This is a genomic window from Pseudoalteromonas sp. Angola-7 (genome assembly GCF_028599255.1).
Taxonomy (GTDB): domain Bacteria; phylum Pseudomonadota; class Gammaproteobacteria; order Enterobacterales; family Alteromonadaceae; genus Pseudoalteromonas; species Pseudoalteromonas atlantica.
This window is the reverse complement of sequence record NZ_JAQREL010000001.1, coordinates 230,686-461,371: the sequence shown is the minus strand read 5'-3', so window position 1 is coordinate 461,371 and position 230,686 is coordinate 230,686. Positions and strand designations below refer to the sequence as shown.

Below are 230,686 nucleotides of genomic sequence, written 5' to 3'. Positions count from 1 at the left end.
ACGTTGGCCCAGTTGATGCTGTAGGTGATGAAGCCGTAGGCCCTGCAGGCCCTACTACCGCAACACGTATGGATAAATTTACCGATATGATGCTAGAAAAAACCGGCATTGTAGGCATGATAGGTAAAGCTGAGCGTGGTCCTGCTACAGTTGAGTCGATTAAAGAGCATAAATCGGTTTATTTAATGGCGGTAGGTGGTGCGGCATACTTAGTATCTAAAGCAATTAAAAAAGCACGCGTGGTTGCCTTTGAAGATTTAGGTATGGAAGCAATCTACGAATTTGAAGTAGAAGATATGCCAGTTACGGTTGCTGTAGACAGCGAAGGTGCTAACGCACACACGCAAGGCCCTGCAATTTGGAAAGCTAAAATTGAAGAGCTAGACGGCAAGCTTAAATAAAGGTTTACGTAATCTAATTACAAAGCGAGCTTAGGCTCGCTTTTTTTGTATTTGTTTTATGAAATATTAAAAAAGCGCAAATTGCCCCTTCAAATAAACACCTCAGACCAGTTACAGTAAATCTGCTTTTTTCTTCATAAACCTATACACTGTGCGACTTTGCTGGGAGGGGAGCTGTGTAATACAAGGTTTACACTTGGCATTACCTTTACGTTCACGTAAATGTGAAAGCGCTTTTTAACGGTGTTGTTAGCTTTAAATTTAATTTATGTGCCTTTTGTTGAATTTTATATCCATATTTTATTGCTATTTAGATTTATTAATTCACAAGGCTCGCTTTTTACGGGTTTAACTTCTCATTATGTGGCACCCTTAAAAATGAAGTGGTAAAGTTTCGTCAATTTCCAGCGCTCATCCCTCTCACGGGTAAACTATTTTGGAGTAATTACAGTGGCTGTGTTTAATCAAGCTGAATTTGATAACCACGAACAAGTGGTTTTTTGTTCTGACGAAGCGTCAGGTTTAAAAGCAATTATTGCCGTACATAATACTAACCTTGGCCCTGCTGTTGGTGGTTGTAGAATGTGGGACTATGCCAACGATGAAGATGCCGTTTACGATGTTTTACGTCTCTCTAAAGGGATGACCTATAAAAATGCGGTTGCTCGCCTACCGTTTGGTGGTGGTAAATCGGTTATTATTGGCAATGCAAAAGAGATTAAATCAGAGCAGTTATTTCGAGCTTTTGGTCGTCAATTAGAGCGATTAAATGGCCGTTACTATTCTGCCGAAGATGTAAACATTACATGTGATGACGTTGCATTAATGAATAAAGAAACAAATTATGTGCTGGGCTTGGAAGGAAAAAGCGGTAATCCGTCACCTTTTACAGCTTACGGTACGTTTTTAGGAATTAAAGCGGCATTACAGCACCAACGCGGACATCAAGATTTTGCGGGCATTAAAGTGGCTGTACAAGGTTTAGGTGCAGTCGCCTATGGTTTATGTAAGCATTTAGCGCAAGCTGGTGCAAAATTATTTGTAACAGATATCAATCAAGATGCTGTAAAGCGGGTAGTAAATGACTTTGGTGCTACGGCGGTGGGTATTGATGAAATTTACGACCTTGATGTTGATGTATACGCACCTTGTGCATTAGGTGCCACCATTAATGATGAAACCATTGCACGTATTAAGGCAACCATTATTGCTGGGTGTGCTAATAATCAGCTAGCGCAGTCTCGTCACGGTGAAGTACTTCGTGCAAAAGGTATTTTGTATGCACCCGATTACGTTATTAACGCTGGTGGCATTATTAATGTGTATTACGAAACTGCGCCACAAGGCTACAGTGAGGCGGCGTCTAATAAACATGTTGAAGGTATTTTTGATACCTTAACCGAAATATTCACCCGTAGTGAAAAAGAGCAAAAATCAACGCACTTGATTGCCGATGAGTTAGCGCAAGAGATAATTCAAAACGGCCTGTAAATTTACCCGTTTATTTAAACTAAGGCGTACAGTGGTACGCCTTTTTTGTTTATACTCTGTGGCGTGGTAATTTTTGTGGCCAAGACCCTTATGGCAATCCGGCCTAATCGTTAACGACAAGCTTATGGATATTATGACTGATATAAATGCCTTAATGGAGCCCATCGACCTTGATACATGGCCTCGCCAACAACACTTCGAATTATTTAAAAACTTTACCCAGCCATATTTTAATGTGTGCGTAACACTTAACGCCAAGCCTTTATTTGAATATTGTAAACAAAATAAACTGTCTTTTTTTCAAGCATATGTGCATGCCACATTAAAAGCTTGCCACGCTTATAACCCGATTATGCTAAGAATTATTAATGACCGTCCATGGCGATTAAAGCAAGTAAGAGCCAGTGTGGTAGAGCTTGCTAGTGATGATTCGTTTATATTTAGTTACTTTAATTATTCGCCTTGCCTTGAAGAATTTGCTCAGCACGCCACAGCGATAAGTGCCAATGCTAAATCTCAACCTTTATTTTCTCAGGCGTTTAATCAAACCGAAGGGCAGGCCGATTTGATACATATATCGGTTTTACCTTGGCTGAACTTTAGTAGTTTTTCGCATGCCTTTAGTGAAGGGAAAAGCTTAGGTATTCCTAAATTTGTGTTTGGTCAATACGATAAAAGCACGGGCCTAATGCCGTTTTCGATTGATGTGCATCATTCGCTAATGGACGGTTTACACGTCGCAGCGTTTATAAACGTATTACAAAACAATATTGACGACTTTTGTAAAGATTAATTGAATTTAGTTAATGCAATGTATTTATTTGCTATGGTAGTATTTTTAGTTAGATAGGCGATATAAGTTAATTTGTAACGATTAGCTGATACGTTTACGACATTAAGTTTTAGCGACTTATTTAAGGTGCTTTTTAGCACGTATTATTAGTTGTTTACGCTATTGTTTAGTTTTAAATAATGCGCTTTTAGCGCTTAAACAAACCCTAGTGTATTCACCCAATGCGTATAGGGATTTTAACGCTTTGTTGGAGCGCACAATTTTGGTGTGCTCAGTGCCAAGTAAATTCTTTCCTACTCCTTTTAAATAACGATAAAACGCTTACACACAAGTAAAAGAATAACTAAGGCAGTTGATGATGAGACAATTAAGCATTATATGTTCTTTTTTCGTCATGTTTTTATGTGAAGCCCAAGAGCAAACCCGTTTACCGTTAAGTGATTATTTTTCTGAAACATGGAATACCCGCTCTGGATTGCCCCACAACAGTATTAATAGCGTTACGCAAACCCAAGATGGCTACTTATGGGTTGCTACATGGGAAGGTTTGGCACGTTTTAATGGCCAAGAGTTTACAATATTAACCCGAGCTCATATTAATAACTTACCCGACTCGGGTTTAAGAGCACTCACTCCCACAAATAGTGGTGGGTTATACATAGCGGGGTCGCGCGGAGGAATTAGCTTATATCAACATAGGCAGTGGGATACCAAGCGCTCAGCATCAACCATGGTTAATCATTTAATTGAAAGTGCTGATCAAAGCTTATGGTTAGCCCTTGAAAACGACGGCGTGTTTTATCGTGAACATAACAGCGATACCGACCTTGCAATTATTAAAAATGTAAGTGCTTATCGGGTTATAGAAGATCACGATGGGGTTATTTGGGCAGCAACTAGTGCAGGCCTTTATAAAATACACAACAAAATACCGACCTTAATGACGCCACACTTTGGTTTACCAAATGCACCTGTATATAACTTATTAATTACCCGTGGTGGCTCGCTTATTGTGGGAAGCGAAAAAGGCGCGTGGATCAAAACCAAGGCGCAGTTTCAGCCAATACATGAAAAGCTTATCAATGAATCTATTTCTAGCTTATTAGAGGATAACCATGGAGACTTATGGTTTGGCACAATTAATAAAGGGGTGTTTAGGTTATCGCCCGATGGCGTAGAGCAGTTAGATGCCAATAACGGATTACCCGCCAACCGTATTTTATCTTTGTTACAAGATAGAGAAAACAGTATTTGGATTGGCACAAACGCCGGATTGTTTCGCCTGCGTGAGTCGCCGTTTTCATCGTGGACCCAAAAAAGAGGTTTAGCGGGGGATTATACCCGCACAGTGCTTTCTCACTCCGATGGCAGTTTATGGGTGGGGGGAAGCTCTGGCTTAAATATAATAAAAAATAATCGCGCTACCTTGGTTTCAGGCTCTAAACAAAGCAGCCCTTATTCTGTGCTCAGTTTACACGAAGCACCCGATGGTAGTGTGTGGGCAGGTACGTATACCTCAGGTGTTTTAAAAATAGTTAATAATACCTTTACGCCGTTTATTAATCGTAGCACTGGCCTTGGAAGTAACGAAGTAAGGGCTTTATTATTTGATTCTAAAAACCGTTTGTGGATAGGCTCTGCTATGGGGCTTACGCGTATCAATGAAGATGGCAGCTTAAATCAATTTACAAATAAAAAAGACTTACCAAGTGGGTTTGTACTTGCACTTAGTGAAGATAACGCAGGCAATATTTGGGTAGGCACCGGCAATGGGGTAGTGGTATTTGATATTGTTAGAGAGCAATTTACAACGGTTGAATTCCCTCGTGAGTTTTCTGCGCAATATGCGTTTGGGTTTTATATTGATGAGACCTATACATGGATGGCCACAGATAGAGGCTTAGTACGCTATGAGCTAACAAGCGGAAAAATGGCCATGCTTGGCTTAGAGCAAGGTTTACCTATCGATAAACTATTTCAAGTGGTGCCGCACAATGGCTCATTTTGGCTCTCGAGCAATCGCGGAATTATTCAAATCGATAAAAATCATATACAACAAATCCTCGACGCTCCCGCGAGCGCTAAAGCACCCGTGCTTAACTATCAACTGTATGATGAAGGCGATGGGATGTTAAGTGCGCAGGCCAACGGAGGTTCAACCCCTTCGGCTGTAACGCATAACGATGGGAGTATTTGGTTTGCAACCGCAAAGGGGGTGAGTACCGTAAAACCAGCGCGCTTACAAGCATCAACGCAAATTGCGCTGCCGACCATTATTGAAAATATTTTTGTAGATGGTAAGCCTATTGCGCTTCCGCTTGAAGGGGAGTCGGTATTTTTGCCTCCGGGGGTTTCTCGTTTATCGTTTCATTATGCAGGGCTGAGCTTTATTATGCCGCAGCGATTAAATTTTCAAACCCAATTAAAGGGCTTTAACGATAAATGGGTTAATCGCCAACATATGACCGGTGCTGAGTACACTAACTTACCGCCTGGGGAATATACCTTTATGGTACGAGCAAGTTACCCTAACGCACAGTGGCAAGATAATCAGCAAGCTGTAAATATTGTAATTCAGTCATTTTTTTGGCAAAAACCGCAATTTAAGTTTGCAGTATTTGTATTATTTTTAATGGTTATTTTTGCTATATACAAATACCGTTTATATCACTACAAAAAAATAGAAATAGAGTTGACTAATCGCGTAGAAAAACAAACCCAAGACCTACAAACGCAAGCCAATGCGTTTGCGTACCAAGCAACGCACGACCAACTTACTGACATGCCTAACAGGCGTGCTTTTGATAGCTGGCTTGCCCATAACTTTGCCACTTACAAACAGCAAAACCGGCCGTTAGCCATAGCTATACTGGATATTGATCACTTTAAGCGGATTAACGATAACTGGTCGCATATTATTGGCGACAAAGTGATTTGTACTATTGCAGAGCTGCTTAAAAATGGCTGCCAAGAAAACCAGCATATAGCACGCTGGGGCGGTGAAGAGTTTACAATTGTTTTTGCAGATAAAACCGCCGGCGAAGCAAAAATCATATGCGAAGCACTGCGCGAGAGCATTGCACAGCATGACTTTTCGGCCATGGGTGAGGGGTTAAGTGTAACAGCCAGTTTTGGCTTGTCTGACTCAACCAACGTCGGTGATTACGATCGCCTTTTATCGCGGGCAGATCAAGCATTGTACAAAGCTAAAAATAGCGGACGAAATTGCACAGAAATTATCTGATTGAAAATGAGTGCATGTGCACATATTAATAAGAGACTAACTTATTTTGGATGTCCCCATGATAAACGGGCTACTCATTTTTGCTTTGGCTATTTTTGTTGTAATTTATTGGCGCTGGCAGGCACTACAAAACTGGCTTTGGAATAAAAAATATAAAAACGCGGTTTTAAACTCTCAACAAAAAGAAATACTCCTTCGTTGCATGCCTATCTATAAAAAGATGACGGATATCGACAGAGTCAAGCTTGAGCGCCACATAATATGGTTTTTAAATGAAAAGCGCTTTTTAGGCCGAGACGGACTAAAGCTAACTCCCGCCATGAAGCTGATAGTTGCTGCCGATGCCTGTGTGTTAGTGCTTAATAAACCTTGGCCACTTTATAAAAACGTAAAAGAAATTTTACTCTATCCCAGTGCGTATTATGCGCCGCAATCTACACGAGATAGTGCTGGGCTGGTTAGTTACCACAACGCGGTACGCTTAGGTGAGTCATGGCCTGGTGGCACGTTAGTGCTAAGTTGGCACGATGTACTTGAAGGCAACCGTTTACCAAGTGATGGCCATAATTTAGTGTTTCATGAATTTGCCCACCAGTTAGACCAAGAAACCGGAAAAACCACTGGCACTCCATTATTAAAAACCCCTAATGCTTATAAAGAGTGGGCCCGAGTGTTTAGCCGTGCCTTTGTGCAGTTAAAAAGTCATGTTGCTTATAACATGCCTCACGTTATTCATAGTTATGGGGCCACCAATGAGGCTGAGTTTTTTGCAGTACTCACAGAGACCTTTTTAGAAAAGCCAGCGCAGCTTAGGCAACACGACCCTGAAATTTATAGAATGCTGGTGGATTACTACCAATTTGACCCCATAGTTTGGCATTAATTTTTGGTACTTGGTCTGATAACGCTGGCAAGTTAGCGCTGTTTTTGTTGCAATCGTGTTAGAGAGCTTAACTGCAATAATAACAAGCGAGAAATGCATGAAAAAAATGCTTCACACTGCACTGGCTTTATCAGTCGCCCTTGCAATAGGTCAGCCGCACGCAAACGAAGAGCAAGAAAAGTGGCAGGTAGACTCACCAAAAGGCGAGTTTGTAGATGCCACCATTAGCACAGAGCAAGGCACATGGATGAACATTGATGTTAGTCCTGATGGCAACACGCTGGTGTTTGATTTACTTGGCGACATTTACACTATGCCTATAAGCGGAGGTGAAGCAACTAAACTCACCTCAGATATTGCTTGGCAAATGCAGCCTCGCTTTAGCCCTGATGGTAAACACATTGCGTTTACCTCAGATCAAGGCGGTGGTGATAATATTTGGGTTATGGATGTTGATGGTAGCAATCAACACGCTGTGACTAACGAAACCTTTAGACTTTTAAACAGCCCCGCATGGAGCCCTGATGGCGATTACCTTGTCGCACGCAAACACTTTACCGCTAGTCGCTCACTAGGGGCTGGAGAAGTGTGGCTCTATCACAAAGCGGGTGGTAAAGGTGTTCAGCTTACTAAACGTGAGAACGACCAAAAAGACTTAGGTGAGCCAATGTTCTCACCAGATGGGCGCTATGTTTATTTTTCTCATGACGCGACGCCAGGTAAAACTTTTCACTACTCTAAAGATTCTGTTGCCGGTATTTATAAAATTAAGCGCTACGATAGAGAAACAGGCGAAATAGAAACCATAATACAAGGCATGGGCGGTGCGATAAGACCCACACCTTCACCTGATGGTAAAAAGCTTGCCTATATAAGACGTGATGACTTTCAAACAAGCTTGTACTTATACGACCTAACCAGTGGTGAGCACACCAAGCTTTATGACAAGCTTGAACGCGATATGCAAGAAACCTGGGCTATTCATGGTGTGTATCCGACAATTGCGTGGACCCCAGATAACGAAGAACTGGTGTTTTGGGCTTCAGGTTCAATACATAAAATTGCTGTTGATGATAAAGCTGTTGCGCGTGTTCCCTTTAAAGTAAACACCAGTAAAAAAATACAAACCGCGGTACGCTTTACTCAAAATTTAGATACCGATGAGTTTGATGTAAAAATGTTGCGCAACGTGCAGGTTAGCCCCGATGGTGAAACTGCGATTTTTGAAGCATTAGGTTATATTTATAAACGCGATTTAGACTCTGGTAAAATTAAGCGCTTAACCAAACAAACTGATCATTATGAGCTGTTCCCGCAGTACTCCCGCGATGGTAAAAAGATTGTTTACACCACCTGGAGTGATACTAAGCAAGGCACTGTACGTGTTGTCTCTGCTCGTAGCGGGCGCGGCGAGGCGATAACCCGCGAGCCGGGTAAATACGTTGAGCCTACTTTTAGTCCTGACGGCAAAACAATCGTTTATCGTAAAGCCACCGGCGGAAGTATTTTAAATCCTAAGTGGTCACTCAACCCAGGTATTTATAAAGTAAGCGCAAAAGGGGGAGAGAGCGAGCTTATTTCTAAAAGTGGTTATCAACCTCAGTTTGGTAGCGCCAATGACCGTGTATTTATCATGAGCCCTTGGCCTAAGCCTACCTTAAGTGTTGTGGAGCTTGAAACTAAAAACGTTCGTAAACTTTACGAATCAGAGCATGCGACTGAATTTCGAGTCTCACCAGATGGTAAATACTTAGCGTTTGCTGAGCGTTTTAAAGTATTTGTTACCCCGCTGGTAGAAAGCGGCTCACCTATCACAATAAGCCCTAAAGATAACCAGTTTCCTATTGAGCAGTTATCTGTGCGTGCGGGTGAAAATATAAGTTGGAGTGCTCAAAGTAACACTCTCTACTGGAGCTTAGGGCCCGAGCTATACCATGCAAGCCTTGATGGTATGTTTGCTATTGATAAAGCCGATGATGCCGACTTTAAAGTAAAAAGCGGTGAGAATATTAGCTTTAGTAAAAAAATGGCTGCACCAAAGGGCATGATTGCGCTAAAGGGCGCCAACATTATTACCATGAAGGGTGAGCAAGTCATTGAAAATGGTGTCATTATCACAGACGGTAAACGCATAAAAGCAATAGGTACTGCTGATGAGGTAACGATCCCCAAAGGGGCTGAAATTATCGATGTAGCAGGTAAAACAATTATGCCAGGGATTGTTGATGCGCATGCCCATGGCTCACAAGCCAGCGATGAAATTATTCCTCAGCAAAACTGGAAAAACTATGCCGGTTTAGCGTTAGGTGTCACAACAATTCATGATCCATCAAACGATACCTCTGAAATATTTACCGCCAGTGAAATGCAAAAAGCCGGCATGATTGTCGGGCCACGTATTTTTTCTACCGGCACCATTTTATATGGAGCAAATATGCCTGGTTACACCTCGCATATTGATTCGCTAGATGATGCTAAATTTCATTTAGAGCGTCTTAAAAAGGTTGGGGCGTTTAGTGTTAAATCGTATAACCAGCCACGCCGTGAGCAGCGCCAACAAGTTATTGAAGCAGGGCGAGAGCTTGAGATGATGGTTGTGCCAGAGGGCGGCTCACTGCTACAACATAACTTAAGTATGGTTGTTGATGGGCATACGGGCATTGAACACTCGATTCCGGTTGAGCATATTTACGATGATATAAAACAATTATGGTCGCAAAGTGATGTTGGTTATACCCCAACGCTTGTTGTCGCCTATGGCGGAATTTGGGGAGAAAACTACTGGTACGATAAAACAGATGTGTGGAATCACCCGCGTTTAAGTAAGTTTGTGCCTAAAAATCAGCTATTGCCACGTGCTATGCGCCGAGTAAAAGCGCCCGATCATCACTATAACCACTTTAATAACGCCCGCGTTGCTAAAGAGCTGCAAGATTTAGGTGTACTGGTAAATTTAGGTGCTCACGGACAACGCGAGGGCTTAGGTGCACATTGGGAAATGTGGATGTTTGCTCAAGGCGGTATGAGTTCACTTGAAGCAATTAGAGCCTCTACGCTTGACCCTGCTAAATACTTGGGGCTTGATAAAAATATAGGCTCGCTAGAAGTAGGTAAGCTTGCCGATTTAATTGTTATTGATGGCGATCCGCTGAAAAATATTCGCGATTCAGATAAGGTCGATTACACCATGATCAATGGGCGTTTATTTGATGCAAGCACAATGAACGAAGTGGGTAAAAAGCAGCGAAAACCACTTTATTTTGAAAAGCTATAATTGTAATACACGTTTAAAAAGCGGCTATTAGCCGCTTTTTTTTAGCTAAAAATAAATTATTTAATAAAGCGAACTGATAGAAGGTGATAAACAGGCACAAAAAAACCGCTTAACGCGGCTTTTTTATTAATCACATGTTGTTTAAACAACACCGCGCGGTAAGCGACAGTCGTGATCTTTACTTGCAAGCTCAACAATCCAAAGCTCTTCAGCTGTGTAGCCGTCTTCGCTTTGTGTTACAACAGTAAACGGCGCTGTTTTTTGTGCTTTAACAGGCGCAGCAGCTTTAGTTTTAGTTTTTTTCGCAGGCGCTTTTTGCTCAGCTTGTGCAGGCGATTTTCCAGAGCTTAATTCTTTCGTTAGCTCTGCTACATCAGCTAGGCGTAAGTTTTTGCCACCATCGATGCTGTACCAGCCAGGTTTTGTAGTAATTTCAGGTTTTTTACCATTGGCAGCTTCATATGCAGCTTCAAAGGCAGATAAAACTTCTGTTTTGTCTAGTTTGCTCATCAGAGACCCTATACGTTGTGAACACAGATAAAGAAGCCGTATTTATACCTATTTTCCAACTGTTTTTCAATTTTTTGCGATTTTCCTTCCATTTTAGCCCCATAAACGCCAAAATTTGCACAAAATTCAGTGCTGAGTAAGGTAATAAGTATGCAACGTAGAGAATTTAACCAACTGTTAAACGACATTTTAAAGCCTCACACAATTAAAGATTTTTGTCCTAACGGGCTGCAAGTCGAAGGTAAAAATGAAATCAGAACGATTGTTACGGGGGTGACTGCAAGCCAAGCACTCATTGATGCAGCGATAGAAAAAAAAGCCGATGCTGTTTTGGTTCACCATGGTTATTTTTGGAAAGGTGAATCGCAACCTATTACGGGCATGAAAAAACGCCGTATTGGGGCTTTGTTAGCGCACGATATTAATTTATTTGCCTATCATTTACCGCTTGATATTCACCCTGTTATAGGTAACAACGCCCAGCTTGCTAATTTGCTTGATATTGAATTAGAAACAGGGCTTGAACCCGTTACTAATAGCGTTGCTATGAAAGGACGGTTAAAAACTCCGCTTACAGGTAGCGAGTTTGCAAATAAAATAGCCAAAGTTTTAAACCGCGAACCTTTAAGTAGTGTTGTACGCGATGAAAAAATTAACACCATTGCCCTGTGTACAGGAGGCGGGCAAGGTTATATCGATTTAGCTGCAGAGCAGGGGATTGATGCATACCTAACGGGTGAAGCCTCAGAGCAAACTATTCACAGCTCGCGAGAGCAAAATATAGACTTTTTTGCAGCAGGGCATCATGCAACCGAGCGTTACGGAATTAAAGCCCTTGGTGAATTACTCGCTAAAGAACATGGTTTTGATGTGAGCTTTATAGATATAGATAACCCAGTATAAATTTATATACTCTACAGCGCCTCTGGGTTTATCCAGCGGCGCATACTTATCCAAGCATTCCCAATCACTTCATGGGCATATTGCGTTACTACACGTAATGCCTCAGCATTTGGTATAAATTGTTTATACAAAGGTAAAGCCGAAAAATTGTGATAATCCGTAGCGGCAGGAATTACCTCAATGCCTTGGGCATTAAACAGGTTTATTGAGCGCGGCATATGTAGCACAGACGTAACCAGTGCAACCTTAAAATCAACGAGCTTAGGCGCGAGTAGTTTGGCTTCTGCGGCTGTATCCATCGCCTGTGGGTTTTGTTTTATGCGGTTTTTACTCACCCCTAAATTTATTGCTGTTTGGCTCATTAACGCGCTATTGGTTACTTTGCCATAGCCACCGCCAGATACGATAAGCGTTGCATTAGGGTATTTTTTTGCAAGCTTAACCCCTTCTACCAAGCGAGTAAGCGCACAATTTCCTAGCTGGTTATTAGCGCTTAAAGCGGGGTTAGGGTTTATGTCGCAACCCAGCACAACAATTTTATCAAGGGTTGGGTGTTTTAGTGCATTAAATGCCAATGATGCGGGCTCATTGTTTTTAATCAGTTGATGCACAGCAAATGGCGTACTTAACACTAAAAGCGCCAATAGACTCAAGCTTGCGATCACTAAAGCAGACTTACGTGCACGAAATGCCAAAACTAGCATTACAAACGCAAGTAAACCAAATAGCGGTAGCGGCATAATTAAGCCACCTAATAATTTTTTTAATTCAAACATAACAAGCAACATAAAACACAATAGGCCTTATGTTACTTATTCGTTTGTGATTTATCGACCGTTATTTTGCTTACAGGTATTTAAAAAATGGCGATAAACGGGGTTGTCTTTCATGTCTTTTTTCATTGCTAGGTACATAGGGCGGGTTAGCCCTAGTGCACCAAGCGGGATTGATTTTATTAAACCTTGGCTTTCGTAAGGTGTTACCAACCAATCAGGCAGCGCTGCTACACCCATTCCTGCACTCACTAGCTGAAAAATTAATAAGCCTTGATCTACATTTTTTAAGGTGCCGTCAAAGCGGGCATTTTGAATAAAGTGTTTAAATATATCTTGTCGCTCGCGCGGAATAGGATACGAAATAATGGTTTCGTTTTTTAAATCAAGCGCCGTTACATATGCCTTTTTAGCTAGGTCGTGATCAGGGGCGACGATAAGCTTTAATTTAAAATCAAATAAATGAGCGTATTCTAGCTTGTCAGGATCGCGTATATCTGAGGTTAATACTAAGTCGAGCTCATCATTGAGTAAATCTGGTATAGCGTCGTAGCTAAAGCCGCGCTCGTAGTCAATTTTAATGTCTGGCCAAAAATTATTAAATTCTTTAATAGTCGGCAGCAGCCAATGAAAACATGCATGGCATTCAACACTTAAGCGCAGTTGGGAAATAGGTTGATTAAGGCTTTCTTTTAAACGGCACTTAGTGGCTTCTACTTTAGGTAAAACTTCGTTGGCAAGTTCGAGTAATAGCATTCCTTGTGGCGTAAAGCGCACAGGTTGCGTTTTTCTTTCAAATAATTGGCAGTCTAATTTGTTTTCTAAGTCTTTAATTTGATGAGATAAAGCTGATTGCGTTAAAAATAATTCCCGGGCTGTATTAACTAACGATCCGGTGTCTTTTAATGTCGCAATAGTTTTCAGGTGTTTTATATCAATCATCTTTAATAATTCTCAAGGGAAAAGTGAGTTTGGCTCAGATTGACTACATACTACGCCTTTACAAAAAACGTTTCAACGTCTAGATGGCTAAAATAATCTATTATTTACTAAAATATGCCCTTAAAGTTAAATTAACTAATGTGGGTACTTTGGTTGCTACTGGTTTGATGAGTTTGGCATGAGTTTAGCTCAAGTTGTTTTGTTGGGTTATACAGCGGCTGTTTAAAGCAGCGTTATGGGCAGGGCAGCTTAATAAATGGCACTGGTTTTTAAGAGGGATAAGGAATTATCACAACGCGTAATAACAGGTCTGTTTTTAATGGGCTAAAGCTTAAACAGTAATAATATGTTTTTATTACTTCAAAACTGAGCGCTTAAATAAACGAATGGGTATTACGGGGCTTACTTTTTACACCTTTTTGGTTGTGAAAAAGTAAGCCTTTGGATAACAGCTACTACAGGGGTTTGTGGATAAGCTTAATGGCGTGTTGTGCTGTAACTGGTTTTGACTTTAAAAAGCCTTGCCCGTAATTACATTGAGTGGCTTGTAAAATATTTAGTTGCTCTTGCGTTTCGATTCCCTCCGCCACAACTTCAAAGTTTAGTGATTGCGCTAATGAGAGAATGGCCTCTACTAACGGGTTATTGGTTTTGTTGAGGTGATCGATAAAGCTTTTATCTATTTTTAAAATATGAATAGGTAATTGGTGTAAGTAACCAAGTGCTGAGTATCCAGTACCAAAGTCATCCAAGCATAACTTCACTTTAAGTGGGGCAAGCCCTTCTATTATTTGAGTTGCTAAATCAAGGTTAGCGATAAGCCCTGATTCAGTGATTTCTAAACACAACGACCCTAAAGGCAGTTGGTATTTATTATATAATGCGTGAACTTGGGCAACAAAGTCGAGACTGGCAAAATGACGCGATGACACATTGACCGTTACTTTTAAAAAGCGATGCCCTAATGTGTGCCAGTGCGCAATATGTTGTGCAGCGAGGTCAAGCAAGTGCAAATCAAGGTTAATAATTTGCCCGGTGGTTTCGGCTATCGGAATAAACTCATTTGGTGGCACAAACCCTTTTTTTGGATGGTGCCATCTCACTAATGCCTCAAAGCCGACAACTTCGCTTGTCGCTATAGTAAAAATAGGCTGAAAATAAAGCTCAAATTCGTTGTGTTCAATGCCGTGTTGTAAGTCGTTTTCTATATCGGCATGTGTTTTGAGCTTTTTACGCATGGTGTTATTAAAAAACTTAACTTGGCCACGCCCGCTTGATTTAGCTTCGTACATAGCTGCATCGGCTTGCTGTAATAGCAAATAGGCTTTATCGTCGCTGCTTTCACTAAAGGCGATGCCAATGCTGGTTGATGCTTGCAATAAATGACTATCCACATTAAGTGGCTTAGCAAGGGCTGTGTTTATTCGTTTTAGCGCTTCGCTAACCTGGTTTCGGTGTGTGATGTTTTCCATAAAAATAGCAAATTCGTCGCCACCAAGGCGTGCAAACGTGTCGGTGTTTCTGACGGTGCCTTTTATGAGCTCACAAATTTTAATTAAAAAGTGATCGCCAACCTCATGGCCAAGCGAATCATTGATACTTTTAAATCGATCAAAATCTAAATAAAGCAAGGCATGGCTCGTGCCTTTTTTAACACGCGATAAACGCAAAATTGCATGTTTAATACGCTCAATAAGTAACGAGCGATTAGCGAGGCCTGTTAGCTCATCATGCAATGCTTTGTGTTCAAGCTCTTGCCTTGCAAGCTGCCTATCTATGGCCATACTAATTTGCCTACTTACGTAGGTTAAAAGGGCGCTGTCGTGTTCGTTGTAATGCAGCTTTTTATCGTAACTTTGAACAACAATTACACCGCTTATTCTATCATTTGCTTTAAAAGGCACACCTAGCCAGGATTCAGAAAGACGGCCAACAAGTTTAAAGTCGCCGTTATTTATATGTTGCTGATAATCGTTTTGATTTAATAGCAGTACACGGTCTGATTTTAGTAGGTAATACGAAGCTGTGTCTTTTAATTGCTCTTTTGATATTTTTTTGTGTGCGTGCGTTTGAATGCCTTCTTCAACGATGTAAACCAAATCGAGTATGTCTACTTGCTTATCGTAAAGGGCAATAAAAAAGTTATCTGCAGGAAGTAAGCTATTTATTATGCTGTGAAGAGCTTCAAAAAAGGTATCTAGGTTACTGGCTTTATAGGTTAAATTAGCGATTTGCAGTAAGCTGTTTTCAAGCTTTTGCGCATCATTTAACTGTGTTACTGTGTGCGTTAAGCTATTGACCGTGTTTACTTGGTTTAGCTTAGCACTTAATAAATGCGCAACCGTGGTTAATATTTCTAGGTGGGCGTTTGTGAAGTAATTTTTTATTGGATGTTCACAATCAATAACCCCTAAAACATGATCCTTGTATATAAGTGGCACGCACAACTCTGATTGAGCAGGGCGTTCATCAGCAATGTAGCGAGGGTCTTGCGTTACATCGCCAATAATAATAGCTGTGCCTGTACGGGCAACATAACCGGTTATACCTTCGTTAAAGCTAATAACTTTGCGCTCTGCTTGGTATTCGTCTCTGGCGTGGGTTATGCCCATAGAAGCGACTTGATTTAGCTGTAAACGTGTTTCATCAGCCAGGTAAATAACACAATCAACAAACCCAAGGCGGTTTACTACTTGAGTGGTTACATACTCAAATAACTCTTCTAGGGTATCGAGTTGTAATAAGCTTGAGGAAAACTGATTTATTATGCTCAGCTGTTCAGTTTTAACTTCGAGCGCTTTATAGGTATCGATATGATTCGACATAGGGTAATTTTATTCTTTTTATTTGTATTAGCACCGATAAGTTAACCCAAATTTAAAGCATGTTCAAAATAAAACGCTTAAACGGGTGTAATCGTCGTTAAACTTAAACTCAATAGTATTTTGCAGCACTCATAGAGGGCAATAGTTTAGATAACACTTTACTAGGTCTTTCCATATGCCTATGATCGGATAAATTCAGCCGTGGAAAAAAGTAATGAGCATTAATACCGATTCAAAAAACACATTAACCATAATTCGTCCTGATGATTGGCATGTCCATTTACGTGATGGTGAGCAACTTAAAGATACAGTACGCGATATTAGCCGCTACATGGGCCGCGCCATCATAATGCCAAACCTTGTACCGCCAGCAACGAGCACTGATTTAGCGCTAGCTTATCGAGAGCGAATTATGGCAGTGGGGCCGCAGGGCAACTTTGAACCCTTAATGGTGCTTTACTTAACCGATAAAACCACTCCTGAAGAAATTAAAAAAGCCAAAGCAACGGGTAAAATTGTTGCTGCCAAGTTGTACCCAGCAGGGGCAACCACTAACTCAGACTCTGGGGTTACATCTGTAAAGAATATTTACCCTGTATTAGAAGCGATGCAAGACGTGGGCATGCTGTTATTAGTGCATGGTGAAGTGACTGATTCATCAATAGATATTTTTGACCGTGAAAAAGTATTTTTAGAGACGATTTTAGGCGATGTTGTCGCTGATTTTCCAAATCTGAAAATAGTGCTAGAACACATTACGACAAAAGACGCCGTTGATTTTGTAACAGCCGCGCCGCAAAATGTGGCGGCAACTATTACCGCGCATCACTTATTGTACAACCGTAATCACATGTTAGCTGGTGGCATACGTCCGCATTATTACTGTTTACCTATTTTAAAGCGCAATATTCACCAACAAGCGTTAATGGCGGCAGCTATAAGTGGAAATAAAAAGTTCTTTTTAGGGACTGACTCAGCACCACATTATAAAGATAAAAAGGAAGCGGCATGCGGTTGTGCTGGCGCCTATACAGCACATGCTGCGATTGAACTTTACGCCGAAGCCTTTGAAGGGGCGGGCGCACTGGATAAATTAGAGGGCTTTGCAAGCCATTTTGGGCCTGACTTTTACGGACTTGCCCGTAACACCGATACAATCACCCTAGAGAAAAGGCCTTGGCAAGTTCCCGCAAGTTACACACTTGGTGACTCACAAGTCGTGCCTATTAAAGCAGAAGCTACTATTGACTGGCAGGTTAAGTAAAGTGCATTAAATTAGCATTGTATTAAAGCCGTATAGCTTGCTGTACGGCTTTTTATTTGCTTGAAATTCAATCTTTACCTGAGATTTAACGCTCTTTACGAAGGGCTTTATTTGTAAAGCTAAGCTGTTATACATAATTTGTTACAATTAGGAGCAACAAAGCTGCCGTTTTTTGTTCAATTTTAGCTTTAAAAATAACCACTTACACATAATGCTTTATTTATTTTTGTTCTGAGTAAATAAATCTTAATTAATAGAGCCAAAAAAAAATTAATGTGTTAACCTTAACTTGCTTTGAGTTTTTGCGTATTGAATTTACGGATATTGTGCTGCGTTTAAGGTTACCGGTTAGGTTAAAACTTGTTCCTGTACTATACCTCCAGAATTTTGGGCACTGACTCAGGGAGGATATAGCCATAATAATATGGCTGAATTTTAATTATTGACTTACAGGAAAATTTAGTATGTCGGTTACTGGTAAAGTAAAATTTTTCAACGAAGCTAAAGGCTTTGGTTTCATTGAACAAGAAAATGGTCCTGACGTGTTTGTACATTTCAGCGCAATCACTGGTTCTGGTTTTCGCACTCTTAGCGAAGGTCAAGCAGTGACTTTCAGCATCAAACAAGGTCAAAAAGGCCCTGAAGCTGAGAACGTAGAAGTAGCATAATTTTAATTATGTGAACCTTAGTTCATCTTGGTGAAGCAGTTTTCTGTTTCACCATAATTCCTCAAAATCTTCCTCATTGTTTTTATACTCTCTAATATTGTTTGTTCACTCCCTAATACAGTCAAACGTTAAAATTTACTTCTCGCTATAGCTTCAAACACGTTTAACATATTTGCCATTTAAATAGTTAAAAACCCTATTTAATAGCAACGCCGCTTTAATACACTAACAGCTCATAATCTGTATACTTTCACTAAGCTTAAGCAATATATTTACCACATGCATGGTGTGTATTAAAAAACCGTGTAATTAACTGAGTGTTTTACTGGCTTTAATAGGGCTTAACTTGGGCTTAGCAAAGTTAAAGCCATTAACTTAAATGCAGTAATATTTATACATCATCTCAAAACAACTTTCGAATTGTTGTATTTTTATACGATGAAGCGCGGGATTTGCAAGTTAAGATGTGCTTTTAGCCTAATTTAACCAAATCTAGTTCATCAATTTGTCACATTTTTATTATTTTTGTTTTTTTTTAAGGTGCAATTCAGTTTTGTTTAGATGTTGCATTTTTGTTTCATGTAAGTGTCTAATTTTTAACTAGTGTTTAATTTTAAAGGGGCTATATAATGCTAAAACGGCTTAATGCTGGTTGCATTTATGTTAACAGTATTTTTTATAATACTTTAGTTTTAGCTTTTTCAAGGTATTTATTTACTTAGAATAGCTAACATCAAGTTGACAGGGCGTATTGCATTTAGCATTATTGGAGGGTTGATATCTATTAAAAGATATCAGGGTTGTCATCCTTAATAAGGTTGATAATTAAATTATAAAAGTAACATTACTTAATTGGTTGGGAACTATGTCTGTTAAAATCAGAAAGAGTCTTGTAGCATCTGCGTTGGTTGGCGCTTTTGCATTTGCAAGCAGCAATGTGATTGCAGATCCTTTGAATGACGTGCAAAAAGCAGGTCAGCAAATTCAAAAGGCTGCTGTTAAGTCTCAAACTAAAATTGACAACGTATACGGTCAAACTCAAGAGCTAATCGCTGAGTACCGTAGTATTGTTGATGAGACTGAACTTATGAAAGTGTACAACGATCACGTAGCACGTTTGGTCGCTGACCAAAATGCGTCAATCGAATCGTTTGACCGTCAAATCGCTACTATCGACAACACTAAACAAAACGTTGTGCCTTTGATGTATCGCATGATCGATACGCTTGAGCAATTCATCAAAGCGGACGTTCCGTTCAATCTTGATTCTCGTCTAGCTCGTGTAGAAAGACTTCGTGAAATCATGGCTTCTGCGTCTGTAACGACGTCTGAGAAATTCCGCCAAGTTCTTGAAGCATACACAGTTGAAACTGCTTACAGCTCGGCTGTAACTGCTTCTCAAGGTACTTTAGAAGTTGATGGTAAAAACATTAACGTTGATATCGGTCGTTTAGGTCGTATCACTTACGTAGCACAATCTTTTGACTTAAAACACGCTTGGGTGTGGGACAACAACACTAAAGAGTGGAAAGAATTAGGTGAAGAATACCTAAAACCAGTTAAAGAAGTGATTCGTATGGCGCGTAAGCAAGCGACACTCGAACTTGTTAAACTACCAATCTTTGGCGCGGAGTAATCGAATAATGAAGAAACTATTTAAAGGTTTTGCTGTTGCAGCAGTACTATCTGTTTCTGCAGGTACCGCGCTTAATGCACATGCAAATACTGATGCTTTAGATAAAATTCTTGAGCAAGTAAAGCAAGAACGTATCTCTGAAGGTAAAATCAATAAGCAACGTGAGCAAGAGTTCTTATCAGAACGTGCTGACAAGCAAGCATTACTTAACAAAGCAAAAAGCCAATTAGCGTCTGAAAAAGCACGCGGTGACAGCTTAGCTAAGCAATATGCACAAAACGAAAATACATTAGCTGAAAAAGAGCAAGCGCTTCAAAACGCACAAGGTACTCTTGGTGAAATGTTTGGTGTTGTACGTCGTGCAGCGCAAGACGCTATCGGTTCTATCGAAGCTTCACTAGTAAGTGCTGAAAAGCCAGGCCGTGCAGAAGTACTTCGTTCATTAGCAGCTGCTAAAGAGCTTCCAACAGTTCGTGAACTTGAAGAACTTTGGATTGCACTTCAAACAGAAATGACTGAGTCAGCAAAAGTTTCTACTTTTGAAACTGAAGTGTCAGGTCTTGACGGCAACTCTACAGTTAAGCAAGTAACACGTATTGGTAACTTTAACTTAGTTACTGACGAAGGTTACTTAATCTACTCGCCAGAGACAAAATCTATTCAGCCTTTAGGTAAACAACCTGATAGCTACATTTTAGATGGTATCTCTGCTCTTGAAGGTACTTCTTCTGACAATTATGCTGGCGTATACATTGACCCGACTCGTGGTGCAATCTTACGTATCAACACGCAGAAGAAAACGCTTATGGAATACTACGAGCAAGGTGCTGAAGTTGGTTACATCATCACAGTTTTATTAGCTGTTGGTCTACTAATCTTCTTAGTACGTTTCGTTGACTTAGCGCTTACTACTTCTAAGATCAAGTCTCAGCTTAAAAACTTGTCTACACCGAATACAAACAACCCACTGGGTCGTATTCTTAAAGTGTACCATGACAACAAGAGCCAAGACGTTGAAAACCTTGAGCTTAAACTTGATGAAGCTATCTTACGTGAAACGCCACGTGTTGAAGCTGGCATCAACATCATCAAGATTCTTGCTGCAATCGCACCGTTACTTGGTCTACTAGGTACAGTAATCGGTATGATCTTAACGTTCCAAACAATCACATTGTTCGGTACGGGCGATCCGAAGATCATGGCTGGTAACATCTCTCTAGCTCTTGTAACTACAGCGCTAGGTCTAATTGCTGCACTACCACTTATCCTACTTCATTCAATTGTTGCAGGTCGTAGTAAGTCAGTATTACATATCCTTGATGAGCAAAGCGCAGGTATCGTTGCTACTCACGCGGAGAAGGAGAAAGCCTAATGCTAGTCCTGATGGAGATATGGGAATCTATCAGGGATTTTGTTGGCACAGGCGGCCAGGTATTATACGTGGTCGCGATAGCACTCTTTCTTATGTGGGTTTTAATGATTGAGCGCTATTGGTTCCTACTTGCTGAATTTCCTCGTTTAACGAAGGATATTGTAGCGAAGTGGGATGCCCGCCAAGACACTACGTCTTGGTACGCACACAGAATCCGTGAAGCATGGATTTCTGAAGCGTCTGAAAAATTAGATCAGCGTATGTTGTTGATTAAAACATTAGTAGCTGTTTGTCCTTTAATAGGCTTACTTGGAACTGTAACGGGTATGATCGCGGTTTTCGAAACCATGGCAACCCAAGGTACTGGTAATGCACGTTTAATGGCATCAGGTATTTCAATGGCAACAATCCCAACAATGGCTGGAATGGTTGCGGCACTATCTGGAGTTTTCTTTAGCTCACGCCTTGAGGCAAGAGCGAGAATGGTGAAAGCCAAACTTGTAGATAGCATGCCTCATCACTAGAGAGAGAATTAAATATGGCACGTAAACAACGTTTTCGTGAAGAAGAAGAAGCAGCGGTAGATATGACGCCAATGCTTGACATCGTATTTATCATGCTTATTTTCTTTATCGTAACTACATCGTTCGTTAAAGAGGCTGGTATCGAGGTCAATAAACCTAAAGCGGCCCAAGCTACGAAGCAAAAAAATGCTAACATTTTTGTTGCTATTCGCAGTGATGGTGCTATCTGGATTGATAAACAGCAAGTTGATGTTGAACGTGTTTCAGCAAAAATCGAAAGTTTATTAGCAGAACAACCTACTGATGTTGTGATTTTGCAAGCTGATAAAGAAGCAAAGCACGGCGTAGTGGTTAAAGTTATGGACCAGATCAAAGCGACAGGTGACAACCTGAGAATTTCAATAGCTGGAGATCAGTAATGATTCGTTTTCTGTTTTCACTGATTGCAGGTGGGGCAGTTACTTTCGGCTTGTTCTACTTCATGGCTTACCTCATCTCTGGTGGGGCTGACCGTAATACTGAACAAAAAGAGCAGATCATAGTCGAAATAATGACGAATCCGCCTGAATCTAAGGTGCAGGAGAGGAAGCGTGTTCCGCCTCCGCCTCCGCCACCGCCAAAGCAGCCGCCTAAACCGCAGCCGCCACAGCCGGAGAATAACAATCCTAACCCTGGTGCTATGTCATTTAACATGGGTAGCATTGATGTAGGAAGTTCGGCTGGTGGACTAAGTGGTCCAGGTGCATTTGGACGAGATGGTGATGCGACACCTATCGTTCGTATTGAACCAAAATATCCAACGCAAGCAGCGCGTGATGGTAAAGAAGGTTGGGTACAACTTTCGTTCACAATTGATGAGTTAGGTGGCGTGACTGACGTTCAAGTTATTGACGCAGAACCAAAACGTATCTTTGACCGTGAAGCTAAACGTGCATTACGCAAGTGGAAATACCGTCCTAAAATTATTGACGGTAAACCACAGAAACAAGTTGGTTTACAAGTTCAACTAGACTTTAAACTTAACCAAGGCTAAGGAGGCGAGTAATGAGAAATTTATCTAAAGTAACTGCTCTTGCAATTCTTATGTCTGTGTCAGGTGCAGCTATAACTGCACCTGTATTAGCAGCGCCGGATTACGCTAAAATTGAAGAGCGTAAAAAAGCCAAGACTAAAATCATGGGCGAGCGTACTGGTAAAAAGGTAATTAAAGCGTTTGACTTGTACAATGAAGACAAAATTGATGAAGCAATTGCCTTATTAAAAGAGATTGACGCATCTAACGACTTCGATAAAGCGACTGTAAATCGTTACTTAGGTAGCATGTACGCGCAAAAAGAGAAGTACGATGAAGCGATTAAATACTCTAGACAAGCTGTTGCCCCTGATATTTTAAACTTCGCAGATCACGAGCAAACTTTAAAGCTATTAGGTGATTTATACGCAGGTACTGAAAAGTTCCAAGAAGCCAAAAAAGCTTATACAGCTTGGATGGACTTCACCGGCGAAGAAGACCCTAAAGTGTATACTCGTATCGCGCAAGCTAACTATCAGTTAGGTCAGTTTCGTGATGTTTTTAAACCTGCCGACAAGGCAATCTCTTTACAAAAGGAGCCTAACAAGGCCCCTTACCAATTAAAATTAGGTTCTTACTTTGAACTTAAAGACTACGCCAACATGGTGAAAATTGGTGAAGAGATTGTACGAGTTTGGCCAGATGACAAAAAAGCCTGGGTTAGTTTAGGTAAATACTACCTACAAACCGAAGACTACTCTAAAGGTCTAGCGACCATGGAAGTAGCATTCAAAAATGGCTATTTTGAAGCGGAAGTCGATTACAAAGTACTTTCTAACTTTTACTCTTTAAACGAAATTCCATTTAAAGCGGCTAAAACCCTTGAAAATGCGATTAAAGAAGACAAAGTTAAGCGTACTAAGCAAAATGTTAACGCAATTGCTAGTAACTACCACCGTTCTAAAGACATCGAAAAAGCTGCTAAGTACTACGAAGAAGCTGCTAAATTTGACGACGATGCAGAGCTTTACCGCAAAGCAGGATCGTTACTTTTACAATCTGAGAACTTTAGTGCTGCTGTTGTTCGTTTGAACAAAGCGTTAGAGCTTGGCTCTGACAAAAAAGGCACCATTTATTCAGACTTAGCTGAAGCGTACTACTACCAAGCTAAATACAAGCAAGCTTATGCTGCTATTACTAAAGCAATGGACGACCCACGCACACGTAAGTTTGCTAAAGGTTGGTCTACATTTATTAAAGATAAAGCCGCTCGCAACGGTGTTAAAATTTAACTTTAATTTGTTTTAGCAATTATATAAAAAGCCCCTTTGGGGCTTTTTTTATTGGAATTTATAATGAATAAAACGCATCTTTTGTCTGTCCTATTTAGTCTGTTTTTGGTTGCTTGTTCAAAACAACCACCGCCTTTTGAATCTTATGATGCTGCGCAGCAGAGTATTAAAAGTTTAAATACGGCACTAAAGCCTGTGGGCACTGAAAGTGTATCCACTGAACAAGTACTGCCTTTTTCCTCAGCGTATTTATCGCTTCGTCATCAGATGTATCAGCGCCTACAAACAATGACTCTTTCAAACGCGCAAACACAGCAGCTAAATTACTTAATTATTGCTGAGCGTTTTCCTGAGCGCTTTTTCAGCTGGCCTGCACAGGTCAATGTGTTAGAGAACTTATTATCAGCGCAAATTCAAAGTACTAAGGCTAACGAGGTAATTGAGTGGCTTAAGTTCACTCAAGATCAATTAGACAGTGCGCTGCAAAGCAATTTGAGATTAAACAAGGTTGAATTAAACCTCCTGCAGGGTTACTTACAAACGTCACAATTAAAACAATCTAGCGTAAGCGATTTAAAAGCCCAGATTGCAGAGTTTAATGATTACTTGGCCCATTACAAACCAAGGGGGAGCATTGGCTTACGTGGACTTGCTAATGGCAGTGAATGGTATCAAAGTAAACTAAATTACTTCAGTGGGGCAGTTAAGTCGCCTTTGCAATGGGTTGATACTATTAATCAGCATCTTCAAATTGACTCGCATACTGCGCCTAATTTGAGCTATAACGAGCATCATAGTACTTCGTTTATTAGCCAATATTTAAGCAAGGCGCCAAAAGTAAAAGGGATTGATTGGCAAACTGATTACATGCTATTGCCAGCTATGGCTAAAAACAGCCAGCTGAGCCCAGAAGATAAAAGGCTAATGCTTGCGCTAATGGAAACCGATGTGGGCATACACTACCATGCATGGACTTTATCTCAGGCAAAAGTGAACTTAGTAAAACGATTAGCTATTTCACAGCGCGATGCGCAGTATTTAGTTGAAGATAGTGTGCTTTACCCAGGCCACGCTTTTAGTTTTGCCGAGCAACTATTAACACTTTAAACGCTTATGTGCGCTTAGCGCACATTTCACAACGCTGTGTTGCAGGGTCTTTTTTAAGTAACCGCTCAGAAATTGCTTCTTCACAATCGCAGCAATAGCCGTATTGACCAATATCAATTTGGCTTATTGCCGCTTCTAATTCTGTCAGCCTATTAACTAAAGTTTGATATTCAGGACCTAAGTGGTAGGTGGCCGTGTCAAGCCATTCGTTATGCTGGCTAGTTAATATAACGTCACGTAGCTTAAGATGGGCAGGGTGTGCAGATTGGCTCAGCATCGCTAATATTACTGATTTAACGTGTGCTATTTCACTGTGCAGTTGTTGCTGATAAAGCATATTGGTATAACCTTCATTTAGCGTTTCGTTATACCGGTATTATCTGAGCTGCGCTGCTTATACGCTATGATTTGAATCAAGTTGCGGAGACTTAGCGTATTTTTTTAAAACCTGTGCTACATCACCTTTTACTTTAAGACGTCTTATTTCATCAAATAGTGCATTGGCTTGTGGGTATTGGCGTTTTAGATAACCCAGCCATTGCTTAGTACGAGAGGCAAAATATTTTTCATCTTGTGTGGGGTCTTGATGAATAGCGGAGTGAATCAAATGATAAATTATATGTTCCCACTCTAGGCCTGTATATTGTTCATTATTAACATGAGCTTTAATTTTTTTCGCTAAATCAGGGTGAGAAAGCGCACCGCGCCCTAGCATTAAATCGCTACACTGGCTTCGGGTCTGGCAAAGTAGGGCATCTTCCACTTGCCAAATTTCACCATTGGCAACCACGGCTATGTTTTTACCTTTTATTAGCGGGGGGATTTTTTCCCAGTATGCAGGTGGGTTATAACCATCACGCTTAGTACGGGCGTGTATTGCAATACTATCTGCACCGGCGCTGACAACGGCATCTACAATTTCTTGGCTATTGCTATCATCATCAAAGCCCAAGCGTATTTTAGCGCTTACTTGATGTTTACTATCTACCGCATCCCTTACCGCTTTGATTATGTTATACATATGATCAGGGTCTTTTAGCAGTACAGCGCCCCCGCGGCTTTTATTTACCGTTTTTGCAGGGCAGCCAAAATTAAGATCTATACCGTGGGAGCCTAATTCGATAGCTCTAACCGCATTTTCTGCTAATACGTCGGCCACTTGCCCTAATAACTGTACGCGCACAGGAGTACCGGCTTTGGTTAAACCGTTATTATTGAGCTCAGGGCAATAGCGATGAAACACTTTAGCTGGTAAACATTTATCAATTACTCTAACAAATTCTGTTACGCATAGGTCAAAGCCACCAATATTGGTAAGAAGTTGGCGCATTTTAAAATCAACAACACCTTCCATAGGCGCTAAAACAAGTTTCATAGAGTATTTTTATTGAAAAAACGGGTGCGTAGTGTACCTGCAAAGTATGGTTTGATAAAAGTTAAATTACTGCCCATATTTGTATGTATAAATTTAAAAGTAAAAAAAATGAAAATAAATGAAAGTTTTTATTTGATAGCGGGTCTATTTAATTATACAAGCAACGCATAATTGACAATAATTAGTTTGCGTTATCTTAATACACACTTATATAAGAGAGTCATACAATGAATACAGTAAAGAAAAACTCAATCGCGTTAACCTTAGGTGCAGTAGTTGTTGGCTCTGCAAGTTTTGCCTCTGCAGATGCACAAGCAAACCCATTTGAATTTCAACAGTTAGTAACCGGATACCAGCTTGATGCGGCAGAAGGTAAGTGCGGTGAAGGCAAATGTGGCGGCGACGCAAAAGGTAAAAAAGAAGGTAAGTGCGGCGAAGGCAAATGTGGTGGCGACGCAAAAGGTAAAAAAGAAGGTAAGTGCGGCGAAGGCAAATGTGGCGGCGACGCAAAAGGTAAAAAAGAAGGCAAGTGCGGCGAAGGCAAATGTGGCGGCGACGCAAAAGGAAAAAAAGAAGGTAAGTGCGGCGAAGGCAAATGTGGCGGCGACGCAAAAGGTAAAAAAGAAGGTAAGTGCGGTGAAGGCAAATGTGGCGGCGACGCAAAAGGTAAAAAAGAAGGTAAGTGCGGCGAAGGCAAATGTGGCGGCCAATAACAGGCTGATTTAAGTACCTGATTTACTCAGATATACGTTATGCTAAAAGGGCCAAAAGGCCCTTTTTGTTTTAGGAGATAATGATGAGAGCAACACAAAACTCAGCATTTGGGATGGTGGGCTTAGGTCTTCGTCGAGAGATGCTTGATGAATTACTAGCGCATACACCAAAGCAAATTGATTTTATGGAAGTAGCGCCTGAAAACTGGCTTAAGCTGGGAGGGCGCTTTAAAAAACAATTTAAAACCTTAACTGACGCCAATAATTTTGTTTGCCATGGTTTATCGCTTTCTATCGGCTCGCCTGAACCTCTTGATATTGAATTTGTTAAATCGCTAAAAACGTTTTTTGATCAGCACAACATTAAACTATTCAGTGAGCACCTAAGTTACTGCTCTGGAAAAGGGCATATGTACGATTTAATGCCAATCCCTTTTACTGAAGATGCCATTGCACACGTTGTACCTCGCATCAAACAAGTGCAAGATATTTTAGAGCGCCAAATAGCCATCGAAAATGTCTCCTATTATGCGGCGCCTGGTCAGCAGTTATCTGAGCTTGAATTTACAAACACGATTTTAGAGCAAGCCGATTGTAAGCTACTGCTTGATGTAAATAATATTTATGTTAATTCAATTAACCATGGTTACAACGCCGAAGCGTTTTTATTAGGGCTACCTTCAAAACGCATTGCATATGGACATGTAGCTGGGCACTTCAATGAAGCCGATGATTTAATTGTTGATACCCACGGCGCTGATGTTATTGACCCCGTATGGGATTTGCTTGATAAAGCGTACCAAGCGCATGGGGTGTTTCCTACCTTATTGGAGCGTGATTTTAATATTCCAAGTATAAATACACTTACAAAAGAGCTTGATATTATTCACGATTTACAAAATAAGCAGTTATGCGCATCGCCTACTCAGCAATTAGCATAAAGGAAGAAATATGAGCTTTATTGACAGCCAAAATGAGTTTATGGCGCACATACGTGAGCCTGAACATAACCCAAAGCCTAACGATATTGAAGATAGACGCATGGCGATTTACCGTGACTTATTTTTTAATAATATTGCAGGGTTCATCTCATCTGGTTTTCCGGTGCTTAAAACTTTATATACACAGCAGCAATGGCAAAAATTAATAAGGGCTTTTTTTAGTGAGCATGACTGTAAGTCGCCTTACTTTTTAGACATAGCGGGGGAATTTATTAATTACTTATCGAGCAGCTATACCCTGCAAGAGTACGATTATGCATTTATGCTGGAGCTGGCACATTATGAGTGGATAGAGCTTGATGTTTCCGTGGCTAATGAAGATACCAACGAGCAACGCTTAAAAAGCACTGAACTAACCAGTTCTGCACTTTACTTATCGAGTGTAGCGCGTAATTTAAGCTACCAATATGCGGTGCAAAATATCAGCACCGAATATAAACCCAGCACGCCATCTGAGCAGCCTAATTACTTTGTTGTATACAGAGATGATAGCGACGACGTACAGTTTTTAGCCACAAATGCAATGACCGCCTTGCTACTTTCAATAATAGAATCCAATGCGGGCATTGACTTTGAGAGTGTATGCCAGCAGGTTTTAGTCCACGCGCCCAATTTTAGTGAACAACAAATTGCACATGGTGCGTTAAGTACGCTTAATGCAATGTGCGAGCGCGGTATTATCGTGACAAAAAATCAACATTAAGGTCTTTATAGATGTTTTTACTTCGTCTATCATGGCAGCCTTATTTGTCGTGCTTAAAAAAAGGTTATACCAATGTCAGATGATAAAGACTTTAAAGATCCGTTTAACGCTACTTACTTTATTGCTTTTTTAGCAGTTTTTGTAGGTATTGGCTGTTTAAATGCGATTTTAGGCTGGATCACAAGCCTAACTTAAAGCTCCTTGCTCTATTAAGGCTGTTGTTTATATCAGCCTTAAGCTTCTTTTCTTCCTCCACCCTTATAATTTTCTAACCACCTTGGTATTAATAACAGCAAACTCGCATTTTAACGTCAGTTAAGGTTATAATCAGCTGCTTTGAAATATAAACTATTGAGCAATTAAACTTATGACTCAAGTAACACCCGCTATTATTAAAAACAGTATCGCAACCATTGCCGACTATCCAAAACCAGGCATTATGTTTCGTGATGTAACAACACTAATGGCAAATCCAGAAGCCTTTAAAGCAACAATCGATGCTTTTATAAACGAATATAAAAACCAAGGCTTTACAAAAATTATTGGTACAGAATCTCGCGGCTTTATTTTTGGTGCACCGCTATCTTACGCGTTAGGGATCCCTTTTATTCCTGTTCGTAAGCCAGGCAAGCTACCACGCGAAGTGATTCGCCAAGATTACCTACTTGAATACGGTGAAGACACATTAGAGCTTCATGTTGATGCTATTGTCCCAGGCGACAAAGTATTATTAGTTGACGATTTATTAGCTACCGGTGGCACAATTGAAGCCACAGCAAAGCTAGTTGCAAAATTAGGCGGCACAGCCACTGATGCAGCGTTTGTTGTTTCATTACCAGAGCTTGGTGGTGAGCAGCGTATAGAAAAAATGGGTATTAAAATCTTAAAACTGGTTGAGTTTGAAGGCGAGTAATTGATGAGTTATCAGGTTCTAGCGAGAAAATGGCGTCCGCAAACCTTTCATGAATTGGTTGGCCAGTCTCATGTAAAGCAAGCGCTTGTTAATGCGCTAACGCAAAATAGACTGCATCACGCTTATTTATTCACTGGAACCCGTGGTGTCGGTAAAACGACCATTGCGCGTATTTTTGCTAAAAGCTTAAATTGTGATGAGGGTATATCGGCATCTCCTTGTGGGCAATGTAGCAGTTGTACTGACATAGAAGCAGGGCGATACATTGACTTACTTGAAATCGATGCCGCTTCTCGTACCAAAGTAGAAGATACTCGTGAAATTCTTGATAACGTTCAATATGCACCCACGCGTGGACGTTACAAAGTATACCTAATAGATGAAGTACACATGCTCTCTAAGCATAGCTTTAACGCGTTATTAAAAACGTTAGAAGAGCCGCCAGAGCATGTGAAATTTTTACTAGCAACCACTGATCCGCAAAAGTTACCTGTTACCATTTTATCGCGCTGTTTACAGTTTAACTTAAATGCACTTTCGCAAAGCGAAATTAAAACTCAGCTTGAGCATGTCCTTACTCAAGAGGAGTTAAAATTTGATAAAGATGCGCTAAGTATTATTGCAAAAGCCGCCGATGGCAGTATGCGTGACGCGTTGAGCTTAACAGATCAAGCTATTGCGCAAACCAACGGCGACATAAACAATCAAGCCGTACAAGCTATGCTTGGTTTAATGGACACACATTACAGCCAAAGTTTGCTTGCTGCTTTGTTAGCACAAGATGGTGGCGCACTGATGGACGAAATAGCCCAAGTAGCGAGCCGTAATCCTAACTATATTGCGCTACTTGATGATTTAATTGCATTAACTCATCTTATTCAATTAACTCAGCTTGTCCCGCAAGCAGCGCAACTTGATGATAAAAACGCCGATTATGTTAGTCATGTTGCACAGCACACCCAGGCTCAACAAATACAGGTTTATTACCAGTTACTATTAAACGGTAAAAAAGACTTACAATGGGCGCCAGAGCCTCGTTTAGGCTTTGAAATGATAATGCTGCGTTTATTAGCATTTGAGTCTGCAGGTACAACGCCTGCTCAATCGCTTCCTGAGCCTAGTGACACACCAAGTGCAGCAACACCTGCGCCTACCGGTAGTAAAGGCCGTGCCGATGCGCTGCGTGATATATTAAATAAAAATAAAACACCATCGCAAGACGAAACTCCTGCTCCGCAAGCAATGGTTGAGAAAAGCCAAAACCAAAGCACAGCGCAAAGCCAAATAATTGATGAACCAGTAGAGCAACCGCCCACAGAGCAGCTAACACGCTCGCCAAGTGAGCAAAACAGCAAAAGCGCATCAGCTGCGGCTCAAAGCCCGCAAAACGATATACCGAGCCCTGTGCAACAAAGTGCGCACATTGCTAAGAGTGACGATGCTGCTGAGCGCCAAAGTGAAGACGATGCTTATCTGCAACACAGTAATATGGAGCAAACCTTAGCAGCACAATTTGATGATGTTATGAGCAGTGCGGTAGATCAAGGTTATAACCCTGAACCTGTAGCGCAACACACACAACCCGTGCCTGAAAACGCCGATGCTAAAGATAGCAGTGTGCGTGAACAAGAAGCTCAAGCACAATCAGCAATTGCGCGAATTTTACGGGATAGAAATATATCGGGGGCAGGCAGACTTTCTGGGGGGAGTATAAATACCCCTGAGCAAGCGCAAACACCAAAAATGCCTGTTCTAGCTACGCCTAACAGCGAAGCAAAGCCACATAATACAAGCCCGCAAGCGAGTGAGTCACAAAACGATTCACCGCCATGGCATGACCATGTGCAAGGCGATAGCGAAAAAAAGCCAACGCTCCCAGTAACAGGGAGCCAAACGCCAGCTGAGCCAGTAACGCAAAGCCAGCCAGTGCGTAAGGTTGATTTTAAAGAAAAGCATCAAACAATTACTGAAAACTTAGCGCCTGAGCTGCTTGAGCAAATTAACCCGCAAAAAAAGCCTGAGGTAATAGAGCAAGAGCCCGCTATACCGGTCCCAGATGATTTTCAAAGCCCAATTAGCGAGATTAAATTTGCGCATCAGCAAGATGAGTGGGCTTATTTAATTAAGCGTATGGGGCTTGGTGGGCGAATGCGTCAATTTGCATTACACTCGATTTTTACCAAGCAAGGCGACAGTTTACATATTGACGTGGATGAATCGCAAAAACACTTAGATACGCCCATGCTTAGGCAAAAGCTCGATGCGGCGTTATCAAGCATTTACGGGCATAACGTATCGCTGAGTATTAACTTTGCAAAAGGGGTGATTGACTCGCCTTATTTAATTCAGCAAAAAATAGATGCAGGGCGACACCAGCAAGCAATTGATGTGATCACATCTGATGAAAACATAGTACAATTTCAGCAGCTATTTAGCGCCGAAATTGACGAAAACAGTATTCAGGCATTGTAATTAAATACAATCGCCCTTATCTTCATGACAACTAGAGTTTAAAAGAAAGAGAGAAAATTATGTTTAAAGGTGGAATGGGTAACATGATGAAGCAAGCGCAGCAAATGCAAGAGCGCATGCAAAAAGCCCAAGACGAAATCGCGACAATGGAAGTTGTTGGCGAAGCCGGCGCAGGCCTTGTAAAAGTAACCATGCTTGGTAATCATAATGTGCGTCGTGTTGAGCTTGATGAAAGCCTTATGGAAGACGACAAAGACATGATTGAAGATTTACTTGCTGCAGCATGTAACGATGCTGTTCGCCGCGTTGCTGACGAAACGCAAGAGCGTATGGGCAAAGTAACTGGCGGTATGCAATTACCACCAGGTATGAAAATGCCGTTTTAAGCAAATATGCAACTTTCAGATAGTTTAACGCAGCTTATAGAAGCGCTACGTTGCCAACCGGGTATTGGTCCTAAGTCGGCTCAGCGCATTGCGTTTCATTTATTAGAGCGCGATCGTAAAGGCGGTACTCAACTTGGTAACGCATTGACCAAAGCCATGGGCGCGGTTGGGCATTGTCAGTCGTGCCGCACTTTTACTGAGCAAGCGCAGTGTGATATTTGCTTAAGTACAAAACGCCAAGACAGCGGTGTGCTGTGTGTTGTTGAATCGCCTACCGATGTGTTGGCAATAGAGCAAACAGGCCAATACCTTGGTTTATATTTTGTACTTATGGGGCATTTATCGCCAATTGACGGTATCGGGCCTAAAGAAATAGGCCTTGATATACTTGAACAAAAGCTCTCGCACGGCGGTATTAACGAAGTGATTTTAGCTACCAACCCTACGGTTGAGGGCGAAACCACTGCACATTATATTGCCCAGCTTTGCCATAAATATAAAGTAGGGGCCTCGCGTATAGCGCATGGTATACCTGTTGGTGGCGAGCTTGATTTAGTAGATGGCACCACGTTAATACATGCATTTAGTGGCCGCCGAGCGGTTATGCAGGACTAACACAACTATCTGAAATCGTTTTAAAAGCCTACATAGTAAAATATGTGGGCTTTTTTGTGTTTGCTATTTAATTACCGTATAACGTGTGTGAGTTTGCCGGTAATCATATTAAATTAATAAATGAGTTAAACTTGGCGACGTTGTGTTATAAATTATTGACTAACAACAACTAGATAACGTGATAGTTGCACGGCTCACGCGCCTTAAAAATATCGCTCAAGTTGGTATAAAAACATCAGGAATTTATCTGATTAGTAAGGAGTACTATGCAAAATAATAAACACGACAATAAAGGCGGTTTACTCAGCAGTAAGCGCTTTTTACCGCTATTTGTAACGCAGTTTTTGTCGGCTATGAATGATAATGTGTATAAGCAATCCGTGCTTATATTGTTAGTGTTTCAAGCTGCAACCCTTGGCGATGGTGCGCTGTATTCAAACCTTGCAGCGGGCTTATTTATATTACCGTTTTTTTTATTTTCAGGAATGGCGGGGCAACTAGCCGAAAAAACAGAAAAATCAAAGCTGATCCGGCTTGTTAAATTTTGCGAAATACCGATTATGGTTATTGGCGCAGCCTCTATTTTTACGCAATATGTGTGGTTAATGCTGACCACCGTGTTTTTTATGGGCTTACAAAGTACTTTTTTTGGCCCGCTTAAGTATTCAATATTACCGCAACATGTGGCGCCTAACGAATTAACAAAAGCCAATGGCTTGGTTGAGTCTGCCACTTTTGTAGCTATTTTAATTGGTACTATTTTTGGCACCTATTACATTACCCAAACAACAGGTCCAACAATTATTAGTATTGCCGTGTTGATACTTGCGGTACTTGGCTTTTTCAGCAGCCGCTTTATTCCTATAAGCCAAGCCAATAATCCTAATTTGCACTTTACCTATAATATTTTTTCATCCACTAAAAATGTATTTAAAGCGCTTAATGCTCAAACAGAATCGGTTGGTAAATCGGTGTTGGGTATAAGCTGGTTTTGGCTAATAGGCGCGGTTATTTTAACGGCATTACCTAATTATGTTAAGCATGTAATGGGTGGCGATGAACTTGTGGTAACCAGTGCGCTGGTGGTGTTTTCGCTAAGCATTGCCGTGGGGTCTTTGTTGTGCGAAAAGCTTTCGCGCTCACGTATTGAGCTGGGCATTGTACCTTTTGGCGCTATTTTAATTACGCTATTTTTGTATTTACTAAGCCAAGAGCCGGCTATTAGTGAATATATCGCGCCCTCTGAAAACTTATTAACGCTAAAACAAGTGCTCAATACAGGCGACATGGTATGGCATTTTGTTTGGATGGCAGGTATTGGTATTGCATCCGGTTTTTATACTGTGCCGCTGTATGCGCTTATTCAACAGCGTACCGAGGAGGCAAGTCGTTCACGGGTGATTGCTGCTAATAATGTGCTTAATGCGCTCTTTATGGTCGGCAGTGCCATATTAAGTATTGTAACGCTCTCTGTTTTAGAGTGGCATATTTCGTCGTTACTATTGCTTTTGGCGGGGCTTAATTTGCTTATCTCTATTTATATTTACACTAAGGTACCGGAATTTTTCTTGCGCTTTGTTATCTATATTTTAGCCATATGCATGTATCGCGTGCGCACAAAAGGGCATGAAAATATTCCAAGTGAAGGCGCAGCCGTTATTGTGGCTAACCATGTTAGCTTTGTAGATTGGATGTTTATTTTAGCCACTTCGCCTAGGCCTATACGCTTTATGGTGTTTGCCCCCATTTATTATTCAAAAGCGCTGCATTGGCTATTTAAAATGGCAAAAGCTATTCCAATTGATAGCGAAAAAGCCAACCCAAAGGCGTTTGCAAAAGCATTTGATGAGGTAGCCGCAGAGCTTGAACGCGGTGAGTTAGTTGGTATTTTTCCTGAAGGAAAACTAACAAGTAATGGTGAAATGGACATGTTTAGGCGGGGCATTGAGCGCATTATAGCGCGCACACCTGTGCCTGTTGTGCCCGTTCACTTAGGTGGCTTGTGGGGCAGTATGTTTAGCCGTAAAGCCAAGTGGCAACTACCACGCCTTAAATGGTCGTTAGTATCGGTGAGTGTGGGAGAGCCGATTGGCGCTGAGCAGGTAAGTGCTAATTATTTACACGAACAAGTCAGTGCTTTAAAAGCCCAGCACGCTAAAAATACACCGTAATTTAACTCTAAAAGCCACATTTTTATGTGGCTTTTTATTTATGTCAGCGCAAAAGCTGCTTTTTTAAATTTTTCCCTTGAAGTTACTCCACCTCACCCCATATTAAGTGCATAACGCAGACACTTTGCTAATTGGAGATACATAAATGACTGCAGCACAAAAAGAAACATTAGGCTTTCAAACAGAAGTAAAACAACTATTAAACTTAATGATTCATTCGTTATATTCGAATAAAGAAATATTTTTACGTGAGCTTGTATCAAATGCATCAGATGCCGCCGATAAGCTACGCTTTTTAGCGCTTTCAAATGGCGACCTTTACCAAGGTGATGCCGATTTACGTGTACGTATTAGCGCAGATAAAGAAGCGAACACAATTACCATTTCTGACAATGGTATTGGTATGACGCGTGAAGAAGTGATTAGCTCTTTAGGAACTATTGCTAAGTCGGGTACTGCTGAGTTTTTCAAAAACTTAACCGGTGACCAAAGTAAAGACTCGCAATTAATTGGTCAATTTGGTGTTGGTTTTTACTCGGCATTTATTGTGGCTGATGAAGTGACAGTGCGCACGCGTAAAGCGGGTGAAACACAAGCGTACGAGTGGCAATCACAAGGTGAAGGTGAGTACACGTTACAAGAAATTGAAAAAGAAGGCCGTGGTACGGATATCATCTTACACCTGCGTGAAGAAGAAAAAGAATACGCGGATGAATACCGTTTACGTAGCATCGTTACTAAATACTCAGATCATATTTCTACGCCTGTACAAATGTATAAAGCAGAAGTGCCTGAGTCTGAAGGCGAAGACGGCGAAAAAATCCCAGCAGTTCCAGGTGAATGGGAAAGCATTAACCGTGCAACCGCTTTATGGACACGTGATAAGTCAGAGGTTTCTGATGAAGAATACAAAGAGTTTTACAAGCATGTAAGCCATGATTGGGAAGAGCCGCTAAACTGGGCGCACAATAAAGTAGAAGGTAAAACTGAGTACACAAGCTTATTGTATATCCCTAAAAAAGCGCCGTTCGATTTATGGAACCGTGAGCGCCAAAGTGGCTTAAAACTGTATGTTCAACGTGTCTTTATTATGGATGACGCTGAGCAGTTTATGCCAAGTTACTTGCGCTTTGTAAAAGGGTTACTTGATTCAAACGATTTACCGCTAAATGTATCGCGCGAAATTTTACAAGATAACAAAGTAACACAAGCGATTCGTAAAGGATGTACATCTCGTATCTTAAAAATGCTAGAGCGTATGGCTAAAAACAAAGCCGAAGACTACCAAACATTTTGGAACGAGTTTGGCCAAGTAATCAAAGAAGGCCCAGCAGAAGATACAGCGAATAAAGAAGCCATTGCTAAATTGTTACGCTTCTCATCTACGCATACCGACTCAGAAACACAAGATGTATCGCTTGAGCAATACATTGAGCGTATGAACGATGAGCAAGATAAAATTTACTACGTAGTTGCTGATTCGTTTACAGCGGCTAAAAACTCGCCGCACTTAGAAATCTTCCGCAAAAAAGGCATCGAAGTATTATTACTAAGTGACCGTGTTGATGAGTGGATGATGAGCCACTTAACTGAGTTTAACGAAAAATCATTCCAGTCAATTACCCGTGGCGACCTTGATTTAGGTAAGCTTGACGACGAAGAAACGAAAAAAGCGCAAGAAGAGTCTGAAAAAGAAGTAGAAGGCTTAATTGAGCGCATTAAAACAGCGCTAGGCGAAGAAGTTAAAGAAGTACGCTTTACGCATCGCTTAACAGACTCTCCTGCCTGTGTTGTGAGCGATGAGAACGACATGAGCTCGCAAATGCAAAAGCTTATGGAGTCAGTAGGGCAACCTGTACCAGAGGCTAAGCCAGTGTTTGAGCTTAACCCTGAGCATCAGTTAGTTAAGCACTTAAACGATGAGCAAGACGAAGATAAGTTTGCACAGTGGTCTCATGTATTACTAGACCAAGCTTTACTTGCTGAACGCGGTACATTAAAAGATCCTACCGGGTTCGTAACACGTTTAAACAAGTTAATGCTTGATTTAAATAAGTAAGGCTAACAGGCTCTTTTAATTGCTAAAAGAGCCTAAAATATAACCATAATTATAAAGGAAGTGTATGCTTCCTTTTTTTATGTGCTCTAAAGTAGGCAATTAGTATAAGTTGCTTGAGTATCTGCAGCGCTTGTGGAAGAATTCAGGCTTTAAAATAAATATCCATACTAGGGGACAATGATATGCGCATTATTCTTTTGGGCGCGCCAGGTGCTGGTAAAGGTACTCAAGCTCAGTTTTTAATGGACAAATACGGTATTCCACAAATTTCTACCGGTGATATGCTTCGTGCAGCCATTAAAGAAGGTACACCACTTGGCTTAGAAGCGAAAAAAGTAATGGATGCAGGTCAGTTAATTTCTGACGATATCATCATTGGTTTAGTGAAAGAGCGTATTGCTAAACCAGACTGCGAACAAGGCTTTTTACTTGATGGCTTCCCACGTACTATTCCACAAGCAGATGCTATGAAAGAAAATGGCGTTGTGGTTGATCACGTTATTGAGTTTGACGTTGCTGATGAAGTAATTGTTGAGCGTATGGGTGGACGTCGCGTACATCCTGGCTCTGGCCGTGTTTATCACGTTGTTTACAACCCACCAAAAGTGGAAGGTAAAGACGATGAAACAGGCGAAGAGCTTATTATTCGTGCAGATGACACGGAAGAAACAGTTCGTAAACGTTTAGCTATTTACCATGAGCAAACTATGCCATTGGTTGATTACTACCAAGCTGAAGCGCAAGCAGGTAACACGCAGTACCATAAAATTGATGGTACGCAAGCTGTTGAAACAGTAAGCCAGCAACTAGCAGAGCTTTTAGGTTAATATAATCTAAACACAGCTTAGGTATTAAAAAACCGCCCTTGGGCGGTTTTTTTGTATTTAGTAGCTTTTAACAATTTAAAATTAAACCACCAAAGGTCAACACGCCCTGTTACCTATAACGTTTTTAGCTTTTCTATTACTGGGTCGTAGTTTGGCTCGGTAGATAAATTAGACACGAGCTGTTTGTATATCACTGTATGGCTTTTATCTAAAATAAGCACAGCGCGAGTTAGTAGCCCCATATCTTTTATAATTAAGCCATATTTTTGGCCAAAGTCTCGCCATACAGAGTCAGAAAGGGCTGTTACTTTGTCGATGTTTTCAGCATTACAAAAGCGTTTTTGAGCAAAAGGTAAATCGGCACTGATGGTCAGTATTGCGATAGCAGGAAATTGCGTCGCTACTTTTTCATTAAAATGTTTAGTTTGTAAGCTACAAATGCCAGTATCTAAACTTGGCACTACGCTGATTAATACAGCTTGCCCTTTATAATCATTAAGATTTACAGGGGCAAAACCACCATCAACCACTTTAAAATTTGGCGCATTATCACCTACACTTACACCTTTACCTAACAAAGTGACAGGCTTACCTTGAGCAGAGACCTTACCTGCATCAAGCGTGTTTTCTGGGTACTGTGATGCGTGCCCAACTGAGCTTAAAGCCAGTGTGCTTAGTGCAAAAATAAGAGAGCGTACCATAGGTTATTTCCTTTTAAATTAACGCAATAGGTTTGAGTGTATTATACTCAATATCACTGACCAAGCGATTAAATATCACTGTAAAAGTAATAATAAGTTCTGTGATATATAAATTGTAAACTGCAAGAACTTTTATTAACATGTAGTTACAAAATGTATCTTTAATAAAGTCATAAGGCCTATTGACAACATTGGGTTAAATAATAGAGAGATAGTATGTCAACATCCGTATTAATATGTGACGACTCAAAATTAGCGAGGCGCCAGCTAGCTCGCTCTTTACCAGATGACTGGGATATTAAAGTAGAGTTTGCTCAAGATGGTGTTGATTGCATCAAAAAACTAAAAATAATCGAGCCTGAAATTCTTTTTCTTGATTTAAACATGCCTGAAATGGACGGTTACGAAGTCCTTATGGCCATGAAAGAGCAAGGCCTTAATATTCTAACCGTGGTTGTATCGGGCGATATTCAGCCAAATGCGCACCAACGCGTACTTGAATTAGGCGCCATTGATTTTATCCAAAAACCTTGCTCACCTGAAAAACTTGCCGATATTATCGAGCATCATGGCATTAAAGATAAAGCCATGCGCGAGCGTCTTGCTCATTCTTTAGGTGAACAAGTAGACCCAGATGTGCGCGATATATACCAAGAGCTTACAAATGTCGCTATGGGCCAAGCAGGCGATTTGCTTGCACGGCTTTTGAATGTGTTTGTAGAGCTGCCAATTCCGAATGTGAATGTGCTTGAAGTTAATGAACTGGATATGGCGCTGCAGTCAATTGACAATAATGCTGCCACATCAGGGGTGTGCCAAGGCTTTATTGGTGGTGGCGTATCGGGCGAGGCATTACTTTTATTAAACGACTCAAGCTTTAAAGAAATTGCGTCACTGATGAATTACGACGGTGAGCTTAACGACAAAGTTGAGCTTGAGCTACTTATGGATATTAGTAATATTTTAATAGGCTCAATTTTAACGGGGCTTTCTAAACAGCTAGATATGTCTTTTAGCCAAGGTCATCCCATTGTACTTGGCCAACATCGCGACGTATCTGAATTGGTTAAATCAAATAAATCTCGTTGGCAAAGAACCTTAGCGATAGAAATAAGCTACGGCATCGAAAACCACGATATTAACTGCGATCTTATGCTGTTATTTACCGAAGATTCACTTAAAACTTTGAAATACAAAGTTGCTTACCTATTAGAAGACTAATTTATGGCCGCTGATTTAGAAATGAATGAGATCCATTGGTTAATGGATATGTTTAACACGGTTGATGTGGGCCTGGTTGTACTGGATAGAAATTATAAAGTGTGTGTGTGGAATGGCTTTATGGAAAACCATTCTGGGCTATTACCAAGTGCTGTAAAAGACAAAGACCTATTTGATTTATTTCCTTCGATTGATGAGAAATGGTTTAGAAGCAAGTCAGAGTCTGTATTTGTACTTAAAAACCGCTCTTTTACTATCTGGGAGCAGCAACCTTACATCTTTCGTTTTAAAAACTACCGCCCTATTACCGGTAAAGCGGATTACATGTACCAAAATGCGACCTTTATTCCACTTACCAACACTCTGGGTGAGGTCAGTCATATTTGTATCATTATTTATGATGTTACCGATGTGGCAGTCAATAAAAAAGAATTAGAAGATTTAAATAAGCGTTTAGAGCAAGTAAGCCAAACCGACAGCTTAACGCAATTGTTTAACCGTGGGCATTGGGAAAGCACACTGCACCAAGAGTTTTTGCGTGTTAAGCGCAGCGGTGGCAGCAGCACATTATTGATGTTTGATATCGATCATTTTAAAAAAATTAATGATGAGCATGGCCATAGTTGTGGCGATGAAGCGCTACGCCACCTTTCAGAACTGCTACGAACGACGCTTCGCGAAACCGATATAGCAGGGCGTTATGGTGGGGAGGAGTTTGTTGTTACTTTACTCGATACCGACAAGCAAGGCGCAGCAACATTTGCCGAGCGCATAAGAGCGTTAATAGAAGCCAACCCTTTTGTTTATAAAAACACAAAAATAGAGATGACTGTGAGTGTTGGTTTTGCAGGAAATAGCCCTGACTTTGCAAAACATGAGCGGTGGATTGAAGCCGCTGACAAAGCCCTGTATCACTCAAAAGAGCATGGCCGTAACAGAGTAACCGATTTTGAGGATATAAAAAATGACGCATAAGCGTCTTTTTTATGCGCTGCTAAAATTAAGGCAGCGGTAATATTACTGCTAAATTAAAGTAACCAAGGATGCATCTAATTGCGCCGCAAGTCTTGGCAGTAAATCCTTAACAAGGGCTTGATTAAAATGCCATTTTTTATCAGGCATTTTATTTACTCTGTAGTATGGCGAGTATCATCTGCTGGGCATTGGCCAAGAGTAGACACATCGCCTGTACTGGTCTCTTGCTCTAATTGAACCTTGAATCCCCATAACCTGTACAGGTGTTTTAGCACTTCTTTATGCGAGTCAGCAAGGGGGATGTTATTGTGAGGAACATAACGCAACGTTAAAGAACGATCGCCTCTAACATCAACATTATATACTTGAATGTTAGGTTCGTGATTACTCAAGTTATATTGTGCTGAAAGCGCTTCGCGTACAGCCTGATAACCGCTATCATCATGTATTGCGCCTACCTCTAGATGTGGATTACGGCTGTGATCGACAATAGTAAATAGCTTAAAATCACGAATTAACTTAGGTGATAAAAATTGGCTTATGAAGCTTTCATCTTTAAAGTTTTCCATCGCAAAATGCAGTGTGTCTAGCCAATTAGTGCCTGCATATTCAGGAAACCAGCGTCTATCTTCATCTGTTGGGTTTTCGCAAATACGGCGAATATCCACCATCATATTAAAACCCAATGCATACGGGTTTATACCTGAATAGTAATTGCTGTTATAAGGTGGCTGATAAACCACGTTGGTATGGCTTTGCAAAAACTCCATCATAAAGGAGTCGGTTAATTTACCTTCATCATATAAGTGGTTCAAAATGGTGTAGTGCCAAAAGGTGGCCCAGCCTTCGTTCATCACTTGGGTTTGTTTTTGCGGATAAAAATATTGCGATATCTTTCGCACAATACGTATTATTTCTCGCTGCCAAGACTCTAATAAAGGCGCGTTTTTCTCAATAAAGTATAAAATGTTTTCTTGCGGCTCTTGCGGAAAATGCCTCTCTTGCTTTTTAGCTTCCTGCTGTTGAGCGGGGATAGTGCGCCATAGCTCGTTTACTTGAGATTGCATGTAGTCTTCACGCTCTTTTTGGCGTTTTTGCTCTTCAAAAAGGGAAATTTGCTGCGGGCGTTTATATCTATCTACGCCGTAATTCATCAATGCGTGACACGAATCAATTAAGCTTTCTACTTGTGTAATACCGTATTTTTCTTCGCAGCGGCTAATGTAATTTTTAGCAAACACTAAGTAATCTATGATGGAGTCTGCGTCAGTCCATGTTTTAAATAAGTAGTTTCCTTTAAAAAATGAGTTATGGCCATAACAGGCATGCGCCATAACCAGTGCCTGCATAGGGAGTGTGTTTTCTTCCATTAAATAAGCAATACAGGGGTTTGAATTAATCACAATTTCGTAAGCTAGCCCCATTTGCCCACGCTTATAATTTTGTTCGGTTTGTATAAATTTTTTACCATATGACCAATGGCTGTAGCCTATAGGCATGCCAACGCTTGAATAAGCATCCATCATTTGCTCAGCTGTTATTACCTCAATTTGGTTAGGGTAAGTGTCTAAGCGATAATGCGCTGCAACACGGGCTATTTCAGTTTGGTATTGCTCAAGCAGCTCAAAGGTCCAATCTGGGCCATCGCTAATTCGTTCAGTGCTCATAGTAAACCTCGCTTAGGCTAAGCAGCCCCTTGTTGTTGACGATTTTTTTTAAATAGCTCCCTAAACATAGGGTAAATGTCTTCAACACTTTGAATATGTTGTATTGCAAAGTTGCTATGGGTTTGGGTGATGTTTTGGTATTCGCGCCACAAGCTTTGGTGCGCACGCGTGGTAATTTCTATATAGGCAAAGTAGCGTACCGCATTAAGTAACTTATTGCGTAATATTTCACCGCAGTGTGGGGTATCGTCTGCCCAGTTATCGCCATCAGATGCTTGCGCTGCGTATATATTCCATTGCTCTGAATCATAGCGCTCTTTTATTATTTCGTTCATTAATTTAAGGGCACTGGAGACAATAGTGCCGCCAGTTTCTTGAGAATAAAAAAACTCTTGTTCGTCGACCTCTTTAGCTTGTGTGTGGTGGCGTATATACACCACCTCAATGTCTTTATAACTTCGGGTCAAAAATTGATACAGCAAAATATAAAAACGCTTTGCCATGTCTTTTGTGGCCTGATCCATCGAGCCCGATACATCCATAATACAAAACATAACGGCTTTGCTGGTGGGGTGGGGGCGTTTTTCATAATTACGAAAACGTAAGTCGTAATTATCAATAAATGGTACGGCTTTTATTTGCTGTTTAAGTTGCTCAATTTCCTCTTGTAATAACGCAATGATGGCTTGGTCGCTGTCGGCTTGCTCACGCTCCATCGCAAGTTGGCCTTCAAGCTCTGCTAGGCGCCTTTTTTTTCCCGCACTCATGGCGACTCTTCTGGCGAGTGAGCCCTGTAATGAGCGTACTATATCAATATTACTGGGCATACCATCGCTACAAAAACCAGCCCGATGAGTTTTCATTTGTACAAGCTTATCTAGCTGGTTTTCTTGTAAGTTGGGCAGCTCTAGGTCTTCAAAGAGTAAATCAAGGTATTCATCTTTAGAAATAGAAAACACAAAGTCATCTTGGCCTTCGCCTGAATCACTTGCATCGCCATCGCCTGCGCCACCACCTTGGCCGCCTTTAGGGCGCTCAATTTTGTCACCTGTTGAAAATTGATCGTTGCCAGGGTGAATTTGTTCTCTGTCGCCCCCTTTGCCTTGGTGAAAAATGGGCTCGCTAATATCTCGTTGCGGGATAGATATACTCTCCCCTGAACTTGAGTCGGTAACGCTGCGTTTATTAACCGCATCAGACACTGCTTCTTTTATTTGCTTTTTATAGCGCCTAATAAAGCGCTGACGATTAAGCGTGCTTTTGTTTTTACCATTTAAGCGTCTATCTATAAAATGCGCCATACTGTTCCCCCTAAACTACATGAAGGTTACTGCGATTTTCTAACCCGTAAATACCACTCAGAAAGTAAACGCACTTGTTTTTGCGTGTAGCCTTTTTCAACCATGCGGTTAACAAAGTCCTCGTGTTTTTGTTGATCCTCAGCGGAGGTTTTTGTATTAAAGGAAATAACAGGCAGTAGATCTTCGGTATTTGAGAACATTTTTTTCTCAATCACAGTGCGTAGTTTTTCGTAGCTTGTCCATAACGGGTTTTTACCATTATTGTGAGCGCGTGCACGTAATACAAAGTTAACTATTTCGTTCCTAAAATCTTTGGGATTAGAAATGCCGGCGGGTTTTTCTATTTTTTCAAGTTCTGCATTTAACGAGGCGCGGTCAAATAACTGTCCTGTATCTGGGTCTCTGTATTCTTGATCTTGTATCCAAAAATCAGCATAAATCACATAGCGGTCAAAAATATTTTGGCCATATTCAGAGTATGACTCTAAATATGCGGTTTGTAGTTCTTTACCAATAAACTCAACATATTGCGGAATTAAATAGCCTTTTAAGAAACTTAAATATCGCTCTTCCACTTCGGCGCTAAATTGTTCACGCTCTATTTGTTGCTCCAAAACATAAAATAAATGCACCGGATTAGCTGCAACCTCGGTGGTATCAAAATTAAATACGCGCGACAAAATCTTAAAAGCAAAACGAGTGGAAAGGCCGGTCATGCCTTCATCTACCCCTGCGTAATCACGATACTCCTGATAAGATTTTGCTTTAGGGTCGGTATCTTTTAGGGTTTCACCATCATAGACCCGCATTTTTGAGTAAATACTAGAGTTTTCAGGCTCTTTTAATCGAGATAGGGTAGTAAATTGCGCTAACGCTTTAAGCGTACCTGGTGCACACGGTGCACTGGCAAGTTCACTATGTTGAATAAGTTTGTCGTAGATTTTTATTTCTTCGGTCACGCGCAGGCAATAAGGGACCTTTACAATATAAACACGATCTAAAAACGCTTCATTGTTTTTATTATTTTTGAATGTTTGCCATTCTGACTCATTTGAGTGGGCTAAAATCATGCCGTTAAAGGGCAAAGCGCTAATACCTTCAGTACCGTTGTAGTTACCCTCTTGCGTTGCGGTAAGGAGTGGATGCAGCACCTTGATAGGGGCTTTAAACATTTCTACAAACTCCATTAAACCTTGGTTTGCTAAACATAAAGAGCCTGAGTAGGCGTAGGCATCGGGGTCGTTTTGAGCAAAGTGCTCAAGCTGGCGAATATCTACTTTGCCTACCAATGCAGAAATATCTTGATTATTTTCATCACCGGGTTCGGTTTTGGCTATACCTATTTGATTTAAAATAGAGGGGTAGCGTTTGACGACTCTAAATTGGCTAATATCGCCGTTAAATTCTTTTAATCGTTTACCAGCCCATGGCGACATAATCGTTTTTAAATAACGTGGTTTAATACCGTATTCTTTTTCGAGAACGCTGGCATCTTCTACTGGGTCAAACAAACTGAGCGGGTGATCGTTTACCGGAGAGCCTTTAATTGAATAGATAGGCACTTGTTGCATTAAATATTTTAGTTTTTCTGCAATTGAAGATTTACCTCCCCCAACAGGGCCGAGTAAATAAAGGACTTGTTTGCATTCTTCTAGGCCTTGAGCCGCATGCTTTAGATAGGAGACAATTTGTTCTATGGCATCTTCCATGCCGTAAAAGTCTGCAAAGGCAGGGTAGCGTGCAACCACTCTATTAGAAAATAACCGGCTTAAACGTGCATCGGTTGCAGTATCAACCATTTGCGGCTCGCCTATTGCCATAAGTAAACGCTCAGGGGCGCTGGCATAAGCTGATTTGTCACTTTTACAAATTTCTAGAAATTCGCTAATGCTGTATTCTTCTTCTTGTGCTGCTTCGTATCGTGCTTGGTAGTGCTCAAAAATAGTCATAATAACCTCCGAAACCCGCTTTAAAAAGGTGCTTACTTTTTAAAGTTTAGTCAGAGATTGATATTTTTGTGCAATAAAATTAAAAATTTAAGTGAAAAAAGATCATGTGGCTAAATTAGCAATTTAGCGCGTATAAAGGCGATTTTAATTTTATAAAGGCATAAAAAAAGACGCCGAGGCGTCTTTTAAAATCAGCGTATAATAGCTAATTAAGCGAAGTTAGCGTTCGCGAATTCCCAGTTAACAAGCGCCCAAAAACCTTTAAGGTAATCAGGACGAACGTTACGGTAATCAATGTAGTAAGCGTGTTCCCATAAATCCACAGTTAGGATTGGTGTAACACCTTCGTCTGTAAGCGGCGTTGCTGCGTTAGACGTGTTTACGATATCTAATGAACCGTCAGCTAGTTTAACTAACCATGTCCAGCTAGAACCAAAGTTATTAACCGCTTTGTCGTTTAATGCATCTTTAAACGCGTCAAAAGAGCCCCATTTAGCGTTAATAGCGTCAGCGATAGCACCTGTTGGCTCGCCGCCGCCATTTGGAGATAGACAGTTCCAGTAGAAAGTGTGGTTCCAAATTTGTGCAGCGTTGTTAAATACGCCACCTTCAGATGAACAAACAATCTCTTCTAAAGATTTGTTTTCAAATTCAGTACCTGGAATTAAACCGTTTAATTTAACAACGTAAGTGTTGTGGTGCTTCCCGTGGTGATACTCAAGAGTTTCTTGTGAAATATGAGGCTCAAGTGCATCAATTGCATATGGTAGTGACGGTAGTTCAAATGCCATTTTTTTATCTCCATCTTCTTTTGGTTGATAACTCGCTTGATAGTACGTAATGCCTGATAGAACAGAGCACTTACCTATACCAAACGAAAATATAGTGTTACTATAATTGTTGAGTATTTTACTCAAGTTTAAGCAAACAGCAATGCTATTGCTAAAGACTATTTCAATTGCGGCTTTATTTGCCCATTTTAAGTTATATATCTGTGGCCACAATGATTTATTTTCAAGCCCTAGGTATATCAAGCTATCGTCATTTTGAGGTTGTAGATGGAAACCATTGATAAAATTAAACAGCAGATTTCAGAAAACCCAATTATCCTTTACATGAAAGGGTCGCCTAAATTACCAAATTGTGGTTTTTCTTCACAAGCGTCACAAGCTCTAATGTCATGTGGCGAACCATTTGCCTATGTTGATATTTTACTTAATCCAGATATTCGCGCTGAGTTACCAGCATACGCAAATTGGCCTACTTTCCCACAGCTTTGGGTTGAGGGCGAATTAGTAGGTGGTTGTGACATTATCATTGAAATGTTTCAACGTGGTGAATTACAGCCACTGATCACTGAAACTGCAGCTAAGTATAAAGAAGCTGACGCAGAGTAATTGCTACTTTGCTAGATTATTAAAGCCACGTTTTACGTGGCTTTTTTGTGCCTATATATAACTTTCTTACGTCTTAATATCTTGGTCAGCCCATCAGTGGGTGATTATAACCATTAATTTGTGCTCAATAGTTAGCAAACTCAGCCCTTGCTCCTTGTTTAGGTGCACCTAGTCAGGATAAGTAAGCAACAAAGCTACTTATATAAGCGCGAATTTTAATTAAAATATGAGTTTTATATCAATGCGTAATAAGACGTAATCATTTTGCGGGGCTAAACGTGTAGCTATTTTCGCTAAAAAATTTTCTTTAGAACAACTAAATAGCGAGTTTTTTGCCCAGCTATCAACACGTTTTTCCAGCCTTACAATAGTTCGCTCAATCAAGCGAATTGGTAATAAATAAAAATTCACTACATCTGCACTAAAAACGACACAACAATTAATAACTATACTAATGAACGCTAGAAAAGCGTGATCCTAAACCTCTAATTTATTTAAAACGCATTAAACTATCTAAATGTTAACTGAACCTGTGGGAAATTAGTGAATATTTATTCATTGGTTTGGTTCTTTACGTTTACGTAAAGGGTATTGCTTTAACGCCTTTGTTTTTACAAAATGTTAAAATTGACACCAGTGTCATGAAAAAATAACGCGCAAATAAGCGCTAAATGTTAAAACTTATGGGTGAAAAAGAAATCTTGCCTTGAAGTGAGAAATATTCAAGAATGTGAATATGTATTCAAAATAATATTGACTCTATTTACTATAGAGGCTAGTTTTGTGCGTCTGTTAGCAAATCGTCGAGCAGTTCATTCACGTTAACAGTGCAGCAAGGGAGGGGTCTATGTTATACGACTCAACATTAGAAAAAGATAATTGTGGCTTTGGCTTAATAGCCCAAGTAAATGGTCAAGCTAGTCATCGGCTTATTCGTACAGCTATTACTGGACTTGATCGCATGCAGCACCGCGGTGGTATTTCTGCCGATGGTAAAACAGGTGACGGCTGTGGTTTATTACTACAAAAACCTGACAGTTTTTTCCGTGCTATTGCGAGTGAGCATAATTGGCACTTAGGTAAAAATTACGCCGTAGGCATGGTTTTCTTAAATTCAGATCCCGTTTTAGCACAAGCTGCAAAACAGGTTTTATGTGAAGAATTAGAACAAGAAACACTTAAAATACTCGGTTGGCGTGAAGTGCCTACTGACCCTTCAATGCTAGGGCCAATTGCTACACAGCAATTACCTGGTTTTGAGCAAATTTTTGTTAGTGCGCCTGAAGGTTGGCGCTCTAAAGATTTAGAGCGACGTTTATATGTAGCACGTCGCCGTGCAGAAAAGCGTTTAGCAGAGGATGAGTCGTTTTATATTGCGAGTTTATCGGGGTTAGTGACTATCTATAAAGGCCTTATGATGCCTGCAGATTTGCCTAACTTTTATTTAGACTTAGCTGATATTCGTATGACCAGCGCTATTTGTGTATTCCATCAGCGTTTTTCTACTAATACTCAGCCGCGTTGGCCTTTAGCACAACCATTTAGGTATTTAGCGCATAATGGTGAAATTAATACCATTGAAGGTAACCGCCAATGGGCTCGTGCACGTTCGTATAAGTTTTCATCGCCACTTATTCCTGATTTACAAAGTGCAGCGCCATTTGTAAACGAAACCGGCTCTGACTCTTCAAGCTTAGATAACATGCTGGAGCTGTTTTTAGCGGGTGGCATGGATTTATTCCGTGCTATGCGTATGCTTGTGCCACCTGCATGGCAGAAAAACCGTGCTATGGATGATGACTTACGCGCATTTTACGACTTTAACTCTATGCACATGGAGCCGTGGGATGGCCCTGCGGGCATTGTTATGTCTGATGGGCGTTTTGCAGCCTGTAACCTTGACAGAAATGGCCTGCGTCCAGCGCGCTATGTTATTACCCAAGATGGCTTTATTACACTTGCCTCTGAGGTAGGGATTTGGGATTACACTGCAGATGAAGTGGTTGAAAAAGGCCGTGTAGGACCAGGTGAGCTGTTAGTAATTGATACTAAATTAGGCAAAATTTGGCACTCAGACGAAATCGACCAAGATTTAAAATCGCGTCATCCTTATAAGTCATGGCTTGAAGAAAACGTTAAACGTTTAACCCCGTTTGAAGAGCTTACCGAGCAAGATGCGGGTAATCGCTCATTTGATGACGAAACACTTGTTAAATACCAAAAAATGTTTGGTTACACTAACGAAGAGCTCGATAGTGTTATTCGCGTAATGGGTGAAAACGGCCAAGAAGCAACAGGCTCTATGGGTGATGACACGCCATTTGCAGTACTTAGCGAAGGGCATCGTTCATTGTACGATTACTTCCGCCAAAAGTTTGCACAAGTGACTAACCCGCCAATCGACCCGCTGCGTGAAAACCACGTAATGTCACTGGCAACGTGTATTGGTAGTGAGCAAAACGTATTTAATGAAACCACAGGCCACGCTAAGCGCCTACAGTTTGATACGCCAATTTTAATGTATGCAGACATGCAGCAGCTACTAAATGCCGATGACGAGCATTACAGCTACTGTAAAATTGATATTACATACACAGCAGAGGAAGGTTTAGAAAAAGCGGTTGCACGTATTTGCGACGCTGCACAAGAAAAAGCAGCAGCCGGCTGTGTAATGCTTATTTTATCTGACCGTAACTTTAGCGAAACCCAATTACCAATTCCTGCTGCTATGGCGGTAGGTGCTGTACAAAAACGTTTAGTAGATAATAACTTACGTTGTGAATCTAATATTATTATTGAAACGGGTAGCGTACGCGATGCACACCAATTTGCCGTATTACTTGGTTTTGGTGCAACCGCAATTTACCCATACCTTGCATACGAGTCACTGGTTGCGATGAGCGACAGTAAAGTGATTGATAAATCGTACTGCGAAGTGACGCTTTCGTACCGAAAAGCCATTAATAAAGGCTTGTACAAAATTATGTCTAAGATGGGTATAAGCACAATTGCATCGTACCGTTGTTCAATGCTTTTTGAAGCGGTTGGTCTATCTGATGCTATGGTAGACATGTGCTTTAAAGGTGTGGCAAGTCGTATTAAAGGCGCCTGTTTTAGCGATTTTGATATTGATCAGCAAAAGCTACATAAACTTGCTTTTAGTAAACGTAAATTATTGAGCCATGGTGGTTTATTAAAATACGTTCACGGTGGTGAATACCACGCTTACAACCCAGATGTTATTCAAACGCTACAAAAGGCCGTACGTTCAGGCGATTATAAAGACTACGCAGCCTATGCTGATTTAGTTAATAACCGTCCTATTGCAACGCTGCGCGATATGTTAGCGCTTAAATTACCGGAAAAAGGCATTAGCATTGATGATGTTGAGCCGGCTGAATTTTTATACCAGCGCTTTGACTCTGCAGCTATGAGTATTGGTGCACTTTCGCCAGAGGCGCATGAAGCGCTTGCCATTGCAATGAACCGCTTAGGCGGGTGTTCAAATTCAGGTGAAGGTGGCGAAGATAAGCTGCGCTACAACACCGAGAAAAACTCACGTATTAAACAAGTTGCCTCGGGTCGTTTTGGTGTAACGCCGCACTACCTTCGTAATGCGGATGTAATTCAAATTAAAGTGGCGCAGGGTGCTAAACCAGGCGAAGGCGGACAACTACCAGGCGAAAAAGTAACGCCGTATATTGCAAAACTTCGTTATTCGGTACCCGGTGTAACATTAATTTCACCACCACCGCATCACGATATTTACTCAATTGAAGATTTAGCCCAGCTAATATTTGATTTAAAACAAGTAAACCCAGAAGCGATGATATCGGTGAAGTTAGTATCTGAGCCGGGTGTAGGCACAATTGCCACAGGTGTAGCTAAAGCGTACGCCGACTTAATTACTATCTCAGGTTACGATGGTGGTACTGGGGCAAGCCCATTAACGTCAGTTAAATACGCGGGTAGCCCGTGGGAGCTTGGCCTTGCAGAAACCCAGCAAGCGCTTGTTGAAAATGGTCTTCGTCACCGTATTCGCCTGCAAACAGATGGTGGTTTAAAAACAGGTTTAGATATCATTAAAGCCGCTATTTTAGGTGCAGAGAGCTTTGGCTTTGGTACGGGCCCAATGGTGGCGCTAGGTTGTAAATACTTACGTATTTGTCATTTAAATAACTGTGCGACCGGTGTTGCAACGCAAGATGAAACACTTCGTCAAAAGCATTACCACGGCTTACCAGAAATGGCGATGAACTACTTTAAGTTTATAGCCCAAGAAGCACGTGAAATTATGGCAAGCTTAGGTATTGCTAATCTAACTGACTTAATTGGCCGTTTAGACTTATTAGAAGCGATTGAAGGTAAAACAGCGAAGCAAAAGAAAATAGATTTATCGTCTGTAATTGCTCAGCCAAATAACCCAACGGGCGAAACCTTATTTTGTAGCGCACCAAATAGCTCGCACTATTTAGGTGAACTTAACGAAACGTTACTAGGTAAAGCACAACAAGCGATTGATACCTCATCGGGTATTTCGCTCGTGAGTCGCATATGCAATACAGACCGTTCAGTGGGCGCAATGCTGTCGGGTTACATAGCCTCTAAGCACGGCAATCAAGGTATGGCTGCAGATCCAGTATCTATTGAGCTACATGGTACAGCAGGGCAATCATTTGGTGTTTGGAATGCCGGTGGCCTTGAAATGACCCTTATTGGCGATGCAAACGACTACGTGGGTAAAGGCATGGCAGGCGGTAAGCTTGTTATACGTCCACCACTGGGATCATCGTTTGAAAGTCATAAAGCGACCATTGCAGGTAACACATGTTTGTACGGTGCTACGGGTGGTAAGTTATTTGCCGCAGGCTGTGCTGGTGAGCGTTTTGCAGTGCGTAACTCTGGCGTGCAAGCCGTTGTTGAAGGCGTAGGTGATAACGGCTGTGAATACATGACTGGCGGCGTTGTATGTGTGCTAGGTAATGTAGGCGTTAACTTTGGTGCGGGTATGACAGGTGGTTTTGCTTATATTTTAGATGAGCGAAGTGACTTTGAAAAACGCATTAATCCAGAGCTTGTAGAAGTAGTAACACTTGATGATTTAAGTTCGCACCAAGAGCATTTGCGTGGCCTAATTGCCGAGCATTTAGAACTTACGGGTTCGTGTCGAGCAGAAACCATTTTAGCTAATTTTGAACTGTACTTACCTATGTTCAAACTAGTTAAACCAAAATCAAGTGATGTAAAAAGTTTACTCGGGCACCGTGCTCGCAGTAGCGCAGAACTTCGTGTTCAAGCGCAATAAGGGGGCAGTATGAGCGAAAATGTATATCAATTTATAGACGTGCAGCGTGTTGATCCGCGCAAAAAACCAATCTCGTCGCGTAAAAAATCTTTCGTGGAAATTTACGAACCCTTTTCTGAGAATCAGGTAAATTCACAAGCTGACCGTTGTTTAGACTGTGGTAACCCTTACTGTGAATGGAAATGCCCAGTGCATAACTACATTCCACAATGGTTAAAACTAATTAGAACTGGCCGTATTTTAGAAGCGGCTGAGCTTTCTCATCGTACAAACAGTTTACCTGAAGTGTGTGGACGCGTTTGTCCACAAGACAGACTGTGTGAAGGTTCATGTACGCTTGATGAAGAGTTTGGCGCAGTAACGATAGGTAATATTGAAAAATACATTACCGATACCGCATTTAAAATGGGCTGGAAACCAGACATGTCATACGTGACATGGACGGATAAAAAAGTGGCTATTATTGGTGCGGGTCCGGCTGGTTTAGGGTGTGCAGATATTTTAGTACGTAATGGTGTAAAGCCAGTGGTTTTTGACCGTCACCCAGAAATTGGCGGATTACTTACTTTTGGTATCCCTTCTTTTAAACTTGAAAAAGAAGTAATGCAAAAGCGCCGTGAAATTTTCACCGAAATGGGTGTGGAATTTAAGCTAAACGTTGAAGTGGGTGTAGATATCACTATGGACGAAATTTTAGCTGACTACGACGCGGTATTTTTAGGTGTAGGTACGTATCAGAGTATGCGTGCTGGTCTTGAAAACGAAGACGCGCCAGGCGTACACGACGCACTGCCATTTTTAATTGGTAACACAAATCGCGTTATGGGTTACGATGAAAAAAACCAAGCGTGCATTGATATGGCCAATCAAAAGGTTGTGGTACTTGGCGGTGGTGATACCGCGATGGACTGTGTGCGAACGTCTATTCGCCAAAATGCAGCTAAAGTAACTTGTGCTTATCGTCGTGATGAAGAAAATATGCCTGGCTCTAAGCGTGAAGTTAAAAACGCTAAAGAAGAAGGTGTAAACTTTACCTTTAATGTACAGCCAACGGGTATTGTACTTGATGATAATGGTCATGTTGCAGGCGTTAAAATGGTTAAAACACAACTGGGTGAGCCTGATGAAAACGGCCGTAGCCGAGCAGAAGTTGTACCAGGCTCTGAGCACGTACTTGAGGCAGACCAGGTTATTATGGCGTTTGGCTTTAAACCACACAAAATGGACTGGTTAGAAAAGTATGATGTAGAAATTAACCACTGGGGCGGCATTAACGCACCAGAGCAAGGTGAATTTACTCATCAAACAACTAATCCGAAAATATTTGCAGGTGGCGATATAGTGCGAGGCTCTGATTTAGTGGTAACGGCTATTTTTGAAGGGCGTAACGCTGCTGAAGGTATTATGGATTATTTAGAGGTTTAATTATCTCGTTAAGTTTTAAATATAATAAAGGCAAGCCAACTGGCTTGCTTTTTTTTGCTTTTTTTCAAATGAAAAAGTATTAAAAAATTGTCATTAACCAATAATTAACGTGTAAATCTTGCTTAAAGTACTATTTCAGTACAAACTTGCTGCTAACTTCTTTTTTAAATCCTCGGAAAATGAGCTTTTAAAGCTCGCTTGCAAATAAAAATAATAATATGAATGCATACTCAGACAACAGAGAAAGAAAGCTAATTGTTCGCTTTTTTTCGACCATCGGATTTATAGCTACCTTCGCTATGGCGTGTAATGCATTGTCTAGTGCTGATGTAGTGCTTGGTATTATGCTGCTAGTTTCAGCTGGTTTTTATGCGTGGGCTTTTAGCCTTTACCGCGCAGTCGAAAAATCAGCGACCACCATTTTATATAACCTTTATTGTTTAATGCTGTATTTAGTGATCTCGGGCGGAGCTGAAGGTACTGGGCCAATTTGGATATTTATTGTATCACCGGTGACTTACTCTATCAGAGGCCTTAAAAAAGGAACATTTGATATAGTTGCTTTTTTATTTGCCGTGATCGCCGGCTTTATTATTACAGATAACTTTAATATTTATGATTATCAGCCTGAAGCACTTCCACTAAGGGTGGTCATTTCTTTTATTATTGTTGCTTTATTAAGTGGTTTTTATGAACGCTCACGCGAAAAATACAATGAAAAAATAGTCGCGCTGAGTCAAAAAAATGAGCGCCTTGCCACAATAGATCACTTAACTGATTTACCTAACAGACGTTTTATGATGAAAGAACTTGCTGAGCTTAAACATCTTCATAAAAAAAATAAGCAGCCGTATGTAATTTTGCTAGCTGATGTTGATAATTTCAAAAACATTAATGATAACTACGGCCACGACTTTGGTGATGAAGCGTTAACCCAACTTGCCAATATTTTAAAAAAGAGCATGCCAAAGCAAGGTATTGCTTCTCGGTGGGGCGGTGAAGAGTTTTTAATTGCACTACCAAACAGCGACAAAGATCAGGGGCAAAGTATTGCAGAAAAAATTCATGCAGAATTACAAAAAAATCCAGTGCGCATGAGTGGGAAATCGGTGGTATTAACTATAAGTATGGGGCTTGTGCAAAGCCAGCTAGATACAACCATAGCCCAAGACATAAAGCTTGCCGACGAGCGATTATACAAAGCAAAAGAGCAAGGTAAAAATAGAACTTGCTCTTAACGCTTGTGTTAGTTAATCCATAGAAAAACTATCAAGGTTGGGGCGGCTTTTACTTTTTCGCCGCTGTAAACTTAAATAGCACATTGCACAGCACAGTATCTGTGCTAATAAAAGTAACCATTGATTATTAGCCACTATGTTGCCAATAATAAACCACTGCCAAACACTCACCGTTACTTGATAAACCAATATAAGTTTTAAAAAGCTAAAGAGTTTTAGCTTAAATTCTGCGTGCTTAAACTTACTAAACCCGATAAGTAAAAAGCTTAAAACGACAAGTAGCCACCCAGTAACATGGCAAAAATTTATCAGCATGCTTTGCATTTAAAACGTCTCTCCACTGTTGTAGCAAAAGTATAACTTAGGCGTGCGCCATAATAAGCTCTTTAGCATTTGCTTTAGCGGTTTTACTTATATTATCGCCGCCAAGTAAGCGTGCAATTTCATTAATACGGCCGTCTTTATTTAGGCTGAGCATTTGAGTAAAGGTCTCGCCTTGTGCTATTTCTTTTGCTACAAAAAACTGCTGATGCGCACTACTTGCAACTTGGGGTAAATGGGTTACACAAATAACCTGTGTTGATTTTCCTAGTTGGCGTAGTAACTTCCCTACAGAGGAGGCGGTAGGACCTGATATACCTACATCCACTTCGTCAAAAATAAGCGTTGGCGTTGTCACTTTTTGGGCAATGATCACCTGTATGGCAAGGCTAATACGCGACAGCTCACCACCCGAGGCAACTTTAGCTAAAGGTTGTAATGGCTGCCCAGGATTAGTAGAGACCAAAAACGAGACGCTATCAAAACCTAATGCATTGGGTTGGCGCTCAGCTTCTTGGGTAAGCTGAATTTCAAAGACCCCATTTTCCATTGATAAATTAGCCATGCTTTCACTAATTAATTGATTTAATGTATTAGCATATTTATGGCGACTTTCGCTTAGCTGATCACTGGCGTGCTGGTATGCACTTAGCGCATTAGTTATTTCATCGTCTAATTGCGCCAAACGTGAGCTATTGTTACTAATTGATTCTAGCTCTTGTGTTAAACCTTGATGAAACTCAACCAGCTCTTGAGGCTTTATATGATGCTTACGGGCTAAGTCCATTGCGCCACTTAAGCGCGCTTCTACTTCTGTTAATCGAGCAGGGTCTAAGTCGGCTTGCTCTGCGTAGTTTCTTACTTCTCTGCTTGCTTCTTCAACTTGCACTGCGGCTTCATCTAATAATGCAGCTACACTTGCTAAGCTTTCGTCATAATTTGCAAGCTCGGCAAATTGCTGAGCGCTGTGTTGCAGCATTGAACAGGCATTTTGCTCATCACTTTCGTATAAATGTTGAAGTTCGCGCTGGCAGGCTTCTAAAATGGTTTGGCTATTACTTAGCTTGTAATGTTCGGCTTCTATTTGTTCAAACTCGCCGTCTTGTAAGGCAAACTCATCTAATTCGGCAACTTGGTATTCGAGTAATTGTTTTTGAGCGGCTTGTTGTAATTGCTGTTGCTCAAGCTGTTTAAATTCTTTTTGCAGGTTTGCATATAATTTAAAGCTTTGGCTAACCGCTTTTACAAGCTGGTTGTGGCCTGCGTAGGCGTCAAGCAGTTGCAGCTGGTGTTCAGCTTTTAAAAGGTGTTGATGAGCGTGCTGTCCGTGTATAGAAATTAAATACTGTCCCAGCTCTTTAAGTTGAGCTGCTGTAACAGCGCTGCCATTTATATAGCTTTTGCTGCGGCCATTTTTACAAACAACGCGTCTAAGTAGGCATTCGTTGTCGTTACTCGTTAGCATGTGTTGTTCTAAAAATGCTTTAGCAAGAGGAAGGGCAGTTAAATCAAATTGTGCGCACACTTCTGCTTTATCTGTGCCAGGGCGAACCGCCGACGCTTCAGCGCGCTCGCCTAAACACAGTGAAAGTGCATCAATGGCAATCGATTTACCCGCGCCGGTTTCACCCGTGATCGCCGTCATGCCGTTATGCCACTCAGTGCTTAAGTTACTTACAATTGCAAAATTTTTAATTTCTAAACCAATTAACATACTGTTCATCCATCCAGTGAATTAACTGTTAATTTATACAGTGTTTAGGTTTTTTGCAAATTAATTTTTTACTTTTTAAGCAACGCTCGCATTTTGAGAAAACTGACTATCAGAGTCAGTACTTGCATCAGAAGGGGTTTCGTCAGTATTTTCAAGGCTTTCGCTTGGGTTTACAGGTGTGTCAGTTTTAATTTGTACAATCAATGAGGGTAAAATTTCGTGATAAAACGCTTTATTATATAGTATGCCTTGTTGGGGTAACTCACTCACAAAGTACTGTATATTATCTTGTAGCGCTTGGGCGTTTTCATTTTGCAGTGCTTTTTGAAACTCTATCGAAAGCGTGCTCACTAAGCTGTCGCTAATATCTTCTAAATGTTGCAGGTTTTCATCAGTATGGGGCTGAACCACAAAAAAATTGGTCACAATTGCCTGTATTTGCGCTACATACTTAGGTCTTATTATTTTAGCTTCTAATAAGCTATTAAGCTTGGCTTTTAGGCGAGTGCTTACTTGGGCAACACGTTCGTTAAATTGTTTTTTCTTGATTTCTAATGCTTTTTTTCTATTGTTTTCAATTCTAATATAAACGCCAAGCAATGTGATAAGTAGTAACAAAGCAAAGATAACAACGTAAGTCATTGCTAGATATTCCTAGTTTGATTAATTTTTATTTGTCTTGTATTTTGCGCTAAAGCACTACGCTTGGCAATAAAATTAGTATAAACGGCTGCCCCAATTAAGTTTAGTACGTAAAACGTTGTAGTAAGAGTAGTTTTTTGGGTGAATTAAGCGCAGTTTTCTGTCGGCTTTTTTAATAACCACTTCATCGCCGGGTAAAACGGCAAGCACTACATGGCTGTCGCAACTGACTTGTAAGCTGTCGGTGTTCTCAAGGCTTAACTTTAAGCGTACTTCGTTATCGGCATCAACCACTAAGGGTCTACTTGATAATGTATGCGGAAACATAGGCACTAACGAAATTGCATTAAGCTCAGGTGTTAAAATGGGCCCGCCACCCGATAAAGAATAAGCTGTAGAGCCGGTAGGGGTTGATACAATTAAGCCATCAGAGCGCTGAGAAAACACAAAGTCATTATTAATAAAAGCTTCAAACTCAATCATGTGGGCAACTTTGTCGGCATGTAGCACCGCTTCGTTAACGGCTGAATTCGCACTTTTAAGTTCGTTATGGCGGTATACTTCTACCTCGAGCAAAAAGCGTTTTTCTTCTAAATATTCGCCGCTTAACACTTGCTCTAGGCTTCCTTCAAAGCCCTCTGGGTTTAAGTCGGTTAAAAACCCTAAATTACCTCTGTTTACGCCTATTACAGCTACGTCAAAGCGTGCCAGTACGCGAGCAGCACCAAGCATATTGCCATCACCCCCTACAACAATAGCAAGGTCGGCTTGCTCGCCTAAGCTAACAAGGTCAACTTGATGAGTATCAGGGACATCCGATAACTGCCCACCGGTGCGCTTTTCTACAATCACGGTAAAGCCAAGAGCCGATAAAAAAGTATGTAAACGCTGTAACGTAGCCGCAGCTTTAGGGTGGTTTGGTTTACCTATAAGGCCAATAGTTTTAAACGGTGAGTGCATAACGGCTGCAATAAAAAGTAATAATATTTTTGTAGGGTAACTCAAAACAGAAGTGTTTGAAAACACAGATTTACCAATATGATAATGATTCAATTACGCCTGTATATTGCCAAGCTCACCTAAGAGCTGATTATTGGCTCAACAGATTAAATTACCCCTTTAATTTTTGTATTTAATGCTTAAAAATAGTTGCAGCAGTGTTTTATTGTAATGCATGCAACAACATATTCACTTAAAGCGTGCTTTAGGCTTGAATTTGTTTTAACTGCCCCGATATCTCTTTCATGCAACAAGATGTAGATAACATGAATATAAACCCGCGAGATCAACAAATTTTTTCAGCAGTGATGAGCCTTTATTGTAATGGTGAAGGGTTACCCGTTCCATCAACAAAAATAGCGAAGCAAAAAGGCATGGCGGTTTGTTCTGCCACGGTACGAAATGCTATGGCGCGACTTGAAAAAGTAGGCTTGTTATATTCCCCTCATACATCGGCAGGGCGTGTGCCTACAAACCAAGGATTTGATTATTGGTTTGATGAGTTTTTTCCGTTAGCTGAAATAGCTAATTACTGGCAGCCAAAACAAGCACAACTTGTGGAGCTGGCCCATGGATTAAGTAAAAAGTATCAAGTATGTTGTTGTGTAGGCTTACCCCAAGCAAGCTCACAACAAGTGTTTAGAGTAGAAGTGCTTGAGTTTGATTCTAACGATTGGCTTGTACTGCTAATAGATAGAGCAGGGCAAAGCCACAATATTTGTATCAACAAACCTGATGATTCCTCAGATGCCGTGCGTTATCAATTTGCAACTTGGTTAAACACAGTATTTAGCCAACAAACCTTAATGGAAGGTTTGTACAGAATGCAAGCAATGGCAAACACCGCACCGCGTAATTGCCATGACTCACTGACACAGTGGACGCGCCAGCTTAGTCATAAGCTTGGATCAGATAACAGTATTGTAGTAGGCGAAAACTATTTATATAAAAAGGTCGATTGCGAGCAAAGCTTAAATATTGGCGTTTCATTTTTAAATTTTGTCGAAGATAAACTCGCATTTAAAAACGGGGTATCAGTTTTAAACACTGAAAACTTACCGTTTACAGAGTGTAATGAGCTGATAGTAATTAGTGTGCCGTACTTTCAAAATCAAGAGTATCAAAGCCGCTTTTGCGTAATTTGCCCTAAATCGGCGCAAATTGAACAATTAATCCAAGAATTTAAATTATTAGAGCCATCTAACTCTTGAATCTTTTTATTCAATCCCCATAATTACCGCAGTTGTAAAGAATTGGAGCACGTATTTTATGTCTGAGCAGACACAAAACCCAGAGCAAGAAGTAGAACTAAACGAAGAAGTAGCTCAAATGGAAGCTGATGTTGAAGCAGCAGTAGAAGCCGCAGAGCAACACGAAGCAGACCAAGAGCAAAGCCCTGAAGCTGAAATTGCAATGCTATACGCAGAGCTTGAAACCGCAAAGCAAACCATTGCGGATCAAAAAGACAGCGTTGTACGCGCCGCCGCAGATGTAGATAACATTCGTCGTCGTGCTGCACAAGATGTAGAAAAAGCACATAAATTTGCACTGGAAAAGTTTGCTAACGAATTACTTCCAGTAATCGATAACCTAGAGCGCGCTATTGAGTTTTCTGATAAAGAAAACGAAACCTTAAAGCCATTGCTAGAAGGTATTGATATGACAGTTAAAAGCTTTAACGATGCGGTTGCAAAGTTTGGCGTTGAAATTGTTAACCCACAAGGTGAGCAATTCAATCCAGAATTCCACCAAGCAATGTCTATCCAACCAAGTAACGATGTTTCACCAAACACGGTACTTGCAGTAATGCAAAAAGGATACACATTAAATGGTCGTTTATTACGCCCTGCAATGGTTATGGTATCTAAAGCAGCAGACGCTTAATTAGTCACTGTTTATAAAAAATGCCTCATTATGAGGCATTTTTTTTGTCTATTTTATAGTGGATTAACTGCACCAGCATAGTTAATAGCACGGCGCTAAACATTAAGCTTGAAAACGGTACAGCACTTTTTGCATGCACCACAGCAAGCAATGGGCCAACGAGCGCGCCACTGCCAAAGCGCAGCGTTCCAATAACAGCGGTGGCGGTACCGGTGTTTTTTTCAAACTTCATTAATATTAATGAATCAGCATTGCTTGCTGTTACCCCTAGGCTCATCATTAAAGGCGCAATGGCCGCTACAATGTAATATAAAGAAAGCTGCAACAAGCTAAACGTAAGCAGTGCCAGCCCAGAGGCAAAGCCACATACAAGCCCTATGTACAGCATTTTTCGAGAGCCAATTCTTGGTACAATTCGGGTATTTAAAAAGTTACCACACATAAGTGCCATGACATTAAATGCGAATAAAATACCAAATAATTGCTCAGACACATTATATAAATCTAGGTATACAAAAGGCACTGAGGTTAAAAAGCAAAAAAAGCCAAACGAGACAAACATAGAGCTTAATATGTCTGCACGTGCATCTTTATTACTAAGTACCGTTTTATAGCTGTCGAAAAACAAGGCTAGGCCTTTTTTCTCATTTTTATGAATGGGGATATCAATTAAATACACTTGTACAAACGCTAAAATTAAAAAGCTATAGGCAGCAAGAACCAAAAATATGGTTGACCATACCGAGAACCCTAAAATAAACGAGCCCACAGAGGGGGCAACTAAAGGCGCTACCATCATAATCATAGATACATACGACATGCCTTTAGCGGTGTTTTTTTGATAAATATGCCTAATTACGCCAGGCACAACCACCGTAGCTGCCGCGCCGGTGAATGCTTGCACGGCTCTAAGTACCCAAAAGGTGTGTATTTCGGTGGTAAAAGCCAGCGCAAATGAGCTTGCACCAAATAAGGTTAAGCCAATCCGGGCTAGTTTTCGTCGACCGAGTTGATCGGCAATAGGGCCAAAAAATAACATGCCTAGCGAGTAGCCAGCCAAATAAATACTTAGCGAAATTTGTACATTTGGCATAGTGGTTTGTAAATCGTTCGCAATAACCAACATGGCCGGTAAGTACATGTCTATAGCCAGCGGCGTAATAGCAACAATACTGGCTAACAAGGGTAACAAAATTCGGGTATTAAAAGACGAGGCCGAGGCGTCCATGTAGTCACTCAACATTCACTAAAAACAAGGCTTATAGTGTAACAGGGCTATGCAAGGGTATAAACTTAGTTTGTCTGGCAAGGTCATTTATTTATTAAAAATAAAAAGCGACGTAATAAGGAGCAAAGATTCTAAACTGGCACTGTGTTTGCTATTCTACAACTAATAAAAATTAAAGACTTGAAGGAAACACCATGAAAAAGCTAGCCCTTGCCTTACTCGCAACCGCAGTTTTAGCCGGCTGTAAAACATCGCCTACGGGGCGTACTCAAATTGCGCTGTATTCAGAGCAACAAATGAGTGAAATGGGCACCGCAAGTTTTGCTCAAATGAAGGAGTCACAGCCAATCAATAAAGATGCAAAAACCAATGCGTATGTAAATTGTATTGCTGAAAAGGTCGTGGCTGTTTTACCAAAAGAATACGCCTCACAAAATTGGGAAGTCGTGGTATTTGAAGATGAGTCGGCAAATGCTTTTGCATTACCTGGTGGCTACATAGGTGTTCATACGGGGTTATTAAAAATAGCCACCAATCAAGATCAGCTTGCAACCGTACTAGGGCACGAAGTGGGCCACGTCATAGCAGAGCATTCAAATGAGCGTGTATCACAAAGCTCAATTTTAGATACTGGTATGCAATTAGGCAGCGCAGCGCTTGAAATGGGCAACGTACAATACCGCAACGAAATTATGCAAGGTTTAGGTTTAGGGGCGCAGTACGGCGTAGTTTTACCGTTTAGCCGTTCACACGAATCAGAGGCCGATACCATTGGCTTAGATTTAATGGCGCAGGCTGGCTTTAACCCACAAGAGTCGGTAACGCTTTGGCAAAATATGAGCGCAGCAGGCAGTGGTAGCACACCTGAGTTTTTATCTACTCACCCTGCACCGAGCAATCGAATTAATAATTTACAAGCACAAATGAGCGAAGCACTTAGCGAGCAAAGTACGGCTAAATCGCAGGGTAAAAACCCGCAATGTACGCTGTAAATTAGTTTTATATAAAAAGCCCCTGTAAGCAGTTTACTTACAGGGGCTTTATTTTATTAAGTATCAAGCTATTAATCACTTAGTGCTTGTTTAAAAACTGCCTTAAATCGCTCAAAATCTTCTACTTGCGGTAAATGACCTAAATTATCAAGTTCAAACAGTTGCGCATCAGGAATGAGCGCAGCAGCGTGTTTTCCTAATTTGTCGTAACGCCCCAGCTGATAATCTATCCCGTCTTTTTTCCAGTTTCGGCCAGGGCCTGTTCTGTCACGCGTACCAATAATTAATTTAACGGGCACGGTTAAGTCTTTAAATTCAGTGATCACCGGTTGGGTAAAAATCATATCGTAGGTTTTAGCGTTAACCCAAGCAATTTGCTCTTTATCTGGGCCTTGTATTTGCCCTGTAATAAAGTCGGTTAATGCTGAATACTGAGCATTCCATTGGCCATCGTAATAGTTTTTTTGCTGGTATTTTTTAACACCTTCGGGCGTTTTGTTAAGCTCATTTTTATAAAAAAAGTTGGTGTCTTTGTATTTTACATAGTGTAAGTAGTTTTCAAGCCCTATTGGATTAAGCAAAATCAGTTTAGTGGTTGTATCTGGGTACATTAATGCAAAACGGCTCGCTAGCATTCCCCCCATAGAGTGGCCAACAACAATCGACTTTTCAAGATTTAGCGAGTCCATTAATGCATGTGTATGATGCGCAAGCGCCGCAAATGAATATTGATAGTTAGTGGGCTTTGAAGACTTACCAAAACCAATTTGATCGGGGATCAGCACCCCAAATCCAAGCGACTGTAAGTAACGGGCTGTGGGGCTCCAGTAGTCGGCATTAAAGTTTTTACCGTGCATTAGCGTCACTGTTGGCATATTTTTTTGCGTGGGTTTTAAATAAATATACGCCATTTTTAGCGATTGCTTTTGTGATGCAATATCAAAATAATTTACTTTAAAATCATACTGGTAATTTGTTAAAAGTGCATCGTAAGAGAGGGTTTTAGAGGGTTCTGTACTACTGGAAAATGCATTATTAGTAAAGGCTAATAATGCAGACAAACAAATAACTTTAATCGCTGGCATTTCCTTACTCCTATTAAAGGCAAGCACACGGCTTTAATTAAAGTAAGACAATAACTAAGTATTAAAGGCTGTTCAATTAAATAGTTTTCATGGCAAAAAAAAGAGCACTGTTTAAGTGCTCCGTTTAAAAGTAATGTTGACTCTATTTTACACTGTCTGGGCTTAAAAAGTCCACTCAACATGTATTTGTGGAACCGATTCAGTGACCTCAGTGCCTAGCTTGTTATGCCAGTATTGCAGTTCCATACCCAGTAATAGGGTGTTTTCTTTCATTTCTAACGCGTGGCCCATATCCCATACTAAAATAGGCTGTGCAAGTATCCACGCTTCTACGTCGTTACCAAATTCATCTTCGCGCTCTGCAATGTACTCAGCGTGTCCTTTAAAGCTAAATTTTTGCGAGCCTACGGTAAACGGGTATTCAAAGGCTACATCAAACATCCAGCTATTAGTTTCAATAGGGGCACCGCCTTTTGCTACGCCTTCACTGTCATCAATATAGGCAGTGACAAGTGTTTGAAAAAAGTTGAACCCAGGTACATCCCAGCTTAATTTAACACCCGGTAGGTATTTCATCATTTTGGCATCGCCGGCAACGTTAATTCCGCCAGTAAGGCCTACATCTAATAATGCACCAGCGCCAATTTTCTCACCGCTAATAGCCGATAAGCTTAGCGTTGAATACCATTCGCCGTAAAAGTCGCTATCTTGGTAGCCGTCGGTTGTATCGTCTTTGCTGTAATCAATAAAGAAAAAGTTATCACCGTAATCATAGCCCGACGCATGTTGCAGCGAGTAAACAGTAGTGTCTGATTCTTGCTTGGTAAATGGGTTTTTTTGGTCGCCATTATTAACATGTAATGCGGTACTGCTCCAATTAGCAGCAAGGGCAGAAGATGATAAAGCGATTGACGTAAGGGTAACGAGGGGAAGTATTTTTTTAAATTTCATAATCTGTATTTAACTATAATTTTAGTGACACGCGAAAGCGCGCATTATAGCACAAGGTATTGATTTGTAGATTATTATTTTAACATATGTTGCAGCTTATTTATTAAGCTGCAACATAAGGTTTTGCACAAAATTTAGGCTTTATTGCGGCGCAAACAAATAACGGCAATGGCAGTAAAGGCTAAGATAAAGCAGTAGTAAGATGACGTTGACACTTCCCACGGGCTAATTTTAAACGTAGCACCTAACAGTAATGCTTGAGCACCATAGGGCAGTGAGCCTTGCGTAACACAAGCAAAAATATCGAGTAAACTTGCAGAGCGTTTACCACTTATTTCGCCATCATCAGCAAGTTTTTTAGCAATAGGGCCTGCAACAATAATTGATACCGTGTTATTGGCTATACACACGTTGCTGGTTAATACCAATGCAGCTATACCAAGCTGATCAGCTACTTTGCGGTGCCACTTGGCAATCACTTTTGTAATGGCTTGAATTTTTTGTGCCAGAAAATCAAGGCCGCCGTTAATACGAATGAATTCAGATAAGCCACCAATAAACATAGAAAGTAAAAATATTTCCTGCATATCGGTAAAGCCTTTGTAAATATCTTTTACAAAGCTTGCGCCTTCGTAGCTGCCGGTAAAGCCCATTAGCGCAGCAAATACAATACCGCTAAATAGCACCACAAACACGTTCATACCGGCAACAGCCAATACTAAAATAAAGGCATAAGGCAGCACTAATAATAAATCAAAATCTTTAGTTTCTACTGCTTGTGGAGCAGGTGTTAAATAAAGCAGCAAAGCAATGGTTAATACGGCAGCAGGAACCGCTATTTTTAAGTTTTCTTTAAACTTGTCTTTCATTTCACAGCCTTGCGTACGCGTTGCCGCAATGGTTGTGTCTGAAATAATAGAAAGGTTATCACCAAACATTGCGCCCGATACTATAGTACCGGCCATTAGCGCAGGGTCGATGCCTGTTTTAACGGATACCGCATAAGCAATTGGCCCTATAGCACCAATGGTACCCATTGATGTACCCATTGCAGTAGAGACAACCGCAGCAATTAAAAATAGCCCAGGTAATAACAGCGACGGGGGAATAAGTGACAAGCCAGCGTTTACAACCGCATCCACACCACCGGTGGCACTTGCTACTGCCGAAAATGCACCAGCAAGTAAATAAATTAAACACATGGTAATAATGTTGTTGTGTCCTGCGCCTTTAATAAAGGTTTCAACACATTGGTTTACAGTGCCTTTGTTTAAAATAAAGGCAAGCATAATAGCGGGTAGTATAGCAACCGGCGCTGGGAGCTGGTAAAAAGCGTAATCAACCCCTTGCGATTGTAAATATAAACCTGAGCCTAAAAAAAGGGCTACAAAGGTAAGAAGGGGAAGCAAAGATAGAATTGCTTTGTTTTTATTAAATGTTGGCTGCATTGTATTCCTCATAACCAGTTAATATAACCACAGCCAAAACTCCTCTTTTAGCTGAATTTAGTAGATCACTCTTTAATTGAAAAGTAAATGACCACAGCGCCCGCAAGCCAAAGACCAAATCGACGCGAAAGAGAAGTTTAAATGTATAGATGGCTAAAGTAAACTGGTATTGTTATTATTATTTAATTAAGGGCTTACCTGACTATTGCACGACTTTTAGATAATATCTACCGGTGTGCGATTATATGCGGCTAATAATTGCTCAAAGCAAGTTTAGGGCGGCAAATTAGTCAGGGTACGCAACAACAGATCCAACTAAATCAGATTAAGGCAATAACAATGAATCGAATAGGTGTTTTTGGTGCTAACGGCAGAATGGGCTTAGCCCTATTAGAAGCCGCGACAATTAAAGAGCAAACACAACTTGGTGGTGCGTATGTTCGCAGCAGCTCATCGTTATTGGGTATTAATGTAAATCAAGTAAACAGTTCAGCCGACAAATCCATTAGCTTTAGCGACGAGAGCAAGGTTGCTGATGTTGATGTACTTATCGATTTCACGTTACCAGCAGGTATGCGCAATCACTTAAAAACAGCGATGGATAAAAAACTGCCTATGGTTATAGGCACCACAGGTTTAACTAGCGAAGACATGGCATTATTAGAAAATGCTGCTAAACATATTCCTATTGTGTTTGCGCGTAATTACAGCGTTGGCGTTAATGTGCTACTTAACCTAGTGCAAACAGCGGCCACTAAATTTGGTGACGACCTAGATATAGAAGTTTTTGAAGCGCATCATCGTCATAAAATAGATGCGCCCTCGGGCACAGCATTAGCCATTGGTGAATCTATTGCACAGGCTAAAGGGTGGGATCACGATGAAGTAGCGGTATACGACCGCAGCCAAGTAGAAACCGCAAAATCGCAAAATGAAATTGGCTATTCAGTGCTAAGAGGCGGGGACATAGTAGGTGAACACACCGCCTATTTCGCAACTATGGGCGAAAGGCTTGAATTAACCCACAAAGCAAGTTCGCGAATGACCTTTGCATTAGGAGCTATAAGGGCTGCGCAGTGGTTACAAAATAAACCAGCAGGACTTTATGATATGCAAGATGTGCTAGATCTGAAGTAGTTTAGTTGCATTTTTAGCTGTTTGGGTCTATTTTTGCCTAAAGCGACTTATTTGTAGTATTTATCTAAATAACGTTAGACCTAAATAGCATCTTCATGTAGAATGCAGCCAATTTGCCAAAAATTACTAAATGCGTGTTTCCAATTATACCCAAGTGGCTAGTAAAACCAGGGGTTTCAGTGGGAATGAAAAGAGTTTTAGGCAAGAAAAATGATTGAAGGTTTAGCGTTTTATATCGGCATCATTTAAGACTGCGTAAAACAATTTAAGCTCACAAAAAAATCTGGTTTTGACGATCCCTCTGGGTATTGGCGGGGTGTTAAGCATTTGCTTACTCCCGTTTTTTACTGTTAGGAGGTTTAACTTGACTAAATCCGCTCTGTTAGTCCTAGAAGACGGCACAGTGTTTCGCGGTACTGCAATCGGCGCTGACGGCATGTCAGTCGGTGAAGTAGTATTCAATACGTCTATGACTGGTTATCAAGAAATTTTGACTGATCCATCATACGCGGAACAAATCGTAACTTTGACGTACCCACATATCGGCAATACGGGTACCAACAGCGAAGACGAAGAAGCGAATCAAATTTGGGCTAAAGGCCTAGTGATCCGTGATTTGCCACTGCTAGCAAGTAACTTTCGTAACGAGCAATCGTTAGATGATTACTTAAAACAACGTAATATTTTAGGTATTGCGGACATCGACACCAGAAAGCTTACCCGTATTTTGCGCGACAAAGGCGCACAAAACGGCTGTATTATTGCCGGTGACGAGTTAGACGAAAACAAAGCGTTACAAGCCGCGCAAACCTTCCCAGGTTTAAAAGGTATGGATTTAGCAAAAGTTGTCTCAACCAAGGAAAATTTTGAGTGGCGCGAATCAAGCTGGACATTAGGCCAAGGATTTAAAACCCTTAGCAGCGATGATGAAAAGTTTCATGTAGTAGCCTACGACTTCGGTGTTAAACGTAACATTTTACGTATGCTAGTTGATCGCGGTTGTAAATTAACCGTTGTACCAGCGCAAACCTCAGCCGCCGATGTACTTGCTTTAAACCCAGATGGTATCTTCTTATCTAATGGTCCTGGCGATCCAGAGCCATGTACTTACGCTATTGATGCAATTAAAACCTTTTTAGAAACCGACACACCAATTTTTGGTATTTGTTTAGGGCATCAATTATTAGCACTGGCCTCAGGTGCTAAAACAGTAAAAATGAAATTTGGCCACCACGGTGGTAACCACCCAGTAAAAGACTTAGACCGCGATGTAGTAATGATCACCGCACAAAACCACGGTTTTGCTGCCGATAAAGACACACTACCAAGTAACTTACGTGCCACGCACAAATCGTTATTTGATGGAACACTACAAGGTATTCATCGTACTGATAAGCCAGCGTTTAGCTTCCAAGGTCACCCAGAAGCAAGCCCAGGCCCGCACGATGCAGCCCCATTATTTGACCACTTCATCGACCTGATGCAAGCGCGTAATAACTAATTTAACTGGAGTAATAATGCCAAAACGTACCGATTTAAAAAGCATTCTTATCTTAGGCGCAGGCCCAATTGTAATTGGTCAAGCTTGTGAATTTGATTACTCTGGTGCTCAAGCGTGTAAAGCACTTAGAGAAGAAGGCTTTAGAGTTATATTAGTTAACTCAAACCCAGCGACTATCATGACCGACCCAGAAATGGCCGATGCAACGTACATCGAACCTATTCATTGGGAAGTGGTAGAAAAAATTATTGAAAAAGAAAAGCCAGATGCAGTACTACCTACAATGGGTGGTCAAACGGCATTAAACTGTGCACTTGATTTAGATAAGCACGGCGTACTGGCTAAACACGGCGTTGAGCTAATTGGCGCAACCGCCGATGCAATCGACAAAGCAGAGAACCGTGAACGTTTTGACGTAGCCATGAAAAACATTGGCCTTGAATGTCCACGTGCTGAAATTGCTCACTCTATGGATGAAGCACACGATACGCTAACACGTATTGGTTTTCCGTGTATTATTCGTCCTTCTTTCACTATGGGTGGCACCGGTGGCGGTGTGGCTTACAACATGGAAGAATTTAACGAAATCTGTGAGCGCGGCCTAGATTTATCACCAACAAGTGAGTTGTTGATTGATGAATCACTGATTGGCTGGAAAGAATATGAAATGGAAGTTGTTCGCGACAAAAAAGACAACTGTATCATTGTATGTTCTATCGAAAACTTTGACCCAATGGGTGTACACACTGGTGATTCAATCACCGTTGCACCAGCACAAACCCTAACCGACAAAGAATACCAATTAATGCGTAATGCCTCTATGGCGGTACTGCGTGAAATTGGTGTTGAAACCGGTGGTTCAAACGTACAGTTTGGTGTAAACCCTGATGATGGCCGTATGGTTATCATTGAGATGAACCCTCGTGTATCTCGCTCATCAGCATTGGCATCTAAAGCAACGGGTTTCCCTATTGCTAAAATTGCCGCTAAGTTAGCAATTGGTTACACGTTAGATGAACTTCAAAACGACATTACAGGTGGCAAAACACCGGCGTCATTTGAGCCATCAATCGACTACGTAGTAACAAAAATCCCTCGCTTTAACTTTGAAAAATTTGCCGGCGCGAACGACCGCTTAACAACGCAAATGAAATCAGTGGGCGAAGTAATGGCGATTGGTCGTAACCAGCAAGAATCGTTACACAAAGCATTACGCGGTCTTGAAGTTGGCGCAACGGGCTTTAACCCAATTGTGGCACTTGATGACCCGAAAGCGCGCGAAAAAATCATCCGTGAACTACGCGAGCCAGGCGCTGAGCGTATTTGGTACATTGCCGATGCAATGCGCCACGGTATGAGCGTAGAAGAAGTATTTGAACTTACCAAAGTTGACCCTTGGTACTTAGTACAAATAGAAGACATTTTAAAAGACGAAGCTAAAATTGCTGAAGGTGGCATGGCCGGCTTAAATGCCGAGTTTTTACGTAAACTTAAGCGTAAAGGCTTCGCCGACCCACGTATTGCTGAAATTGCTGGTGTATCTGAAGCCGAAATTCGCAAAAAGCGTCATCAGTTAAACATTGTACCTGTGTACAAGCGTGTTGATACCTGTGCTGCTGAATTTAGCTCAGACACAGCTTACATGTACTCAACGTACGATGAAGAGTGTGAAGCGAACCCGTCAGACAAAGACAAAATCATGGTTATTGGCGGCGGTCCTAACCGTATCGGCCAAGGCATTGAGTTTGACTACTGTTGTGTGCACGCAGCCCTTGCGCTACGCGAAGACGGCTATGAGACCATCATGGTTAACTGTAACCCTGAAACGGTTTCTACCGATTACGATACCTCTGACCGTCTATTCTTTGAACCAATTACACTTGAAGACGTATTAGAAATTGTACGTGTTGAAAAACCAAAAGGTGTGATTGTACAGTACGGTGGCCAAACACCACTTAAACTAGCACGTGAACTTGAAGCGAATGGTGTGCCAGTAATTGGTACTTCACCAGATGCGATTGACCGCGCAGAAGACCGTGAGCGTTTCCAACAGTTAGTAGAGCGTCTTGATTTACTACAACCAGAAAACGCAACAGTTACATCAACTGAAGAAGCATTACTTAAATCAGGTGAAATTGGCTTCCCACTGGTTGTGCGTCCATCGTACGTACTGGGTGGCCGTGCAATGGAAATTGTTTACGATGAGCAAGACTTACGTCGTTACATGACCGAAGCGGTACAAGCTTCAAATGAAGCGCCAGTACTACTTGATCACTTCTTAGATAATGCAATCGAAGTGGACGTTGATGCAATTTGTGACGGCGAGCAAGTAATTATTGGCGGTATAATGGAGCACATTGAGCAAGCGGGTGTTCACTCGGGTGACTCAGCATGTTCATTACCTGCACACTCTTTATCACAAGAAGTGCAAGATGTTATGCGCAAACAAGTAACCGATATGGCACTTGAGCTTGGCGTAGTGGGCTTAATGAATACACAATTTGCTGTAAAAGATGGCAAAGTGTACTTAATTGAAGTGAATCCACGTGCGGCGCGTACTGTACCGTTTGTATCTAAAGCGACCGGTATTGCACTTGCAAAAGTAGCCGCGCGTTGTATGGCGGGTCAGTCTTTAGCAAGCCAAGGCATTACTAAAGAAGTAATTCCACCGTATTACAGCGTTAAAGAAGTTGTTTTACCGTTTGCTAAGTTCCAAGGTGTGGATCCTATCCGTGGCCCAGAGATGCGTTCTACAGGTGAAGTGATGGGTGTTGGCGATACTTTCGCCGAAGCGTTCGCAAAAGCACAATTAGGTGCAAGCAACACTTTACCACGCGGTGGTCGCGCGTTACTATCTGTACGTAACAGCGATAAGTCTCGTGTTGTAGAACTTGCTAAAACCATGAGAGATCTTGGTTTTGAAATTGATGCAACAGGTGGCACAGCAGAGGCTTTAAAAGAGGCCGGTATTGAAGTACGCCGTGTAAACAAAGTATATGAAGGCCGCCCGCATATTCTTGATAACATCAAGAATAAAGAGTACAGCTATATCGTAAATACCACCGAAGGTCGCCAAGCGATCGAAGATTCGAAGGTGTTGCGTCGTGGTGCATTGCAAAACAAAACCAACTACACGACAACCTTGAACGCGGCATTTGCTAACTGTACTGCTAACCAAGCGGACGACCGTAGTAAAGTGACGTCAGTTCAAGAGCTACACCAGCGATTGAACTAAGGAAATGTACCAAGGCCACTAGGCTTTGGTGTTAAGTGAGAAAAGTATGCAATCAATTCCGATGACAGTTCGTGGCGCAGAGTTACTGCGCGAAGAGCTTAACGAATTAAAAACAGTTACCCGTCCTAAAATCGTAAATGATATTGCGATTGCACGTGAACATGGTGACTTAAAAGAAAACGCTGAATACCACGCTGCGCGTGAGCAACAGGGTTTTTGTGAAGGCCGTATTCAAGAAATTGAAGCTAAGCTTTCAAATGTGCAAATTATTGACGTAACTAAAATGCCTAATACAGGTAAAGTTATTTTTGGTACTACTGTCACTATTGTAAATGTAGAAACAGATGCCGAAGTAACCTACCGTATTGTGGGTGATGACGAAGCAGATATTAAAAATAACTTAATTTCTGTTAACTCACCGATTGCGCGCGGTTTAATTGGTAAACAAACAGATGATGCTGTGACCATTAAAACGCCTAAAGGCGACGTTGAGTATGAAATCATTGACGTTGAGTATCTTTAATATTTAGCTCACAGTAATGTACAAGCAAAAACCGATGCAATTGCATCGGTTTTTTTATACCTAAAAACTAGCTAATAGCAACTTACCCCCATAAACCCCATATATAACACCACCCCTCAAAATAAAGAGTTGAGTTAAACGGATTGGCATAATTGGATTGCTAAAAAAGCGCGTGCCATTACCCGTTAAAAAATTTATAAATAAAATGGTGACTGCATAAGTGCTAAACACACTCTACGCTTATTCATATTGCATAAAGAGTGTGCGTGTTGATATAGGTACATTCATATAGGTAATGTGTAAATGCATAACGGCTTTTACACAGTGGAATCACTTTATTAAAAGGAACATTCATGGCTAATATACTTTATCCAGCGCCTTTAAAAGTAGGCTCTAAAATTGCTATTTGCTCGCTTTCGTCGGGCTTAAAAGAAAAATACCATGCACGATTAGATAGAGTGATAGACGGTTTAAAACACCGTGGTTACGAGGTAGTAGAAGGGGAGTTTTTACGCCAAAATAAACCCCGCGATGAATTAGATGCAAAAGCGCATGCCAAGCAATTAATGGGCTTTTTGCTAGACGATGAGGTTGCCGCCATTATGCCGCCAATGGGCGGAGAGCTGGCAATGGAAATTTTGCCACTACTGGATTTTAACGCCATAAAAGAGGCCAAACCTAAATGGCTGGTGGGTTTTTCTGATGTGAGCACAATTGCTTGTGCACTTACGGCTAAGTGCCAATGGGCAACACTTCATAGTGCCAACCTAATGCAGCTTCACCCAGATGAAACAAACCCCTACAGCTTACAAATTTTTGAAACCATTACCTACGAGTCGGGAAGTAAATTTGAGCAAGGACCTTCTGCTTATTATCAAAAAAATAAACCCAATTACGCACAAAACCCCGATGAGCTGCTAGCGCCAAGCGAGCCTACCCAGTGGCAGTGCCTAAATTACACTGATGAGCGCACAATAGAGATGTCTGGGCGCTTATTTGGCGGCTGCCTTGATACCGTAGGGTTATTGCTGGATTCGCCATTTTTAGCATTGCATGACTTTAAAAAACACAGTGCGAACGAAGGGCTAATTTTATACCTAGAAAATTCAGAGCTTACCCCTACCACCGTGGCGCGATTTTTACTGTCGCTCAAACTTGCCGGTGTATTTGATGATATTAACGGCCTTATTTTAGGGCGCAGTGAAATAACACAAAGTCATCACGATGCATTTGATTACCGCCATGCGCTAGAGGTGGCATTGGGTGGGTGCTTATTCCCGGTAATAATAGACGCTGATATTGGCCATGTGCAGCCAAATTTAAACTTAGTTAATGGCGCAAAATGCTCACTCACGGCCGATATTAACCAAGGTAAAGTACTCAATGCCTCACTAAATACTGAGCTTATTTAACGTTTATTTTTGAATAACGTATAAATACACGCGTATAATGCGCAGGCCGTGAACAGATAAGTTCACGGTACATTCTCAGGGCGGGGTGAAATTCCCCACCGGCGGTATGTTTTACTCATTAGCTTTTGAATAAAACGAGCCCGCGAGCGCTTTATTTAATAATCGTTTTTTTAATGTATTAAATAAAGGTCAAGCAGATCTGGTGAGATGCCAGAGCCGACGGTTATAGTCCGGATGAAAGAGAATATAGCTTGTAGCGTATGCAAACACGTGGCCTGTGGCTGCGTGTTTAATACCAATTCGCAATAATACTTAATTATTTTGAGCGACACGTTTTTCTAACCTCAAAATAAATCACTTAATTAAGCGGATTGGTATAAGCTGTTTAGTGGCAAAAAGTGCGCAATTTAGTTTGTGTGTTTTGCCATGCCTTTCAGTGTCCTGAATCTATTTATTTTTATGTGGAATATAATAATGATTCAGTCTTTACTTAGCCAATTTGGCGAAAGCCACACCCGCGTAGAAAACGCCATTGCTGCTTTGCAGCAAGGCCAAGGCGTACTTGTTGTTGATGACGAGAACCGCGAAAACGAAGGTGATTTTGTTTTTTCTGCCGAGCATTTAACCACCCAACAAATGGCGGAAATGATCCGCGAAGGCAGCGGTATTGTGTGCCTGTGTATGGGCGATGAGCGTATTAAGCAGCTCGAGCTACCGCAAATGGTAACTCACAACACCAGCCAAAATAATACAGCCTACACAGTCACAATAGAGGCTAAACACGGTGTTACAACCGGCGTATCGGCCGCCGATCGAGTAACAACGATTAAAGCCGCCACAGCCGATAACGCTAAACCGAGTGATTTATCGCGCCCAGGCCATGTATTTGGCTTAAAAGCACAAACAGGTGGGGTTTTAGTTCGCCGCGGCCACACCGAGGCATCTGTTGATTTAATGCAGCTGGCTGGTTTAAAACCGTTTGGGGTTATTTGTGAACTCACTAATCCTGATGGCACCATGGCGCGTTTACCACAGGTAAGTGATTATGCTAATAAACACAGCATGACAGTGGTAACGATTGAAGACTTAGTACAGTACATGCGAATGCAAGAATTAAAGGTCAGTTAAGTATTTTAAGCATTACCTAAGTAAAACCCAGCTTTATTGCTGGGTTTTTATTTTGTAATAAGTAATTAATTACTCGTTTTTATTTGAAAATGTTTCTTGCCTAGGCGGCTTTTTCAAAAATCCTCAGGCTGTAAACTTTGCCTAAATAGTCAGTGCAGCCGCACACAGTTCATTATTTAGGTGAAACTATGAAAATTAACACGCTTTTATTAGCAACTGCTTTAACAAGCAGTGGCGTATGGGCAGCGCAAAGTAAACTTGAACAGCAAATAACGCCTGCACCCCAAATGGGCATAATGGATAGTTATAATCAGCACATTACCAACGCCCCTTTTTTACTTAATCTCGACAGCCAACCCAAAGAGCAAATGGGCCCATATTTAACACGCCAATATTTTCATGGTACGCAATCAACGTTTGTAAAATGGGTGGCTAAAAAAGGCGGAAAAGTACCGCTTCATAAACACCCTAATGAACAAGTAACGTGGATCATGTCAGGCGAAGCTAAAGTGTTTTCTGGCGGTAAACAATACCTTATGAAAGCGGGTGACATGATGGTGATACCGGCCAATGTACCGCACGAATTTCACTTTACCCAAGATACGGTAGATATTGATTTTTTTGCCCCAGCTCGACAAGACTGGATAGACGGCACAGCTAATTACATTAAGCAAAAGTAGGGCAAATTATGTTTTTAAATAAATCTAAATTAGGGCTAAGCGCTATAGCCTTGCTAATAAGTGCCTCGGCTTTTGCAAATGACACGGTACCCGCTGAGGTTTACGCACAAACCGACGGTGCTGTGGGCGGTATTACGTATACACAAAACAAGCGCTTTATTTTTAGTTATCACCCTTTTTATAACCCAAAAGTAAAAGTGGGGGAGCTTTTAAAAAGTGGTGATGTGGTGCCATTTCCAAATGCGCAAATGCAAACCCCTTATAAAAGTGATGGCAGCTTAAAAAATCCCGCTAACTATTTAAATTGGGTATTAGGGGTAAGGGCTGATGACAGAGGTAATGTATGGATACTCGACTCAGGCCAGGCGCAGCCGCGTATTACGCCAAAGCTGATAGCATGGGATGCGCTAAACAATAAGCTTAATAAAATTATTTATTTACCTAGTCCTATATCGGTTGCTCAATCTCAACTTAATGATTTAGCTATATCGAGCAAATACAATACATTGGTGATTGCTGATGAAGGTATTGCAGATGGCGGAAATGGCAAGCAAGCCGCCCTTATTATCGTTAATACTAAAACAGGTAAGAGCCGGCGAGTACTGCAAGGCCATGAAAGTGCATTACCCGATTACACAATGCCAATAATGATTGATGAAGGGACTGATAACCAAAAGCAACTTAATGCCTTTATTGGTGCTGATGGCATTGTGCTTGATAACGCGCAGCAATGGCTTTACTTTGCTCCGCTTAATAAAAAGTATGTTTACCGTATTAAAATGGCCGACATTGCTAACGAGCAATTAACCGATAAACAACTAGGCGAACGAGTAGAGCAATACGCACAAAAACCAGTAAACGGTGGTTTAAGTATAGATGCTGATGATAATTTATATTTAACCATAGTGGGTGAGCGTACTGTGGGCGTTATTGACGCCAAAACACGTACTTACCGTGATTACACGTACGATAAAAACATGATTTGGCCAGATGGTGTAAGCATTGGACCAGAGGGTTACATGTACACCGGCGCTGCGCAATTGCCGCTTTCGGCACAACTTAATAACGGCAATGCTCAAAATAAAGCACCTTATTATATATTTAGATTTAAACCTTTAGCTGAGGGCGTAATAGGGCGCTAACTATAATGTGTAAATTAAGCACGCCTTTATGGCGTGTTTTTTTATGTTATTTACTACTTATACCAATCCGCATTAATGCTTAATCATTTTCAGGGGCTAAACGTGTCGCTATCTGCGTTAAAAAACTCTCATTTAGAACGACTAAATAGCGAATTTTTTGCCTTGCTATCAACACGTTTATCCATCCTCAAAATAGATCACTTAATTATGCGGACTGGTATTAAAGCGTGATTATCAATTTTTACAAGATAAAGTTTCAACCTAAATGCGGTTTTTCTGCGCTGACTATTTGGGTATCTTACGGGCATAGGTACTTAACCCGCTTTAGGCTTTAATTAATTATGAAACTATACAGTTACTCTCATTGTCCTTTTTGTGCGCGTGTTAAGTATGTAGCAGGCAAATTAGGCATTAAGCTTGATGACGTTGTACTTGATTACGACGACACTGAAACACCAACAAAACTAATTGGTAAAAAAATGGTACCTATTCTTGAAATGGATGACGGCACTGTTATGGGTGAAAGTAACGAAATTATTAGCCTGTTTATTGAACTTGCTGGCTCTAGCGAATCAAACAAGCCAACGCAAGGGGCTATTGAGTGGCAAGGTGGCTCGTTTGCGCCTTTATTGCAAATTGGTTTGCCGCGCTGGCCATTACTGGATTTAAAAGAGTTTAAAACAGAATCTAGCCGTATAGCGTGGGAAGATAACAAGCAATCGACAGAGCTTAACTTTGTAAACCTAATAGCATCAACCTCCGAGATAGTTTTACAAGTAAATGAATTTTTAATTGGCACCGAAAAGCAGCTCAATATTAATAATGGTAAAACGTCATTAAGCTTGCTTGATAGCGCTATTTATTTTTCTATATTACGCGGTTTATATTGCGAGCCAACCATTACCTGGCCAGAGCAATTAAACCAATGGATGAACTATCAGGCATTAGAATCTCATGTGCCGTTATTAAGATAGCGAATACTGAAAAAGTTTTAACAGCCAGTACGACTCCCTTCGTATTGCCTTCTTTTGGCCGGTGACCTCGTCACTGGTTTTTTTATTTAGCTCTGAAAATCACCCCTTTTAATCTTGTACTTAGCAGTGTGCGTGAGTATGGCTGAGTAGTATATTAATAACATTAAAAAATTAGTTACCTATTTACACTACATATTATTAGTGGAATTATTAAACAGCCGTATTCAATGCTATGAATACGCAAAATAATACCAGGAGCTACTATGTGGGATGAAAGGTATAACACTCAGCAATACGCTTATGGCAAACAGCCAAACGATTTTTTAGCCGAGCACTATAAACAATTACCTAAAGGCAATGTTATTAGCTTAGCCGAAGGTGAGGGACGAAATGCGGTATTTTTAGCAAAAATGGGTTACAGCGTTACCGCGGTTGATGGCTCAAAAGTAGGGCTTGAAAAAGCGGCAAAGCTTGCCAAAGAGCACAACGTAAACATTGAGCTTGTACACGCCGATTTAGCGAAGTTTGATTTTGGAAAAGAAAAATGGGATGCAGTAGTGTCTATTTATTGCCCTTTACCAAGTGCCGTGCGTTCAGCGGTATATAAGCGCGCTGTTAAAGGTTTAAAGCCAGGTGGGGTGTTTTTACTTGAGGCCTATACGCCTGAGCAAGTAAATTATAATACCGGAGGCGGCCCAAGTGTCGATACTAAAACCTCAAAAAGCGATTTACAAGATGACTTAACCGAGCTTAGCTTTATACATTTAGAAGAGCTAAAGCGAGAAGTGTTTGAAGGCACATACCACACGGGTTTAGCGTCGGTCCTGCAAGCTATTGCTAAAAAATAAAATGAATATAAAAGCTTAGCACTCATTAGCGCTAAGCTTTTTTAATAGGTTTTTATAAAACCTGTATAACTTGCTCTTTTGCTAAGCGAGATTTAGGTAACTTAGCGTTATAATCTTCAGTGTCATCGTGGTAGCCAAGTACTAACGCTACATCACAAATATAGCCATCGAGCTCTTGTTCAAACACTTCACCAATAAGCTGTGCATCTACACCTTCCATAGGTGTTGAATCAACGCCTAAGCGTGCTGCGGCGTGCATTGTGTTGCCCAGGGCAATGTAAGTTTGCGCTTTGGTCCACATTGCATTGTTGCCTTGCTCATCGGTATTCATATCAACAAAAGCAAATGCGCCAAACGCTTGTTCGCGGTTTTCACTTTGAGTACGGCCATTTTTAATATCTGCATCAATGACTTGTGCGTAGTCATCACGTTTATATTTAGGGTTGTAAGCAAATAAAATAACGTGCGATGCAGTTTTAATATGCGGCTGATTAAATTGAAATTTATTAGCAAACGTAGAGTGCATACGCTCTTTAGCTTCGTCTGACTCAATAACAATAAATTTCCACGGCTGCGAGTTAATAGATGAAGGAGAAAGACGCATAGCTTCGTAAATTACATCTAGATCATCTTGAGGAATACGCTTGGTTGTGTAGCGTTTAGTTGTATAACGTTTTTCTAAATCATTAATAATTGGATGGGTCATGGTTATCTCCGTTAAGTGGCTATTTTAGCCAAGTAGTGTCTATATTGAGCCTTTTTTAAAAAAACAAAGCACAAATTACTTTTTAATTGGATTGTTATTAAGCCAATTACGCGTTACGTCATCGAGTGGTTGTAAGTTTTTGCATACTTTATAGTCAAGCTCGGCAATGATCTCATTTGAAAAGCGTAATTTATCAAGGGTGTTTAACTGTGCTTGGTTAAACAGCGCTTGTTTATCTTCTCGTAGGAGTAAAACAGCTCTATCAACAACGCCAAGTAACCCTTGTGGTTCTTTAAGCTCACGTATTGTGTGCTTGTAATGCAAAAATTGTGGCTTCCATAACGGCACTACGCACCAGGTTTGGGTGGCGACGGCGTTTTCAAACGCGCTAAAACAGTCATGCTCTGTGCCGGTTAAAAACTCATATCCTGCGCTCGTCAGCCCATATTCTTTCATCATATTAATAGAAAAACGGGTAATACCAGCACCGGCATTAATGCCCTGAATTGTTTTTTGCATTTTTGAAAGCACATCTGGCTTTAGCAAATCACTAATTTCGTTTACTGCACTTTGCGGTACGTAATCTGGTACGCCCCAGTGTGCATAAGGCTCATAATGTAAGCCAAGCTCAACGAGTGGCATAACTTGTTCAACATCGGCTTTATAAACACCGTGGCTTGAAGGCAGCCATGCTGAGGCGAGTAAATCTACTTCACCAGATTTAAGGTTTTTAAAGTTATCTTGATGCGGTGCATAAATACGCTCAACGTTAAAGCCCATATCAGTTAAAACATGGCTCACTAAAGAGGCCGTAACATGGTGAAACGATAAATCGGTTACGCCCAATTTTAAATGTACTGTACTCATAATGAATTACTCCATTTTATAGAGCAGCCCATGCTGGGTGTTTGCTGCGCAGGACCTTTGCCTGTGGCCGCAATTTGGCGCATGGCATTAACTAACTCAGGAGTGCGATGTGCGTCGTTGCTCATTTTTGCATCGTCTAAGCGGCCACGGTATTGCAGTGCCCCGTGTTTATTGAAACCAAAAAAATCAGGCGTGCAAACCGCGCCATACTGTTTGCCTACGCGTTGGTTTTCATCAACAAGGTAGGGAAACAAAAAGCCGTGCTGCTTAGCAAATTTTTCCATATTAGCTGGGGAGTCAGCAGGGACGCTTTTATAGTCGTTCGACATAATAGCTAACACATTTATACCTTCGTTTATTAATAACGCGGTATCTTCGCTTAAGCGCCTTGCAATACGTTGCACATAAGGGCAATGGTTACAAATAAACATGATTAACAAGGCGTTTTCGCCTAGGTTGTCGGCTAAGGTAAAAGGCTCGCCTTGCGGGGTTTTTAACGTAAAGTTGGGCGCTTGCCAGCCAAAGTCGCAAATAGGGGTGTCGAGTAGCATAACTTAACTCCTAAAAAGCCAGCGGGGATGGCTGGCTTATAAAAATATTTAATTATTTTTGATTAAAGCGAAAACGCGTTAATACGTAAGGTGGTTTTGCATTACCAAAGCCTTGGCTAAATGCAGGGTGCTGGTGGAGCTGATCTTGTGTTACATAAATCCAACCATTGCTCACTGCTAGGCTATCAGGCCATGATAATCGTTTGTCTTGAACAATTATTTCGTAGTGGCCTTTAGTCGTTAAGCCAATGGCATTGTTTTCAAGGTCGGTTACTAAAATACCGCCACCTGGCGCGTAGGTCATGCCATCGCTTGGGTTTTTAGGGCCAAACACTTCAATGTTTTTTGCTTTTTTAGCATCTGAATACGTGCTATCAGCGAGCGTTTTTGCCGGAATACGGTAAACACTTGTGCCTGTAAATGCGCCAAAGTATACCCATTCATTTTTATCATCAATGGTAATTGGGTTTAAACCAAAACGTAGGTTTGTTGTTTCACCTTTTGCTGATTTAGATGCAATAGGAGAGGCTTCGATGACAATATCGCGTTCCTCTGGCATTAGCTTAGCATTGCCCTCAAGTACACGCGTTGATTCGCCGGTTTTTAAATCAACAACAATAAACGCAGGTTTAGTGGCGCCCATAAAGTTACCAAAAGACATATCGGCAATGTAAATTTTGTCGTTACGTTCATCAATAACAAAGTCTTGTAAAAACGAGTTATCAAGTACAGCGTCTTTATTTAATTCAATGGTATTAACTAAGGTATTGGCAACGCTGTCCCAGGCTATAAGTTTTGGGGCTACTTGCTCGCTGCCCATGTCTAAAATCCACACCACACCTTTGCTGTCGCTATGCACGCCAATTACGGCTGCAAGGCCAACTTTGCCAAGCTCGGGGCCGTCAGCCCAATCTTCGCTAGGAAAAGGTTGTTGAGCACCGTTTGCCATAATTTCAACTACTCGCGTTTTTGGTGCATCAAGCGGGTGCATGCTTACAATCATTCGCCCTGCAGGTGTTATAGTTATACCTGCGCCGCGATATTTATTAAAAGTATTCACCGTTTCAAGGGGGCCAACGTCTGCTGCATAGGCGCTTGAAAAAGCACTTGCGGCTAATGACAGGGTTGCTATTGCTAAGGTGGTTTTTAATCGTTTCATACTGTGATACCCGTTATGCTAAAAAATAGAGTAAAGCGACTTAAATAGCCTAAATGACTTCGCTTGCGTTGAGGTGAATAATAGGTGAGAGTTTGCATGTGATAAACAGGGTAATAATTGAATCTTTATCAAATAATATTGGTTAATTAAAAGGGCGAGCGCTTGCTTTAAACAAATTTGCTTTTTAAACATACTATTAATGCCCAAAAGCTGGGTTTACTAATACACGCCTAAAGATTGTCCTAATTTAATAAATAGTGGTTAGTGACTAGCTGATGGGTACAGTGTAATATTTGCCTTTATATTGATAAACCGCGCAATAGATAAGCATTGTCAAATATAAATAGACAATAAATCACTTTTTGATTGCTCAATACACTGTAAGCAAACCTAAAGCGCTTAATTTTGCCAAAAATAATAATTAAATTATTAAGTTGATAATGGATTAATACACAATGCTTTTAGAAGACTTACAGGTAATTTTAAAAGTGGCAGAGTTTAAAAGTATTACTGCTGCAGCATCAAATTTAGATATGCGCACCGCCACAGCAAGTGCTGCTGTTAAAAGGGTAGAGCAGGCTTTAGGTTTTGAACTATTTATACGCACCACTCGCCATTTAAGGCTTTCTGCAGCCGGCGAGCGTTACATTCCGCAATGCCAGCAAGCATTGGCAATGCTTGAACAAGCCAAAAATACACTTAAAAGCGATGACGATATAATTGATGGTGAGCTGCGTATTGCGCTTTCTTCTGATTTAGGGCGCAACATTGTGATCCCCTGGCTTGACGAGTTCATGCAAACCCACACTCAGCTCAGCTTGCGCGCCAATATAAGCGACAGTAATATCGACTTTTATCGTGACTCGGTCGACATTGCACTGCGTTATGGTAAACCTAACGATGCCAGCATGTACGGTTTTAAAATTTGCGATGTACCGCGTATTTTATGCGCAGCACAAAGCTACCTTGATACACATGGCACGCCAGCTCATCCACATGATTTAACAGAACATAAAGGGCTGTTTTATCAACTGCAAGATATAATTAAAGATGTATGGGTATTTAGCGATGCCAGCGAAGAGTTTAAAGTAAAATTGCACGGTGGCCATGCGGCTAACGATGGCGATTTAGTAAGGCGCTGGTGTGTGTCGGGCAAGGGGCTGGCGGTTAAATCGTGCTTAGATATGTCTAATGAATTACTTGCCGGTAATGTCATAAGTGTTATGCCAAACTTTAAACCCACGCCTACAGAGCTTTGGCTGGTGTGCCCAAGTAGGCAGTCAATCACTCCGGCAGTGCGCTTACTTCGCGATGCCTTTAGAGAAAAAAGCGCCGGTATTTTAAAAGCCCTTATTGCAAAAGGGATTATTGATAAAAGCGTGCTTGGCTAATGAAAGACTGATAATGCAAGTTGATGATATTAGAGTGTTTGTGCCGTGTAAAAATTATCAGCAATCGTGCGACTTTTATTAGGCGCTTGGCTTTACTATTGAGCCTGCATCAGCTGATTTAAGTATTGCAACATCAGGTGAATGTAGTTTGTTTTTATACCAATCGTGTTAAGTTATTAGGCATTTATAGCGACAGTTAAATAGCGTGATAACAAGGCATAAATATCGTCATGTAGTTGTTCTACATAAGAAATTTATAACGCTGTTAGCGCTCTATTTAGCACGTTAGAATGATTAAATATTTAAGTCGATTGGTATTAAGCGTTACTACAACCAAGAATTTGCTGAAAATTTAATGCTGCAAGTGTGTGTATTAACTATACACGAAGCCTTTAACACCATTAGCAAATTAACTCACTTTGATATTCGCTATGAAGGGATAAAACAAGAACCGTGGGGTAAAGTGATTTATTTATGGGGACCATCTGATGAGCTTTTACACATTACAGAGCTCAATTAACTTAAAAAATGCCACCCATTTTAAGCTGGTGGCATTACCTTATTAACTTAGTTTTTCATTAAAAAACGCTAAGGTACGCTGCCAAGCAAGTTCTGCTTTTTGCTCATCATAACGCCCAGTAGAGTCGTTATGAAAACCATGATTAGCGCCTTCGTACATGTGCATAGTGTACTCAACATTGTTAGCTTTTAAGCTTTCTTCATAATCAGGCCATGTAGCGTTAACGCGTTTATCAAGCTCACCTAATTGAATCATTAAAGGCGCTTTAATATTTTTGTGCAGTGACTCACTGGCAGGTGTGCCATAAAAGGGCACGCCCGCGCTCAGTAAGCCACTCTCAACCGCCGCTAAGTAATTAACAATATAACCACCAAAACAAAAGCCTACAGCTCCCAGTTTGCCGTTACTATTAGAATGATTTTTTAAAAAGTGAGCTCCAGCTACAAAATCGTTTTGAATTTTAGCTCTGTCCATGGTTTTTTGCATGGCGCGGCCTTCATCGTCATTGCCCGGGTAGCCACCAAGCGCAAAGAGTGCGTCGGGTGCAAAGGCAATAAAGCCTTTTTTGGCTAAGCGTCTTGCTACATCTTTAATATATGGGTTTAAACCACGGTTTTCGTGAATAACTAATACAACCGGCAGTTTACCTTCAATTTTGCGAGGTACAGCTAAGTAGCCTTTGCCTTTACCATGCCCGTTTGGCGAATCAAATTCTTCGTAGGTGGCTTTAATATCATCATCGTTAAATGATACTTGCTCTGCAAACGCATAATTAGGTAACAAGGCACTGGTTAGTACGCTCATTGAAAAACCAAGTGCAGCTAATCCACCTAGTTTTTTCATAAATGTACGTCGGTCCATTAAACCGTGGGCGTATTCGTCGTACCAATCAAAGGCTTCTTGCGGGATATGATCTGATTGCGAGGTATTCATGGCTGCTCCTTCCATTATTATTAGTTATGTATTGTTATTTATTACCATAACGTATTAGGAGTAAAAAACGAGCAGTTTATCTCTTTATTTATCTCTTTATTTATCGAACCTTTTTAATGTATAAAATTAGTTATTGAGTTTTAGCTTACCTGCCTGATAACCCTTCATCAATATTTATAAAAAACTCGGAAAACTCCGAGCTTTTTAAGTAAGTTACCTAATTGGCTTATTACGCCATAGCGTCGTTGGCTACAGGGTATTTAGGATCTTCGACAATGTTAACCTCAACCAAATCACCGGCTTTTTGTAATAACTTGGCAGACTCTGGGCTCAAATGGCGCAAATACAACGTTTTACCTAATGCTTTATAACGCTCACTTAAACCATGTATGGCTTCAATACCTGACTGGTCACACACTCTGGCATTGGCAAAATCTATACACACTTTTTGTGGGTCGTTATGTGGGTTAAACCCTTCTTTAAACGAGGTTATTGAGCCAAAAAATAGATTACCCGTTACTTGGTAGGTTTTTTCGCTTTGCGATTCATCGCTGCATTTAATACGGATTTCTTTTGCAGAGTTCCATGCATAAACCAAGGCAGAAATAACAATACCTATGCCTACGGCTACGGCTACGGCTAAATCGAGCAATACGGTAACGGTAGATACCACAATAATGATAAATATTTCAGACTTTGGAACACGACCAAATAAGCGCAAAGATGACCACTCAAACGTAGCAATAACCACCATAAACATAACGCCAATTAAAGATGCCACCGGTATCATTTCAATTAAGCTGGGAAAAAACAAAATAAATACCAGCATAAATAAAGCGGTAGCAATACCTGCTGCACGCCCTCGGCCGCCTGAATTTATACACACCATGCTTTGGCCAATCATGGCGCAGCCACACATGCCACCAAATAAACCGCTTAAAATATTGCCCGAGCCTTGCGCTACCGACTCACGATTACCTTGGCCGCGGGTTTGTGTTATTTCATCAATAAGCGAAAGCGTCATAAGGGTTTCTATTAGCCCTACAGATGACAAAATAAGCGCAAGCATGAGCACGGTAATAAGTGCATCGAGCGAGTCGCTATTGGTTAAATCCCAACTAATTTGCGGAAAGTGAAAATTCGGTAATGCACCTTTTAAACTGCCATCAAGTGGGTCGATGGTGTCTTTTAAGCCCTCAGCTACTTTTTGCGCTTCGTTTTCTTGCCATTTAGCCGTAATTTGCGCATCGGTTGGGCGCTCAAGCGCAATATTTTGCGCCACTTCGCTGTATTGCCCATGAGGTACTTGATTTTTTATAGCTGCAAAGTTTTCAGTAATGATCTCTTTTTCAATCATTGAAGTACGCTGCGTGTGCACAACATCGCTAACAAGTTTTGACTCAAGTGGAGTAAAGGTGACCAGCGCTGTACACACTGCTATTGCAGCAAGAGGGGCAGGAATTGCTTTAGTATAGCGCGGTAAAAAATACACAATTGCCATGGTTAACGCAATTAGTCCCATCATGGTAAGCATAGCTGGGCTGGTTAGTTGCATCCAATCGCCTGCGTAGGTAAACATATCGTGTTGCTTATCGTAAACTACGCGAACGTTTTCTTTAAATTGGCCAAATTGCGCCATACCAATCACAATAGCTAAGCCATTTACAAAGCCAAGCATTACAGGGTGAGGTAACAGCCTAATAAATTTGCCCATTTTAAAAGCGCCAAACACTACTTGTAGCACACCGGTTAATACTACGGCGGCCAACAAGTACTCTAGCCCAAACATAATAATAAAGGCGGTGGTGACTACAGCCATAGAGCCAGCAGCACCCGAAATCATACCAGGGCGGCCGCCAAACACGGCGGTAATAAAGCCAACAAAAAACGAGCCATAAAGCCCCATCATTGGGTCAATTCCCGCTACAAAGGTAAACGCAACGGCTTCGGGAATGAGCGTAAGCACAGCGGTTAAGCCGGCTAATACATCATTTTTTAAATTAGCGCTGCGTTTGCTTATTAAATCAAACATAGGGTTCCTTAGGGTGCATAAATAAACTAGATGCCATAGCGCTTTAAGCGGATAGCAATATGTTTAGGTGTTTTAAATTTACGTGTATAGGGCGTGTTGATCTTTGCGGATTGAGATTTGTTCAATCTAGGGGCGATCAAATCGCGGCGCGAGGTTTGTAACCTAGTGGGCTCGATAACTGCTCCTGCGTTATTCTAATGACTTACATCCCTGTAAGAATAAGTAAAAACCGAGCAAAGCTTCCGCGTCCTGCTCACGCCCCTTACCTACATCCATGTAGGCAACAAAGAATTTATCGCCCCTAGGCAGAACCCAAAGGGCAGCGTATGTTTGGCATTTATGCTACGTTATCGCCTATTTATGGGGAGTAACCACACTTCATAGGCTCTGCCTTGCCTAAAAACCAAACATACTGCTGCAAATTCAAACGCCAAAGGTCAACACGCCCACGTTATTAGAACTAAGTGGAGGGCACTTAACTGACAAGCGGCTCAAAACCATTGCGGTGTGAGCTTAATGCTAAGCAATAAAATTATAATGCGTTAGCGGTGCTTTAAATTGAGGGCGCATAATACGCTGATATAATTAAAATAATTACCCATAATTTATTTGAAACACTTTATAAAAAGTATTAAAAATGCAGCGCAATATTTAGGCAATAAAAAGCTCGGCGTATTAGGCCGAGCTTTAATGGTTGGGAGAGAAACTTTAATTATTTGGCAGTGGGTGTCGGTTGAATACTTATAGGTTGCGATTTACCAAGTAGCTTACGGGTAAGGCGCTTAGCGTCTTCTAATGCTACGTATTGGCAAGGTATAAGTATTAAAGTAATTACCGTAGCAAATAGCACACCAAAGGCCAGCGATACCGCCATAGGAATAACTATTTTAGCCTGTAAGCTGGTTTCCATAATAATTGGCATTACACCAATAAATGTAGTGATTGAGGTAAGCAATATAGCTCTAAAACGCTTTGCACCGGCTTGCATAACGGCTTGTTTTACGGCCATGCCTTCTGCGCGTGCTTTATTTACAAAATCAACCATTACGAGTGAGTCGTTTACGACTATGCCCGCTACGGCAATAATGCCAAACATAGACAGCCCGCTCATGGTCATACCTAATATTACGTGACCAAACATTGCACCTACTACACCAAATGGAATAACCGACATGATAATAAGCGGCTGCGAGTAAGAGCGAAGCGGAATGGCCAATAAGGCAAATATAATCATCAGCGATATAGCAAAGTCGCGTAACTGCTCATCGGCGCTGTCCATTTCTTCTTGTACGCGCCCAGCCACATTACTTTTAACGCCTGGGTAGCTTTTAAGCAGTGAAGGTAAATAGGTATCACGAATTTCTTGTGCAATAGCAAACGGCTCAACTTGGTCAGTATTTACCGCTGCCCACACATTAACAGTACGGTTTGAGTTTTCACGGCGAATACGGTTTACACCATCTACTAGCCTAACTTCGGCTACTTCGCTTAACGGTACTTCTGCGCCGGTTGGGGTAATAATACGCGCATTTTGAATGTTGCTAATTGAGTTACGCTCACTTTCTGGGTAGCGTATCATTACTTTAATTTCTTCGCCTTCGCGTAAAATACGCTGTGCTTCTAATCCGTAGTAACTAAAGCTTACTTGCGATGCAACGTCAGCAAGAGTAAGTCCCATGCTGTAGGCCAGTGGTTTTAAATCTAGCTGTACTTCGTCGGTGGCACTTTGCAGTGAGTCGTTTACATCGCCTACACCTTCCATGCTTTGTAGTTTAGCTTTTAATTTACCGGCTACTTCTTTTAGCTCATCGGCATCTTTGCCTTGTAGCCTAAAGCTTACGTCGCCGTCATCACGTCCGCCGCTAAAAATATTATCTTGAATATTAAGCGTTTTAACACCTGGAAGCGGGGGCATTTGTTCGCGCCACAAAGTGCTTAATGCAAAGGTGTCGATAGGGCGCAAGTGTGGCTCTACTAAAATAGCCATAATGTTTGCTTGAGTACGCCCACGTAGGCTTACCGATAAATCGCGGATCATGCTTTGGCCGTATTGCTCTTCAAGCTCTTTATCTACTTTGAGTAATACATCTTCTATTTTACGGGCAGTTTCAAGGGTGGCTTGCTCCGAAGAGGCCAGGTTCATTTCAAGCGTAATACGCGGAAAATCATGCGGTATTTTAGGGTTAGGCACGAACTTAACTAAGCCGCCTGCAAACATACCTGCACTGACTATTAATATACATAAAAAGCCAATAATTACGGTATAACGATAATGTATACAATGGCCTATAAAAGGCGTGTAATAGTTTTGTACAAAGTGTTTTAAGCCACTATCAACCACATTACGCAGTTTATGTAATGGGTTTTTAGGGTTAGGTTTACGTGGGTTCATGGCTGCAATATGCGCAGGTAATATTAGCTTTGATTCAATCAGCGAGAAAATCAAACACAATATAATAACCACACCAATGGCTTTAGAAAACGCAGCGCCTGGGCCCGATGCCATAGCTTGCGGTAAAAACGCCGCGATAGTGGTTAAAACCCCAAAAGTGGCAGGCATTGCAACGCGCTTAACTCCGCGAATAACATTATCAAGGCTATGGCCGTGTTTTTCTATTTCGGCACTGGCAGACTCACCCACGACGATGGCATCGTCGACCACAATGCCGAGAACAATAATAAAGGCAAATAACGACACCATGTTTATGGTGATGTCTAAAAAGCCAAGTGGCATAAACAAAAAGGCACCTAAAAAAGACACCGGTAAGCCCATCATTACCCAAAAAGCTAAACGCAGCGGTAAAAACAGTGCCAGCACTATCATTACTAAAATACCGCCCCATACCATGTTGTCGATCATCATATCGAGTCGACCTTCAAGGTAGTAAGTTAAATCAACAATAGGGGAGAGCTTTACGCCTTGTGGAAGTTTCGATTGTTTTTCTGCCATGTAGCCTTTAAGAATTTTAGCTACATCGGTAATGTCTTGATCTTTTGAGGCATCTACTTCAAACGTGAGTGAGTTTTTACCGTTATATTTAGAGTAAAGTAAGCCTTCTTCAAAGCCATCATTAATTGTTGCTACATCGCCTAAGTTAATCTGTGCGCCATCGGCAAGCGTTATAAGCGGAAGCTTTGCAAATTCACCACCGCGGTAGGCTTGTTTTTCAACACGCATTGAAATATAGCCAGTGTCAGAGCGAATTTGCCCTGCCGACATATTGGTAGAAAAATTTTGCACCGCACTTGATACATCTCTAAAAGTTAGGCCATATTCACGTAGTTTATCAGGGCTTATCTCTATGCCTATTTCGTAATCTAGGCCACTGTAAAAGTCGACTAAATTAACGCCAGGTAAGGCGAGTAGTTCATCTTTTATGTCGTTACCTAGCTCTTTAAGCTGGTAGTAACTCATGTCGCCATAAAGCGCGAGGATCATCACCTCTTGCTGAAATTTTTCACGCTGAATAACAGGGCGCTCCATTCCTGCCGGAAAGGTATTGATAGAATCAACTTGCGCTTTTATTTCGTCTAGGGCTTCTTGTAGGTCGTATTTTTCTTCTATTTCTACCCACGCTTGCGCATAACCTCGGTTAGAGTAAGTGATTAAACGTTTTATACCCTCGGTACCCTCAAGGTTTTCTTCAATTTTTATCGTTATACCTTCTTCAACCTCTTGCGGGGCTGCGCCTGGGTATACCGCTTGAATACTCACCCAGTTACTTTCAAACTGCGGGAATGCCTGTTTACGAATTGTCAGTGCTGTTAAAAGCCCGCCAATAAGTATAAAAATCATGATGAGGTTTGCCGCCACTGGATTACGTGCAAACCAAGCGATTAAGCCTTTTTCTGAGGTACTCATGGTGTATCCTCTTTAAGTGCTAATTGAGTCACATCGCTTTTAGGCTCAGTGCCTTCCAGCTTAACCGCCATGCCTTCTGTTGGGTATTCAAGGGCAGAGGTAATAAGTTGCTCGCCACTGTTTAGGCCTTGGTTTGCAATCACCATACCGTTTTGTTCACGTACAATATTAAGCGTTTTAAAACTCAGGGTGTGATCGTCGTTTAAAATAGCAATTTTGTTATTTTTAACTAAATGGTGCGGCACTATAATCGCGTTATCAAGCGCGCGGCCTTTTATGGTGGCATTTATATAAGAGCCAAAACGCAGTGGTTTGGTGTTATCAGCGTACGGAGTCGGTAACTGAGCAACTAAATAGCTCATACGGCTGGTTTGATCTACCACACCTTCACTTCGTACAACCTTGGCTTGCCAGGTTGTTTGCTTGCCGGCAAATTCAGCGTTAAGCGTAACCAATGCGCCAATACCGCCGTTATCTAGGTATTGCAGCTCTTTATCTGCAACCGGTAAACGCACCTCTGCAACAGAGGTAGCGCTTAGCTCGCCAAACTTGCTACCCGCACTAACCACTGAGCCTAAGCTAATGGTGCGTTGGTTTATTATAGCGTCGTAAGGAGCTTTAATGTACGTGCGTTCTAAATTACGTTTAGTGCGTTTTACACGGGCTTGGGCAGAGCGAAAGTTTGCCATTTTTTCTGCAAGTTGTGGTTTACGTAAATAAAGCTCCGATGCAATTGCATCGCTTGAGTCTGATTTAATACGCTCCCATTCGGCTTTAGCTACGTGAGCTTGCGCGCGTTCTATTTCAAGCGCTGAACTTGCTTGGGCAAGGCCTGCTTCGGCCTCAATTAAATCAGCCTCGTAATCATTTGGATCAATTCGTGCTAAAATATCGCCTTGCTTAACAAACGCGCCTTCAACAAATTGTTCGGCTACTGAAATAACTTGCCCGCTTACTTGTGCAACCAGTTCTGTACGGTCTTTAGGTTTTACTACGCCGTACGATTTAACATCGAGCGTTATTGCATCAATGTTCACGTTTTGCGCAGCAACAAGTGGGCGAGTGTCTTGCTCTGGTTTTTCTTCTGGTGGCGTTTTCATGGCTGAAAGGCCAAAAGCGAGTGCAATCCCGGCTGCTAAAACCGCGACTGGTAATAAAATTTGTTTTTTAGTAGCCACAAGGCATTCCTTCATATATTTGGTGACAAGGCAATAATACGCAATAAAGTGTTTACAAGGCGTTTTAAGATGTAACAAAGCATTACATATGTGTATTACAGATAAATAATGGGCTAGGCAGGGTATTAATTTAAATACAAAGGCCTGGCTTTAACTAACAGAGGTATTTATGAAAACAGAGCCTATGGCATGTCGCTTAGGCTGCGGCGCATGTTGCATTGCCCCAAGTATTAGCTCCCCAATACCCGGTATGCCAAACGGTAAAAAAGCCGGAGAGCGTTGTATTCAGCTTGATGAGAACAATTTATGTAAACTATTTGGCGATGAAAGCCGCCCTAAAGTATGTAGCGATTTTAGCGCCACGCGCGATGTATGTGGGTCAACTAATGCAGAGGCTCTAGCGCTTATTACTGAACTTGAGCAGTTAACCTAGTTTACGAAGTTAATACACATATATTTACATTTATCTATTACCGAGTGATTTTTTAAGTAATTAAAAGCTGCGCTTTTCACGCGAGCAAGCTCTGCGTCTACCGCAAATGTGTAGATATATGGTTGTTTTGTAGACGTAAAGCTTGCTTACGTGACAGGCAAAGCCTGTAAAAGTGGTTTATTTACAAAGAGGGCAAGAGGCGCTGCGCTTTTAGAGGGAGAGATTAACTTTAAGCAGTAGTTGGTTTGTGTTTTCTCATTTACTCCTCATTCGCTTCTCTTTGTGCAATATTTTTGCCTAATATAGAGCTTTTATAAAAAACACAGCGTTTACAAATCAAAGTATAAATTGAGTTTGTAAACGCCGGCTTTATTTTCTACCAACTATACGTTGCGCTTAGCGTATATTGCTCACCGCGCCCTGGTGTACCAGGTATTTCTTCAAACGACTCATCCCATACGTTATCTGCCGCTAAAGTAATAAATAAATTGCTTATCTGAGGCGGGGTTATTTTAAGCGTGAGTTGGGTAAAAAGCGCGTTGTCGTCGCCGTTTCTAAGCGCGTTTTTGTGTTGTGTACGCCATTCGTTATCTATTCTAAATTCTAATATATCAGTTGGGTTATACACAGCGCCGAGTGTTAAACGGTGATCGGGAAAGTTTAACGCGTAAAAACTGGCATCAATATCGGCTGCGCCGTAGTTTTCTGATTTATGTAAATAGGTGTAGCTAGCAATAAGTTTTGCTGTATCAAAGTGCTTAGTCGCTAAAAATTCAACCCCTGCAGTATCAATACCAACCGGGTTTGCAAAGCGCGCCGAGGTAGAGTCAAAATTAAAGGTCCAATCGGTTAAGTTATTATCTTTTCGATAAAAAATAGCCGAGTTTAACTGCCAGCTTTGCTCTTCAAGTAATAAGCCTAGCTCTAAGTTTGAAGTAGTTTCGCGTTCAAGGTTGTAGTTACTTCTAAATAATCCGCCAGAATCGCTGCCGCCAATAGCTGTATAGCCTGCAACTTGACTCGCCTGCGCGTACGATAAATAAAGGCTTTGCGCTGTGCCGTCATTATTTTGGGTATTTAAGGTTATATCACCAATGGCTGATACTTCAGCATCATCACGGTTTGTATCGTCATACGCAGCCCCTAAACGAAAAATAAGCTGTTGGTTAGCCTTTAGCGCCATTGTGTATTGGGGCAATACGCTCAGCTTATAATATTTTCGTGAGGTAAAGTTGTTTTCAAGTGTGGTTGATTCAATCGAGTCATCAATAAATTGTGCTGAGTAATTGATTGCAAACGCATTGCTTTGTGCATGGCGACCCGAAAGAGCAAGCGACTTAACCTCGCTTTTATGAAACGCTTCGAATGCACTTGGGTTTTCGCGCGAGTAAATATAGTGATCGTCATGGGTGCGGTAATACGCCGATACTTCAAAATTACTGTTCTCAGAGTAGGTTTGCTTGTGATTAAGCATCCAAAGGCGGGTTTCTAAATCTTCAGTTTCGTTAACGCCAAAGGGAGTGTATAAATTAGGCCAGCCAAAAAACTTATCCTGCGAGCCATAAAATAAATCGGTTTGGCTATTCTTTCTTGCCAATTGCACGCGAGCTGAGGCGCGCGAAAAGTCATGGTCACCATTATCAATAGTGCCATCACTTTGCGAGTGAGAATATTCACCTTCAAAACCTAAGGTATAGCCAGCTAAGCTATCAAGTTGTGTATTTTTAGCAGCGTGAATACTTTGAAGATTAAAGTCGTTCGTACCAGTACCAAGCGATACACTACCGCCAGTAATAATCGGTTTCCAACCAAACGAAACCGTACCTACAGAGCTGTTCATACCGTACAGTGCGTTATCGGCACCGGTTAAAACTGCTGGGCCGCTTAGCATTTGCGGTGCTATGGGTATTTCAGCAAAATAATGACCAGATTGCGGGTCAAGCAGGGTAGCACTGCCTACTCTAAAGCCGGTGTTTTCAAAAATACCGCCACGAATAGTTACATCAGCTTGTGCCTCAGCCATATTTCGTGATTGAAGATCTACACGCGGATCGTATTCTAAATTAGAAATAGGCGAGTCAAATGTACCTACAGGCAGTTTATTCGCAGTAGGCGAAGCCTCCACTGTTATTTGCTCGATTGAAGACTCATCAGATAACGTATTAGCATAAACGAATGGGGTAACACTGCATAAAAGGGCAGGCAATATAATGTGTGGTGTGCGGTTCATGTGTTTCTCGTCGTTTTTTATTTGTAGCTGCGGTTACAATTAATTTCAAAGCTCATATTTGAGCATGATAAAATAGCCAAATGTAACAGCAGTCATTTTGTGCGCGATTGTACATTAATTTGTTAATATCTGCATTTGATAACCATTCACACTTTTCTCATTAGGTAACATTTATAATGGATATTAAAGAACACAATACTATTTACTTTGCTGGTGGGTGCCTATGGGGCGTACAAGAGTTTATGAAACACTTACCAGGTGTTGTTAGCACACAGGCAGGGCGCGCTAATAGTACAACTAAAACCACTGCTGGCGACTACGATGGTTATGCTGAATGCGTAAAGGTAATTTTTGACCTAAACGCCGTTAGCTTAAATAAGCTGTTTGACTACTTTTTTGAAATTATTGACCCACACAGTATTAACAAACAAGGGGATGACGAAGGCCCTAAATACCGCACTGCTATTTACAGTAAACACCAAACCCATTTAGACGCAGCAAACAGCTATATCAAAAAGCGCAGCGATGCCGATAAAATTGCTGTACAGGTAGAGCCGCTAACTAATTACGTGCCAAGCGATCCTGAGCATCAAGACCGTTTAACCAACCACCCAGATGACTATTGCCATATACCTTTTGATTTATTGTATAAATACAAAACGACTTAATAAAAACTATTGTTTATTTTTTCTTTGAGCTTTTTTGCTTAGCTTTTTCTCTTTTTTACGCGGAAACATTTCTCTGCTTAGGTACGGTACTGCTAAAAAAAAGATCCCACATCCTAAGTAAAAAAGAAGGTTAAAAAGATAAGCAAATGGAGAGGTAGAGAAAAAATAAACCTCAGATTCAACTCGATAATCTGTTGGTGTAAGCACATAACCGTCGTATATAGATTTTACTGCGATTATTATAAGTAAAAACCCTAAAGCAAAAGAAAACAAAGAGAATGCTACTTGGTTCAACAGCATTCTAGTATTACTAATGTTAGCGTGTTTTATTTTTGGCTTCTTTTTTGTTTTTTTATTATTTGATTGCTTCATACTTACCAAAAAAAGTAATAAGCATAGCTATAAATATTCCAACAAAGCCAACGGTTGAGAAAACCAAGCTATATTCACTTTTAATGCTGAAAATATTTAGAAGACTAGTTATTAATAAAAGTGATATTCCAGCAGCTTTTATAATTTCTTGTGTTTTATTCAAACGTATCCATGTTTGACAATATGGGCACTCGACTTCAAAAAATATCCCTTTTTTATTGGTATTCTTATTTCCGTACTTTTGATCTTATGATGGCAACAAGGGCATGTAGGTTTCATTTTAATCCTTTATTTAACCTTTTTAATTTCTCTTAAGACCCTAAAACCAATAGAATTAGCTCTCGAATTTATAGTAAAACCCATTCTAAGTGAGTGATGCACATGAGGCTGTGGCATGGTCCAACTAGCCCCTTTAACCGTTTTATTCTTACAGTTAATTATTTTAATAGGAGCAATAGTCTTTGTTGCATTGTTATGATTATCTACATAACAGTCCTCTACCCACTCATAGACATTAGAAGTGACATCGTATAAGCCAAAAGGGTTTGGCTTTAAAATACCTACATGCCAAGGGTGTCCTAAATCAGCCCCCTTTGGACAATCCCCTAAATCTCTATCGCAGTGATCAATGCCTTGTTCATAATCATTACCCCACCAAAACTTACTCGTTGATCCAGCGCGAGCTGCGTATTCCCACTCAACTTCGCTAGGCAGGCGATAAATATTGCCAGTTTCTTTGCTCAACCACTTTGTGTAAGCAACAGCATCAAACCAAGATATATTTACAACAGGTTGCTTACCACGCCCCCAGCCTTCATCGTTAGGACACGACCTAATTCCGGTTTTACAAAACTGATCATATTGTGCAAAAGTAATCTCGGTTTCACTTAGTGCATAGCTTTCTTTTATTATTGCTTTAAAAATAGGGGCTTCATCTTGAAAAGAGCGAAAATTTTCACCGCCTATGGTGCCTGTACCTGGCGGTATTATTACCATTTTAGGTGATAATTCACCGCTTTTAAGTTTATCTTGTATATAAGTGATTTTATGGTTAGAGATTTTAAAACTAGGCCACCTAATATTAAAAAAGCCAATACATAACCCAATAAAAACGACAATAACAATGAAATATTTAATTTTTAATCTAGAAAACATGTATCACTCTTAAGTTACGCTAAATGACCAAAATGGTTGATATGAACATTAGATAATTTAGCTATTCGTTTACGATTTAGCATTTGAATAACCCTGTATTAATTTGATGCAATCATTAATTACTATAGCGCTCTCAGCTTTACCTTGAATATTATGGACTGACATATTCATTGAGCTAGAGCCTTGGGCTGCAAAAAACTCTTTATCTAATACGGTCAATATATATTTGAGTGTAGAGAGGTTGAGGGCGCCATATTTAGCTAAATATTTGGTTGTATAAGGATAGTAGCAGTAGTCATATGTAGACGAGGTACTCTCTGATGGTTGAGCAATAATGTTTTCGAACATACTCTTATTATTTAAACATTGCTCAATTAGGTCTAAGGACAAAATTCTTCGTTGTTTTTTGATGAAGACTTTTCTTTCCATTAAAATGAAAACCATGGCTAAAGCTGCATCCTTATCGTAAGGAGAGTTTTTACCTATTATGTCTAAAAATTGAGTAAAAGAATCTGTTAAATACGCTTTTATGTCACTCATTATTTTGATTTCCGTATTCTGATTTTAAAGTGATTTGTGTTAAAACTCTTTGGCTTTATGATAAATAACATTACAGCGTTACAAATATTTTCGAGCTAAGTTCACGGATAAAATGCGGTTAAGAAATTGCTCAATTTAGGTTTAGCAAGCACTCTAATTGTGCATGGTACGCGGAATCAATTTTCTTAAACAGATTATTAAATTGTAACAAGCCAGACTATAAAATTACCTTTCAAAACTAATGTAATATTTTACAACATGTGCCACCTTAAGCCGCCTCAGGTTGTTGTATATTAAATTTTTGATCGCGCTCTTAGTTTCGCTGAAATGTACTATTACTACGTTTTTTAAATGAAAACTAGGCAGAATTCGTTACGTACGTCAGTGTAATAGCTGAAAGTTAGATTCTCCCTCCAGCTATCTAGTGGCTAATTTTATTCATCTATAGAGTTTGCTATTCGCTCAACGGTGACTTTTTCTAACCTGTTCGCGCGGCCTTTCCAGTACTGCATAATCTCTGCTTCTGTAAGGTTGTTTTCAACAGCAAGCTCTAGGCGTAAGGCCCAGGCAATCAGGTGGTTTGGGTTTAGCCAGTGATCATAAAGCCCGTAAGTATGATGGTCGGATAAGGAAATCTTACCTCCTTCATCTTTTGTCATAACAAACCAGTCTCCTATGGGATCTGTTCCCAGGGAGAAGTATTCGGTGTTTGCGTCGAAGTCATCGAGATTTTCCTTAAACTCAAACCCCATACCGTATTGACGCATTGGCCATAAGGATGGTAGCTTGCCTTCGGTGTACATTTTTATATAGCACTTTACCCAATCGTGCCATTCACTAACCACACTTTTATCTAATTGCTCGAAAATACTGTTAGGAACACTTTCTTTGTCATTGAGTTCTGGATTTTTCAATTTTTCCCACTCTTTCAAGAAGGTTTTTGTTAAATAATCTTTATCCACTGGATTTGTTATGATTTCGAGTAATTCAGATTTGTTCATATACGATTTTCCATTCCCGTTGCCTGTGTATACTAAAATAGTATGGTAAAATGTTAGCAAAACCAAGCTTTTAATTAATAAGGTTGCAAACATTATCGAGTCAATTTGAAGCTATTTCCTTATTGATTATTTGTAATATGACCAAAGCTGGCTTTATACAGGTACACCATAAATAGGATGTAGAGTGGTGATAGAAATTGAATACCCAAACTTACCGCTATATGAGAGGATATTTATAACCATCCTGGTCAATCTGCAACTTATATTTATAAAACGAATGAGTAAGGATTTTCAATCAAAGTAGAGCAGCTATGTTGTTGTGCCCTTACTCTAATATCGACCATTTAGTTGATACCTTATTCCAATGTACAGCAGAAAATAAACTAGGTACCCCAACTAAAAAGCCAAAGTTGCTACAGAGTATGGCGATAAATTGAAAGGAATGAACCAAAGGGCTAGTTAGAGATCATGAAGTAGAGATTTTGATAAAATATTCAGATGATAGGGCAGCTTTAGAATCGTTACTTGGTGGCTATAAGTAGGTAATGGAACCCAATTAAGCTTGAGTTTGATAATTAAGGAATAATAAAGTGTTTGAAACAATTGATGATATATACAACCATTTAGGGCTAAGTATGTTTGAACATCTCCCAGAAAAATGGGAAAAAGCATACTTAGAGGTGAATCTACATCAAGTAAACGTGTCAGTCTCAATCGATTCAAAATATATATATAATGGAAAGATATTTGATTTTGATCTTGACGTCATTGATGGCATTTATAAAAACTCAATGTGTAATAAAGCTTTTTATGCTCTTTATACGATTATGCAAAAAGATAAAAATGATGTCCCTTGGAATAAAGCACGTTTCGAAATGACATCAGAAGGCGACTTCTCAATTGACTTTAAATATGATGAAGATTTTGCGTGGTATAAGTCACTCGACATTGATAGTCAAAAATATGATGAACTTGATATAAACGTTATAAATAAAATAAAGTCATGGGATGGTTTGCCAAAGGGTTATCCGAGATATTGGACAAAACGCTGAGAACGATGATTTAGGATTTTATAAATGGATATTTATAGAAACTTTTAACCTAAGTTAAAAATAAATTTTAGCTCTTTTCAATAAGCCCTTTCCTATAGGTACTTTGGTAAAAGATTAAAACAAATTCCACGCTTACCTTAATTTTTGTATCGTTAACGAACGAAGTATTTGGCTTTTGTAATTATAAAATCAAGCAGGGCATTGTATAGCCACTGTAAAAAAGCATTTCTAACTGTATGTGTAGTATATTTTATGTGGACATGACGTTTTAAGGGTAAGTCTTATTAGTGTAGTGGTCAACTAATTTTGGCCACAGTTTTAGAATCTTGATATCTAACCTCAGATTCATTTGGCGCTAAACCGGCATTATAATGATGCGGCCTAACGTTGTTGTAATATCCGTTGATATAATCACTCACGCTATATTTAGCATCTATAAAATTTCCATATCCAACCTTTGGCATCCATTCCGTTTTAAAGCTTCTAAAAAATCGCTCCATTGGTGCATTATCCCAACAGTTTCCACGCCTACTCATACTTTGTTTGATTTTATAGCGCCATAAACGTTGACGATATTTTAAACTTGTATAATGACTACCTTGGTCTGAATGAAACATCAGTCCTGTCGGTTTTCCTCTGCTTTCATACGCGAGTTCAAGTGCTTTTAGCGTTAAATTAGTATCTGGCGACAACGACATGGCCCAGCCAACTACTTTACGTGCAAATAAATCAATAACAACGGCTAAATAAGCCCAGCGATTACCTACCCAAATATACGTCACATCACCGCACCACACTGTATCTGGCTCAACAACATCAAATTGTCTATCAAGCAGGTTTGGAATTTCAAGGTGTTCATTACCGCCGCGTTTATATGAATGTTGAGGTACTTGGCAGCTTTCAAGCTTTAATTTAACCATTAGCTTAGCAGCACGATAACGACTCAATTCAAAATCATTGTTCGTTGCTATTGCCGCGATTGCCCGCGCCCCAGCTGAGCCGCCGCTCATTGCATGTATTGCTCTAACTTCAGCTTCTAGCCTTATTTGCTCTGGTGTAGGCGTTGTATCCCGTATAGCCCAATATTTATAGCTGCTACGATGCACATTGAATACGTTACACAGCACACTAATTGGGTAACGTTCTCGTTGGTTTAGTTTCTCAATTAACGAGAATTGTTCAGGGAGTCGGACATCAAGAGAGCGGTAGCCTTTTTTAATATATCCTTTTCTAATTCGATGCGTTGAATTTGCTTTTTAAGTTCGCGGATTTCAATTTGTTCGGGCGTCATTGGCGAAGCAGATGGTGTCTGGCCACTCCGCTCTTGCTTTAATTGAGTAACCCACTTACTGACGGTTGATTTACCCACCCCCATCGCTTTGGCTATAACTTTGGTCAACTACAAGCTGAGCTGTTTCTAATTTTATTGCTGCAGAATACGTTGCGCGTTTTAATTTCGTCATTTTTTCACCCAAATTTGTATGCTTATCAGCATAACATTTCTTTCTTAATGGGTGGCCAAATTAACTATGCCACTACAAGGGACATGGGGTTCAATAATGGCGAACCTGATGAAGACGGCATAAATATTAATGAACTTAACTCAGGTATTGTTTATGAGCGCCGATACGGCATGAGTTGGGTTTTAGGTTATGGTGAGTCGTGGGACGATGTGCCAACAGATACATAATAATTTACGCATGTACGCTTTAGATTTGACGTGGCTTGCTTCGTTGAGATTTAGCTGGTTGTTAGTAGTTTCGCTCTATTATCCATTTGTATAAAGCTATGACTGGTCTCAATATAAAGGCTCTTAAGTTTAGTGTTATATTGGGGCATATGAACATCAAAAATAAGGCTATTGTTTAGTTTGCTATGATTAGAGTTGGCTTGGATTTAAGAGTTTATTTAAATGTAGGAAGTCCACATATCATTTGGGCTAGGGTATAAATCTGAAATTTAAAATAGCCTTAGGTAATTAGAAGCTTCGCTTCTCGCGTAAGCAAGCTTAGTGCTTACAGATAAAATAAAGCCTAGCGTTTACAGGTAAAGCTTAACCGATGTTTTGTAGACGTGCAGCTTGCTGACGTGACGAGCGTAGCTCATAATTATTTAAATCTGAAGTCCCAAAAATAAACACCTACAAAAAAAGCTCACATACTGTGAGCTTCTTAAAACTTACTCAACGCTAATTTTAACTTACTGCTGCTTTTGCGGCGGGAAGTTGCTTAAAATATTAGCGACTGTTTCTTTAATTGATGCTTCGCGTTGCTCAGGCGATTGTTTTTTCTTTAAACGGCCTTCTTTTGCGCCGCGCCATACAAGCTGGTTTGATTCGCGGTCAATAATATCAATCACCAAAGTACCCACTTCGTATTCACGGGCGCTAATATCGCGTTGAAAGCCCGTACCCCAGTATCCCCAACGTGCGCCGTAGCCTACGTTAAAGCTGTCTACTTCTAGCTCTTTATCTACCGATGCATGGTAGTTAACTAGTACGTCAGCTTGGGCTGGGTCTATTAAGCTCATACCTAATGTTTGGCTAAGCTCTTTATTAACGGCAGTACGTACACGTTTTTCCATTAAGCCGTTAATTTGGTAGTTTGTGGTGTCTTTGGTTAAGCTCGCGTTTTCTACCCAAGCAAATGTTTTAAAATTACTAAAGTTGGCTGATTTGTCGTAATCCCAGTCTGGGGTTTGCGTACAGGCTGTAAGTAATGTCAGCGCTGCAACAATAAGTATATTTTTCATTACCTTTGCTCCAATGAAATGCGTTAATTTAAAATAACACACATCGTTTAAATGTGTATTAGTTTAACGTCCTATATTTTAGTTTAGTTAGTTTGCCTTAACGGCCAATTAATTGTGTTCAACTTCAATCCAGTCTTTTTCGTCTACCCAGTTTTGGGCGCCATCTTTTACTGAACGAATAGGTACAATGTAATCACAGCTTACCTGCGGCTTAACCGAGGCAAAAATTGGCACAAAGCCAAAGCTCAGTGCCGTTTCTATGATTGCTTTTTGGTTTTGGGGGTCAATGTCGGCCGCTTCATCAATATAAATAGGTATACGGTAAAGGTTTTGTTCCTGATCGCTTAATAAGTAACGAATAAACAACATGCCACATAATAACTTAATAGTAATACGAGTGCCGTTTGAGCCAGCTGAATCGATTTTTTCAAAGTGTTCGGTTTCGCCAGCGCGGTTAACCACTTCAAAACGAATATCAAATAAATCAGTTAATGTAAGGCCTGCTTTGTCGGAGGCAAGTTTTATTAGGTGATCTTTTGCTTCGTTTACCGCGCTTTCGCTGTAAGGTTCTTGGCTTAATAAATCAAGGGTGTCGCCTTGTTCAAACTGATGCGACGTGCTGATAATGGTATCAATACTATCAACCAGCATTTTGCGCGGTATTACGTTAATTTTAAACGCTTGAAGGTTAGAAATACGGTGCTGGCTTATCCCTTTATTAAAGCTGTTCATTTCGCGGCGAAGTCGGTCTAAGTCTTCACGCAAGCCTTTAATTGTGGCGGCTACTTCGGTCAGGGCTACGCGGCCTTGGCGCTCAACGGCATCGCGTTCGTTATCAAGGTTATGAAACGCGCTAATCAACTTTTGGTATTTAGTAAATTCGTCGTTTTCGTTATCGAACTTAGTAATACCCGCGTTATATACATGCAAATAGGTATTACGCACGTTTATGTCAAAGTTGCGCAGCTCTTGGCAGTCTTTATTAAAGTGATGTACTAGGTCACTTAAGTTATCAAAGTCGACTGTTATATCAATCATATACGGGGTTACTTTACCGCTGTATAAATCAAGCGTGTGGTCAATTCGCTCGCTTTTAACTTGGCGTAGGCGCTCGGTTTGGCGATTAATTTGCTCTTGCTTAGATTTAATTAACGAGCGCCTGTCTGCAATTGAGCCACTATTTTTTTGAATGTCATGTAGGTAGTCGTCAACTTGTTCGCGCTCTGCTAATAACTGCTCTTTTAGCATAGATTGCGCTTCTACCGACTGTTGCATTACCTCAAATTGCTCTAAGCGTTTTAGGGCGCTCTCTGCGCTCATTAACTCATCGTAAAGTGCATCTTTTTCTTTTTGTTTATCGGCCACGTTAGCGGCTACTTCGCGCTGTTGTTTAAACTCTTTTAACGAGCGTTCCAGCGCGTCTAGCTGAGCGCTAAGCTGGGCTTTGTTTTCGCCGCTTTGCATTTGCACTGGCGAGAGTTTTTTAAGCTTAATGCTTGCCCCTGGCAGGGTTAGTACACCGCCTTTAACGCTTTCGCTTAATAACGATAAAAATTCCCCAAAGGCGTCTTCATCGTCAATGGTTATATCGCCATTGCTGGTGGTGGCAAACGAGAGTATATCGGGGTTTAAAATGCGCGATATTTCTTCTACTTCTTTAAGCGATAGGTCTTCGCGCATTCGGGTAAACAAATTAAACTCAAGGTTTTTAAGCTGCAGTTTTAAGCTTTTAATTTGTTTTTGCGTTTCGCTAATGCGGTAATGAAGCGTGTGTAGGCTTTGCCCTTGTGCGCTGGTAATAGAGTGCGAAAGCGACTCGTAGTCTTGCTTAAGTTGGCCAAGGTTGGTTTTAAGGGTGGCTTTATTTACCAGTTCAAATTCGCTTTTAAGAGCGCTGTAATCTAAAAACCATTGCTCAATTTGGGTTTGCCTGCGTTCTATATCGCGCGATTGCTGTACGTATAAGCTTTGCTTTTGCTCAAACTCGTGTTTTTCGTGCTCTATGTCTTCAAGGGCAATGGCTAGTTCGCTTAGTTGCTCTTCTTGGTAGGTATCAAAGTCTATTAATGCTTGATCAATTTTAGGCGCGTAGGCTGCTAACTTACCTTTAAGCACAGTTTGGTTTTCAAGCATTGATTCAAGCGCTGTTATTGGCTCTTGCATTGATTCAAGCGCTTTTAATTCGCGTTTAGCACGATTTACTTTATCAAACGAGCGACGCCATACTTCGTAAAAGTCCACTTTAGAGTTAGACATATGGCGTTCAAACACACGCAGCATAAAGCGTTTAACATCGCTTGCGCCTAATTTGTGTAAGTTAAGAATACGCCTAAAAATTTCTTTATAAATGGCGGAGTCTTGCACGTTATTAAGCGGGATCATTTTTAAATTAATGTCGCCGTCAAAAGGGGTTGCGCCGCCGGTAAGCAGGGCGTTTAGCTCTTGTGCTTTAAGCTCTATAGGGTTGTAACCTTGCGTTTTTAAATGATTAAACAGCTTGGTAAACTTAATAATGGTATTACCTTGCGTGTACTGCGCTAAATCAAGTTTGCCCTGATAACAAAAGTACTGGTGCGCGTAACCGGCTATTTTACCAAGGCCTGCTACACCAATAACCACCGAGCCATGGGGGAGGTTGGCTTCGAGCAAAATGTACGACTGATCCGATGAAAAATAAAATTTACGGGTTTCATCTAAATCGTGCCCGTCCCATTCGGTTAGGCGCAAATCATTTATTAGCGGAAATTGCAGGGCGTTAATAACCGAGCTTTTACCGGTATTGTTAGGTGCACAAATAGAGCTGCTTTTATCAAGCGGAATAACACATTTTGCATAGCCTGCGGTATTAAGTAGGGCGAGTTTACTTAGTCCGTATAAGTTTTTCATTGCTCGTCCTCTGTAATGTAGGTTTCTTCGTTTACTTCCATAAGTGCATCAATATAGCGGTGAATAGGCGCTTGTAGCATAAAGCCGCCTTCGACTTCGCGGGCAAGGCCTAAACGTACCATGCGCAGGTATACGTCTTTTCGTAAATCTGAGCCCGAAAATATCTCAAGTTGATCAAACAAGTGTTTATTAATTTGCACTAAGGTTTGCATCAGTTCTAAGTCGTTTACTTCATCAAATAGGGCACGCATTGGGTCTTTACCCGTATTGGCAAAGTGCTCAATTAAAATGTAAATAGTCAGTGCAATAGCACGGGATATTTTACCCATGTTTGGCGTGCTTTCGTCGCTGGCAAAGTAGTAAAAGCCGCGGCTGTCGTGTTTTAAATCGTGGCCAAGGGCGTTAAATAAGGCGCTGTAAGATTCTATGTGCTGGTCAAGCTCTTGCCACATTACGTTGTCTTGTTCGCAAATATGGTAACCCGCACCTAATTTTTTATTAATGGCTTGTAGGTGCGTAAGCTCGTCTAAGTTTATATGTGTCATGTGTTACTCGTCTGCCTGTGTATCTGGCTGAGGCGCAGAATTAAATGGGTATAACGAAAAATGTTGGCCGGCAATTTTTACGCGTGTTTTTTCATCGCTTTGGCTAATGTGAATTTCACTGTCGCTGACTAGTTTTTGATATAAAAATAGCATTTCGTCGGCGTCTAATTCTGGGTAGCTTTCATCTAAAAATTGCAGTAATGGCTGGGGCTTTTTACGTTTTTTATTAAAGCGTTTTGCAAAGCTTGTTTTAACATCGTGGTAATCAGGAATGTTTGGCGTAACAAATGCCGGCACGTCTTGTTGCTCTGGGAGCTGGTATTCTTCGTGTTCAAATTCTACCAAGCTTGCCATATAGGCAACTATATGACGCTGCTGGCCAAGCGAATAACGCTGCGCATCGCTTACAAAGTTTGGTTGTACCGCGCTTAGCATGTTGTCTACGCCATTTTTACGCACAAGGCCCAGCACTTTTGCTGCCTGGCGGGTAATTAGGTTATTACGGCGTAGCTCTTCGCGCAGTGGCATAAGCATATCGGCACTTTTGCGTAAGCTTTCTCGGCCAACTAAATGCATTTCGAGTATCCGAGTACGCAATTGCTCAAGCATACGTTTGTCGTTGTAGGCTTTACCTGAGCGTTCAATGTGCTCTATTTGCTTACTTATTTGTTGCTCAATAAGTGTAAAACAGGCATGAAAGTCACCGCGAATATCGACCATTTCAAGCATCGGCTCTATGTATTCGTCAAAGGCTTCTATTACCGCTTTGTAGCGCTTTTGCAAAGATTGCACCGCGTGATCAGATTTAGCTTGCTCAACAATGTTTAAAATAGCGTTTTCGTTGTGCGCGTAAAGCTTCATTATTTTACGCACCCGATCATCCATAATGCGGCTATAGCGGCGTAAATCGTCAAAGTCTTCTATTTCGCCGGCATTATCTAAACGGTTTCCTAGGCGTGCTAAATCATCAACCAAAACGCTAATTTCTTGTGCTAAACCTAGGTGTTCTTCTTGTAATAAAAAGGTCGCAAAATCGGCAATGGCGCGGTTTATTTCAAGCTGGGATGATTTAGCCAATGGAATAAGTATATCTTGATTGAGCAAACGATTTGTTTCTTTGTAAATGCGCTCGTTTGTCCATGTGGGCTGTTTTTGCTTAATAGCGTTTTGCACGTCTTTGAGGCTAAAGTCGGCCATTTTAAAACGTTTAAATAATAGCTCTAAAACACCCCAATGTTCGCTAAGGGTGTTAAGCAGCTTTTTAGCTGGGATCATAATGCGGTGATACATCCTAGTAATGAGTTAACTACACTTAAAGCAGAGCGTAGTTTTTATATTTTTATAATAAAAAGTACTCGTTATTAACTGGCTTAATTTACACATTTTTTTAGCTGGCGTACAGGCGAGTTACATTAAGCGCTGTAAAAGTAGCCAGCAATGTAAACCTTGGCTAAATTATTCGCGTTATATTAACTAAAACACCTTGACAGCTAGACGTCTAAACGATAACTTTCAAAGCCCCGCTACACAGTGGGGTTTTGTTTTATTAGCCACAGGTTAATACAACATTCAGAAGAGGTGCGATACTTAGGTATTTAATGGTAGGTGACGAACGCCCATAACCATTAAAGAGGGAAGTACTCGCCGAGGAAAACAAGGTTACGTCAACCGTGTTTTTCGGTTTATGGGGCTGAATCCCCAAAACTGTCACCAACTTAGGTGGAGAGCTTCTGGCAGTGGACACATCTTATTTGCATTCCTTTGCCAAGTTCTTCTTGTTTTTTAGCGGTTTGGATACCGCGAAAGGAGACGAAATGACTACCCAATCAGTGCCACAAACAGTATCAGGCGCAAAATCAGATTACATCGTTGCCAAATTTGGCGGAACCAGTGTTGCAAACTTTGAAGCGATGAGTCGCTGCAGCGAAATTATTGTTGCAGATAAAAGCGTACGTATTGTAGCTGTGAGCGCCAGTGCCGGCGTAACTAACCACTTAGTTGCACTGTGCAAATCCGACCTTAGTAAAGAGCAGCGCCAAGCACACATAGATGGCGTATTGGCTATTCAACAGGCTATTTTAGATGAGCTGTCGCTTGATGCCGATTTAGCGGTGGGTTTTAACGAGACGTTAAAAGCGTTTCAAACGTTAGCCCTTGAAATACTCACTACTGATCAACAACACGATGAGCTGCTTAGCTTTGGCGAACGTTTATCGTCTTATTTATTTGCTCAAGTGTTGCGCTTAAAAGGCTTAAATGCAGATAGGTTTGATGTACGCAAAGTGCTTAAAACAGACAGCCAATTTGGTAAAGCAACGCCCGATGTTGCGGCCACTGCACAAGCGGCTAAAGACCTGTTAATTCCGTTATTAGATGAGCAAGTAATAGTTACACAAGGGTTTATTGGTAGTGATGAATTTGGCCAAACCACAACGCTTGGTCGTGGTGGCTCTGACTACAGTGCGGCGTTATTAGCAGAGGCTATTAACGCTAAAAGTGTACACATTTGGACCGATGTAGTGGGTATTTTTAGCACCGACCCGCGTTTATGCGCTAAGGCAACGCCAATTGCCCGTTTAAGCTTTGATGAAGCCGCAGAAATGGCGACATTTGGCGCAAAAGTATTGCACCCTGCAACTATTTTACCAGCAAGCCGTAGCCATATTAATGTATTTGTAGGCTCTAGCCGCGAGCCAGAGCGCGGAGGAACGTGGATTGAGCGTGAAAAATCGCAGCAGCCAGGTATTCGTGCCGTTACGCAGCGTAAAAACCAAATATTGCTAACGCTTAAAAGCCCAGAAATGTTATTAGCAAGTGGCTTTTTGGCCCGTGTATTTACTATTTTAAGTGAATTTAATATATCGGTAGATTTAGTTACTACCTCAGAAATAAGTGTTGCCATTACGCTCGATAACGCGCCTAATGCCTCGCGACCTGAGCTTGAGCAAGCGTGTTTAGATAAATTGGCCGAATTTTGTCATGTATCGGTTGAAAACAACTTAACCTTAGTGGCGCTTATAGGCTCTGAAATACAGCTACGCCAGCACGAAATGAACCTAATGAACGTATTAAAAGAGTTTAATATTCGATTAATTTGTCATGGTGCAAGCAAGCACAACTTATGCTTTTTAGTAGAGCAAAGCGAGTCAGATACAGTGGTACAAGCAATACACAGCCGCTTATTAGAAAGCGCTGCTTAAGCTTTTAAAGCCAAGTTATTAAGTATCCAAGTTATTAAGTATAAAGCACCGCCAGTCGGTGCTTTTTTTATGCGCCACGCTTATATCAAACTCCTCATTGGCAACCGTTATGCTGTTACTCGATGCTGTAAGGTTTAACAAAGAAAATTCATCAAATACATTTGGGCTAAGCAATTGCGCTATTGGGCGGCTAGTTGCTTTAGCGAGTGACTCTTTTAAGGTCCAAATTCTAAAAAAGCGGTGGGCTTGCTCTTTTATAGCCAAAGGGGCGGTAATTAAGGCAATTTCAGCCTTATGATAAAAATGCTTAGCGAGCTTTTCGAATGGGCGTTTTAAGTTTATTTTTTCAATATCAAAGCCAAACTCCGCCTTAGTAACATTAAGTGCAACGCCAACTAAGCCATGTGAGTGCGAAATACAGGTATTAATAACGGTGTTGTTTATATGGAGCTGTAGTTTTGAGCATTCTTCATTAAAGTGGGTGCTCATTTTATTAAGCGGTATGTGTGCGTATTGGGGCTGAGTATGCTTTGCAAGTTGCTTTAGTAATATACGCGATGCTACATATTCTTGCTTTGCTTGCATGCGTTTACGGCGATTTATAACGCTTAGCTCAAATGGGCTTAGGTACTGGGTTAAATCAAGGTGTTCTACATTAAGTGTGTTGGCATTAAACACTAAAATAGTATTGTTGCTAGGGGGTAAATCGCTATAAAAAGAGGGAGCAATACTTAGGGTGTTTTTAAAAAAGAGGTTAGTCATACGCGCTTAAAATAAGTGAGTGCTGTAATTATGAGCGGTTAACAGCGCTTATTTATGCCAAAAGCAATTTTATTACTCAGTTGGCATTAAATATGGTTTAATTCACAATAATCAAAGAATAACAGAATTTGTAGATGTATGGCACAAGTGCGTGATGGATTTCAAAGCCGTTTTGGTTTTGTTTTAGCCGCTGCAGGCGCAGCAGTGGGTTTAGGTAATATTTGGGGTTTTCCTACGCAGGCGGCCAACCATGGTGGCGGTGCATTTTTATTGGTTTACTTTGTAGTTATATTTTTACTTGCGCTACCTGCGCTTTATACCGAACTTTATTTAGGCCACCAAGCGCAAGCAAACCCAGTAAAAGCATTGGGTAATGCGTGGCAAAATACCAACAAAAAAGTAGGGGCTGCCGCAGGATATATTGGCCTTGCGGGCGCTGTGGTTATGCTTAGCTTTTATTCTATTGTAGCTGGGTGGATGCTCTCTTACGCGATAGAGCCTATTACTACATTTTTTGGTTTTACCGCCGCAAGCGAATTTTTACACAGCGACTCTATGGTGCGTAATTTTATATTTACGCCGCTTATGCTTATTTTAACCGCCAGTATTATTTTAAAAGGGGTTAAGTCGGGTATTGAAACTTGGTCACGTCGTTTAATGCCATTGTTATTGGTGCTACTAATAGGCTTAATTTTTTATATAGCTAGTTTAGAAGGCGCCAGCGAAGGGTTTGCTGCTTATTTAATTCCTAATTTTAGCCAAGTGCTTGACCCAAATTTAATTATTGCTGCAATGGGGCAGGCGTTTTTCTCGCTCTCATTAGGGGTTGGCTGCATGATGATTTATGGCTCGTACCTGCAGCCAGATGCAAACCTGCCAAAACTAACTGCAAGCGTTGCACTACTTGATACCAGTGTGGCATTTTTAGCAGGTTTACTGATAGTGCCTGCAATTTATGTAGCGCAGCATAACGGGGTAGAGGTGTTTAGCGGCGGAAAACTTATAGGTGAAGGGCAGCTTATATTTGCTATTTTGCCTGAGCTTTTTAGTACCATGGGCGAAATTGGCTTACTAATTGGGTTACTGTTTTTTGTACTTATGTCGATTGCATCGGTTACATCGACTATTTCTACCACAGAAATACCGGTAGCGTTTTTAGTAGAAAACCACCGCGTAGATCGTACTAAAGCAACGTGGGCCGTTAGCCTAGTGGTGTTAATATGCGCTAGTGCAATAATATTAAACTTTGAGTGGTTATTTGGTTTAGTGATCATGCTATTTACTCAGTACCAACTTCCACTTATGGGGCTGTTTTATTTTATAACCGCAGGTTGGATGTGGAAACGCGGTAATAAGCTTCATAAAGCCAGCACCGGCACGCATTACTGGTTTGCTCAATACATTCGTTTTGTGTGCCCAGTATTAATGACTCTTGTTTTTGCAAACGTTGCGTTTGGCTAAAGTATTTTAAGCTTTACCCGTTATGTAAATAGCAAAACGGGTAAAGCTAAATTAATGGGCCGCAGCTTTATAAAACCTCATTAGTTAAAGGTCTCTGTTCATTAATTTCTATTGCGTTTTGTATGGTGGTATTGGCAATTTCGCTAAGGGCTTCTTGAGTAAAAAAGCCTTGGTGGCCAGTTATTAATACGTTTTTAAAACTAACTAAGCGCGAGAATATATCGTCTTGGTTTATCTCGTCGCTATGGTTTTTAAAAAATAGCTCCGACTCCTGCTCGTACACATCAAGCCCTAAATACCCTAGCTTTTTAGTTTTAAGCGCATTTATACACGCTTTGCTATTAAGTAGCGCACCGCGCGAAGTGTTAATTAGCATTACCCCAGGTTTCATTTTATTAAATGCATCGTCATTTATTAAATGGTGTGTTTGCTCATTCAGTGGGCAGTGCAGTGAAATTATATCGCTTTGAGTAAGCAGCGAATCTAAATCGGTAATGGTGTAATTGCCAGGTGTTGCATAAGGGTCGCACACTAAAACATCCGCGCCAAAGCCATTTAAAATATTACAAAGGGCAAGGCCAATTTTACCACAACCTATAATGCCAACTGTTTTGCCGTGTAAGTTAAAGCCTAATAAACCGTTTAAATCAAAGTTGTCTTCGCGTACGCGGTTATAGGCTTTATGTGTTTTACGGCTAAGGGTAAGCATAAGTGCAACACAGTGCTCAGCTACGGCTTCTGGGCTGTATGCGGGTACTCGTAATACCTTAATGTTGTGTGCTTTGGCAGCCACTAAATCAACATTATTAAACCCTGCGCAGCGAAGTAAAATAGTATTAATTCCATGCTCAGCAAGGTGCTCAATAACGAAGGCGTTAACCGTGTCGTTTACAAATACACACACAGCATCAAACCCTTTAGCAAGCAGGGCTGTTTGCTCGTTCAGTGCTTGCTCAAAGTAACAAATCTCTATTTGCGGGTGTTTGTTAATACTGCGCTCAAAAAAAGGCTGCTCGTATTTTTGCGTACTAAAAAAAGCAATGTTCATGTTATTTACTCCAAAGCCTAGCTGTTATACCAATGCGCATAATCAAGTGATCTATTTTGAGGATGTAAAAACGCGTTGATAGTAAGGCAAAAAATTCGCTATTTAGTTGTTCTCGGCAATTGCTCCTGCATTGCTCTACCTTCTGCATCCATGCAGTCGTAAATGAGAGTTTTTTAACGCAGATAGCGACACGTTTAGCCTCTAAAATAATTAAGTATTATTGCCGATTGGTGTTATACATAACCTTAAACTAGTTTAATAAAGCATGCTTGAGTAACCACCCATTTATTGATTTAGAATAATTAAGCGCCTTTTAATGCATTAAAGTTGGGTATTATTTTTGCGTTATTTAAGTTATTAGCGTTTAGTGCGCTAGGTAAGTTTGCCTCAATGACCTGTTTAAGCGTTTCGGGCTTGGTGCGCGGCGCATAACGTGCAACGAGCTGACCTTGTGGGTTAATTAAAAACTTGGTGAAGTTCCACTTTACTGCGCGGTTTTGCGAAATACCACGGGTATGCGACTTTAAATAATTAAACAGCGGATGCGCCTCGGGCCCATTTACCATTACCTTACCAAACACTTTGAACGACACGTCAAATTGCCCTTGATAAAAGTCTTTAATCGCGAGGTTATCAAGCGGCTCGTTTTGGCCAAATTGATGACACGGAAACGCTAAAATAGTGAAACCGCTATTTTTATATTCCTGATAGAGCTTTTCTAGCGAACTTAATTGCACCGAAAAATTACATTTACTTGCTGTATTAACAATAAGTACTGTTTTGCCTTTTAGCTGGCTAAGCGCAAAGCTTTCGCTGTTGTACAAAGGGGCACTAAATTGATAAATACTATCCATGGTTACCTACTTATTTCCTTACGTTGGAAATTTATAAAGACTTAATTCGCTTTTTAAGCAGCCGATTGACATAATCGGGCATAGTTTCTAAGTTAGCAGGAAAATAAGGCACTTTTATGTCAATCAATGTTGCATTTATAGGTTTAGGGGTAATGGGTTACCCAATGGCAGGGCATTTAGCAAAAGCGGGCTTTAATGTGTGTGTATATAACCGCACTCAAGCAAAGGCGCAAAGCTGGGTAGATGAGTATGCAGGAAGCTTTGCTACCACGCCGCGAGAAGCTGCTAATAATGCTGATATTGTATTTATGTGTGTAGGTAATGATGATGACTTACGTGCGGTTGTTTATGGTGAAAATGGTGTTTTAGCGGGGATGGCCGTTAATAGCATTTTGGTTGACCATACTACTACATCGGCTGAAGTAGCCCGTGAAGTAGCAGAAAAAGCAGCCCTGCAAAATATAGATTTTATAGACGCGCCTGTATCAGGCGGACAAGCAGGTGCTGAAAACGGCGTGCTTACAGTCATGGCTGGCGGTAACGAAGCTGTTTTCACTAAAGTGCAACCCGTAATGGCAGCATATAGCCGTTTTAGCCAGTTATTAGGCGATGTGGGCGCAGGACAGTTATGTAAAATGGTTAATCAAATTTGTATTGCCGGCGTAGTGCAAGGCTTAGCCGAGGGCTTACATTTTGCCAAACAAGCAGGGCTTGATGGTGAAAAAGTAATTGAAACCATTTCAAAAGGGGCTGCGGGTTCGTGGCAAATGGAAAACCGCTACAAAACAATGTGGGCAGGTGAGTACGAGTTTGGTTTTGCCGTAGATTGGATGCGCAAAGATTTAGGCATCGCGCTTGATGAAGCTAAAAACAACGGCGCTACGTTACCGATGACTGCAACGGTTGATCAATATTACGCCGACGTACAAGCGCTAGGTGGCGGCCGATACGATACATCAAGCTTACTAGCACGCATTGAAGCACTACATAAAAAATAACGTTTGTATGCCTAGTTAAATGCGAAGCTTGCTGGCGTGATGGGCAAAGCCCATAATAATTTAAACAAAAACGCGACGCTTTAGTAATTAAAGCGTCGCGTTTTTATATGCGCTATACAAATAAACTAAAAGAAAATTACATGCTTTGCGCGTAGTTATACAAAGCCTTTAAAATGGTTAGGTTTTTTTCGCTGTCGTCGTGCTCATGGGCCAAGTTTTCAAGGGTGATCATAAAATCTTGTGCGCTAATTGAGGGTTGATCTTCTCCGTGCATTAACTTGTTTTGGCAATACTGACGCCATTGGTCAAGCTCTTGCTGGTTTAGCGTTTCTGGCCAGTTTCGTGCGCGGTATCTAAACAGTAATGTATTGAACTTTTTATCTTCAAAATCTAAATTTAAGCCCGCTAGCTCATCTGGTTTAGCATCGCGAATAATCGCAAATTTAGCTTTGTCGGCGTGGCTTGTAAAGCCATCGTAAAGTAAGTAATCAACGTTAGTGGTCGCGCTGTAATCGCCTTTTTCGTTAAACACCTCAGTTACTTTATCGCGAAGCTCGGTATTGGTTTTTAAAATAGCTAAATTAGCGAGGCATTGCTCGCGGTCAATGCCTAAACGGGCTGCGTTTTCAGGCAATAACGTTTTAGCAGGCGCTAAAATAGGGCACTTGTTTAAATGCACCAATTTTAAACCAACAGGTAAATCACCCTCGGCTAAATCAACGCGTTTGGTGTATAAGCGTTTACGTAACTCTTCTACGTTTAAATCAATGAGTACTTGCGGGTTTTGGGTTAAATCAAAACAAATAACCGCGTTTTTATTTACCGGATGAAAGCTCATAGGCGCTACCCACGTAGTACAGCCCTGCGTTGCAGGAATGCGTGACGAGGTATGTACCAGCGGCGTCATGTTAAATACATCAACTAACTCACCAAGCGCTTTTTTATTACGCAGCCCAAAAAAGAAGTTATAAAGCTTTGGTTGTTTTTCTTTTATAAGTTTAGCCAGTGCAATAGTGGCAGTTACATCGCTTAGCGCATCGTGCGCAGCGGCGTGTTCAATGCCATTAGCTACCGTTAAATGTTCAAGCTTAAAGCTCGGGCTGCCGTCTTCTTTTAACGGCCATTCAATGCCCTCAGGGCGCAGCGCATAACACGCACGTACTAAATCAATAATATCCCAGCGGCTGTTATTGTTTTTATATTCGCGCTCGTACGGGTCGTAAAAGTTACGATAAAAGCTATAACGGCTTACTTCGTCATCAAAGCGAATACTGTTATAACCAGCCACACAGGTGTTTGGCGCACTAAATTCAGCATTAATTTTGGCTATAAACTCAGCCTCAACCAAACCTTTTTGCATCGCCACTTGTGGCGTAATACCGGTAATTAAACATGCCTCAGGGTGAGGCAAGTAATCCGCTTGCGGCTTACAATATTCAATAAGCGGCTCGCCAATTATATTTAAATCAAGATCGGTACGAATTCCCGCAAACTGGCTCGGCTTATCTTTTTGAGGGCTCGCCCCCCAGGTCTCATAATCGTGCCAATAGATTGTTGCTTGATTTTGCTCTTGATATGCCATGCTGAAAACCCTGAGTAGTTAACTTAAAAACGCCTAAATATGCGCCAAGTTACTAAAATAATGAATTATTTAGATTATGGCATATGGGCGAGGGAGTTTATAGGTTTGGGTGATAAATGATGTTATGGAACTTTGTAGTAATACGTCAAGTTTGAGTTTTGTTCCAATCCACAATCACGAATTAAAAGTAAGGGGGCGCGCCGTTATAGCCCATGGCTTGCTAACCTTTTTGCAAATAGTTATTACCGGTCCAAAGTAAACCAAACGCAAATTTGCTAAGCACTTGGTGCTTTAACAGCTGGTTTGGTGGATAAATGATGCTGCAGACATAGGCTTTAAGTTTGAAGCTGTTATGGAAAAGTTAAGCCACTTGAACGGACTAAGTAAAGAGCGGGTTCGGTTACTGATTGTATAAATACCAATTGCCGTAAATTAGTAATTCTCCATTAGACTAAAGTCTATAAGTTAATTTTCTTCACTTATTGGTTTTGTTTTAATCGTTTGTCGGTTTTGTGTTAATTCTCTAAAGTTGAATTGTCGGCAATAAGCACGACTAACTCAACAGGAATATAATCATGAAAAGCTCACTTATCAAAACCATCGCTCTTGGCTCTTTATTAACTTGCTCAGCTGCTGTAATGGCTGATACAAGTGACTACAAATTAATGGTTATCGAACAAGCGACTGCACCGCAGCCAATTGAGCAGTCATTTAATAGTTGCGCACTGAATGTTAAGTCAAAAAACTATGCAGAGGCTGAGGCAATTTGTACAAAAGCAATTGCACTTTTAAAAGATGCAGACGGCCCTAAATTTAAAGTACGCCAACTTACGTCATTCGCGTTAAGTAACCGAGGTGTTGCGCGCTTAAAATCAAATAAAGACACCGCAGCCATTGCTGATTTGTACGAGGCTAACCAAATGTCTAACAGTACAATGGTATCGCATAATTTAACACTTGCTAAAGAAGAGCTTGCGCTATAAAAAAGCACTAAACATGCTTTAATTAAGCCAGTGTATAAAAAGCCCATGTTAGGTTTATTCTTAACATGGGCTTTTTGCGTTGCACGGTTAAAAAGTGCAAATCATAAAAGTGGAAACTACCTATTAGGCTTTAAATTTAAGAGAGCTAGATTATGGATGTCACCAGTACGTTGAGTATATTTGAAATTAGCGCGATTTTTTTATCTATAACCGCATTACTTGCTTATATAAATCATCGGTTTATAGGCCTGCCAACCACCATTGGGGTGATGGTTATTTCGCTTTTAGTGTCTATTGCGGCCATATTTTTGGGCTTTTTAGGGTTTGATGAACTTATTGATTACGAAGTAAGCCTACTTGATCAACTCAATTTTACTCATGTATTGCTCGACGGCATGCTCTCAATGCTGCTTTTTGCTGGGGCGCTGCACGTTAATGTAAGTGACTTAAGACGTTATAAATTACCCATAGGTATTTTAGCGTGTGTGGGTACGTTAATTTCAACAGTGATTATTGCTACAGCGTTATATGTAGTAGTGCCTTTATTGGGATTTAATTTATCGTTTATATGGTGTTTATTATTTGGTGCGTTGATTTCGCCAACCGATCCGATAGCGGTGATGGGTATTTTACGCTCTGCTGGTGCGCCTAAAAGTATTGAAACCGTAATAGCGGGGGAGTCGCTATTTAATGATGGTATAGGCGTGGTGGTATTTGCGCTTTTATTAGGAATTTTAACCAGTGGTGATATGCCAACTACATACTCAGTGGCTCATACACTCGCTGTTGAAGCGGGGGGCGGTATAATATTTGGTTTAATATTAGGCGCTGCTTTAAATTATTTATTAAAAGCAATAGATAGCTACCAAGAAGAAGTATTACTTACGCTAGCGGGTGTTATAGGCGGTTATGCATTGGCGAGTCACTGGCACTTATCGGGGCCACTTGCGATGGTTATGGTGGGATTAATGGTGGGTAATCATGGCCGTAATTTAGCCATGAGTGATAAAACACGCCACTATGTTGATTTGTTTTGGGAGCTAATTGATGAAATTTTAAATGCCATTTTATTTGTGCTAATTGGCCTTGAAGTGGTAATGATTGTGTACTCAGCTAATTTGCTGGTGGCGGGCGTTTTAACCATTTTAATTGCGCTATGCGCACGTCTTATTGTGGTTGGCCTAACAACAACTATTTTTAATAAACAGCTCGAGCTGCCCAGCGGTGCATGGAAAGTGTTAACCTGGGGAGGACTACGTGGCGGTATTTCGGTGGCACTGGTGTTGCAGCTACCTGATGGATCGCAGCGTAATATATTATTGGCTTTAACTTATGCAGTGGTGGTTTTTTCAATTTTAGTGCAAGGCTTGAGCGTAGGAAAAGTCGCCAAAAGCATAAAAACAAAATAAATTTTAAAGACTGATTTTTGTACAGTTTGCTGGCTTGTATGCGTAACTACTGCATAACACTCGTTTTAAAACCTTTTTCAAAACAAGCAGTAATTACGCTGGTTTACACGCTGTTAAACATTTAAATTTGTACGTATATTAGACTAAAGTCTATAGGTTAATTTTCTTCACTTATTGAGTTTGTTTTTCTCGTTTGTCGGCGCTGAGCTATTACTCTAAAGTTCAGTTGTCGGCAACAAGCGCGACTAACTTAATTAGGAAAGACAAACCATGAAACGTACACTTTTAAAAACCATCGCTCTTGGCTCATTACTAACTTGCTCAGCAGCTGTAATGGCTGATTCAAGTGACTACAAACTAATGGTTATCAAAACCGCTACTGCTCCATTGCCACTTGAAGAGTCATTCAATAGCTGTGCACTTAACGTTAAATCTAAAAATTACGCTCAAGCTGAAGAAATTTGTACTAAAGCCATTGCACTATTAAAAGATGCACAAGGCCCTAAATTTAAAGTACGCCAGCTTACATCGTACGCTTTAAGCAACCGTGGCGTTGCACGTTTAAAAGCGCATAACGATACAGCAGCATTAGCTGATTTATACGAAGCAGTACAAATCTCTGAAAACACATTAGTGTCTCATAACTTAACTCGCGCTAAAGAAGAGCTTGCCTTATAAAGCAATTTAATTAGCGAGAGTCACAAAAAAGTCCCTACCGAATTATATTTGGTAGGGGCTTTTTTGTGCGTGTAATAAAATTTTTTTATAAAACTCACATGTAAATTTAAGAGCGAGAAAGCCCGTTTTAGAGAGCTTTATTTTTGGAATTATTACTTTTACCTGTTTTTTATACGAGGTTTCTGTAAAATTAATGAGTTAACATTTGTTATTGATTTATAACACCTGTTATTGACGTAATCATTCAACTAAATATAAGCAGGTTATATGATTTTCTATATTGTTGGGTTGAGTACATTGGTTATTATTTTGTGTTTAGCTATTTATGTTATTTATAGCAATATACGCAAAAACCGAGTAAGAAAAACTTAGGAATACAATGTGCTGTTTGATAAAGACACCATTGTAGATGAGCTTATTACTCAACTTACGGATAAAAACCAAGCCCAAGCAGATAAACATAAAAAAATAAAAGGCAAAGAAGAGATCCTTGCAACATTTATAGAATTGCATCGCTCAGGTAGTTTTTGTGCGCATTTAAGCGAGCAAGAAATTATTTACTTTGTTAAGAAAAAACTAAACATGGAGAGTAATGAAAATGGATAGCGATAAAAAAGCGGTTCCAGAAGAAAAGTCACAATCATTTATAGGTCGTTTTGGCCGCCGAAATGTCATTTTAGTAACATCAATAGTGGTTGTGTTGGCTGTTATAGCAACGCTTACTTCACAAGTTATTTCTTGGAACGAAGCTGACGAGCGTTTAGTTCATCAATCGGCGTTTACCGGAAAGTTAACGGTTATTAACCAAGCTGGCCCATACTTAAAAGCATTTGGCACTACATCTGCTTATAAAAAGGTTATATCGATTAACTTTACGGGTGACGAAAACGCGACTGCGAGTGCAATTGTACCTCTTATTCCAATACGCTTTTTGGATACAACAACCGGTGGTGCACGTGGTGTATCGCGCTTTAGGTTGCCAGGCAATGTACCAGCCACTGAAAAAGGTGAATTACGTGGATTACTAAAAATACACGAAGAGTTTGGTTCGCAAGATACGCTTATATCTAATTTACTTATGCGTGCTACTACAGAAAACGTTAAAGCGTCGGCGCGTATGATGTCGGTTGAGCAGCATTATTCTGGTGGAAACGGGCAACTTAGCCAAGACTTCTCTGATCAACTTACTAATGGTATTTTTGTTACTGAGCAAATAATCAGCAGCGGTGAGCGGGATAAAAGCGATGAACTAGGTAGCTTAAGTAAACAGCAGCGTGTAACGGTAAATATTAAATCTGATAAAGAGGGTAAACCGCTGCGTAATGCGCCGATTTTAGGTGCGTATGGTATTACTGTTGTAGATGCAAGTATTATTGATATTGACTACGAAAGTAAAGTAAACGCGCGCTTAGAAGCGCAAAAGCAAGCGGCTGCAGATGAAGCCTTGGCACGTCAAAATCTTAAAAAAGCAGAGCAACAAGCGCGTACAGAAGTTGCCTTAGGCGAACAAGCAATAGCAAAGCAACGGGCAGAGTCTGAAAAGCTTAAAATTAAAGAGCAAATCGATGCCGAGCGTATTAAAGCGAATGCTATTATTTCTGCTCAGCAACGTGTAGCTGTAAAAGCTGAGTTGGCTAAAGAGCAAGAAGAGATATTAAAGCAACAGCGTTTAGAAGCACTAGGTATGGATGTGTTAGCTGAGGCACGCTTACGTGCTAAATCAGCAGCGCTTGATCCTAAATATGTGTTTGATGAAACATTAAAAGCTGAGGTGAAAATTCAAACTGCTTTATTCAATAGTTTAGGAAAAAGTCGCTTAGTGCCTGAAATTGTAATAGGTGCAGGGCAGGGCGAGCAAAGCAATGGTTCTGAATTTATGCGATTATTAGCGGCAGATGCGGCTTTAAGTCTTAAAAAACGTTTAGAAAAAGACCAAAAATAAACAATTAAATATACAAGTAATAGTGAGTTTTAGCTATAAAGACTCTACACCAATAAAAACGCTGGCTGATATATCAGGCAGCGTTTTTTATTGTGTGTTTTTTGCTATTGTATTATGCAAATAAGCCTATACCAATGCGTAATAATACTTAATTAAGCGAATTGGTATTAGATGCTAGTGAAAACAGTTTTTTTAATTACACAGTAAAAAGAGTGAGTAGTATTGATGGGCTCCAGCAAAAATCAGCTTAATTTAGACTTAGGACAAGAGCATATTACTATCCAACGCCGTTATGAAGCATTAGGCGCAGTTAACGATTTTTTAATTGCGGTGTGGTTTTTAATTGGTAGCTTTTTCTTTTTAAATGAGTCATTAGTTGAAAGCGGTACCTGGCTTTTTATAGCTGGCAGTGCGCAATTAATAATAAAACCTGTATTAAAATTAATGAGTTTAGTTCACGTTAAAAAAGTGTTTCGTTCTAACAATACTCACTAGGCGTTCAGGTATTGTAATTAATAATTTAATGACTATTCACAGCAAAGGTAATGCATTGAAACTACTAAAGTGGACTTTGGGCGCAGTTATAATTTTATTAATAGTGGGTTTACTCATTCCTGAGAAGCTAGTAATTCCTGTGCAAGGCGCTACAAGTAAAGATTGGAACCACAATACGTTTTGGTATGAGCCGTGGGGGCGCTCGGGTGTGCATAAAGGAATTGATATTTTTGGCGCTAAAAACACGCCTGTGGTTGCAGCAACAAGCGGTATTGTTATTTTTTCAGGTGAACTAAACCGAGGTGGCAAAGTGGTTGCGGTATTAGGTGCAAAATGGCGAGTGCATTATTTTGCACATTTAAATGACTACCATGTAAGTGCAGGGGATGTAGTTAGCATAAACAGTCAAATTGGTTTGCTGGGTGATACCGGTAATGCTGCAGGAAAGCAACCCCATGTGCATTATTCTATATTATCGCTTATGCCTATGCCGTGGCTTTTTACAACACAAAGCCAAGGGTGGAAAAAAATGTTTTTTTTAAACCCACATAAAAAGTTGACTGCTAACTAACTCAGTTTTACTTATAAGTGGGCCGTTACAAATTAACTGCCAACGTAGTTAACTCGCCTGTTTTTGCTGTATTTTTTGAGAGTGAAAGAAACGCTATTTAAAGCAGGTATTAGACTAAAGTCTATAAGTTAGATTTTCTCACTTATTAGGTTTGTTTTTATCGTTTGTCGCTGCGCTCAGAATTATCTAAAGTTAAGTTGTCACCAACAAGCACGACTAACCAAACAGGAAGATAATCATGAAACGTACACTTTTAAAAACCATCGCTCTTGGCTCATTATTAACTTGCTCAGCTGCTGCAATGGCTGATCAAAGTGACTACAAATTAATGGTTATTGAAGATTCTGTAACAGCCGCACCAGAGTTTGAACAGCCATTTAATAGCTGTGCACTTAATGTAGAATCTAAAAACTACACAGAAGCTGAAGCCATTTGTACACAAGCAATTGCCTTATTAAAAGAAAGCAGTGGCCCACGTTTAAAAGTACGCGAACTTACATCGTTTGCATTAAGTAACCGTGGTGTAGCCCGCATGATGGCCAAAAAAGACACCGCAGGCCTTTCAGATTTATACGAAGCGTATCAAATCTCTAAAAACTCACTGGTATCTCATAATTTAACGCGTGCTAAAGAAGATTTATCGTTATAAATTTATTACTTAACACTTAAAAAGCCCCTGCGAGTTTATAACTCGCGGGGGCTTTTTAGTTTTTATTTTTGAAATTAACCAATGCGAGTTGTTAATTTTTAAGCGGGTTTAACGTGTATCCTCACTTAAATACCTATTTTACTAGGGGGTTTTAAACTTAAAATATGGTAATAACACCATTGCAAGTAAGGTTAACCGAGAATTACAGGGTTAATTGTTTTTAAAAGCGGGATATTTTACTAATGACGATGCGTATATAAAATGCTCTAAGGGTATTAAATTTCTTTATATTTGCGCCTATTTTCATTAAAGTACTTAAAATATAGCAAATTCAGTTAATATTAATCTTTGTAAATAAGTTGATGTTTAATGGCATTTAGCTGTTTTGTGCATTTTTCTAATTAAAACTAAAAATAAATAAGTAACTGCACTTTTAATGGAACTGCGTGATTTTAGCGCAGATAAAAGGATTTAAAATGAAACTTACCTTCAATCGCATTGTTGCATCTTTTTTTGCAGCAACTGTTAGCCTCTCTGTAACCGCCGAAGATATAGAACTATACGTAAACCATAACGTAGAAACCGATGAAAACCCCCGTGTTGTGATTATTTTTGATACCTCCGGAAGTATGGGAAGTAAGCTTCCTTACAATGGACCTAAAAAAATAGATGCAGCTAAAGATGCCATGACCCAACTGGTTAATGATAATAGCGCCATTGACTTTGGTTTAATGCGTTTTAATGGTAACAACGGTGGTTATATTATGGCTGGTTTAGGCTCATCACATGACACTATTTTAGGCCAAATTGAAAAGCTACCTGCTAGCGGAAACACCCCCGTTACAGAAACCTTATGGGAAGCCTACCTTTATATGACAGGCCAAACTGTTTGGTATGGACAAAATACCAATCAACGTGACTTTAGTGTAGAGACCAACGACAACCCTTTAACGCCCCCTGATTATATATCGCCGTTTAGACAGGCATATGGTTCGCAAGAGCGCTGTGATAATTCTATAAATTTAATATTAATGACCGACGGCGACCCTACTCAGGATAATAACCGTAATGACGATATTAAAGATTTATACAAGCAAAAATTTGGTTATAACCCAAGTAAAACAAGTAACAGTTATTTAGCGGTATTAGCGCAAATAATTCATGGTACACAAGACGTTGAAATAGATCTTTACGAAGACACACCGGAAGTAGCAGACACAGGCCGCGTATTTACTATTGGTTTTGGTAGTGGCATGAGTAGCAAAGGTAAAACGCTTCTTGAAAAAACCGCTGAACTAGGTGGTGGCGAGTACCTTCACGCAGATACCTCAGCAGAGCTCTCTGAAGCATTAAATAATACTATTTCTAGAATACGCGAAGTAAACGATAGCTTTTCATCGCCTACGGTTGCCAGTAATAACGTTGACCAAACCCGCAGCCGAGAAGCAATTTATTTTGCTATGTTCTACCCTGAGACCGGGGCTCGTTGGGGCGGAAATTTAAAAAAATTAGTTATGTCGGGCTCTAACATAGTTGACTCCACAGGCCGTGAGGCAATAGGTGACGACGGCTTAATTAAAGAAGACGCTCGCACGTTTTGGTTACCTTCAAATAAACCGGCCGATGGTAATTTAGTCGCACAAGGCGGCGTAAACTACTTACTTTCAAGCTTAGATTCACAAAGCCGCAAACTGTATATAGATTCGCACGGTAGTATTGTTGATTTTACCTTTGATAGAGTTAAAGAAATTTTAAATATAGTGTCAGACGCCATAGGTGGCATCATACCGGGTACTGATATTGCTATCTCGCGCAATGATATTAATTGGGCAAGAGGCATGGATGTAGATAACGAAGATAGCGATAGCTCATCAGTAGATCAGCGTGCCAATATTTTTGGTGATCCTTTGCATTCTAAGCCGGTATCTATTGATTATGGTGATGGCAACATACGTATTTTAGTGGGCACTAATGCTGGCTTTTTACACATGTTTAACGATAAAGGTAACAGCATTGAAGAGGAGTGGGCGTTTATGCCTGCTGAGCTGTTAAAAAACATACCTGCGCTTCGTACAAATCAAGCCAATACTAAAGTGTATGGTATGGATGGGCCTATTAGTGTGTTTTTTAACAATAAAAGTTTAAACAGTGACGGCTTAAATGACGGAGTAATAGATGCCACTAAAGGTGATGAAGTATGGGCATTTGCTGGTATGCGCCGTGGGGGTAAAAACTATTATGCACTTGATATTAGCTCACCAGATAAGCCAAAACAGCTTTGGAGTAAGCCTATTGTAGGCGGCTCAGATGGGTTTGAATACCTAGCTCAAACCTGGTCAAAACCACAAATAGCCTATATTAAAGCGTTTGGAGATGAGCCTTTACTGGTATTTGGTGGCGGATACGATACAAACAAAGACAACGCGATTCGTAGCGAGGATAAATCAGGCACGGGAATTTACATTGTTAAGGCTAAAACTGGCGAAAGAGTATGGGCGTTAACGCCCGAGGATAATAATTTCCAAGGTAAGCACAGTATAGCTGCTGATATAGCAACGCTTGACTCAGATTATGATGGTTACATTGACCGTTTATATGCCACCGATACGGGGGGTAATATTTGGCGTGTGGATATGCCTGGCTCTGACAAAAATAGTTTTTCTCATTACAAATTAGCAGAGCTTGGCAGTTCATTAGCAACGCAAGACCGACGCTTTTTTTACAAGCCACTAGTGGCGCGTACTATGTTTAGTAAAGTGAGCAAAACGAGCTATGGCGGTGAAGAAATAACCACACGATTAGATACGCCTTACGATGCAATCGTTATAGGAAGTGGTAATCGCTCAAATCCGCTTGCAACCAATGAGCAAGATCACCTTTACATGATTCGCGATGAACAAACCGTAACTAAAACCTTCGATTCACAAAATGCGCCAGAGCCCATAGTGCCAAGTGAATTAATGCTTATGAATGACGACCCATTTGGCAATGCACTAGATAATGTAGATGAGTTTGTAGAACTTGAAGCTGATTTAGCAGGCTTTAAAGGGTGGCGATATGAGCTAAGTAATGGTGAAAAATCATTGGCTGCAGCCACCGTGGTAGGAGGCGTAGCTTATTATACATCGTTTACACCTGCACTAGAGTCTGATAAAAATCAGTGCTCTTTAACAGGGGGCGGTGGTGCAATGTACGCTTTTCATTTGCACTATGGCACAAAAGTGTACGACCAACTTAAATTTACTACCAGCTACGATGTACCCGACACCGCTCAGTTGTATTTTGGTGAAGGCGACTCATGTATAGATGCTAATAATAATGGATTATGTGATGTGCCAACACCTGATGATGGTGACCCAGATGACGGTACCCCAGGTGGTGGCTACGAGTACGAAGAAACAATACCTGTGAGCCAAGTAAGCCAATTTTATTTAATCGGCCCGAGCCTTACTGGTGAAGGCGCAGTAAACCCAATCAAACCGCCTGAAATTAACGGACCAGGGCTAACTGTTGTTGATGGTAAAGTTAAACTTGTAAATGACAGTGATACATTAGGCTTTGGCTTTAAAACGCAGCAAACCTACATATATAAACGTGAAGAAAACGATTCTTCATCTGATTAGGTTATCCTTAGCTCAGGAGTCGCAGCGCTTTAATATTTACCGCGCATGCCTTTAAAAGGCATGCGCTAACTTTTCTAGCTAATACTAAAGAGCCCAAAGCAAACCTTGCTACGTTAAAGTGTTCTGCTGAAGAAAGCTCAACAATGTAATTTTTGCCAAAAATTCAACATGCCTCCTATCTAAAATAGATTACCTAACCAAGCGAATTTGTATTAATAAAAGCCAACATTGTTTTACGCTAAGCCAACATTTATTCGCAATTATTGTGTTTAAGTATTATAAAAAGAGGGCTTATTGTCCCTATATTGAAAATAGACATACGGGTATTAATTGGTTTATGAATTGTTCGTAAATAAACCAATTAATGTGTAAATAAATATTAAATAAGTCACTAAATAGTAAAGCAATATTTGCATAACATGGTTTAAAAAAAGATTTATAAAACTTACCATTTTTAATGGTTGCTAGTGCTTAATTTTGCCGCTATTTTAAGGTTAAGTTGTATTAGATGGAATTAGTATGAGTTTCAAATTGATCTCTTTTTGCTATTGTATTCCCGTACTCTTTTTAAATGGTTGCGATGAGGAAGTGAGTTTATTTAGTAGCAGTAAAACGCCGTCAGTGGCTAAAAACGAAAACGCTAATTTACCGGCTACTGCTATTAAGCAAAAGCACCTTGTTGTAGAAGGCCTAATAGAGGGAATTGTACCAAGTCACTGTAAACGTGGTGAAACAGCATATATAAATGCAAAAATGCAAAAGGTTATACGCAACCCAACCGCAAAAGTGACTTATACACTAAAGCCCACTGATAATATTTTGTCTGTGTGTGTGGCCAATAATAACTCAGCTATTACTTATCGTTATGGCACTGAGCAAAAAATTGGCCTAGAGTATACGGCCACTGCGGCGCAGCCATTTGGTAGCTACTATCGTCAAATAGGGAAAGTAGGCGAAAGTATTTTGTTTTTTAACAAAGGCAATTACTATTACTACATTATTAATACTGGTGGTATGGGCAGTGGTGTTTCAGTGAACGTATATAAAAATAAAACGCTTATTGCGGAGTTTTTCTCTGGTAATGAGGCGTATAACGACTTTGTTATTGCCAGTAATTTAGACTTGCCTAAGTCGTTGGCGATAGAGCTTCAACCACATATAAACACAATGCAATGAATGGATTAAGTAAAGCACATTGTAACATTATTGAACAAGGGCAGTGGTTTTCTAAGCGTGATGCACACTTAAAACAGTTTCTACTAAGCCACGCAAAAACTTTAAGCCTTAGCGCGCACCAATCTCTTTTTTTACGAGGTGATAAACACGACGGTATTTATGCTGTATTAAGTGGTGTGGTGCGTATTAGTGGGGTAAGTAATAATGGTAAAGAAGCTGTTTTAAGCTTTGTTGACGCCTCGCTGTGGTTTGGCGAAGTCACTTTATTTGACCGCGGAATGCGCACGCACGATGTTTATGCGCAAACCGATGTAACACTGTGTTTTATTGGGCAACGCGCACTTGAGCAACTGTTAAAACAATACCCGCATTATTGGCAAGACTTTGGGTTACTTCTTGCCCAAAAATTGCGAGTTATGTTTACTAGCATGGAAGATCATGCACTATTAAGTGCCGAGCAGCGCGTTGCAAAACGCTTGCTTATATTGTGTGCGCATTTAGCGCATAGTAATGGCCATACGTTTACTTTGTCTCAGCAACAATTGGCTGATATGACTTACCTTACACGGCAAACCGCCAATCAAATTCTAAAAAAATTAGCAAAGCAGCAACTCATTGAGGTCGGCTATAACAAAGTGACCATTTTAAACCAATCTGCTTTAGAGCTACTTTGTAATCAGTAAATGTCGGCTCCCCGACAGAGTGATATTTTAAAAGCCTGATATAGTGTAAAAAAACACAATAAAAGGCACACACATGAAAACTCTACAACAACAGCTTGGTACATACGGTTTGTACCATCGCTCTAAACGCAATGTTTTAACTCATTTTTTTGGTATTCCGCTTATTGTATTTGCGGTACTGTGCTTGTTAGCGCGTATTCAAATACCCATTGGCAGCCTGCTTATTGATGGCGCGCAGCTTTTTGTTTTTGCAAGCGTGGTGTATTACTTAATGCTGAGCGTATCGCTTGGCTTAATAATGGGTGTACTGTTTACCTTATTGCTTATAGCAGCACAGCCAATCGCTGCTATGGCTTTTTGGCCTTGGTTAAGTATTGGTGTGAGTGTATTTGTATTTGGCTGGGTGCTGCAGTTTATTGGCCATTATTACGAGGGTAAAAAGCCTGCGTTTGTAGATGATTTAATTGGCCTAATTATTGGCCCGTTGTATGTAACCGTTGAGCTTTTATTTTTAATGGGGCTTTATAAATCGCTAGAGCATGAAGTTAACGCCATAGCAGGCCCCACCAAGGCATAATGCTAAGCGGCTTAAATATTTAGTTATTCTAGCGTGCTAAATAAAGCATTAACCGCGTTATAAATCATATATCTGTCGCTATAAACGTTTAATACTTAACACGATTGCTATTAGCAGCGGATAAAATAATAAAGGCAAATAACCCATGCAAAATAAAAATAAAACCGTATGGATCACCGGCGCATCATCAGGTATTGGCAAAGAGCTCGCAATACAGTTTGCAGCACTGGGTGCCAAGGTTATTTTATCAGCCAGAAGCGTTGATAAACTTAACGAACTAAAACAAAGCTTACATGGCGATGGCCACATTATTGTGCCTCTTGATTTGTCATCACCTGAAGCTGTTTTAGCTCAAGTTACTGATTTAATCAGTACATTACCTGCTATCGATATTTTAATTAATAACGGTGGGGTATCGCAGCGCAGCTTATTTTTAGAAAACGAATTTAAAGTTTACCGCCAGTTGATGGAAGTTAACTATTTTGGCCTCATTGCACTTACCAAAGCGGTAGCGCCTACTATGGTTGCTAGGCGCAGAGGCTCAATCGTCTCAATTAGTAGCGTTGCGGGTAAAGTAGGCTCTAAATTTAGAACGGGCTATTCAGGCTCTAAATATGCAGTAGTGGGTTTTATGGATTGCCTGCGTGCAGAGCTTGCAGAGCATAACATTCATTGCTTAACTATTTGCCCCGGCTCTATTAAAACCGCCATTGCACATAATTCGTTAAACGAGCAAGGCATAGCGCAAAACAAGCCAGAGCACTCAATAGAAAATGGCATGGATGTAAGCCTAGCTGCTAAAAAAATGATCCTCGCAATTTATAATAAAAAAGACGAAGTGATTGTTGGCAAAGGCTTAAGCGGCTGGGCACCGACCATTAAACGGTTTTTTCCTCGCTTATTTAATCGATTAACCGCTAAAACAAACTATCGGTAGCATCGGGCGATTTAGAGATATAAAATGCTGTAAATTCAATCAATTTAGACAAGGATTCTAAATGAAGTATTTATGGCTTGGCCTGTTTTTTATTGTATTAATTTGGTCCGGAATTAACCCAAAAGATCAGTTTACTTGGCTGCTTGAAGTTATCCCCGCAATCATTGGTTTAGTGCTTCTGGCAAGCAGCTATAAGCATTTTAAACTCACCCCCATTTTATATGGCTTTATATTAGCGCATTGTATTGTGCTAATGGTTGGCGGGCATTACACCTACGCCGAAGTCCCTTGGTTTGATAATTTATTTGGCAGTGAGCGTAACAACTACGATAAAGTAGGGCACTTTTTTCAAGGGTTCGTGCCTGCATTATTAGCGCGTGAAATATTACTACGTAAAAACGTAGTAAATGGTAAAGGCTGGCTAAATGTGCTTGTTGTATCGATATGTTTAGCGTTTAGTGCTTTTTACGAACTAATAGAGTGGTGGGTTGCAGTGTTAAGCGGTGAAAACGCAGAAGCATTTTTAGGTACGCAAGGGTACGTATGGGATACTCAATCTGATATGGGAATTGCCTTACTTGGGGCTATTTGCTCGATATTGCTGCTTTCAAAAGTACACGATAAACAGTTAAAAAATGTTAAAGATTATTGATTCAAATTTTATGATTAAAAGACAATAAATTATGACTGTAAATACCCACAATTTCACGATAAGCACAGATAAAAGCAAGCTTAACTTTAACGTTATTTATAACTTTATTGCTAATAGTTATTGGGCTAAAGGAATACCTAAAAGCATTATGCAAAAAGCGATTGATAACTCAATGTGTTTTGGTGTTTACAGCGCTGATAACGAGCAAGTTGGTTTTGCCCGCGTAGTAACCGACAACGCCACTTTTGCCTATTTGGCTGATGTATTTGTTACCCCAGATTTGCGAGGTAATGGTCTGAGCAAGTTACTTATTAAAACGATAGTAGAGCACCCTGAGCTGCAAGGGCTCAGGCGCTTTTTATTAGCCACTTCTGATGCGCATGGCCTGTATGCGCAATACGGGTTTAAACCGATAGATAACCCAGCATTGCTAATGCAAATAAATCCTGCAAATGTGTATGAGGGAAATACTAAAGAGGTATAGTAAATTGGGGAAGGGCAATGTCTATGTAAGCAACTTGTATGAATAATACAAAAAACTAATAAGCCATTGACATTAAAACTGATTTTAATTTATTAGGTTGAGATGTGATGCTTTTTAAAGGTGTATGATTTCCTAGTGCAGACATATTTGTATTCATCCATTTAAGAGCGTTGGATTTTGATTGATAATAAATAACAACTGCTAATTTCTGATTTGCACAGCACTGACTTAATAATTTATTCTCAAATTCACACTCATTAAATTTCGGCTCGCATAACCTCATTCATACACATAATGCCTCATTCAGAGGCAAATAATTGTTGGCTAAAATAGCGACGCAGAAGCAAAAGCCAACTGTAATTTGACCTGCTGAAATGACTTGTTATAAGCCATTTACACCGATGTACAAATCTGTTTTTTAATATCATTGATACCGCTACTTAATAATTTATTTAAAAACTCTTGATCAGGGTAAGTTACAGGGAAAGTTGAATATTTACCCTTAGTAGAGGATTGATAGTTCTTGGTTGAGCCAGCAAAGTCGAAAGAGGCGTTAATTACTAGAACAACTTCATTTTCCATTGTAGATGAGCTAGTTAAATAGTAATTAAACTTTATATCTGATTGTGCTTTTTCTTTACCTGTTTCAGGGTAAATATCAATCAATTGGTTCTTTAGGTCTGGAGCAGAGTCCTGCGTTAGAATGTAATTGAAATCTGCACGCTTAACATTACTCATTGAAATGAACGAGCCTCCAGAAGCTACATTAGCATTAACAATATCTTCAAATTTAAATACATTCTCACCTTTTTTAGGAGAGTTTATTTCAAGGCTTGATACTGGGATTTGGCATGATGCGCTATTGGTTTGAAGTGAACTGTATTCAATATCTTTAGTTATTTGGCAACCTGCCAATAATACAGAAAAGGGTAATATAAACTTAAAATTCAAAACCGAACTCCTTTTTGGGTTATAACGCCCTAATAATGGGCAAAAATTGTAGGCTAAAATGTTGAGGAACGAAAACAGTCAACTGCTTTTTGTCCTTATTAATTAGCTTGTTAAGTTGCATTTACACACCGTAAGCTAACATAGTAGCCATTACCAGAGGCATTAAAAGTAAAACAACAAATATTACAACCTCGAGCCACTCTTTAGCCAAAGTTATAAAATACCAAAACGGATTTAGTGAGGTACTTGAGTCGAGCTTTCCGAAGTATTGTAGAAAGCCAGCGATAAAGAATGTCTCTGCACCCAATATTGCAGTGCACATAGCTACAAAAGATAGATATGGATTTTGGCGACTCATATTACTAAATATAAAGAAGAGAACGATAAATAAAACAGTTGAGATAATAAATGATTTTTTCAGGTGAGCATATTTCACTGCGACCTTATTAAATCCTTTTGGGGAAAATATCACCCGAACTCCTTTTGCAATTTAATGCCGTTTTAAGAGGCTAAAAAATAGTTGGCTAAAATTTGTGAGACACGAACAAAGCCAACTGTTTTTTGTTCCGTTTAAAGCTCTTGTATGTGTGCATAAGGCTTAGCATAGATCTCTAGAGCTTCTTTAGAGTGACCAACTACACGTTCCACTGCAGTTTCAGCAATCATTTTATTAAATTGATTGAGCATTATTTTTTCAAATTTTGAAGCTATTATTATGTCTTTTGTTAGTGGAAACGCAAACATTTCAAAGGAGAATAATTTATCTAGATCATTATATAGAACGGGATTATCAGAAGTTAAAACTAATCCCGTTGCTTCATCTGCAACATAAAAATTAAAATCTATTAAATGCTCATCTAGCATTTTGAAAGTTAGCATTGGTAATAATGAATTCTGGATTAATTTTAAAGCAGATTCTTTATGCCTTCTTTTATAAAGGTACTTAATATAACCTCTTTCATAACCCAATACAGATTTCGTAGAATCACTTGAGGCATCGTATAATTTTATCAAGTCTTCAGATATTTCCCTTGCAAGATCTCCTCTATGGGGAACTCTCCAAAATTGCAGAGCAATAATAGTTTTTATGAGTTGGTTAAACTCAACATTCTCTTTGATTTTCACATATAAACTTGGATCATTTCTTAAATCATCCATTAGCTGAAGCGCATCCGATAACTCACTCTCTATTTCACCATAGAAATCTTCAATCATCTGAGAGCGTTCATTTTTCAATTTTATAGTGTAAAGGTGATGATTATACATAATTTGTGCGGGGTGTTTTTCAGAGATGCTTCCCCATGGTTTTCTCAAAACATGTACTTGCTCATTACTTTCTTGGGAAAAACCTTTTAGATAAAACTGTGGAACAAAATGATGATCTTTCTTCATTTGAATAGACAATTGAATACTCCATTGACACATAACAGCTTTATCAGAGGACACTTTCCTCTTTTTATGAGCAATGTACGTCCTCTTAATTATTTTTAATATTAATAACAAATCCTGTAACACATTGCGAGTATTAAACTTTAAGTTAGGCTGTTCTTTTAATAATATGCAGAAAAGAAGAAAGCATCCTCATTTGCTGACTTAGGAGGAAAAACGCCTGCGCAGTAAGCAAATACAGCGCTAAAGATTTAAAATGAAAACCAAACCCCTTTTTTAAATCATTTAACCGCCACTAAAAACTGCATCGAAAATATAAGTAACCGCTTTAAGTACATTTGTTTATGCAAGCCTATTATAAAAGGTGGTTTTTGGCTGGTGGAGGCTATAAAACGAGGTGATGAATTATTTACTAAACGCGTCTTTCTACTTTTAAAACAGTACAGACACGATATTTATACCAATCGACTTAAATATTTAGCCTTTCTCGCGTGCTAAATAAAGCGTTAACTGCGTTATAAATTTCTCATGTAGAAAAACTACATGTCGAAATTTATGCCTTGTTATCACTCTATTTATCCGTCGCTATAAATGTCTAATTACTTAACACGATTGGTATTATCTGGCTTTTTTAGCTTCAAGCGCTTCTATTTCACTCCAGATTTTTTCGGCTTCTGCGCTTAACATGGCGTAGCTTTTAATGTCGCCTTTACGCTGTGCTTGCATGCCTTGCTCAAGCTTTGCATCGTACTCTTTGCGTAGTTTTTTTGTCGGGTCTGATTTAAATAGTGAAAACATGGGGCTCCTTAGTTTTATAAAAGTATTAGGGCGTGTTGATCTTTGCGGATTGAAATTTGTTCAATCTAGGGGCGATTAAATCGCGGCGCGAGGTTTGTAACCTAGTGGGCTAAGTAAAAACCGAGCAAAGCTTCCGCGTCCTGCTCACGCCCCTTACCTACATCCATGTAGGCAACAAAGAGTTTATCGCCCCTAGGCAGAACCCGAAGGGCAGCGCATGTTTGGCATTTATGCTGCGTTATCGCCTATTTATGGGGAGTAACCACACTTCATAGGCTCTGCCTTGCCTAAAAACCAAACATACTGCTGCAAATTCAACCATCAAAGATCAACGCGCCCTAGCATTACCATACGCTACAAAGAGCTAAATAGTTCTTTTAGCCGTAGGGCGTTTACCTTGTTATATAAAAACAAGGTAAACGCATTATCTGCTATGCTGCGGTTACTAACGGTTTTATTGTTCAGGCTCAAGGCGTTTAATTCCTTGTCCGTCAATGCCTAAGTAAATATAGCCATCACTGCCTTGTGCTAAGCTGCGGACGCGGCCTATCCCTTCTAAAATTTTATATTGCTTTGAAACACCTTTGTTGGATATTTCCAGTGCACTTAAAAACGAAAACTTCATAGACGATAGCAAAAGCTTGCCTTTTAATTGCGGGTACTTATCGCTGCTAACCAATAACATGTCAGAAGGGGCAATGGAGGGGGTCCAGTGCAGTACGGGCGATTGCATGCCGTCTTTTTCTTGTATGTCGGTAAACGACGTACCGCTGTAATTAACACCATAACTAACCACCGGCCAGCCATAATTAGCGCCCGCTTTAATTATGTTTAGCTCATCGCCGCCGCGTGGGCCGTGCTCATGAGACCATAAAATATTATTTTGGTTATCAAACCACATGCCTTGCGGGTTACGATGTCCGTATGACCAAATAGCGTGTTTAGCGCTTTTTTGATTTACAAACGGGTTATCTTTAGGAATACGGCCATCAGCGTGTAAGCGATAAATTTTACCGCCATCACGGGTTAAGTCTTGCGGGTTTTTATCGCGCGAGCCGCGATCGCCAATCGAAAAGTAAACATACCCTTGGTTATCAAACACAATACGGCTTCCGTAGTGCTGGCCTTTTGTGCTGTTATGCTCACCTTTATATAGTAATTGTGTGCTTAAAAGCTCAGTGCGATCGTCACTAAGCTTGGCGCGCATTAGGGCTGTATTACTGCCACTTTTAGCGCCTTGGGTACTTGAGTAAGTTATGTAAAGCCATTGGTTATTGTCTTGTCTGCTATGTAGGGCTAAATCTAGTAAACCGCCTTGCCCGTTGGCATCAATTTGTGGCAAACCCGAGAGCTTAGTTAAGTTAGATGAGTTTTTAGGCAGTAAATAAAGTGTGCCGCTTCGCTCGGTTATAAGTAAATCACCATTACTTAATGGCTCAATAGCCCAGGGGATAGTTACCCCTTTAGCTACACTGACGGCCTTTACATTGAGCGGTAACACATCAAGGTTTTTGTAATCAACAGCCGCCACCGGCGTTGAAACGAGTACAGCTATAAACGCCGTTGATAATGTTTTAGCAATCGTTTTTGTTGGTAAAAACACAGTTGTCGTCCTGTCCAATAAATAAGCAAGTAACACCTACATTAGCATGCTGCTGCAGATTTTGCTAAATGTAGCGCTTAAATAAAAACTATATATATTTCAATCATAAAGAGTTTGCCCGCAGTGCTGTATGGCTGGTTTTAATATTTTAAACAGCTATTTATTACACCTTAATTGAGGCTTTAGTACAGCACTTTAAATTAGAGGGTTGCGTAAAAATTGCGCTAAAAAACTGAATATTTACTCTAATACTATTGAAATTAATTTTTTTGGGCGTACACTTGTGCGCTGAAGTTTGAGCGTACACATGTAAGTTCAAATTCAATATTTAATATCCAAGAGATTAATAGTGATGATTACTAAAGTATTAGACCAATTTTCGAAGTGGTTTTTACACCATCAAAGCTTTGCAGGCTACATTGAGCCCATTATGCAAATGGTTAAGCCTGCGTGGCGTGCTGGTCTTTATAGAGCAAAAATAGAAGAGCTGACGCAGCACAATGGTGATTTTTTAAGTATTACCTTAAAGCCTACTCAGCACTGGCAAGCACACATTGCTGGCCAACATATTAGTTTAACTGTAGAAATAAACGGGCGTTTATTAACTCGTGTGTTTACGGTTGCCTCAAGCCCTGAGCAATTTAAAAAAACGGGGTTGGTGCGTTTATTAATTAAAACTAATGAGCAAGGGCGTTTTACAAGCCTTTTAAGCAGTGCTTTACGAGTCGGTGAGTGGTGCAATATTTCAGCACCTAGTGGCGACTTTGTTTATAAAAACACCCAAAACAATGCAACGTTTATAGCGGGCGGCTCGGGTATTACACCTATGCTTGCCATGATTAGTGAGCATTTAAAACATACCACACAAAAAGTATCGCTGATTTATTATGCCAAAGCTGCTGCACACCAATGTGTAGACGAGCTAAGCGCATTAGCAAACCAGTTTTCGCATTTTTCGTTTTTACTGCTCACACGCGAGCAATCAGATGATATTACTCGCCATGTAAATGTATGGGAAAACCCAGACATATACTGCTGTGGGCCTGCAAACTTCATGAAAACGGTGTGTGACTTTGCTAAAAAACACCATTTAAATTACTACCAAGAGGCATTTGGTTTAACGCTGCCAAGCCAAAATGACGACAGCCTGTTTAACGTACAGATTAATAGCAGCGCTCATATCGTAAATGCTAACAACGCATTGTTAGCACAGTTTGAGGAAAAACAATTACCGGTTAAACGCGGGTGTGGCATTGGTATTTGCCACCAGTGCCAGTGCATTAAAAAGTCAGGCGTGGTGCGTAATTTAAAAACTGGTGAGTTGAGTGATAACGGCGAGCAGTTAATTCAACTGTGTGTAAGTCAACCTGTTAGCGACTTGGAGTTACAGCTATGAAAAACATAAACTTTGATCAGTTAGCCCACGATTTAGATAGCATAAAAATGGATACGCTAGGCAAAGTAGGGCAACAAGATGCAAACTACATTCGCTCGGTCGTTAAAAAGCAGCGGCTATGTGAGTGGAGTGGCCGTATTTTACTTATGCTGGGCTTTATTCAGCCATTACTTTGGGTTGCGGGTGTACTGTTATTAGCGCTGGCAAAAATTTTAGACAACATGGAAATTGGCCACAATGTTATGCACGGCCAATACGATTGGATGAACGATAAGCAGCTTAACTCGCAGCATTATGAATGGGATATTGCTTGCGATGGGCAAAGTTGGCATCGCGTACATAACTTTGAGCACCACACCTATACTAATATTATTGGTAAAGACAGAGACTTTGGTTATGGTTTATTGCGTTTAAGCAATGATTTTAAATGGCGTTTAAAAAATGTATGGCAGTTTATTACGTATATTAATTTAAGTGTGCTGTTTCAGTGGGGGGTGTCTTATCACGAGCTGGCAGCGGAACGCGTGTTTATTGGTAAAAAGAAAGAAAACCGCGAAGGGGGTGTATCGCATTCTACCCTAAAACAGCGCTTTTTTAGTAAAGGTGCGCGCCAATTAATAAAAGATTATGTGATATTTCCTTTACTGGCAGGCCCTTTGTTTTTATGGGTATTAGCAGGCAACTTACTGGCAAATTTAATCCGTAATTTATGGACCTCAACCATTATTTTTTGTGGCCACTTTACCGAGGACACCGAAACCTTTAAACAAGAAGACTGCGTAAACGAAACGCAAGGGCAGTGGTATTACCGCCAAGTTTTAGGCTCATCTAATATTACAGGCCCGCATTGGTTTCATGTTTTAACTGGGCATTTAAGTTGCCAAATTGAGCATCACTTATTTCCAGATATGCCGTCCTCTCGCTATCAAGAAGTGGCACCGCAAGTGCAAGCCGTTATGCAAAAACACGGTATTGATTATCATACAGGTGGTTTTTTTAAACAGTATAGCTCGGTATTAAAACGTATTATTAGGTACTCGTTTAAATAAATAATGTGCCTTTAAAAAGCCGATTAATGAAGGTGCATTAATCGGCTTTTTTGTATGTGCTTAGCAATATGGACAATTTATAAACAGCAGTTGCAAAAAATTCTTTTTGATAATTAAAAAAGCCTCAGTTTTGCTATGGTTAAATGATGCATGAATGTCATACAATGGAGAAAAATAGACCACACAAGAGAGATTAAAATGGCCGCATTCGGTACCGTGTTTATGCCGCAGATGATTCAAGCTCGTTTTTCTGATAACCAATGGAGCGAAAGCTCAATCGTCCCTTCCGATAAACTTGAACTTCATGCGGGCGCGCACGTCCTTCATTATTCAAGCACGTGTTTTGAAGGCTTAAAAGCTTTTCGCCACGAAGATGGCTCTATTTATATTTTTAGAATAGATGCAAACATTGCGCGTATGCAGCAAAGCTCTGCGTTATTAAGCTTACCAAGCTTTGACGGTCAAATGCTAAAAGACATGATTATCGAGATTGTTAAAGAGTATGCTGATGAAACGCCATTACCACCAGGCTCTATGTACATTCGCCCAACTCATATAGGGACAGAGGCTGCCATTGGTAAAGCGGCTGCACCTTCAATGAGCTCGTTGTTATATACGCTTTTATCGCCAGTTGGCGATTACTTTACCGGCGGTGCTACTGCGCTGCGGGTATTACTTGAAGAAGATGGCATGCGCTGTGCCCCGCACATGGGCATGGTAAAAAGCGGTGGTAACTACGCCAGTGCACTTGCACCAATTAGCGCAGCGCGCGAGAAATACCAAGCCGATCAAATCTTGTTTTGCCCTGGCGGCGACGTACAAGAAACAGGTGCAGCTAACTTTATTCTTATTGATGGTAACGAAATTATTACCAAAGCGCTTGATAGCACGTTTTTACATGGCGTAACGCGCAATAGCATTTTAACCATTGCAAAAGACTTAGGCATGACAGTAAGCGAGCGTAACTTTAGCGTTACCGAGCTTTTAGAGCGTGCTGCAAAGCCAGGCACAGAAGCTGCACTTTCAGGCACTGCTGCGGTGTTAACGCCGGTAGGCACGTTTATTCATAACGATAAAGAATACAAAGTAGGCAGTGGCGAGCCAGGCCCTACAACAGCGCGATTACGCCAAGCATTGAACGATATTCAATGGGGTAAAAGTGAAGACAAACACGGCTGGTTAACTAAAATCTAATTGATTTGAGCAGTTCGCACTAAAAAGCCACCGACTAGGTGGCTTTTGTGTTTTTGAGTACTTTTTGAAATGTTTAGCGCTTAAAACTTCATTTCTATTTTGCCGTACACGTAACGGCCATTAAATCCGTAGGGCGAAAAGCTCGAATAAGCAAACAAGCGAGAAAAAGTAGAGACTTCTTCTACATTTTCGCGGGTAGGATCTGGGTATACATCAAAAATGTTATTGGCACCTAAACTAAGCGTTAGGTTATCGGTAGCGGCATAGGCTACATCTAAATCAGTGATCCACTTAGGCTTTAATACCTCGTTTAGTTCAGGCGTTGATGAAGGGTCTTGGGTTTCACCATATCGCGTAGTTCTTAGTGTGGTACGCAGCGCATCATGGGTCCATGTAGCACTTAAATTATATTTATTGCGCGGGGTGCTTACTTCAAAGCGGCGCAGCTCTGTACCTGAGAACAAGTTGTCTTGATCAAACCCAGCACCTTGCAGTTCAGCGGGCGGGTCAATAATATCAGTGACTTCATTTTTGCCGTAGTTATACCCTAAGTTAAAGGCAATATCACCATAGCCATCGGTGATTAAGTTGTACGAGGCAACCACATCAACACCACGCGTTTTACTATCTATAGCGTTTAAGAAAAAGCGGCCTTGGTTAGCGCCCGTGCCAGCTAGCAACTCTTCTATTGCTGCGCCCGATAAATTGTTAGATAAAACAATACGGTCATCAATTAGTATTTGATAGTAATCAACCGATAAGCTGAAATTAAAGTCGGTAGACCAAGTAAAGCCAACCCCGTAGTTAGTGGCTTCTTCGGCATCAAGGCCCGGTGAGCCAAGCGCTTTGGCTACATCGCTGCTTGGTGCAAAGGTGCCGGTTTCGGTCGGAACGCTATCAACAAATACGGTAGCAACCGAGGTAAAATATTGCTGTTGTAATGAAGGCGCTCTAAACCCTGTTGAGGCTGAAGCGCGTATGGCTAAATCTTCGGTTAACGAATAGCGCGTTGCAATTTTGCCGTTAAGTGTATCGCCAAAATCTGAGTAATCCTCATAACGGGCTGCCACAGCTATGTTCCAATCATCTGTCAGGTAGGTTTCTAAGTCTATGTAAAAGCTTACATTATGGCGGCTGTTGTCACCTTCTGATTCAGGTGTAAAGCCTGGAAATACCTGCGCACCTGCTGCACCAAATGGGCCATCTTCGCCTGTGACTACGCCACCTGGGCCAAATGAGCCTTGTGCGTATGAGGCTTCTTCGCCAGCTTCTATTTGATAGCCTTCTGTGCGGTACTCAGCCCCAATGGCAACACTTACCGCGCTTTCTAAAAAGCTGACATCCACTTCGCGGCTTAAATCAACATTTAAAGTAAGTTGATCGTATGTAAGCGTACCGGCATCAAAGCGTGTTTGGCTAGTGGGGCCGTATGAGGTATTTAAACTATTGGTTACACCAAATTCGAACGCATCTTCACCATACACAGCCGATACATCGTAGTTCCAATCACTTATAAAGCCTTTAACACCTAACGCGAGTGAGTAGTCGTTTATATCTGAGGTGATCACAGGTAAAAAACCGTCGGGGTATATTTCTTCTATATTACGGCTATCGCTTGCGCGTCTATAAAAACCAGCGCCTTCACCTTCACGTTTAGAGTAAGAGCCTAATGAATACAAATCTGCATCGTTAGCTAGTTGATACCCTGCATTATAAAAAACCGATAGGTCTTCTACATCCCCATTACCAAAGTTATGGTTATAGCGGTTAACTGTAAACTCGCGAGGGTCGAGTGAGCCATCTTCTAATCGGTTGTAGTTTTCGCGTTGATCGTAATCGGCACGGTTAGTTGAGTGGCGGTCGCGGTATTCAGTCGAAATGTTTAAAAAGCCATTATCACCAAGCTCTAAACCAATATTACCTTGCAAAGTAAGCGTTTGCCCATCGGTTAAAGAGCGATCGCCGCCTTCGGTAAATGCTAGGTTGCCATCGCTACCCTCAGATACCGATTCAAGCTGAGGTACACCATCCATCTCGGTGACATTTGCCCCATAAATAGCAGCAAGGGAGCCGCCGCTGCTTGCGCTTTTAAGTACAATATTAATCACACCCGCTATAGCATCAGAGCCGTATTGCGCCGCAGCGCCATCGCGTAAAACTTCAATGCGTTCAATAGCATTAGCTGGTATTGCATTTAAATCTACAGAAGATGAGCCACGCCCCGTTGAACCATTTAAATTAAGCAGTGCGCTACTATGACGACGCTTCCCATTAACCAGCACTAAGGTATGATCGGGTGCTAAACCACGAAGTTGTGCAGGGCGTACATGATCACTGCCATCGGTAAGCGATGCCTGTGGAAAGTTAAAACTAGGTAACAAATTGCTCAGTAGCGCGTTTGTTTCCGTAAGGCCTGAACTGGTAAGCGCCTCAGCGCCAATAATATCAATAGGTACGGCGCTGTCTTCAACTGTGCGCCCTAAACGGCGTGAGCCAATAACGCTTATTTGCTCTATATCTTCTTGTGCTTGAGGTGTTTGCTGTGCCGCGTGGGCAGTAAACGCACCAAATAGCGAAAGCGATGCGCCCACAGCCACTGCTGTACTCACTTTTAAGTTATTTAACCTAAACGGTAGGCTTTGATTCATGTTGTTAATCCTCATCTGATCACCCATTGATTTAAAATTTTTGTTTTTATAGCCGCTACTTTTTAATGAAGCTGCTTTGAGAACATAAACCGCATTAACAAAATGAGTCAATTGAATAACATTCAATTAAAATTAAAGGGTATATAGTTACAAGGTTTAATTAATAAAACTAAATGAGGTAAAAGCTATAAATAGGCTAGAGTTTGTAAGTAACTGATGAAGCTTAAAATAATTGGCAACCATGAAGTTTACTTTTAATTAACAGGTAAGAGCAGTGTGTACACCTTTAATAATGGCTGTTACTCAGTGTTTTTTAAATTAAGTGTATAACCCACCTTTTATATGTTAAATAAATTAACATATAAAGAGCAGATTATTTAAGCTGAAATTTGTATAGCGTTTAAAAAGGTTGCGAGTGATTTTTATAATAAAATAATATAAAAATTAAAATTTTATTTTACCGATAAGTATATCTTTAAACATGACCCAATCTCCCCATAAGCTATAAAGGGGGTGCTTAAAAGTGGCGGGGCGGTTTTTTTCAAAAAAGAAATGCCCAATCCAAGAAAATCCGTAGCCAATAACCGGTAATAACCACAGCAAGCTATATTGCTGCTTGATTAATGCAATAAAAATGACAACAAGTACTAGCGTGCTGCCAATAAAGTGAAGCCTTCTGCAGGTTACATTGCGGTGCTCTTTTAAGTAATACGGGTAAAACGCTTTAAAGGAGTTAAAAGTGTGTGGTGTGTTCATAGTCAATGCTCTTATTTTTATAGTTTATTAAATATACAAGGGCTTGCTAAATTTTGCAGGAAAAATTTTTGCAAACAAGAGGTTATTTAACCGCGCCGCAAGGTTTGTAACCGAGTGGGCTCAATAACGCCTCCTGCGCACGCCTATTTATTTGCTATAACCCCTTACACAGGCTCTTCCTTTAACCAAACGCTTAGCAGGATGTGCTCGTGGCTTTTTATTGTACTGGTGAGAATAAACGCTGATAGGTTTTATAGGCGTACTCATCGCTCATGCCGCTTAGGTAGTCGCATATTATGCGCATCCCTTGGTTTTGTTTTTCAGCGTCTAGATAAAGCGCTTGCGTTGTTTCGGGTAATAAACGCAGAGGGTCACTGGCAAAAGCGGTAAATAATTCAATCAGTAAGTTTTGACCTTTAAACTCTATTTGCTGCATTTCTGGGTCGCGTATTAAGCGATTAAATACAAAATGCTTAAGTATTTGTAAAACGCGCTCGTACTGTGGGTCTAGCTTTGCAGTGTACTTTAAAATAGGGCACTCAAAATCACCATGCTGAACATCTAAATGAATATGAATAATAAACATATTTACCAGCTCGCCTATGGCGTCTTTACGCTCAAAATCGTTTTTTGAAAACAAGCGTTGGGTAAGCGAGTCTAATTTAGTGTTTAACCAATCGTAATTAAGCGCGTTTAAGTGGGGTAATGCGTGTGTTTGCCAATCATCTAGTGTGAGCACTTTAGTGGCTATGGCATCTTCTAGGTCGTGCACTGCATATGCTATGTCATCGGCGTGTTCCATTATAGCGCTATCTAACGATTTATAACGGGTTTTTGCACGGTACTGATCTACTGGCGTATGGCTTGTTAATAGCGCTTTGTCGTTGTCGCTTAAAGGGGCAATGATCCATTCAAATATTTGTGCATCGTCTTTGTATAAGCCTTTAGCGGGACGCCAATCATCTGCTTTTATAAATGAGCGTGTGTTATTTACCTTCGGGATGGTGTGCCATAAATCGTCTATAAATGCGGGATATTTAATAAAGCCAAGCAACGTGCGGCGCGTTAGGTTCATGCCGTGGCCGTTAGAGTAAGGCTCAAGTTTAGCGACTATACGCAATGTTTGTGCGTTGCCTTCAAATCCACCGTGCTCACGCATCATATAATTTAAGGCAATTTCGCCGCCATGGCCAAACGGGGGATGGCCTATATCGTGGGCTAAACATAAGGTTTCTAATAAACCGGTAGAGGGGAAGTGTTCAAAATCGCTGTGCTGTGCTTTTAAATGCCGCAATATGCCGGTACCAATTTGCGATACCTCCAAAGAATGCGTTAAGCGAGTGCGATAAAAGTCGTTTAAGCCTATCCCCATAATTTGGGTTTTTGCTTGTAAGCGCCTAAAAGCTGCGGCATGAATTATACGAGAGCGGTCTACCTGCCAGGGGGAGCGATTATCATTAGGGCGATTTTTATACTGTTCTATTATTCGGCTTTGCCATTGCTTATCCATACTGCTTACTCACAAAACGTTGTTATACACGGTATAAGCTCAGTATACCCATGCCCTAATAAATTGCGAATGAACAAGTACATAACCTGAGCTGGTGGATAATATATTTATCGCAAGCAGCCACTTTAGCATTTTTTAGCAAAGCGCGGCCCTTAAAGGGTTACACAGGGTGTTATTCGCGTTTATATAGTGGCTTAGGTATAATGGGGTTTCGTATGTGTGTGTATTACCCATGCATAATTGTTGTTTGAAAGAGAGACTACATGCTAAAAACCATTTTAAAGCTGTTACTAAGCGTATTTTTTTTATGGGCGCTTGCATATCCGTTTATGCAAAGTAATGAGCAAGAGGTTGAAGAACAAACCACAGGTGAACAACCTAAAAAAGTAAAGAAAAAAGAAAAACCTCTGCACAATGTTACCTTACCTAAATTTTCTGAATTTGCGGATGTAAAAGAGAAAAAACAGGCATTTTTTGATTTTATTCGCCCACATGTTGAGGCTGAAAATAAAAAAATATTACAGCAACGCGCTAAGTTAGAAATTGCGCGTATGATGCTTGAATACAACGAACCGCTCGAGAAAAAACAACAGCGCGACATCGTTAATATTTTAAAAGCCTATGGCTTACCTGAAACAGTAAACACCCTAATTTTAAGCCAAGCGCTGCGCCGTGTTGATATTATTCCTAAAGAGCTTGCGCTAATGCAAGCGGCGAATGAGTCGGCGTGGGGCACATCGCGCTTTGCACGCATAGGGCTCAACTTTTTTGGCCAATGGTGTTATTCAAAAGGGTGCGGTATGGTGCCAAGACGCCGCAATAGCGGAGCGGCGCACGAAGTTGCTGCATTTAAGTCGGTACGCGCAGCAGTAAGCTCGTATTTTAGAAATATAAACACGCATAATGCCTACAAAGATTTACGCCTGATACGCGAAGATTTACGACAACAGCAAAAGCCCATTGCGGCAACGGCACTAACCCATGGTTTAATGTCGTACTCAGAGCGCGGCGAGGCCTACATAGAAGAGCTAAACACCATGATTAACCAAAACAGAGCTTATTTTGATGAATAAAAAACGACTCATAAATATTAACGCCATACTCATTTTATTAAGTTTGGCGGCAAGTACCGTCAATGCCAAAGAGTTTGTTATGTCGTACGATGGCTTTTACGATAGATTAAAAGTGGTTAACAAGGGCGACTTTCAGTATGCACGAGTTAACTTTTACATTAGCGATATTGCCACAAACGAGGCATGCGCTATTAAAAGCGGCACAATTTTAACTGAAAATAACGAATACCCGCTCAACTTTACCGATAAGGCACAGTTACTTTTACCGTTTGATAAGCAGCTCGATACGGATAAAGCCGTTATTGTTGTAGAGCCACAAAATCCTGATCACGATTGTCAGTTAAAATTGCAAATTGAGGCCAGCGAGTTTGAAGGGCTTAGCTTAACTAAAGATTCGTTGTACACAATTAATAACGAGTTAGATGAACTTTTAACAGATTTATCAGGCTTTTTTGTTAGTAAGCTCATGTGGTTTTTATTGCCTGAGCAAAAAGGCGTTGCTGTAACGTTTAAAGAGCCTGTGACCTTTAATAACCCACATATACAGTGCGAAAAATCAATCTGCTACTTTGCAGTACAGGATAACTGGGAAGATGACGTAAATCTGCTTGGTGATATAGAAAACGTAGTTAAAGTAACCCCCTGGATAGCAAAATAAGTTGCAGGGTTTAATAAAAACGGCGCTTAATATAGCGCCGTTTTTTTATGCGTTATTTTGGCAGTGTTTGGGTTGAATCACGTTTTATAAGGGTGGGTTCAAACACGCGGTTTATGTGTAAGTTTTTATACTGATATACATCTTGTAGCACCATTTTTGCAGCCATTTCACCCATTTCTTCTACTGGGTTATCTATGGTGGTAAGTGTAGGGTAAAGATAATTGGCAAATATAACGTTATCAAAGCCAATCACCGACAAATCGTTTGGTAAATTAAAGCCATGCTCACGGGCGTATTTCATAGCACCTGATGCCATTTCATCGTTGGCACACACTAAAGCACTAAACGGAATACGCGTGTTGAGTAGTTTTTCAAGGCCTTTGCTGCCGCCAATTTCGTTAAAATCACCTTCGTAAAACAGCGCCTCATTAAAGGGAATGTTTTTTTCGTGCAGCGCTTTTTTATGGCCTTTTAAACGGTTTCTGGCATCGGCTTTAACTTGCGGCCCCGCGATATAAGCTATATTTGTGTGGCCTTGTTCAACAATAGATTTACTGGCTAAGTAGCCGCCGAGTTCGTTATCTAGGCTAATGCAGTTACTTTCAAGTGAATGTACGTATCGGTTAATAAGGTAAATAGGGGTTTTACCTTTACTTAGCTCAATTAGGTAGTCATCACTGACTGACTCTACATGTAAAATTAGCGCATCGCATTTGCGGCTAATTAAAAATTCAATGCCGTCTTTTTCTTTATCGTCTTCACTGTGACCGGTGGTAATAATAACGTGCTTACCCGCAGCGCGCAGGGCTGACTCGATGCCTGCCATCATTTGAGCAAAGAAAGGACCATGAAGCTCTGAGACCAAAATACCCACGCTGTTGGTTCTGTTTGAGGCAAGCGATTGCGCAATAGAATTGGGCTTATAGCCCAGCTGCTGCATTGCATCGAGTACTTTTTTAGTGGTTTTTTCACTTACGCGGGTGTTTTTATTCATTACCCGTGACACTGTAGCTAACGATACGCCAGCAAGCTCCGACACTTCATAAATTGTGGCCATGTTATTGTTAACTCACTTATATCCTTTATTTTGGCGGGCAAATAATACCGTACCCACCAAATGTTAACTAGCACTAGTTTTTAGCGATGCCTGTATAGAGGCTAACTGTGCGTTGTTGAGCGTGTATTTACGCATAATAAATGCAACAAACAAAGAACCAAACGCCGGTATAATAGTAAACGATAATAAAATACCCTGCTGCGTATCAAGGCTCTGCATTGTTTGCGCCTGATAATTATAAAAAGACAGCAGCCAGCCTGCAATTGCACCGCCTAACGCCACACCCATTTTTATAAAAAATATAACGCCCGAATATACAAGGCCAGTAATTCTTACCCCAGTTTTGTGGTGCCCGTAGTCTATGGTGTCGGCCATTTTTGCCCATAGTAGCGGGGTGGCCATATCTAAAAAAAACTTCCACAGAATAAAGGCGGCAAATGCCAAGGTAATGTTATCAGGGGAGATAAAATAGCTCGCAATACATATGCCCGCAGCGATTAACTGCAAACTAATATAGGCTTTTATTTTACAAAATCGCTTAGCCAACGGCTGAGCACACGCACACCCAACCATACTGGCAACCACTCCTAGGGTCATGAAGGAGGTAATTAAATCTTCTTGCCCTAAATAGTATTTAACGTAATAAACACCTAAGGTTAAACGTAATACTTGTCCAGTGAGTAAAAATAGCGCAGCAGCGCACAGGACTCGCCATTGATCGTTTTTAATCAAGGTTTTTAAACTTTTAAACAACGACAGGTTTTGCTCAGGCGGTTGCTCTACGCGCTCTTTGGTGCCCAAAAAACACAGTAAAAATAACACTAAGCCAAGCAAACTCATTGCCGTCATTGTGTATTGGTAGCCTTTGGCATTATCGCCTTGGCCAAAGTATTCAACCATTGGCATTGTACAGCCCGCAACAATAACGCCGCCTAACATACCAAACACAAAACGATACGATTGCACGCTAACACGCTCTTTTACATCGTTAGTGAGCACGCCACCTAATGCGCAGTAAGGAATATTTATGGCGGTATACGCCACCATAAGCAAGGTGTATGTAGTAAAGGCGTAAATAATTTTATCAGTGCCTTCAAGCTCTGGCGTGGTAAAAGCTAAAATACTAATAAGCGCAAAGGGCAGGGCAAGCCACAATAAATAGGGCCTAAAATGGCCAAAGCGCGACTGGGTTTTATCGGCTAAGTTGCCCATAACTGGGTCGGTGATGGCATCAAACAATCTAACCACTAAAAACATGGTGCCTACCACCGCTGGAGAAAGCCCTACTACATCTGTGTAGTAAAGCATTAAAAACATCATAACTGTTTGAAAAATAATATTACTTGCCGTATCGCCAAGGCCATAGGCTATTTTTTCTTTTACACTTATCATGATGTTAGGTTCTCGCTTTTTGATTTTTATTTATGCGATTAATCGAATAGCTTTTATTGGCTATTTACGGCTTTGTATCAAGCTTTTATAAGCTTGGCCACTGGCTTTTATAGTACGTTGCTGAGTTTTATAATCAACGTAAACAATACCAAAGCGTTTTAAGTAGCCCTCAGCCCATTCAAAATTATCCATTAAGCTCCACGCAAAGTAACCAATAATATTAACCCCTTGGGCTGTGGCATCGTGCACGGCATTTAAGTGGCTATGATAATAGTTTACGCGATCTACATCGTTTACCTCGCCATTTTTTATGGTGTCGGGCATAGCCGCGCCGTTCTCGGTAATATAGATAGGCGGTAAGGTGTAGGTGTTATTAAGCGTTACAAGTAAATCGGTAAACGACTGCGGGTAAATTTCCCAGCCCATGTCGGTTAAAGGCCCTTGTGGTGCAAGTGGCTCGTATATATCGCTAGGATGCGCTTTGTATACTTGGCGCGTATAAAAATTAATGCCTAAGTAATCAATAGATTGTGAAATTATGTCCATATCGCCAGTGTGGATTTCAGGCTGCTGATTGCTAGGAAGCTGTTTTATAATTTCTGGGTATTGGCCGTCCATTATTGGTTTCATATACCATTGATTTAAATAATCATCGGCGTAACGAGCTGCGTGTATATCCTCGGCTGACTGCGTTAATGGGTAGCAAGGTGTAAAATTAAGCACAATACCATTTTGAGTATTAGGCGAGGTTTGCTTTAACACATCCATTGCCAAACCATGGGCAAGCAATAAATGGTGCGCTGCTTTTTTACCGTACTCTTTGCCCACTAAACCTGGGGCATGTATGCCTACTTCGTAGCCTAAAAAGGCACTGCAAAATGGCTCATTTAGGGTCGCGTACGAAAATACCCGCTCGCCAAATGCTTGGCTAATAAGCTTTACATACCGAGCAAATTCATAAGCTGTATCGCGATTTAACCAGCCGCCTTTATCTTCTAAATGTTGAGGTAAATCCCAGTGATATAGCGTTACAAACGCTTTAATGTTGCGCTTATTAAGCTCATCAAGAATATTAGTATAAAACTTTACGCCCTCAGGGTTTAGTTCACCCGATAAGGTGATTACTCGCGGCCAAGAGATAGAAAGTCTATATGCATCTACGCCAAGCGAGTCTATTAATTCAATATCGTTTTGCCACTGATTGTAATGATCGCAGGCAACATGCCCATTTGAGCTGTCGGCTATTTTGTTGGGTGTATCGCAAAAGGTATCCCATATACAGGGTAGGCGATGCTCATACCCGCCTTCAATTTGAAATGATGCCGTAGCCACACCATAAACAAAGTTTTTTGTTAATAGAGGTGAATGAGATGGTAACGATAATTTTGTCATTAGTAACAAACCTTTTTAAACCTTAAATGCATAAATAGCCACTGTATTTACTGCGATGAAGCGTAAGGGCGCGTTTATAAAAAATAAAACTTGTTGAAATATGTTACATGTTCGTATTTAATTACACGTGAAAGCGCTTACATTTTTAGATTAGTGTTAATTGATTCCAAGGTCAACTCTTTAATGTTGCTGGGTTACACGGCAATTTTTAATAACGACTTTTGAATTAATTTATAATAATAAATTGCGGAGAGCCCATGGCCAGTTCAGCACCACTGACGACACACACACAGACGCAAAACTACCAAGATAAAAACTATGGTTTTGCATTAACATCTTTAACTACTTTATTTTTTATGTGGGGATTTATTACCTGCTTAAACGATATTTTAATCCCGCATTTAAAAGCGGTATTTAACTTAACTTATGTTCAGGCAATGCTGGTTCAGTTTTGTTTTTTTGGGGCTTATTTTTTAATGTCACTGCCAAGTGGCTACATAGTTAAAAAATTAGGGTATAAAAAAGGCATTGTAGTGGGGTTACTTATAGCGGCATGTGGTTGTGTGCTTTTTTACCCAGCCGCGGCACTACATAATTACCCGGTATTTTTGTTTGCTTTATTTGTTCTGGCAAGCGGTATTACCTTGTTGCAGGTTTCTGCAAACCCTTATGTAAGTTTATTGGGCGCCCCTAAAACAGCGTCTTCTCGCCTTACCTTAACGCAAGCATTTAATGCGCTAGGCACTACGGTTGCCCCTACATTTGGTGCATTTTTGATTCTTGATTCTGCTTCTGAAGCGTTTTTAACACCGGCACAAAATGCAGAGTCGGTACAACTTCCTTATTTACTATTAGCAGGCATGCTTATTTTATTAGCCGGTATTTTTGCGTGGCTTAAATTGCCAGACATAATGAATGAGCAAAAAGAAGCCGCTGAAAAGTCAGAGACAATTGAAGGTAGTGCATGGCAATACCGCCACCTAACACTCGGTGCTGTGGGTATATTTATGTATGTAGGTGCAGAGGTTGCGATTGGCAGTTTTTTAGTTAGCTTTTTAGCCCAAGAAAATATTGCTGGGTTAAAAGAGCATGTTGCCGCTCACTACATCACATATTATTTTGGTGGAGCTATGGTGGGGCGTTTTATTGGTGCAGCGGTAATGCAAAAATTACCCGCGGGTAAAGTACTTGGCTTTAACGCAAGTATGGCTATTATTTTGGTGGTTATTGCCATGAGCACGTCGGGTCAATTAGCAATGTGGTCAATACTACTGGTTGGTTTATTCAATTCGATTATGTTCCCAACTATTTTTAGTTTAGCGTTAAATGGCCTGGGTAAGCATACCGCGCAGGGCTCTGGTATTTTGTGCTTGGCGATTGTAGGGGGTGCAATAGTGCCACTTTTACAAGGTGCACTTGCTGATAGTGTGGGTGTTCAACTTTCGTATGTTTTACCAATTTTTTGTTACTTATTTATCGCGTTTTATGGTTTAAGCGGAAGCAAACCAGTTCAAGCTCAGGAGACTCTATAATGAAAACCCCTTTTTCACTTAATAAAATAGCACGTGCCTCATTAATTGCATCAGTAGGCATTTTAGCGGCTTGTTCAAATGACGCGACAACCACTCCTGAAGCTAATAATGCGTTGTCTAAAACAGAGAAAATTTGGCCAAAACTTAATATTGCCGTAAAACAAGACCCAGAAATTGAAACTAAAATAGCCGATTATTTAAAAACGATGACACTTGAGCAAAAAGTAGCTCAAATGATTCAACCAGAAATTCGTGATATTACCGTTGAAGATATGCGCAAATATGGCTTTGGCTCATACCTAAATGGAGGCGGTGCGTTTCCTAATGGTGATAAACACGCAACACCAATGGACTGGGTAAAATTGGCTGAAGATTTTTATCAGGCGTCGGTAGATGATTCTATCGATGGCAGTAAAATACCCACAATGTGGGGCACCGATGCGGTGCATGGTCACAATAATGTAATTGGCGCGACCTTATTTCCGCATAATATTGGTTTAGGTGCGGCAAACAACCCTGCATTGATTGAGCAAATAGCAGCTATCACTGCGGTTGAAGTAATGGCAACGGGTATTGATTGGGTATTTGCACCTACAGTGGCTGTTGTGCGCGATGATCGCTGGGGCAGAACCTATGAAGGTTATTCAGAAGATCCTCAAATAGTACGTGATTATTCAGCCGCAATTGTAAATGGTTTACAGGGCAAGGCCGATGGCGACTTTTTAAGTGATAAACGTGTTATTAGTACCGTTAAGCACTTTTTAGGTGATGGCGGCACAGTCGATGGCGATGACCAAGGTAATAATATCGACAGTGAGCAAGATTTGTTTGATATACATGCCCAAGGTTATGTCGGCGGCTTATCGGCGGGAAGTCAGTCGGTTATGGCATCGTTTAATAGCTGGCATGGGGTTAAAAACCACGGCAATAAATACCTGTTAACCGATGTGCTTAAAACCCGCATGGGCTTTGATGGTTTTGTTGTAGGTGATTGGAACGGCCACGGTCAAATTGAAGGCTGTACAAACGAAAGCTGTGCACAGGCTGTTAACGCGGGACTTGATATTTTTATGGTGCCAACGGGCGCTTGGAAGCCGCTGTACGAAAACACCATAGCGCAAGTCAAAGCTGGCGAAATCAGCATGTCGCGCATTGATGATGCAGTAAGTAGAATTTTACGCGTTAAATTGCGTGCCGGTTTATTTGATAAACCAAGCCCAGCTAAGCGTCAGTTTTCGGGTAAAACTGAGCTAATTGGTGCGCAGCAGCACCGCGAAGTTGCGCGTCAAGCAGTACGCGAATCACTTGTTTTACTTAAAAACAAAAACAATATTTTGCCTCTTGATGCAAACCAAACTGTACTTATTGCCGGCGATGGAGCCGATAACATAGGTAAGCAGTCGGGTGGTTGGAGTATTACATGGCAAGGGACTAATAACAAAAATGCTGATTTTCCTGGTGCCACGTCTATTTACGCGGGTCTTGAAAAGCAAATTACTGAGGCGGGTGGTCGTGCCATTTTAAGTGTGGATGGCTCATATGATGAGCGCCCAGATGTAGCTGTTGTGGTATTTGGTGAAGAGCCTTATGCAGAAGGCCATGGCGATAGAGATAACCTTGAATTTGAGCGTGGTAATAAAAAATCGCTCGCGTTATTAAAGTCGTTAAAAGAGCAGGGTATTACGGTTGTATCGGTATTTATTTCGGGTCGCCCTATGTGGGTTAACAGTGAATTAAATGTCTCAGATGCATTTGTTGCAGCATGGCTGCCAGGTACAGAAGGCGGCGGTATTGCCGATGTTATTTTAAAAGCTAAAGATGGCAGCATTCAACATGACTTTAGCGGCAAGCTTTCGTTTTCCTGGCCTAAAACAGCAGTACAAGCAACGGTTAATAAAGGCGATGACGATTACAGCCCATTATTACCGTACGGCTTTGGTTTAACTTATGGCGATAAAAATGTATTGGCTGATAATTTAAACGAAGACTCTAAATTAGATAACTCAGCACTCACTAGTATGGATATTTTAGTTGGCGCACCGGTTGCTCCGTGGCGTTTATTACTTAAATCTGGCGATGAGCTATTAGATGTATCAAGCAGTACTCATCAACTGGGTGCACTTAAATACCGTACTGAGGATAAAACAGTTCAAGAAGACGCGCGCCAATTTAATTTTAGTGGCGAGCAAAAGGCAAGTGCTGAAATAGTCACAAGCTTTGCAGAAGATACCATTACGTATTTAGAGGCTAATGGCGTTATTAGTTTTGATATTAAACTCAATGAGCCACTAACCGATGACGTAAACCTTGCTATGACTTGTTCAGGTGAGTGTGGTGGTGCGATTGCCTTGAGTAAAATGGTTGATCAATCAATCAAAAATAAATGGCAGTCGGTGTCGGTAGACTTACGTTGTTTTGCTAACCAAGGCGTAGACTTTGCAAGCCTTACAAGCCCGTTTAGTTTACGTGCAAGCAGTAAAACCTCAGTGTCGGTAGCAAACATTCAGTTTGTGCCTAATAAGGCAGACTCTGCTGGGCTTAAATGTCAGTAATCATTTTGTTTTAGTGTGTATGTCAAAGCCCTTCAATTGAAGGGCTTTTTTTATGTGCAAACCGGTTTGTTATTTATAAAAGGGTTTTGTGCAGATTCATATATAACTTTGTCGCGTCCTGTGGTTTTAGCAATATACAAGCGCTTATCTGCCGCACTAAGTAGCGATTTGAAAGAGCTTGTTTGAGTATCGCTGCATGCCACTCCTGCGCTTATTCTTAAATAAATGGTGTTGCCGTAATAGCTAAAAGGCTTGTTTTTAATGTTTTTTCTGAGGGTGTTTGCCGCGCACTGTGCCTCATTTAAAGTGCAGTGGTTAAGTAAAATTGCAAACTCTTCGCCGCCAACACGCGCGGTAACCGCGCTGTTAGAAAAAAGCGCGGCAATATGCTGCGAAACCCATTTAATTGCCTCATCACCTGCATCGTGTCCATATTCATCGTTAACGCGCTTAAAAAAGTCTATATCGACCATAATAATGCTAAGGGGATGCTCGGCATTATTTTTATTAAATAACGTATTGGCCACTGCATTTAAACCGCGTTTATTTAATAGCTGGGTTAATGGGTCGCGATTAGCAAGGGAGTTGAGCGTATGCTCTGTATTGGCAAACACTAAAAAAGGCAGCAATAGGGCGGCGCTAGTGGCAAGTATTAAGTGTACAGCCAAAGTAAATTGCAAAACAGGGGCAAAATTAAAGTTGAGCGCAGTAAAAAATGGCAACAGTAATAAAACTCCCTGTATTAGCATAACGAGTGCATGCAGTAATAGGCAAAGCAATAGCATACGTTGCTGTAATTTTGCTATAAAGCGGGTGCTTAAAACAATATACGAGGCATACAAAAATAACCCTGCCACAGTTAAACTAACCAATACTTGCTCTGCTGCGGTGTTGTAAACTACGAGTAAAAAAACCGCAGCCATGATGAGTAAATAGCTAACTTGCCTGCATATGCTTTTATTTAAAGGGCTGAGTGCTTTTAATCCCATAATTAAAAAAAGTGGGCAAGCAATAATAAATAAACTGGCAAAGTAATGGGTAATAAACGGCCATGCAATGATCACGCGTAAGCTTGCGCATAGTATGGCGAATGTAAAGGTGGTACAAGCTAGGCCAAAATATAAAAAACTAGTTTGTTTTTTATATTGATAAATAGAGATAAAATACAGCCCAATTATAAGGTTTAAAATAAAAGAAAGGCTTATAACGGTTGGTAAGTGCAGCATAGAAAGGTTCTTTTATTATAAAACGACTATTTTAATGGAGACTAGATACTAAAGCTTACATTAATTACAGTAACCTAGCTTAAAGTAGTATTTTTATAACCTTTAGTAGGTGTATCTATGCTGAATACACCTACTTTATTAAACTTCTCAAAGCCGAATCTATATCCGTAAAATGAAAACGGTAATTATTCGCTAACGCTTTTTTGGGTATTACATATTGCCCAGTAGTGAGCAAATCAGACATTTCACCCATTAACACTTTTAACACAGGGCTTGGCATGGTTAGGGCCGCAGGGCGAGACAATGCTTTACCTAAACTTTTGCTAAACGCTTTATTGCTAACCGGGGCGGGTGCAGTGGCATTAATTGGCCCGCAAAGCGATGTGTGTTTTATAATAAATAAAATCAGTTGGATCATGTCATCAATATGAATCCACGACATACCTTGCTCCCCATCACCAATGGGGCCACCTGCAAAAAATTTAAACGCAGGAAGCATTTTACTTAAAGCGCCGCCGTTTTTGCTAAGTACAATTCCCGTGCGTAATAAGCACACCCGTGTTTTATCACTTTGCGCTTTTAGTGCCGCATGCTCCCACTCTTTACATAGCTGATGGCTAAATTCATCATTTACATCGTCGGTGTCTTCATCTACAGGAGTATCGCCTTGGCGGCCATAATAGCCAATGGCACTGCCAGATATAAATGTAGCAGGGGGCGTGCTGCAATTTAAAATAGCATCGCTGATTTGCGTGGTAAGGTTTATTCTGCTGTTTTTAATTGTTTGTTTTTGTGCCTGCGTCCAGCGTTTGTTGACGATAGGTTCGCCGGCTAAATTAATCACAGTATCAACATGGTTAAAATTAACCTCATCAACGCTGCTTACTACATCAATATTATGACCAAGCAATACATGGGCTTTGGTTTTATTTCGGCTCAGTACGGTTACTTTATGATGATGTAGCAAAAAAGGCGTTAAGTGTTTACCTATTAGGCCTGTAGCGCCTGTAAAAAAAATATGCATAAAAATCTTACCAATTTGAAGTGTACGATTTGTTTAAAATGTATACTATTTAAACTATCTTAATGCAAATTATTACGTTAACTAAAAAACAACGATCACTTTGTAAATATTTCATTTAATTAGTTTTTGCCTTACACTAAAGCGAATTTCATAAGAAAAGGATTGGCGCGTTGGCAAGTTTAACTGGCGTAAATAAAAGCTTAATAATATTTGCAGCCCTAGTGGTTGTATTAGCCGGTATTAAGGCCGCAAGTGTTATTATTATTCCCTTTATTTTGGCGGCGTTTATTGCCATTGTATGCAACCCGCTGATCACATTTTTTGGTCGCTATCGGATCCCTAAAGGGGTTTCTGTTGTTATTGTGGTGCTTATCATTGTGGGCTTAGGTGTAAGCTTAGGCGGCCTTGTAGGACAATCAGTTAACGACTTTTCTCAGCAACTTCCTGAATATAAAGCCCAGTTACAAGAAGAGTTTGTTTGGCTGGTCGATCTTGCATCGCAATACAATATCTTAATCGATAGAGATCAAATTCTCTCTATGTTTGACCCAGGTAAAATGGTTGATGTAGCCACGAATATGCTTACCGGCTTAGGTGGCGTAATGGCAAACATGTTTTTAATAATTTTAACTGTGGTGTTTATGCTTTTTGAAGGGCCTGCATTAAGCAAAAAAATTCATATGGCACTTGCCGACCCAGACAGAAAAATGGAGCAAATTGACCGTTTTTTGGTTTCTATTAATTCGTATTTAGCAATTAAAACATTGGTGAGTTTAGCCACCGGTATTATTGCAGCATTTTACTTATGGATTTTAGATGTTGACTACTTTGTGCTGTGGGGCGTGTTGGCCTTTATGTTTAATTATATTCCTAATATAGGTTCTATTATTGCCGCAGTACCAGCTGTATTGTTAGCACTGATCACACAAGGACCATTAACAGCCGGGCTTGTAGGTGCAGGGTATTTAATTATTAATACGGTAATGGGTAACATTGTAGAGCCTAAATTTATGGGTAAAGGGCTTGGGCTTTCTACCTTGGTGGTGTTTTTGTCGTTAATATTTTGGGGTTGGTTATTAGGCACTGTAGGCATGTTGCTATCGGTACCTCTTACCATGATTGTTAAAATAGCCCTAGAGGCAAGTGATGAAGGGCGCTGGGTTGCCACGCTACTTGGTACTGGAGAGTCGATAGACGATAAATAATATCAATTGGTTTTCATAGCTTAAAATTGAGTATTTGATACAAAAAAAGCGATTAATACACAGTATTAATCGCTTTTTTTGTAGGGGTTAATCCCCGTTTAAAGTGGCTTTTTAAGCACTTGAGTAAACTGTTCAATAAGTGCAAGTTCACATAATTTGTAATCAATAGCGGCTTGGCTGGCATTTGGCAGTTTTAATATGTAGCGCCATTGGCAGCTTGCTTCAATATACTTTTGGTGGTTGTCGACGCTGCGCTTAAACAACATCAGTATTTGCGTATTTCCGCTTTGCTCTTCTAATTTAGTGAGTTCATATTTACGTTTTTGAACCCAAGTACCCTGATTGTATTTAGCCTGATTTATTTGGGTGTCTAAACACTGCGTATAGCGTTTAGTTTGGCTTGGCGTTGCGTTTTGCTCAAGCGTACACTGTGCTTGCGCACTGACATTAGCACTTAGTGCTAATAGGCTCGCAAGTGTAATTAAAAGGCTATTTTTTATCATTGTAATTAAACTCTAAAATAAATTGTGCGCCGCCCAAGGTGTCCGACTTATTAATCGTTAAGTGTCCGTTATAAGATTTAACCAAGTCCGAGACTATCGCCATACCAACACCGTGGCCGCTTTCGTAAGTATCAAGGCGGGTACCACGGGTTAATAAAGACTCGCGTTTATCCTCGGGTACACCGGGTCCATCGTCACTAATGCCTATGCACAGTGTTTTACTTTGAATGACTTGTATTTCTACTTGCGAGCGACACGCTTTACAGGCGTTATCAATTAAATTACCCAGTAATTCCATTAAATCTGTTTGGTCACCTAAAAAGTAATCTTTATCGGTCACGGTACAATTAAATATAATGTCTTTATCGCGGTATACCTTGGCCATTGCACTTAAAATAGAATCAACCACAGGTTTAACTGGAGTTTGTTTTTTCCATGTATCTGAGGCGCCAGTAGCTGCACGCTTTAACTGATGCTCGATCATCACATTTATTCTATCAAGTTGCTCTTGGGCATCGGCATCATTAGCAAGCGGGCTTGATTTTAATACCGCAAGGGGCGTTTTTAATGCATGTGCTAGGTCACTTAAAGAGGCTCTGTAGCGCTCTTTTTGACGTTGCTGCGACTCTAGTAATAAGTTGAGGTCTGATTTAATTGTTTGCAGCTCTACAGGGTATAAGCCTTTAATTTCTTGAATATCACCCGACTCAATGGCTTTTATTTCTTTATCAAGACGTTGTAACGGGCGGCCGCTCCAAATAAATCCAATTGCCATTAAACCGGCAATCGCAATACCCATTATAAACATCCAATCGACTAAGGTTTGCTTAAAGCCATCCATTAACCTTAGCAATGCATCGTTTCGTTTGAGTAATATAAAACGTGCCTGCTCAGATTGGTCAATATTATTTAAAATGACCGTTAGGCTTAATTGCCAGTAAACTGCATTGTTGTAAACCACACGTCTAAAGTCGGCTGCACCTGCTTTAGGCTCTATGTACTCGGGTTTAAAGTTTACGTTTACTGCCGACTCTGAGTGCCACACAGGTACATCATCGCGGTAAATCATGGCGTAGGTATCTGAATTTAAGTTATTTAGCTCAGGCGTTAAAATTGTGCTGGGCATAATAATGCCGCGCTCAGTAAAGTCGACTTCAGAAATAAGGGAGTATAAGTGGGCTTCTAGATTTTTTTCGGTGGTTTCGACTAATGAGGCGTAATACGCTTTACCAATCGAGTAAAACAAAATGGGCAGTGCCACCAATAAAACAAAGACAAGGATAAATCCTTGCCTTATTTTAAGCGATATTTGCGATGCTACCACTGACTTTTAAGCCTGTAACCACGCCCACGTAGTGTTTCTACTGGGTTTAATGTGCCTTCAGGGTCTAATTTTTTACGCAGACGAAGTACAAATACTTCGATAACGTTAGAATCAAGATCGAAATCTTGGTCGTAAATGTGTTCAGTAAGTTCTGATTTAGAAATTACTTTTTGCGGGTTAACCATTAAATACTCAAGTACTTTGTACTCATAAGCCGTAAGGCTAAGTTCTTTGTCGTTAACCCAAACTTGTTGCGAGCGAGTATGAATTTTAATTGGACCTGCTGTCATTTCTGGGTTTGCTTTACCCGCACTGCGGCGAATAAGTGCATTACAACGCGCAATTAATTCTTCAACATGAAACGGCTTGGTTAAGTAGTCGTCGGCACCTGCATCTAGGCCTTCAACTTTGTCTTGCCAGCGGTCGCGCGCCGTTAAGATTAAAATAGGGATCGTCACGCCTTGTGCACGTGCTTTATTGATTAGCTCAATACCGTCAATTTTTGGTAAGCCTAAATCAACCACCGCCATATCTAGCGGGTATTCTGTAATATGGAATAGGCCAGCTTCGCCATCGTGACATAAATCAACACTGTAACGTTCTTTCTCTAAAGCATTACGTAGGTTGTCTGCTAAGTGTAAATCATCTTCTATAACTAAAATTCGCATTTGCTAATCCTTTTTCACTTCGCCGGTTTTTTTATTTATATGTAAATCAACGACGTGGCCGTCAGATTTGAGTATACGTACAGTATAAAATTTTGCTTGTTCTGTAATTTTTAAGGTTTTACCGTCAGTTTCTTCTTTTGCAAGTATTACGGCTTTCTTTTTGCTGATCTCAGTTTTTTTAACTGCTTTGGTAACAGTCGTACTTGCGTGTACGGCGCCACTGACGCTAATACAGGCAATTAAACTAAGGGTTAATAATACACGCATGACGGGAACTCCTAGATCAAACCCAGCTATTCTAATTAACTAAGCTACTAAAACTCAAGTAAAAACGTCCAATTTGCGCTTTTACGTTCGCCAGCTTAATTAATTAGCAGTGAACCAACCCTGAATTAAATAACGTTTTAAATTCAGGGTGTTCGTTACGCTGGTAATACTTTTTTATATGGTTTTACAACGGTGTTTGCGTAAACGCCGGCTGCAACGTATGGATCAGAGGCTGCCCATTCACGTGCTTTTTCAAGTGAATCAAATTCGGCAATGACTAATGAACCTGTAAATCCAGCATCTTGCGGGTCTTCACTGTCGATTGCAGGCAGTGGGCCGGCAACAAATAAACGGTTTTGAGAGTCAAGTTCGCTTAAACGTGCTAAGTGGGCGGGACGGGCTTCTTTTCTAAGCGGTAAGCTGTTTTCAACGTCGGTTGAATAAATCATGTACAACATAGTAATTCTCAAAAAAATGTTAAGTTTAATAACGCAAATACTAGCACAACGTTGATAGTTGGTGAACAAATTACCGTTAAAGCTAGGTTTACAGTTATTAATTATTTTTAGTGTGTAATTGCTTGAAAAGCGCGGCACAACACTGGTAGAGTCGCTTGAATAACTTAAAAATAACAAGGTTAATACATGAGCAATAATAGAGAGCATTTTAGCTCCCGTCTTGGCTTTATACTGGCTGCAGCAGGTTCGGCAGTGGGTATTGGCAACTTAGTAGGTTTTCCTGTGTCGGCAACTAAAAATGGTGGTGGTGCATTTTTACTTGTATACGCTTTGTTTGTTGCTTTTATTTGTTTACCAGTAATGATGGCTGAAATGGCCATGGGTCGTAACGCGCAAAAAGATCCACTTGGTTCGTACAAAGCGCTGGCAAATAACGACAAAAAATGGAAGTTTGCAGGCTTTTTGGCTGTATTAACGCCGTTTATGATTGCCGTATTTTACATGGTTATTACCGTGTGGATTTTTGGTTACTTAAGCCAAACCGCCATGGGTAATTTAGATGCATTGGCAGATCCGAGCCATTTTGGCAGCTTTATAAATAGCTACACTGTTTTTGGCTACATGGCAGTGGTCGTTATTATTGTTAACCTTATTTTATTGGGCGGGGTTAAACAAGGCATAGAAAAAGCCGCTAAGTTTTTAATGCCGGCTTTATTTGTTATGTTGCTTGCCCTTGTAGCGTATGTATTAACGCTTGATAACGCCATGGCTGGTGTTAAATATTATGTTATTCCTGATTTTTCTAAAATGAGCGCCAGCGTGCTTAATGGTGCACTAAGCCAAGCGTTTTTCTCACTATCGCTAGGTATGGGTATTTTAATGACGTACGCCTCTTACATATCTAAAAAAGATGACATTGTTGGCAGTGCTAAAATGGTAGCTATTACCGACTCATTAGTGGCATTTGTTGCCGGTTTAATGGTGTTACCGGCAATATTTAGTTTTGATCCTAATACCGACCCAGCCGCACTTTCTGACTCGTCTGTATCGATGATATTTGTATACTTACCTAAAATTTTATTAGCACTACAAAATGACATTGGTTACTTTGGCGCGTCTGCAGTGGCGTTTTCGTTCTTTTTATTAGTGTTTTTTGCAGCGATTACTTCGCTTGTATCAATTGTAGAAGTTCCTACAGCGACCCTTAGCGACCGCAAAGGGATCAGCCGTAAAAAAGCCTTAGGTATTTTAACGCTAGCCACCGGTGTGTTAACTATATTGTGTACTATGTCGTTTGGTATGGTTGATAGCCTAACGTCGTTTACTAGTTACGGCAGCGGTAATAAAAGCTTTTTTGATATTGTTTATGATGTATTTTACGACACTATATTGCCACTGAATGGTTTAATGGTGTGTTTATTTGTTATGTACCGCTGGAAAAAAGCGCGCCTAACAGATGAGTTAAGCCAAGGCTCACCAAATTACGCCGGTAGCTTTATGGAGAAATACGTTAACTTTTCGCTTTCTACGTTTATTCCGGTTATTTTATTAGCCATATTTATAAACACAGTAGCGACTAAGTTTTTTGCCTTTAAGTTATTTGGATTTTAGGCTATAAAAAAGTTGCTAAAAGCCGCGTATTAACGCGGCTTTTTTGTTTTTAAAATAGCGGCTTAGCTTGTTAGCTGATAGCTCCTGAGTCTAATGAACTGCCTATCCCCAGTGTAAACATCCACAATCCCCATAAACTATGCTCAATTACACACACTATGGTTGAGCGGCTTTGCGCGTAGGTAAACGAAAATAATAACCCGCCTAAAAATGCTAAGCCTACAGCCACCCAATTGGCATATACAATATGGGCAAGGGCAAACACCGTTGCGCTTACCACTATACGCACTCTTTTTTTGGGCATAATGCGTTTATAACGATGAAAAAAGTAGGTTCTGAAAATTAGTTCTTGTGGTAATACCGACAGCAGCGGGTATAGAAGCAGTAAAAGTAACCAGTTATAAAATGAGTGCAGCGGCATACTAAACCAATTTTCTTGGTGAATAATGCCGTAAAACACGCCTGAAAAAAGCGCTCCTAAAAAAAAGAAACTAAATAAACGGCGCTTTACCGCAGAAAACTGCCCCAGGCTTGTGAGTCTAAAACGCTTAAAGTGAGGGTCGTTCAGTAATAACATGCAGCACACACTCATTAAAACAATCAGTGCGGGTATTAGCCAGTTAGCTAGGTAACTACGAAGGGTAAAGCCTATTAAAGGCAATAAAACAAATATTAGGGTAAATTCAAACCAGCGGTATTGATTGGCGTTCAAGGTCGTCTCTGATTGATTTTTTTTACACGCTATCAAGCAAAGACGACATTTTTATGACGAAGGTGTTTTACTTTGCGGGTTCTTCTTCATCAGGGAAGTATTTATACAAAGCAAAAATAGTGATTAAAATACTCACAAAGGTAATGGCCATTAAACCAAACACTTTAAAGTTAACCCAAAAATCGAGTGAGAAATTATACGCAATGTAAATATTCAGCACTGCAATACCTGCGGTAATGGCAACCCACATTAAGTTAAGCTTATTCCACACCGGCTCAGGTACTTCAATCGCCTGTTTAGAGTCGTTGGCGTTTTCGAGGATTGAGCTAAGGGCTTTTTTAACAAGATTTTTATTCAGCACGTAGCGGCTAATTAATAAGGTAAGGCTTAGGCCGGCGTAAATTAACGTGGCTTTCCATTTTATATACTGCTCATCGTGGAGTACTAAGGTTAATGTGCCAAACACCGCTGCAATAGCAAAAAATAGCCATTGGCGGGCAGGTACATGGCCGTGCTTAAAGTAGCTATACGCAACTTGAATAAGCGTAGTGACCATTAAAAGGCCTGTTGCCCAGTAAATATCAACTAATTTAAATACCGCAAAAAATAATATTAGCGGGATGTATTCAATCAATGCGTGCATATACTACCTAAATTATACAAAAAGAAGTCAGGGAAGTTTTTACCACATAACACTAGGCAACTACAAGGTTGACTTGTTGCCCTGTAAGCCTTAGCCTGCGTGGCTTTAATTATCCATCATCATATTCCCACACTTAACCAACACTGATTAAGTGTGCATTTAGGAGCCTACAATGAACAAAGCACAACTTGTTGCCCAAATAGCCAAACGCAGTGAACTAACAAAAAAAGACACACAAGCAGCCCTTACTAGCTTACAAAAGGTAATTACTAAATCGTTATCTGAAGGCGACCAAGTGCAAATTAATGGATTTGGTACATTCGCTTTAAGCTACTACCCAGCGCGCACTGGCCGTAACCCACAAACAGGCGAAAGCATTGAAATAGAAGGCGCTAACAAACCCGTATTTAAACCAGCCAAAGCATTAAAAGATCTCCTTTAAATAGCAACTTGCATTGACCGGTACCAGTGATCAGTACCAGCGACTAGTTCCTGCAACCAATACTTGCTAATAGCCCGGTTACCTTTTTAGGTTTAGTTAGCGCTATTAATCATAACATTACAGTTCGGCGCACCCCGCTAATAGGGTGCGTCTACAAAATAAATACCCAGTTTTTAGTTAATGCCTTACTACTTCATCTTGTAAGCAAAGCTTGTGTGCTGGTTTTTAATACGCACTTTAAATTAAGCTATGTAGATTGTTCAAACCCTCTAAATGATTTACATAGCTTTGACAGCTTTAATTTATATTATCCATTATTTTCAATAGGTTAAAATTGGCATCGGTTATGCTTTTAATAGGGTGATTGAAACAATTTATTAAACGCAATAAGGAGATCTATATGTCTACATTACAAACAAGCACTCGTTTACAAGGCAAAAAAATTGCTATTTTAGCCACCGATGGCTTTGAGCAAAGTGAGCTATTATCTCCACGTGATGCTTTACTTAATGCTGGCGCCGATATCGATATTGTGTCGGTAAAAGAGGGTGAAATCACCGGCTGGGATGAAGATAAATGGGGCGACAAAGTAAGCGTAGATAAACTTGTTACAAATGCCAGTGCCAGGGATTACGATGCGCTTATGCTGCCTGGTGGCTTATTTAACCCAGATACGTTACGCCAGGATAAGCACGCAAAAGCGTTTATAGATGGTTTTTTTGGCGCCGAGAAAAACAAACCCGTTGCAGCTATTTGCCATGCCCCTTGGTTACTTGCCGAAATTAATAAATTACGCGACCGTACCGTTACATCATTCCCAAGCATTAAAAGTGATTTAATCAATGCTGGTGCAAACTGGGTTGATGAAGAGGTGAGTGTAGACCAAGGTTTAGTAACAAGCCGCAGCCCTGCAGATTTAGAAGCATTTAATGCAAAATTTATTGAAGAAATTTTAGAAGGTAAGCATCAAGCTCACTAAGTGTAGAGCTTAATAAAAAAGGGCATTGAAAATGCCCTTTTTTAATGCGTAAATTTTAATTTTTTACAGTGCGGTGGCCGCTTTCATATCAGCTACAAACGCTTTTAACTGCGTTGTCATCGCGTCTAAATCATTTAGGTTTGCTTCAATAATTTTAACAACGGCTGAGCCTGAAATAGCACCAGCTGCGCCGGCGTTTAGAGCGGCTTTTACATCATCGGGCGTAGAAATACCAAAGCCTAATAAAGCAGGGGCTGCATGGTATTCTTTTAGCTTAGTTACTATGTTACCCGCTGGCATTTGCGCTTTAGTATCGGTGCCGGTAACACCCGCACGCGATAATAAATACGTGTAGCCACGGCCGTAAGATGCACATTGGCGCAGAGTATCGTCATCGGCATTGGGTGTGGCAATAAATATTGGGTCTACACCGTTTGCCATGGCTGCTTTTCTAAACATTTTAGATTCATGCAGTGGTACATCAGCAACTAAAATAGAGTCTACGCCCGCCGCTTTAGCATCTTTATAAAATGTTTCTAAACCGCGTTTAAACACAAGGTTTGAATACAATAATAAGCCAATTGGAATATCTGCATTGTAATCGCGTATTTCTTTAATAATATCAAAGCAATCTTGCGTGTTAATGTTTACATCGAGAGCACGAATATTCGCCGCTTGAATAACGGGGCCATCGGCGATTGGATCTGAAAACGGAATACCTAGCTCCAGTGCATCCGCACCGCCATCAATTAAGCTTTTAATAATGGCAATACTTTGCTCTTTACCTGGGTCGCCAATGGTAACAAATGGTACAAATGCACCTTGTTTTTGTTCATTAAGTGCAGCAAAGGTTTTACCGTAACGATCTGTATTTAACTGGCTCATAGTTGACCTCCTTGTGATAAAACGCTGTGTACGTGGGTTAAATCTTTATCGCCACGGCCACTTAAGTTAACCACTAAAATGCTTTCTTCTGTTTGCTCTTCGGCGTATTTAAGTGCATAAGCAAGGGCATGGCTTGATTCAAGAGCTGGAATAATGCCTTCGTTTTTAGCCAGTGCTTGGAACGCGTCAAGGGCTTCTGTATCGGTAATACCCACATATTGAGCACGGCCTGTTTCGTGTAAAAACGCGTGCTGTGGTCCAACTGCTGGGTAATCAAGGCCGGCAGATACTGAGTATGACTCTTCAATTTGGCCATCGTCATTTTGCATAATGTACGTATAGGTACCGTGCAAAATACCTTTAGTACCTTTACAAATTGTAGCGCCGTGCTCGTGGGTATCTAGGCCTTTACCTGCAGGCTCCACACCAATAAGTTTTACACTTGGCTCGTCAATAAAGTCAGTAAACATACCGATGGCATTAGAGCCACCGCCAACACAGGCTAGTACGGCATCTGGTAAGCGTCCTTCTGCTTTGAGTACTTGTTGTTTAGCTTCTTCACCAATGATTTTTTGATACTCTCGTACAATTGTTGGGAATGGGTGAGGACCCGCTGCGGTACCAAGTAAGTAGTGAGCTTCTTGGTAGTTTGCAGACCAGTCGCGGAGCGCTTCGTTTACCGCATCTTTTAATGTGCCAGAGCCAGCTGTTACCGGAATAACCTCTGCGCCCATTAATTTCATTCTAAATACGTTAGGCTGTTGGCGCTCAACGTCTTTAGCACCCATATAAATGCGGCATTTTAAGCCAAGTAATGCACAGGCTAGGGCTGTTGCCACGCCGTGTTGGCCCGCACCAGTTTCGGCAATAACTTCTTTTTTACCCATACGTTTAGTTAGCAACGCTTGACCAAGTACTTGGTTGGTTTTGTGTGCGCCGCCGTGCAGTAAATCTTCACGTTTAAGGTAAAGTTTTACTTTAGGGTTTTTAATTAAATTACGCGTTAATGTAAGCGGCGTAGGGCGACCGGCATACTCGTTTAATAATTTTGTAAACTCAGCCTCAAACTCAGGGTCTTTTTGTGCTTTGTTAAATTCGTTCTCTAACTGCTTAAGCGCAGGGACAAGTAGCTCAGGTACAAACATACCGCCAAACTCGCCAAAATAAGCTGGATTTTGCATTATAACCTCAATAATTTCTGATGCTTGTAAAAGCATTTTGTAATTTGATAGGGCACTTTTTACCCGCAGATTCTTCAACGCCTGAATTTAAATCAAGGCCTAGGGCACCTTGAGAAAGCGCGTCTTTTATATTGTCTGGATTTAAGCCACCCGCTAGCATAAAGGGGGTTGTTGCGTCGCGCAGTACTGCCCAATCAAATGCTTTACCTGTACCACCGGCTTGTGTATCGCTGTGGGTATCATAAAGATGGCGGTCTACGCCCGTAGCTGGGGTTGGCAATGTATCTTTAATTGCCTGTGCTTTCCAAATTTCACAACCTTTAGGTAACTGTGTACGTAATGCGGCAATGTAATCGTCACTTTCTTGACCGTGTAATTGTACTGCGGCAAGTTTTAGTTCGTGCGCGTATTGTACCACTTGCTGCGGGCTTGCATTAACAAAAACACCGACAAATTTAAGTGGCGCACTTTGGCTCAGCTTAATCGCACAATCTAAATCAACATAACGAGGCGATTTAGGGTAAAAAATGAGTCCACCGTACACTGCGCCGTTGTTGTAAGCGGCCTGTACGTCTTGTGCTCGGGTTAAACCGCACACTTTGTTATCACCTAAAATCACTTTTTTGCAGGCTTGTTCTAAATCGCGCTCAGCCATTAAAGAACTGCCAATTAAAAAGCCATCACATAATGGCGCTAGGCGTTTAACATCTTGATGAGTGTAAATACCTGACTCTGAGATAACCACTTTATCTTGTGGGATGAGTTTACGTAGCTTTTCGGTGGTTGCTAAATCAGTGCTTAAATCGCGAAGGTCACGGTTATTAATACCAATAATTTGCGCATCGAGTGCAAGGGCACGGTGCACTTCTTCTTCGTTACTTACTTCGGTTAATACCGACATGTTAAGCGAGTCGGCAACTGCATGTAGCGCTTTATATTGTTCATCATCAAGCACTGAAAGCATTAGTAATATAGCATCGCCGCCATAAATACGTGCCATGTAAACTTGGTACTCATCAATAAAAAAGTCTTTACAAATAAGTGGTTGCTCTACTTGGCTACGTACAAACTCTAAATAATCAAAACTACCTTGAAAGTATTTAGTATCTGTAAGTACGCTCATGCAGCTAGCATATTTTTTATAAACAGAGGTGATCTCGGTTAAATCAAACGGCTCTCTTATTAGCCCTTTTGAAGGAGATGCTTTTTTACATTCTAAAATAAACTGCGTACCCGGCTTTGCTAACGCTTTATAAAAGCTGCGGCTAGTTGGCACTGCTAGGTGTTTAAAACTCTCTAGTGGGCGCGCGGCTTTACGCTCTATTAGCTCTTGTTTTTTATCAGCAACAATTTTGTCTAATACATTAGCCATGACTTACCTCAATAATTGCATTTAATGTGTTCATGGCTTTGCCTGAACTTAGTAATGTTTGTACCTGTTGTGCGCCTTCTTTTAATGACTGTACTTTACCGCTTAGGTATAAAAGTGCAGCCACATTGACCACGATTGCAGCATTGTGCGCATCACTGCCTTTACCTTGTAAAATAGCAAGGCTCGCATTTGCGTTGTATTGTGGGCCTTCACCGGCTAGTTGTTCAAGTGAATAGTTTGCAAGGTCAAAGTCGCTTGGGTTTAATGTGTACTGCGTTATTTCGCCATTGTTTAGCTCAACTACGTTAGTTGGGCCGTGCAGGGCTATTTCGTCAGTGCCAGAACCATGCACTATCATCGCGCGCTTAGTGCCTAATGTTTTAAGTGTTTGCGCCATTGGCATACATAAAGACTCATCGTAAACACCCAGTAATTGCACGTGTGGTGCAGCAGGGTTAGCAAGTGGGCCTAAAATATTAAAAATGGTACGTGTTTTAAGCGCAGTACGTACGCCCATCGCGTGGCGTACACCACTGTGGTAATGCGGTGCAAACAAAAAGGTAAAATGGGTTTGCTCAAGGCACTGTGCAGCCTGTGCTGGGCTCATATCAATATTAATGCCCAATGCTTTTAATAAATCAGCAGAGCCCGAATTACTCGATACACTGCGATTACCATGTTTTACCATATTAATACCCGCGGCAGCTGCAACAATCGCAGCGGTAGTACTAATATTAATCGTGTTTGAGCCATCGCCCCCGGTGCCGCAGCTATCGGCAAGTTGCGTGCTAGCGGTTGTAAAGGCAACGGCGTTTTCTCGCATTGACGCTGCAGCGCCGGCAATTTCATCGCTTACTTCGCCTTTTATTTTAAGGCTGATTAGCAATGCAGTGAGCTCTATTTCGCTCATGTTACCTTGCATTATTTGGTTAAATAATGCGTTTGATTGGGCATAGTTTAACGACTTGCCTTGAATAAGTTGCTCAATAGCGTATTGAACATTTATGGTCTCTTGTGATTGGGTACTCATAATGTCCTCTATTAGTTGGTGCGCGTTAAGTACGCAACACTTTGTTGAAGTAGCATTGCACCATTTGGCGTAAGTATTGACTCAGGATGAAATTGATAACCTAACGCTTTATCGTCGTGGTGATATATGGCCATAGGAATATCGTCAAATTGTGCAATTACCTCAATATTTTCAGGTACCTTGGTTGCCATTAATGAATGGTAACGGGCTACGGGCATGGTGTTGCCCATTCCTTCAAACACCGGATGCGGGTTTAAATTAATGATTGATGACTTACCATGTACGGTTTCGCCCGCGTGGCCGATTACTCCGCCGTAACTTTGTGTAAGTGCTTGTTGCCCTAGGCAAATGCCCAGCATGGGGAAGTGGCCTTTAGCCAGTTCGATTAATTCCATTAAGCAACCTGCATCACTGGGTGCACCAGGTCCTGGCGAAAGCACTAATAATACTTGCCCAGGCTCTTGGCGCATTTTATTAAAAATAACCTCTGCGCTTATGTTATTTCTGTATACCACAAGCTCACAGCCCAGCATGGTTAGTTCATCAACAAGGTTGTAGCTAAACGAATCAAAGTTATCTAAAAAGTATATTTTCATTGGGTTTGCTGTGCTCATTTTATACCGCCTCATAAGTCGATTTTATGGCGGTGATCACCGCTTGGGCTTTAGCGCGGGTTTCGTTAGCTTCGGCTTGCGGATCAGAATCGTAAACGACACCTGCACCTGCTTGCACATACGCGGTATTATTTTTAACAAACGCTGAGCGAATAACAATGCAGCTATCCATTGCACCATCGCCTGTTAAATAGCCTACTGCGCCACCGTAGCTGCCACGGCGTTTGCCTTCGGTTTGACGTACAAGTTCGGCGGCACGTACTTTAGGAGCGCCTACTAGCGTGCCCATGTTCATACACGCTTGGTAAGCGTGTAGTGCATCAAGCTCAGGCTTTAATGTGCCCACCACGCGAGAAACCAAGTGCATTACTTGCGAGTAGCGGTCTACTTTTAATAGCTCTTTTGCATGGCGCGTGCCGGCTACACTAATGCGTGCCACATCGTTACGGGCTAAATCAACCAGCATTAAATGCTCGGCACGCTCTTTTTGATCGTTTCTTAGTTCAAGCTCAATACGGCTGTCTAAATCTGGGTTGATTGCGCCATTGGCAAATTTTCCACGTGGGCGAGTACCGGCAATAGGGTAAACTTCAACTTGTTTGCTTTGCACTTCGTATTTAAGTGCAGACTCAGGTGAGGCGCCAAATAAAGCAAATTCTTCATCGCGCATATAAAACATATAAGGGCTTGGGTTTTGCTTTTTAAGCTGGCTATATGCGTGCAACGAATCAGGGCAGGGCAGTGAAAACGTACGCGAAGGCACAACCTGAAAAATATCACCATCAACGATGTTCTTTTTAAGCTTAACCACTTGCTCGCAGTAAGTTTCATCGCTTATATCAACACTTACATCGCAGGTGCCTGTTTGCATAGGCGCACTAAACTCTTCTGCTTTGTCACATAGGGCATTTAATCGTTCTAGCTCTTTACCTACCTCAAAACAATTAGCGTGTACGTCTGGGCCATTAAACACATTACCAATAAGCTCGGTGGTTTGTTTTTGATGGTCGATAACCACTAAGGTTTCGGCTAAGTAAAATACGTAGTCTGGGCAGGTGTTTTCGCCATCGGGTACGTCGCTTAGCTGCTCAAAATTAGCCACCATGTCGTAGGCAAATACACCGCCTAAAAATACCGAAAACGGGTTTTCGGTGGTGCTTTTGATACTGTTTATACAGGTGCGTAGTGCGCTAAATGCATTATCGGCAACCAGTTTACTTGCCTCGTCAATGTCATTAGAGCCGCCTTTATAAACAAGAGTTAGGCTTGTGTCGGTTAAGGTTGCATCGCAGCTTTGTACATTGGCTCTTAAATATGGCAGCAACTGTTTACCGTTATTAGATTGTGCACTTACCGTGACGGTTTTACCTTGGCAAACAATGCGCAGCGCGCAGTCAACTAAAATTAAGCTTTTAACACTGTCTTTAGAATCAATTTCGGCTGATTCAAGCAGTAGCGAATTAGGCTTATCAAGTGCTGCATAAAGTGCAAGTGGGCTACTAATGTAGTCGCGCACTTGCGTTATGCTAGTAACTTCGCCTGGTGTGGTAGTTATATGACTAAAAATCAAACCTCATTCCCTCAAAAAATAAAACCCCGCAATGCTTTTGCAATGCGGGGTTTGAATAACGATATCTAAATTACAAACAGATCATTACCGTCCCGCTATATCAGGCGCCACCACCAACGATGTGTAAGAGTAAGACCGTTATTCATGTTTTTTTGCCTCAAAATAAAAAATTAAATACGTAAAATTTAGTTATAAAAAAACCCGCATAGTTGCGGGTTTTGAATATTTGCTAGACACGACAATTCATCACCCAAAAATTATGAGTGCCACCACCAGATAGTGTGTTGAATTGAATTGATCATTTTTATTAATTCTTAATGTGTCTTAAAGTGGCTACAGTAAAACGTATTTAGCGCTTTTGTGTCAAGTGTTTATTTAAAACAATTTAGTCAAAAAAGTTGTTATACTTATATAAACATCTATTACCCTTAAATTTAAGCAGTTTTCTTTTGATAAAATACGATTTACACAGCCATACAACGCATTCAGACGGACATTTAACAGTTGAGCAATTATTAAACCGCGCCGTAGAAAAAAACATTGATGTGTTTGCGATAACTGATCACGACACTGTGGCTGCTATTACGCCGGCAAAAGCGTATATCGAAACAGAAAACCTGCCGCTTAAGCTTATATCTGGCGTAGAAATTTCTACCAAGTGGAAAAGCTTTGAAATACATATTGTTGGGCTAAATATTGATATAAACAACAATGCCCTTACATCATTGTTATCGGCGCAGCAGCAAAAGCGTGATGAACGCGCTATTGAAATAGGCAAAAGGCTGGCAAAAAACGGTTTTGATGGCATTTACGAGCAAGCCAAGGCGCTGGCAGAAAACGCCCAAATAACACGTGCACATTTTGCGCGTGCATTGATTGAAAGAGGCGTTGCTAAAAATTTTCCTGGGGTATTTAAAAAATACTTAGGGCGCAGCAAAACAGGATATGTTCCAAGCAATTGGTGTGATATGCAAACAGCCATTAGCGCGATTCATGCTGCGGGCGGGGTTGCGGTGCTTGCACACCCAGGGCGTTATCAAATGTCTAATAAATGGTTACGTAAGTTACTTGTGCAATACAAAAGTGACGGGGGCGATGCCATGGAAGTTGCACAGCCGCAACAAGCGCCTACTGAACGCCAATTTTTAGGGCAATTGAGCCAAGAGTACGGTTTACTGTGCTCGCAAGGTTCTGACTTTCATTTTCCAACTAGTTATTTAGAGCTAGGTAAAAACTTATACTTACCCAAAGACTGCCAAGGGGTTTGGCAAGTGTGGGAAGGGCAAGAAGGAGCATTATCATGAGTCAATTAATTCATATTCACCCAGCAAACCCACAGCCACGACTTATTAGCCAAGCGGTTGATATTATTAAACAGGGCGGGGTTGTTGTATACCCAACAGATTCAGGCTACGCGATAGGGTGTAACCTCGGTAATAAGCAAGCAAAAGAGCGCATTGAGCGTATTCGTGGAATAGAAAAACACCATAACTTTACGCTGGTATGCCGTGATTTATCCGAGCTGGCAACTTATGCCCGTGTAGATAACCAAATGTTTAGGCTTATTAAAAATAATACGCCAGGGCCATACACCTTTATTTTTAAAGGTACAAAAGAGGTGCCAAAGCGGTTATTAAACGATAAGAAAAAAACCATTGGTATGCGCGTTATAGAGCATCCAATTGCATGTGCATTACTTGCAGAGCTTGGGGAGCCGTTAATGTCGTGTTCGTTAATTTTACCTGGAGAAGAGTTTACAGAATCAGATCCAGATGAAATTTTAACGCGTTTAGATAAACACGTAGATTTAATTATTGACGGTGGACACCTTGCAGAGCAAGCAACCACGGTTATTGACCTATCAGAAGATGATATTCACATTTTACGTGTAGGGTGTGGCGATACCAGCCCGTTTGAGTAACCTTGGTGAGTGATACAACACAGGGCGAAAAAAATACTCAAAGTGAGCCAGTGCAGCAAAAGCTGCCACTGGCTTTTTTGCATGGCAAAGCCGTTGTAGATAAGCCTGAAGATTTATACATTCCGCCCGATGCACTTGAAATTATTTTGGAAACCTTTGAAGGCCCGCTTGATTTACTGCTGTATTTAATAAAAAAGCACAAGTTAGATGTGCTCGAACTCTCTATTTTTAGCATTACTGAGCAATATGTCAGTTATGTAGAAATGATGAGTGAGTTTCAGTTAGAACTTGCCGGTGAGTACTTAGTAATGGCAGCGTTATTGGCGCAAATAAAATCGCGTCTGTTATTGCCTGTGCACGAGGAGCTCGAAGAAGAGGAAGACCCCCGCGCAGAACTGATCAAGCGTTTACAAGAGTACGAGCAGTTTAAAAAAGCAGCCGAAAATATAGATGCCATCCCCCGTGTAGGCCGTGATATTTTTGTTGCACATGCAACTATGCCGGTTATTGAAAATACCGCTCAAAACCTGCCAGAGCTTGAGTTAAAAGATTTAATGTTAGCTCTGAGCGACGTGATGGCGCGCGCCAAAACATTTGAGCATCACCAAGTGACCGCAGAAATCCTCTCTACCCGTGAGCGGATGAGCAAAATTTTAACCCAGCTGAGTAACGCAAAAAAAGCGCTGCCGTTTAACGATTTATTCACCCTTAGTGAAGGGCGAAGCGGTGTAGTGGTTAGCTTTATTGCTATGCTTGAGCTTATAAAAGAAGGCTTAATTAGCTGTTTGCAAGTCTCACCTGATAGCCTCATTTACATAAACCTTACCGACACACTAAATAGCTAATTAGTAAAACTGTAGCTCAAGTTGTATGTGCGTATATGCACAGATGCTGTTTGTATACGCTATTTTAGTTTTTCTTCACCCTCTATATTCTTAAATTATTGAATTTAGAGGAACCCACATGTTTAAAAATACGCCCACATCTTATGGCCTTATTGCCATTATTTTACACTGGTTGATGGCTTTTACCGTGTTTGGTTTATTTGGCTTGGGCTTATACATGGTTGAGCTAACCTATTACGATAGCTGGTATAAAGGCTCATTGGATTTACATAAAAGTATAGGTATAACGCTCGCCGCAGTGCTTATTTTTAGAATTTTGTGGCGCGTATTCAGCCCCAAACCTCGGCCCCTTAGTCAAAATAAAACAGTAAACCACATTGCACATACCGCGCATATTGTTATGTACCTAATTTTAGCAGTCATTGTAGTGGCGGGTTATTTGATTTCTACCGCCGATGGCAGAGCAATCGCTGTTTTTTCGATATTTAATGTACCAGCTCTGGATTATAACTTTGATGGACAAGCCGATATTGCCGGAAAAATTCATTACTACGGTGCGTGTACATTAATTGGCTTGGCTGTTTTGCATGCACTGGGGGCATTAAAGCACCACTTTATTGATAAAGATAAAACCTTAACGAGAATGATCAAACCAAAGGAATACTAACATGAAAAAACGACTAGTAAGTGCAGCTCTATCGGGTGTAATGATGTTATCGGCCACTGCAAATGCAGCAGATTATGTAATTGATACGCAAGGGGCGCATGCATTTGTTACCTTTAAAATTAAGCATTTAGGCTACAGCTGGCTGCACGGGCGATTTAACCGTTTTGATGGCAGCTTCAGTTACGACGCTAAAGCGCAAACAGGGTCTAATATTTTAGTAAATATAGATACAGCAAGTTTAGACTCTAACCATGCTGAGCGTGATAAACACTTACGCGGTAAAGACTTTTTAAATGTGGATAAATACCCAACAGCAACATTTAAAAGCACCGATGTGAAATTTACCGATGATGATACAGCCACAGTAACGGGTGACTTTACTTTACATGGCGTAACTAAACGCATTACGTTTGAAATGGATAAAGTAGGTGAAGGGCAAGACCCTTGGGGTGGCTACCGTGCTGGTTTTGAGGGCGAAACCAGTTTAAAACTCACCGATTACGGCATTGATTATAATTTAGGCCCAGCGTCTACCCATGTTGATATTGGGCTGTCTATTGAAGGTGTGCGTAAATAATAAAGTGTAGATTAAATTAAAACGCGACTTTAGTTAGTGGCGTTTTTGTTTTTTGTAGCGTGAATTCTTGATTCTAATAAGGGTTTTAAATGTGGGGGCAACCAGCGTAACATTACTTGGTGGTATTTCTCGGTTTGCTTAATTTTTTTTAATTGCTCATCTAATAGTTGAATATTTTTAGCACCTTGCTCATTTTTAGTGCAGCCAATGTAGCCATAACTTAGCGGTGGCGCTTCAACAATCGCTCGCTGAGTTAGGTTTTCTTCAAAGTACATAGATTTAGCTAAGTAATGGTGCTCACTTGGGTAACCTAATAAAATATCTAAGCGCTTTAAATTAAGCATATAGGTAAGGCTGGCTAAACTATTTCGCGTTGGGCGAATAACAATATCAACATCGGGGGTGTTATTTATTACACTGTCGAGTTGCTCGCCGTATGAGCGGTTCATAGATACACCTAATGTGAGCTTTTTTTCTGCTAGTAAATCCTGCAACGACACTGGCTCTGAGTTAGGCACTTCTAGTGAATGCGCCAAACCTTTATGCATAGCAATGGAAGGTGAAAGGCCCGTGGTTGAGCTTTGCTCACTAAAGTGAATAAACTTTTCTCTAAATGCATTTTTATAAAGTGATAGGGCGCAATGTGTGGCTGATTTATTGGCTAGTTCTTGCGTAACTTTGCCAGAGGGGATAACAAGGCGATTAAACGTGATGTGCTCAAGTTGTTGCTCGAGTAAGGTTATAACGCTTTCATCACGCCCCTGGTGTTGGTATTTTCCATTTAAAATGTAATAGGGCGCAAAGTCGTGCGTTAGCCAGTTAATCGTGTGGGCGTAACTGACTGAAGAAATGCTTAAATATAAGGTGATACACAAAAATGCACGGAGCATTACTACAACTACCTAAAACAATGAAAGTATCGCTATTGTAGTCAATTAAGTGCAACAAAGTAAAATGCCAGCTACAAAGCTGGCACATTTTATTAACATTAACTGCTTAAGCAGTTAATTGCTCACAATGATTAGTTGGCTTTTAACCATTTTACAAATTCGCGCGCTTCGCTTGCTTTTTGAAACATTGCGTTTTTCAAACCTTGTGTATCACTAAAAATAACACGTTGTTTGTTTACAGAAATTGATTGCACCGGATGGGCAATTTGGATCATAGATCCATTGTATTTATAAGACATAATAAAACTCACTTTATTCTTGTTATTTACTCTGCGCTATTTTTTATAGCCAAATGCAGTTAATAAATTAACGATGTTGTGTTTAGCTTCATTACAGTGTTGACGATCTTTATGACACTTTTGCGATGATATTAAAAAAATCATCAAGGTATTAATAGGGGTTCTCGCCGTACAATAACTTAGCTTTAAAATATACGTTTTGCGGGGCTTACTGGATCAGGGTAAAAAGGTTAACCGCGGTGGTTTTTAAGACCAGAGAAGAACGGTAACCTAAATAAAAAATGTGTGCAAGCTATTTATTTAAAAATTATTTATACTTAATTTTATCAACTGCTTAAACGCATGGATTCTAACCTTAAAAGGGTAAGTATGAATTACATAATAGTCAGCGATATTTATGGTTTAACAGCACCTTTAATGAGGTTGTTAGATATTATGCAAGCCAATACAGAGGTTATAGACCCCTATAAAGGAGAACTGCAACCCCTTGATAGTGAAAAATATTATTATAATAAATTTATAAATGACTGTGGCCATGACAATTACGTAGCTAAGCTCTTAAATGTATTTAATAACCTTACAGAGCCAACAGCTTGTATAGGGTTTAGTGCAGGCGCAAGTGCCGCGTGGCGCGCGCAGTTATTAACAGGCAATCCACACCTAAAAAAGCTGATTGGCTTTTACCCTTCACAAATTAGAAATCATTTAGATATTGCGGCAAAAGTACCTTGTACGTTTATTTTTCCACATACCGAAATGCATTTTAATGTAGATGAAGTGATAAGTACTTTAGCCAGTAAAAGCCAAGTTACGTGTAACAAAACACCGTTTTTACATGGTTTTATGAATGCTTACTCAACTAATTACAATGTAAAAGCATATGATGAGTATTGCGCACTTATTAAAAGCACTTAAAGTGTATTTAACTGCGTTTTAGTAATAACAGGAAAGTCGGTACGCGTATTATATTGCGCGTACAAGGTAGTAAAAATACTACTGCGTGAGAGCTTATCTAACTCTTTTATGAGCGTTTTAGCATTTGTGCGTGCAGCTCTGCAGCATAGTTGGTATTGTTTTATTATAGCGGCAACGCTTTTACCTTGTTTGTGAAGGGCTAAATCGGCTTCTACAAAAAATGCTGCCCCTGTCCAATAAACCCGCTGTTGTGCACGTTGCTTCCACATATCACTTGAAAGTTTATTAAGTGGCTGCTGCTTTGTTTTAGTTTGTAAGCGTGCTCGCTCAAACCCTGCGTTTAGGCGCTGAACAAATTGCGCTTGGCTAATTACACCGCTGTTGCGCATTATTACGTTTTGCATGTAACTGGCAAACCCCTCGCTTAACCAAAAGCCAGAGTAAGGCAGTAGTGGCAAATATAAATGTGAAAGCTCATGGTAAAGCGTCCAATCTTTTGTAAATGCATTTAAACTTGCGTAGCGGTCAATATGCAGCTCTAATCCGTCGGGATTATTTCGTTTTACGCTAGCCCATGGCACGGGTTCAAAAGCAAAATATTGTGGCTTTAAATTAATAGGGAGGGTGCTTTGTTGTAATGGCCCTAAAGTATTTTGTGTTTTTTTAAGGCTTTGATTTACCCAAGTAGCTACCGTTTTTTGACCCTTAGTAGTGAGTGCGTCTAAATTATGAATAACTACATCAACAGCTGAGACTTTTAAAGAGCACATTAATAGCAATAACAGCCAAAATAACTTCATTTATACCTCCTAAATACGCGCTTAATACTAGACCCACTATTTACGTAATTAAGCACACGTAATTCGTTATTTTTTTAACTAATATCAATTATAAAAAGCAAATTGCATACATGCTCAATCAAGCATGATTTAATCAGGTAACACTATTTTTAGTATAGGTATTAACCATGGCTTATCAGCATATTAAAATCCCTGAGCACGGACAAAATATTACTATTGATGCTAAAGGCCAATGGCATGTGCCTGTAAACCCTATTATTGCTTATATTAATGGTGACGGGGTTGGGCAAGAGGTCACACCTGCCATGCAGCATGTGGTGAATAATGCTATTACACACTGTTATGCAAAGGAGCGAAAAATTCACTGGATGCAAGTATATAACGGCGAGCAAGCAGCAAAATTATATGATGGTGATTGGTTTCCAGAGGAGACTATTAACGCAGTACGTGCGTGCAAAATAGCAATTAAAGGGCCATTAACTACACCTCTTGGCGGCGGTTTTCGCTCATTAAATGTGGCGCTAAGGCACGAAATGGATTTATTTGTAAATATGCGCACTGTTAAAGGGCTAAGTGCGTTGCCATCGCCGTTAAAAAATCCATTTTTAACTAACATAACAGTGCTGCGTGATAGCAGCGAAGATGTATATTCAGGAATAGAGTGGCAAGCTGGCAGCGTAGAGAGCGAGAAAATGCTCGACTTTTTATGTGAAGAAATGGGAGTAACGCGCCTAAGATTTTCTCAAGAGTGTGGCATAGGTATAAAAAATATATCTAAAGAAGGCTCCGAGCGCCTAGTACGCTATGCAATTAATTACGCCCTTAAAAATAACAGCGAATCGTTAACGCTTGTACATAAAGGGAATGTACTTAAATTTACCGATGGTGCCTTTAAACGTTGGGGGTTTGCCTTAGCCCAAAATGAGTTTAACGCTACCCCACACGAAAACGGACGCTGGCTTGAAATAGCACGCGCTAATAAATCGCCTTTAATTATTAAAGAAGTGATAGCCGATAACATGCTGCAACAATGTTTAATGAACCCAGAGCAATTTGATGTGGTAGCAACCACAAACCAAAATGGCGACTTTTTAGCAGATATGCTCAGCGCACAAGTTGGCGGAGTTGGCATTATGCCGGCTGCTAATTTAAATAACGATGTGGCATTTTTTGAACCAACTCATGGTACGTTTGAGAGAATAGCAGGGCAAAACAAAGCCAATCCAAGTAGCAGTATTTTAAGTGCCGTTTTAATGCTTAAGTTTATGGGCTGGGATGAGGCAGCAACGCTGATCGAACAAGCGCTCGAACAAGCACTCAATAGCGGTAATGTAACCTTTGATTTAGCGCAAAATATTAATAACTCGACAACCCTAAGCTGCAGTGATTTTGCACAAAAGGTTATCGAGTATTTTTAAGCAACTCCATTATTAGGCCGCTGTGGCTGTTTTTGCCTTGTGTACACATGGGCGATTAGTAAGCTGTGCAGCGCGGTGGTAAATATCGTGTGCATTAGGTTCATCGCACTGAGTACCACTAAGCGTATCCATTAATGCAACTACAATAATAGCCGGTACTTGGCAGCAGTATTCATCAAGTACTGCCTCGGTTGTTTGTGCATCTACATGGCAAAGCGGGTGGTTTTTACGCTGATACGCATGCAGTAGCGTATCTACTTCTAAAATGTCATCTGGTTGGTGCTTTGTTTTACGGCATTTACAACCAAACTCATCAACCAAGGTAGCAAGTGCTTGGTATGTCTCAGCTGCATTGGTTTTAGTGCATAACTGTTGGGTAATAAACTGATGTAAATTAGCATCAATAAATAACCCGTCTTGTTGTGTGAAGCTTGATGTTGTCATAATCATTACTCTTAGTTTGTTGGCTTAACTTCACTTTAGCGCTAAGTGTATTATTAATGAAATTGTTGTTTTCAATAACTGACATTGATTTTATCAATAGTAAATAACAGCTAACCAAAAACCACTTAGCATGCTTATTTAAAGTGGTGCAAAAACCTATAAAAATGCACAAAACTGGGACACACTAAATAATAATTAAAAGCATAATTTGATTAGGTGTTTGATTTTAAGGTTTTTTTATTTTTGTGGTGGGTTGGCATCAAGGTTGCTAAATATAAAGGGTAGGGTTCACTCCTATTTCTACGATTTCAAAAGCGCTATGGTATTTTCCCAAAGTTGAATACCATGGCGCTTTTTTATTTTTAAAAGAGCAATGCGCATATAATAGTTGTGATAAAAACGACAAAATAAAGTTTATGATGCCAGTTTTTCTTATAATTTTTACGATACTGATTGATCATAATATCAACATCTTCTTTAGAAAAAACATGTTCACACCGATAGCACACGTGCATTCCCTTTTTAATAAATGCGCCACATTTTATACATCTATAAATATAGCTAAGGCGGCTTTCGCATAGGTAAGGATATTCTTTTTTATTTTTCATAATTGTTATTTTTGAGCGCTTTTTTTGTTTTACTATCGTTTCTATACCGTGCGCGACGGTTATACACCCTAAGCCTATTGCACCAAAAATAAAAAAATAGAATTTTTTAGGGCTCGATTCGATAGAAGCAATTACCCGTTCCCCTCCTTTATTATGTATAACGCCATCATTATAAGTAAAGTAGCTCCATAGAATGAAAAACAAGCCTAGTAAAATAGTTACGTATGCTTTGGTTTCTTTCTTTGAGTTTTGCTCTGTTATTTCTAATTGCTTTATAACCTTAGGGTCCACTCTCTTTGGGTTGTTTAGCTCTTCTATTAGACGTTTGTATCTTTGCGGGTATTTGTTTGCATCAATAGTTTCAAGTGCTTCATGTAATTCTTTAAGTGAATAATTAGAGTAATCAATGTTGATAGTGATTTTCCTTAAATCTTTTTAATACATTTTGAGCTGTAATCAGAATTTTAAATTAAAGAAAATTACTAATTACCTATCAGCAATTGTTTTAGCAAACTCAAGCAACTCACGGCGTAACCACTGGTGTGCGGGAGCATGGTGAAGTAGTGGGCTCCATATCATTTTTACCTCAATAGGGACTATTTGAAACGGTACTGGGCTAATGACTAAATCGGTATGCGTGGTTAATAATTTAGCCTGCCTGCGCGGTAAAGTAGCAATAAGTTGCTCTGATTGGCATAGCAAACTTGCAATCATATAGTGGCGTGTAAACACCCGTATTTTACGTGTTTGTTCTAGCTGCCAAAGTGCTTCATCTACCCAGCCTAGCTTTTGCTTGCCAGACTTGTTCGTAACGGCAGCTTCTGGCCCCCAGCCTGCACGGTTTACCCAAACATGTTCTTTTTGTAGGTAATCATCAAGGCTTGAGTGCTGTAAAAAGGTATTTTTAGGGTGGGTTAAACAGCAGTAATTATCGCGCCAAACACTGGCCTGATGAAACGAGCGGGGCAAGCCATTAAACCGGTTTATGGCTAAATCAATAGTGCCTTTTTCCATATCTTGCAGGTTTACATCGCTTGGACTCAGTACATCAAAATTAACCCCCGGGTTTTTAGTTAACTGCTCAGTAATAAAGGGGGCAATTAAGGTCGACTCCATGTAGTCGTTTGCCATTATTCTAAAAGTCACCTCTGCCGTTGCTGGGTTAAATTCCTCACTGGGCTGAGTAATCGCCTCTGCCATTTTTAAAAGAGACTCTATTTCAGGCTTTAAGCTAAGTGCTTTGCTGGTGGGGGTCATAGAGCCTGCGGCACGCACAAGTAGTGGGTCGTCAAATAAGTCACGTAATCGTTTAAGTGCGTTACTCATGGCAGGTTGTGTTAGTGCGAGTTTATTAGCTGCTTTTGAAACACTTTTTTCATCAATGAGCACATTTAAGTACACTAATAAGTTGAGATCGACGTTACGTATATTCATATGATCAATTTTATTTATATGCTTTATTAATTACCTAAATTAAAGCCTGCTTGCTAAGGTGTAAACAATTAATAAAAAATAACCGCTATAAGTGGTAAAAATAAAAGTGTTGTAACCATGTCAAAATCGTTAACTAATCAAACCAATAATGCGCTACAGCAAGTTATTGCTACTAAGTTGGCCCGCGCTGTTTTTGCAGGCTTTGAAGCAATGTTTGCGCAGTTTTTAAATATTACGCTAGGTGCGCAAAGCCGGTTTGAACAACAAAAATATCACGATGTGCAAACTGCCATGCGCGAACGCTTACAAGTGTACGAACGGGAAGTAAATAATGTCAGTGAAGCTGTGAGAGTTATTGCTTACGCTGAACTGAGTTGCCCGCAAACATGGCAGCTAGCTAAAAATATATACGGCGATATGGTGCAAAATCATGAAAACAAACCCATAGCACATACCTTTTTTAATTCTACCTTTGGTGCAATTTGGGACGATAAAAAAATTCGTACCGTACATTTGTTTGTATTAAAAGCAAAATACAGAAGCGAGCCGCGTTCGTATGAAAATTTAGTAAGGCGAATATCGTTTAAAGATGGGTTTAACCACGCTGTAAAAACGCTCATTACCCGCCAAGCATTTAGAGTGCCTTTTAGTCAATTAAATGCCGATTTACAGGCCTTGCAAACAACGTTAATGGCCGGTGCAAAGCAGCAATGCAAACAAGTGTATGAGCTTATAAATCTAAACGACGGGTTTATAGAATACGCAAATTCATTATTTTTTAGAAACAAAGCCTGTTACTTAATAGGGCGCTGTATCGCTAAAAATGGCGATAATATGCCTTTTGCTATCGCCATATTAAATACTAATAAAGGGTTAAAGCTTGATGCCGTAATGATGGGCGCCGATCAGTTAAGTTTACTGTTTGGTTTTGCTCGTACCTATTTTATGGTTGATACCGACCAACCCGCACGTTATGTAGATTACTTAAGCGTGCTGATGCCACATAAAAAACGCTTTGAGTTATTTAACGCCATTGGCTTTATTAAGCACGCTAAAACAGAGTTTTATCGTTACAAAGTTGATACCACTAAAAATAGCCCTACTAATTTTAAATACGTGACAGCACCTGGTATTCCCGGCATGGTTATGCTGGTATTTACCATTGAAGGGCTAGACTACGTTTATAAAGTAATAAAAGATAAATTTAGTGCACCAAAAACAGCCACCAAAGCGCAAGTAAAAGCCAAGTACAACTTTGTAAAGCAAGCCGACCGCGTAGGACGCTTAGTAGATACACACGAATTTAGGTATTTAGCGTTCGACCTCAGCCGCTTTAGCGATGAGTTACTTAAGCAAATGAAATCACAAATTGGCAGCAGCATGGTTATATCGGGTAAGGCGCTTATTTTAAAGCATGTGTATGTTGAGCGAAAAATGACGCCGCTTAATTTATACATTAATCACTGCTCTAACAAAGCATTACAACAGGTTATGACCGATTACGGTAAAGCGATTAAAGACTTAGCCGGCGCAAATATATTCCCAGGCGATATGCTAATGAAAAACTTTGGCGTAACCCGTTGGGGGCGCGTTGTTTTTTACGATTTTGATGAAATTTGCCCATTGACTGATTGCCACTTTAGAGATGTACCTAGCGCACAAAACGACCTAGAGGAGCTAAGCGCCAACAGTTATTTTGATATAGCAGAAAACGATATTTTCCCCAGTCAGTTTAAGGTGTTTTTTAGCGCAAACGAAACGGCATTTAACTATTTTAACTGCGAACATAACGATCTGTTTTTAGCTGATTTTTGGCAAGCTTGCCAACAACAAATTAAATCAGGCTTTTTACCTGACGTATACCCGTATAAACAAAGCTGGCGGTTTAAATAAAAATAACTAACCCCATGTCTAGCTAGGGCCTGTTTATCTTTCGAGGTTAAATTTGCAGCCGTCTGTTTGGTAATTAGGCATGGCAGAGCCTATGTAGTGTGGTTGTTCCCCATAAATAGGCGATAACGTAGCATAAATGCCAAACAGGCGCTGCCCGAAGGGTTTCTGCCTAGGGGCCATTTACTCTTTGTTGCCTACATGGATGTAGGTAAGGGGCGTGAGCAGGACGCGGAAGCTTTGCTCGGTTTTTACTTAGCCCACTAGGTTACAAACCTCGCGCCGCGATTAAATGGCCCCTAGATTGAACAAATTTTAATCCTGAAAGGTTAACAGGCCCTAATTAAAAGGCTAAATACGGAGCATTAATGAAATATATTTCTCATGAGGGTGGCACCCTTGCATTTAGTGAAACCGATAAACCGGTTTTAAAAAGCCACGAAGTGCTAGTAAAAGTGTCTGCTATAGGTGTGAACCGCGCTGATTGCATGCAGCGCCAAGGTAAATACCCAGCGCCAGCTGGGGATAGCCCCATTTTAGGTTTAGAGTGCGCAGGCACAGTGGTTGAGCTTGGTTTTGATGTTGATAAAAGCTGGCTTAATAAACGTATTTTTAGCTTGTGCGCAGGCGGGGCTTACAGCGAATACGTTGCCATAGATGCTAAACAATTAATGGTATTGCCAGATGATTTAACCATGGTTGAAGGTGCAGCTATTAGCGAAGTGTACCTAACAGCATTTGGTGCGCTTTTTGAACTTGGTAAATTACAACAAGGCCAAACAGCGCTTATTCATGCAGGGGCAAGTGGTGTAGGCGGTGCGGCTATTCAAATGGCTAAAAGTGCAGGTGCAACGGTGGTTATTACTGCAGGCTCAGATGAAAAATGCGAGCATGCAAAAGCCCTTGGCGCCGATCATGCCATTAATTACAAAACAACTGACTTTGTAGAATATATGCAAGCAAATGAGCTTTTAGCAAATGCAATTGTAGATCCTGTATCGGGCAGTTATTTAAATAAAAATGCGGCTATTGCTGCCATGGATTGCCAAATTATTATGCTCGCTTTTTTAGATGGGCGTTTTGCTGAGGTTGATTTTGCAGCGCTACTACGCAAACGTATTTCGTTTCATGCATCAACACTTAGAAACCGTAGTATTGAGTTTAAACGCCAATTACGCGATGACTTAGTTGCCCGTTTTTACAATGATATTGCTACTAAAAAGTACGACTTTAACGTGTATAAAACACTACCGTGGAGCGATGCAAACGAAGCGCATGCTATTTTAGAGCGTAATGAAAATGCCGGTAAAGTGGTATTACTTGTAGAATAACCACCCAATGTAACACTGAGGCGTGGGTTGGCGTTGTTAATGCATGGCTCAGCTAATATAATTTAGTAAATATAAAATACGTACAAAACACACAAGGTTAAAAATGAACCCAATACTAGCAATACTTAAAGAGCACAATGTAAGCGACGAAAAAGTAAAAGCATTGTTCGAGGCCTTTACACAAAACCCAATGATGGCAATGGCATTAGTACAAGAGCTTGGTATTCCGCCTGAAAAACTACAGCAGTTAATGGCCGTGGTGATGACTCAGCCGCACTTAATTAAAGAAGCCACCGACGAACTAGGCCTAGACTTTGAAAAAGTAAAAGAAGCGAAAGACAAGCTAAACCAGCAATAAGCTTCACAAATTACTCCTTACCAAGGCATAAGCCTTGGTAATTCTACCTAAAATCACCACACTTTTTGTTACATTATTCATTGAACTGCTTGGTATTAAGCTAGTCATACTATTACTTATGATAGGTAGGGACTAGGTATGAAGCCACTTTATAAATTTTGGAAAAATAACCGTTCGTTAATTTTATTTATTGCGCTGATGAGCGTGTTTAGAAGCGCAGTTGCCGATTGGTATGAAGTACCTACAGGCTCGATGAAACCCACCATTTTAGAAGGCGACAGAATATTAACCGATAAAATGGCTTATGATATACGCATCCCTTTTACGCATATTCCTTTAGTTAAATTAGCCGACCCACAAACAGGCGATATTATTGTATTTGACTCACAAGCTGCTGATAACCGGTTAATTAAACGCGTAATTGGTGTGCCAGGCGATACGGTAGCGCTTTATAACAACGAGCTAGAAATTAATGGCGTTAAACTTAAATACAATAACTTGCAAAGCAATATTGACTCTTTAGATAAAATAGAAGATTTAAATGGCCACAAACACACGATTCGTGTTGCGCATACGCCTTCACAGCTATCGGGTTTTAATAAAATAACTATTCCTGAAGATTATTATTTAGCAATGGGTGATAACCGCGACCACAGTGCTGACTCGCGTGTTATTGGTTTAATCCCCCGCAGCGAACTACTTGGCAAAGCAGAGCGCATTATTGTGTCGCTTGATTACGACGATTATTACTTACCTCGTAAAAACCGCTTTTTAAAACCCTTACTTTAAGGCGGTTTTGGGCGCTAACCACACGCCCGATGTTAATCGCTTAGCTCTACAATTTTTTGCGCAATATTATAAAGCGAGCAGTGCGAGTCCATTGCTTGCTTTTGCAACTTTTTATGAGCTTGCTCTTCGCTAAGGCTTAGCTGCTCTATTAAAATATACTTTGCCTGATGTATTATTTTTTGCTCTGTTATTACTCGTTTAGCATCAACTAAAGCCTGGTTTATTTGCTTAATATGTTGGCTTTGCTCCATGATTAGGTCGTACATGCTTTTATTACTATTGAGTTTATTAGCAGCGGTATTTTGGGGGGTATTTTGTTTAAACGCGAGTTGCCCGTCGGTCATTGGCATGTATTGTTCTTCAAGACTGCTTATAACCTGTTTATTTGAATTTAAAGTGCGCTGAGCCTGAGCAATTTGCATTGCTGCAGAGTCAATAAGGTAGTCACTGAGGTTTTGCTCAATTTTGTGCATAATATCGATACGCGTTGTTGTTACCTCGTACCACACCTCACTAAGCTGAGAAAGCGGCTGCGCATTTTCGTCATCTAAATTTTGTAAAAGCCCCCGTAGCTGATCCACCTGCTTATTTACGGGGTGATCAGTTAAAGAGCGATAGCATTTTAATACGTGTTCGTCGGCATATTCGTTAAAAAACGTAAAGCTGTGGTGCTGTTGTTGAACAAAATGAGCAAGCTGTTGTTTTTGCTCCACGGTAAACTTACTTGATGCAAACGCTTGCGCGCCACAGGCACGTTCTTGTCCGGCGTATTCTTTACCTTGCATAAAATTAAAATATGCCACTAGCAATCGTGTAACGCGCGGGTCGCTGGCGCCATCGGCGGCTTCTAAAATTATATTTAGCAAACACGAAATAAGCTGCGTATACGATTGAGTTGCATGCACTGGGGTAATTTTTTGATTTGCTATTTGTTGTCGCAGATCTGGCAGCGCCTCTAACGATTGCAAACTATGGGTAATTAAATTGTACAAACGGGTGTGGCCCGTGTCGGCGTTATCGGTAATAAAGGTCGTTTTAATTGAGTGGTAAAACTGCGTTTGGGTTTGCTCTGTTAAGCTAATTTGTTGTTTTAACTGCGAGGCAAAACGTTTGCGATTAGAGGCTAAATAAATATTGCTCATGCCGCGCTCTTTTTGTAACTGATGTATAAAATCGCCCAGTTTAGTAAGCGATGCACAGCTTTTTTGAAGCTGTTTTAAGGCATGAATCTCTTGGTATTTTGCTGCTAATAAAAACTGTTTTGTGAGAGGATTGCTCGATAACATAGGACTTGTTCCACACTTTTTTGTATATAAAGTGCAACCACTGTTCCAATCATTTAAAAAATTTTCGATTGAATTTAAAATTAAATTAAAACAGCCGCTTAAAGCCATACTTGTTATTTGTTCCCATTTTAACTTATCTGTCCTTATTACAGGAATAAACCTTTTTGGTGCAAAAATAGTTGTTTTTGCACTCGATTGCGCCCTTCATGAACGAGGGGAAAAAAGTGTTTACTCTGTAAACTGCACAGAGCAAACACCAGAGGGGGAATTTATACGTTGCTACATTGCAGCAACGCTGGGCTGATAGCCATTTGATGATTTATTACCTCGCCAACCATAATTAGCGTAGGGCCCGTTAATGTGTGCACCGCACTCTCGCTAGTAATTTTCTCAAGCGTGCTGGTTATTATTTTTTGCTGGTTGGTGGTGGCATTTTCTATCAATGCGATAGGGGTTGTTTTAGGCCAGCCAACCGATTGCAAACCAGTACTTAATGCGTTTAAACGTCCTAAACCCATATAGACGACTAGCGTGGGGTTGTTAGAGCCTTGTACATAGGTGTAGTTGTGCCAATTAGGGAGTTTATTAGGATCGGCAAATTGCGCCGTTAAAAATGTAACACTTCGGGCCACATCGCGAGCAGTAAGCGGTATGCCGGTATAAGCCGAGGCTGCACACGCGGTGGTAACGCCCGGGACAATAGCAAAATTAATATTATGCTCTGATAGGGCGTTGGCTTCTTCATTAATACGCGCAAAAATACTCGGGTCGCCACCTTTTAAACGAACAACTTTAAACCCTTGTTGTGCGTATTTTACTAATAGGTCACTAATGGCAGCTTGTGGCATAGAGTGTTTACCTGTGCGTTTACCTACATACACTCGCTGCGCATGTTTAGGCAGTGTATTTAAAAGCGCTTCACTAACTAGGCTGTCGTACAATACCACGTCGGCTGCTGCAATCAGGCGCTGCGCTTTTACAGTTATAAGCTCAGCATCGCCCGGGCCTGCCCCTATTAAATACACGTGGCCGTTTTTTTGGTGTTTAGCTTTGTGCTTTGCATCTTGAGTGAGTTTATTAACAAACTTGTTTAGCCATGGGCTTTCAATACCCGAAAAATACGAAAGAACACTCATTTTATTGCTCCTTATGCTAACGCTGTAATGGCTTTTGGCTCAGCGCTAACAAAGACATTGCCATTGTCTATTTTGGCTTCAAATACGGGGAGCTGTATTGCCTCTGCTTCTAGGCACTCGCCGGTATTTAAACAAAAATGTTGCTTATACAAAGGGGAGGCCACTACTAATTTTCCATCAATAGAGCCAATAATGCCGCGCGATAGTACATTGGCTTTGCCTATCGGGTCGTAGTTGCTAATGGCTAACACAGGCTCACTATTTTGTGGAACATAAAATATGGCCACTTGCTGGTTGTTTACTAATGCGCATACGCCACTATTAGCAACTAGGTCGTCGGTTGTTCCAATTTTATGCCAATACATCAGCTTGCTCCTGCTCAATTTCCATTACGGGGATACGGTTTGTCGAATTTTGCTGGTTACGTTTTTCAGACTCAGTTGCGGGGCGAATTTGGTTGCGCTCTTGTACAAATAAAATATTGCTATCGGCATCTGGGCTATTAATAAATTGGCGGAACCGTTTTGAGGCCTCTGGACTTTCGACTGCTTTTTTCCATTCGCAGGCGTAAGTTTTAGTTATAAGCGCCATTTGGGTTTCAAGCTCATGGCAAATACCTAGGCTGTCGTCTATTACTACGCTTTTTAAATACTCTAACCCGCCCTCTAAATTTTCCATCCACACTGAGGTGCGCTGCAGTTTATCGGCGGTTTTAATGTAAAACATGATCACGCGGTCAATGTATTTAATGAGTGTTTCGGTATCTAAATCGGTAGCAAATAAATCAGCATGGCGCGGGCGCATACCGCCATTTCCACATACGTATAAGTTCCAGCCATTTTCGGTTGCTATTACGCCTATATCTTTGCTTTGTGCCTCAGCGCATTCGCGAGTACAACCCGATACGGCCATTTTAAATTTATGCGGGGCGCGTAAACCTTTGTAGCGGTTTTCAATCGCAATCGCGTGGCCAACACTGTCTTGAACGCCATAGCGACACCACGTACTGCCAACGCACGATTTAACAGTTCTGAGCGATTTACCATAAGCGTGACCGGTTTCAAAACCGGCTGCAATAAGTCTTTCCCAAATAATAGGGAGCTCTTCAAGGCGTGCGCCAAATAAGTCGATACGCTGCCCACCGGTTACTTTACAGTACAGGTTAAAGTCTTTGGCAACTTGGCCAATAACGATAAGTTTGTCGGGGGTAATTTCGCCACCCGCTATACGGGGAACGACAGAGTAAGAGCCATCTTTTTGCATATTTGCAAGGTAAGTGTCGTTGGTGTCTTGCAGGCCAACATGAGCGGGTTCTAAAATAAACTCATTCCACGTTGAAGCTAAAATAGAGGCCACTGCAGGTTTGCATATTTCACAGCCGTGATGACCGCTGCCATGTTTAGCGAGCAAATCATCAAAAGTTTTAATGCTTTCTACTTTTACTAAATGCAGTAACTCTTGGCGCGAAAAAGCAAAGTGTTCACACACATGGTTGTTAACTTCAACCCCACGGCTTTCAAGTTCACTGTCGACTACCGATTTTAATAATGCGGCACAACCACCACAGCCGCTGGCGGCTTTGGTACAAGCTTTAACTGCAGATAAATCGCATGAGCCGCCATCAATTGCACCCACAATGTCGCCTTTGCTTACATTGTGGCACGAACAAATAGTCGCAGTATCGGGCAGGGCATTTCCCGCTAAAACAGGCGCTCCTTCACTATCAGGTAAAATGAGGCACTCAGGGTGTGCGGGTAATTCCATGTCGTTTAACATGTACTGCAACAGTGTGTCGTAATCGCTAGTATCGCCAACAAGCACTGCGCCTAATAACTTGTTGCCTGCCTCATTTAAAATAATTTTTTTATAACAATCACGAATAGGATCTTGATAAATTAGCTCTTTGCAATCGGGGGTTTTAGCGTGGGCATCGCCAATTGAGCCTACCTCTACCCCGAGTAGCTTTAATTTTGTGCTCATATCGGCGCCTAAAAACTCAAGTTCGCCGCCTGTAAGTTGGCTTGCAACCACGCGAGCCATGTTATAACCCGGAGCAACTAGACCAAAAAGCTTTTTGTCCCACAAGGCACATTCGCCAATAGCATATATATCTGGGTTTGATGTCTGGCATTGGTTATTAATTACAATACCGCCACGTTGCCCTAATTCAAGTTCGGCTACTTTGCCAAGCTCATCGTATGGGCGAATACCGGCCGAAAACAAAATTAAGTCGGTTTCTAAAAACGTGTCATCTGAAAAATTTAATCTGTAACGGCTCGTTTCGCCTTTTACTATTTCGCTGGTGGCTTTAGCGGTATGCACGCTTACGCCCAATTTTTCAATTTTGTTTTTTAACAGCGTACCACCTTGTTCATCAAGTTGTACCGCCATAAGTTGGGGTGCAAACTCAACTACATGAGTATCAAGCCCAAGTTGCTTAATTGCATTGGCTGCTTCAAGCCCTAACAAGCCGCCACCTATCACTACGCCACTTTTACTTTGTGCAGCGCTAGCTTTTATTTGCTCTAAATCTTCTAGGGTACGGTAAACCAAGCAATGGGGTTGGTCATTCCCTTTAATTGGCGGCACAAACGGGTACGACCCTGTTGCTAAAATAAGTTTATCGTAACTAAATTTATCACCGGTTTGAGTGCTAACTACCTTGTTTGTTTTATCTATTTCATTAACCCACTGGTTAGTATGCACATTTATTTTTAACTGCTGATAATTATCAAAGGTGGTTAGGGCTAAATCGGCGGCTGTTTTACCATCAAACACGCTGGATAAGTAAACACGGTCATAAGCTAAATTTGCTTCTCCACACAGTACGGTAATGTGCGCGTCAGCGTCGCTTTGGCGCATTTGCTCTACAAAATGGTGCCCAACCATCCCATTACCAATAATGAGTATTTTTGTTGGTGTTTGCATTGGTATCCCCTCAATGACGGTTTAATTTAAAAACAAAAAAGCCCGCCACAGTTACAAATTAATGCAACTGCGAGCGGGCTTCTTTGCCTGTGGTCATAACAACCTAAATGTGTGTCGTTTTAATAACGAACGGTATGGTTATCATATAAGCAAAAACACGGCCATTTTTATAAGTGTTTGTTTTTTAATAGCTACATTACTTTTAAATGGTTTTACTTACGCATATTTGAGTTGTTTTGGTGCGGTGCCAGCACTATGGGAGTGCACAAAATGAGGCTACAATGTGGTGTTTAGTTAGCAAAAGTGCATTTGTGCCGTTAACTAATAACGAGGGGTAAGCGTTTAGGCTATAAATAAAAAATGCGCTTTGTTATTTTGAGATAAAAATAACAGTAAGCGCATTAATTCTGTAAAGCGGCTTTACTTGCTTTGTTTAGCCAGGGTTTCTACATCGGTATCTTCAACAGGTTTAAAGCTGCCCGTTGCTTCATCGTAGGTTTTAATTTCTGCAGATTCTATATCATATACCCAACCGTGTAGCTTAACTTGACCGGTTGCAATTTTTGCAGCCACAGCAGGGTGTGTTTTTATATGCTGTAGTTGTTGTACTACGTTTTCTTCAATTACTAAGCCTAGGTGGTCGTTATTGTTTAGCTCTGCGCAACCGCATTTTTCTTTTACAACTTCAGTTGCTACGCGGCTGTGGCCAAGCCACTCTTTAACGTGCGGTAAGCTTGATAAACCTTCAGTATTTATAGCGCCTTTCATTGCGCCACAATCCGAGTGCCCACAAATGATAATGTGCGATACGCCCAGTGCAGCCACCGCAAATTCAATTGAGGCTGTCATACCGCCGGTTTGATTACTATGTGGCGGGATAATATTGCCCGCGTTACGACAAATAAATAATTCACCGGGTTCAGTTTGAGTCACTAAGTTAGGATCGATACGCGAGTCGGCACAGGTGATAAATAACACTTCTGGGTTTTGACCATTGGCTAGTTTTTGAAACGCTGCTTTTTTTGATGGGTAAACTTCTTTTTGAAACTTAGCCACGCCCGAAATAATATGTTCCATGTACAACTCCTATTGGTGTAATTTAATCGTGTTATTTATAGCTTTATTCGCCTGACAAATTAGCGCCATTATAACTTTGTTCTTGTTTGTTTTGTACTATTACACTGTTTAATAAATTTCATACTCGCGAACAAAGGGCGACACACGTACATGCAGTGATTAGCGTATACATAAGCGTAGCTAGCAGAGGCTTCGAGTAAAATAAAAGGCGTTAAGTGGCGAAAAAGGTGGTTGAGGAAGTTAGTAGCTTAACTTGCTTTAAGTTTATGGGCTGATTTTAAGTTATACATGCGCTGATCCGCTAAGGTTAAACACTCAGTATGGCTTTGGCACTCATCGCTAGATGCTATGCCATAACTAATACCTGATTGGGGCCATTGCTGTTGAATAGTGCGATGTAATGCGGTGAGCTTTTGAGTAAGTGTGGTTTTTAGTTGGGGAAGGTGTGATTTGTTTTTGACTTTACATAACCAAATAAATTCATCGCCCCCGGTTCTAAATACGGTGCCGTCTTGCGCTAGATGCTGTGTCATTAATTTTGCAGCATTAATTAAAAACGCATCACCTTTGGCGTGCCCAAGCGCATCGTTTATTTTTTTTATTCCATCACAATCTATAAACACAATGATGTAAGCACTATGTGCAAGTTTAATCAGCTCATCATTTAATAGTAGTCGGTTGCCAACTTGGGTTAGAGGATCAAAGCGAGATTCATGTAACAAGGTACTAAATTCGTGCTGTTTTAACTTTAGCCACTCAGACAAAGAGAGCACAATACACACACAATCTATTGCTAAGGCTAACAGTACAAGTATTTCTGAAGAGGTCGCATTTATTAAATCAAAATGAAACGCAACGTATACTACTAATGACAGGCTATAGAGCATATTTCCAAATAAAAAATACTTGGCTCTAAAATCGTTCAGGCTAAGCATAGCAAACCCGGTGGTTAAGCTAAGCATAACCCATACAGCTGCTAAAAAGTGCGCGATATAAAACACTAAATAAAAGGGCATAAATAGGCTGCAGATACCGCATACAAATGCGCTAACGGTAAAGTATTTTAAAGCACTCCCAAGCTTATTGGCTTTTTCTTTATCGAAGTTAAACAGGTAGTAGGTAAATGCTGCTGCGCAACTTACAGCAAAGGCAAATAAATAAATACCTAAGTAATGTTTATTAAAAGAGGGGCTGGCATAAATTGTATTTACAGCGCCCGAAGCAAACGCCCAGCCAAGACCGTGCAAACCGACATACCCAGCACAAAACAAGGCCACTTTTTGCTTGACTCTTAAAAACATTACAAAGGCCATCATTGCTAAAGTAAGCATGATAGAAATAGCAATAAGGCTTAATGAGTTTATATAAAACTGATGATGCAAAAATGCACCTTCGCTTAAAATACTTAAATCAACCGGCGTTGGATAGTGTTTGGCTTCTAAATATATCCATAAATAGCCACTGCTTGGCGCATAGAAGGGCAGTTTAAATGCTTGTCCATGCATTAAAATAGCCGGTTGATTAACGTGTGACTGCGAAAAATCAGCAAGCTTAACTATATCCCCCTGTTCGGTTTGCCAATAGGCTAAACCAACGTCGATAAAGTTGGCTTGCGGCAGCACATACCAATCTCCAGTGGTGGGGTTATTTAGCGCAATTTTTGTTATTACAGCGCCACTTTTACCGAGCAGGTTACTCGTTTCACTAGCGTTTTTATAAGATGTAATTACTTGCTGTGCAGAAGGAGGTGCATTGAATGCTGTGACAGGGCGCCACAGGTTATCATCCTCTAGGGTAATGTTGTTATTAAGTGTATAAGCAGGTGTTAGCGGGCTAAACAAAGCACAGAAAAAGAATACTGTTAATATACCAACCCGCACCATACCTAAACTCACTTTAAAAACCCACTAAGCGATTATAATCAAATTGTAAACAAATAGTATATAAATCAAACAAAATTATCGCCTTTAAGTAATGGCTTAATTTGGCTTTAAATATCGAACTGCATTAATAAATAAGTAATACGAGGGCGTTTTTGTTTAAACGAATTTATAAACACCGCGGGTGTTTGCAGTATTAGTTAGGATTTAAAGTAGATAGTGCTCTAACCAACTGAGCTATGATTGAACTATTAATTGCTTAATTAAATTGATTCAGTGGAATGAATAAATTTGATACGACAGAGTGGATTCGAACAACTGATTTCGGCGAGGGCATAGAGAGCAGGTAGCGCGCTAACCAACTGAGCTACAGTGGTACAAGTAGTATCTTAATTATATTTATTCAGAGGGAGGAATAGTTTTGGTACGACTGAGTGGATTCGAACCACCGACCTCTACCATGTCAAGGTAGCGCTCTAACCAACTGAGCTACAGTCGTACAAATAGTATCTTAATTATATTTATTCAGAGGGAAGAATAAATTTGGTACGACCGAGTGGATTCGAACCACCGACCTCTACCATGTCAAGGTAGCGCTCTAACCAACTGAGCTACGGTCGTATTACCTAATTAAGATGCGATAAATTTAATTATCAGCGGCCGCTAATATATAGCGTGGTGAGTGGTGAATCAAGCAAGTTTGTTGCTTTTACGTTTATTTGCCGTTTTTTTATTCATATTGGGCTGATTTCACACGTTTTATAAAAGTTTTGCCACCAGGTAACGTGTTTTTTGGCTGAGCCTTTAAGCTGGTTTAGTAGATTGTTTTGTGAATCCAGCGCTATCAAAGTATTTATTTGCTTATTTGTTATGGCTTGGTCAAACCACAGTTGGTTATACAAAGGTAAAAGTGTTTCAAGGTAGCCTGCTAAATTAGCCTGATAAGGCTGTATTTCTTTAAGGAAATACTTTTGAAACACGTTACTGACGATATTGGCTACTTTTTTATTTTTTCCTGCTGGGCATATTTCATCGATGGATTGCGATTCGATAAATCGCGTGGCTGAATTATTAAACGCTATTTGCAGCCGTGCAGAATAAATGAGTAATTGGTTAAAACGGTACTTATTCAGCTGCTCTAACGCGTTAAAAATGTCTGCGGAGTTAATTTTTAAGTAGTGTTTATTGAGTATGTGTTGTTTTATGAGTGCAAGCTGCTGCATGGCCGCTACCGTGTCGCTAAACCCTGCCGGCGAGACAGAAAGCTCTGCGCTGCTAGCTTGCCACGTGTTTTTTAGCTCAAATTCGTTATACAACATTAAATTAAAGTAGTGGTTTAGTGTTTGCTCTTTATGTGTTTTTGCTTTTAACAGGGTTTTATAAACTGCTGAGTCAGGCTCAAGCGTGCTTAAGCACTGCTGTGCATTTTGCACAAACTCTATTTGATACTTTAAAACACCGGCATGTCCGGCCGTTTTACCAAGCTGATTGTTGTGCTCACTAATAAGTAAGCTGAGCTTACAATGGCTTAAGCTTGCAAGTTCAATCAAGCTAATGGTAGTGCTGTTTGAAAGCGTGTTAGGGGGTAAAAGCGGGCTAATAGCTTCAGGTTTACTTAAACCGGGGGCTTGGGTTTCAAGGGTATTACTTAAGCGTGCTACGTATGTTTGATAAGTGTTGCTGGGCGCTTTTGAACACCCAGCAAGCACGGCGCAACACACAGCTAATAAACAACTTAACCATGTTTTGCTTGGTATTAATGTTCGTGCATTTTTATACAAATGGCGCCTGCTTTAGTCGCTTATTAACGGTGAACATAAGCCATACAGCAGCAACGGTTAAACCAAAAATAATTCCTATCCAAAAACCGTGCGGCCCCATGGCGGGCACAATTAAATCTGTTCTTCCCAATACGTAGCCTAAAGCAAAACCGATTAACCAGTAAGATATAAACGTTATATACGATATAGGCTGCGTGTGTTTTAAACCTCTTAAAATGCCGTTCGCAGCGACTTGAAGTGCATCAGGTATTTGATAAATACATGCCAAAATCATAATTGAGGTCGCTAATGCAATAACGGCTGGGCTGTCGGTGTAAAGTTGGCTTATTAAATCGCGGCCAATAAAGGTTATAAAAGCTAAAAATAACGCAATAGCAATGGCTAATATGTAGCTGGTTGATATAGCAGTTTTTAATTGGCTTAAATGGTTTTGACCAAATAAATTACCAATACGAATACTAATGGCGATAGATAAGCTCAGTGGCATCATAAATAATAACGCGGTCACGCTTCCCGCAATTTGATGGCCCGACACAGCAACAGCACCTAAGTGTGCAATAAATAATGGTATACACGCAAATAGCGTAATTTCAAAAAAGGTGGCCAACGAAATAGGTATACCTAATTTTGTAATAACCCAAATGGTTTTAATATTGGGCTTTTCAAAATTTGCCAGCAGGGCTTTTGCATCGATTTTTTTACTAAACTGGCAATACGTTACTTGTGCAACAGCCATTACAGTTAGTACCAATGCCGTAGCAATGCCACAACCAGCGCCGCCGTAGGCTGGTAAGCCAAATAAACCATTTATAAAAATATAGTTAGCCGGAATATTAACGCCAAGGCCCAGTAAGCTGATATAAAAAGCGGGTTTTGTCATCCCCATGCCTTCGGTCATATTTCGATAAACGGTAAAAATTAAAAATCCAAAGGCTCCCCATTTCACAAAATGGATATAGTCGTACGCAAGGCTTGCGATAGCGGGGGTTGTATCGAGTTTTAAAATCACTATATCGGCTAGGTTGGCTATACCAAAACCAATTGCGCTTAAAATTGCGGTTAAATACAGAGCTTGCTGAAAATAGTGGCTAATGCCTTTTTTATCATTAGCGCCCGCAAATTGGGCAATAATACCGGTTAACGCGAGCAAAATACCTTGCAGTGCCAGTAATAACGGGTTCCATATACCGGTTGCAATCGACAGCGCAGCTAAATCTGTTGGACTTACTTGGCCTGCCATAATGGTGTCGACCACCGACATTAAAACGAGTGTTACTTGTGCTAAAAATACAGGTACGGCAAGGGTGATTAAACGTTTGGCTTCCCAGCTACTAAAGGTCATAAAAACAGCTATTTGATAAAACAGGGCGCAATTGTAATCGATTGTGTTTCAAATAAAAATCACTGTTGTGAATGATTTTACGAGTTGATACGTTAAACTAGCACTTTGTAATAATTTTAAGTGATTTTATGTTTACAGGAATCGTTCAAACTCAAGCTACTGTTGTATCTACCACGCATACCGAAGGGGTTTTACGTTTGGTTGTATCGGTAGGTGATGAATACGTTAAACATTTAGATTTAGGTGCCAGCATTGCCATTAATGGCTGTTGTTTAACAGTGGTTAAAGTTGAATTAAGTAACCACGATGTAGTGGCGCAAGTACATTTTGATGTAATTGATGAAACACTATTACTAACTAATTTAGGCAAGCTTGCACTAGGTAGTTTAGTTAATTATGAGCGCTCAGTAACCTTTGGTACTGAATTAGGTGGGCATATTGTATCGGGGCATATTCACTGCACTGCCCAAATCGGGCAAATAGTTAAGCAACAAAATAACTGTAAAATTCAGTTAAGCTTACCTACTAAATGGCAAAAGTATGTTCTGTATAAAGGCTTTGTAGCAATAAATGGCGCAAGTTTAACCGTGGGCGAAATTGACGAGCAGGGGTTTTGGTTACACCTGATCCCCGAAACGCTGGCTATTACAAATTTAGGTAACGCTCAAGTGGGTGATGAACTAAATATAGAAGTCGATCAGCAAACTTATACCATTATTAACACGGTAGAAAATTACTTACGCCACCAAGGCTAAAAAATTTGTTCATCGTCGCTGTCTATGTGTAACTCTAATTTTTTATGAGCATGGTCTATGTGCATGTTTAAATGAATAGGGTTACAACAGGCACTGCATTCTTCTACGTAGTCTTGATCCCCCATACTTGCGTCAATGTCTAGGTGTATGTGGTTGCCACAGTGTGGGCACGTGATACGTTGTGATAAAAAATCTTTCATAACCACTCCAATAGTACCAAGGTAAGAATTAACTTGTTGATACGCATTAATTAAGTTGTGCAGTTATACTAGCAACAACTTGATGGCTCAAAACTGAACTAAACAACAAGGTATTGAGCCTAAATAACATCCTTTTTAAATATAGTGCTGAAGCAACGATTATGACAGTTATTTTACGTCTTATGAGGCGTTATTATTTAAAGCGATAGCAGCTCATCAATATGCTGCTTAGCCTGAGTAAGATAGTGCCCTGCAAATATATTTGCGTGATTTAAAATAGGGTAAAGTTGGTATATTGCTTTGCGCTTTTTATAGTTTTCGCTTAATGGGTATTGCGCGTTATAGGCGTTATAAAAATCATCAGGTAAGGGGGCAAATAGCTCGCTCATTGCAATATCTACCTCACGGTCTCCGTAATAACATGCGGGATTAAATAAGGTCGGTACATTTTTAATAAAGCCCATATTTCCTCGCCAAAAGTCGCCATGTACTAAAGAGGGCTCCACAATATGGCTGTGCAATTGCTCTTTTACCAAATTAATTAATAGCTCATGCTCTACAAGCTGAATGCCTTTTTCGGCTAATAGTTGCAGTTGCCAGCCTATGCGCTCTTCTGCGTAAAATAAGTCCCATTTTTTATGCCACTGGTTTGGTTGCACGGTAGTGGCTAGGTAATTATCTACATCAAAGCCAAACATTGCTTGGTCGTGCTTTTGGTGCAGCATAGCCAGTTGTTTACCCATATCGTGCCAATGCGTGTGGGGCTGTTTATCAAGTACTAACCATTCAAGTACAATAAACGAAAATTCAATATTAGCACCTGTTACAATGCAGTCGGGCACCATAAAAACACTATTTTGGGTGAGCTGCTTAAGTCCTATCGCTTCGCTTTCTAGACGATCTAGTTCGCTTTTAAGGGCAATTTTAACCAGGTAATTGTGCTTTCCATCGGTTAGTTGATAGAGTTTATCGGTATTTGTACTTTGCAGCTGACGTTTGTAAGTATGTTTAAAGTCATAATGAATGGCTTGGCTAATGTGCTCGTTTACTGTTTTCCACATATCAATTGCTCGCCTTTTAAACAGATACTTAAACTATGGCAAAAAAGTATTAATTTAACAAACTAATCGTTGTAAAATTAACGATATAAAAAATGCTAATGGAGTAACAATGAACAAAAGTTTTATCACCAATTTGCTCGCTGTCTTGTGCGTAGTTATAGGCTACTTTTTTAACCACGCTATTGTGTTATCGGTGGGGTTATTTGCGCTATCTGGTGCTGTCACAAACTTATTGGCTGTTCATATGTTATTTGAAAAAGTACCTTTACTATACGGCTCGGGTGTTATTGCTCTAAAATTTGAAAGTTTTAAAGTGGCTATTCGTAATTTAATTTTGACTGAGTTTTTCTCTGAGCAAAAAATTAATAACCTACTTAGCAAAGCGCAACCTAATATCGACTTTGAAGGCATTATTACTAAGGTTGATTTAAACCCTGCATTCGACAACCTACTTCAAGTAATAGAGCAATCTCAGTTTGGCAGTATGTTAGGTATGTTTGGTGGCACAGCGGCTATAGAGCCAATGCGAGAAAAGTTTATTGAAAAAATGCAGCTATCACTTGCGCAAATTAGCCAAACAGACGATTTTAAAGTGCTAGTAAACGATACGTTATCGCAAGGAAATAGTGCACAAAGCTTACATGCTACGGTACTTAAATTAGTTGATGAGCGCTTAAATGAACTCACCCCTAAAATGGTTAAAGACATTATTCAAACTATGATACGTGAGCATTTAGGTTGGCTAGTAGTATGGGGCGGTGTGTTTGGCGGTTTATTTGGTTTAATTGCGGCCATTATTTAATAAATTAAGCCTGCTTACAAAGCTGGCTTAATTTTGTGTTAACGCCATACTATTTTGGCCCTGTGATGATTACTTTTTCTGGGTTGTACGATTTAGCTAAATCTTTAATTGATGTGCGAGTACTGGTATCAATATTTAAATAATTTGCGCTTTTATCAAGATTATACAAAGTAACAAAGTCTCCCATTGATAAGTTATTACAGTGCAGCTTTTTGCTCATTACCACTTTGCTTATATTTAAATCCCGTGACGCTTTACGTACTACGTACGATTTATTAGCTGCAATAGCCATACAAGCCTGTGTACCTGGCGATGAATCGGCCGCGACAAATTGGGTGGCTAATGCTGGTTTTGCAATTAGTAAAAAAGCGCCTAGTACCATAGTTGTGCATAAAGTAGCTTTTAACGTGTTCATAATTAGTCCTCATTGTTTGTGGTTCAGCTTTATTATTGAGCGATTCAAACTAAAAAGCTGTTAACCAAACGCAACAAGGTGTAAGCAGGTATGTTTAAAAATACACACTTAAGCTAGGTGACTGAATTTAAGCCCTAATAAATGTGTTTTTTGACACACTTAGGCAAAATTATTTTATAGCTACTGACATATTTTCTCAGCCTGCTATTATCGCCCCCATTATTTACGCGCTTAATTTTTAGGAGAACCAGTGAGCAAAACGTTAGCCAGCTATTACCAGCAAGCGTATGCCTGCGAACACAAGCATTTTAACCAATGTTTTTATTGTGGATGCGAAGCCACAGAGCGCGATCATTGCCCGCCGTTACATATGCTGCAGAGCATTATTGATTTAGGCGAAGAGGCCGACTTTGTCTCTATTGCCGCGTGTTATGAGTGCCATGCCTTATTGCATAATGAAAGGCTAATGACGATAGATGAGCGTTTTACAAAACTTAAAAAAAAGCTCTCTAATAAGTACGCTAAGGCGCTGCGTGTTTATAACATGTGGGAAGAAAACGAATTAAGCGAAATGAGTGACGAATTTGCGCACAGCATTCAAGCGGGTATGAAATTAGGTAAAGAGGCATCTGAGCGTTTAGCGTTTACAGGGTTTACGTATGCCACCGAAGAAGCCCGCGTGACCGTACGCGAAAAAACCAAAGAGTTTGATGTAGAAGGCACCGTTTTTACCGACTTTAAAGAGGCATTAAATTACTGTATTAACGTACTTAAAGTTCATAAAAGTGACTTTTATAAAATATTGGTAGAGGATTATAACGGCGACTTTAATAGGGCACTTAGCCAGTATCGTCATCGCCATGATAAAGTAACAGCAGCAAGCGATGGCAATACATTAATTAAGGATTTTGCTAAGCAACATAAGCAAAACTCAGACTTTGTAACTCGCACAGTAAAACACTTTATAAACAAAGACCCATCGCTTACAACCGAAGGCGCACTTGAAAAGCTGTATAACAATTATATAAAAAAATAATTACAGCCGTTTAACTCATTTAATCGCTTTTTTACCTGTTTTTTTAGCTTTATTACGCCGCTTTAGCTAAAGTAGCAAAAAAACAGGAGAACCTAACAACATGCAAAAATTTGCTCCCTCATTGTTAGCAGTTGGTTTAGCTGCTGCCCTTGTTGGCTGTCAAGAAAACGGCCCACAAGATGCAAAAATCACCATTAATAAAAACCCATACCCAAGCACCTACACACCGCTTGCAAGTAAAAGCACATTAATTACCAATGCAACAGTACTAACTGGCACTGGCGAGCGCTTAGATGACGCCGATGTGTTACTTGTTGATGGTAAAGTACAACAAGTAGGTAAAGACTTATCGGCCAATGCAGATGCAACCATTGATGCACAGGGCAAATGGGTTACCCCAGGTATTATTGACGTACACTCTCACTTAGGTGCTTACCCAAGCCCATCGGTTGAGTCTCATCAAGATGGAAACGAAATGACCAGCCCAAATACTGCTGAGGTGTGGGTAGAGCATTCTGTATGGCCTCAAGATCCTGGCTTTAACCGCGCGCGCGAAGGCGGTATTACTTCACTACAAATTTTACCAGGCTCAGCTAACTTATTTGGTGGCCGTGGCGTAACACTTAAAAACATTCCTGCGCATACCATGCAAGCAATGAAATTTCCTGATGCGCCTAATGGCTTAAAAATGGCCTGTGGTGAAAACCCAAAACGGGTATATGGTCGCCAAGGTACTTTGCCTTCAACCCGTATGGGTAACATGGCCGGTTACCGTATGGCATGGGCAGAAACACAAGAGTACAAACGTGCATGGGATAAGTACGACGCTGATTATGAAGCAGGTTTAAACCCAGAAGCACCAGTTCGCGATATTAAGCACGATACTCTTCGCGCGGTAATTGAAGGTGAAGTGTTAATTCATAATCACTGTTATAAAGCTGAAGAAATGGCGATGATGATCGACCTTTCAAAAGAATTTGGCTATCACGCAGGTACGTTCCATCACGGTGTAGAAGCTTATAAAATTGCAGATTTATTAGCTGAAAATGGTTCGTGTGCTGCACTTTGGCCAGATTGGTGGGGCTTTAAAATGGAAGCCTACGACATGGTTCAAGAAAACGTAGCTATTGTTGATGCGGTAAAAAATTCGTGCGCCATTGTGCATTCTGACTCAGACACCACTATTCAGCGCTTAAACCAAGAAGCGGGTAAAGTAATGTACCGTGCAAACGAAAATGGGTTTGATATTTCGGAGCAGCACGCGATTAAGTGGATCACCTCAAACGCGGCTAAATCATTAGGTATTGAAGATAAAACGGGTTCGCTTGAAGCAGGTAAGCAAGGCGATGTGGTTATTTGGAACCAAAACCCATTTAGCGTTTACGCAAAAGCTGAACAAGTATTTATTGATGGCGCAAAAGTTTACGATAGAAACGATAGCGCATTTCAAGCACAAAGTGATTTTATGTTAGGCCAACAATAAGGAGCCCAGAATGAAAAATTTATCACGTTCGTTTTCGCTATCTCTGGTTGCTGCCGGACTATTAGCCTCAGGTGCAGCCAATGCACAATCGCTTGCTATTATTAATGCCACGCTGCATACGGCAACCGAGCAAGGCGTTTTAGAAAACGCCAGCATTGTTATGGATAACGGTAAAATTACCGCTATTAATCCACAGCAAGTACAAGCAGATAAAGTTATTGATGCAAATGGGCAAATTGTAACCCCAGGTTTTATTGCTAGCATTAATCAACTTGGCTTAGTGGAAGTAAGTGCAGTTGCAGGCTCACGCGATGCAGGCGAAGAAAAAGCAGGCATTGATTTTGATGTAAGCCTTGCTTATAACGCTCACTCAAGCCTTATCGCGTATGCACGTAAAGGCGGTGTAACCCGCGATGTAATTACCCCGCATGGTGGCGATAGTATTTTTTCGGGCCTAGCAAGTGTGGTTGATTTAAGCGGTGATTTACAAGGCGACATACAAAAACAAGCTGCATTAGTGGTTTATTTAGGTGAGCGCAGTAAGGGCTCGCGCGCATTTACATTGCAAACGCTAATTAATAAGCTTGAAGAGCACCAAACAAAAGCAGCTAAAAAGCCTAAAAAAGACGACGACAGCACCCCAAGTACTGAAGATAAAGTAATGGTTAAAGTACTTAGCGGCGATATGCCACTTGTAGTGGGCGTATCTCGTGCGGCTGATATTATTGAGCTACTTAAAGTTAAAGAGCGATTTGGTATTAATTTGGTACTCAATGGCGCACAAGATGCTGTTGTTGTTAAAGAGCAGATTGCTAAAGCGCAAGTACCAGTAATTATGAGTGCTATGGATAGCTTACCTTCAAGCTTTGACTCTTTACATGCCAGTTTAGATAACGCAGCCGCGCTTGAAAAAGCTGGGGTAAAAGTTATTTTAACAGTGGGCGGCGATGCCAGTCATAATATTTATCAACTTCGATTTGATGCCGGTAATGCAGTTTCGTACGGCATGAGCCAGCAAGGTGCACTTAATGCTGTTACATCTAATGTAGCCGACGTATTTGGCATAAATGCAGGTAGCCTTGAAGTAGGTAAAGCTGCCGATGTGGTTGTATGGAGTAACGACCCATTTGAGCTAAGTAGCCATGTAAGTAAAATGATTATTAACGGTGAAGAAGTATCTACGCAGTCGCGCCAAGATAAACTGCGTGAGCGCTATACTACTGAATCATCTATGCCGCGTGCATATACAAAATAATTAATATAGCTTTAATTATCCAAAATTCAGGTTAATTATTAAAGGCCGCTACTTTAAAGTTAAAGTAGCGGCCTTTTTATATAAAATAAAGACACAAAAAAACCGCTTACTTTAAACGTAAGCGGTTTTTTAATTTAATCTAAAATTATACTAATTTAGATAAAATTTCGTTAAACGTTGCACTTGGGCGCATTGCTTTAAACGCTGCATCATCATTTGGTTGGAAGTAACCACCAATATCCATTGAAGGACCTTGCGCATCGTTAAGCTCGCTTACGATTTGCTCTTTTTGCGTTTCTAAATCGCTCGCAATTTGTGTAAATTGCGCTTTAAGCTCGCTGTCTTCGTCTTGCTTAGCCAGCTCTTGTGCCCAGAATAAAGATAAGAAGAAGTGAGAACCACGGTTATCAATTTCTTTTACTTTACGTGAAGGCGACTTGTTTTCAGCTAAGAACGTACCTGTTGCTTTATCTAGTGTGTCAGCAAGTACTTGTGCTTTTTTGTTGCCTGTATTCACGCTTAGGTGCTCAAGCGAAGCCGCTAGTGCTAAAAACTCGCCTAACGAATCCCAACGTAAGTGGTTTTCTTTTTCGAACTGTTGAACATGCTTAGGTGCTGAACCACCTGCGCCAGTTTCAAATAAGCCACCACCGTTCATTAGTGGCACAATAGAAAGCATTTTAGCACTGGTACCCAGCTCTAAAATTGGGAATAAATCTGTTAGGTAGTCACGTAATACGTTACCCGTTACAGAGATAGTGTCTTTACCTTCTTTAATACGCGCTAATGAGAATAAAGTTGCTTCAAGCGGTGCTAAAATTTGAATGTCTAGGCCATCAGTGTCGTGATCTGGTAAGTATTTGTTTACCTTTTTAATAAGCTCTGCATCGTGAGCACGGTTTTCATCTAACCAGAAAATAGCTGGTACGCCCGTCGCACGTGCGCGGTTTACAGCAAGCTTAACCCAATCTTGGATTGGTGCGTCTTTAACCTGACACATTCTCCAAATATCGCCTTGCTCAACAGTGTGCTCAAGTAATGTTGTGCCATTTGCATCAACAACACGAATAGAACCATCCGCTTTTGCTTCAAACGTTTTATCGTGAGAACCGTATTCTTCTGCTTTTTGAGCCATTAGGCCTACGTTTGGTACGCTACCCATAGTGGTAGGATCGAACGCGCCGTTTTCTTTACAAAAATCAATTGTAGCTTGGTAAACGCTTGAGTAGCTACGATCTGGGATCACAAAGCTAGTGTCTTGTAGTTTACCGTCGTTGTTCCACATTTGACCGCTTGAACGAATGGCAGCAGGCATAGACGCATCAATGATCACATCGCTTGGAACGTGTAAGTTAGTAATACCACGGTCAGAATCAACCATTGCAATAGCAGGACGCTCAGCGTAAACCGCTTGAATGTCTGCTTCAATTTCTTCGCGCTTAGCATCATCTAATGTTTGAATTTTAGAATAAACGTCGCCTAAACCGTTATTTACATCAACACCTAGCTCTTCAAAAAGCTCGCCGTGTTTAGCAAATACGTCTTTGTAGAAAACTTTTACCGCATGACCAAAAATAATAGGGTCAGATACTTTCATCATTGTCGCTTTCATGTGAAGCGAAAATAATACGCCTTTTTCTTTAGCTGCATCAATTTCTGCTGCTAAAAACGCTTGTAGTTTAGCTGCGCTAATGCGCGATGCATCAATTACTTCGCCAGCAATTAGCGGCGTGCTTTGTTTAAGTACAGTCACATCACCATTAGTCGCTACGTGCTCAATACGTACATCAGTTGCTGCATCAACAGTGACAGATTGCTCAGAACCAAAGAAGTCACCTTCGCTCATGCTTGCAACGTATGATTGTGAGTCTTTGCTCCACGCACCCATTGAATGAGGGTTATTGCGTGCATATTCTTTAACAGAACCTGGTGCACGGCGATCTGAATTACCTTCACGCAATACTGGGTTTACAGCACTGCCTTTAATTTTGTCGTAAGTTGCTTTAATTTTAGCTTCTTCATCATTTTTAGGCTCAGCAGGGTACTCTGGGAGTGCGTAGCCTTTTTCTTGAAGCTCTTTAATGACAGCGCGTAATTGCGGTACAGACGCACTGATATTTGGTAATTTGATGATGTTTGCTTCTGGTGTTTTTGCAAGTTCGCCAAGCTCTGCAAGCGCATCGCCGATGCGTTGCTCTTCAGTAAGGTAATCAGCGAAGTTTGCAATTACACGACCTGCTAATGAGATATCGCGAGTTTCAACTTCAACACCTGCCGCATTTGTATAGGCTTGGATAATTGGTAGCAACGAGTAGGTTGCTAGCGCCGGAGCTTCGTCCGTTTTAGTGTAGATAATTTTTGATGTCATCATCATTCCTAGATAGTAGGCCGCAGTGGCCGTATTCAACAATGCAAAGAAACTCATTAGCGCATGGTTGCGTTAACAAGCAGTTTGTTAGGTGTCGGTACTCTTAATATGCCAAAGAGGCAGAATAGTCACACCTGACTAACTGATTTTTATAGGTTGCAAAGTACACGTATTTTAGCCGCGTAAAAGCATAAGCTAAAATGTAACCGCGTAATTTAGCAACAAGAGTGTAACAAGCTTGTTTAAAAAGGGCTAGCGCTTGCGCTTTTGAACAGCCTTAATTAGCAGGTAACTGTTAGAACATTGGGGTATATAAAATAAAATCAAGGAAAAGGGTTGAATTTAGCGTGTACAGGAGCAATTTAGTAATAAGAAGAGAGTTGAGTGGTAAGTGGGGAATTAAGCGAGGATCTAAATTAGGTCGCTCGCTTTAGTCGAACAAATTTTTGATCACTCTAAAATATCGCCGTTAGGCGCAATGTTTTTAGCGTGTAAGCCCTTAGGGCCTTGTTCTAGCTCGAATGTTACATCCTGACCAGCTTTAAGTGTCTTATAACCGTCCATTACAATCGTTGAGTAATGAGCGAAAATATCATTCTCGCAGCCGTCTTCTACGATGAAACCAAAACCTTTGGCGTTATTGAACCATTTGACTTTACCACAAGCCATACTTCTACATCCTTCTATAAGTTGACTAATTTAGTTATTCTAAACCGTATAATTTGCTAGACTGACTAAGGATTAATCAATCTACTTCTGACTGTAGTTTATTTGGCCAGTCAGTCAAGTGTTTTGTGGTATTTTTTTAACATTTAATTTATTTTTTATTCAAGTTTGCTTGAGTTCTAAAGACAAGACTATATTTAATTATGAGTGGTATGAAAGATTCAGGTGTCATCGACACAGTTCGCGATAGTGAAAAGCAAAAGCTGCAGCCACCGCGAAAATACAAAGTTGTTTTAAATAACGACGACTACACGCCAATGGACTTTGTAATAGAAGTTCTAATGACGTTTTTCAATATGGATAGCGATAGAGCAACTGATGTGATGCTACAAGTTCACGAAAAAGGTAAAGGGATATGCGGTGTATTTAGCGCCGATGTAGCCCATACCAAAGCGGAACAAGTTAACCGTTATGCACGGGATAACGAGCATCCACTGCTTTGTAGTTGTGAGCAGGAATAAATACCAATTAGGTGATCAATCATCTCATTGTTGTGGTATAAAATAATTATCTCAGTAAGGGGTTGCCAATGCTAAACAAAGACTTAGAACTAACGTTAAATGCCGCGTTTCGTGAAGCGCGTACACGCCGCCATGAGTTTATGACGGTAGAACACCTTTTACTTGCGCTTTTAGATAACCCTTCAGCAGGCGAAGCGCTAAACGCCTGCGGTGTTGATATTTCTGGTTTAAAAACCGAACTATTAGAATTCATAGACGAAACCACACCGGTTATTCCCGATTTAGAAGAAGAACGCGAAACCCAACCAACACTGGGCTTTCAACGCGTGCTTCAACGTGCGGTTTTTCATGTTCAATCATCTGGTAAAAACGAAGTTACAGGCGTTAACGTGCTCGTTGCTATTTTTTCTGAACAAGAAAGCCAAGCGGTTTATTTACTTAAGAAAAGCGATATTTCTCGCTTAGATATAGTGAATTTTATTTCTCATGGTATTTCTAAAACGGATGATGAGTTAGGAGATGACACTGACGATATTCATGAAGAAGTACAAGAGGTTCAAAACGAAGAGGCAAGTAAGTTAGATAGCTTTACCACTAATCTAAATGCCCAAGCCAAAGACGGTAATATTGACCCATTAGTAGGGCGCGACAGCGAAGTAGAGCGCACCGTGCAGGTTTTATGTCGCCGTAAAAAGAATAACCCACTGCTTGTTGGTGAAGCAGGGGTAGGTAAAACAGCCATTGCAGAGGGCCTTGCGTACCGCATTGTTAATGAGCAAGTGCCTGAAGTAATTGCCGATGCTGTTGTTTACTCGCTTGATATGGGCGCATTACTTGCCGGTACAAAGTACCGCGGCGACTTTGAAAAACGCTTTAAGAGCTTATTAAAAGAGTTACAAGCAAAACCTAATTCAATTTTATTTATTGATGAAATACACACTATTATTGGTGCAGGTGCTGCATCGGGTGGTGTTATGGATGCCTCTAACTTACTTAAACCGCTGCTTTCAAGCGGGCAGTTACGTTGTATGGGCTCAACCACTTACAATGAATACAAAAATATATTTGAAAAAGACCGTGCGTTAGTGCGTCGTTTCCAAAAAATTGATGTACTTGAACCAAGTGTGGCCGATACCACTAAAATTTTAAATGGTTTAAAAGAGCGTTATGAAGAACACCATGGTATTCGTTACACGCAAAAAGCGTTAAAAGCAGCTGCTGAACTAAGTGCTAAATACATTAATGAGCGTCATTTACCTGATAAAGCCATTGATGTAATAGATGAAGCCGGTGCCAACCAACGTTTGCAGCCAAGCTCTAAGCGCAAAAAAACCATTGGTGTATCAGATATTGAATCGATTATTGCTAAAATGGCGCGTATTCCAGCTCAAAGCGTGTCATCGACCGATAAAGAAACGCTTAAAAATCTTGATCGTAATCTTAAAATGTTGGTGTTTGGGCAAGATCAGTCTATCGATGCGTTAACATCTGCGATTCGTTTATCTCGCTCTGGGCTTGCAAACGAAGATAAGCCAGTGGGCTCGTTCTTATTTGCGGGGCCAACGGGTGTAGGTAAAACCGAGGTTACTAAACAGCTTGCTAAATGTATGGGCGTTGAGTTTATCCGCTTTGATATGTCAGAGTACGTTGAGCGCCATGCAGTAAGCCGTTTAATTGGTGCGCCTCCGGGGTATGTTGGTTTTGAACAAGGCGGCTTACTTACCGAAGCCGTTATTAAAAACCCGCATGCAGTTGTATTATTGGATGAAATTGAAAAAGCCCATCCAGATATTTACAACATACTACTGCAAGTAATGGATCACGGTACGTTAACCGATAACAATGGTCGTAAAGCTGACTTTAGAAACGTGGTGGTGGTTATGACAACCAATGCCGGCGTTCAAGAAACCACACGTAAATCGATTGGCTTTACCGAGCAAGATCATACGCACGATGCAATGAGTGAAATTAACAAGGTATTTTCACCTGAATTTAGAAACCGCTTAGATAATATTATTTGGTTTAACCACCTTGAAAAAGACGTTATCTTGCAAGTGGTCGATAAATTTGTAGTTGAGCTGCAAGCACAATTAGATAAGAAGTCAGTTAACCTTGAGCTGACCTCTAAGGCCCGAGAGTGGTTGGCAGATAAAGGCTACGATAAAGCAATGGGTGCACGTCCAATGGCTCGTGTTATTCAAGATGAGCTTAAAAAGCCATTGGCTAACGAAATACTCTTTGGTGAACTGGTTGATGGCGGTACTGTTAAAGTATCAGTTAAAGATAAGAAAATTAACTTTGACTATGAAAGTAATTTAACACCCGCTTAAATAAGTGTATTCACTTATAGTACCCATCCGCAAAATAAATACCTTAATTATGCGGATGGGTATATAAACTAGCCTACGCGATATGCGTGGGCTTTTTTGTGCTTTTTTATAGGCAACAAAAAACCCAGCAAAAGCTGGGTTTTTTGTTTATTAAATGTAATTGCTAGTCAGTACCATCAATTACATTTAATAAACGCTTTAAGCTAGTTATTCACTAGCCAAAAACTAAATCTCGTTTACGCACTTAGCGAGCACGGAATACGATACGTCCTTTCGATAAATCGTAAGGAGTCATTTCTACCGTTACTTTATCGCCGGTTAAAATACGGATATAGTTTTTGCGCATTTTACCTGAAATATGAGCCACAACTACGTGACCATTTTCTAGCTCAACTCGGAACATTGTATTTGGTAAAGTATCAAGGACTGTCCCTTGCATTTCGATTACGTCTTCTTTCGCCATGTTTAGCGTAACACCTCTTTAATAGTTAAACGCTGCAGATTTTGCCCAAAATACGCCAATAAGTAAAGGCGCAGCGGGCATTTTTGCAAATTAAATAGCCAACCACTGGTCATTAACGTGTTTTTGCGCGGGTAAAAACTGAGTTTTGTATTTCATTTTGGTGCATTCATCAATTTGGTAGCCCAAATACACAAATTCTTTATTTTGCTGCTTAGCAAATTCGAGCTGCTGTAATATCATCACAGTCCCTAAACTGTAGTGTTCAAAGTCGGGATCGAAAAACGTATAAATAGCCGAAACAGCGTTATCCATGCAATCTGTTACGGCCACTGCAACTAAAGTGTCTTGGTGCCAAAGCTCAATAAACGTTATTTCTAACCAGCTACAAAATAAAAAGCTTTGAAACTGTTCTAAATTAGGCGGAAACATAGTGCCATCGCTGTGGCGCATTGAAATGTATTTACTATAAAGTGGGTAATATTCTTCGCGCTTAGCGTGTGTGTATTTAACTTCAAAGTTTGCTTTTACTTTATTTAGTTTTCTTTTTTGTGACTTTGAAGGGGTAAACTCTTGGGCTAACACGCGCACCGAGTTACAGGCGCTACACCAAGGGCAGTGCGGTCGATAAATTTGATTACCACTGCGCCTAAAACCGAGCGATAAAAGCATCTCAAATTTATGCGTGCTGTAACAGGTTGGGTCAAGTATTACCAATAATTGCTCTTGCCTGTCAGGTAAATAGCTACAAGCAAACTCTTGGCTAAGGCCAACGCGTGCAGGAATGTGTTCACTCATAAATTGCTGTTAACTCCTGTGGTTGCCACATGGTTGAGTTGAGGGTGTAAGCATTTGCTCGTTTAAGTTTAGTCAAAAATTCTGAGCGAGGGATCACTTTTGCGCCTAAAGAGGTTAAATATGGGTTTTCTAGTTGGCAGTCAATAAAATGTGCGTTATGGCGTTTTAACCAATTAACTAACGCCCACATGGCCAGTTTTGAGCAATTAGTTTGATGATGAAACATCGACTCGCCACAAAAAACGCCATTTTGCATAATGCCATACAGCCCACCGGCAAGTTCGCCGTTTTGCCATACTTCAACACTATGCGCAATATTAGCGTCATGTGCAGCAATATAAGCGCTTAACATATCGTTTGTTATCCATGTGCCTTCGGTGTCTATACGTTGCTCACAGCACGCTTCTATCACCTCAGCAAAAGCATTGTTAACAGTTACTTTAACAGGGTGCTTTTTTAAATGTTTACGCAAGCTTTTACTTATATGAAAGTCATTTAGCTCTACAATGCCGCGTTCACTTGGCGACCACCACATAATGGGCTCACCTTCGCTAAACCACGGGAAAATACCCATTTTATAGGCATTACTTAAGCGCTTTACAGATAAATCGCCGCCTATGGCAAGCAGTCCATCGGGGGAGGTAAGTGCATATTCGGGATTTGGAAATGCTATATCGGTTTCACTTAGTTGGTATAGCTGGTTTCTCATATAGGGCTTAACTTATTAATTATCATTAAAGTGTAACTATATTTTAGGCATAAAAAAAGGCTGAACTAACAGCCTTTATTAATTTTGTAGCGTTTATAGGTTATCTAAGAAACGCTCTGCATCTAGGGCTGCCATACAGCCTGTACCTGCAGACGTAATTGCTTGACGGTAAATATGATCAGACACATCACCTGCGGCAAATACGCCAGGTACGCTTGTTTGTGTAGCGTTACCGTTAAGACCAGACTCAACCACTAAATAGCCGTCTTTCATTTCTAGTTGGCCTTCAAACATGTCGGTGTTTGGCTTATGGCCGATAGCAATAAACACACCCGCTAAATCAAGCTCTTCGGTAGCATCAGATTGTGTATCTTTAATGCGTACGCCAGTTACACCCATGTCATCGCCAAGTACTTCGTCTAGCGTACGGTTGTAGTGCATTACTACGTTACCATTTTGTGCTTTTTCGTTAAGGCGATCAGCAAGAATTTTTTCACTGCGGAAGCTATCACGACGGTGAATAACGTGTACTTCATCCGCAATGTTAGATAAGTAAAGCGCTTCTTCTACAGCAGTGTTACCACCACCTACAACGGCAACTTTACGCCCTTTATAGAAAAAACCATCACATGTAGCACATGCAGATACACCACGACCTTGAAAATTAGTCTCAGACTCTAAGCCTAAGTATTTAGCCGATGCACCAGTGGCAATAATTAATGCATCACATGTGTAAGTACCTTGGTCGCCAGTAAGCGTGAACGGGCGCTTAGACACATCTACTTTATTAATGTGGTCAAACACAATTTCCGTTTCAAAGCGCTCAGCGTGCTCTTTCATACGGTCCATTAATGCAGGGCCTGTTAAACCGTGCGCATCGCCTGGCCAGTTTTCAACTTCAGTTGTGGTCGTTAATTGGCCACCTTGTTGAATGCCGGTAATTAAAACGGGGTTTAAATTTGCACGTGCGGCGTATACTGCGGCAGTGTAACCCGCAGGGCCAGAGCCTAAAATTAGTAACTTAGAGTGTTTTGCTTCAGTCATGATCTTTTCCTAAACGTTTAATACTGAACTTAATGGCTTCGATTCTAAGAAAAACAAGGCACAAGTAAACAAATTATGTGAATATTTTTTTCTGACAAAATTAAAAGCTGTGCAATATTATGTACTGACTTTGTCTTGAACGATAAAAAAGCCCGCGTAAAGGCTAAAAAACAAACAGATGAGCAACAAAGCTTCGTTAATTCATGACCCGTTAGTATTTTTTTGATATGTTTTACCTAATTTTATTTGTCACTGATAGATTATGTGACCTTAGTGAATAGGCAACTATGTTATTTTGGCAGGAAAAACCCGCATTTGGGTTGACTTCAAAAGACGTTAACGTCTTAACCAACGCACAAGAGTACCGTACGCAATTGCTACGTTTAATTAGCAATGCAAAAAAAAGAATCTACATTACGGCACTTTATTTACAAGATGACGAAGCAGGGCGCGAAATACTGGAAGCGCTGCATCGTGTGTCGTTGGCAAACCCCAACCTTGAAATAAAAGTGTTGGTTGATTTTCATCGTGCTCAACGTGGTCTTATTGGTGCAAAAAAATCAGACGGTAACGCAAGTTTATATTGTGACTATTTAGAAAAATTTAAATCAAATGTACAAGTTTACGGTGTGCCAGTTAAAGCCAAAGAGTTGTTTGGTGTGTTACACCTTAAAGGTTTTGTTGTAGATGATACTTTATTATACAGCGGCGCCAGCTTAAATAACGTGTACTTACAATACAACGAACGCTACAGGCTCGACCGTTACTTTTTAGTTGACCAAGCAGCACTGTGCGACTCGGTGGTTGATTTTATTGAGTCTAAGCTAATAGGCTCGCAAGCCGTGCCACGTATTGATACACGCCCGCTTAAGCGCTTAATAGACTTTAAATTTGAACAAAAGCAATTAATGCGCGAGCTAAAGTCGGCCAGTTATGCAAACCCAACTAAGCCCAATACCGACCCACTCGGTGTGCGTTTGTTTTTAGGTTTAGGGCGTCGTAATAATAGCCTTAACCGATTAATTAAAAACTTGTTTGATACCACAGAGCAAGAGCTTGTACTTTACACACCGTATTTTAATTTTCCGGCACCGCTTATGCGCTCACTACGTCGATTATTAAAACAAGGTAAGCAAGTAACCATTGTAGTAGGTGATAAAACCGCAAACGATTTTTATCTGCCGCCAAGTGAGCCATTTAGTAAAATTGGTGCACTCCCGTATTTATACGAAACTATTTTGCATAAATTTGTAAAATCGCAAAAGCGCCATATAGATAACGGCAATTTAAACGTGTATTTATGGAAGCATGAGAGTAACTCGTTTCACTTAAAAGGTATTTGCGCCGACCGACAACGGCACTTATTAAGCGGCCATAACCTTAATCCACGAGCGTGGGGCCTTGATATCGAAAACGGTATTTTAATTGAAGACCCACAGCAAAGTATTATGCAAGCCATAGATAACGAAAAGCAGGAAATTTTAAAACACTGCCGCCGTTTAACTGGGCCAAATGATTTAGAAACAGTAGAAAATTACCCGCAACCGGTTAAAAAGCTGCTTGGTCAGGCTAAACGCGTAAAAGTAGATTTTATAATTAAGCGTTTTATATAAATTAATTTATATAGTCGAAATTTAGATACAAAAAAAGCAGCTAATTAGCTGCTTTTTTATTGTTTGTAGTTAGGTAACTATTTTGTTCAATAACACCTAACGACTAAACGCAAAATTACGCGTTTTCTACTGCAGTACGAGGGTCAACATATTCCATGTTGAACGCTTCAGCTACTTCTTTGTAAGTTACTTGGCCTTTAATTACGTTTAAGCCTTTTAAGAAGTGCGCGTCATCTAGTAGTGCCTTTTTGTAACCTTTGTTTGCAAGGTTAATAATAAACGGCAATGTTGCATTGTTAAGTGCAAAGGTAGAAGTACGCGGTACTGCACCTGGCATGTTAGCAACACAGTAGTGAACAACTTCATCAACAATGTATGTAGGATCAGCGTGTGTTGTTGCTTTAGAAGTTGCAATACAACCACCTTGGTCAATAGCAACATCAACAATTGCAGAGCCTGGCTTCATTGCTTTAATGTGATCGGCTGTTACTAGTTTAGGCGCTGCAGCACCTGGAATTAGTACGCCACCAATTACTAAGTCGGCTTCTAGTACGTGTTTTTCTAGTGCGTCAGCCGTTGAGTAAATCGCTTTAACTTTGTTACCAAATTGCGCGTCTAGTGCACGAAGTACATCAATGTTGCGGTCAAGTACTACAACGTCTGCGCCCATGCCAACAGCCATTTGCGCTGCGCTACGACCCACCATGCCGCCGCCAATTACAACAACCTTAGCTGCTTCAACGCCTGGTACGCCACCAAGTAACATGCCACGGCCGTGGTTAGATTTTTCAAGCGCTTGTGCACCGGCCTGAATAGACATACGACCTGCTACTTCACTCATTGGTGCAAGAAGCGGCAAGCCGCCACGTGCATCAGTAACTGTTTCGTAAGCAATACAAATCGCTTTGCTTTTAACAAGGTCTTCAGTTTGTGGAAGATCAGGTGCAAGGTGAAGGTAAGTAAATAAAATTTGATCTTCGCGTAGCATTGCACGCTCAACAGCTTGTGGCTCTTTTACTTTTACGATCATGTCTGCTTTTGCAAAAACATCAGCTGCAGTTGCTAAAATTTCAGCGCCAGCTTGTGTGTAATCTTCGTTAGTAAAACCAATGCCCATACCTGCATCTGTTTCAACAATCACTTGGTGGCCGTGATTTACTAATTCACGAACACTCGCAGGAACCATACCTACACGGTATTCATGGTTTTTAATTTCTTTAGGTACACCAATAATCATAAAATTTGCCTTATTAAGAACGGATTAACATTTTTCACTATTATATTCATCATAAGGCAGTGTGTCCCACCTTTTTTAAAAGGCTAGGCAGTGTTATTATCTAAATAATAAAAATAAACAGAATATTAAACTAGTTGGGTGTATGCATCAGTTATTAGATAGAATTGACCGTAAAATTTTAATGGAATTACAGCACGATGGACGCCTTTCTAATGTAGAACTGGCCCGACGAGTAGGCCTGAGCGCCACGCCCTGTCTGGAACGCGTAAAAAAGTTAGAACGTGAAGGTTATATACTTGGCTACAAAGCGGTGGTTGATCCAGCAAAGCTTGGCCAAGGCTTATCTGTGTATGTTGAGGTAACTATTACCAAAACATCGCCCGACGTATTTGATGAGTTTAGTGCGGCGGTTAAACAGCACGAAGAGATAATAGAGTGTCACTTGGTATCGGGTAATTTTGATTTTTTATTAAAAACACGCGTAAACGATATGTCAGAATACCGCGGTGTACTAGGCGACATTCTTTTAAAGCTGCCAAACGTGAGTGAAAGCCGCACCTATGTAGTAATGGAAGAAGTAAAAGGTGAAGACGGCGTAATAATTCGCCCTTACATTGCGTAAATTTAACCGCCAAAGATAAACACACTCTAATTTATAAAAACTTGTTCATAATCAGGCCATACACATTAAGATAAAGTGCATCAAATTGCATTTCCTGCTAAGGTATTTGATTGCAAGCAAGTGCCAATAGAACAATAAAGAGGGATAGGAAGTTATGCGCCTAAACGGTGTGCAAAGACTATTAGAAACAGGGCTGATCATCAGTACCTTTGCGGCAATATTCATTTTATGTGCTTTAATCAGCTTTGATCCCGCTGACCCTGCGTGGTCGCAAACGGGTGAATTTAGAAACGTAAAAAATATTACAGGCACTGCCGGTGCTTGGGTAGCCGATATATTATTACTGTCATTTGGTTGGCTTGCTTATTTAGTGCCGGCCGCTATTCAACTATTTGGCTATTTACTGTTTAAACAACCTCATCGTATTTTACAGCTCGACTACACCACACTTGCTTTGCGTGTTATTGGCTTTGCTTTATTTATTACCTCAGCTACGGCAATCAGCAGCATTAACTTTGATGATATTTATAACTTTTCATCCGGTGGGGTAGTGGGCGATGTGATTGCATCGGCCATGATGCCGGCATTTAACTTTACCGGTACCTCTATACTATTATTGTGCTTCTTTTTTGCTGGACTTACTTTATTAACCGGTGTGTCGTGGGTTGAATTTGTAGACTACCTCGGCGATTTAGTGGTTAGAGGCTACCGTTACATTGCTAATTACGCCCAAGGTTGGATGCAACGAGAGCGTATTGCGGCAAATCCGGTGCAAGCCGATGCGCAATTTAATGATGACCCTGACGATTATGAGCAAAGCGATACCACACTCGAGCAATCATCAGAATTTGAACAAGAGCCTGCAAAAAGTAAAAAACCAGCTAAGCAAAAAGCCATTACTAAAGAGCAGCCTACCTTTAGCGAACCGCAAATTAGTGATGACTACAGCCCATTTGATGAGCTAGACGATATACTCGACCAGGAAATTGGCTTTAGCGCCATAGACGATGAGCCAATGGATACAGCGGCTGCACTTAATGCGCTTGATCAAAGCCAAGTTGTTGAGCCTGAAAAACCGGTTACCACGGTGGTATCGCCAGCAAGGCCTATGCCTAAGCCAAAACCTGCATATCAGCCACCGCCAACAGCAAAAGAAAAGTTTGAAGAGCTACTTGATAAAGAGCCACCGCCAGGGCCATTACCGTCGCTTGATTTACTCGACAGACCGGATAAAGCAAAAAACCCGATATCGGAAGAAGAGCTTGAAAGCGTGTCGCGTCTTGTTGAAACAAAATTACTCGACTTTAACGTACAAGCAAAAGTGGTTGGCGTATACCCAGGCCCAGTTGTAACACGTTTTGAGCTTGATTTAGCACCGGGTATAAAGGTGTCTAAAATTACTGGTTTATCAAAAGATTTAGCCCGTTCGTTATCGGCAATTAGTGTACGTGTGGTTGAGGTGATCCCAGGTAAAACTTACATAGGGATAGAGCTGCCTAATAAATACCGCGAAATTGTACGTTTATCTGAGGTAATTAACGCCCCTAAATTTGAGCAAAATCCATCGCCACTCACCATGGTGTTAGGTAAAGATATTGCAGGGCAACCTGTGTGTGCCGATTTAGGTAAAATGCCCCATTTACTGGTAGCTGGTACCACAGGTTCAGGTAAGTCAGTGGGCGTTAATGTAATGATATTAAGCTTACTGTACAAATCGGGCCCTGATGATGTTCGTATGATCATGATTGACCCGAAAATGCTTGAGCTTTCGGTTTACGAAGGTATTCCGCACCTATTGTGTGAAGTAGTTACCGACATGAAAGAAGCGGCTAACGCACTACGTTGGTGTGTAGGCGAAATGGAACGCCGTTATAAATTAATGTCGGCGTTGGGTGTACGTAACTTAAAAGGTTACAACCAAAAAGTACTTGAGGCCAAAGAAGCGGGTTACCCAATTCTTGACCCATTATTTAAAGACACCGACGGCATGAAAGAAGGCCCAGACGAGTTAGATAAACTACCGAGCGTAGTGGTAGTAATAGACGAATTTGCCGACATGATGATGATTGTAGGTAAAAAAGTTGAAGAGCTAATTGCCCGTATTGCGCAAAAAGCACGTGCCGCAGGTATACATTTAGTACTTGCAACACAGCGCCCATCGGTAGATGTAATTACCGGCTTAATTAAAGCCAATATACCTACACGTATGGCGTTTCAGGTGTCGAGTAAAATAGACTCGCGTACCATATTGGATCAACAAGGCGCAGAAAACTTACTCGGTATGGGTGATATGCTTTACTTACCGCCAGGCACAAGCGTACCAGAGCGTGTGCATGGCGCATTTGTAGACGACCATGAAGTACATGCGGTAGTAAACGATTGGAAAGCACGCGGTAAACCTAATTACATTGATGAAATTTTAAATGGTGATGCAACAGAAGATGTTTTATTACCAGGTGAAACCAGTGAAAATGCAGATGAAGAGTCAGATCCGCTATACGACGAAGCCGTTGCGTTTGTAATCGAAACCGGCAAAGTATCGGTATCATCAGTACAACGTAAATTACGTGTTGGCTATAACCGCGCAGCACGACTAGTAGAACAAATGGAAACATCGGGTATCGTGAGTTCACCAGGCCATAACGGCGCTCGCGATGTATTAGTACCTAATGGAGCAAATTAATGAAAAAATTAAACAGTTTATTATTAGTGCTTGGCAGTTTAATTGCCACGCCTAGCTTTGCTGATGACAGCCAAGCACTGCAAGACAAACTCGCAACCCTTAAAAGTTTTAAAGCGCAGTTTTCTCAAAACGTAACCGATCCGCAAGGCCAAGCGGTTATGCAAGGCGAGGGTACAATTGCCCTTAAACAACCTATGATGATCCGCTGGCAGCAAACAAACCCAGACGATACCTTATTTGTATCAAATGGTGACAAAACCTATTACTTCGACAGCTTTGCTGAGCAAGTAACTATTATGGATACCCATAGCCTTATAGATTCAACACCGTTTGTACTGCTTACTTCAAAAGATCCCGCACAGTGGGAAAAATACAGCGTTCAAGCCACAGACTCTGGCTTTAGTGTAACCCCAAATAAAGGCGTAGAGAGCCAAGTAGAGCAACTTGATATTACCTTTGCAGGTAACGAGCAAGGCCTTGCTAAGTTAGTTGTGACGGATAATTCTGGTCAGCTTTCATCGTTTAGTTTTAACAATGCACAAGTAAATACCGCGCTTGATACAAGCACCTTTGAATTTACCCCACCAGAGGGTGTAGAAATAGACGATCAGAGTAACGGTGAATAATTTAGGCTTTAACTTTGGGCCCGATGTACGCCCACTTGCGGCACGTATGCGCCCAACAACGCTTGACGAATACATCGGTCAGCAGCATTTACTAAGTAGCGACAAACCCTTGCACCAAGCCATTGTTGCAGGGCGTTGCCACAGCTTAATTTTGTGGGGGCCGCCTGGGGTCGGTAAAACCACCCTTGCGCAAATTATTGCAAACCACGCCGATGCCGAGCTTATACAAATGTCGGCTGTGACTGCAGGCGTAAAAGATATTCGCGACAGCGTAACGCAAGCGCACGATAACCTACAAAGCCGCGGGCAACGCACTTTAATGTTTGTGGATGAAGTACACCGTTTTAATAAATCGCAGCAAGATGCATTTTTACCTCACATAGAAGACGGCACTTTTATATTTGTAGGCGCGACAACCGAAAACCCTTCATTTGCACTTAACAACGCTATTTTGTCGCGTGCACGCGTGTATGTTTTAAAGTCGCTAGCCGATACCGACCTATACACCGTGATAGAGCGCGCACTTAAGCAAGATGAGCAACTAAACCAAAAAAACATTCTTATTGCCGATAACGCCAAACAGGCGCTTTGCCAAGCAAGCGGCGGCGATGCCCGTAAAGTATTAAACTTGCTTGAGCAAGCGGTTGATTTAACGAGTGAGCAAAACGGCACATACAACGTAGATGAGCACGTATTAAGCCAAGTACTGCCAACCCATTTAGCTAAATACGATAAAGGCGGCGATGAATTTTACGATTTAATATCGGCTTTTCATAAATCAGTACGAGGCAGCTCACCCGATGGTGCGCTGTATTGGTATTGCCGTATTTTAGCCGGCGGCGGCGACCCACTTTATGTAGCAAGGCGTTTACTTGCCATTGCCACAGAAGACATAGGTAATGCCGATCCGCGTGCGATGGAAGTGGCCTTAAACGCATGGGATATTTTTCAGCGTGTAGGCCCAAGCGAGGGCGAACGCGCCATTGCTCAAGCCACTTTATATTTAGCCAGCGCACCTAAAAGTAATGCGGTTTATATGGCATTTAACCAAGCAAAGGCTGATGCCAAAAACGAGCCAAGCTACCCAGTGCCAGAGCATTTACGAAACGCGCCTACAAACCTAATGAAAGATTTAGGCTATGGTGCCGAGTATCGCTACGCACATAACGAAGAGGGTGCCTTTGCCGCCGGTGAAAAATATTTACCGCAAGAAATTCAAGACAAACACTATTATTTACCGAGCGATCGCGGCCTTGAGCAAAAAATTAAGCAAAAGCTTGATTACTTAAAAGAACGCGACGCGCAAAGCCCACTTAAACGATACGAAAATGATTAAACTTTATATGATGATCGCCCTTGGCGGCGCCTCAGGAGCCTGTTTACGATTTTTTATTAGCGAAACCATGCTAAAACTCCTTGGTAGGGGATTCCCTTTTGGCACGTTGACGGTTAATATTCTGGGTTCATTGTTAATGGGCATTTTGTACGGTTTGATAGAGAAAGAAATTATCGCCACAAGCCCCGCTAAAACCCTTATTGGTATTGGCTTTTTAGGTGCGTTAACCACCTTTTCAACATTCTCAATGGACTCGTTGTTGTTATTACAACAAGGTCACTTTATTAAAATGGCCCTCAATATCATCTTAAATGTGATGATCTGTATTTTTATGGCTTGGCTGGGCCTTCAGCTGGTAATGCAAAAAGGTTAAAAAACTAACATGTTAGATTCTAAATATTTACGACAAGACGTTGAGCAAACTGCAGCACGCTTAGCGGCTCGTGGCTACGAGCTTGATGTTGCAAAAGTGACAGAACTTGAAGAACAACGCAAAACATTACAAGTAAAAACGCAAGAGCTTCAAAGTCAACGTAACGCCAGTGCTAAAGCCATTGGCCAAGCAAAAGCAAAAGGCGAAGACGCACAACCACTACTAGACGCAGTGGCAAATTTAGGCAGCGAATTAGACGCAACTAAAAAAGCGCAAGACGAAGTACTCAACGCCATTAACGAAATTGCTTTAGCAATTCCAAACTTGCCAGACGAATCAGTACCAGAAGGCGCTGATGAAGACGACAACGTTGAAATACTTACCTGGGGCACGCCTAAAAAGTACGACTTTGAAGTAAAAGATCACGTAGACGTAGGCCAAGACCTAAACGGCCTAGACTTTGAAATGGGCGTTAAAATTAGTGGCGCACGTTTTACAGTAATGCGCGGCCAAGTAGCGCGTATGCACCGTGCACTTACGCAATACATGCTAGATACACACACAGATAAAAACGGCTATACAGAAATGTATGTACCGTACTTAGTAAATAGCGCAAGCCTTTACGGTACAAGCCAATTACCTAAGTTTGCAGGCGATTTATTCCATACATTAGGCCTAGTAAACGACGACGGTGAACAACAAGCTGGCTTTAGCTTAATCCCAACAGCAGAAGTACCGCTGACTAATAGCGCACGCGACGAAATTTACGAAGAAAGCGATTTACCGATTCGCTTAACTGCGCACACGCCGTGTTTTAGAAGTGAAGCGGGCAGCTACGGTCGCGATACACGCGGCTTAATTCGCCAGCACCAGTTTGATAAAGTTGAACTAGTACAACTAGTAAAACCAGAAGACTCAATGCAAGCGCTTGAAGAGCTAACAGGCCACGCAGAGCAAATTTTACAAGCGCTAGAACTACCATACCGTAAAGTAATTTTATGTATGGGCGATATGGGCTTTGGCGCAGCTAAAACATACGACTTAGAAGTATGGTTACCGGCCCAAGATACCTACCGCGAAATTTCGTCTTGTTCAAATATGGTCGACTTCCAAGCGCGCCGTATGCAAGCACGTTTTCGCCGTGAAGGTGCTAAAAAGCCAGAGTTACTACATACATTAAATGGCTCAGGTTTAGCGGTAGGGCGTACACTAGTCGCCATACTAGAAAATTACCAACAAGCCGATGGCTCAGTAGTAGTTCCAGAAGTATTACGCCCATACATGGGTGGCCTTGAAGTGATTGGGAAAGTTTAAAATACAAGCTGTAAGTTTTTAGCTATCAGCTATAAGTAGAAAAGCCGCTGTTTTAAACGAACAGCGGCTTTTTTGTTTTAATTTTAAAAATCAAAAAGCTTCAAGGCGAAAGAAAAAAGCCTAAGTTTTGTTATTTATTAGTGTATTACTCTTTTGTCCTTTATTACTGATCTCTACCATTTTGGTGTTTTTCTCCATCCAGTAAATTTATATGAGAGCTAACCAATTGTTTACATGTGCTTATTCGCTGGTTACATTAGATGTTTCGTAATATTTGGACATTTGTCGGTTTAAAAACGTTAAACGGTGAAGAAAAATTGTTATAACTGCTGTTGTTCCAAAAGATAAACTATAAGGAAATCGTTTGTGGAAAATAAAGAATTAGGATTTTATGCATACGCCTCATCACCTGCTGAAATTGGGCAAACAATTGAGCAAGCCGTAGATGATACAGGTGCTGATATAAATACATGGAAAGCGCTTGATATACCGGGTCATTTTATTTCTGAAAAGGTCTTAGAGGGTATAGATTCTAGTGATTTCCTTGTGGCAGATATTTCAGTTCTGAATTTTAACGTGACCTACGAAATTGGTTATGCGATAGGACAGGGAAAGCGTGTTCTTCTCACGAAAAATCTGAGTATACATGAAGGAAGCCCTTCAATAAGGGAGGTAGGAATATTTGATACGCTGGGCTATAAGGGATATCAAAATTCTTTTGAGTTGCGTGGCTTTCTAAATTCAGCAATTCCATCTGACCCACTAAGTTTACCTAGTAAAATTAATATTAAGTCGCCAGTATATTTACTCGAGGGCATGCATAAGACAGATTGGGCAACTCGTATTGTATCTCGTATTAAGAAAGCTCGTTACTTGTTTAGATCTTTTGACCCTAATGAACAGCCGAGATTATCTGCAAATGATGCTATTAATCAAGTGGCACAGTCTCATGGAGTAGTTGTTCCACTACTTTCTAGTAAGTCGGTTGGCTATGAAGTCCATAATATGAGAGGAGCGTTCATTGCTGGTTTAGCTAATGGCATGATGAAAGCCCTCTGTATTCTTCAACATGAGGAGGATCCAGTACCTCTTGATTACCGTGATTTTGTTTCTATGACATATCATCCGGATGACATAAATGAACACATAGCTAATTTCGCAGGCAAGGTGGCTGAAGCATTTCAGCAAGGTTTAAGTATTAATACTTCTAGTGAAGACACCTTTCTTCAATCTCTTGATTTAGGCTCGACTTCAGCCGAAAACGAGATGCGTACCCTAGAAAGCTATTATTTAAAAACTGACCAGTTTCTAAAATCCTTGAGGGGCGAAGCCAATATCGTAGTAGGTAGGAAAGGCTCAGGTAAGTCAGCAATATTTTTACAGGTAAGAGATAGGGAAAGGAATAAGAAAGGGAATATTGTTTTAGATCTTAAACCTGATGGATACAAACTTATTAAATTTAAGGAATTGATTTTATCTTTTCTTGAAGAAGGCACATTTCAGCACACTATTATGGCTTTTTGGGAATATGTTCTTCTTTTAGAAATATGTTATAAGATTTTAGAAAAAGACCGAGAGCAACATAAGCGAGACCATACCTTATATGAACCATACCGGGCTCTAGCTGATATATATCACGCCGATGGCTATGAGACGGAAGGTGACTTTTCCGAGCGAATGAGTTCACTGATGGAAAAAATATCGACTGAATATAGGTCTAAGTATGGGGACCAGACTAACGTAAGGTTAAATGCGTCGAATCTAACTGAAATGCTGTATTGCCATGATGTAAGGGATCTATCTAAGCAGGTGATCGAATATATGAGTCAAAAAGAAGTTTGTTGGCTTCTTTTTGACAATATTGATAAAGGCTGGCCAACCTCAGGTCTTGAGCATGAAGATCTATTAATAATTAGAGCATTGGTCGATGCAACCAAAAAGATAGAGCGACAATTTGGAAAATCAAATGTTGATGTGAATACAATTCTTTTTCTAAGAAACGATGTTTATGAATTACTTGTCAAAGAAACCTCCGATCGAGGGAAAGAGGCTAGTGTACTTCTTGATTGGACAGATTCAGATTTGCTAAGAGAGTTGGTTCGTTTAAGGATAGTATCAAACAACATTAATGGAGATGATTCATTCAACTCACTTTGGCCAAAAATATGTGTAAGCCATTTTTCAGGTGAAGAGAGCTCTCAATATCTTATTGAAAGATCTTTGATGAGACCTCGTTTTTTATTAAATCTAATTAGCCAGTGTAAAAGTTTTGCTATTAATCTTAATCACGAACGCATCCTCGAAGAGGATATAGAAAAAGGGTTAACAGCATATTCTACGGATATATTAACTGATATCGGCTATGAAATACATGATGTAGAGAATAACGTTGACGATATCCTCTATGCGTTCATCGGCAGTAAGTCAGTGATAAAGAGAAATGAAATATTCTCAGTATTAGACGAATTCGGTGCTGGGGAGCAATTCTTTGAAAAAATATTTGAGCTTCTACTGTGGTATGGATTTATTGGATTAAGAATTAATGGGGAGACTAAGTATATTTATGACTTTAACTACAGTATGCAGTTGATGGCTGGAATAATTAAAAAGAAAGGAGATATAGAATACATGATAAACCCTGCTTTTTGGCCAGCACTAATGATTGAAGATACTTAACAAGTTATAGATACCTCCTCGTCACTTTTGAGGAGGCGCGAAGTGATGATAAAGGGGTCAAAACTTGACTTCAGACATCAAGTCAGAATTTTCTCAAAACACCTTTATTTAAGCTATTATATTTCTCTAAAAGCGAAGCGCCTGTAGTAGAGTGTTTTTCAATTAACCTAAATAAGGAACATTAACGGAGCTAGTTAAAACCACAAGCTTGAAATTTGAAGTAACAGCAACAGGCCATCAAATTATTCAGGCTAAAATAAACGGGCATACAGTACGTTTAATTTTAGATACAGCGGCGGGTGCATCTGTTTTAGATAGAGCATGTATTAAAAAGCTTGGAATACAAGAAGAAATAAGTGAAGAAAATGCCGCAGGTTTAGGTGCAGCCGAACACGAAATGGGCTTAATAGACGTTTTAGAATGATAAAGGGGTCAAATCTTGACTTCAGACATCAAATTGCAAATAGCTAAAGTGGATTAGACACAACTCCATCTGACATTTTTCATCACAGAGCTTAACTAATTCGGACAGTCAGCTCTGTACGTGAAGCGGACATTTCGCATTCTCTACCATACAAATACCGTGTATTGTTATTAAGCTGAAAATATTGATAGTGAGATACGAGAAATCTGAAATGCTAATTTAGCTCACATATCAGTTCATATGGAAGGCAAACGTTTCTGCGCGAAAACAATTAGATAAGGAAAACTCATGCACAGATTAGTTCAGGCGTTCACGATTGGCCTACTACTAAATTCAGGTAAAGCTGTTGCACAAAATAATCAGATAATGCTTTTAGAAAAAAGAATGGACGCTATTGCCGAAAAGAGCATTAGGCTAGATGGGCCGGGCTGTTCCATAGGTATAATCCAAAACAAAGAGTTTATTTTCAAAAAAAGCTATGGTCTAGCCAATGTAGAACACCAAATACCACTCAATAGTCAATCGGTATTCAGAATGGCGTCGGTATCAAAGCAATTTACAGCTTTTGCTGTTTTGCTATTAGCTGATGATGGCGTCATCAAACTAACCGACGATATTCGTCAGCATCTACCAGAACTAAAAGACTATGGAAGAAAAATCTCCATTAACTCAATACTCGGCCATTTCAGCGGTTTAGGCGACTTTGAAGATCACCTAGATACGCTTCGTGAGTCTACTTTGAGCGGCTTTATAATTGGAAGTGAAAAGTTCGTATCAAATGCCGAATACTATTCTGTTATCAAAGACCTCCCGCTTGTGCATGAGCCTGACACCACTATGGAATACAGCAATCACGGGTATATCATTCTGGCAAAATTGGTTGAACGAATAAGCGGAATGACGATACGCGAATTCACCCATAAGCGTATATTTAAGCCCCTTGGTATGAGGCATACGTTTTTTTCAGATAGCGCCGAAGAGATTATTCCTAACCGCGCATCAGGATATCGTTCGTCTGAAGCAGGAAAACAACTCAATCATTTGACGGCCTTACACACAATTGGTGATGGTGGCTTATTCAGTACCATAGATGACATGCTTATATGGGATAATCACTTCCATGCGCCTAAATTAGGCAAAGATCCTGAGGCGTTAATTGCGCTAATGAACACGCCAAATGTGAATGTGCCAGAGAGTGACGAAGAAAAGTGGTATTACGCAAACGGGCAAAATACCGATGGTCGTTATTTTTTCCACAACGGAGGTTGGGTTGGTACAGACACCAGTTACATTCGAAGACCAGACACCCAAACGTCTGTTGTTGGAATGTGCAATTCGGTGTCACTGAGTGTAAATGATTTTACTTATACAACCTTTGAGATATTGGCTGATTTAGAGTTGTGGGACGGGGAAGACCCTTCGGTATACTGAAATAAAACGCGTGAGCCGGTGAAAAAACAGCTATCGCTGACCGGCTCAAATGGAAAAGACACGTTGACCGACCGCTCCTTGTCTTCAGCGAACCTTCATTCGAAGGAGATCAAGTAACCGCTTCTCGCGCAAATCCGCCTGTCAGGTTAGATCGGAACTACAGATGTAATGTGTCAGATCAGATATGAGCCACTACAGCTAAAGCGTCCTAATATAACCCATTATATTTCTCTAAAAGCAAAGCGCCTCTAATCCTCTTTGTGAACTACTTTAGCTTTAAACAACATCAGCTCAGCATCTTTTCCATCCATTAATATCGCTACATTACCCTCAGTGGTTACATACACATCCCTTAATCGCCCTGTTGCTTCTGGAAATATGTGTGACTCGGTGAATTCGCCATTAGCCAGATTAACGCTGTAGAGCTTTTTATCAACGAGGGTGGTAATGAGCACATGCTTTTGAAGTGAGGGGAATGCGGCGTGTTTAGAGCCGTAATACGCCATACCCGAAGGGGCGATTGATGGTGTCCAATCTACGCTTGGCTTTTGCATGCCGGGGTAGTCTCTAAAAGGAGAAATGCGTGCTCGAGAATAATCATCACCGTAGGTGATCACCGGCCAGCCGTAGTTGGTAGCTGGCGTTAAGTAATTTAGCTCATCGCCACCTGCGGGGCCGTGCTCGTGGCTAATAATTTGATCGGTATCGTAATCATACACTAAGCCCTGTGGGTTTCGGTGACCGAGCGAGTAAACAGCGTGTGCATTGGGGTTTTTGTGATTAATAAATGGGTTATCTTTTGGAATAGTGCCATCTAGGTTTATGCGTAATAGTTTGCCAAGTTGGCTGGTTATTACTTGTGCTTGCTCTCTAAAATCAAAGCCATCACCAGTTGAAAACAGTAGAGTGTCGTCGGGTAAAAAGAGGGCGCGGCCAGCGTAGTGTTGTGGGGTATTTTTATCAGTCGCTACTGTGTAAATAATAACAGGCGTTGAAAAGCCGGTGCCATTAAAGGTAGCTTTTGCAATTACTAGGCGATTAGCCTCAGCTGTGCCTTGTGCGTAGGTAAAAATGACTTCTTTGCTGGTGTTAAAATTAGGCGAGAGCACTATATCGAGTAAGCCGCCTTGGCCTGCAACGTATAAACCTTCAAGGTTTAAATTTACTCTAGTTTGCTGATTGTTTTTTACAATAACAACGTGGCCGTCGCGCTCTGTAATTAGCCATGACCCGTTTGGTAGCTTAACCATGCTCCACGGCGAATTTAACTGTGCTGCGAGTGTGTGAGTGCTGTATTGCTCTTTAGGTAATTCGGCAGCACTGGCGGTAGATGCAAAAAGCCCTACAAACAGCCATAGCGCTAATTGAGAGAGTCGTTGTTTACATTGCAAGCCTTTGCTACTGTAAGAAAAAAGCTTTATTTTAAGTTGAGATAACCATGCCATTTTTAACACGTTTACTCCCTATATTTTTAGTTTCTTGGTTATTTACCTTTACGCTTGCTAGCTTGTTTCATAGCCAATACGTTGTCAATCAATTAGTTGATGTGGGCGTTGTGGTCAGCTTAAGCAACCGTATTAATTTAACGCTAGATGATTGGTTAGGGCTATTACCTACCTATGGCGCTATTATTGCCATTGCTTTAGCTATCGCTTTTTTTGCTGTTGTGTTACTTATTAAAAAGTTTGAAAAATACAGCATGGTGTTATTTGTGGTATCGGGTATCACTGCTTTTGCCGAGGTGCTAGTGGCGATTGAGTCGATTATGAATATTCATATTATAGCGGGCGCACGTGGATGGGGATTTTATTTGCAGTTACTAGCAGGTGCTTTAGGTGGCTTGCTGTTTGCCCTGTTAACCAAGGCGTTAGCCCCTAAACAGTAGGTTAAATAAAAAACTCAGTGGCTAACGCTAAGCGTTAACCTCCTCGTTAAAATACGATGTAAAACGGTTAATTAAAGCGCTACATAATAAGCGCTTTAATTGCCTCTAGGCCTTTTCTGAGAGTGGCTTCATCGTTGGCGTAGTTAATGCGTATGCACTGGTGTTTGTGCTCCCAGCTATCTTCAATGCCAATAAAAAAGTTATGCCCAGGAATTATATATACATCTTGCTCTTTGAGTTTTTGATAAAGCATTTCGCTGGTTATTTTTGAGTCTTTAAACCATAGCCACATAAAAAACGCGCCTTCGAGTTTATGTAAATAAACAGGCAAGTCTGCAAAAATTTCATCAAACAGGTTTATGGCTATCTCTGCTTTATTTTTATAAAAAGGCAATACAGTATTTTTATACAAAGGCAGTAATTCGCCTTCGTTAATTAAGCGGGTTACTAAGCTTGGCCCAATAGCGTTAGGCGATAACACCATAGAGCCGTTAACACGGCCAATGGCTTTGATT

General features: G+C 40.6%; 202 protein-coding genes, 2 tRNA genes, 2 pseudogenes and 2 riboswitches (2 of these 208 running past the window's edge). Of the genes and pseudogenes, 110 read left to right on the top strand and 96 right to left on the bottom strand.

Annotated elements, in window-relative coordinates:
- The 6 genes from PSH50_RS02110 to PSH50_RS02085 form a co-directional block, all read left to right on the top strand.
- Positions 1-401, top strand: the 3' end of a protein-coding gene (locus PSH50_RS02110) for a fumarate hydratase (RefSeq protein WP_273586768.1). The gene continues 1,126 nt to the left of window position 1, outside the view; the window shows 401 of its 1,527 coding nt (coding positions 1,127-1,527); its start codon lies beyond the left edge, outside the window; the stop codon is at positions 399-401.
- A gap of 450 nt (positions 402-851) precedes the next feature.
- A complete protein-coding gene (locus tag PSH50_RS02105; protein WP_273586769.1) occupies positions 852-1,892 on the top strand; it encodes a Glu/Leu/Phe/Val dehydrogenase in 1,041 nt (346 codons plus the stop codon).
- A 154-nt stretch (positions 1,893-2,046) separates the two neighbouring features.
- Positions 2,047-2,685 carry a chloramphenicol acetyltransferase gene (locus tag PSH50_RS02100; RefSeq protein WP_273586866.1) on the top strand — a complete coding sequence of 213 codons (639 nt, stop codon included), beginning with the start codon at positions 2,047-2,049 and terminating at the stop codon, positions 2,683-2,685.
- A 355-nt stretch (positions 2,686-3,040) separates the two neighbouring features.
- Positions 3,041-5,929: a two-component regulator propeller domain-containing protein gene (locus PSH50_RS02095; RefSeq protein WP_337938810.1), complete on the top strand. Its 2,889-nt coding sequence runs from the start codon at positions 3,041-3,043 to the stop codon at positions 5,927-5,929.
- A 58-nt stretch (positions 5,930-5,987) separates the two neighbouring features.
- Positions 5,988-6,812 (top strand): M90 family metallopeptidase, encoded by an 825-nt coding sequence (locus tag PSH50_RS02090; protein WP_273586770.1) that lies wholly within the window; start codon positions 5,988-5,990, stop codon positions 6,810-6,812.
- 97 nt (positions 6,813-6,909) lie between these two features.
- Positions 6,910-10,086, top strand: coding sequence for an amidohydrolase family protein (locus PSH50_RS02085; RefSeq protein ID WP_273586771.1), 3,177 nt, complete (start codon positions 6,910-6,912; stop codon positions 10,084-10,086).
- Between the two features lie 141 nt (positions 10,087-10,227).
- Here PSH50_RS02085 and PSH50_RS02080 read toward each other — a convergent pair whose 3' ends face one another.
- The gene (locus PSH50_RS02080; protein WP_004588144.1) at positions 10,228-10,596 is read right to left on the bottom strand and encodes a hypothetical protein; all 369 of its coding nucleotides are present in this window, start codon (positions 10,594-10,596) and stop codon (positions 10,228-10,230) included.
- A 150-nt stretch (positions 10,597-10,746) separates the two neighbouring features.
- Here PSH50_RS02080 and PSH50_RS02075 point away from each other — a divergent pair, with 150 nt between their 5' ends.
- The gene (locus PSH50_RS02075; RefSeq protein ID WP_024033355.1) at positions 10,747-11,499 is read left to right on the top strand and encodes a Nif3-like dinuclear metal center hexameric protein; all 753 of its coding nucleotides are present in this window, start codon (positions 10,747-10,749) and stop codon (positions 11,497-11,499) included.
- An 11-nt stretch (positions 11,500-11,510) separates the two neighbouring features.
- On the opposite strand, the gene PSH50_RS02070 is transcribed toward PSH50_RS02075, so the two are convergent.
- From PSH50_RS02070 to PSH50_RS02060, 3 genes are all read right to left on the bottom strand, one after another.
- The gene (locus tag PSH50_RS02070) at positions 11,511-12,275 is read right to left on the bottom strand and encodes a YdcF family protein (protein WP_273586772.1); all 765 of its coding nucleotides are present in this window, start codon (positions 12,273-12,275) and stop codon (positions 11,511-11,513) included.
- Positions 12,276-12,326: 51 nt separating this feature from the next.
- A complete protein-coding gene (locus PSH50_RS02065) occupies positions 12,327-13,214 on the bottom strand; it encodes a LysR substrate-binding domain-containing protein (RefSeq protein WP_004588141.1) in 888 nt (295 codons plus the stop codon).
- A gap of 455 nt (positions 13,215-13,669) precedes the next feature.
- Positions 13,670-16,039 carry a GGDEF domain-containing protein gene (locus PSH50_RS02060; RefSeq protein WP_273586773.1) on the bottom strand — a complete coding sequence of 790 codons (2,370 nt, stop codon included), beginning with the start codon at positions 16,037-16,039 and terminating at the stop codon, positions 13,670-13,672.
- 214 nt (positions 16,040-16,253) lie between these two features.
- Between PSH50_RS02060 and pyrC the strand changes: the two genes are divergently transcribed.
- The 9 genes from pyrC (at position 16,254) to PSH50_RS02015 (ending at position 24,914) form a co-directional block, all read left to right on the top strand.
- A complete protein-coding gene (pyrC, locus tag PSH50_RS02055; RefSeq protein WP_273586774.1) occupies positions 16,254-17,303 on the top strand; it encodes a dihydroorotase in 1,050 nt (349 codons plus the stop codon).
- A 464-nt stretch (positions 17,304-17,767) separates the two neighbouring features.
- Positions 17,768-17,971, top strand: a complete 204-nt coding sequence (locus tag PSH50_RS02050) for a cold-shock protein (protein WP_004588138.1) — start codon at positions 17,768-17,770, stop codon at positions 17,969-17,971.
- 865 nt (positions 17,972-18,836) lie between these two features.
- The gene (locus tag PSH50_RS02045) at positions 18,837-19,607 is read left to right on the top strand and encodes a DUF3450 domain-containing protein (protein ID WP_004588137.1); all 771 of its coding nucleotides are present in this window, start codon (positions 18,837-18,839) and stop codon (positions 19,605-19,607) included.
- Positions 19,608-19,614: 7 nt separating this feature from the next.
- Positions 19,615-20,979, top strand: a complete 1,365-nt coding sequence (locus tag PSH50_RS02040; protein WP_004588136.1) for a MotA/TolQ/ExbB proton channel family protein — start codon at positions 19,615-19,617, stop codon at positions 20,977-20,979.
- A complete protein-coding gene (locus tag PSH50_RS02035; RefSeq protein ID WP_004588135.1) occupies positions 20,979-21,503 on the top strand; it encodes a MotA/TolQ/ExbB proton channel family protein in 525 nt (174 codons plus the stop codon). The genes PSH50_RS02040 and PSH50_RS02035 overlap by 1 nt, the downstream gene beginning before the upstream one ends.
- A gap of 14 nt (positions 21,504-21,517) precedes the next feature.
- Positions 21,518-21,922 (top strand): biopolymer transporter ExbD, encoded by a 405-nt coding sequence (locus PSH50_RS02030; protein ID WP_004588134.1) that lies wholly within the window; start codon positions 21,518-21,520, stop codon positions 21,920-21,922.
- Positions 21,922-22,536, top strand: coding sequence for an energy transducer TonB (locus PSH50_RS02025; protein ID WP_004588133.1), 615 nt, complete (start codon positions 21,922-21,924; stop codon positions 22,534-22,536). Before PSH50_RS02030 ends, PSH50_RS02025 begins: the two co-directional genes overlap by 1 nt.
- Before the next feature lie 11 nt (positions 22,537-22,547).
- Entirely contained in the window at positions 22,548-23,807 is a 1,260-nt protein-coding gene (locus PSH50_RS02020) for a hypothetical protein (protein WP_004588132.1), read from the top strand.
- A 63-nt stretch (positions 23,808-23,870) separates the two neighbouring features.
- Positions 23,871-24,914: a hypothetical protein gene (locus PSH50_RS02015; protein WP_273586775.1), complete on the top strand. Its 1,044-nt coding sequence runs from the start codon at positions 23,871-23,873 to the stop codon at positions 24,912-24,914.
- Between the two features lie 4 nt (positions 24,915-24,918).
- Here PSH50_RS02015 and PSH50_RS02010 read toward each other — a convergent pair whose 3' ends face one another.
- Together PSH50_RS02010 and PSH50_RS02005 are read right to left on the bottom strand one after the other, a co-directional pair.
- Entirely contained in the window at positions 24,919-25,251 is a 333-nt protein-coding gene (locus PSH50_RS02010) for a TraR/DksA C4-type zinc finger protein (protein WP_004588130.1), read from the bottom strand.
- 57 nt (positions 25,252-25,308) lie between these two features.
- Positions 25,309-26,289 (bottom strand): tRNA-dihydrouridine synthase, encoded by a 981-nt coding sequence (locus PSH50_RS02005; protein ID WP_273586776.1) that lies wholly within the window; start codon positions 26,287-26,289, stop codon positions 25,309-25,311.
- Between the two features lie 227 nt (positions 26,290-26,516).
- Here PSH50_RS02005 and PSH50_RS02000 point away from each other — a divergent pair, with 227 nt between their 5' ends.
- The 11 genes from PSH50_RS02000 (at position 26,517) to adk (ending at position 38,149) form a co-directional block, all read left to right on the top strand.
- The gene (locus PSH50_RS02000; RefSeq protein ID WP_024033363.1) at positions 26,517-27,002 is read left to right on the top strand and encodes a hypothetical protein; all 486 of its coding nucleotides are present in this window, start codon (positions 26,517-26,519) and stop codon (positions 27,000-27,002) included.
- Positions 27,003-27,115: 113 nt separating this feature from the next.
- Positions 27,116-27,943 (top strand): DUF692 domain-containing protein, encoded by an 828-nt coding sequence (locus tag PSH50_RS01995; protein ID WP_273586868.1) that lies wholly within the window; start codon positions 27,116-27,118, stop codon positions 27,941-27,943.
- A 10-nt stretch (positions 27,944-27,953) separates the two neighbouring features.
- Positions 27,954-28,706, top strand: a complete 753-nt coding sequence (locus PSH50_RS01990) for a DUF2063 domain-containing protein (protein ID WP_273586777.1) — start codon at positions 27,954-27,956, stop codon at positions 28,704-28,706.
- Positions 28,707-28,778: 72 nt separating this feature from the next.
- The gene (locus tag PSH50_RS01985) at positions 28,779-28,901 is read left to right on the top strand and encodes a hypothetical protein (protein ID WP_004588125.1); all 123 of its coding nucleotides are present in this window, start codon (positions 28,779-28,781) and stop codon (positions 28,899-28,901) included.
- 172 nt (positions 28,902-29,073) lie between these two features.
- Positions 29,074-29,619, top strand: a complete 546-nt coding sequence (gene apt, locus PSH50_RS01980; protein ID WP_004588124.1) for an adenine phosphoribosyltransferase — start codon at positions 29,074-29,076, stop codon at positions 29,617-29,619.
- Between the two features lie 3 nt (positions 29,620-29,622).
- Positions 29,623-32,091, top strand: coding sequence for a DNA polymerase III subunit gamma/tau (dnaX, locus tag PSH50_RS01975; protein WP_273586778.1), 2,469 nt, complete (start codon positions 29,623-29,625; stop codon positions 32,089-32,091).
- Between the two features lie 59 nt (positions 32,092-32,150).
- Positions 32,151-32,477 carry a YbaB/EbfC family nucleoid-associated protein gene (locus PSH50_RS01970; protein ID WP_004588122.1) on the top strand — a complete coding sequence of 109 codons (327 nt, stop codon included), beginning with the start codon at positions 32,151-32,153 and terminating at the stop codon, positions 32,475-32,477.
- A 6-nt stretch (positions 32,478-32,483) separates the two neighbouring features.
- Positions 32,484-33,092, top strand: a complete 609-nt coding sequence (gene recR / locus PSH50_RS01965) for a recombination mediator RecR (protein WP_273586779.1) — start codon at positions 32,484-32,486, stop codon at positions 33,090-33,092.
- A 266-nt stretch (positions 33,093-33,358) separates the two neighbouring features.
- A complete protein-coding gene (locus PSH50_RS01960; RefSeq protein ID WP_273609233.1) occupies positions 33,359-35,263 on the top strand; it encodes an MFS transporter in 1,905 nt (634 codons plus the stop codon).
- Positions 35,264-35,408: 145 nt separating this feature from the next.
- Complete coding sequence (htpG, locus tag PSH50_RS01955; RefSeq protein WP_024033368.1) at positions 35,409-37,322, top strand: molecular chaperone HtpG; 1,914 nt, start codon at positions 35,409-35,411, stop codon at positions 37,320-37,322.
- Positions 37,323-37,504: 182 nt separating this feature from the next.
- Positions 37,505-38,149 (top strand): adenylate kinase, encoded by a 645-nt coding sequence (adk, locus tag PSH50_RS01950; protein WP_004588118.1) that lies wholly within the window; start codon positions 37,505-37,507, stop codon positions 38,147-38,149.
- 113 nt (positions 38,150-38,262) lie between these two features.
- On the opposite strand, the gene tpx is transcribed toward adk, so the two are convergent.
- Positions 38,263-38,850, bottom strand: a complete 588-nt coding sequence (gene tpx, locus PSH50_RS01945) for a thiol peroxidase (RefSeq protein WP_004588117.1) — start codon at positions 38,848-38,850, stop codon at positions 38,263-38,265.
- 216 nt (positions 38,851-39,066) lie between these two features.
- On the opposite strand from tpx, the gene PSH50_RS01940 reads away from it, so the two are divergent.
- Both PSH50_RS01940 and PSH50_RS01935 read left to right on the top strand, forming a co-directional pair.
- Positions 39,067-40,071 carry a response regulator gene (locus PSH50_RS01940; protein WP_004588116.1) on the top strand — a complete coding sequence of 335 codons (1,005 nt, stop codon included), beginning with the start codon at positions 39,067-39,069 and terminating at the stop codon, positions 40,069-40,071.
- Positions 40,072-40,074: 3 nt separating this feature from the next.
- Positions 40,075-41,046, top strand: coding sequence for a diguanylate cyclase (locus tag PSH50_RS01935; protein WP_004588115.1), 972 nt, complete (start codon positions 40,075-40,077; stop codon positions 41,044-41,046).
- A gap of 152 nt (positions 41,047-41,198) precedes the next feature.
- Here PSH50_RS01935 and PSH50_RS01930 read toward each other — a convergent pair whose 3' ends face one another.
- From PSH50_RS01930 to PSH50_RS01915, 4 genes are all read right to left on the bottom strand, one after another.
- A complete protein-coding gene (locus tag PSH50_RS01930; protein ID WP_004588114.1) occupies positions 41,199-42,713 on the bottom strand; it encodes a SpoVR family protein in 1,515 nt (504 codons plus the stop codon).
- Between the two features lie 17 nt (positions 42,714-42,730).
- Positions 42,731-44,014 (bottom strand): YeaH/YhbH family protein, encoded by a 1,284-nt coding sequence (locus PSH50_RS01925; RefSeq protein WP_096041504.1) that lies wholly within the window; start codon positions 44,012-44,014, stop codon positions 42,731-42,733.
- Positions 44,015-44,040: 26 nt separating this feature from the next.
- The gene (locus PSH50_RS01920; protein ID WP_273609232.1) at positions 44,041-45,963 is read right to left on the bottom strand and encodes a PrkA family serine protein kinase; all 1,923 of its coding nucleotides are present in this window, start codon (positions 45,961-45,963) and stop codon (positions 44,041-44,043) included.
- Positions 45,964-46,172: 209 nt separating this feature from the next.
- Entirely contained in the window at positions 46,173-46,754 is a 582-nt protein-coding gene (locus tag PSH50_RS01915; RefSeq protein ID WP_004588111.1) for a Fe-Mn family superoxide dismutase, read from the bottom strand.
- Positions 46,755-47,021: 267 nt separating this feature from the next.
- On the opposite strand from PSH50_RS01915, the gene PSH50_RS01910 reads away from it, so the two are divergent.
- Positions 47,022-47,360 (top strand): Grx4 family monothiol glutaredoxin, encoded by a 339-nt coding sequence (locus PSH50_RS01910; protein ID WP_004588110.1) that lies wholly within the window; start codon positions 47,022-47,024, stop codon positions 47,358-47,360.
- Positions 47,361-47,579: 219 nt separating this feature from the next.
- On the opposite strand, the gene PSH50_RS01905 is transcribed toward PSH50_RS01910, so the two are convergent.
- Positions 47,580-47,771, bottom strand: a complete 192-nt coding sequence (locus PSH50_RS01905; RefSeq protein WP_029774348.1) for a hypothetical protein — start codon at positions 47,769-47,771, stop codon at positions 47,580-47,582.
- Between the two features lie 436 nt (positions 47,772-48,207).
- Between PSH50_RS01905 and gltB the strand changes: the two genes are divergently transcribed.
- The 3 genes from gltB (at position 48,208) to PSH50_RS01890 (ending at position 55,328) form a co-directional block, all read left to right on the top strand.
- Positions 48,208-52,665, top strand: coding sequence for a glutamate synthase large subunit (gene gltB / locus PSH50_RS01900; protein ID WP_055255017.1), 4,458 nt, complete (start codon positions 48,208-48,210; stop codon positions 52,663-52,665).
- Between the two features lie 9 nt (positions 52,666-52,674).
- Positions 52,675-54,090, top strand: coding sequence for an FAD-dependent oxidoreductase (locus PSH50_RS01895; protein ID WP_004588108.1), 1,416 nt, complete (start codon positions 52,675-52,677; stop codon positions 54,088-54,090).
- A gap of 218 nt (positions 54,091-54,308) precedes the next feature.
- Positions 54,309-55,328: a GGDEF domain-containing protein gene (locus tag PSH50_RS01890; protein ID WP_273609231.1), complete on the top strand. Its 1,020-nt coding sequence runs from the start codon at positions 54,309-54,311 to the stop codon at positions 55,326-55,328.
- Between the two features lie 361 nt (positions 55,329-55,689).
- Here the strand turns inward: PSH50_RS01890 and recN are convergent, their stop codons facing one another.
- From recN to nadK, 3 genes are all read right to left on the bottom strand, one after another.
- On the bottom strand, positions 55,690-57,363 hold the full coding sequence (recN, locus tag PSH50_RS01885; RefSeq protein WP_024033375.1) for a DNA repair protein RecN: 1,674 nt from the start codon (positions 57,361-57,363) through the stop codon (positions 55,690-55,692).
- A gap of 75 nt (positions 57,364-57,438) precedes the next feature.
- A complete protein-coding gene (locus PSH50_RS01880) occupies positions 57,439-58,005 on the bottom strand; it encodes a hypothetical protein (protein ID WP_273609230.1) in 567 nt (188 codons plus the stop codon).
- Between the two features lie 75 nt (positions 58,006-58,080).
- Positions 58,081-58,965 carry an NAD(+) kinase gene (gene nadK / locus PSH50_RS01875; protein WP_004588103.1) on the bottom strand — a complete coding sequence of 295 codons (885 nt, stop codon included), beginning with the start codon at positions 58,963-58,965 and terminating at the stop codon, positions 58,081-58,083.
- A gap of 284 nt (positions 58,966-59,249) precedes the next feature.
- Here nadK and PSH50_RS01870 point away from each other — a divergent pair, with 284 nt between their 5' ends.
- Complete coding sequence (locus tag PSH50_RS01870; RefSeq protein ID WP_031289855.1) at positions 59,250-60,215, top strand: HrcA family transcriptional regulator; 966 nt, start codon at positions 59,250-59,252, stop codon at positions 60,213-60,215.
- Between the two features lie 58 nt (positions 60,216-60,273).
- Positions 60,274-60,888, top strand: coding sequence for a nucleotide exchange factor GrpE (gene grpE, locus PSH50_RS01865; protein WP_054983111.1), 615 nt, complete (start codon positions 60,274-60,276; stop codon positions 60,886-60,888).
- Positions 60,889-60,916: 28 nt separating this feature from the next.
- On the opposite strand, the gene PSH50_RS01860 is transcribed toward grpE, so the two are convergent.
- On the bottom strand, positions 60,917-62,116 hold the full coding sequence (locus tag PSH50_RS01860; protein WP_024033378.1) for a Bcr/CflA family multidrug efflux MFS transporter: 1,200 nt from the start codon (positions 62,114-62,116) through the stop codon (positions 60,917-60,919).
- A 194-nt stretch (positions 62,117-62,310) separates the two neighbouring features.
- On the opposite strand from PSH50_RS01860, the gene PSH50_RS01855 reads away from it, so the two are divergent.
- Positions 62,311-63,108 (top strand): M48 family metallopeptidase, encoded by a 798-nt coding sequence (locus PSH50_RS01855; protein ID WP_024033379.1) that lies wholly within the window; start codon positions 62,311-62,313, stop codon positions 63,106-63,108.
- A gap of 71 nt (positions 63,109-63,179) precedes the next feature.
- Here PSH50_RS01855 and PSH50_RS01850 read toward each other — a convergent pair whose 3' ends face one another.
- The 3 genes from PSH50_RS01850 to PSH50_RS01840 form a co-directional block, all read right to left on the bottom strand.
- Positions 63,180-64,193: an alpha/beta fold hydrolase gene (locus PSH50_RS01850; protein ID WP_273609229.1), complete on the bottom strand. Its 1,014-nt coding sequence runs from the start codon at positions 64,191-64,193 to the stop codon at positions 63,180-63,182.
- A 162-nt stretch (positions 64,194-64,355) separates the two neighbouring features.
- On the bottom strand, positions 64,356-65,144 hold the full coding sequence (locus tag PSH50_RS01845) for a nucleoside-binding protein (protein ID WP_096739431.1): 789 nt from the start codon (positions 65,142-65,144) through the stop codon (positions 64,356-64,358).
- Positions 65,145-65,278: 134 nt separating this feature from the next.
- Positions 65,279-66,592 (bottom strand): Na+/H+ antiporter NhaC family protein, encoded by a 1,314-nt coding sequence (locus tag PSH50_RS01840; RefSeq protein WP_004588096.1) that lies wholly within the window; start codon positions 66,590-66,592, stop codon positions 65,279-65,281.
- A gap of 339 nt (positions 66,593-66,931) precedes the next feature.
- Here PSH50_RS01840 and dapB point away from each other — a divergent pair, with 339 nt between their 5' ends.
- The 10 genes from dapB to PSH50_RS01790 all read left to right on the top strand — a co-directional run bounded on the left by dapB (position 66,932) and on the right by PSH50_RS01790 (position 79,172).
- The gene (gene dapB / locus PSH50_RS01835; protein ID WP_273586787.1) at positions 66,932-67,729 is read left to right on the top strand and encodes a 4-hydroxy-tetrahydrodipicolinate reductase; all 798 of its coding nucleotides are present in this window, start codon (positions 66,932-66,934) and stop codon (positions 67,727-67,729) included.
- Between the two features lie 364 nt (positions 67,730-68,093).
- Positions 68,094-69,230 carry a glutamine-hydrolyzing carbamoyl-phosphate synthase small subunit gene (gene carA, locus PSH50_RS01830; RefSeq protein WP_273586788.1) on the top strand — a complete coding sequence of 379 codons (1,137 nt, stop codon included), beginning with the start codon at positions 68,094-68,096 and terminating at the stop codon, positions 69,228-69,230.
- Positions 69,231-69,246: 16 nt separating this feature from the next.
- Positions 69,247-72,465, top strand: coding sequence for a carbamoyl-phosphate synthase large subunit (carB, locus tag PSH50_RS01825; RefSeq protein ID WP_273586789.1), 3,219 nt, complete (start codon positions 69,247-69,249; stop codon positions 72,463-72,465).
- A gap of 46 nt (positions 72,466-72,511) precedes the next feature.
- Positions 72,512-72,988 carry a transcription elongation factor GreA gene (greA, locus tag PSH50_RS01820; protein WP_004588092.1) on the top strand — a complete coding sequence of 159 codons (477 nt, stop codon included), beginning with the start codon at positions 72,512-72,514 and terminating at the stop codon, positions 72,986-72,988.
- A 353-nt stretch (positions 72,989-73,341) separates the two neighbouring features.
- On the top strand, positions 73,342-74,400 hold the full coding sequence (locus PSH50_RS01815; RefSeq protein ID WP_273586790.1) for a S66 peptidase family protein: 1,059 nt from the start codon (positions 73,342-73,344) through the stop codon (positions 74,398-74,400).
- Positions 74,401-74,467: 67 nt separating this feature from the next.
- Positions 74,468-74,650: riboswitch (FMN riboswitch) on the top strand.
- Positions 74,651-74,874: 224 nt separating this feature from the next.
- Positions 74,875-75,528: a 3,4-dihydroxy-2-butanone-4-phosphate synthase gene (gene ribB, locus PSH50_RS01810; protein WP_273586791.1), complete on the top strand. Its 654-nt coding sequence runs from the start codon at positions 74,875-74,877 to the stop codon at positions 75,526-75,528.
- Positions 75,529-75,716: 188 nt separating this feature from the next.
- Complete coding sequence (locus tag PSH50_RS01805) at positions 75,717-76,208, top strand: cupin domain-containing protein (protein WP_029774290.1); 492 nt, start codon at positions 75,717-75,719, stop codon at positions 76,206-76,208.
- Positions 76,209-76,216: 8 nt separating this feature from the next.
- Positions 76,217-77,350 carry an L-dopachrome tautomerase-related protein gene (locus tag PSH50_RS01800; RefSeq protein ID WP_029774289.1) on the top strand — a complete coding sequence of 378 codons (1,134 nt, stop codon included), beginning with the start codon at positions 76,217-76,219 and terminating at the stop codon, positions 77,348-77,350.
- 341 nt (positions 77,351-77,691) lie between these two features.
- On the top strand, positions 77,692-78,324 hold the full coding sequence (grxB, locus tag PSH50_RS01795; protein ID WP_273586792.1) for a glutaredoxin 2: 633 nt from the start codon (positions 77,692-77,694) through the stop codon (positions 78,322-78,324).
- Positions 78,325-78,587: 263 nt separating this feature from the next.
- Positions 78,588-79,172 (top strand): class I SAM-dependent methyltransferase, encoded by a 585-nt coding sequence (locus tag PSH50_RS01790; RefSeq protein WP_256850251.1) that lies wholly within the window; start codon positions 78,588-78,590, stop codon positions 79,170-79,172.
- A 52-nt stretch (positions 79,173-79,224) separates the two neighbouring features.
- On the opposite strand, the gene PSH50_RS01785 is transcribed toward PSH50_RS01790, so the two are convergent.
- The 4 genes from PSH50_RS01785 to PSH50_RS01770 form a co-directional block, all read right to left on the bottom strand.
- The gene (locus tag PSH50_RS01785) at positions 79,225-79,878 is read right to left on the bottom strand and encodes a nitroreductase family protein (RefSeq protein ID WP_054983121.1); all 654 of its coding nucleotides are present in this window, start codon (positions 79,876-79,878) and stop codon (positions 79,225-79,227) included.
- Between the two features lie 75 nt (positions 79,879-79,953).
- Complete coding sequence (locus tag PSH50_RS01780) at positions 79,954-80,745, bottom strand: glycine betaine ABC transporter substrate-binding protein (RefSeq protein ID WP_273586793.1); 792 nt, start codon at positions 80,743-80,745, stop codon at positions 79,954-79,956.
- A complete protein-coding gene (locus PSH50_RS01775; RefSeq protein WP_273586794.1) occupies positions 80,742-81,296 on the bottom strand; it encodes a thioredoxin family protein in 555 nt (184 codons plus the stop codon). The genes PSH50_RS01780 and PSH50_RS01775 overlap by 4 nt, the downstream gene beginning before the upstream one ends.
- Before the next feature lie 52 nt (positions 81,297-81,348).
- Positions 81,349-82,455, bottom strand: a complete 1,107-nt coding sequence (locus PSH50_RS01770; RefSeq protein ID WP_273586795.1) for an L-dopachrome tautomerase-related protein — start codon at positions 82,453-82,455, stop codon at positions 81,349-81,351.
- Positions 82,456-82,910: 455 nt separating this feature from the next.
- Here PSH50_RS01770 and PSH50_RS01765 point away from each other — a divergent pair, with 455 nt between their 5' ends.
- Entirely contained in the window at positions 82,911-83,846 is a 936-nt protein-coding gene (locus PSH50_RS01765; RefSeq protein ID WP_055255044.1) for a LysR family transcriptional regulator, read from the top strand.
- Positions 83,847-84,201: 355 nt separating this feature from the next.
- On the top strand, positions 84,202-84,366 hold the full coding sequence (locus PSH50_RS01760; protein ID WP_273586796.1) for a hypothetical protein: 165 nt from the start codon (positions 84,202-84,204) through the stop codon (positions 84,364-84,366).
- A gap of 42 nt (positions 84,367-84,408) precedes the next feature.
- Here PSH50_RS01760 and PSH50_RS01755 read toward each other — a convergent pair whose 3' ends face one another.
- From PSH50_RS01755 to PSH50_RS01740, 4 genes are all read right to left on the bottom strand, one after another.
- A complete protein-coding gene (locus tag PSH50_RS01755; protein WP_273586797.1) occupies positions 84,409-85,299 on the bottom strand; it encodes a dienelactone hydrolase family protein in 891 nt (296 codons plus the stop codon).
- A 229-nt stretch (positions 85,300-85,528) separates the two neighbouring features.
- Positions 85,529-87,331, bottom strand: a complete 1,803-nt coding sequence (locus tag PSH50_RS01750) for a SulP family inorganic anion transporter (protein ID WP_273609228.1) — start codon at positions 87,329-87,331, stop codon at positions 85,529-85,531.
- Positions 87,332-88,043: 712 nt separating this feature from the next.
- The gene (locus PSH50_RS01745) at positions 88,044-91,193 is read right to left on the bottom strand and encodes an efflux RND transporter permease subunit (protein ID WP_273586799.1); all 3,150 of its coding nucleotides are present in this window, start codon (positions 91,191-91,193) and stop codon (positions 88,044-88,046) included.
- Entirely contained in the window at positions 91,190-92,371 is a 1,182-nt protein-coding gene (locus PSH50_RS01740; protein WP_154945952.1) for an efflux RND transporter periplasmic adaptor subunit, read from the bottom strand. Before PSH50_RS01740 ends, PSH50_RS01745 begins: the two co-directional genes overlap by 4 nt.
- Before the next feature lie 169 nt (positions 92,372-92,540).
- Between PSH50_RS01740 and PSH50_RS01735 the strand changes: the two genes are divergently transcribed.
- Positions 92,541-92,804 (top strand): YkgJ family cysteine cluster protein, encoded by a 264-nt coding sequence (locus PSH50_RS01735; protein ID WP_029774574.1) that lies wholly within the window; start codon positions 92,541-92,543, stop codon positions 92,802-92,804.
- Between the two features lie 376 nt (positions 92,805-93,180).
- Here PSH50_RS01735 and PSH50_RS01730 read toward each other — a convergent pair whose 3' ends face one another.
- Positions 93,181-95,034, bottom strand: coding sequence for a TonB-dependent siderophore receptor (locus PSH50_RS01730; RefSeq protein ID WP_273586800.1), 1,854 nt, complete (start codon positions 95,032-95,034; stop codon positions 93,181-93,183).
- Between the two features lie 176 nt (positions 95,035-95,210).
- On the opposite strand from PSH50_RS01730, the gene PSH50_RS01725 reads away from it, so the two are divergent.
- Complete coding sequence (locus PSH50_RS01725; protein ID WP_273586801.1) at positions 95,211-95,702, top strand: peptide-methionine (S)-S-oxide reductase; 492 nt, start codon at positions 95,211-95,213, stop codon at positions 95,700-95,702.
- Positions 95,703-95,708: 6 nt separating this feature from the next.
- Here the strand turns inward: PSH50_RS01725 and PSH50_RS01720 are convergent, their stop codons facing one another.
- The 5 genes from PSH50_RS01720 to PSH50_RS01700 all read right to left on the bottom strand — a co-directional run bounded on the left by PSH50_RS01720 (position 95,709) and on the right by PSH50_RS01700 (position 98,770).
- Positions 95,709-96,074, bottom strand: coding sequence for a hypothetical protein (locus PSH50_RS01720; RefSeq protein WP_273586802.1), 366 nt, complete (start codon positions 96,072-96,074; stop codon positions 95,709-95,711).
- A complete protein-coding gene (locus PSH50_RS01715) occupies positions 96,058-96,237 on the bottom strand; it encodes a hypothetical protein (RefSeq protein ID WP_273586803.1) in 180 nt (59 codons plus the stop codon). The genes PSH50_RS01720 and PSH50_RS01715 overlap by 17 nt, the downstream gene beginning before the upstream one ends.
- A gap of 125 nt (positions 96,238-96,362) precedes the next feature.
- Positions 96,363-97,229: an SUMF1/EgtB/PvdO family nonheme iron enzyme gene (locus tag PSH50_RS01710; protein ID WP_273586804.1), complete on the bottom strand. Its 867-nt coding sequence runs from the start codon at positions 97,227-97,229 to the stop codon at positions 96,363-96,365.
- 69 nt (positions 97,230-97,298) lie between these two features.
- Positions 97,299-97,769, bottom strand: coding sequence for a hypothetical protein (locus PSH50_RS01705; RefSeq protein ID WP_273586805.1), 471 nt, complete (start codon positions 97,767-97,769; stop codon positions 97,299-97,301).
- Positions 97,770-98,203: 434 nt separating this feature from the next.
- Positions 98,204-98,770: a hypothetical protein gene (locus PSH50_RS01700; RefSeq protein WP_264390751.1), complete on the bottom strand. Its 567-nt coding sequence runs from the start codon at positions 98,768-98,770 to the stop codon at positions 98,204-98,206.
- Between the two features lie 590 nt (positions 98,771-99,360).
- Here PSH50_RS01700 and PSH50_RS01695 point away from each other — a divergent pair.
- Positions 99,361-99,822 carry an immunity protein YezG family protein gene (locus PSH50_RS01695; RefSeq protein WP_264390752.1) on the top strand — a complete coding sequence of 154 codons (462 nt, stop codon included), beginning with the start codon at positions 99,361-99,363 and terminating at the stop codon, positions 99,820-99,822.
- Positions 99,823-100,118: 296 nt separating this feature from the next.
- Here the strand turns inward: PSH50_RS01695 and PSH50_RS01690 are convergent.
- Positions 100,119-101,285: pseudogene (locus PSH50_RS01690) on the bottom strand (IS3 family transposase).
- Positions 101,286-101,368: 83 nt separating this feature from the next.
- Here PSH50_RS01690 and PSH50_RS01685 point away from each other — a divergent pair.
- Entirely contained in the window at positions 101,369-101,512 is a 144-nt protein-coding gene (locus tag PSH50_RS01685) for a hypothetical protein (RefSeq protein WP_273586806.1), read from the top strand.
- 509 nt (positions 101,513-102,021) lie between these two features.
- Here the strand turns inward: PSH50_RS01685 and PSH50_RS01680 are convergent.
- The 4 genes from PSH50_RS01680 to PSH50_RS01665 form a co-directional block, all read right to left on the bottom strand.
- A complete protein-coding gene (locus PSH50_RS01680; protein WP_273586807.1) occupies positions 102,022-102,573 on the bottom strand; it encodes a DUF4136 domain-containing protein in 552 nt (183 codons plus the stop codon).
- 108 nt (positions 102,574-102,681) lie between these two features.
- The gene (locus PSH50_RS01675) at positions 102,682-105,459 is read right to left on the bottom strand and encodes an ATPase (RefSeq protein WP_273609227.1); all 2,778 of its coding nucleotides are present in this window, start codon (positions 105,457-105,459) and stop codon (positions 102,682-102,684) included.
- Positions 105,456-106,004, bottom strand: a complete 549-nt coding sequence (locus PSH50_RS01670) for a hypothetical protein (RefSeq protein ID WP_054983135.1) — start codon at positions 106,002-106,004, stop codon at positions 105,456-105,458. Before PSH50_RS01670 ends, PSH50_RS01675 begins: the two co-directional genes overlap by 4 nt.
- A gap of 3 nt (positions 106,005-106,007) precedes the next feature.
- Positions 106,008-107,279: a hypothetical protein gene (locus tag PSH50_RS01665; protein ID WP_096739460.1), complete on the bottom strand. Its 1,272-nt coding sequence runs from the start codon at positions 107,277-107,279 to the stop codon at positions 106,008-106,010.
- A 290-nt stretch (positions 107,280-107,569) separates the two neighbouring features.
- Positions 107,570-107,742, top strand: a riboswitch (Lysine riboswitch).
- A gap of 76 nt (positions 107,743-107,818) precedes the next feature.
- Between PSH50_RS01665 and lysC the strand changes: the two genes are divergently transcribed.
- Complete coding sequence (gene lysC, locus PSH50_RS01660) at positions 107,819-109,204, top strand: lysine-sensitive aspartokinase 3 (protein WP_273586809.1); 1,386 nt, start codon at positions 107,819-107,821, stop codon at positions 109,202-109,204.
- Positions 109,205-109,222: 18 nt separating this feature from the next.
- On the opposite strand, the gene PSH50_RS01655 is transcribed toward lysC, so the two are convergent.
- Positions 109,223-109,966, bottom strand: coding sequence for a 4'-phosphopantetheinyl transferase superfamily protein (locus PSH50_RS01655; RefSeq protein ID WP_273586810.1), 744 nt, complete (start codon positions 109,964-109,966; stop codon positions 109,223-109,225).
- Positions 109,967-110,104: 138 nt separating this feature from the next.
- On the opposite strand from PSH50_RS01655, the gene PSH50_RS01650 reads away from it, so the two are divergent.
- Positions 110,105-111,427: a sodium-dependent transporter gene (locus PSH50_RS01650; RefSeq protein WP_004587706.1), complete on the top strand. Its 1,323-nt coding sequence runs from the start codon at positions 110,105-110,107 to the stop codon at positions 111,425-111,427.
- A 67-nt stretch (positions 111,428-111,494) separates the two neighbouring features.
- Here PSH50_RS01650 and PSH50_RS01645 read toward each other — a convergent pair whose 3' ends face one another.
- Positions 111,495-112,475 (bottom strand): 2-hydroxyacid dehydrogenase, encoded by a 981-nt coding sequence (locus PSH50_RS01645; protein WP_273586811.1) that lies wholly within the window; start codon positions 112,473-112,475, stop codon positions 111,495-111,497.
- Positions 112,476-112,777: 302 nt separating this feature from the next.
- Positions 112,778-113,329 (bottom strand): glutathione peroxidase, encoded by a 552-nt coding sequence (locus tag PSH50_RS01640; protein WP_004587708.1) that lies wholly within the window; start codon positions 113,327-113,329, stop codon positions 112,778-112,780.
- A 116-nt stretch (positions 113,330-113,445) separates the two neighbouring features.
- On the opposite strand from PSH50_RS01640, the gene PSH50_RS01635 reads away from it, so the two are divergent.
- On the top strand, positions 113,446-114,327 hold the full coding sequence (locus PSH50_RS01635; RefSeq protein ID WP_029773952.1) for an NAD(P)-dependent oxidoreductase: 882 nt from the start codon (positions 113,446-113,448) through the stop codon (positions 114,325-114,327).
- A 136-nt stretch (positions 114,328-114,463) separates the two neighbouring features.
- On the opposite strand, the gene sbcB is transcribed toward PSH50_RS01635, so the two are convergent.
- Positions 114,464-115,909: an exodeoxyribonuclease I gene (gene sbcB / locus PSH50_RS01630; RefSeq protein WP_273586812.1), complete on the bottom strand. Its 1,446-nt coding sequence runs from the start codon at positions 115,907-115,909 to the stop codon at positions 114,464-114,466.
- Positions 115,910-116,484: 575 nt separating this feature from the next.
- Here sbcB and PSH50_RS01625 point away from each other — a divergent pair.
- The 15 genes and pseudogenes from PSH50_RS01625 (at position 116,485) to PSH50_RS01555 (ending at position 130,768) form a co-directional block, all read left to right on the top strand.
- The gene (locus PSH50_RS01625; RefSeq protein WP_154946031.1) at positions 116,485-116,892 is read left to right on the top strand and encodes a hypothetical protein; all 408 of its coding nucleotides are present in this window, start codon (positions 116,485-116,487) and stop codon (positions 116,890-116,892) included.
- Positions 116,893-117,044: 152 nt separating this feature from the next.
- The gene (locus PSH50_RS01620; protein WP_273586813.1) at positions 117,045-118,301 is read left to right on the top strand and encodes a sodium:proton antiporter; all 1,257 of its coding nucleotides are present in this window, start codon (positions 117,045-117,047) and stop codon (positions 118,299-118,301) included.
- 270 nt (positions 118,302-118,571) lie between these two features.
- Positions 118,572-118,979 carry a hypothetical protein gene (locus PSH50_RS01615; RefSeq protein WP_004587203.1) on the top strand — a complete coding sequence of 136 codons (408 nt, stop codon included), beginning with the start codon at positions 118,572-118,574 and terminating at the stop codon, positions 118,977-118,979.
- 267 nt (positions 118,980-119,246) lie between these two features.
- Positions 119,247-119,585: pseudogene (locus tag PSH50_RS01610) on the top strand (methanolan biosynthesis protein EpsI).
- Positions 119,578-120,921 (top strand): SPFH domain-containing protein, encoded by a 1,344-nt coding sequence (locus PSH50_RS01605; protein WP_004587205.1) that lies wholly within the window; start codon positions 119,578-119,580, stop codon positions 120,919-120,921. The pseudogene PSH50_RS01610 and the gene PSH50_RS01605 overlap by 8 nt, the downstream one beginning before the upstream one ends.
- Positions 120,922-121,146: 225 nt before the next feature.
- Positions 121,147-121,416 (top strand): YrhK family protein, encoded by a 270-nt coding sequence (locus tag PSH50_RS01600; protein ID WP_004587206.1) that lies wholly within the window; start codon positions 121,147-121,149, stop codon positions 121,414-121,416.
- 28 nt (positions 121,417-121,444) lie between these two features.
- Entirely contained in the window at positions 121,445-121,987 is a 543-nt protein-coding gene (locus PSH50_RS01595) for a M23 family metallopeptidase (protein WP_248450842.1), read from the top strand.
- A 238-nt stretch (positions 121,988-122,225) separates the two neighbouring features.
- Positions 122,226-122,636, top strand: coding sequence for a hypothetical protein (locus tag PSH50_RS01590; RefSeq protein WP_273609226.1), 411 nt, complete (start codon positions 122,226-122,228; stop codon positions 122,634-122,636).
- A 476-nt stretch (positions 122,637-123,112) separates the two neighbouring features.
- Positions 123,113-126,259: a PilC/PilY family type IV pilus protein gene (locus tag PSH50_RS01585; protein WP_273586814.1), complete on the top strand. Its 3,147-nt coding sequence runs from the start codon at positions 123,113-123,115 to the stop codon at positions 126,257-126,259.
- Between the two features lie 519 nt (positions 126,260-126,778).
- Positions 126,779-127,435: a hypothetical protein gene (locus PSH50_RS01580; protein WP_273586815.1), complete on the top strand. Its 657-nt coding sequence runs from the start codon at positions 126,779-126,781 to the stop codon at positions 127,433-127,435.
- Entirely contained in the window at positions 127,432-128,118 is a 687-nt protein-coding gene (locus tag PSH50_RS01575) for a Crp/Fnr family transcriptional regulator (protein ID WP_024033419.1), read from the top strand. The genes PSH50_RS01580 and PSH50_RS01575 overlap by 4 nt, the downstream gene beginning before the upstream one ends.
- Positions 128,119-128,191: 73 nt before the next feature.
- Positions 128,192-128,695, top strand: coding sequence for a DUF962 domain-containing protein (locus PSH50_RS01570; protein ID WP_273586816.1), 504 nt, complete (start codon positions 128,192-128,194; stop codon positions 128,693-128,695).
- Between the two features lie 145 nt (positions 128,696-128,840).
- Positions 128,841-129,632, top strand: coding sequence for an SDR family oxidoreductase (locus PSH50_RS01565; RefSeq protein WP_273586817.1), 792 nt, complete (start codon positions 128,841-128,843; stop codon positions 129,630-129,632).
- A gap of 61 nt (positions 129,633-129,693) precedes the next feature.
- Positions 129,694-130,284: a DUF2238 domain-containing protein gene (locus PSH50_RS01560; RefSeq protein ID WP_273586818.1), complete on the top strand. Its 591-nt coding sequence runs from the start codon at positions 129,694-129,696 to the stop codon at positions 130,282-130,284.
- A 31-nt stretch (positions 130,285-130,315) separates the two neighbouring features.
- A complete protein-coding gene (locus tag PSH50_RS01555) occupies positions 130,316-130,768 on the top strand; it encodes a GNAT family N-acetyltransferase (RefSeq protein ID WP_273586819.1) in 453 nt (150 codons plus the stop codon).
- A gap of 393 nt (positions 130,769-131,161) precedes the next feature.
- Here PSH50_RS01555 and PSH50_RS01550 read toward each other — a convergent pair whose 3' ends face one another.
- The 5 genes from PSH50_RS01550 to PSH50_RS01530 all read right to left on the bottom strand — a co-directional run bounded on the left by PSH50_RS01550 (position 131,162) and on the right by PSH50_RS01530 (position 135,461).
- Complete coding sequence (locus tag PSH50_RS01550) at positions 131,162-131,719, bottom strand: hypothetical protein (RefSeq protein WP_273586820.1); 558 nt, start codon at positions 131,717-131,719, stop codon at positions 131,162-131,164.
- Between the two features lie 121 nt (positions 131,720-131,840).
- The gene (locus PSH50_RS01545; RefSeq protein WP_165726919.1) at positions 131,841-132,191 is read right to left on the bottom strand and encodes a hypothetical protein; all 351 of its coding nucleotides are present in this window, start codon (positions 132,189-132,191) and stop codon (positions 131,841-131,843) included.
- A 98-nt stretch (positions 132,192-132,289) separates the two neighbouring features.
- Complete coding sequence (locus PSH50_RS01540) at positions 132,290-133,123, bottom strand: DUF4238 domain-containing protein (protein WP_273586821.1); 834 nt, start codon at positions 133,121-133,123, stop codon at positions 132,290-132,292.
- 603 nt (positions 133,124-133,726) lie between these two features.
- Entirely contained in the window at positions 133,727-133,906 is a 180-nt protein-coding gene (locus tag PSH50_RS01535) for a DUF6435 family protein (protein WP_029772742.1), read from the bottom strand.
- 454 nt (positions 133,907-134,360) lie between these two features.
- Positions 134,361-135,461: a PQQ-dependent sugar dehydrogenase gene (locus tag PSH50_RS01530; protein ID WP_273586869.1), complete on the bottom strand. Its 1,101-nt coding sequence runs from the start codon at positions 135,459-135,461 to the stop codon at positions 134,361-134,363.
- Positions 135,462-135,861: 400 nt separating this feature from the next.
- Here PSH50_RS01530 and PSH50_RS01525 point away from each other — a divergent pair, with 400 nt between their 5' ends.
- The 3 genes from PSH50_RS01525 to PSH50_RS01515 all read left to right on the top strand — a co-directional run bounded on the left by PSH50_RS01525 (position 135,862) and on the right by PSH50_RS01515 (position 139,148).
- Positions 135,862-136,905 (top strand): flavin reductase family protein, encoded by a 1,044-nt coding sequence (locus tag PSH50_RS01525; RefSeq protein ID WP_273586822.1) that lies wholly within the window; start codon positions 135,862-135,864, stop codon positions 136,903-136,905.
- Positions 136,902-137,954: an acyl-CoA desaturase gene (locus tag PSH50_RS01520; RefSeq protein WP_121637610.1), complete on the top strand. Its 1,053-nt coding sequence runs from the start codon at positions 136,902-136,904 to the stop codon at positions 137,952-137,954. The genes PSH50_RS01525 and PSH50_RS01520 overlap by 4 nt, the downstream gene beginning before the upstream one ends.
- A gap of 150 nt (positions 137,955-138,104) precedes the next feature.
- Positions 138,105-139,148 carry a branched-chain amino acid aminotransferase gene (locus tag PSH50_RS01515; protein ID WP_083901793.1) on the top strand — a complete coding sequence of 348 codons (1,044 nt, stop codon included), beginning with the start codon at positions 138,105-138,107 and terminating at the stop codon, positions 139,146-139,148.
- Between the two features lie 80 nt (positions 139,149-139,228).
- Here PSH50_RS01515 and PSH50_RS01510 read toward each other — a convergent pair whose 3' ends face one another.
- The 3 genes from PSH50_RS01510 to PSH50_RS01500 all read right to left on the bottom strand — a co-directional run bounded on the left by PSH50_RS01510 (position 139,229) and on the right by PSH50_RS01500 (position 144,062).
- Positions 139,229-141,796 carry a TonB-dependent siderophore receptor gene (locus PSH50_RS01510; protein WP_273586824.1) on the bottom strand — a complete coding sequence of 856 codons (2,568 nt, stop codon included), beginning with the start codon at positions 141,794-141,796 and terminating at the stop codon, positions 139,229-139,231.
- A 444-nt stretch (positions 141,797-142,240) separates the two neighbouring features.
- A complete protein-coding gene (locus tag PSH50_RS01505) occupies positions 142,241-142,552 on the bottom strand; it encodes an Mpo1-like protein (protein WP_273586825.1) in 312 nt (103 codons plus the stop codon).
- Between the two features lie 217 nt (positions 142,553-142,769).
- Positions 142,770-144,062: an anti-phage deoxyguanosine triphosphatase gene (locus tag PSH50_RS01500; protein WP_273586826.1), complete on the bottom strand. Its 1,293-nt coding sequence runs from the start codon at positions 144,060-144,062 to the stop codon at positions 142,770-142,772.
- Positions 144,063-144,325: 263 nt separating this feature from the next.
- On the opposite strand from PSH50_RS01500, the gene PSH50_RS01495 reads away from it, so the two are divergent.
- Both PSH50_RS01495 and PSH50_RS01490 read left to right on the top strand, forming a co-directional pair.
- Entirely contained in the window at positions 144,326-145,135 is an 810-nt protein-coding gene (locus PSH50_RS01495) for a glucosaminidase domain-containing protein (protein ID WP_029772709.1), read from the top strand.
- Entirely contained in the window at positions 145,128-145,793 is a 666-nt protein-coding gene (locus PSH50_RS01490; protein ID WP_031289865.1) for a DUF2987 domain-containing protein, read from the top strand. Before PSH50_RS01495 ends, PSH50_RS01490 begins: the two co-directional genes overlap by 8 nt.
- A gap of 52 nt (positions 145,794-145,845) precedes the next feature.
- On the opposite strand, the gene PSH50_RS01485 is transcribed toward PSH50_RS01490, so the two are convergent.
- From PSH50_RS01485 to PSH50_RS01475, 3 genes are all read right to left on the bottom strand, one after another.
- Positions 145,846-146,850: a LacI family DNA-binding transcriptional regulator gene (locus PSH50_RS01485; protein ID WP_024033435.1), complete on the bottom strand. Its 1,005-nt coding sequence runs from the start codon at positions 146,848-146,850 to the stop codon at positions 145,846-145,848.
- A 63-nt stretch (positions 146,851-146,913) separates the two neighbouring features.
- Positions 146,914-148,242, bottom strand: a complete 1,329-nt coding sequence (locus tag PSH50_RS01480) for a glycoside-pentoside-hexuronide (GPH):cation symporter (protein WP_273586828.1) — start codon at positions 148,240-148,242, stop codon at positions 146,914-146,916.
- A gap of 60 nt (positions 148,243-148,302) precedes the next feature.
- Complete coding sequence (locus PSH50_RS01475) at positions 148,303-149,634, bottom strand: GH1 family beta-glucosidase (protein WP_273586829.1); 1,332 nt, start codon at positions 149,632-149,634, stop codon at positions 148,303-148,305.
- 257 nt (positions 149,635-149,891) lie between these two features.
- On the opposite strand from PSH50_RS01475, the gene PSH50_RS01470 reads away from it, so the two are divergent.
- Positions 149,892-151,166 carry a sugar MFS transporter gene (locus PSH50_RS01470; RefSeq protein ID WP_273586830.1) on the top strand — a complete coding sequence of 425 codons (1,275 nt, stop codon included), beginning with the start codon at positions 149,892-149,894 and terminating at the stop codon, positions 151,164-151,166.
- Positions 151,166-153,718, top strand: a complete 2,553-nt coding sequence (locus tag PSH50_RS01465) for an exo 1,3/1,4-beta-D-glucan glucohydrolase (RefSeq protein WP_273586831.1) — start codon at positions 151,166-151,168, stop codon at positions 153,716-153,718. Before PSH50_RS01470 ends, PSH50_RS01465 begins: the two co-directional genes overlap by 1 nt.
- Positions 153,719-153,768: 50 nt before the next feature.
- Here PSH50_RS01465 and PSH50_RS01460 read toward each other — a convergent pair whose 3' ends face one another.
- Together PSH50_RS01460 and PSH50_RS01455 are read right to left on the bottom strand one after the other, a co-directional pair.
- On the bottom strand, positions 153,769-154,944 hold the full coding sequence (locus tag PSH50_RS01460; RefSeq protein WP_273586832.1) for a GGDEF domain-containing protein: 1,176 nt from the start codon (positions 154,942-154,944) through the stop codon (positions 153,769-153,771).
- Positions 154,945-155,074: 130 nt separating this feature from the next.
- A complete protein-coding gene (locus PSH50_RS01455; RefSeq protein WP_273586833.1) occupies positions 155,075-155,968 on the bottom strand; it encodes a TIGR01777 family oxidoreductase in 894 nt (297 codons plus the stop codon).
- A 170-nt stretch (positions 155,969-156,138) separates the two neighbouring features.
- On the opposite strand from PSH50_RS01455, the gene PSH50_RS01450 reads away from it, so the two are divergent.
- Complete coding sequence (locus PSH50_RS01450) at positions 156,139-157,173, top strand: AI-2E family transporter (protein WP_024033443.1); 1,035 nt, start codon at positions 156,139-156,141, stop codon at positions 157,171-157,173.
- A gap of 98 nt (positions 157,174-157,271) precedes the next feature.
- On the opposite strand, the gene PSH50_RS01445 is transcribed toward PSH50_RS01450, so the two are convergent.
- The 5 genes from PSH50_RS01445 to PSH50_RS01425 all read right to left on the bottom strand — a co-directional run bounded on the left by PSH50_RS01445 (position 157,272) and on the right by PSH50_RS01425 (position 160,393).
- Complete coding sequence (locus tag PSH50_RS01445) at positions 157,272-157,676, bottom strand: hypothetical protein (RefSeq protein ID WP_029772701.1); 405 nt, start codon at positions 157,674-157,676, stop codon at positions 157,272-157,274.
- Complete coding sequence (locus tag PSH50_RS01440; RefSeq protein WP_004586805.1) at positions 157,663-159,000, bottom strand: ATP-binding protein; 1,338 nt, start codon at positions 158,998-159,000, stop codon at positions 157,663-157,665. The genes PSH50_RS01445 and PSH50_RS01440 overlap by 14 nt, the downstream gene beginning before the upstream one ends.
- Positions 158,994-159,668: a response regulator transcription factor gene (locus tag PSH50_RS01435; protein ID WP_004586804.1), complete on the bottom strand. Its 675-nt coding sequence runs from the start codon at positions 159,666-159,668 to the stop codon at positions 158,994-158,996. The genes PSH50_RS01440 and PSH50_RS01435 overlap by 7 nt, the downstream gene beginning before the upstream one ends.
- 3 nt (positions 159,669-159,671) lie before the next feature.
- Complete coding sequence (locus PSH50_RS01430) at positions 159,672-159,935, bottom strand: hypothetical protein (RefSeq protein WP_273586834.1); 264 nt, start codon at positions 159,933-159,935, stop codon at positions 159,672-159,674.
- A gap of 155 nt (positions 159,936-160,090) precedes the next feature.
- Positions 160,091-160,393, bottom strand: coding sequence for a YciI family protein (locus tag PSH50_RS01425; RefSeq protein WP_024033446.1), 303 nt, complete (start codon positions 160,391-160,393; stop codon positions 160,091-160,093).
- 186 nt (positions 160,394-160,579) lie between these two features.
- Here PSH50_RS01425 and PSH50_RS01420 point away from each other — a divergent pair, with 186 nt between their 5' ends.
- Positions 160,580-162,004: a sodium-dependent transporter gene (locus PSH50_RS01420; RefSeq protein ID WP_054982639.1), complete on the top strand. Its 1,425-nt coding sequence runs from the start codon at positions 160,580-160,582 to the stop codon at positions 162,002-162,004.
- Positions 162,005-162,074: 70 nt separating this feature from the next.
- Here the strand turns inward: PSH50_RS01420 and PSH50_RS01415 are convergent, their stop codons facing one another.
- Together PSH50_RS01415 and PSH50_RS01410 are read right to left on the bottom strand one after the other, a co-directional pair.
- Complete coding sequence (locus PSH50_RS01415; RefSeq protein ID WP_024033448.1) at positions 162,075-162,716, bottom strand: CPBP family intramembrane glutamic endopeptidase; 642 nt, start codon at positions 162,714-162,716, stop codon at positions 162,075-162,077.
- 67 nt (positions 162,717-162,783) lie between these two features.
- Positions 162,784-163,359 carry an inner membrane-spanning protein YciB gene (locus tag PSH50_RS01410; RefSeq protein ID WP_004586799.1) on the bottom strand — a complete coding sequence of 192 codons (576 nt, stop codon included), beginning with the start codon at positions 163,357-163,359 and terminating at the stop codon, positions 162,784-162,786.
- 172 nt (positions 163,360-163,531) lie between these two features.
- Between PSH50_RS01410 and PSH50_RS01405 the strand changes: the two genes are divergently transcribed.
- Both PSH50_RS01405 and PSH50_RS01400 read left to right on the top strand, forming a co-directional pair.
- On the top strand, positions 163,532-163,801 hold the full coding sequence (locus tag PSH50_RS01405; RefSeq protein ID WP_004586798.1) for an HU family DNA-binding protein: 270 nt from the start codon (positions 163,532-163,534) through the stop codon (positions 163,799-163,801).
- A gap of 400 nt (positions 163,802-164,201) precedes the next feature.
- Entirely contained in the window at positions 164,202-164,780 is a 579-nt protein-coding gene (locus PSH50_RS01400) for a type 1 glutamine amidotransferase domain-containing protein (RefSeq protein WP_273586835.1), read from the top strand.
- A 63-nt stretch (positions 164,781-164,843) separates the two neighbouring features.
- Here PSH50_RS01400 and trpA read toward each other — a convergent pair whose 3' ends face one another.
- The 6 genes from trpA to PSH50_RS01370 are packed head-to-tail and all read right to left on the bottom strand — an operon-like array spanning position 164,844 to position 171,432.
- On the bottom strand, positions 164,844-165,665 hold the full coding sequence (gene trpA / locus PSH50_RS01395) for a tryptophan synthase subunit alpha (RefSeq protein ID WP_004586796.1): 822 nt from the start codon (positions 165,663-165,665) through the stop codon (positions 164,844-164,846).
- Positions 165,662-166,846 (bottom strand): tryptophan synthase subunit beta, encoded by a 1,185-nt coding sequence (gene trpB / locus PSH50_RS01390; protein WP_273586836.1) that lies wholly within the window; start codon positions 166,844-166,846, stop codon positions 165,662-165,664. The genes trpA and trpB overlap by 4 nt, the downstream gene beginning before the upstream one ends.
- 7 nt (positions 166,847-166,853) lie before the next feature.
- Complete coding sequence (gene trpCF / locus PSH50_RS01385) at positions 166,854-168,218, bottom strand: bifunctional indole-3-glycerol-phosphate synthase TrpC/phosphoribosylanthranilate isomerase TrpF (RefSeq protein WP_273586837.1); 1,365 nt, start codon at positions 168,216-168,218, stop codon at positions 166,854-166,856.
- Positions 168,211-169,248: an anthranilate phosphoribosyltransferase gene (trpD, locus tag PSH50_RS01380; RefSeq protein WP_273586838.1), complete on the bottom strand. Its 1,038-nt coding sequence runs from the start codon at positions 169,246-169,248 to the stop codon at positions 168,211-168,213. Before trpD ends, trpCF begins: the two co-directional genes overlap by 8 nt.
- Before the next feature lie 11 nt (positions 169,249-169,259).
- Positions 169,260-169,862 carry an aminodeoxychorismate/anthranilate synthase component II gene (locus PSH50_RS01375; protein WP_004586792.1) on the bottom strand — a complete coding sequence of 201 codons (603 nt, stop codon included), beginning with the start codon at positions 169,860-169,862 and terminating at the stop codon, positions 169,260-169,262.
- Between the two features lies 1 nt (position 169,863).
- Positions 169,864-171,432: an anthranilate synthase component 1 gene (locus tag PSH50_RS01370; RefSeq protein WP_004586791.1), complete on the bottom strand. Its 1,569-nt coding sequence runs from the start codon at positions 171,430-171,432 to the stop codon at positions 169,864-169,866.
- Positions 171,433-171,881: 449 nt separating this feature from the next.
- Between PSH50_RS01370 and PSH50_RS01365 the strand changes: the two genes are divergently transcribed.
- The 5 genes from PSH50_RS01365 to PSH50_RS01345 all read left to right on the top strand — a co-directional run bounded on the left by PSH50_RS01365 (position 171,882) and on the right by PSH50_RS01345 (position 175,442).
- Positions 171,882-172,736: a PHP domain-containing protein gene (locus PSH50_RS01365; protein ID WP_273586839.1), complete on the top strand. Its 855-nt coding sequence runs from the start codon at positions 171,882-171,884 to the stop codon at positions 172,734-172,736.
- A complete protein-coding gene (locus tag PSH50_RS01360; RefSeq protein ID WP_004586789.1) occupies positions 172,733-173,353 on the top strand; it encodes an L-threonylcarbamoyladenylate synthase in 621 nt (206 codons plus the stop codon). The genes PSH50_RS01365 and PSH50_RS01360 overlap by 4 nt, the downstream gene beginning before the upstream one ends.
- A gap of 5 nt (positions 173,354-173,358) precedes the next feature.
- Positions 173,359-174,198, top strand: a complete 840-nt coding sequence (locus PSH50_RS01355; RefSeq protein WP_273586840.1) for a ScpA family protein — start codon at positions 173,359-173,361, stop codon at positions 174,196-174,198.
- Positions 174,199-174,316: 118 nt separating this feature from the next.
- Positions 174,317-174,865: a cytochrome b gene (locus PSH50_RS01350; protein ID WP_054982631.1), complete on the top strand. Its 549-nt coding sequence runs from the start codon at positions 174,317-174,319 to the stop codon at positions 174,863-174,865.
- Position 174,866: 1 nt separating this feature from the next.
- The gene (locus PSH50_RS01345) at positions 174,867-175,442 is read left to right on the top strand and encodes a YceI family protein (RefSeq protein WP_273586841.1); all 576 of its coding nucleotides are present in this window, start codon (positions 174,867-174,869) and stop codon (positions 175,440-175,442) included.
- Between the two features lie 29 nt (positions 175,443-175,471).
- On the opposite strand, the gene PSH50_RS01340 is transcribed toward PSH50_RS01345, so the two are convergent.
- Both PSH50_RS01340 and PSH50_RS01335 read right to left on the bottom strand, forming a co-directional pair.
- On the bottom strand, positions 175,472-176,332 hold the full coding sequence (locus tag PSH50_RS01340; protein WP_273586842.1) for a transporter substrate-binding domain-containing protein: 861 nt from the start codon (positions 176,330-176,332) through the stop codon (positions 175,472-175,474).
- A gap of 131 nt (positions 176,333-176,463) precedes the next feature.
- Positions 176,464-176,631: a hypothetical protein gene (locus tag PSH50_RS01335; RefSeq protein ID WP_024033460.1), complete on the bottom strand. Its 168-nt coding sequence runs from the start codon at positions 176,629-176,631 to the stop codon at positions 176,464-176,466.
- A gap of 369 nt (positions 176,632-177,000) precedes the next feature.
- Here PSH50_RS01335 and PSH50_RS01330 point away from each other — a divergent pair, with 369 nt between their 5' ends.
- On the top strand, positions 177,001-177,546 hold the full coding sequence (locus PSH50_RS01330; RefSeq protein ID WP_273586843.1) for a dienelactone hydrolase family protein: 546 nt from the start codon (positions 177,001-177,003) through the stop codon (positions 177,544-177,546).
- On the opposite strand, the gene PSH50_RS01325 is transcribed toward PSH50_RS01330, so the two are convergent.
- Entirely contained in the window at positions 177,543-178,346 is an 804-nt protein-coding gene (locus PSH50_RS01325; RefSeq protein WP_273586844.1) for a hypothetical protein, read from the bottom strand. The two genes, PSH50_RS01330 and PSH50_RS01325, sit on opposite strands and share 4 nt — an antisense overlap.
- A gap of 167 nt (positions 178,347-178,513) precedes the next feature.
- On the opposite strand from PSH50_RS01325, the gene icd reads away from it, so the two are divergent.
- Positions 178,514-179,764 carry an NADP-dependent isocitrate dehydrogenase gene (icd, locus tag PSH50_RS01320; RefSeq protein WP_273586845.1) on the top strand — a complete coding sequence of 417 codons (1,251 nt, stop codon included), beginning with the start codon at positions 178,514-178,516 and terminating at the stop codon, positions 179,762-179,764.
- A 12-nt stretch (positions 179,765-179,776) separates the two neighbouring features.
- Here icd and PSH50_RS01315 read toward each other — a convergent pair whose 3' ends face one another.
- From PSH50_RS01315 to PSH50_RS01305, 3 genes are all read right to left on the bottom strand, one after another.
- Positions 179,777-180,208, bottom strand: a complete 432-nt coding sequence (locus PSH50_RS01315) for a hypothetical protein (protein ID WP_004586781.1) — start codon at positions 180,206-180,208, stop codon at positions 179,777-179,779.
- 362 nt (positions 180,209-180,570) lie between these two features.
- Entirely contained in the window at positions 180,571-181,107 is a 537-nt protein-coding gene (locus PSH50_RS01310; RefSeq protein ID WP_273586846.1) for a hypothetical protein, read from the bottom strand.
- Between the two features lie 195 nt (positions 181,108-181,302).
- A complete protein-coding gene (locus PSH50_RS01305; protein ID WP_256850296.1) occupies positions 181,303-182,250 on the bottom strand; it encodes a LysR family transcriptional regulator in 948 nt (315 codons plus the stop codon).
- 117 nt (positions 182,251-182,367) lie between these two features.
- On the opposite strand from PSH50_RS01305, the gene aceK reads away from it, so the two are divergent.
- From aceK to lepB, 4 genes are all read left to right on the top strand, one after another.
- On the top strand, positions 182,368-184,143 hold the full coding sequence (aceK, locus tag PSH50_RS01300; protein WP_273586847.1) for a bifunctional isocitrate dehydrogenase kinase/phosphatase: 1,776 nt from the start codon (positions 182,368-182,370) through the stop codon (positions 184,141-184,143).
- 365 nt (positions 184,144-184,508) lie between these two features.
- Positions 184,509-185,471, top strand: coding sequence for a zinc-binding dehydrogenase (locus PSH50_RS01295; RefSeq protein WP_273586848.1), 963 nt, complete (start codon positions 184,509-184,511; stop codon positions 185,469-185,471).
- A 103-nt stretch (positions 185,472-185,574) separates the two neighbouring features.
- Positions 185,575-185,829 carry a DUF2999 family protein gene (locus tag PSH50_RS01290; protein ID WP_004586776.1) on the top strand — a complete coding sequence of 85 codons (255 nt, stop codon included), beginning with the start codon at positions 185,575-185,577 and terminating at the stop codon, positions 185,827-185,829.
- Between the two features lie 138 nt (positions 185,830-185,967).
- A complete protein-coding gene (gene lepB, locus PSH50_RS01285; protein ID WP_004586775.1) occupies positions 185,968-186,618 on the top strand; it encodes a signal peptidase I in 651 nt (216 codons plus the stop codon).
- Between the two features lie 32 nt (positions 186,619-186,650).
- Here the strand turns inward: lepB and PSH50_RS01280 are convergent, their stop codons facing one another.
- The 10 genes from PSH50_RS01280 to PSH50_RS01235 all read right to left on the bottom strand — a co-directional run bounded on the left by PSH50_RS01280 (position 186,651) and on the right by PSH50_RS01235 (position 198,048).
- A complete protein-coding gene (locus PSH50_RS01280; RefSeq protein WP_024033469.1) occupies positions 186,651-187,904 on the bottom strand; it encodes a nitrate regulatory protein in 1,254 nt (417 codons plus the stop codon).
- Between the two features lie 269 nt (positions 187,905-188,173).
- Positions 188,174-189,040 (bottom strand): uroporphyrinogen-III C-methyltransferase, encoded by an 867-nt coding sequence (cobA, locus tag PSH50_RS01275; RefSeq protein ID WP_273586849.1) that lies wholly within the window; start codon positions 189,038-189,040, stop codon positions 188,174-188,176.
- A gap of 11 nt (positions 189,041-189,051) precedes the next feature.
- Positions 189,052-189,405: a nitrite reductase small subunit NirD gene (gene nirD, locus PSH50_RS01270; RefSeq protein WP_024033472.1), complete on the bottom strand. Its 354-nt coding sequence runs from the start codon at positions 189,403-189,405 to the stop codon at positions 189,052-189,054.
- A complete protein-coding gene (nirB, locus tag PSH50_RS01265) occupies positions 189,392-191,968 on the bottom strand; it encodes a nitrite reductase large subunit NirB (protein WP_273586850.1) in 2,577 nt (858 codons plus the stop codon). Before nirB ends, nirD begins: the two co-directional genes overlap by 14 nt.
- Before the next feature lie 420 nt (positions 191,969-192,388).
- Positions 192,389-193,045: a carbonic anhydrase gene (locus PSH50_RS01260; protein ID WP_055255729.1), complete on the bottom strand. Its 657-nt coding sequence runs from the start codon at positions 193,043-193,045 to the stop codon at positions 192,389-192,391.
- Positions 193,046-193,293: 248 nt separating this feature from the next.
- The gene (locus PSH50_RS01255) at positions 193,294-194,940 is read right to left on the bottom strand and encodes a diguanylate cyclase (protein WP_257125156.1); all 1,647 of its coding nucleotides are present in this window, start codon (positions 194,938-194,940) and stop codon (positions 193,294-193,296) included.
- Between the two features lie 407 nt (positions 194,941-195,347).
- A tRNA-Val gene (locus PSH50_RS01250) sits at positions 195,348-195,424 on the bottom strand.
- A gap of 45 nt (positions 195,425-195,469) precedes the next feature.
- Positions 195,470-195,546 (bottom strand) — tRNA-Val (locus tag PSH50_RS01245).
- Positions 195,547-195,659: 113 nt separating this feature from the next.
- Positions 195,660-196,706, bottom strand: a complete 1,047-nt coding sequence (locus tag PSH50_RS01240) for a DUF3080 family protein (RefSeq protein ID WP_273586851.1) — start codon at positions 196,704-196,706, stop codon at positions 195,660-195,662.
- On the bottom strand, positions 196,699-198,048 hold the full coding sequence (locus tag PSH50_RS01235; protein ID WP_273586852.1) for an MATE family efflux transporter: 1,350 nt from the start codon (positions 198,046-198,048) through the stop codon (positions 196,699-196,701). Before PSH50_RS01235 ends, PSH50_RS01240 begins: the two co-directional genes overlap by 8 nt.
- 128 nt (positions 198,049-198,176) lie before the next feature.
- On the opposite strand from PSH50_RS01235, the gene PSH50_RS01230 reads away from it, so the two are divergent.
- Positions 198,177-198,803 (top strand): riboflavin synthase, encoded by a 627-nt coding sequence (locus tag PSH50_RS01230; RefSeq protein WP_024033478.1) that lies wholly within the window; start codon positions 198,177-198,179, stop codon positions 198,801-198,803.
- Here the strand turns inward: PSH50_RS01230 and PSH50_RS01225 are convergent.
- Both PSH50_RS01225 and PSH50_RS01220 read right to left on the bottom strand, forming a co-directional pair.
- Positions 198,800-199,003 (bottom strand): CPXCG motif-containing cysteine-rich protein, encoded by a 204-nt coding sequence (locus PSH50_RS01225; protein ID WP_004586763.1) that lies wholly within the window; start codon positions 199,001-199,003, stop codon positions 198,800-198,802. The two genes, PSH50_RS01230 and PSH50_RS01225, sit on opposite strands and share 4 nt — an antisense overlap.
- Before the next feature lie 197 nt (positions 199,004-199,200).
- A complete protein-coding gene (locus PSH50_RS01220; protein WP_273586853.1) occupies positions 199,201-200,064 on the bottom strand; it encodes a fructosamine kinase family protein in 864 nt (287 codons plus the stop codon).
- A gap of 109 nt (positions 200,065-200,173) precedes the next feature.
- Here PSH50_RS01220 and PSH50_RS01215 point away from each other — a divergent pair, with 109 nt between their 5' ends.
- Complete coding sequence (locus PSH50_RS01215; protein ID WP_029772433.1) at positions 200,174-200,866, top strand: hypothetical protein; 693 nt, start codon at positions 200,174-200,176, stop codon at positions 200,864-200,866.
- 49 nt (positions 200,867-200,915) lie between these two features.
- On the opposite strand, the gene PSH50_RS01210 is transcribed toward PSH50_RS01215, so the two are convergent.
- Entirely contained in the window at positions 200,916-201,281 is a 366-nt protein-coding gene (locus PSH50_RS01210) for a DUF3718 domain-containing protein (RefSeq protein ID WP_273586854.1), read from the bottom strand.
- Between the two features lie 250 nt (positions 201,282-201,531).
- Here PSH50_RS01210 and PSH50_RS01205 point away from each other — a divergent pair, with 250 nt between their 5' ends.
- From PSH50_RS01205 to PSH50_RS01195, 3 genes are all read left to right on the top strand, one after another.
- Positions 201,532-202,317, top strand: a complete 786-nt coding sequence (locus PSH50_RS01205) for a hypothetical protein (RefSeq protein WP_004586759.1) — start codon at positions 201,532-201,534, stop codon at positions 202,315-202,317.
- Between the two features lie 100 nt (positions 202,318-202,417).
- On the top strand, positions 202,418-203,800 hold the full coding sequence (locus PSH50_RS01200; protein ID WP_273609225.1) for an amidohydrolase: 1,383 nt from the start codon (positions 202,418-202,420) through the stop codon (positions 203,798-203,800).
- A 10-nt stretch (positions 203,801-203,810) separates the two neighbouring features.
- Positions 203,811-205,055, top strand: coding sequence for an amidohydrolase family protein (locus PSH50_RS01195; RefSeq protein ID WP_273609224.1), 1,245 nt, complete (start codon positions 203,811-203,813; stop codon positions 205,053-205,055).
- 145 nt (positions 205,056-205,200) lie between these two features.
- On the opposite strand, the gene PSH50_RS01190 is transcribed toward PSH50_RS01195, so the two are convergent.
- On the bottom strand, positions 205,201-207,423 hold the full coding sequence (locus PSH50_RS01190) for an NADP-dependent isocitrate dehydrogenase (protein WP_055253781.1): 2,223 nt from the start codon (positions 207,421-207,423) through the stop codon (positions 205,201-205,203).
- A gap of 450 nt (positions 207,424-207,873) precedes the next feature.
- Positions 207,874-208,092, bottom strand: coding sequence for a cold shock domain-containing protein CspD (gene cspD / locus PSH50_RS01185; protein ID WP_004586755.1), 219 nt, complete (start codon positions 208,090-208,092; stop codon positions 207,874-207,876).
- A 209-nt stretch (positions 208,093-208,301) separates the two neighbouring features.
- Between cspD and clpS the strand changes: the two genes are divergently transcribed.
- The gene (clpS, locus tag PSH50_RS01180) at positions 208,302-208,610 is read left to right on the top strand and encodes an ATP-dependent Clp protease adapter ClpS (RefSeq protein ID WP_004586754.1); all 309 of its coding nucleotides are present in this window, start codon (positions 208,302-208,304) and stop codon (positions 208,608-208,610) included.
- Between the two features lie 68 nt (positions 208,611-208,678).
- A complete protein-coding gene (gene clpA, locus PSH50_RS01175) occupies positions 208,679-210,940 on the top strand; it encodes an ATP-dependent Clp protease ATP-binding subunit ClpA (protein ID WP_004586753.1) in 2,262 nt (753 codons plus the stop codon).
- Between the two features lie 244 nt (positions 210,941-211,184).
- On the opposite strand, the gene infA is transcribed toward clpA, so the two are convergent.
- The 4 genes from infA to trxB form a co-directional block, all read right to left on the bottom strand.
- Positions 211,185-211,403, bottom strand: a complete 219-nt coding sequence (infA, locus tag PSH50_RS01170; RefSeq protein ID WP_002962494.1) for a translation initiation factor IF-1 — start codon at positions 211,401-211,403, stop codon at positions 211,185-211,187.
- A gap of 90 nt (positions 211,404-211,493) precedes the next feature.
- A complete protein-coding gene (locus PSH50_RS01165; RefSeq protein ID WP_273586856.1) occupies positions 211,494-212,198 on the bottom strand; it encodes an arginyltransferase in 705 nt (234 codons plus the stop codon).
- Positions 212,191-212,907, bottom strand: coding sequence for a leucyl/phenylalanyl-tRNA--protein transferase (gene aat / locus PSH50_RS01160; RefSeq protein WP_138579863.1), 717 nt, complete (start codon positions 212,905-212,907; stop codon positions 212,191-212,193). The genes PSH50_RS01165 and aat overlap by 8 nt, the downstream gene beginning before the upstream one ends.
- Before the next feature lie 93 nt (positions 212,908-213,000).
- Entirely contained in the window at positions 213,001-213,951 is a 951-nt protein-coding gene (gene trxB / locus PSH50_RS01155) for a thioredoxin-disulfide reductase (RefSeq protein WP_024033489.1), read from the bottom strand.
- A 287-nt stretch (positions 213,952-214,238) separates the two neighbouring features.
- On the opposite strand from trxB, the gene pssA reads away from it, so the two are divergent.
- Positions 214,239-215,564 carry a CDP-diacylglycerol--serine O-phosphatidyltransferase gene (gene pssA, locus PSH50_RS01150; RefSeq protein WP_273586857.1) on the top strand — a complete coding sequence of 442 codons (1,326 nt, stop codon included), beginning with the start codon at positions 214,239-214,241 and terminating at the stop codon, positions 215,562-215,564.
- A 115-nt stretch (positions 215,565-215,679) separates the two neighbouring features.
- Here the strand turns inward: pssA and ald are convergent, their stop codons facing one another.
- Entirely contained in the window at positions 215,680-216,801 is a 1,122-nt protein-coding gene (gene ald, locus PSH50_RS01145; protein ID WP_004586748.1) for an alanine dehydrogenase, read from the bottom strand.
- A 142-nt stretch (positions 216,802-216,943) separates the two neighbouring features.
- Here ald and lrp point away from each other — a divergent pair, with 142 nt between their 5' ends.
- From lrp to PSH50_RS01100, 9 genes are all read left to right on the top strand, one after another.
- Positions 216,944-217,423 (top strand): leucine-responsive transcriptional regulator Lrp, encoded by a 480-nt coding sequence (lrp, locus tag PSH50_RS01140; RefSeq protein ID WP_004586747.1) that lies wholly within the window; start codon positions 216,944-216,946, stop codon positions 217,421-217,423.
- 154 nt (positions 217,424-217,577) lie between these two features.
- Positions 217,578-220,106: a DNA translocase FtsK gene (locus PSH50_RS01135; protein ID WP_273586858.1), complete on the top strand. Its 2,529-nt coding sequence runs from the start codon at positions 217,578-217,580 to the stop codon at positions 220,104-220,106.
- Positions 220,106-220,732, top strand: a complete 627-nt coding sequence (gene lolA / locus PSH50_RS01130) for an outer membrane lipoprotein chaperone LolA (RefSeq protein ID WP_004586745.1) — start codon at positions 220,106-220,108, stop codon at positions 220,730-220,732. Before PSH50_RS01135 ends, lolA begins: the two co-directional genes overlap by 1 nt.
- The gene (locus PSH50_RS01125; protein ID WP_273586859.1) at positions 220,725-222,068 is read left to right on the top strand and encodes a replication-associated recombination protein A; all 1,344 of its coding nucleotides are present in this window, start codon (positions 220,725-220,727) and stop codon (positions 222,066-222,068) included. Before lolA ends, PSH50_RS01125 begins: the two co-directional genes overlap by 8 nt.
- A complete protein-coding gene (crcB, locus tag PSH50_RS01120; protein ID WP_004586743.1) occupies positions 222,061-222,441 on the top strand; it encodes a fluoride efflux transporter CrcB in 381 nt (126 codons plus the stop codon). The genes PSH50_RS01125 and crcB overlap by 8 nt, the downstream gene beginning before the upstream one ends.
- Positions 222,442-222,450: 9 nt before the next feature.
- Positions 222,451-223,755: a serine--tRNA ligase gene (gene serS / locus PSH50_RS01115; RefSeq protein ID WP_024033494.1), complete on the top strand. Its 1,305-nt coding sequence runs from the start codon at positions 222,451-222,453 to the stop codon at positions 223,753-223,755.
- A gap of 366 nt (positions 223,756-224,121) precedes the next feature.
- Positions 224,122-226,431, top strand: coding sequence for a P-loop ATPase, Sll1717 family (locus PSH50_RS01110; protein ID WP_273586860.1), 2,310 nt, complete (start codon positions 224,122-224,124; stop codon positions 226,429-226,431).
- Between the two features lie 208 nt (positions 226,432-226,639).
- On the top strand, positions 226,640-226,855 hold the full coding sequence (locus tag PSH50_RS01105) for a retropepsin-like aspartic protease (RefSeq protein WP_273586861.1): 216 nt from the start codon (positions 226,640-226,642) through the stop codon (positions 226,853-226,855).
- A gap of 288 nt (positions 226,856-227,143) precedes the next feature.
- Positions 227,144-228,286, top strand: a complete 1,143-nt coding sequence (locus PSH50_RS01100; protein WP_248442200.1) for a serine hydrolase — start codon at positions 227,144-227,146, stop codon at positions 228,284-228,286.
- Positions 228,287-228,534: 248 nt separating this feature from the next.
- On the opposite strand, the gene PSH50_RS01095 is transcribed toward PSH50_RS01100, so the two are convergent.
- Entirely contained in the window at positions 228,535-229,740 is a 1,206-nt protein-coding gene (locus PSH50_RS01095) for a PQQ-dependent sugar dehydrogenase (RefSeq protein ID WP_273587408.1), read from the bottom strand.
- Here PSH50_RS01095 and PSH50_RS01090 point away from each other — a divergent pair.
- On the top strand, positions 229,725-230,171 hold the full coding sequence (locus tag PSH50_RS01090) for a hypothetical protein (protein ID WP_273587406.1): 447 nt from the start codon (positions 229,725-229,727) through the stop codon (positions 230,169-230,171). The genes PSH50_RS01095 and PSH50_RS01090 overlap by 16 nt on opposite strands.
- A 79-nt stretch (positions 230,172-230,250) precedes the next feature.
- Here PSH50_RS01090 and PSH50_RS01085 read toward each other — a convergent pair whose 3' ends face one another.
- Positions 230,251-230,686: the 3' end of a valine--pyruvate transaminase gene (locus PSH50_RS01085; protein ID WP_273609223.1), read on the bottom strand. Its footprint extends 827 nt past the window's final position; only the last 436 of its 1,263 coding nucleotides appear in the window; its start codon lies beyond the right edge, outside the window — the gene reads right to left on this strand; it ends in the stop codon at positions 230,251-230,253.

Excerpts from the sequence above, each read along its gene's own strand:
- PSH50_RS02100 (WP_273586866.1), top strand. The coding sequence starts at position 2,047 with ATGGAGCCCATCGACCTTGATACATGGCCTCGCCAACAACACTTCGAA.
- PSH50_RS02095 (WP_337938810.1), top strand. The coding sequence starts at position 3,041 with ATGATGAGACAATTAAGCATTATATGTTCTTTTTTCGTCATGTTTTTA.
- PSH50_RS02090 (WP_273586770.1), top strand. The coding sequence starts at position 5,988 with ATGATAAACGGGCTACTCATTTTTGCTTTGGCTATTTTTGTTGTAATT.
- PSH50_RS02085 (WP_273586771.1), top strand. The coding sequence starts at position 6,910 with ATGAAAAAAATGCTTCACACTGCACTGGCTTTATCAGTCGCCCTTGCA.
- PSH50_RS02080 (WP_004588144.1), bottom strand. The coding sequence starts at position 10,596 with ATGAGCAAACTAGACAAAACAGAAGTTTTATCTGCCTTTGAAGCTGCA.
- PSH50_RS02075 (WP_024033355.1), top strand. The coding sequence starts at position 10,747 with ATGCAACGTAGAGAATTTAACCAACTGTTAAACGACATTTTAAAGCCT.
- PSH50_RS02070 (WP_273586772.1), bottom strand. The coding sequence starts at position 12,275 with ATGTTTGAATTAAAAAAATTATTAGGTGGCTTAATTATGCCGCTACCG.
- PSH50_RS02065 (WP_004588141.1), bottom strand. The coding sequence starts at position 13,214 with ATGATTGATATAAAACACCTGAAAACTATTGCGACATTAAAAGACACC.
- PSH50_RS02060 (WP_273586773.1), bottom strand. The coding sequence starts at position 16,039 with ATGTCGAATCATATCGATACCTATAAAGCGCTCGAAGTTAAAACTGAA.
- pyrC (WP_273586774.1), top strand. The coding sequence starts at position 16,254 with ATGAGCATTAATACCGATTCAAAAAACACATTAACCATAATTCGTCCT.
- PSH50_RS02050 (WP_004588138.1), top strand. The coding sequence starts at position 17,768 with ATGTCGGTTACTGGTAAAGTAAAATTTTTCAACGAAGCTAAAGGCTTT.
- PSH50_RS02045 (WP_004588137.1), top strand. The coding sequence starts at position 18,837 with ATGTCTGTTAAAATCAGAAAGAGTCTTGTAGCATCTGCGTTGGTTGGC.
- PSH50_RS02040 (WP_004588136.1), top strand. The coding sequence starts at position 19,615 with ATGAAGAAACTATTTAAAGGTTTTGCTGTTGCAGCAGTACTATCTGTT.
- PSH50_RS02035 (WP_004588135.1), top strand. The coding sequence starts at position 20,979 with ATGCTAGTCCTGATGGAGATATGGGAATCTATCAGGGATTTTGTTGGC.
- PSH50_RS02030 (WP_004588134.1), top strand. The coding sequence starts at position 21,518 with ATGGCACGTAAACAACGTTTTCGTGAAGAAGAAGAAGCAGCGGTAGAT.
- PSH50_RS02025 (WP_004588133.1), top strand. The coding sequence starts at position 21,922 with ATGATTCGTTTTCTGTTTTCACTGATTGCAGGTGGGGCAGTTACTTTC.
- PSH50_RS02020 (WP_004588132.1), top strand. The coding sequence starts at position 22,548 with ATGAGAAATTTATCTAAAGTAACTGCTCTTGCAATTCTTATGTCTGTG.
- PSH50_RS02015 (WP_273586775.1), top strand. The coding sequence starts at position 23,871 with ATGAATAAAACGCATCTTTTGTCTGTCCTATTTAGTCTGTTTTTGGTT.
- PSH50_RS02010 (WP_004588130.1), bottom strand. The coding sequence starts at position 25,251 with ATGCTTTATCAGCAACAACTGCACAGTGAAATAGCACACGTTAAATCA.
- PSH50_RS02005 (WP_273586776.1), bottom strand. The coding sequence starts at position 26,289 with ATGAAACTTGTTTTAGCGCCTATGGAAGGTGTTGTTGATTTTAAAATG.
- PSH50_RS02000 (WP_024033363.1), top strand. The coding sequence starts at position 26,517 with ATGAATACAGTAAAGAAAAACTCAATCGCGTTAACCTTAGGTGCAGTA.
- PSH50_RS01995 (WP_273586868.1), top strand. The coding sequence starts at position 27,116 with ATGGTGGGCTTAGGTCTTCGTCGAGAGATGCTTGATGAATTACTAGCG.
- PSH50_RS01990 (WP_273586777.1), top strand. The coding sequence starts at position 27,954 with ATGAGCTTTATTGACAGCCAAAATGAGTTTATGGCGCACATACGTGAG.
- PSH50_RS01985 (WP_004588125.1), top strand. The coding sequence starts at position 28,779 with ATGTCAGATGATAAAGACTTTAAAGATCCGTTTAACGCTACTTACTTT.
- apt (WP_004588124.1), top strand. The coding sequence starts at position 29,074 with ATGACTCAAGTAACACCCGCTATTATTAAAAACAGTATCGCAACCATT.
- dnaX (WP_273586778.1), top strand. The coding sequence starts at position 29,623 with ATGAGTTATCAGGTTCTAGCGAGAAAATGGCGTCCGCAAACCTTTCAT.
- PSH50_RS01970 (WP_004588122.1), top strand. The coding sequence starts at position 32,151 with ATGTTTAAAGGTGGAATGGGTAACATGATGAAGCAAGCGCAGCAAATG.
- recR (WP_273586779.1), top strand. The coding sequence starts at position 32,484 with ATGCAACTTTCAGATAGTTTAACGCAGCTTATAGAAGCGCTACGTTGC.
- PSH50_RS01960 (WP_273609233.1), top strand. The coding sequence starts at position 33,359 with ATGCAAAATAATAAACACGACAATAAAGGCGGTTTACTCAGCAGTAAG.
- htpG (WP_024033368.1), top strand. The coding sequence starts at position 35,409 with ATGACTGCAGCACAAAAAGAAACATTAGGCTTTCAAACAGAAGTAAAA.
- adk (WP_004588118.1), top strand. The coding sequence starts at position 37,505 with ATGCGCATTATTCTTTTGGGCGCGCCAGGTGCTGGTAAAGGTACTCAA.
- tpx (WP_004588117.1), bottom strand. The coding sequence starts at position 38,850 with ATGGTACGCTCTCTTATTTTTGCACTAAGCACACTGGCTTTAAGCTCA.
- PSH50_RS01940 (WP_004588116.1), top strand. The coding sequence starts at position 39,067 with ATGTCAACATCCGTATTAATATGTGACGACTCAAAATTAGCGAGGCGC.
- PSH50_RS01935 (WP_004588115.1), top strand. The coding sequence starts at position 40,075 with ATGGCCGCTGATTTAGAAATGAATGAGATCCATTGGTTAATGGATATG.
- PSH50_RS01930 (WP_004588114.1), bottom strand. The coding sequence starts at position 42,713 with ATGAGCACTGAACGAATTAGCGATGGCCCAGATTGGACCTTTGAGCTG.
- PSH50_RS01925 (WP_096041504.1), bottom strand. The coding sequence starts at position 44,014 with ATGGCGCATTTTATAGATAGACGCTTAAATGGTAAAAACAAAAGCACG.
- PSH50_RS01920 (WP_273609232.1), bottom strand. The coding sequence starts at position 45,963 with ATGACTATTTTTGAGCACTACCAAGCACGATACGAAGCAGCACAAGAA.
- PSH50_RS01915 (WP_004588111.1), bottom strand. The coding sequence starts at position 46,754 with ATGGCATTTGAACTACCGTCACTACCATATGCAATTGATGCACTTGAG.
- PSH50_RS01910 (WP_004588110.1), top strand. The coding sequence starts at position 47,022 with ATGGAAACCATTGATAAAATTAAACAGCAGATTTCAGAAAACCCAATT.
- gltB (WP_055255017.1), top strand. The coding sequence starts at position 48,208 with ATGTTATACGACTCAACATTAGAAAAAGATAATTGTGGCTTTGGCTTA.
- PSH50_RS01895 (WP_004588108.1), top strand. The coding sequence starts at position 52,675 with ATGAGCGAAAATGTATATCAATTTATAGACGTGCAGCGTGTTGATCCG.
- PSH50_RS01890 (WP_273609231.1), top strand. The coding sequence starts at position 54,309 with ATGAATGCATACTCAGACAACAGAGAAAGAAAGCTAATTGTTCGCTTT.
- recN (WP_024033375.1), bottom strand. The coding sequence starts at position 57,363 with ATGTTAATTGGTTTAGAAATTAAAAATTTTGCAATTGTAAGTAACTTA.
- PSH50_RS01880 (WP_273609230.1), bottom strand. The coding sequence starts at position 58,005 with ATGACTTACGTTGTTATCTTTGCTTTGTTACTACTTATCACATTGCTT.
- nadK (WP_004588103.1), bottom strand. The coding sequence starts at position 58,965 with ATGCACTCACCGTTTAAAACTATTGGCCTTATAGGTAAACCAAACCAC.
- PSH50_RS01870 (WP_031289855.1), top strand. The coding sequence starts at position 59,250 with ATGCAACAAGATGTAGATAACATGAATATAAACCCGCGAGATCAACAA.
- grpE (WP_054983111.1), top strand. The coding sequence starts at position 60,274 with ATGTCTGAGCAGACACAAAACCCAGAGCAAGAAGTAGAACTAAACGAA.
- PSH50_RS01860 (WP_024033378.1), bottom strand. The coding sequence starts at position 62,116 with ATGGACGCCTCGGCCTCGTCTTTTAATACCCGAATTTTGTTACCCTTG.
- PSH50_RS01855 (WP_024033379.1), top strand. The coding sequence starts at position 62,311 with ATGAAAAAGCTAGCCCTTGCCTTACTCGCAACCGCAGTTTTAGCCGGC.
- PSH50_RS01850 (WP_273609229.1), bottom strand. The coding sequence starts at position 64,193 with ATGCCAGCGATTAAAGTTATTTGTTTGTCTGCATTATTAGCCTTTACT.
- PSH50_RS01845 (WP_096739431.1), bottom strand. The coding sequence starts at position 65,144 with ATGAAATTTAAAAAAATACTTCCCCTCGTTACCCTTACGTCAATCGCT.
- PSH50_RS01840 (WP_004588096.1), bottom strand. The coding sequence starts at position 66,592 with ATGCAGCCAACATTTAATAAAAACAAAGCAATTCTATCTTTGCTTCCC.
- dapB (WP_273586787.1), top strand. The coding sequence starts at position 66,932 with ATGAATCGAATAGGTGTTTTTGGTGCTAACGGCAGAATGGGCTTAGCC.
- carB (WP_273586789.1), top strand. The coding sequence starts at position 69,247 with ATGCCAAAACGTACCGATTTAAAAAGCATTCTTATCTTAGGCGCAGGC.
- greA (WP_004588092.1), top strand. The coding sequence starts at position 72,512 with ATGCAATCAATTCCGATGACAGTTCGTGGCGCAGAGTTACTGCGCGAA.
- PSH50_RS01815 (WP_273586790.1), top strand. The coding sequence starts at position 73,342 with ATGGCTAATATACTTTATCCAGCGCCTTTAAAAGTAGGCTCTAAAATT.
- ribB (WP_273586791.1), top strand. The coding sequence starts at position 74,875 with ATGATTCAGTCTTTACTTAGCCAATTTGGCGAAAGCCACACCCGCGTA.
- PSH50_RS01805 (WP_029774290.1), top strand. The coding sequence starts at position 75,717 with ATGAAAATTAACACGCTTTTATTAGCAACTGCTTTAACAAGCAGTGGC.
- PSH50_RS01800 (WP_029774289.1), top strand. The coding sequence starts at position 76,217 with ATGTTTTTAAATAAATCTAAATTAGGGCTAAGCGCTATAGCCTTGCTA.
- grxB (WP_273586792.1), top strand. The coding sequence starts at position 77,692 with ATGAAACTATACAGTTACTCTCATTGTCCTTTTTGTGCGCGTGTTAAG.
- PSH50_RS01790 (WP_256850251.1), top strand. The coding sequence starts at position 78,588 with ATGTGGGATGAAAGGTATAACACTCAGCAATACGCTTATGGCAAACAG.
- PSH50_RS01785 (WP_054983121.1), bottom strand. The coding sequence starts at position 79,878 with ATGACCCATCCAATTATTAATGATTTAGAAAAACGTTATACAACTAAA.
- PSH50_RS01780 (WP_273586793.1), bottom strand. The coding sequence starts at position 80,745 with ATGAGTACAGTACATTTAAAATTGGGCGTAACCGATTTATCGTTTCAC.
- PSH50_RS01775 (WP_273586794.1), bottom strand. The coding sequence starts at position 81,296 with ATGCTACTCGACACCCCTATTTGCGACTTTGGCTGGCAAGCGCCCAAC.
- PSH50_RS01770 (WP_273586795.1), bottom strand. The coding sequence starts at position 82,455 with ATGAAACGATTAAAAACCACCTTAGCAATAGCAACCCTGTCATTAGCC.
- PSH50_RS01765 (WP_055255044.1), top strand. The coding sequence starts at position 82,911 with ATGCTTTTAGAAGACTTACAGGTAATTTTAAAAGTGGCAGAGTTTAAA.
- PSH50_RS01760 (WP_273586796.1), top strand. The coding sequence starts at position 84,202 with ATGCTGCAAGTGTGTGTATTAACTATACACGAAGCCTTTAACACCATT.
- PSH50_RS01755 (WP_273586797.1), bottom strand. The coding sequence starts at position 85,299 with ATGAATACCTCGCAATCAGATCATATCCCGCAAGAAGCCTTTGATTGG.
- PSH50_RS01750 (WP_273609228.1), bottom strand. The coding sequence starts at position 87,331 with ATGTTTGATTTAATAAGCAAACGCAGCGCTAATTTAAAAAATGATGTA.
- PSH50_RS01745 (WP_273586799.1), bottom strand. The coding sequence starts at position 91,193 with ATGAGTACCTCAGAAAAAGGCTTAATCGCTTGGTTTGCACGTAATCCA.
- PSH50_RS01735 (WP_029774574.1), top strand. The coding sequence starts at position 92,541 with ATGAAAACAGAGCCTATGGCATGTCGCTTAGGCTGCGGCGCATGTTGC.
- PSH50_RS01730 (WP_273586800.1), bottom strand. The coding sequence starts at position 95,034 with ATGAACCGCACACCACACATTATATTGCCTGCCCTTTTATGCAGTGTT.
- PSH50_RS01725 (WP_273586801.1), top strand. The coding sequence starts at position 95,211 with ATGGATATTAAAGAACACAATACTATTTACTTTGCTGGTGGGTGCCTA.
- PSH50_RS01720 (WP_273586802.1), bottom strand. The coding sequence starts at position 96,074 with ATGAAGCAATCAAATAATAAAAAAACAAAAAAGAAGCCAAAAATAAAA.
- PSH50_RS01710 (WP_273586804.1), bottom strand. The coding sequence starts at position 97,229 with ATGTTTTCTAGATTAAAAATTAAATATTTCATTGTTATTGTCGTTTTT.
- PSH50_RS01705 (WP_273586805.1), bottom strand. The coding sequence starts at position 97,769 with ATGAGTGACATAAAAGCGTATTTAACAGATTCTTTTACTCAATTTTTA.
- PSH50_RS01700 (WP_264390751.1), bottom strand. The coding sequence starts at position 98,770 with ATGAACAAATCTGAATTACTCGAAATCATAACAAATCCAGTGGATAAA.
- PSH50_RS01685 (WP_273586806.1), top strand. The coding sequence starts at position 101,369 with ATGGGGTTCAATAATGGCGAACCTGATGAAGACGGCATAAATATTAAT.
- PSH50_RS01680 (WP_273586807.1), bottom strand. The coding sequence starts at position 102,573 with ATGAAAAATATACTTATTGTTGCAGCGCTGACATTACTTACAGCCTGT.
- PSH50_RS01675 (WP_273609227.1), bottom strand. The coding sequence starts at position 105,459 with ATGAAAAACTTATACGGACTAAGTAAACTCGCCCTACTTAATACCGCA.
- PSH50_RS01670 (WP_054983135.1), bottom strand. The coding sequence starts at position 106,004 with ATGACACATATAAACTTAGACGAGCTTACGCACCTACAAGCCATTAAT.
- PSH50_RS01665 (WP_096739460.1), bottom strand. The coding sequence starts at position 107,279 with ATGATCCCAGCTAAAAAGCTGCTTAACACCCTTAGCGAACATTGGGGT.
- lysC (WP_273586809.1), top strand. The coding sequence starts at position 107,819 with ATGACTACCCAATCAGTGCCACAAACAGTATCAGGCGCAAAATCAGAT.
- PSH50_RS01655 (WP_273586810.1), bottom strand. The coding sequence starts at position 109,966 with ATGACTAACCTCTTTTTTAAAAACACCCTAAGTATTGCTCCCTCTTTT.
- PSH50_RS01650 (WP_004587706.1), top strand. The coding sequence starts at position 110,105 with ATGGCACAAGTGCGTGATGGATTTCAAAGCCGTTTTGGTTTTGTTTTA.
- PSH50_RS01645 (WP_273586811.1), bottom strand. The coding sequence starts at position 112,475 with ATGAACATTGCTTTTTTTAGTACGCAAAAATACGAGCAGCCTTTTTTT.
- PSH50_RS01640 (WP_004587708.1), bottom strand. The coding sequence starts at position 113,329 with ATGGATAGTATTTATCAATTTAGTGCCCCTTTGTACAACAGCGAAAGC.
- PSH50_RS01635 (WP_029773952.1), top strand. The coding sequence starts at position 113,446 with ATGTCAATCAATGTTGCATTTATAGGTTTAGGGGTAATGGGTTACCCA.
- sbcB (WP_273586812.1), bottom strand. The coding sequence starts at position 115,909 with ATGGCATATCAAGAGCAAAATCAAGCAACAATCTATTGGCACGATTAT.
- PSH50_RS01625 (WP_154946031.1), top strand. The coding sequence starts at position 116,485 with ATGAAAAGCTCACTTATCAAAACCATCGCTCTTGGCTCTTTATTAACT.
- PSH50_RS01620 (WP_273586813.1), top strand. The coding sequence starts at position 117,045 with ATGGATGTCACCAGTACGTTGAGTATATTTGAAATTAGCGCGATTTTT.
- PSH50_RS01615 (WP_004587203.1), top strand. The coding sequence starts at position 118,572 with ATGAAACGTACACTTTTAAAAACCATCGCTCTTGGCTCATTACTAACT.
- PSH50_RS01605 (WP_004587205.1), top strand. The coding sequence starts at position 119,578 with ATGGATAGCGATAAAAAAGCGGTTCCAGAAGAAAAGTCACAATCATTT.
- PSH50_RS01600 (WP_004587206.1), top strand. The coding sequence starts at position 121,147 with ATGGGCTCCAGCAAAAATCAGCTTAATTTAGACTTAGGACAAGAGCAT.
- PSH50_RS01595 (WP_248450842.1), top strand. The coding sequence starts at position 121,445 with ATGACTATTCACAGCAAAGGTAATGCATTGAAACTACTAAAGTGGACT.
- PSH50_RS01590 (WP_273609226.1), top strand. The coding sequence starts at position 122,226 with ATGAAACGTACACTTTTAAAAACCATCGCTCTTGGCTCATTATTAACT.
- PSH50_RS01585 (WP_273586814.1), top strand. The coding sequence starts at position 123,113 with ATGAAACTTACCTTCAATCGCATTGTTGCATCTTTTTTTGCAGCAACT.
- PSH50_RS01580 (WP_273586815.1), top strand. The coding sequence starts at position 126,779 with ATGAGTTTCAAATTGATCTCTTTTTGCTATTGTATTCCCGTACTCTTT.
- PSH50_RS01575 (WP_024033419.1), top strand. The coding sequence starts at position 127,432 with ATGAATGGATTAAGTAAAGCACATTGTAACATTATTGAACAAGGGCAG.
- PSH50_RS01570 (WP_273586816.1), top strand. The coding sequence starts at position 128,192 with ATGAAAACTCTACAACAACAGCTTGGTACATACGGTTTGTACCATCGC.
- PSH50_RS01565 (WP_273586817.1), top strand. The coding sequence starts at position 128,841 with ATGCAAAATAAAAATAAAACCGTATGGATCACCGGCGCATCATCAGGT.
- PSH50_RS01560 (WP_273586818.1), top strand. The coding sequence starts at position 129,694 with ATGAAGTATTTATGGCTTGGCCTGTTTTTTATTGTATTAATTTGGTCC.
- PSH50_RS01555 (WP_273586819.1), top strand. The coding sequence starts at position 130,316 with ATGACTGTAAATACCCACAATTTCACGATAAGCACAGATAAAAGCAAG.
- PSH50_RS01535 (WP_029772742.1), bottom strand. The coding sequence starts at position 133,906 with ATGTTTTCACTATTTAAATCAGACCCGACAAAAAAACTACGCAAAGAG.
- PSH50_RS01525 (WP_273586822.1), top strand. The coding sequence starts at position 135,862 with ATGATTACTAAAGTATTAGACCAATTTTCGAAGTGGTTTTTACACCAT.
- PSH50_RS01520 (WP_121637610.1), top strand. The coding sequence starts at position 136,902 with ATGAAAAACATAAACTTTGATCAGTTAGCCCACGATTTAGATAGCATA.
- PSH50_RS01515 (WP_083901793.1), top strand. The coding sequence starts at position 138,105 with ATGAATGTCATACAATGGAGAAAAATAGACCACACAAGAGAGATTAAA.
- PSH50_RS01510 (WP_273586824.1), bottom strand. The coding sequence starts at position 141,796 with ATGAATCAAAGCCTACCGTTTAGGTTAAATAACTTAAAAGTGAGTACA.
- PSH50_RS01505 (WP_273586825.1), bottom strand. The coding sequence starts at position 142,552 with ATGAACACACCACACACTTTTAACTCCTTTAAAGCGTTTTACCCGTAT.
- PSH50_RS01500 (WP_273586826.1), bottom strand. The coding sequence starts at position 144,062 with ATGGATAAGCAATGGCAAAGCCGAATAATAGAACAGTATAAAAATCGC.
- PSH50_RS01495 (WP_029772709.1), top strand. The coding sequence starts at position 144,326 with ATGCTAAAAACCATTTTAAAGCTGTTACTAAGCGTATTTTTTTTATGG.
- PSH50_RS01490 (WP_031289865.1), top strand. The coding sequence starts at position 145,128 with ATGAATAAAAAACGACTCATAAATATTAACGCCATACTCATTTTATTA.
- PSH50_RS01485 (WP_024033435.1), bottom strand. The coding sequence starts at position 146,850 with ATGGCCACAATTTATGAAGTGTCGGAGCTTGCTGGCGTATCGTTAGCT.
- PSH50_RS01480 (WP_273586828.1), bottom strand. The coding sequence starts at position 148,242 with ATGATAAGTGTAAAAGAAAAAATAGCCTATGGCCTTGGCGATACGGCA.
- PSH50_RS01475 (WP_273586829.1), bottom strand. The coding sequence starts at position 149,634 with ATGACAAAATTATCGTTACCATCTCATTCACCTCTATTAACAAAAAAC.
- PSH50_RS01470 (WP_273586830.1), top strand. The coding sequence starts at position 149,892 with ATGGCCAGTTCAGCACCACTGACGACACACACACAGACGCAAAACTAC.
- PSH50_RS01465 (WP_273586831.1), top strand. The coding sequence starts at position 151,166 with ATGAAAACCCCTTTTTCACTTAATAAAATAGCACGTGCCTCATTAATT.
- PSH50_RS01460 (WP_273586832.1), bottom strand. The coding sequence starts at position 154,944 with ATGCTGCACTTACCAACCGTTATAAGCCTTTCTTTTATTTTAAACCTT.
- PSH50_RS01455 (WP_273586833.1), bottom strand. The coding sequence starts at position 155,968 with ATGCATATTTTTTTTACAGGCGCTACAGGCCTAATAGGTAAACACTTA.
- PSH50_RS01445 (WP_029772701.1), bottom strand. The coding sequence starts at position 157,676 with ATGATAAAAAATAGCCTTTTAATTACACTTGCGAGCCTATTAGCACTA.
- PSH50_RS01435 (WP_004586804.1), bottom strand. The coding sequence starts at position 159,668 with ATGCGAATTTTAGTTATAGAAGATGATTTACACTTAGCAGACAACCTA.
- PSH50_RS01430 (WP_273586834.1), bottom strand. The coding sequence starts at position 159,935 with ATGCGTGTATTATTAACCCTTAGTTTAATTGCCTGTATTAGCGTCAGT.
- PSH50_RS01425 (WP_024033446.1), bottom strand. The coding sequence starts at position 160,393 with ATGTTGTACATGATTTATTCAACCGACGTTGAAAACAGCTTACCGCTT.
- PSH50_RS01420 (WP_054982639.1), top strand. The coding sequence starts at position 160,580 with ATGAGCAATAATAGAGAGCATTTTAGCTCCCGTCTTGGCTTTATACTG.
- PSH50_RS01410 (WP_004586799.1), bottom strand. The coding sequence starts at position 163,359 with ATGCACGCATTGATTGAATACATCCCGCTAATATTATTTTTTGCGGTA.
- PSH50_RS01405 (WP_004586798.1), top strand. The coding sequence starts at position 163,532 with ATGAACAAAGCACAACTTGTTGCCCAAATAGCCAAACGCAGTGAACTA.
- PSH50_RS01400 (WP_273586835.1), top strand. The coding sequence starts at position 164,202 with ATGTCTACATTACAAACAAGCACTCGTTTACAAGGCAAAAAAATTGCT.
- trpA (WP_004586796.1), bottom strand. The coding sequence starts at position 165,665 with ATGAGCCAGTTAAATACAGATCGTTACGGTAAAACCTTTGCTGCACTT.
- trpB (WP_273586836.1), bottom strand. The coding sequence starts at position 166,846 with ATGCAAAATCCAGCTTATTTTGGCGAGTTTGGCGGTATGTTTGTACCT.
- trpCF (WP_273586837.1), bottom strand. The coding sequence starts at position 168,218 with ATGGCTAATGTATTAGACAAAATTGTTGCTGATAAAAAACAAGAGCTA.
- trpD (WP_273586838.1), bottom strand. The coding sequence starts at position 169,248 with ATGAGTACCCAATCACAAGAGACCATAAATGTTCAATACGCTATTGAG.
- PSH50_RS01375 (WP_004586792.1), bottom strand. The coding sequence starts at position 169,862 with ATGAGCACAGCAAACCCAATGAAAATATACTTTTTAGATAACTTTGAT.
- PSH50_RS01360 (WP_004586789.1), top strand. The coding sequence starts at position 172,733 with ATGAGTCAATTAATTCATATTCACCCAGCAAACCCACAGCCACGACTT.
- PSH50_RS01350 (WP_054982631.1), top strand. The coding sequence starts at position 174,317 with ATGTTTAAAAATACGCCCACATCTTATGGCCTTATTGCCATTATTTTA.
- PSH50_RS01345 (WP_273586841.1), top strand. The coding sequence starts at position 174,867 with ATGAAAAAACGACTAGTAAGTGCAGCTCTATCGGGTGTAATGATGTTA.
- PSH50_RS01340 (WP_273586842.1), bottom strand. The coding sequence starts at position 176,332 with ATGCTCCGTGCATTTTTGTGTATCACCTTATATTTAAGCATTTCTTCA.
- PSH50_RS01335 (WP_024033460.1), bottom strand. The coding sequence starts at position 176,631 with ATGTCTTATAAATACAATGGATCTATGATCCAAATTGCCCATCCGGTG.
- PSH50_RS01330 (WP_273586843.1), top strand. The coding sequence starts at position 177,001 with ATGAATTACATAATAGTCAGCGATATTTATGGTTTAACAGCACCTTTA.
- PSH50_RS01325 (WP_273586844.1), bottom strand. The coding sequence starts at position 178,346 with ATGAAGTTATTTTGGCTGTTATTGCTATTAATGTGCTCTTTAAAAGTC.
- icd (WP_273586845.1), top strand. The coding sequence starts at position 178,514 with ATGGCTTATCAGCATATTAAAATCCCTGAGCACGGACAAAATATTACT.
- PSH50_RS01315 (WP_004586781.1), bottom strand. The coding sequence starts at position 180,208 with ATGACAACATCAAGCTTCACACAACAAGACGGGTTATTTATTGATGCT.
- PSH50_RS01305 (WP_256850296.1), bottom strand. The coding sequence starts at position 182,250 with ATGAATATACGTAACGTCGATCTCAACTTATTAGTGTACTTAAATGTG.
- aceK (WP_273586847.1), top strand. The coding sequence starts at position 182,368 with ATGTCAAAATCGTTAACTAATCAAACCAATAATGCGCTACAGCAAGTT.
- PSH50_RS01295 (WP_273586848.1), top strand. The coding sequence starts at position 184,509 with ATGAAATATATTTCTCATGAGGGTGGCACCCTTGCATTTAGTGAAACC.
- PSH50_RS01290 (WP_004586776.1), top strand. The coding sequence starts at position 185,575 with ATGAACCCAATACTAGCAATACTTAAAGAGCACAATGTAAGCGACGAA.
- lepB (WP_004586775.1), top strand. The coding sequence starts at position 185,968 with ATGAAGCCACTTTATAAATTTTGGAAAAATAACCGTTCGTTAATTTTA.
- PSH50_RS01280 (WP_024033469.1), bottom strand. The coding sequence starts at position 187,904 with ATGTTATCGAGCAATCCTCTCACAAAACAGTTTTTATTAGCAGCAAAA.
- cobA (WP_273586849.1), bottom strand. The coding sequence starts at position 189,040 with ATGAGTGTTCTTTCGTATTTTTCGGGTATTGAAAGCCCATGGCTAAAC.
- nirD (WP_024033472.1), bottom strand. The coding sequence starts at position 189,405 with ATGTATTGGCATAAAATTGGAACAACCGACGACCTAGTTGCTAATAGT.
- nirB (WP_273586850.1), bottom strand. The coding sequence starts at position 191,968 with ATGCAAACACCAACAAAAATACTCATTATTGGTAATGGGATGGTTGGG.
- PSH50_RS01260 (WP_055255729.1), bottom strand. The coding sequence starts at position 193,045 with ATGGAACATATTATTTCGGGCGTGGCTAAGTTTCAAAAAGAAGTTTAC.
- PSH50_RS01235 (WP_273586852.1), bottom strand. The coding sequence starts at position 198,048 with ATGACCTTTAGTAGCTGGGAAGCCAAACGTTTAATCACCCTTGCCGTA.
- PSH50_RS01230 (WP_024033478.1), top strand. The coding sequence starts at position 198,177 with ATGTTTACAGGAATCGTTCAAACTCAAGCTACTGTTGTATCTACCACG.
- PSH50_RS01225 (WP_004586763.1), bottom strand. The coding sequence starts at position 199,003 with ATGAAAGATTTTTTATCACAACGTATCACGTGCCCACACTGTGGCAAC.
- PSH50_RS01220 (WP_273586853.1), bottom strand. The coding sequence starts at position 200,064 with ATGTGGAAAACAGTAAACGAGCACATTAGCCAAGCCATTCATTATGAC.
- PSH50_RS01215 (WP_029772433.1), top strand. The coding sequence starts at position 200,174 with ATGAACAAAAGTTTTATCACCAATTTGCTCGCTGTCTTGTGCGTAGTT.
- PSH50_RS01210 (WP_273586854.1), bottom strand. The coding sequence starts at position 201,281 with ATGAACACGTTAAAAGCTACTTTATGCACAACTATGGTACTAGGCGCT.
- PSH50_RS01200 (WP_273609225.1), top strand. The coding sequence starts at position 202,418 with ATGCAAAAATTTGCTCCCTCATTGTTAGCAGTTGGTTTAGCTGCTGCC.
- PSH50_RS01195 (WP_273609224.1), top strand. The coding sequence starts at position 203,811 with ATGAAAAATTTATCACGTTCGTTTTCGCTATCTCTGGTTGCTGCCGGA.
- PSH50_RS01190 (WP_055253781.1), bottom strand. The coding sequence starts at position 207,423 with ATGACATCAAAAATTATCTACACTAAAACGGACGAAGCTCCGGCGCTA.
- cspD (WP_004586755.1), bottom strand. The coding sequence starts at position 208,092 with ATGGCTTGTGGTAAAGTCAAATGGTTCAATAACGCCAAAGGTTTTGGT.
- clpS (WP_004586754.1), top strand. The coding sequence starts at position 208,302 with ATGAAAGATTCAGGTGTCATCGACACAGTTCGCGATAGTGAAAAGCAA.
- clpA (WP_004586753.1), top strand. The coding sequence starts at position 208,679 with ATGCTAAACAAAGACTTAGAACTAACGTTAAATGCCGCGTTTCGTGAA.
- infA (WP_002962494.1), bottom strand. The coding sequence starts at position 211,403 with ATGGCGAAAGAAGACGTAATCGAAATGCAAGGGACAGTCCTTGATACT.
- PSH50_RS01165 (WP_273586856.1), bottom strand. The coding sequence starts at position 212,198 with ATGAGTGAACACATTCCTGCACGCGTTGGCCTTAGCCAAGAGTTTGCT.
- aat (WP_138579863.1), bottom strand. The coding sequence starts at position 212,907 with ATGAGAAACCAGCTATACCAACTAAGTGAAACCGATATAGCATTTCCA.
- trxB (WP_024033489.1), bottom strand. The coding sequence starts at position 213,951 with ATGACTGAAGCAAAACACTCTAAGTTACTAATTTTAGGCTCTGGCCCT.
- pssA (WP_273586857.1), top strand. The coding sequence starts at position 214,239 with ATGTTATTTTGGCAGGAAAAACCCGCATTTGGGTTGACTTCAAAAGAC.
- ald (WP_004586748.1), bottom strand. The coding sequence starts at position 216,801 with ATGATTATTGGTGTACCTAAAGAAATTAAAAACCATGAATACCGTGTA.
- lrp (WP_004586747.1), top strand. The coding sequence starts at position 216,944 with ATGCATCAGTTATTAGATAGAATTGACCGTAAAATTTTAATGGAATTA.
- PSH50_RS01135 (WP_273586858.1), top strand. The coding sequence starts at position 217,578 with ATGCGCCTAAACGGTGTGCAAAGACTATTAGAAACAGGGCTGATCATC.
- lolA (WP_004586745.1), top strand. The coding sequence starts at position 220,106 with ATGAAAAAATTAAACAGTTTATTATTAGTGCTTGGCAGTTTAATTGCC.
- crcB (WP_004586743.1), top strand. The coding sequence starts at position 222,061 with ATGATTAAACTTTATATGATGATCGCCCTTGGCGGCGCCTCAGGAGCC.
- serS (WP_024033494.1), top strand. The coding sequence starts at position 222,451 with ATGTTAGATTCTAAATATTTACGACAAGACGTTGAGCAAACTGCAGCA.
- PSH50_RS01100 (WP_248442200.1), top strand. The coding sequence starts at position 227,144 with ATGCACAGATTAGTTCAGGCGTTCACGATTGGCCTACTACTAAATTCA.
- PSH50_RS01090 (WP_273587406.1), top strand. The coding sequence starts at position 229,725 with ATGCCATTTTTAACACGTTTACTCCCTATATTTTTAGTTTCTTGGTTA.